Raw genomic sequence first — 230,686 nt, 5'->3', positions numbered from 1 at the left:
GAGGCGCGCAGCGACCACGTCCGGCCCTGACCCCCCACCTCGTGGAATCCGCAGAACCTCGTAACTCCGCACAGACCAGGAGCAGTTCAGCATGGCGGCAGACGGCAATCGCTACCTCGGCAAGTTCCGCGGGCGGGTCGTGGACAACAACGATCCGCTGCGCATCGGCCGTATCACCGTCGAGGTCCCGGACGTCCTCGGTGACGAGGCGTCCACCTGGGCGCTTCCGTGCCTGCCGTTCACCGGGCCCGAGGCCGGGCAGTTCGTGGTGCCGCCGCCGGGCGCGGGCGTGTGGGTGGAGTTCGAGCAGGGGGACCCCAGCTTCCCTGTGTGGACCGGGTGCTGGTACGGCGCCGCCGAGGAGCTGCCGCCCGACGCGCGGCGTGAGCTGGCGGCGAACTCGCCCAGCAAGCCGGTCGTCGTACAGACACCGGCCGCGCACAAGCTCGTCATGAGCGACACCGCCGGCGCCCAGCAGGGAATTCTGCTCCAGGCCCAAGGCGGCGCGTACATCCGCATCACCAAGGAGGCCGTGGTCATCGCGACCGGCGCAGGTGCCGAAGTCGTGCTCCGTGGCAACGAAGTAACCATCAACGAGGGCCAGTTGACCGTGCTCTCGAAGCGATAGAAGACGGGGGAAGTACCAAGTGTCCGGGAGTCTGCTCGACGCCGGCGCCGTGATCGGCTGCCCGCACGGCGGCCGGGTCACCGCCGCCACCACACCCTCCGGCGGCGTACGCATCGGGGGCGTGGCCGTCGCGACGGCCGCTCACGTATACGTCGTCACCGGCTGCCCGCACACCCAGGACGGTGTGCACAAACCCTGCGTCTCGGTCCGCTGGACCGCCGACGGCGCCGGCATCACGGTCGACGGCGCACCCGTGCTGCTCGACACCTCCGCGGCCCAGTGCTTCACCGCGGCGTTCGTGCCGCAGGGGCCGCCCGTCGTCCAGGCCGCACAGCGAAAGGTGACCGTCCGATGAGCCCGACGAGCCGGGGAACCCGCCCGCGCAGCGACATCGCGTTCCCCTTCCGTGCCGACCGCCGGGGACGCACCGCGCACGCCGCCCACGGCGAGCACGTCCACGACCTGATCGAGCAACTGCTGTTCACCAGCCCCGGCGAACGGGTGATGCGCCCCGACTTCGGCTGCGGGCTCCTCGATCTGGTCTTCGCCCCGAACAGCCCCGAACTCGTCAGCACGCTCGAACTGTCCGTGCAGGCCTCGCTCCAGCGCTGGCTCGGCGACCTCATCGACGTGGTGGCCCTCGACGTGGAGAGCGCCGACGACGCCGTACGGGTCCACCTGTCGTACGTCCTGCGTGCCACTGGAGCCCGCGCGGACGACGTCTTCGAAGGGAGGGCGGCGTGACCACCGGTACCACCACCTCCCGCCGCGTCAAGGTAAGAGCGGCTCAGCTCAACGGAGTCGACTCCGTCGAGGTCAGTGACGACGGGCTGCTGCTCACCGTCATGTTCCTCGGCAAGGCGCCGCACGGCCTCGGGCCGGAGAACGTCCGGATCGACGGCGGCCGTCGGATCACCGGCATCGCCGCCGTCGACGTCAGCATCGAGCGCGAGGAGGACCCGGAGCTCGACGACCGGCTCTACGTCACCCTCGACCAGGCCGGGGACACCTCGGAGTACGTGTTCTCGCTCGTCGAGACCGACCCGTACGGGCGGCCCGGCACCGAGCCCTTCCGCGGTTTCGACCAGCGCTACCACCGTGCGTCCTTCTCCTTCCGGCCGGACTGCCCAACCCCCTTCGACTGCAAGGAGGCCGAGCCGCAGGAGGCGGACTTCCCGGACGCGCCCGTCGTCGACTACACGGTCCGCGACTACGACACCATCCGTAAGCTGCTTCTGGACCGGCTCGCGCTCACCACCCCCGACCGGGTCGAGCGCAACCCCGCCGACCTGGGTGTCACGCTCGTCGAGCTGCTCGCGTACACCGGCGACCAGATCAGCTACCAGCAGGACGCGGTGGCCACCGAGGCCTACCTGGACACCGCGCGCCGCCGGGTCTCCGTACGGCGACACGTCCGGCTCATCGACTACGCCATGAACGACGGCTGCACCGCACGGGCGTATGTCACCGTGCAGACCGCCGGTGACACCACCCTCGCTCCCGGCACTTTCCGTTTCGCCTCCGTCGACGTGCGCACCCTCGACCCGCACGACCGGCCCGAACCGGGCACGGTGATCGACGAGAGCGACGTCGGCGACCTGGACGAGCGCGGCTCGGTGGAGGTCTTCGAACCGGTCGTCGCCGCCGACCCGTTGGAACTGAAGGTCGCGCACAACAGGATCCGCCTGTGGACCTGGGGCGGCGAGGTGTGCACCCTGTCCGCGGGCGCCACCTCCGCCACCCTGCGCGACGAGTGGGACGACCCGGAGACCTGCCGGGAGCGCCGACTCGCCCTCAGCCCTGGAGACGTGCTGGTCCTGGAGGAGGTGAAGGGCCCGCGTACCGGCACCCCCGGCGACGCCGATCCCCGCCACCGCCAGGCCGTACGCCTCACCTCCGTCACCCCGGGCGTCGACCGCATCGAGGACCAGCCGGTCCTGGAGGTCACCTGGGCCGCCGAGGACGCTCTGCGCTTCCCGCTCTGCCTCACCACGCGCGGCGGCCGCGACTGCCTGCCCGTCGAGGACGTGAGCCTGGCCCGCGGCAACGTCGTCCTCGTCGACCACGGCCGAACCCTCACCGGACTGCCGCAGACGGCCACCGTGCCGCCCGGTCCGGCCGTCGTCGCGCCCTGCGACCCTCCCCCGGCCTCCGGCCGGGGGTACCCCCACCTCGCTTCGCCCGCCTTCGGCTGCGGCGACCGGAACGAGGGCAACGCACCGGCCCGGCTCATCAACTCCCTCACGGACCGGGCGGAGAACGGGCAGGCACTCGTACCCGACGACGTCCGCGAGCTGTTCGAGGTGGTCGGTGAGGCGGCGACCGTCCGCGCCGGACTCGGTCTGGAGCGCGCCGGTCAGCGGCACGAGCGTGTGGTGCCCGGCACGGCGTATGCCCAGACGGCTGCCCTGCGCACCCTGCTCGCGCAGTCCGTCTACCCGGGCATCGCGCCCCGCTTCCGCCCCGTACTCGGCCGTTCCCCGGTCGTACAGGCGGTGCCGTTCCCGGACGCGCAGGTCGTGGCAGCCGGGCAGGCCGAGAGGATCGCCGCGATCGCGGGGCGGGTGCGGCAGCGGCTCGTCGAGCTGTGGCGCAGCGCCCGCGACCGCGACGGGCTCGGGGACGAGGAGGTCGAAGAACTCGCCGTGATCTACGGCCTGAAGGTCCTGGAGCGGCTCGAACTCCGTACGCATCCCGTCCGCGCCCTGCGTGAACTCCTGCACAGAAACGACGAGTTGCTCGACGCGAAGTTGCGTCGCGCGGAGATCCTCGCGTCCCGGGCCCGTGCGGGCGCGGTCCTCGACGGGCACATCGCCTGGGAGATCGCGCACAGCTGGGGCCCGGCGTACGCGGCAGGACTGCACCCCGACGAGCCCGTGCTGCGGGGGTCCGCGGCCGCCGCGCTCGGCCAGGACCCGCGCAGGGCGCTGCCCGCCGTACATGTCGAGGACGGCGATCTGACCTGGATTCCCCGCCGCGACCTGCTCCACAGCGGGCCCCGCGACCGGCACTTCGTCGGGGAGCTGGAGGACGACGGCCGTGTCGCCCTGCGCTTCGGCGACGGCAGGCACGGCGCCAGGCCGACGCCGGGCAGCCGGCTCGCCCTGCACCACCGGCTCGGCGGCGGGATCGCCGGCAACGTCGGCGCGGAGGCCATCAACCACCTGGTCATCCAGAGCGACTGTGAACAGCCGCGGGCCACCGTGGTCCGCAACCCGCTGCCCGCCACCGGTGGGGTCGAACCCGAACCCGTCGAACAGGCACGCCAGCTGGCACCGCTCGACCTGCGCCGCACCCGTCTGCGCGCGGTCACCGCCGAGGACTATGCGGACCTCGCCCGCGCCCTGCCGGGTGTGCAGCGGGCCGCGGCGGAGATCCGCTGGACCGGCAGTGTCCAGGAGGCCCACGTCGCGATCGACGCGTACGGCAGCGCAGAGCCGCCGGCCGAGCTGCTCGCCCGGGCCGAGCAGTCCCTGGAGGCGTACCGGCGCATCGGCCACGATCTCGTGGTCGGCCCCGCCCGCCTGGTGCCGCTCGAGATCGCGCTGAGTGTGTGTGCCGTGCCCGGCCATCAGCAGGGGCAGGTGCTGGCCGAGCTGTACCGAGTCCTCGGCAGCGGCCGCCTCCCGGGCGGACGGCTCGGGTTCTTCCACCCGGACGCGCTGACCTTCGGCGAACCCGTCCGCCTGAGCCGTCTGGTCGCCGTCGCCGCGGCCGTGCCGGGCGTGCGGAACGTCCGAGTCGACCGTCTGCGGCGGCTGTTCGAGCAGGACCGAGGAGAGAGGGAGGACGGCGTGCTGCGGCTCGGCCCGCTGGAGATCGCCACGTGCGACAACGACCCGGACCGGCCGGAGAACGGCCACCTGGCGATATCCCTGGGAGGTGCCCCCGATGACCGCCTCTGAAGAGTGCGCCTGCGGCTGCCGTGGCGGCCACGACGAGCGTCTCGCGCCCGCCCCGCTGCACAACCCGCCCGGCCGCACCGCCCTCGACTACCGCGTCGGCGAGTACGGCTCGTTCCTGGCGGCCCTGCTCGACCGGCTCGCCTCACCGGCGTACCCGGCGCTCGGTGGCCTGACCGTCCGTACCCCCGACGACCCGGCGATCGGCCTCCTCGACGCCACCGCCGTCCTCGGCGACCTGCTCACGTTCCACTCGGAGCGGATCGCCGACGAGGCCTACCTCCGCACGGCGGGCGAGCACCGGTCGCTGGTCCTGCTGGGCCGGCTCGTCGGCCACCGCCCGAGGCCGGGCGTCGCCGCCACCACCCACCTCGCGTACACCCTCGAACGCGACCCGCGTGCCGAGGCGCTGCCCGTGCTGATCCCGCGCGGCGCGCGCACCCACGGCGTGCCCGCCTCCGCCGACGAGGAGTCCGTGACCTTCGAGACCAGCCGGGACCTCACGGCCCGCTGGGACTGGAACGAGCTGAAGGTGCGCAGGCGCCGGCCGTCCCTGGTCACCCCGGAGGATCTGGAGCGCCGCTCCGAACTCTTCGTCGAGGGCACCGCGAACTCCCTGCAGACCGGTGACCAGTTGCTCTTCGTCTTCGGCGAACAGGTGGGCGGACAGCGGAAGTTGCTGCCCATCGCAGGCGTACGCGTCGACCGGGACGACGACATCACAGCGATCTCCCTGCAGAAGTCGGCACCGCCCACGCTGAAGGAGCTGGTCGACGAGGTGCGGCGGTGGACCGCCGAGCCCGCGGCGCCCGGTGAGCCGGGGGAGGAGCCGCCTACGCCGGAGGTCCCGAACCCGCGGCCGGTGAGCCGGTTGATCGAGGACTTCGAGGACCAGGTGCTCGCCCCGCTCCGTGCGGCTCTGGACGACGTGAAGACACCCGAGAACCTCGCGGCCTGCCTCGCGGAGCCCGTCGCCCGCCTCGGTGAGGCGCAGGTGCTGGCCACTCCGTGGGAGGACGTCGCGGGCTGGTTCGAGCAGCTGCAGGCGGTGCTGCACGAACTCGCCGGGCGGGCGATGGAGTTGGCTCCTGCTCAGGCCGATGAGCGTGCCGCGAAGAGTGGTCTTCTGTCTGCGGCGCCATCTGGGCCGGTCGCGCCCACGCGGCGGAGCCGCACGTCGACACGGCCCGCGCCCCTCGAGGGCGATCCGCGCACCGCTGCCTTCAAGGCGCTGACGGCCGTACTTCCCGCCCTGCGCACCTCGGCACCGGCCGTACCCGTCGGCGCCGGTACCGGCAGCCAGTGGCCCGGCACCGACACCGCCCGCCTGATCGCGGCTCTCAACCCCGGCCTCGGCAGCCTTTACCCGGCCTGGCGCAGGGCGGCGGCCGTCGCCCCCGGCAGCGCGCAGTTCCTGCGCGACCTGCTCGCGATGCGGGTCACCGCGGCCCCCTTCGGCGCCACGGCCCCGCTCAAGCCCGTCCAGGACGACAAGGGCCGGGTCATCCGCAGCGCGGACTGGCCGCTCACCGGGGCCGTGCTGACCAGCCTGCGGGTCGTCCACGACACCGCGGGCAAGGCGCCGATCCGGGCGGAGTTCCAGTACGTCGAGGGCAACGGCTCCGACCAGCGGGCAGTGCCGCTGCCCGTCACCGGGCAGATCACCTTCGCGCTGGGCCCCGGCCAGGTCGACCTGTCGACGCGCTCCGCCCAGGACCGCGAGCTGAGCTGGCTCACCCTCCCCCACTCCCGAACTCGATCGAGCGGGGGGACCCCCGTCCCCGCCGACTCCCAGGAGCCCGGCGTCACCGCGCGCCTTCGCGACGGTCTGCCCGAATGCACCCTGTTCGTGTCCCGTCCGGACGAGGACGGCCTGATCCACGTCGGCATCAACAACGGCACCACGCAGGAGATCTCCCTGCGCCCGGGCGCCACCAAGCAGTTCACCCACGGTGAGTACGAGGTGAGCCTGCGCTACGGGGTGGGCAGCAGCGAGCCCAAGGTCGAGATCGTCATCGCCGGCAAGCCCGCGCCCGTCAACCGGCGCGTGCTGCAGCTCGACACCGTGCACACCGGCATCACGGTCGGCAGCTGGGTCGCGATCCAGCGCCCCGCCAAGGGTGCCGAGGACGGCATACCCGGCGACGCCGAACTCGCGTTCGTCACCACCCAGGTCGTGGCCGTGCGTACGGCGGCGTACGCCAACTACGGGATCACCGGCCGCGGCACCGAACTCACCCTTGCCGACCCCTGGCTGGACGAGTTCGACGTCCTGCTGTCGCACATCCGCGACACCACCGTGCACGCGGCGGGCGCGCCGCTGCGCCTGGCCGACGAGCCGCTCGGCGAGGAGGTCCACGGCAACGGGATCGATCTCGCCGAGCTGTACGACGGGTTGAGCGCCGGACGCACGCTCGTCGTGACCGGCGAGCGCAGCGACATCCCCGGGACGGTCGGCGTCACCGCCACCGAGGTCGTCACGATCGCCGCCGCCGACGCGACCGTGGACCCGCAACTGCCGGGGGACCGCGTCCACACCCACCTCACCCTGACCACCGACCTCGCCCACCGCTACCGCCGCGAGACGGTCCGCATCCTCGGAAACGTCGTCGAGGCCACCCACGGCGAGAGCCGGGAGGAGGCCATCGGGAGCGGCGACTCGGACCGCGTCAACCAGACGTTCGCCCTCTGGCAGTCCCCGCTCACCTGGCTTGCCGACGACAACCCCCTCGGCGCCACACCGGTGCTGGAGATCCGGGTCGACGGCGTCCTGTGGCACGAGGTCGACAGCCTTGCCGGACGCGGCCCGCGCGAGCGGATCTACATCACCGGCACCGCCTCCGACGGCCGGACGACGGTCACTTTCGGCGACGGGGTGAACGGGGCCCGGCTGCCCAGCGGTCACGAGAACGTCCACGCCCGCTACCGCTTCGGCACCGGCAAGGCCGCCAACGTTCCTGCCGACCGCCTCACCCAGCCCCTCACCCGTCCGCTCGGCGTCACCGCCGTCACGAACCCCCGTCCGGCGACGGGCGGCGCCGACGCGGACGGTCCGGGCCTGACCCGCAGGACGATCCCGCTGGCCGTCTCCGCCCTCGACCGGCTCGTCTCGGCGGCCGACTACGAGGACTTCGCCCGCTCCCGGGCAGGCATCGGCCGGGCCGCAGCACGCGAACTCTTCGACGGGCGGCGGCGCGTGCTGCACGTGACGGTCGCGGGCACCGACGACGTGCCCCTGGACGGCGACGGTGCAGGATCAGCCACCCTGCGCGCCCTGCGCGGGGCGCTCACCGAGTACGGCGACGCCAACCTGCCCGTCCGTGTGGACGTACGCGAGCTGGTCCTGCTGCTCGTCGCCGCCAGGGTGAAGGTCGCTCCGGACCACGCCTGGGAATTCGTCGAACCGCGGCTGCGGCAGGTGTTGCTGCGCCGACTCGGCTACGAGGGGCGCGAGTTGGGGCAGCCAGCCCGGCTCTCCGACCTCCTCGCGGCGGCCCACACCGTGCCGGGTGTCGACTACGTGGACGTCGACGTCTTCAACGGCGTCCCCGCGTCCGCCACCCCGGAAGAGCTCGCCGAGCTGCTCACCGACCCCGGCGCACCGCGGTCGAGCGTTCCCGCGCACGAGGCGACGTACGACGAGAAGATCCACACCGTCCGTGACGCCGACGGCGAGACCCTGTCGGCGGTCTGCGCGCGCTACGGCATTCCGCTCGCCGAACTCCTGCGCCTCAACCCCGACATCACCGACACCCGGCGCCTGGCGAAGGGCCGGTCGGTGTTCGTCCTCCGCGGCATCCGCCCCGCCCAGCTCGCCCTGCTGTCCCCGCGAGCCGCGGACACCCTGATTCTCACGGAGGTCAAGTGATGGCCGCGCATTCAGCGGATGTCCAGTTCGACTCGACAGCCCTCACCACGAACCGGGAACCCGACGGCCTCGCCGCCCTGTTGCCCCGCTGGCATCTTCTGCGTGACGCCGAGGAGGGCGAGCCGCTGCGCGCGCTGCTCGCGGTCATCGCCGAGCAGCTCGACCGGGTCCGCGACGGCGTCGAGCAGGGCTACGAGGACCTGTTCGTGGAGACGGCGGCCCCCTGGGTGCTGCCGTACCTCGGCGACCTGGTCGGTTACCGCACCCTGCCGGGCTACGAACGTGTCCTCACCGCGGGCCTGCACGAGGGCGGGCGTGCCGCGCTGGCCGAGGCCGTCGCGCCGCGCGCGGACGTGGCGGCCACGGTCGCGGCCCGCCGCCGCAAGGGGACGCTGCACCTGCTGGAGGAGATCTCCGAGCAGGTCGCGGGCTGGCCCGCGCGGGCTGTAGAGCTGTCGAGGCTGGTCGCTCACCACCAGTCGGTGAAGCTGTACCGGGACACGGCCGCGGAGAGGGGGCGTCTCCTCGACCTCCGGGACGGCTCGGCGCTCGCGCTCGCCGGCGGCCCCTTCGACAGCACTGCACGCACCGTCGACATCCGCCGCGCCAACTCCTCCAGGAAACAGGGTGGTCGGACCCCGGCGGGAGTCGGTCTCTTCGTCTGGCGGCTCAAGGCGTACTCGCTGACGTCCTCTCCGGCGTACTGCATCGACCGCGCCCGCAACCTCTACACGTTCTCGATCCTCGGCCATGACAGCCCCCTGGTCACCGAGCCGGTCCCGGAGCCGTCGCCGACCCACATCGCCACGGTCGACAACGTCCCCGCGTTCATCACCCGCCGCCTGCTCCACGACCGCCTACTCGACTACTACGGCCCCGGCAAGAGCTTCGTCATCCGGCGCGACGGCGAGGACAAACCCGTACCGCCGTCCGACATCGTGGTCGCCGACCTGTCCGACTGGCGCTACCGGCCGAAGCGCGGTCAGGTCGCCGTCGACCCGGAGCTCGGGCGGATCGCGTTCGGTGCGCGCTCGGCGCCCCGGCAGGGCGTGTGGGTGGACCACCACTACGCGTCCGGCGCCGACATGGGCGGCGGCGAGTACGAGCGGCCCGACCGCGTGGACCGGCCCGACGCCGCCTTCTACCGGGTCGGCCCCGGACAGCCGTACCGGCAGATCATGGACGCGTACCGGGCCTGGCAGCACGACCGCCGTGCGGACCGCACCGGCCCCGACGGCATCATCGAGATCACGCACAGCGGCGCCTACCAGGAGCAGCTGGACTTCGACCTCGACCCCGGCGACCGACTGGAGCTCCGGGCGGCCGAGGGCACGCGACCGGTGATGCGCCTGCTCGACTGGTACAGCAACCGGCCCGACGCCCTCAACATCCGCGCCGTGGCGGGTGATTGTGCCCCGCACGAGCGGCCGCGCATCGTCCTCGACGGCCTGCTGGTAGCCGGGCGCGGCATCAACGTCACCGGACCGATGGGAGCCGTCGTCGTACGGCACACCACCCTCGTACCCGGCTGGTCACTGGAGCCCGAGTGCGAGCCGCACTCGCCCGACGAGCCCAGCATCGTCCTGGACCGCACCACCGCCTGCCTCCAGATCGAGCACAGCATCCTCGGCACCATCGAGGTCATCGGCGACGAGGTCGGCGAGGACCCCCTCGACATCCACCTCCGCGACAGCATCCTGGACGCCACCGGCCACGACCGCGAGGCCCTGTCCGCCCCGGACTGCCGCCTCGCCCACGCCGTGCTGCATGCGCACCGCACGACCGTCATCGGTGAGGTCCACACGCACGCGGTGGAGATCGCCGAGAACTCGGTCTTCACGGGCAAGCTGCAGGTGGCCCGGCGCGGCATCGGCTGCCTGCGGTACTCGTACGTCCCCACCGGCTCGCGCACGCCACGGCGGCACCGCTGCCGGCCCGATCTCGCCCCTGGCGTCCAGCCGTTGTTCGCGGCGGTGCGCTACGGGACGCCCTGGTACGGGCAGTTGGCCGACAGGTGCCCCGAGGAGCTCCGGCGCGGCGCGGACGACGGCGCCGAGATGGGCGCCTTCCACGACCTGTACCGGCCGCAGCGCGAGGACGGTCTGCGCGCTCGGCTCGCGGAGTACACGCCCGCGGGCACGGACGCCGGAATCTTCTTCGTGACATGAGCAGTGCCGCCGTACGACCCACCCGCACCTTCCTGAACCAGGGGGACCCCCTTCATGCACGCTGATCTCTCCCGTCTCACCTTCCACCCGGAGCGGCACTACTCCGCGGTCGTCGCCCAGCAGGGCCGCGTCCAGCTCGACGCCGACGCCAACGAGCAGACCGCGATCCAGCTCCACCAGGCCCGCACCCTCGCCGCGGACCTGATCGGCCGCTACGGCGGTCCGCGCGACGCGGCGGGCTTCCGCGTCGAGTACGTGGGCGGCAAGCACGACATCGACACCCTCTACATCCACGGCGGCCGTTACTACGTCGACGGCATCCTGCTCGACGCGGACCGCCCGGCGCCCGGCACGCCCGTGCCGGACGAGGACGCCGAGGACGCGCAGGACACGGCCACCCCACCGTCGTACTGGACCTACTGGGACCAGCCCGACGCCTTCCGCGACCCGGAGAAGCCCGGCGACCGGCTGCCCTCGCCCGCGCAGTCGCCGTTCGTGGTCTATCTGAACGTGTGGGAGCGGTCGGTGAACGCCGCCGAGGACCCGGCGCTGCGCGAGGTCGCCCTCGGCGCGGCGATGCCGGACACCGCGGCCCGCGTCAAGGTGGTCTGGCAGGTGCTGCCGCTGTCCCTCGCGGCGCTGGCGATCGAGGACGCGGATCCGTCGAAGGAGGTCGTCCGCGCGGCCTTCGACAAGTGGGCGCAGCGCCAGGCGTCGGCCACCGCCCGGCTGGCCGCCCGCAGCGAGCGGCCCGACCACGCCGACGAGGACCCGTGCCTGGTCAGGCCCGACGCCCGCTACCGCGGTCCGGAGAACCAGCTGTACCGGGTCGAGGTCCATGCCGGCGGCGAGGCGAAGGACGCCACCTTCAAGTGGTCCCGCGAGAACGGCTCGGTCGTCTTCGCGGTCGACGCACTCGACGGCACCTGGGTGCAGTTGGCGTCCCTCGGTCACGACGACAAGCTCGACCTGGACGTCGGCGACTTCGTCGAGTTCACGGACACCGCGTACGCCTCCCGTCTGGAAGCCCTGCCCCTGCTGCGGGTCGAGGAGCTCGACCTGCCGGGCCGCCGAGTCCGCCTGTCCGCCGAGCCCGAGGCGGGCGTCGGCCGGCTTTCCCACCTGCACCCGTTCCTGCGCCGCTGGGATCACCGCGAGGGCCCGAAGCGCAAGGGCCGTACCGCAGCCCTGAAGGGCGGCGCCGTCCCTGTCGCGGAGGGGGAGTGGCTGCCCCTGGAAGACGGTGTCGAGGTGTACTTCGCCAAGGACGGCACCTACCGGACCGGCGACCACTGGCTCGTCCCCGCGCGCACCGCCACCGGCAGCGTCGAATGGCCGACGGCCCCGACGCGCCGCCCGCTGCTCCAGGGGCCCGCCGGTATCGCCCGCCACTTCGCCCCGCTGGCCCTGGTCAAGGGCGAGGAGAGCGCCGTCGACCTGCGCCTCGCCTTCGGCCCGCTCGCGATCAGCATCCCGGCCGCGGACGAGGCGACCCTTGCGGCGGAGGAACGGGCACACCGTGAGGAACTCGCGTCCGAGGGCCCCTCGCACGGGAGGTCGCAGACCACCGCAGTAGCGGAGTCCGCCGTGGAAGGAGACGAGTGATGGCCACACCTCTGAGCGCGTCCAAGCTGGTGGAGATCCTGCGTAAGGAGGGTCTGACGGTCCACGAGGTGCGCAACTGGCGTACGCACAACCGCAATACGAAGGGTCCCTGGGGCCCGGTGAACGGCGTGATGATCCACCACACCGTCACCTCGGGCACGGACGCCTCCGTGAACATCTGCTACAACGGCTACTCGGGCCTGCCGGGGCCGCTGTGCCACGGCGTCATCGACAAGAAGGGCGAGATCCACCTCGTCGGCAACGGCCGTGCCAATCATGCGGGGCTGGGCGACAGCGACGTCCTGCGCGCCGTGGTCAACGAGTCGAGACTGCCGCACGACAACGAGGCCGACACCGACGGCAACCGGCACTTCTACGGCTTCGAGTGCATCAACCTCGGTGACGGCAAGGACCCCTGGCCCGAGGCGCAGAAGGAGGCCATCGAGAAGGTGTCCGCCGCGATCTGCCGTCACTACGGCTGGAGCGAGCGGTCGGTCATCGGCCACAAGGAGTGGCAGCCGGGCAAGCAGGACCCGCGCGGCTTCACGATGGACGGCATGCGCAAGCGGATCGCCGACCGGCTCGCCGGGAAGTCCCAGGGTTCCGACCCCAAGCCCGACCCGAAGCCCACGCCGTCCAGGCCGTCGCACGCCCCGTTTCCGGGCAGCGGCTTCTTCCACGACGGCCAGAAGTCCGCGCTCATCACGGCCATGGGCCGCCGCCTGGTCGCCGAGGGCTGCGACCACTACGAGGAGGGGCCCAGCCCCGAGTGGACCGACGCCGACCGCAAGTCCTACAAGGCCTGGCAGCAGAAGCTCGGCTTCAAGGGCAAGGACGCGGACGGCATTCCGGGCAAGACCAGCTGGGACAAGCTGAAAGTCCCGGCGTCCTGAGAGCCTGACCGGCCCGCCCGCCTACGCCGGTCCGGCGTTGGTGGGCAGGTGCGGCGGGGCCACGGCGAGTGGGCGATGTGCCGACTGAGCCGGGTCGGCGGGCGGGCTGCCCCGGACACCGACGCGGAGCAGCCCGCCTACGGCCGTCGTGCGCGCGGGAGAGGACAGAAGTGACTGCCCCCTTCGGCCACAACAGTGTTGCCGGGGGCGATCTCCGTGAATCCGGCGTCCCGGACCACCGGCAGGCCGCTCGTGGTCAGCTCGGCCCAGCGGTCCGCGTCCGCGGTGCGTACGGAAAGCGGGAAACCGGCGTCGCGCCACTCCGCGCGCTGCTCGTCCGTCAGTTCCCACCAGGCCAGCTGCGCGGCGTGGCCCGCCTGGGCCATCGACTTGCCCGCCGTCATGTCGAGGTCGGGGCTCAGCCACAGGACGGGTGCCGTGAGGTCCGGGTCCGCCGGGGGCTCCGGGTCGTCCAGCTCCGTTCCCGACACCTGGAGCCGGGCCAGATCCTTGGGCCAGCCGTCGAGCGGGACCGGCGGGAACACCCGTACCTCGGCCGACTTCCCCGTCACCGTGATGCCGTCGAGCGCCTCCGCCCTGCGCCACTCGGCGCCGCGCGCCCGCCGCACCACCTTGCGGATCCGGGCGTCCTGCCAGTCGCGCATGACCTGCGCCCACTCCCCGTCGCCGGTCGCGCGCGGATCGGAAAGGATCACGAGGACGGTGCGGGCCGCCGTCTCCAGGGCGTCGGTGCGGGCCGGGGGAGCGGCCCGCTCGATACGCACCACGAGAGGCAGCACGAACTGCTGAGCCTCGTCGCGTACGGTCCGCTCGGACCGGAAGGGGCTGTCCTGCGGCACACCGGCGGAGGCGTCGGCGGCGTCGTTCGGGAGGGTCTGGTCGTCACTGCTCACCGGACCAGTCTGCCAGGCGGAAGATCGGTTCTTCGCGGCGTGGTGCGGCAGCCGTGGTCACCCCGAGCAGGACGTGCGCTGTGCCTCCTGCCATGCGCACACGGGGCACAGCGTCACGCCCCTGTGGGACTCCGGGTACTCGGTGGGCTTGCGGCACAGTACGCACTCGGCGAACGGTTCCGTGGGCGCACCGGCCGGTGCGGATGCGTCGGGGTCCGTACGCGGACCCGGCCCGTCGCAGTAGTCAGCCATGACTCCCACCGTAGTCCGGGCCCCCGACAAGGCCCTGGTGCTCGGCCGCCGACCTGATCAGCTCCGACACCCGCACGAACCGGTACCCGCGCTCCCGCAGCTTCGGCACGACGGCGCGCACCGCGGCTTCCGTGGCGGGCGCCGCGCTGCGGGTGCAGTGCATGACGACGACCGAACCGGGCCGCACCCCGTCGAGCACCTGCTGCGCCACCGCGTCCGAGTCCGTCGCGAACGCGTCACCGCTCACCACGTCCCACTGCACGGCCGTGACGCCCGCCGGGGTCAGCTTCCGGAGCACCTCTTTGTCGTAACACCCGCCCGGGAAGCGGAAGTACGGCACCGTGCGCTTCACCCCGGCCTTGCGGAACGCGGTGAAGGCGCGCTCCACGTCCGACCGCATCTGCGCGGGCGGCATGGTGGGCAGGCCGTAGCACTCACCGGTGAAGGCGTGGTGGCTGTACGAGTGGTTGGCGACCTCGAAGAGCGGATCGCTTCCGATCGACTTCGCCTCGGCCGGGTACTCCGCGGCCCACCGCCCCGTCATGAACACCGTCGCGGGGACCTTCAGCCGGCGCAGGGTCGCGATCAGGGCCGGGTTGTCGAAGTGCTCACCGGCCGCGGCGCGGGGGCCCTCGTCGGCGGTCATGTCGGCGTCGAAGGTGAGGGCGACGGTGCGGTCCCGCGGGTGGGGTGCGCTCTTGAACACGGGGGTGAGACCGGCGGGGCCCGGTGCGAGTGTGGGCGGGCGCGAGGGCGCGGCGGACGCGCTCACCACCCCCCGCCCCGGGTGCCCGGCGGATCCGCCGCCCCCACTGCACGCGGCAGCTCCGACCCCCAGCGCGCCCAGGGCGCAGACCAGTGCAAGTCTCCGTACATAGGTCATCACGCGGCGACAATAAACGTACTAATGGGATTAATTGCGCATTAGGTCGCGTGTGCGGAGCGATGTCGGGCCAGGTGGGCGAAGGGCGGGGCCGCGGGGCTCAGGTGTCCCGCAGCGCCCCGGTCACCTGGTCGAAGAACCGTGCGTGGGCGGACTCGCTCGCCGGGAGCTCAGGGTTCCAGGGGAGCAGGCGCGCCCCGGCCGCGACCTGCCGCCAGTGCGGGTCCGCCGCGTACTGCTCGCGCGCGGCCGCGTTCGCGCGGGAGTCGACGAGCACGATGTCGGGCGTGAGCGCGGCGGCCTGTGCCCACCCGGCCGTGTTCCAGTTGGCGCCCGGCCCCAGCGGCGTTTCGACGGTACGTACGCCGAGGGCCGTCAGCGCGCTCAGGTCGGGCCACTTGGCGGGGCGGGCCAGATGAACACTGTCCGGACCACCCGGTGACAGGGCCAGCACCCGCCCCGGATTGTCCTGCGCGGCCTGTTCCAACTCCCGCATGGCGCGCTCCAGTTCGGTCCCGGCCCGGTCCCGCGCCCCGAGCGAGCGCGCCAGCCCGGCGAAGCGCTCCCTGACCGCGGTGAGCGAGCGGCCCTGCCCGACGTCGATCACGACGACCGGGACGTGCTCCTCCAGGTGCTTCGCCACGTCGGGATCGACGCCGTACACCTGGCCGCCGCCGTAGGTGACGGCGATGACGAGGTCGGGCTCGGCCGCGAGCACGGCCTCCAGGCCGAGCCCCGCGCCCGCGCCGAGATAGCGGACCTCGCCGAGCGGCAGCGTCCCCGCCTTGGCCGGGTCGGCGGTGTCCCCGTCGTGGAACGAACCGAAGATCCCCACCGGCCGTATCCCGTGGTCCCACAGGGTGGCGCCGGCCTGTATGTAGGCCACCACCCGTAACGGCACGTCCCCCGCGGCCGCCACATGCCCGCGGTCGTCGGTGAACTCCCAGACTGCGTGTCGTTCCATGTGTCCGTGTCCTTGTCCCTAGGGGGCGACGTCCTGAAGGGGCTTACGGGCCCGGCAGGACCCCTAAGACCCTGCCCAAGGGGCGGGACCGGCACGCTCGGTGAATCAGCCGCAGTTGTGGGCGGCGCTGGTGGGGCCGGACCCCCGCCTCACCCCTGCGCGAGCAACAGGTCCCTCGCCCCGGCCACGTCGAAGTCCGCCTTCGGGTACTTCGGGTCCAGCGCCTCCAGATGTTCCAGGAGCAGCTTGCTGACGGCCCAGTTGCGGTACCACTTGCGGTCGGCCGGCACCACGTACCAGGGCGCGGCATCAGTCGAACAGCGCTCCAGCGCGATCTCGTACGCCTCCCGGTACGCGGGCCACAGGGCGCGGTCCTCGATGTCGCCCATGCTGAACTTCCAGTGCTTGTCCGGGTTGTCGAGCCGTTCGAGGAGCCGCTCGCGCTGTTCCTCGTACGAGATGTGGAGGAAGCACTTGACGACCGTCACGCCGTCCTCGGCCAACGACTGCTCGAAGCGGCTGATCTGGCCATAGCGGCCGCCCAGTTGGCGGCGCGGGACGAGGCCGCGGACGCGGGCGGCGAGGACGTCCTCGTACTGCGAGCGGTCGAAGATGCCGATCTCGCCGGGCTCGGGGAGCGCCCGCATGATGCGCCACAGGAACGGATGGCCGCGCTCCTCGGCGGTGGGCGCCTTGAAGGCCTTGATGCGGCAGCCGGAGGGGTTGAAGAGGCCGATGACGTGCTTGACCGTGCCGCCCTTGCCGCTGGTGTCCATGCCCTGGAGGATCAGCAGGATCCGGCGCCGGTCGCCCGCCGTGCCGGAGGCCCACAGGCGCTCCTGGAGGTCCGCGAGGCGTTCACCCATACGGGCGGTCGCCTCCACGCCGGCGGCCTTGCCGGAGGGGCCCGCGGGCGTCGCCCGTGCGTCGTAGGAGGCGAGATCCACGGGCTTGCCCGCGGGGATGCGCAGCAGCTCACGAAGCGCGACGGGCGACTTCGCGCCGGAGGACTTCCCGGACGGCTTCCCGGGGGCCTGCCCGGCCTTGGCCCGGGACTTCCCGGCGCTCTTTGCCGGCTTTCCCTTGCCCTTGCCCTTCCGCTTCGTGTCCTTGTCTGCCTTGGCCACCGCGCACCCCTTCCCGTCAGGTCCCTCGATCGTGCGACGGACCGGGCGCCTGCGCTACCGCTGCCAGGGCCCCGTCACGGCGAAGGTCGTCCCGGGCGTGTAGCAGTTGACGTACATCGTGTCGCCGTCCGGGGAGAACGTGACGCCCGCGAACTCGCCCCACGCCGGTTCCTGCGCCGTGCCGATGTTCTGGCGCCCGCGCGCCATCGCGTACACGTCGCCGCGGCGGGTCACACCGAAGACGTGCTGCGCGCCCTCGCCGTCCTCGCACACCATCAGGCCGCCGCTGGGCGCGAGGCAGATGTTGTCGGGCTCCTCGCCCGGCAGCTGGACGTCGGTGCTCGGGCCGAACACGATCACCAGCGTGAGCCGGCGCTTGTTCGGGTCGTAGCGCCAGATCTGCCCGAAGTGGTCGGCCGCCGAGCCCTGCGCGCTGTGGGCGAAGGAGGAGACGAAGTAGACGGACGAGCCGCCCCAATAGCAGCCCTCCAGTTTCTGCGCGTGCGTGATGCCCTTCGGGCCGAAGTCCTGGAGGCGGATGGGGGTCTGCGCGGCCAGCGGGTCGGGTACGTCGACCCACTCGATGCCGTCGAACGTCGCGCCCGTCTCCTGGATCACGGACAGGTCGGGCACCCCGGGCACCCGCATCGCCTGGAGCGTTCCGCCCGCCCGCAGGGAACCGAGGCCGCCCTCGGGCTTGTCGGGCAGGAAACGGTAGAACAGGCCGAACGGCTTCTCGAAGGCGTCCTCGGTCTCGTAGACGACGCCCCGCTTCGGGTCGATCGCGATCGCCTCGTGCTGGAAGCGGCCCATCGCGGTCAGCGGCACGGCGCCCGAGCGGTGCGGGTCGGCCGGGTCGACCTCGAAGATGAAGCCGTGGTCCTTGGTGTAGCCGTTCGTGCCGGCCTTGTCCTCGGTCTCCTCGCAGGTCAGCCAGGTGCCCCAAGGCGTGTGCCCGCCCGCGCAGTTGACGGCCGTGCCGGCGATGGCGACGCGCTCCGACAGGACATTGCCCCGATGGTCGAGCGTGAGCGCCGTACAGCCGCCCTTGCCCATCGGGTCGTAGGTGAGCCCCTCGACGGTCGGCACGGCGATCTTCGCGGTGACGCGGTTCTCGTGGTTGCGGACCAGGTGGACCTGGCCGTGTCTGCCCTTCAGGGCCGTCATGCCGTCGTGGTTGCTGGGCACCTTGCCCTCGCCGGAGCGCAGCGGGTCGCCCTCGCGCGAGAGGACCTTGTAGCGGAACCCCGCGGGCAGGTCGAGCAGTCCGGCGGGGTCGGGCACCAGCGGGCCGTAGCCCTTGTCGCCGAGACTCTGCGCGGCGGCCGTGCCCGCGAAGAGCTCGGAGAGGCTTCCGGCGAAGGCGATGGCGGCCACGGAAGCGCCGCTGCGGGCGAGGACCTGACGTCGTGTTGCGGGGGACTGAGCGGTACGTGCGGTACGTGCTTCAGACATGGGGCAACCTCCTGTTGGCGGACAGGAACTGTGACCCGGTCGTGTGTATCACGCGGCATGGTTCACGGGAACCACGCGTGTGACGGCCTGTCGCTCATGTCCCGGCCGCCACACGCCACCCTGCACGCGCGGTGAATCCCTGCTCCCTACGCCCCCACGAGCCCCTTCGCGTCCCGCGCGAGCGCGGTCAGGCGGGAGATCGCGCGGAAGTACTTCTTGCGGTAGCCGCCGTTCAGCATCTCGTCGCTGAACAGTTGGTCGAAGGGAAGTCCGGAGGCGAGCACGGGGATCTCGCGGTCGTAGAGCCGGTCGGCGAGCACGACGAGCCGCAGCGCCGTCGACTGGTCGGGGACCGGCTGCACGTCCGTGAGACAGGCCGCCTTCAGGTCGTCCGTCAGGGCGCCGTAGCGGCTGGGGTGCACGCGCGCGAGGTGGTCGAGCAGATGCGGGAAGTCGTCGAGCGAGGCGCCCTGCGTCGCGTACGCCGCCTTCGTCACCTGCTCGTCGGAGAACGGGGCGGGCGCTTCGGGCAGGCCGCGGTGGCGGTAGTCCTCGCCGTCGATGCGCAGGGGGTGGAAGTGGGCGGACAGGCCCTGGATCTCGCGCAGGAAGTCGGCGGAGGCGAACCGGCCCTCGCCGAGCTTGCCCGGCAGCGTGTTCGAGGTCGCGGCGAGGGCGACGCCCGCGTCGACGAGCTTGCCCAGCAGGGTCGACACCAGGACCGTGTCGCCCGGGTCGTCCAGCTCGAACTCGTCGATGCACAGCAGCCGGTGCTCGCCGAGCGTGCGTACCGTCTGCTGGAAGCCGAGCGCGCCCACCAGGTTCGTGAGCTCGACGAACGTGCCGAACGCCTTCTGCTCGGGGGCCGCCGGGGTGGCGTGCCAGAGCGAGGCGAGCAGGTGGGTCTTGCCGACGCCGTAGCCGCCGTCCAGATAGACGCCGCGGGGCCCGGTGGGTGCCGCGGGCTTCCTGGCGAACCACCGCCGCCTGCCCGAGCCGCTCGCGTGGGCGCCGCCGAGCCCGGCCGCGAAGTCGCTCAGGACCCGCACCGCCTCGGTCTGGCTGGGCTGTTTGGGGTCCGGGATGTACGTCGCGAAGCGGACCGAGTCGAAGCGCGGCGGGGGCACCATCTCGGCGACCAGACGGTCCGCGGGGACGAGCGGCTCACGGGCGCACAGGGACAGGGGGGCCGCGTCGGCTATCGGACTCTGAGCCGGGGCAGTGGTGGAGGACGACACAGCACCCAACTCTAGACGCCGTGGGAGACTGCGTGACATGCGACGCCTGTTCCCTGTGACGTACGAAACAGCAGATCACGAGGCCCACGAACCCCGTGAATGGAGTCTCGACGAGCTCGCGGACGCCTATGCCTACCCCTCCGGGCAGGACGTATGGCTGCGGGCCAACATGGTCTCCACGCTCGACGGTGCCGCCCACCACGACGGCCGCTCGCAGGGCATCTCGTGCGCCGCCGACATGCGGATCTTCGGCACCCTGCGCGGTCTCGCGGACGCCGTCCTGGTCGGTGCGGAAACGGTCCGTCTGGAGGGCTATCGCCCGGCACGCGCGCGTGAGGCCTTCGCCGCGCGCAGGGAGGCGGCCGGACAGGGCCCCGCCCCGGCCATCGCGGTGATCACAGCGAGCCTGAACCTCGACTTCTCCCTTCCGCTCTTCACCTCGCCCCTCGTCCCCACCTTCGTGGTCACCGGCGCCGGAGCCCCGCCCGACCGTATGGAGGCCGCCCGTAAGGCCGGCGCCGAGGTGCTGATCGCCGGCGAGGGCTCCACGGTCGAGCCGGAGCGCGCGGTCCGGGCGCTCGCGGAGCGCGGGCTCACCCGGCTGCTCACGGAGGGCGGACCCCGCCTGCTCGGCCAGTTCGTGGCCGTACAGGTGCTCGACGAACTCTGCCTGACACTGTCGCCGATGCTCACCGCCGGAGACGCCCAGCGCATTGCCGGGGGACCGTCCCTGACCGTCCCCGAGCGTTTCGAGATGGCTTCTGTACTGGAAGAGGCCGGTTTCCTGTTCACCCGATACCGTCGGAGCTGACAATTAGCGGAATGTGCCGTTCCGTTTACCTTCCGCTGGGCACACTAAATCTCGCAGACCCCGTACGGCCACGGGGCAGGATGGTTTCCGCAGGGACCGGTCGAGAGTCGACGGCCCACGGAGGAGAGAAGAAGGGCGCCTGTCGTGTTCACGAGCGTATTGATGATCGAGAAGGCCCTGACGTCCGCCGACGTGGAGTTCGTCACCACCTTGCACGGTGACGAGGGAGTCGCGTTCCATGTGCTGCTCCAACCCCGAGGCGACCAGGCCGACCGCCTGCTGCGGGCCATCGACGACGTCGCCATGGGGGAGCTCGACGACGCGGCGAAGGAGAAGGACGTACCCGAGGGCCCGGACGCCACGGAACCCGGCGAACAAGCACTCCAGGTCTCCCTCACCGCACTCCACCAGGCCGGCTGCGAGGCGGAGGGCCGCCTCGTCGAGGACCACCCCCTGGACGCGCTGAAGTCCCTCGTCGACGAGATCAGCGCCGACGAGGTCATCGTCCTGACCGACCCGCACTATGTGGAGGAGTTCTTCCACCGCGACTGGGCCTCGCGCGCCCGGCACAAGGTGGGCGTTCCGGTTCTGAAGCTCTTCTCGTACAGCAAGGCGTAGCCGCCGGGGCGGTACGGGGTTGCGCGGGTGGGGTGCACGGAGAAAGTAGGCTGAGCCTGCCCGCACAGTGGGCACGCAGCAGCACACCGTCCCAGGGAGAAACCAATGGCACCCGGCCTGCCCACCGCCATGGACCGACCGCACTTCATCGGCATCGGCGGCGCCGGAATGTCGGGCATCGCGAAGATCCTCGCGCAGCGCGGAGCCCAGGTCGCCGGCAGCGACTCCCGGGAGTCCGCCACGGCCGGGGCGCTGCGCTCGCTCGGTGTCACGGTCCACATCGGCCACGACGCCGCGCACCTCGCGCCGGACGCCACCTGCGTCGTCGTCTCCTCCGCGATCCGTGCCGACAATCCCGAGCTGGCCCGCGCCACCGAACTCGGCATCCCGGTCGTCCACCGCTCCGACGCCCTCGCCTCGCTCATGGACGGCCTGCGCCCCATCGCGGTCGCCGGTACGCACGGCAAGACGACGACCACGTCGATGCTGGCGGTGTCCCTGTCCTCCCTGGGCCTCGACCCCTCGTACGCCATCGGCGGAGACCTCGACGCCCCCGGCTCGAACGCGCTGCACGGCGCGGGCGGGATCTTCGTCGCCGAGGCCGACGAGTCGGACCGCAGCTTCCACAAGTACGCGCCCGAGGTCGCCATCGTCCTCAACGTCGAGCTCGACCACCACGCCAACTACGCGTCGATGGACGAGATCTACGAGTCCTTCGAGACCTTCGCCTCCAAGATCGTCCCCGGTGGCACGCTCGTCATCGCCGCGGACCAGTCCGGCGCGGTCGAGCTGACCCGCCGGCTGCGGGACACGACGTCCCTGAAGGTCGTCACCTACGGCGAGTCGGAGGCGGCCGACGTCCGCATCCACAAGGTCACCCCGCGCGGCCTGACCAGCGAGGTCACCGTCCTCCTCGATGGCAAGCTGCTCACGTTCACGGTCTCGGTCCCCGGCCGTCACTACGCGCACAACGCGGTCGCGGCGCTCGCCGCCGGCGTCGCGCTCGGCATCCCCTCCCGCAACCTGGCCGCGGCGCTGAAGTCGTACACCGGCGTCAAGCGCCGCCTCCAGCTCAAGGGCGAGGAGAACGGCGTACAGGTCATCGACTCGTACGCGCACCACCCCACCGAGATGTCCGCCGACCTCGAGGCGATGCGCTCGGCCGCGGGGGAGGGGTCCCGGATCCTCGTCGTCTTCCAGCCCCACCTCTTCTCCCGCACCCAGGAGCTCGGCAAGGAGATGGGCGACGCCCTCGCCCTCGCCGACGCGTCCGTGGTCCTGGACATCTATCCGGCCCGCGAGGACCCGATCCCCGGCATCACCAGCGGCCTCATCATCGACGCGGCCCGCGCCGCGGGCGCCGACGTGGACGCCGTCCACGACAAGGCGACCGTGCCCGACGTGATCGCGGGAATGGCCAAGCCGGGCGACCTTGTTCTCACCATGGGCGCGGGTGACGTCACGGAGCTCGGCCCGCAGATCCTGGATCGCCTTGCCAAGTGAAGGACTGAGCTGAATGTCGTACGACGTCGAAAAGCCGGACGAGGAGTGGCGCGCGGAGCTGACCCCGGCGGAGTACGCGGTACTGCGCCAGGCCGGCACCGAGCCCGCCTTCGTCGGTGAGTACACGGACACCAAGACCGAGGGTGTCTACTCCTGTCGCGCGTGCGGCGCGGAGCTCTTCACCTCGGGAGAGAAGTTCGAGTCGCACTGCGGCTGGCCGTCCTTCTTCGACCCGAAGGACACGGACGCCGTCGAGCTGATCTCGGACCGCTCGCACGGCATGGTCCGCACCGAGGTGCGCTGTGCCCGCTGCGGCTCGCACCTCGGCCACGTCTTCGAGGGCGAGGGCTACGCGACCCCGACGGACCAGCGGTACTGCATCAACTCGATCTCACTGCGGCTGGCGCCGGAAGCGGGCTGAGCCGGGCTCGGGGCTCCGGCGGAGGCTCAGTCCTCCGCCGGCGTCTCCGGCCGCATCATCGGGTGGACGACGCCCGGGAAGACGCGAGCCCGGACCACCGGCTCCGCGGAGCCGCCCTGCACGACAGTCTCGGCGATACCCCAGGGGCGGCCGGGCAGGACGACGGTCAGCGTGTACGTCGACGCGCAGCCCATGCAGTCGTACTTGTCCATCCACGTCTCGACGTCCGTGAGGCTGCCCGGGGTGCGGCCCACGTGGCGGTGGCGGGCGTGGCAGCGGTCGCACTTCTCGCCGGGCTCGCAGGTGCCGCCGCAGGGGCAGGGGACGTCCAGGGAGTCCGCGGGCCGCCAGCGCTGGGTGCGCACGGCCTCCGCGGTGGCGCCCATGTCCTTCATCGCCTTGAGGTTCTTGGCGGCGACGACGTACGACTCTCCGGTCGACGTCATCCGGTGCCGGATCACGTGCTTGCGTCCGCGGTTCGTCGTCATCTGGTTCCTCCTGGGTTCACGCAGCCCGCCAGGAGGCCCACGAGATCGTTCCTCCCCCACGGTACCGGGCCCGGCGGGTGCGCCGGGCCACGAGAGACCGGGGGAGACGTCAGCCGAGGGCCGTGGCAACCGGGAGCTCCGTCACATGGGCCGGCCCGCGGGCCCCGGGTTTCTGGGCGCCTGGCAGCTCGTGTGGCAGGACGAAGGAGGCCACGGTGACTGCTGACGGTCGGTGAGGGGGGACGGGAGGTCACTGCCTGCGCCGCACCACCGGGGCCCGTCACACCCAGGGCGCACAAGGGCGGGCGGCGGCATCGGGGACAATGAAGGCTCCAATCGGTGCGCAGGCGGCGACGCCGTGCCCGTCGAGCAGACACCACGTAGGAGACCGGGCCCGTTGTCCCAGAAGCGCGAAAACCGTCCTGAGGCCGTGGCGTCCGACGGGACCGTCCCGGGCGCCACGGCCCTCCAGGGCACCTCCGTCCCGGGCACCGGCACAGTTCCGGAGGCCGGGCACCGCCGCCGGCTCGACCTGCGCGCCGACTGCGGGAACTGCTTCGGGCTGTGCTGTGTCGCCCTGCCCTTCGCCAAGTCCTCCGACTTCGCCGCGAACAAGCCCGCGGGCCAACCGTGCCGCAACCTCCAGGACGACTTCCGCTGCGGCGTCCACGCCACGCTCCGTGACAAGGGCTACTCGGGCTGCACGGTCTTCGACTGCTTCGGTGCCGGCCAGCAGGTGTCACAGGTCACGTTCGGCGGTGAGGACTGGCGTACGTCGCGCGGGACCGCGCGCAAGATGTTCGACGTCTTCCCCGTCATGCGCCAACTGCACGAACTGCTCTGGTACTTGACCGAGGCGCTGGAGCTGGAGCGGGCCCGCCCGGCGCACCAGGAGGTGCGGCGCGCCCTCGACGGGATCGAGGAACTCACCCGCGCCGACGCCGCCACCCTCGCCGCGGCCGACGTCCCCACCCTCCGCGGCGAGGTCAGCGAGACGCTCCTGAAGGTCAGCGAACTCGTACGGGCGGCCGTGCCCGGCCGCAGGAAGAACCACCGGGGCGCCGACCTGATGGGCGCCCGCCTCAAGGGCGCCGACCTGCGGGGCGCCAACCTGCGCGGCGCCTACCTGATCGCGGCCGACCTCACCGGCGCCGACCTGCGCGAGGCCGACCTCATCGGGGCCGACCTCCGCGACGCGCGCCTTCAGGGCGCCGATCTGACCGGCAGCATCTTCCTCACGCAGGCGCAGGTCAACGCGGCCCGCGGGGACGGCTCGACGAAGATCCCGGCCTCCTTGAGCCGTCCCGCGCACTGGTAGGCACCTGCGAGTCGTCAGATCCCCAGGGACTTCCTCAGGAAGTCGAGCTGGAACAGCAGCAGGTTCTCCGCGACGTCCTCCTGCGTGACCATGTGCGTCGCGCCCGGCAGCGGAAGCACCTGGTGGCTGCGGCCCGCCGCGAGCAGCGCCGCCGACAGGCGCAGGGTGTGGGCGACCGCCACATTGTCGTCGGCGAGCCCGTGCACCAGCAGGAGCGGGCGGCGCAGCAGCGGCGCGTCGGCGATCAGGGAGCAGCGCTCGTAGTTCTCGGGCTCCTCGTCGGGATGGCCGAGATAGCGCTCCTTCCAGTGCGTGTCGTACAGCCGCTGGTCGGTGGGCGGCGCGCCCGCCACCGCCGCGTGGAAGACGTCGGGCCTGCGCAGCACGGCGCCCGCGGCCAGGAACCCGCCGAACGACCAGCCTCGGATCGCGACCCGCGTCAGGTCGAGGTCGGGGAACTCCGCCCCGGCCGCCTGCACGGCGGCGACCTGGTCGTCCAGGGCGTGGGTCAGGATGTCGCCGCGGATCTCCTTCTCCCACGCGGGGCCACGCCCCGGGGAGCCGCGCCCGTCCGTGACCAGGACCGCGAAGCCCTGCTCGGCGAACCACTGCGACAGATGCGCGGGCCAGCCGAGGCCGCGCGTGGCAACCAGCAGGTGCTGGCCCCCGTACGGGTTCACCAGGACGGGGAGCGTGGCGCTGCCCGGTGTGTGCCACGACGGCAGGAACAGCTGGCTGCGCAACTCCCGCTCGCCGAGCCGCAGATGGACGGGGCGCGTGGGGACGACGGGACGCTCGGCGAGCGAGGCGATCTCCCCGTCGGGGCTGCCTTTCTTCGTCACCTCTACGGTCACGGCGTCCTCCCGGCGGCTCACCAGGACCGTGGTGCCGCCCGCGGAGACCGCCGTGTGCACGCCCGGCGTGTCCGTGAGCCTGACGCAGCCCGCGTCGGGCGCCCAGGTCCACACATGGGTCTCGGTGGGTTCGTCACCGCCCTCGAACAGCACCGACTCGCCCTGGACACCGAGGACTTGACGGACCTGGAGGCCCACCGGGGTCACCGGCTTCCCGGCCACGACGAGGCGGCGGGTGTCCTGCTCGTCGCGGGTCGTCACCAGCGCGCCGGACGCCGTACGGCACGGGGCGCCGGGGACCAGCTCGACCCAGGCCGCGTCGCGCTGCTCGTCCAGGAGCCGGGTGGCGCCCGTCGCCGGGTCCACGGCCAGCGTGCGCAGCGTCCGCTGGTCGCGGCTCTGCACCGCGGCGAACGGGCCGTGCGCGTCCCACCCGGCCACGGGCACGTACTCGAACCCCCCACGATCCCAGTCCACTTCGGCCCGCGAGCCGTCCAGGTGCAGCACATGGAGCGACACGTCGGCGTTGGCCGTGCCCGCCGCCGGGTAGCGCACGGCGCGCGGCGGCGCCGAAGGGTCGGCCGGGTCGGAGAGGTACCAGCGCTGCACGCGCGCCGTGTCCACGCGCGCGGCGAGCAGCGCGCCGCCGTCGGGCGCCCACCAGTGACCGCGCGGCCGGCCCATCGACTCCGAGGACGCGTGGTCGGTCAACCCGTAGGTGATGTCGGGGCCTTCGGGCGCCGCGAGGAGCCGGTCCTCGCCGTCGAGTGTGACCACGTGCAACGCGTCGCCGGTGACGTACGCGACGAGCCGGCCGTCGGGGGACAGGCGCGGGTCCACGACCGGGCCCGCCGCCGACACGGGGAACGGGACGCCGTCCGCGACACGGACCGCCCAGAGCGCTCCCGACAGGGCGTACACGACAGTGCGGCACTCGGCGTCGGCCGAGTACGAGACGAGCCCGACCGCGCTCTCGCGCGCCCGCTCCCTGCGGACCCGCTCGGCGGCCGGCACGTCTCCCGCGCGCGCGGTGCGCGAGACTTTCACGAGGACGCGCTCCGCACCGTCCTCGTGGAGCCACAGGGCGCTCACGGGGTCGGCGCCGCCGCCCGTGCGCAGGAACAGGACGCGCCCGCCGTCCGCCGAGACCGTGAACCGGCTCGGGGCGCCCAGGGCGAAGCGGCGGGTGCGGGCGTACTGGCGCGGGAAGTCTCGGGCATCGTCCATGAGGGCACTCTGGCATGTCCCGCTGACACCCCGTCGGGTGGGCGACGGGGCGGGCCGCCGATCCCGTCAGCTGTCGGACTTTTCCCGCACCACCACGACCGAGCAGTGCGCGTGCTGCGTCACCTGCTGGCTCACCGAGCCGAGCAGCGCCCCCTTGAAGCCGCCGTAGCCGCGGGTGCCGACGACCAGGAGGTCGGCGGCCCCGGACGCCTCGACGAGGACCTTCGCCGCGGGCCCCTGCACGATGCGGCTGTGCACCGGGACGGGCGGGCTCTCGCCGACCGTCTCCGTGACGATGTCGATGAGCTTCCCGCGCGAGGTCTCCCCTGGGGAGAGCAGCTCGCGACCGCCCGCCACCGTGGCGCCGTCGGCGGGCCCGCCGAGGTTGAAGGGGTTCGTGGACCACTCCCAGCTCATGACGGCGTGCACCCGGCCGCCGACGAGCGTGGCCTGCCGCACGGCCCAGCGGAGGGCTTCCTTCGAGTGCTTCGAACCGTCGACACCTACGACGATCAACGGCTCCGTGGCCTGGCTCACCGAAGACTCCTCAGATGGGGATCGGGTGGACTTGGGTACCGCCCTTTTCCCCGTCCGCGCGCCCCTCAGTCACGGGTTCACGCGATGGTGCGATCATGTGCCGCCGTCCGGATGCCCGCCGGGGGCCACGGGTAGGGCCGGGCCATGACGCAGCCGTTCGAACTGCCGCACTTCTACATGCCGTACCAGGCGCGGCTCAATCCACACCTCGACGAGGCGCGGGCGCACTCCACGCAGTGGGCGCGCGAGATGGGCATGCTGGAGGGGTCCGGCATCTGGGAGCAGAGCGACCTCGACGCGCACGACTACGGACTGCTGTGCGCGTACACCCACCCTGACTGCGACGGGCCCGCCCTGTCGCTCGTCACCGACTGGTACGTGTGGGTCTTCTTCTTCGACGACCACTTCCTGGAGACGTTCAAGCGGACCATGGACCGTGGGGGCGGCAAGGCCTATCTGGACCGCCTGCCCCTGTTCATGCCGATGGACCTGTCGACCCCCGTGCCCGAGCCGCAGAACCCCGTCGAGGCGGGCCTCGCCGACCTCTGGGCGCGCACCGTGCCCGCCATGTCGGTGGGCTGGCGCAGAAGGTTCGCCGAGTCGACCGAACACCTCCTCAACGAGTCGATGTGGGAGCTGTCCAACATCAACGAGGGGCGGATCTCCAACCCCGTCGAGTACATCGAGATGCGCCGCAAGGTCGGCGGCGCGCCCTGGTCGGCGGGGCTCGTCGAGTACGCGACCTCCGAGGTGCCCGCGTCCGTCGCCGGGTCGAGGCCGCTGCGCGTGCTGATGGAGACGTTCTCCGACGCCGTGCACCTGCGCAACGACCTCTTCTCGTACCAGCGGGAGGTCGAGGACGAGGGCGAGCTGAGCAACGGCGTGCTCGTCCTGGAGACCTTCTTCGGCTGTACGACGCAGGAGGCGGCGCAGACCGTCAACGACATCCTCACCTCACGCCTCCACCAGTTCGAGCACACCGCGCTCACCGAAGTGCCCGCCCTCGCCGTCGAGAAGGGGCTCACGCCGCCCGAGGTCGCCGAGGTCGCCGCGTACACGCGGGGTCTCCAGGACTGGCAGTCCGGCGGCCACGAATGGCATCTGCGCTCCAGCCGGTACATGAACGAGGGGGCGACCGGGAGCAACCCCCTGGCGGGGCCCACCGGGATCGGCACGTCCGGTGCGGACGTCGGGGCGCTGCTCGCGGCGGCCGGCGCCGAACGGCTGCGCGCCTACGCGCATGCGCCGTACCAGAAGGTGGGCCCGTCCCTCCTCCCCGACTTCTGCATGCCTTTCCGGCTCCGGCTGAATCCCGGCCTGGAGGAGGCCCGCCGGCGCATCATGCCGTGGGCGCACACCATGGGCATCCTGGAGGAAGGTGTCTGGGACGAGGACAAGCTCGCCGCCTACGACCTGCCCCTGTGCTCGGCCGGCATCGACCCGGACGGGGACCAGGACGCCCTGGACCTGAGCGCGCACTGGCTGGCCTGGGGGACGTACGGGGACGACTACTACCCGCTTGTCTTCGGGCACCGGCGTGACCTCGCCGCGGCGAAGCTGTGCACCGAGCGGCTCTCCGCGTGCATGCCCGTCGACGGCGGTGAGATCCCGCCGCCCGTGAACGCGATGGAGCGCGGCCTCACCGACCTCTGGGCCCGCACCGCCGCCGGGATGACGACCGCGCAGCGGCGCACCCTGAAGGCGTCCGTCGACGTCATGACGCAGAGCTGGGTGTGGGAGCTGTCCAACCAGCTCCAGAACCGCATCCCGGACCCCGTCGACTACCTGGAGATGCGCCGCGCCACCTTCGGCGCCGACCTCACCATGAGCCTGAGCCGGATGGGTCACGGCCCGGCCGTGCCGCCCGAGATCTACCGCAGCGGCCCCGTCCGCTCACTGGAGAACGCGGCCGTCGACTACGGGATGCTCCTGAACGACGTGTTCTCGTACCAGAAGGAGATCGAGTACGAGGGCGAGATCCACAACGGCATCCTCGTCGTGCAGAACTTCTTCGGCTGCGACTACCCGGCCGCGCTCGGCGTCGTGCACGACCTGATGACGCAGCGCATGCAGCAGTTCGAGCATGTCGCCACCCATGAATTCCCCGTCCTCTACGACGACTTCAAGCTGTCGCGGGAGGCTCGGGCGATCATGGAAGGCTATGTGGTGGAGCTCCAGAACTGGATGGCCGGAATCCTCAACTGGCACCGCGACTGCCGCCGTTACGGAGCCGCCGACCTGGCCCGGCGCGCGCATGGCTTCGTACCGGGGCAGTTGCCGAACCTTTTCGGCCGGAATGAGGGATTCACGGAACCCTCGTGGGGTGTGGTGAGTCCTGTGGGGTGAAGGCGGCCACTGACCGGCCGCACCACGGGGGATGCAACACAGAACACGGGGGTGTTCTCACCATGACCGACATCATCGAGAGGATCACGGGCGGCCTGGCGGGCGCGGCGCGGGATGCCGCGCCCGCCGCGGCGGACGGTGAACTCACGCCGTACGCCGCGCCGTTGACCGTTCCTCCCGTCCTGCGGCCCGACTCCACGGACGTCCTGCGGGAGACCGAGATCGCACTGCGGCCGACGTGGGTGCGGCTGCACCCGCAGCTCCCGCCGACGCTCATGTGGGGTTACGGCGGATCGGTGCCGGGGCCGACCATCGAGGTCCGGCGCGGGCAGCGCGTTCGCATCGCCTGGACCAACCGCATCCCGAAGGGCAGCGAGTACCCGGTCACCGCCGTCGAGGTGCCGGCGGCGAACCCCAACCCGAGCACCGAACCGGGCCGCGGCGGCGTCCCGCCGATCGCGGACGTCGCCGCCCTGCCCGCCTGGACCGTCACCCACCTGCACGGCGCGCAGACGGGCGGCGGCAACGACGGCTGGGCGGACAACGCGGTGGGCTACGGCGACGCCCAGCTCTCCGAGTACCCGAACGACCACCAGGCGGTCCAGTGGTGGTACCACGACCACGCCATGAACGTGACGCGGTGGAACGTCCACACGGGCCTCTACGGCACCTACCTCGTCCGCGACGACGAGGAGGACGCGCTCCAACTCCCTTCCGGAGAACGGGAGATACCGCTCCTCATCGCCGACCGGAACATCGACACGGACGAGGACGGCGCGCTCAACGGCCGACTGCTGCACAAGACCGTGATCGTCCAGGAGAAGAACCCGGAGACGGGCAAGCCGGTCTCCGTGCCCTTCGCGGGCCCGTACACCACCGTCAACGGCCGCATCTGGCCCTACGCCGAGGTGGACGCGGCCTGGCACCGCTTCCGCCTGGTCAACGCGTCGAACGCCAGGATCTACGACCTCGTCCTGATCGACGAGGACGACAACCCGGTGCCGGGCGTCCTGCATCAGATCGGCAGCGACGGCGGGCTTCTCCCGCGCCCGGTGCCGGTCGACTTCGACGAGGCGCTGCCCACGCTGACCGTCGCCCCGGCCGAGCGCATGGACCTGCTCATCGACTTCCGCGCGCTCGCCGGACGCCGCGTACGCCTCGTCAACAAGGGCGCGGGGCAGGCGCCCGGCGTACCCGACCCGGCGAACAACGTGCGCTATCCGCACGTCATGGAGTTCCGCGTCGGTGAGTGCGGCGTGGACGACCCGTTCGAACTGCCCGAGGTCCTCTCGGGCTCCTTCCGCCGGCTGACGCACGACATCGAGCACGGGCATCGCCTCATCGTGCTGACCCCGCCCGCCACGAAGGGCGGCGGCGGCCACCCCGAGATCTGGGAGATGACCGAGGTCGAGGCCACAGAAGGCTCCGAGGAACTTGAGCTCCCCGCGGACGGTGTCATCCAACTCCGCGGCGCCGACGGTACGTTGAAGACGTACCGCCGCACCTCTCGCACCTTCGACGACGGCCTCGGCTTCACCGTCGCGGAGGGCAGTTACGAGCAGTGGAGCTTCCTGAATCTCGCGGTGAACCCGCCCGTCGTGCACCCCATGCACATCCATCTCGCCGACTTCCAGATCCTCGGCCGTGACACCTACGACGTGTCGGGGTTCGACGTGACGGCCGGCGGCACGCGCGCGCCGCTCGCGCCCGACCCGGCCACGCCGGTCCCGCTCCCGCCGAACGAGCGCGGCCACAAGGACGTCTTCCGGGCGCTACCCGGCCAGATGCTCCGCGTCATGGGCCGGTTCGACGGCGCGTACGGGCGCTTCATGTACCACTGCCATCTGCTGGAGCACGAGGACATGGGCATGATGCGGCCGTTCGTGGTGATGCCCGCCGAGGCGATGAAGTTCGGCCACGGGGCGGCGCACGGCGGACATGGGGGGCACGGACAGCACGGCGGCTGACCGGATGCCAGAAATGCCCGGTTCAGTCTCACTCGTTCGGGAATCGTCGCGCCGGATGCGGACGGGTAGAGCTTTGGCCGGAGGTGGGCCATGGAACAGACCGCGTTGCGCCCCAAGTCGATGCCCGGAGCTCCGCGTCGTGAGGCGGCGGCCGCCCGGGGGAACGGTTCGGGCGGCCGCCGCCCGCACGCGGCGCGGCGCCGTGGCAAGCGCCTCGTCACCCTGCTGCTCGGCCTGCTGTTCGGGGCCGTGCTCGTGCTGTCCGGCGTCGGCCTCGGCACGGTCGGCGCGGCCGTCATAGGCATGAGCAAACTGGCCGAGATGCAGCAGCAGGCGGGGGCGGCGCCGCGGCCTCCCGCGCTCGCGCCGTCCCGTCCGCCGGCCGCCTCCACCTCCCCGTCGCCTTCCGTCCGCCCCGTGCGGGCGGCGCTGGGCGTCGAGGCGGTGGACGAGCCCAACGGGGCGGGGGCGCTGCTCGTGGGCGTGCACGTCCCCGGTCCCGGCTACACGGCCGGTCTCGTCCGGGGCGATGTGCTGACCGCCTTCGGCGGGACCCGGATCGGCTCGGCGGGCGCGCTCGCCCAGGCGGTGGAGGCCGCGCGCCCGGGACGGCAGGTCACGCTGACGGTCCGGCACGAGTCGGGCGCGCGCCAGGTGCTGGCGGTGACTCCTGGGGTGGTGACCTAGGGGATCGCCGGGGGACCGCTCTCGCTCCGAGAGGGGATCACACGACCCGGAAGTGCGTCGTCAGTCGCCGCTCGTCGTCGAGGATGTGGAAGGCCAGACCCACCGGAGCGTTCCGGTCCGCCACACCCTCGCCCTCCCAGGGCAGCCGCAGCGTCCACGTGACGCCCGGGCCGATCACCAGGGGGCGGTTCGCGAACACGGTGGCGGCCGGGGTGTGCGCGTGCCCCGCGATGATCCCGGCGATCTCCGGCCGCCGCTCCAACAGGGCGGCCAGGGCCTGCGGTTGGGCCAGCTGGTACGCGTCGGGCAGCGGGTGGTGCAGCGCCACCGGCGGGTGATGGAACGCGAGCAGGACGGGCGTCTCGCCGTCGAGCCCGTCGAGGGTGTCCTCCAGCCAGCCGTATGTCTCCTCGTCGAGCCGTCCCTCGTCTGCGCCCGGAATGCTGGAGTCGCACATGAGGACCATGGCGCCGCCCACGCGGTGGGCGCGGTTCACCGGCCCCTCGGCGGCGGCTTCGCGGAGCAGCGCCTTGCGGTAGGGCGCCCGGCTGTCGTGGTTGCCGGGACAGGTCAGGACGGGGAAAGGCAGGACGGGGAAGGGCGGGCCGGGGGGCGGCGGGCCGCCGTCGTTCGGCCTGCCCTTGTGCAGCCCGAGCAGCTCCGCCGCCTCCTCGTACTCGGACTCCGCGCCGTGGTCCGCGATGTCGCCGGTGACGAGGAGGGCGTCCACGGGGCCCGGCAGTGCCCGGAGGTGGTCGATCACGCGCCGGGCGCGCTCCGTGGCGCGCGGGGTCCCGTCGAGGTGCAGGTCGCTGATCTGGGCCAGCACAAGCATGGTCGTATGTCCTTCGGAGAAGGGGCTAACGGATAAGGTCGATCTAACCATTACTTGTAATGGTTGTTCAATGGGTTGGCGTTAGATGGTGGTCCGGCCGGTTGGCGCGCGCATGCGGGAACGGACTCGCGTCAGGCCCGGCGGGCGGGCAGGATGCTGCCCGTACGTCCTTTTTGTAGAAGCGATGTTCAGCTCGGAGTACCCGGAGGACCGGATGACCGCCACGCCCGCGCCGTTCACGGCCGACGACTACAAGGCCCGCATGGAGCGCGCCGCCCGGTCCGCGGCCGACGCGGGACTCGCCGGCGTCCTCGTCGCCCCCGGCCCCGACATGGTCTGGCTCACCGGCTACTCGCTCACGGCCGACACCGAGCGCCTCACGATGCTCGTCCTCATCCCGGGCCAGGACCCCGTCCTCGTCGTGCCGACCCTGGAGGCGCCGGACGCCGCGAAGGCGGTGGGGGCGGAGGCCCTCACCCTGCGGGACTGGACCGACGGCAAGGACCCGTACGCGGTGACCGCTCCCCTCCTCGACGTCTCCGGGCGCTTCGGCGTCAGCGACAACGCTTGGGCGATGCACCTCATCGGGCTGCAGAAGACGTTGCCCGACACCTCGTACGCCTCGCTCACGGAGGCACTGCCGATGCTGCGCGCCGTCAAGGACGCGGCCGAACTCGAACGGCTCACGGCCGCCGGCGAGGCGGCCGACGCCACGTACGAGGAGATCAAGAAGGTGCCCTTCGCGGGCCGCAGGGAGACCGACGTCGCGGGCGATCTCGCCGATCTGCTGCGGCAGTTCGGCCACTCCCAGGTCGACTTCACCGTCGTCGGGTCGGGCCCGAACGGCGCCAACCCGCACCACGAGGCGGGCGAGCGCGTCATCGAGAACGGCGACATGGTCGTCCTCGACTTCGGCGGCCTCAAGCACGGCTACGGCTCCGACACCTCCCGCACCGTGCACGTCGGTGAGCCGACCGCCGAGGAGCGGCGCGTCCACGACGTCGTGCGCGAGGCGCAGGCGGCGGGCTGCGCGGCGGTCGAGCCGGGCGCCGCCTGCCAGGACGTCGACCGCGCCGCCCGCGCCGTGATCACCGAGTTCGGCTACGGCCAGTACTTCATCCACCGCACAGGCCACGGCATCGGCGTCACCACCCACGAGCCGCCCTACATGATCGAGGGTGAGGAACAGCCCCTCGTCCCCGGGATGTGTTTCTCCGTGGAGCCGGGCATCTACCTTCCGGGCCGCTTCGGCGTGCGGATCGAGGACATCGTGACGGTCACCGAGGACGGCGTACGACGGCTGAACAGCACGTCGCGGGACATGGCGATCGTGAGCTAGACGCCATGCCCGACGCCCCGCGGCCCACCCAGGAGACCGTACGAAGACTGCTGGGCGCCCTCCTCCCGGACAGCGGGCAGCTCGACGTCAGTGCCGTGGGCGAGGGCGGTGAGCACTCCACCTGGTGGGTCGGCACCCGCTATGTGCTGCGCCTCGCCCTCGATGCGCCGGCGTCCGTGCGCCAGCGCCGCGAGATCAGGCTCCGCGACCTCGTGCGCCAGCACGTCGGCATCGCCGTGCCCGCCTCGCTCGCGTCCGGCGAGTGGGCGGCCGGGTGCACGTACTCCCTCGACACACGGCTGCGGGGCGCGTCGGGCGAGGTCGTCGACGTGACCGCGGTCGGCGAGGAGGATCTCGCGGGGCTGCTCGGCGGGCTGCGGGAGGTGCCCACGGCGCGGGCCGAGGCTCTCGGGCTCGCGAGGACGGCGCCGCGCTCTCTCGACGTGCTGCTCCGGGAGGCGGCGCGGTCCGCCGAACTCCTCGGCGGTGACGGCGAGTTCGAACCCGCGCGGCTCGCGCAGCTGACCGCGCAGGCCGCCGCTCAGCTCGCCCCGCAGCCCGGCGTCGTCGTCGTCCACCACGACCTCAAGGGCGAGCACCTCACCGTGACCCCCGACGGCCGGGTGCGCGGCGTCCTCGACTGGTCCGACGCCGTCATCGGCGACCCGGCCGAGGACATCGCGGGTTTGAGCATCGCGGTCGGTGCCCGCGCGGCCGTCCGCGCGGCGACCCTCGCCGGTTACGGCGCCCGCGCCAGCCTGCGCGGCCTGTGGCTGGCCCGCTGCGACACGCTCGTACGCCTCGGCGAGCGCCTCCACGGCACGGACGGCAGCCCCGTGCCGATGCTGCGCACCCAGCTGGAGCGCGCGTGGGAGGCGATCCTCCTCGAACTCGTGACGGAGCTCGCCGACAAGGAACCGGAGACCGGCTGAAACCCCCTACGGGCTGACGAGCACCGCGCACGACTGCGGCGGGACGGTGAGCAGGCCGTCCTCGCCCGGCAGCCCCACCGGCTCCCACGCGGCGAGCACCCGGTAACCGTTCCGCCCGACCGGCACCGCGGCCGGCTCGTCCGACAGGTTCACCGCCACCCGCAGATCACCCCGCCGGTACGCGATCCAGCGGGCCTCCTCGTCGTACGCCACCCGCACGGCCGCGAGGTCGGAGTCCGTCAGGTCGGCCCGGGCATGGCGCAGCGCGATCAGCTCGCGGTACCAGGCCAGCACGCGCGCGTGAGGGCCGCTGTCCGGCTCCGACCAGTCCAGGCAGGAACGCTCCCGGGTCGCCGGGTCCTGCGGATCGGGGATGTCCTCCTCGGCCCACCCGTGCGACGCGAACTCCCGCCGCCTGCCCTTGCGTACGGCGTCCGCGAGCGCCGGGTCGGTGTGGTCGGTGAAGAACTGCCACGGGGTGCCGGCGGCCCACTCCTCGCCCATGAACAGCATCGGCGTGAAAGGCCCGGTCAGCACGAGCGTCGCCGCGCACGCGAGGAGCCCGGGGGACAGGCTCGCGGAGAGCCGGTCGCCCTGCGCGCGGTTGCCGATCTGGTCGTGGGTCTGGGCGTAGCCGAGCAGCCGGTGCGCGGGGGTGCGGGTGCGGTCGACGGGGCGCCCGTGATGCCGGCCCCGGAACGTCGAGTACGTGCCGTCGTGGAAGTAGCCCCGGGTCAGGGTCTTGGCGAGCGCGGCCATCGGCGCCTTCGCGAAGTCCTCGTAGTAGCCCTGGGACTCGCCCGTCACCGCCGTGTGCAGGGCGTGGTGGAAGTCGTCGCTCCACTGCGCCTGGAGCCCGAGGCCGCCGTGGTGGCGCGGGGTGATCACACGCGGGTCGCCGAGGTCGGACTCGCCGACCAGGAACAGGGGTCTGTCCTGCTCTTCGGCCAGGGCGTCGACGGCCGTGGACAGCTCCTCCAGGAAGTGGACCGCGCGCGTGTCGCACAGCGCGTGCACCGCGTCGAGGCGCAGTCCGTCGATCCGGTAGTCGCGCAGCCAGGCGAGGGCACTGCCGACGAGGTACGCGCGCACCTCGTCGGAACCGGGGGCGTCGAGGTTGACCGCGGCGCCCCAGGGCGTGTGGTGGGTGTCGGTGAAGTACGGCCCGAACGCGGGCAGATGGTTGCCCGAAGGGCCCAGGTGATTCTGGACCACGTCAAGGACGACGCCGAGCCCGAGCCCGTGCGCCATGTCGACAAAACGCTTCAGCGCCTCGGGGCCCCCGTACGGCTCGTGCACCGCCCAGGGGCTGACGCCCTCGTAGCCCCAGCCGTGCTTCCCGGGGAACGGGCACAGCGGCATCAGCTCGACATGGGTGATGCCCAACTCGACCAGATGACGCAGGTGTTCGCCTGCGGCGTCCAGCGTGCCCTCGCGCGTGAAGGTCCCCACGTGCAGCTCGTACAGGACCGCGCCCGGCAGGCCGCGCTCCGGCCCCGAGGGTGAGCGCCACGTGTACCGCGCGTGGTCGACGACCGCGCTCAGGCCGTCGGGCCCGTCCGGCTGGCGGCGTGAGCGGGGGTCGGGCAGCACCGGCCCGCCGTCGAGCGCGAACCCGTAGCGCGTGCCGTCCTGCGCGTCCGCCTCGCCCGTCCACCACCCCTCGCGGTCCGGGTCGCGCTCCAACGCGCGCGTGGTGCCCTCGCAGTGGAGCGCGACCCGCTCTGCCTGTGGTGCCCACACCTCGAACTGCACGGACGGTTCCCCCTTGTCTGCCGACAGTGACGACCCGTCCATCCTGCGTCAGCGGAGATCGATCCGCTGGGATTCGCGGCGGGTTCCGCGCATTCCTCGCCGGATCGGACCCGCCGGCCGAACCGGCCGGTGAACCTCAGACGAAATTGATGCGCTTCTCCGTGACCGGGTACCCGGCCTTCCTGAAGTTCGCCGCCATCGGGAAGTTCCCGTCGTCCGTCGCCCCGGCGATGAACTCGGCGCCGTGTTCCACCAGCAAGTGCGTCGACTCGACGAGCAGGTCGTACGCGTATCCGTGACCGCGCTGCTCCGGCACCACGCCGATGAACCCGATGCACGGCCCGCCGGGGTTGTGGGCGGGGATGTGCAGGCCGACCAGCTCGCCCTGCGGCGTGTACGCCAGCTGCCACCACTCGCGCGGGGACGGGCACCAGTGGAAGAAGTCCAGCTCCTCCTGCGCGGCCGTGTCGATGCCTGACTCCTCGATGGCGTGCCGCGCGTGCGCGTCGAGCGTCGCCGAGTGGACCCGGCGCAGCACGTCGAGGATCACCTCGTCGTCGGGTTCGGCCCGGAACTCCAGGCGTCCGGGGCGCTCCGGCAGGCCGTTGTCCGGCGTCCACCGGTAGCGCAGCCGCTCCACGAGGAGCTTCTTGCCGGCCCGCGTGACCGCCTCCATCCGCGCCTCGGCGGCTGCCCGCGTCCGCGGGTCCTCACTCCAGCCCGCGGGCAGGATCAACTCGTACTCGACGTCGAACGGGGCCTGCCGCAGCAGTTCGGCGCCCGCTTCGATGTCGTCCTCCAGGACGTCGAACCAGTTCAGGTTCACCGGTTCCGTGTCGTCCTTGCCGCCCCACCAGGCGGCCCGCGCGACCACGCGCCCCTCGCGCAGCGCGACCCAGGTCCAGTCGGGGCGGTAGTCGCCGCCCTCGGCGACGGTGCGATATCCGACGCCGGTGATGACGCGGCCCACGAGGCCCGGATCCTCGAACGTACGGAAGAGTGGAACGTCCTCTTCGGTCAGTGCGCGGACGACCGGACGGGCGTCGTCGTGCGTCGGGTGCGGGTTTCCATGCGGTGCAGCAGTCAAGAAATCTCCTGGTCCACGCGAACGCGCCCGGTGGCGGTCCGGGCTGCCGAACGTAGCACCGGGCCCGCGCCGGGCGCGCCCGGTTTTCCGCACACCGCGTCGAGCCACTGTCCTTGCTGGTCAAGGCCGTACGGGGGCGAGTTGAAGTTCGTCGTTTTCTGGACACCTCGGCCGCGCTGCCGGACAATCACGTACGTGACCTCCTCGTTCGAGCACCATACGTACCCCGCGCGGCTGTCCGACGCCGAGCGCGACAGGGCGTTGCGGGAGCTCCGCGAGGGCGCCGCACTCGGCAGGCTGTCGCACGACACGTTCGTACGGCGCATGGAGCTGGCGCTCGCCGCCCGCCGGTCCGACGAACTCGCCGCGCTCACCGCCGATCTGCACACCGAGGGCCGCTGGTCCCGGGTGGTCTTCGGCACGGTGGCGGCGGTCTCGGGCTTCACGGTGCGCCTGCGCGGGGCGTGGCAGCGCGAGCGTCTCCCGAAGCTGCAGCTGCCGTCGCCGGACAACCCCTACCCGCTGCGCATCGGGCGCGACCCGGCGAACGGACTGCGGCTCAGCCACGAGACCGTCTCCCGGGTGCACGCCGAACTGAGCAGGCAGGGCGGCATGTGGGTGCTGCGTGACCTCGGCTCCACCAACGGCACGTCCGTCAACGGGCGGCGGGTGGTCGGCGCGGCGGTCGTCCAGGACGGGGACCAGGTCGGCTTCGGACGGATGTCGTTCCGGCTCTCCGCCGACTCCGCCTGACTCGGGGACGTTGCAACTCCGTTGGCTTCAGGGGGCGTTCGCGGTCAGTCGCCTGCCGTGAGCGTGTGCCGCACGGCCGCGACGGTCGTCCGCGACTGGTGCTCGACCTGGTGCTCCAGCGGCACCCAGCGCGCCCTGAACCGCTCGGCGAACGCGTCGCACCAGTGCGTCACCAGTTGCTCGAGACGCTCCGCGTCCGGGTCGTCCGCCTCCTTCAGGACCCGCAGGAGCATCGCGGCGGCCCGCAACGGCAGCCGTCTGGAGAACGCGTCGATGCTCCCCACGTACGCCATCGTGGCGTCCGGCGGCGGAGGTTGCAGCCAGTCGCCCGCGAGGCCCGGCACGAGCGCCACGGCCCAGCGTGTCGCCCGCATCAGCGGCCCGTCCACCTCGGGAAGTCGCGGCAGCGCCGACTGGAGGATCTCCTCCACCAGGAGCGTGTCCCGGCTCAGCCGCTGCGCCAGGCGCCGCAGCGCCCGGTCGGGGGCGGGGTGCGGCGCCGGGTCGTCCACGAGGTCGCTCGCCCACATCGGGACCTCGACGATCGCCGTGCGGCCCCCGTAGCGGTGGGCGTGGTGCCAGGTGCTGTGCCGGGCGTCGTCCGGCAGGCTCGGGAACGCGGCCTCCGCGCCCGGCTCCGGCATCACATGGACGCCGGGGCCCGTCGCGGGCCAGCCCGCCGCGTCCGAGGCCCCCGTCTCCACCGGGATGTGCAGCTCTGCCGCCGACTTGGCGAACGGCTCCGCGAGCCCCGGTATGTCCCGCGTCAACTGCACCCAGCTGCCGCCCAGATCGGTGCCGTGCAGCGACACCTGGAGAAAGGGGCGCAGCTCGTCGATGACCCCGGTCAGGGTCCGCGTCTCGGGCGGCAGCCGGTTCGGCGGCAGCACGGAGGGCGACCACTCGGGCTGTTCGGGGCCCGCGGGGCGGAAGAAGTGCCGGTGGTAGTCGAGCAGGGTGCGCGGCGCGGGCGTGCGGTGCAGATCCGCGCCGTCCGGGTCGGCGCACAGCAAGAAGTGCCAGGAGCAGTCGGTGCGCAACTCCCGCTCCATCAGGGCACGTTCGGCGAGGCGCAATAGAGTGGAGCCACCGGCCGGCTCGTTCGCGTGGGCTCCCGCGACCACGAGCACCGCGCGGTGGTCGTGCCCCACCGACAACAGGTGCAGCGGCCGGCCCGCGCGTGAGGTCCCGACCTGGCGTAGAACGCACAGGTCGGGTCGGTGAGTCGCCAGCTCCCGTGCTGACTGGACCAGTTCGGCCACATTCGGGTAGCGCTGCTCCGTCAGGTGACTCACCCCCGTTGGTGCTCCACGCGTCGCATCCCGCAGTACCCCACGCTCCGCGGCACCTGTCAAGAAGGCCGCATCCGGTGCCGCACTGCTGGTGCGGCCCGCGGTCCGCCAGGCTGAGGAACGTCTCGCCGACGGTCTCGGAGAGCGTGGGGCGGGCGTGGAGGTGCCGGGCCACGGCATGCCCTTCGCGACGGCCGAGCGGCAGCCGGAGCCGAGGGCAGCCGGAGCGGTCGGCGAGGACTGCGTCGTCGTTTCGGCGAAACCCCCCGTGGAAGCGCACCCTGACGGTGTTCCCACGGGTGCCTCCGACCCGCGCCGCGGCGGACTTCGTGGAGCTGCTGTGCAGGTCATGGCCGTACGCCCAGGCGCCCGCCTCACCCGTACGGGCGTACGAGGACTGCGGCGAGGAGCCCGCGATGGTCCGCTGATGAAGACTCGCGCGTCTACCGGCGCGCACCGGCACAAGGCTGGGGGCTCGGCGATGCGCGCAGTTCCGGGAGCCCAGGACCCGGCCGGGATCACCGGCCCGGCCGCCGAGGGCCCCGGCACCTGCCCCTTCGTGCCGTCCGACGTCGCGGAGGCGCCCGGCGCCGGTGGGCTCCGCCCCGCACCCGGCCACCGCGGTCCCGACGAACCGCCCCCGGCCAGCCTCCGCGCACCGGGGACCGACCGCGACCCCTACCCCCTGTACCGGACGCTCAGGACGTCGTACCCCCTCGTCCACGACGAGGCCTTCGGGGCGTGGCTCATCAGCCGCTACGGGGACGTGCGCGCCGCGCTCGCCGATCCACGGCTCGTCGCCCCGCCGCCGGGACGGACCCTGGCGCACCTGGAGGACCGCACCCACGCCGTGCACCGCGCACTGCTCCAGCCGGCGCTGCGCGGCCGCGCCCTGGCCGCTCTGCGAGCCGGCGTGGAACGCGCCGCGTACGTGCTCGCCCGTCGCCTGTCGGAGCGTCAGGAAGCCGATCTTGTCGCGGAGTTCTGCCAGTGGCTGCCGGCCCTGGCGGCGGTGACCGCGCTCGGGCTGCCCCATGAGGACACCGCGCGCGTGCGCGAGTGGTGCCGCGAGGGCCTCACGCACCTCGGCGACGGCCACGGGGACCTGGACGCCTTTCTGCGCCCCCATGTCGCACGCCGCCGGGCGCGTCCCGGCGGCGACCTGCTGTCCGTCCTCAGCACCGCACGGGCGGAAGGCAGCCACCTCCCTGACGAGACCGTCGTCGGCCTGGCCGGGACGCTGCTCGGCGCCGGAGGCGAGGCCACGCATCTCGCGCTCGCCTCGTTCCTCGCCAACCTGCTCGACCACCCTGCCCAGTTGAGGCTCGTACGGGAGCGTCCCGCGCTGATACCGGCGGCCTGGGTGGAGTCCCTGCGCCGCGACCCCGCTGTGCACATCGTGCTGCGCCGCGCCCTCGTGCCCGTCGTCACCGGCGCCGGGACGATACCCGCGGGCGCCGACGTCGCCTGTCTCGTGGGCGCCGCGGGCCGCGACCCGACGCGCTTCGCCGTCCCCGACCGCTACGACCTCCTGCGCCCGGCGCCCGGACAGCTGGCCTTCGGCGCGGGCCGTCACCGCTGCCTCGGCGTGCAGCTGGCCCGCCTCACCGCCGAGTGCGCGCTGCACGCCCTCCTGGAGGCCCTCCCGCACCTGCGCTGGGCCCCCGGCGGGCGGCCCGCCTCCGCCGGCCTGATCACGCGCGGCCCGAAGACCCTCCCGGTACTCCTCAGCTGACGGTCGCGCGTACGAGGAGCGCCACCGGATGCCGGTCGAACAGCTTCTCCACGCGCGCGTGGCCCGTGAACTCGTTTCCCGGGGCGAGCAGGTCGACCCACTGGCCCTCCGGGAGTGACAGCTCCGTGTCGCGCCAGCCGCCCGCCTCCGTGAGGCGCAGCGACAGTCGGGTCGCGGCGGCGACGACCTCTCCGGAGCGCGCGAATGCCACACAGTGCGCGGCGCCCGCCCCCCGCGCGGGCAGGGGCTCGTACGTCGACCCGCCGCCGAACCACTCCGGGTGTGCCCGGCGCAGCCGCAGCGCGGCGACGGTGAGCGCCAGTTTCTCGCCGGACAGGTCGCCGGGGACGGACCCCTCATCGGAGTCGAGCCGCTCCAGCAGATCCAGGTCGAAGCGGGCCGGTGCACGGTTGTCCGGGTCCACCAGCGCCCGGTACTCGCGCTCCGTGCCCTGATAGACGTCCGGCACCCCCGGCATCGTCAGATGGGCGAGAGCGGCCCCCAGGACGTTCGCCCGCACATGGGGCCGCAACGAGTCCGCGAACGCGGCGACGGCCTCCCTGGGCGGCCCGCACGGGCCCGCGGCCACGAAGTCGCACACCGCCTTCTCGTAGTCCGCGTCCGGCTCGGTCCAGCTCGTGTGCAGCCCCGCCTCGCGCACGTGCTTGAGCATCGCGCCCTGGAGCCGCTCGCCGTCCTGGTCGCCGAACCCGACCGCCGTCTGCCAGGCCGCCCATGCCAGTTGGGGATCGGGCGCACTCGCACCGCCCTCGCGCGCCGTCTGCTCGGTGACGTCCGCGAGCAGATCGGCCCAGCGCCCGGGACACTGCGTGAGCACGGAGATTCCGGCCCGCACATCGGCGCTCCGCTTGGTGTCGTGGGTCGAAAGCACGGTGCCCGTGTACGGCCAGTCGCGCTGCACGCGCGCGCAGTACGCGTGGAACGACTCCGGGTCCACCGCCGGGCTCTGCGGCGTCCCGCCGACCTCCGTCGCCGACAGGAGGGGCGCGTGCCGGTAGAACGCCGTGTCCTCGACCGCCTTGGCCCGCAGCGCGGACGCCGTCTGCGCGAACCGCGCCCGGAACGCCTCGTGTTCGGGCCCCGAACCGCGCTTCCCGAGCGCCAGCTCCCGCACGGTGTCCACCGCCTCGGCCTCCCCGGCGACGGCGAACACCCCCTTGGCGTCCTCGGCGTCACCGGGCGTGAGCACGGTCTCGGGGTCCACGCCCCCGGTCACGTACGGCCGGTACACGTCGAGGCGCACCAGGAGTTCGCGTACGGCGGCGCGCAGGGCCCACGGGGCGTGGTCGCGCAGGGCGGCGTCGGCGGCGCACAGCCGCCCCGCGTCGCGCGTGAGGCGGTCCACCTCGGCCGCCAGCTCGTGCGTGACGACCTTGTACGCGGCGCGCCGCGCCGTGGCGTCCCAGTCGCCGCCCCGGTCGGCGGGGGCCGCCGTGAAGCGGCGGAACAGGCCGAGCAGTTCGTCCGCGCCCGACGGATCGGTGAACAGGCCGTCGATCCGGCGCAGCGCGTCGTAGCCCGTCGTACCGGCCACCGGCCAAGCGGCGGGCAGCTGTTCGTCCTCGCCGAGGATCTTCTCGACGACGGTCCAGCGCCCGGCGGCCGCGTCGGCGAGGTCCTTCAGATACGCGCCGGGGTCCGCGAGGCCGTCGGGGTGGTCGACGCGCAGCCCGTCGAGTACGCCCTCGCGCAGCAGCTGGACGATCTTCTCGTGGGTGGCGTCGAACACCTCCCGGTTCTCCACGCGGACCCCGATGAGGTCCGAAATGGTGAAGAAACGCCGGTAGTTGAGCTCGGTGCGGGCCAAGCGCCACCAGCCGAGCCGGTACCACTGCGCGTCGAGCAGCTCCGGAAGGGGCAGCGTCTCCGTGCCCTCGCGCAGCGGGAACGCGTGCTCGTAGTAGCGCAGCACACGCCCGTCCACCTCCAGGTGTTCCAGCTCGTGGCTCAGCCGGTGGCCGAGCACGGGCAGCAGGACCCGCCCGCCCTGCGCCTCCCAGTCGATGTCGAACCAGTGCGCGTAAGGGGAGTGCGGCCCGTCCCGCAGTACCTCCTGGAGGGGCCGGTTGAGCCCGGCCGCCGACGCCATGTGGTTGGGCACGATGTCGGCGATCAGACCGAGCCCGTGCTCCCGCGCCGTCCGCGCGAGCGCCCGCAGCCCCGCCTCACCGCCCAGCTCGTCCCGCACGCGCGCGTGGTCCACGACGTCGTACCCGTGCGTGGAACCGGGTACGGCCTCCAGGACCGGCGACAGATGCAGGTGCGAGACACCCAGCGAGGCCAGATACGGGACGGCTCCGGCCGCCGCGGCGAACGGGAACGCCGGCTGGAGCTGCATCCGGTACGTGGCCGTGGGCGGGGCGGGGACCTCGCCCTCTTGATGGTCCGGTGTCATGCGCGTCATGCGAACCTACGTACCCGCCCCGGCGTCTTTCGTGTCATCGCCGCATGCATATGTCACCGGCGCCGTCGATAGCTTCGAACGATGGCACAGGCAGCGGGGGGAACGTCGGCGACATACCGCGAGGTGCTCGGGGCGACCGGGGCACTGCTCCCGGTGATCTCGTTCTTCGGGCGACTGCCGGTGGCGGTGATCCAGTTCGGCAGCGTCCTGCTGATCACCAGGACGAGCGGTTCCCTCGCGACCGGAGGGACCGTGGCCTGCGCGCTCGCGCTCGGACAGGTGGCCATGGGGCCCGTCGTCGGCCGGCTCGCCGACCGGCGCGGGCAGCGGAGCGTCGTCCTGTGCTGCTCGCTGCTGAACGCCCTCGCGATCGGCTGCTACACGCTCGGCGCCCTCGCGGGACTCCCCACGCCGCTCCTGGTGGCGCTCGGCGTGCTCGCCGGGGCGACGGTGCCGGGGATCGGCCCGCTGGCCAGGGCCCGGGGCGTCGCGCTCGTCCGCCGCGGGGGTGCGGACGAGCGCGTCGTGAACACGGTGCTGTCACTAGAGAGCACGATGGACGAGCTGTCGTTCGTCCTCGGGCCCGCGCTGATCGGCGTCGCGGCCTTCGTCGGCCACCCCGCGTACGCGTTCGGGGCCGCCGCCCTCCTGGTCGCCGGCTGCGGCACGGCGTTCGCGCTGCACCCGACGGCGACGGCGACGGCGGTCCGGCCCGCGACGGCGCCCGCCCCCAAGGAGCCGCGGGCCCGGCGCCCCCGCATGCCGCGCGAGGTCCGGCTCGTGCGCCTCGGCCTCGTCCTCCTCGGCGTCCTCCTGGGCGGCTGCGGGGCCGGGATCACGGCGCTCACCCAGGAGCTCGGCCAGGAGGACCAGGCGGGCCTCGTCTACGCCGCCATGGGCGTCATGAGCGCCGCCGTCGGCCTGTCCATGGCCGCCGTGCCGGAGCGCTTCGGGCTCGCGGCGCGCTGGCGGGTCGCCACGGCCGCCGCCGCGCTCCTGTCCCTCCTGCTGATCGGCACGCAGAGCATGCCGGGCCTCTACGTGGCGGTGACCGTGTTCGGCGCCGTCTTCGCGCCGAACCTGATCACCGGCTTCGGACTCACCGAACGCGCCGTGCCGCGCGAACGTCTCGCCGAGGGCATGACGTTCGCCGCGAGCGCCTTCGTCGGCGGGCAGGCGGTCACGCTCGCCGTGGCGGGCCGCCTCGCCGAGTCCCACGGCCCCGCCGCGGCGTTCACCGTCGGCAGCGTGGCGGCGGCCCTCGCGTTCGGCGTCGCACTTCTCGTCAAGGCCCCGGCGGGACCAGGAGTCAGGCCGGTCGCTGCAACACCGTCAGGCTCCGGTCGAGGAGCGTGAGGCGGTCACCGGCCTGTACCTTCGCGCCGGTCCCGAGGGGCATGCCTTCGGGCAGCGCCGTGTCCACGACGACCTCCCACTGCCGGCCGTGGTTGACCGGCACGAGGAACTCCAACACGTCGGGCGACGCGTTGAACAGCAGCAGGAACGAGTCGTCCGAGATGCGCTCGCCCCGGGGACCCGGCTCCGAGATCGCGTGCCCGTTGAGGAACACCGACAGGGCCCGCGTCTGCGCCGCGCCCCAGTCGTCCCGCGTCATCTCCTCGCCCTCCGGAGTGAACCAGGCGATGTCGCTCAGCTCGTCGTGGGTGCCCTCGACCGGCCGCCCGTGGAAGAAGCGGCGCCTGCGGAACACCGGGTGGTCACGCCGGAGCCGCGCCATCGCGCGCGTGAACGCCAGCAGGGCGTCCTGCTCGCCGTCCTCGGGCCAGCGCACCCAGGCCAGCTTGCTGTCCAGGCAGTAGGCGTTGTTGTTGCCGTACTGCGTGCGCCCCAGCTCGTCCCCGTGGCTGAGCATCGGCACGCCCTGGGAGAGCATCAGCGTCGCGATGAAGTTGCGGATCTGACGGTTCCGCAGGCCGAGCACCCCGGGGTCGTCGCTGTCGCCCTCCGCACCGCAGTTCCACGACCGGTTGTGACTCTCCCCGTCGCGGTTGCCCTCGCCGTTCGCTTCGTTGTGCTTCTCGTTGTACGAGACCAGGTCGCGCAGGGTGAAACCGTCGTGGCACGTGACGAAGTTGATGGAGGCGAGCGGCCGGCGGCCGTCGTCCTGGTAGAGGTCGGACGAGCCGGTCAGCCGTCCGGCGAACTCGGCGAGGGTGCGCGGTTCGCCCCGCCACAGATCCCGGACGGTGTCCCGGTACTTGCCGTTCCACTCCGTCCACAGCGGCGGGAAGTTGCCCACCTGGTAGCCGCCCTCGCCGACGTCCCACGGCTCGGCGATCAGTTTCACCTGGGAGACCACCGGATCCTGCTGCACGAGGTCGAAGAACGACGACAGCCGGTCCACCTCGTGGAACTGTCGCGCCAGCGTGGCCGCCAGGTCGAAGCGGAACCCGTCGACGTGCATCTCGGTGACCCAGTAGCGCAGCGAGTCCATGATCATCTGGAGGACGTGCGGAGAGCGCATGAGCAGCGAGTTCCCGGTGCCCGTGGTGTCCATGTAGTAGCGGCGGTCGTCGGCGAGGCGGTAGTACGAGGCGTTGTCGAGGCCCCTGAAGGACAGCGTCGGGCCCAGGTGGTTGCCCTCGGCCGTGTGGTTGTAGACGACGTCGAGGATGACCTCGATCCCGGCCTCGTGCAGCGCCCGCACGGCCGACTTGAACTCCAGGACCTGCTGTCCGCGGTCGCCCCAGGACGCGTAGGCGTTGTGGGGGGCGAAGAAGCCGACGGTGTTGTAGCCCCAGTAGTTGTTCAGGCCCATCTCCACCAGCCGGTGGTCGTTGACGAACTGATGGACCGGCATCAGTTCGAGCGCCGTCACGCCCAGCTCCGTGAGGTGCTCCAGGATCGCCGGGTGCGCGAGCGCCGCGTAGGTGCCGCGCAGCTCCTCCGGGAGCGCCGGGTGCGTCATCGTGAGGCCCTTCACATGGGCCTCGTAGATCACCGTGTGGTGGTACTCGGTGCGCGGCGGACGGTCGTCGCCCCAGTCGAAGTACGGGTTGACCACGACCGACGTCATCGTGTGCGGCGCCGAGTCCAGGTCGTTGCGCTTGTCGGGCGCCCCGAAGGGATACCCGTACACCGCCTCGCCCCAGTCGATCCGGCCGCTGATCGCACGTGCGTACGGGTCGAGGAGCAGCTTCGACGAGTTGCACCGCTGCCCGCGCTCCGGGGTGTACGGGCCGTGTGCGCGGAAGCCGTACCGCTGGCCCGGCATGATGCCGGGCAGATACGCGTGCCGCACAAAGGCGTCGGTCTCCCGCAGCTCCACCGCGGTCTCCGACCCGTCGTCGTGCAGCAGACACAGCTCTATGCGCCGGGCGGCCTCCGAGAAGACCGCGAAGTTGGTGCCGGCGCCGTCGTAAGTGGCACCGAGTGGATACGCCTGTCCAGGCCAGACCTGCATGGGTACGACTCTTCCACTCCCGGCCCGGATACCCCGGGCGACTCCCGCCAGAGTCTTCCCGAAAGTGACGGAACCACCTAGGAATTGGGCCCCTCTTAAAGGAAGACCACGCATACCCGTCCGCCCACAGGTGGGGCCGCGGGGACAACAGGGGGAAGATGTGCGAGAGCTCGCAAGACGCCATCTGGGGAAAATGATGGCGGGAGCGGCCGTCGCGGCCGCGGCGACCGCCGTGCTGCTGGGCGTGACCCTGCCGGGGGAGGCGGGCGCGGGTGACCAGGCCGAGGCCGGCTCCGCCCAGCAGGACGCGATCCCGAAGGACGGCGTGGTGGAGGCCGCGCCGAAGGAGGGCGACAAGGGCGTCGGCAGGGACCCGTTGACCGACGACGAGATCAAGCGCGCCGAACAGATCGCCGTCGCGAGCAACGGACTGCGCAGGAGCGCGCGGGACGTCGAGGGCGACCGGGGGCCGCAGCACCTGTCCACGAACCTCAGCGAGGTGGACCCCACGCAGAGCGGCGCGCAGGCGGCAGAGCGGCGCGCCGAGGTCGTCTACTACGACTACAAGGCCGACACGGTCGTGACCAGGACCGTGAACCTCGACAGCGGCAAGGTCGAGAACACCGACACGGCGCACGGCGTGCAGCCGCCGCCGAGCCCCGGCGAGCTGCGGGAAGCCACCCAGCTCCTCATCGCGGACCCGATCGGCGCCGGCCTGAAGAAGGACTACAAGGACGCCACCGGCAAGCAGCTCACGAGCACGGACCAGCTCGAACTGAGCGGCATGGTCTTCCGCAAGGAGACCGTCGCCCACGTCCCGTCGGGCCTCACCGCCTGCGGCGAGCACCGGTGCCTGCGCGTCGTCACCAAGGTCAGGAACGGGCCGTGGATCGACACCCGCGCCCTGGTCGTCGACCTCAGCGCGCGCACCGTCGGCCGCCTCGGCTGAGCCTCCACGCACTCTTCTCTCTCTTCTCCTCCTGTTCGAAGGAGTCATTCCGTATGCACGTCAACAGACTTCGGCGCGCCCGCGCCCGGGCCGCCGTCGCCCTCACGTCCCTCGCGCTGCTCGGCACCGCCGTCAGCGCCGCGGGCCCCGCCACCGCCGCCCCGCAGGCGCCCGCCGCCGCGGCCCCGGCCTGCAGCACCGCGTACAAGATCGAGCAGGTCCTCGACGGGGGCACGACCTGGCGCATGTGCTGGCACTACAACACGCTGTCCGGGCTCGTCCTCGACAACGTCAGCTACCAGCCCAAGGACGAGCCCAAGCCGATCGCCGTCCTCACCAGCGCCCGCCTCGCGCAGGTGCACGTCCCCTACGACGACGGCGAGAACGAGTACGACGACGTCACCGGCACCGACTTCGGGTACGCCCTGCAGAACCTGAAGCCCGGCGAGTGCCCCGGCGGCACCATCAAGACCGTCAAGGTGCCCGACCGGGGCAACGTGCAGGGCCTGTGCACCACCACGCGCGCGCGTGGGCACGCGTACCGGCTCAACGACGACGCGAGCACCGGCGGCAGCGGCAAGGTCTACACCGCCCAGGGCAAGGACCTCCTCGTCTACACGGTCAACAAGGCGTCCTGGTACGAGTACATCACCGAATGGCGGTTCTCCTCCGACGGGACGATCACGTCGAACGTCGGCGCGACCGGCAGCCTCTCCCCGTACGACTACAACGGCACGGACGGCAAGGGCTGGCCGATCGGCAAGGGCGCCCGCGCCTACGCCGAGAGCCACGCCCACAACGTCTTCTGGCGGCTCAACTTCGGCCTCGACGGCTCTCCCAAGAGCAAGGTCGAGCAGTACGACTCCAAGGTCACCGCGCCGCGCGGCAGCGGCAGCCCCACCACGAAGACCACCCGCACCCCCGTCACCAAGGAACTCGCCGGTGACGCGAAGGACATGCGCTGGTGGCGGGTCGTCAGCACCGCTGGCAAGAACAAGGACGGCCACCCCAGGTCCTACGAGTTCGTGCCCGGCCGCTCCAGCAAGTTCCCCGGCCGTTCGTTCACCAAGCACGACGTGTACTTCACCGAGTACAAGAAGTGCGAGCAGTACGCGAGCGACAACCCGGCCGGGCACTGCGGCGGCGCCAGCGTCGACAAATGGGTCGGCGGGCAGACGCTCACGCACCCGATCACCTGGGTCAACATCGGGTTCCACCACATCGCCCGGGATGAGGACCAGCAGCCGATGCCGGTCCACTGGCAGGGCTTCTCACTGGCCCCCAGGGACGTGACCGCTATGAATCCGCTCACTCCCGCCGACCTCGCGGACCAGAACGGCGTGCCCAGAAACGGCAGTTGAGAAACTACCCTGCCCATCCGGCTGCACCGCCGACCGCTCCCGGAGTACCCTTCCTTGATCGTTGCTGGGGTTGCTCGGGGGAGCGGAAGGCGGTGCGTGGGTGAGCTCGGGTGGGCTGGAGCTGCCCCCTGGTGACGCAGGTCACGAGGGGAGCTCCGCTGACGTCCCGCCCGGAGCGGTGTCCTTGGCACGGCCCATGGACATGGGATCCCAGATCGGACCGGAGTCGGAGTTCGCCTGGGGCGCCGACGCCTGGAGCGAGGTCCGTACGCGCGCGCAGCGGGCCGGCCGCGCCTACATCTGGCTGAACCTGGTCGAACAGCGGCTGCGGGCCGTGGTGGCCGCCGTGCTGCGTCCCATCTACGAACCCGTCCACGGGGACGACTGGGTCGTGGCGGCCGCCGGGCCCGCCGGGCAGGAGTGGGTCCAGCGGGCCGTCGCCGTGCGCGAGGTGAGCCGCCGCAAGGGCTATCTGCTCGACCCGGCCGACGACAACGTCCTCAGCTTCCTCACCCTGCCGCAGTTGCGCGAGCTGATGGTGCAGCACTGGCCCTGCTTCGAGCCGTACTTCGACGACCGCCGTGACGTCGAACTCGCCCTCGACGAGCTCGAGGTGACGCGGAACGTCGTCTCGCGCAACCGCGCCCTGTCCGAGGCCGTCCTCGCCCAGGCCGAGCGCGCCTCCGGGCGGCTCCTGGAGATGCTCGGCGCGGGCTCGGACGTCCCGTCCGCCCGCAGGCTCCCGGTGGACGCCGTCGAGGAACTCGTCGGCGACCGGTACGCCGACGTCGTGGGCGTGCACCCGGACCGGGTGCGGCTCCTGCGCCAGTTCCCGGCCGAGGACATCTTCGGCGGCGCGCGCCGCCTCGACGCCATCGGCATAGGCCTGAACATGCTGGTGCAGAACTTCTCGGGCCGCCGCCTCGTCCGGCTCGCCGAGTCCGGTTGCCGGGTGCGGCTGCTCTTCCTCAACCCCGCCTCCAGCGCCGTCAAGCGCAGGGAGCGCGAGCTGGGCCTCAAGCGGGGCGAGCTGAGCCGCGCCGTCGAGATGAACATCCTGCACATGCGCCGGGTGCGGGCCCGGCTGCGCGACCCGGGCGCCTTCGAGATCCAGGTCTACGACGAGACGCCACGGTTCACCGCGTATCTCGTCGACGGCGACGGGTCGGACGGCGTCGGGGTCGTCCAGTCGTATCTGCGCCGGGCCAGGGGCATGGAGGCGCCGGTCCTCGTGCTGCGCGGGCCCGGGCGCGTGGTGAAGGCCCACGCCCAGGACGGGGAGGAAGCCGGACTTTTCCCGACGTATCGCGAAGAATTCGAGCTGGCGTGGGCGGACGCCCGGCCTGTGTCCTGACCCCGCCGCACCCCGGGAAGCGGAACGCTCCCGGCCCGTTGTCAGTGCCCCATGTCATCGTGGTGGCCACTGGGGGAGACACGGGGACGCACCATGAAGAAGGGGGCCGCGATGGGATGGCACCAGGAGCTGCTGGTCGGCTTCGACCTGGAGACCACGGGGACGGATCCGCGCGAGGCGCGCATCGTCACGGGCGCGGTGATAGAGGTCAAGGACGCGAGGCCGCTGGGTCACCGGCAGTGGCTCGCGGACCCGGGGGTCGAGATCCCGGCCGACGCGGTCGCCGTGCACGGGATCAGCAACGAGAGAGCGGCGTCCGACGGTGAGCCGGCCGACCGGGTCGCGGACTCCATGGCGGAGACACTCGTCGGATACTGGCGCACGGGCGTGCCCGTCGTCGCGTACAACGCCGCGTTCGACCTGACCCTGCTCTCCGCCGAGCTGCGCCGCCATGGCCTGCCGTCGCTGCGGGAGCGGCTCGGCGGCGTGGACCCGGCGCCCGTCATCGACCCGTACACGATCGACCGCTCGGTGGACCGCTACCGCAAAGGCAAGCGGAACCTCGAGGCGGTGTGCGCGGAGTACGGCGTGACGCTCGAGTCCGCGCACGACGCCTCCGCCGACGCCCTCGCCGCCGCGCGCCTGGCCTCCGCGATAGCCGGCCGCCACCCGAAGGTCGCCTCCCTCGGACCGGCTCGCCTCCACGAATCCCAGATCGAGTGGTACGCGCAGTGGGCGGCGGACTTCCAGTCCTTCCTGCGCCGCAAGGGCGACGCACAGGCGGTGGTCGAGACGACGTGGCCGATGCGGGAGCTGACGGGGCCCGGGGTCTGAGCCGTGAGGCGGGGGCTTCACGGAGCCACCGGCCCGGAGGCCGGTGAAGCCGTGAAGATCCCGCCGCCACCTGGCCGCTCTACACGGCAACCCGCCTCCACTGCTGCGACGCCGCGCCCGTGTACGTCTGCTGGACGACCGCCGTGCCCGTCGCCGTAGAACCGCCGGCCGTGCCGAGGGACTTGCCCGTGCGGACGCACACCAGGCGGACGTGGCCGGCGTCCGTGGACTCCGCGCGCCAGTGCTGGTTGTCCGCGCCGGTGGCCCGGTACTGGACGATCGGGGCGTTCTCCGTGGCCTGGCCGCCGCTGACGTCCGCCGTCAGGCCGGAGTGCACGTTGGTCAGGCGGTGGCCGCCGTCCAGGGCCTTTGCGAACTTCCACTGCTGCGACGCGCCGCCCGTGCGCGCGCCCAGGACCAGCGGCGCGGACTCGGCGGTCCCCGACACCTCGATCGCCATGCCGCTGTCGGCCCGGTTGACGAGTACGTAGCGCTGCGACGCGTACGAGGGGGCCAGGGTGATGCTCGCGCCCGGCTTCAGACTGACGTCCTTCGTCCAGGAGCCGGCCCTTACGCGGGTGGTGCGGCCGCCGGTCGAGGTGAGCCGGAGCTTCGTCGCCACGCCGTCCCTCCACTCCAGGTCGGCCGTGAACCCGCCGCGCACGCCGATGCCGGTGACCTTGCCCGACGCGCCCCACGCGACCGGCAGAGCGGGCAGGAGTTCGACCAGGCCGGGGCGGGAATAGAGGAGCATCTCGATCACGGCGGCCGTCGTGCCGAAGTTGGCGTCGATCTGGAACACCGAGCTGTTGCCGCCCAGTTGGTACATGTCGAAGAAGTTGGGCGCGGTGCCGTTGCTGTGGTTCACGGAGGGCCGCAGCACCGTGCCGACGAGCTGGTACGCCTTCTCCGCGTCCTTCATCCGCGCCCAGCACAGTGCACGCCAGGCGCAGCCCCAGCCGTAGGTGTCCATGCCGCGGGCCGTGAGGCCCTTGTCGACGCCGACGAGGATGTCGTGCGGGCTGCGGTCGCGGCTGACGCGGTCACCGGGGAACAGGCCGACGAGGTGCGAGAGGTGCCGGTGCTGCGTCTCGCCGAGGTTCGCGCCGCCCATCCACTCCTCCAGCCAGCCCGTGGATGGGCTGACACGCGGCAGGTACAGCCTGTCCTGGAGGGCGGCGACACGGCGGGCATACGCCTTGGAGGCGCCGAGGGCCGCCGTGGCGGTGCGGAAGTTCTCGAAGAGCTGCCAGACCAGCTCCTGGGCGTACGTGATGCCGCGCGCGTCGGTCGGGCCGTGTTCCGGCGACCAGTCGTGGTCGTCGACGAGCACCTCGACGTCCGCCCCGGTCCTCGGGTCCTTCACCGTCGCCGTGACGAGCCGCTTCTCCCAGAACGCGCAGGCCCCCTCCAGGAGCGGCAGGATCTTCGCCAGATAGCGCCGGTCGAGGGTGAACTCGTAGTGCTCGAAGAGGGAGTTGCACAGCCAGGCGTTGCCCGCCGGATGCCACCACCAGCCGGGGCCGCCCATGGCGTTGGTGGAGATCGCCGTGGTCCAGCCGGCGATCTCGCCGCTGGTGTTGCGGAAGCCGTTGCGCGGGTCGTTGAACAGCTCGTGGGTGCGCTTCTCCCAGTGCGGGACCTGGGCGAGGCAGTAGTCGGCGAGCGCGTCGAAGCAGTCGGGCAGGCCGGTCCTGTCGGTGGGCCAGTAGTTCATCTGGAGGTTGATGTCGGTGTGGTAGTCCGCCATCCACGCCGGGTCGTTCCGGTCGATCCACAGTCCTTGGAGGTTGAGCGGCAGCGAGGAGCGGGAGCCGCACACTGTGAGGTAGCGGCCGAACTGGACGTAAGACGCCTCGAGTTCGGGGTCGGGGCGGCCACCGGAGGCCTGCCGGGCCAGGAGCCGCTTGTCGGTGTCCAGGGCACGCTGCGCGTCGGTGGACGCGCCCAGGTCGACGCTCATGGTGTCGAACAGGGCGCGGTGGTCGGCGACATGGGCGGCGAGAAGACGGGTCGCGCCGGCCTTCGCCGCTGCGGCGGTCCGCGCGGCGGCGGTGGCATGCGGGTCGGCGTCGCGGTCGATGAACCCGTCGGCGTCGGGGGAGTAGGAGGTGCCGCCGCTCAGGACGAGGAGCACCTCGTCGCAGCCCTCGAAGGTGACCGAGGAGCCGCTCGCGCCGACCGTGCCGCCGTGGTGCGTCGCGGCTCGACCGACAGCGGCGTAGGCGAGGCCGTTGTCGAGTTCCGCGGCGAACCCGGCGGACGCGGTGGCCGGGTCCACGGTGATCGGCTCGCCGCGTGTCCCGGTCATTGTGAGGCGTCCGCTCCAGGTGCCGCCCCCTACGCGGGTGAGCCGGACGACGATCACGTCGTCGGGGTGGCTGCAGTAGATCTCCCGCCGGTAGCGGGTGCCACCGAGCTCGTATTCCACCGTCGTCAGGCCGTTGCTGAGGTCGAGGCGGCGCCGGTAGCCGCTCACGGCGGACAGATCGTGCCCCGGCACCTCCAGATACGCCTTGACGAGGACGCCGTACGAGCCGAAGTGGGCAGTGTCGTAAGGGAATTGGCCGTCCGACTCCAGTGCGTCGTTCGCCCCGCCCGTCCACAGGCTGACGTCCGAGACGGACAGGACCTCGCGGGACGGGTGCCCGGAGACGACGGCGCCGAGGCGGCCGTTGCCGATCGGCAGCCCCTCCCGCATGAGCTGGTCCTCGGCGGCCGGGGACCCGTACCGCAGCGCGAGAGCGTCGGCCTCGGGTACGAGGCGTGGCGCGGCCGGGCGCCCGCCGGGTCTCGGCGCCGCCTGCGCCGCGAAGGCGGGCACTTGACTCAGGGCCAGGAGAGATCCGATGGCTGAGCCGTATTTGAGAACGGAGCGGCGGGAGACGGCGGAGCCGGGTTCAGGGCGTGCGGGCATCAGGTCCTCCAGGCAAGGGTCGGCCAACTCCGCCGTACCTTGCTCCAGGACGTCACCATGGGAAAGAGATCGGATGAATTCGGCGCGAAAGTCCAACAACTCCTGAGCGGGAGTCCAACCGCCGTCTCGCGAGCGGAGGTTCAGCCGCCCACGCCCGAGCGGAGGTTCAGCCAAGCGCCGGGAACGGCACCCGTCAGAACGGGTACCAGCGCACCGCCGGATCCCCGTCCCGCAGAGACGCCACCCTGCGCTCGAACTCCGCGAGCGCCTTGGGGTTGACCGGCGCGTGCTGGGCGACCCAGGCGCAGCTCGCCGTCTCGCGCGCGCCGCGCAGCACGGCGCACCCGTCCCACTCCCGCACGTCCCAGCCGTACGCCCGCGTGAACGCGTCGTACGCCTCGGGGCCGAGGCCGTACCGGTCGCGGGAGAGCGCCATGACGACCAGGTCGTGCTCGCGCAGGTCGGCGGAGAACGTCTCCAGGTCGACGAGGACGGGCCCGTCGGGGCCGATGTGCACGTTGCGCGGCAGCGCGTCCCCATGGATCGGGCCCGGCGTCAGACGCGGGACGAGCGCCGCCGCCGCGTCCGCGAAGCCGTCGCGCCGCGCACGCAGATACGCGGCGTCGGCGGGGTCGATCGCGTCGCCCGCGAGCCGCAGCCACCGCTCGACGCCGCCGAGCAGCTCGCGGCGCGGCAGCGCGAAGGGCGGCGCGGGCAGGGCGTGCACGAGGCGGAGCAGCTCGGCCAGGTCGCGCGGTTCGGCGGGGCGCAGCGCGGCCGGAACGCGGTGCCACAGCGTCACCGGGTGGCCGTCCACGAGGAGCGGTTCCGGCTCGGCGGCGCGCACGGCCGGCACGCCCTGGCCGGCGAGCCAGCCCGCGACGGCGAGCTCGTGCCGCGCCCGCTCCAGGAGTTCGGGGTCGCGGCCCACCTTGACCACGAGGTCGCCGAGCGCGAACACGGCGTTCTCGCCGAGCGCCAGCAGCGCGGCCTCCTGCTCGCCGCCCCGCTGCCCGCCGGGGAGCCCCGCCGCCGCGAGCACCTTCCGCGCCTGCGCCTCGTCCATCACTTGCCTCCCGCCGATCACATGTTCCGCGCCCAGTCTCGCACCCGTTTCACGTGCGCATACGCCCCGGTCGGCGCTGTAACGGACAACGTCGTGCACAGCGGCTTGACGAGGCACGGGTCCCTCAGCACGATGACGGAGGCCGCCGGGGCGGCCGGACCCCCACCCGCCGCCCGAAGGAGCCGAATCCGTGACCTTGACGACCGCGACGACGCGGCCGGTGAAGCGAGCGTCCGGGCCACCCGAGCGGGGGCGCCCGGCGGACCGCGGCGCCTGGTTCCTGGTCCTGCCCGCCCTCATCCCGATCCTCGTGCTCAGCATCGGGCCCCTCCTCTACGGCATCGCGCTGGCGTTCACCGACTCGCAGGCCGGCCGTACGGCGCCGACCCAGTGGGTGGGGGCGCTCAACTTCCAGGACCTGCTGCACGACACGCTGTTCTGGGACTCGTTCCGGATCGGCCTGCTGTGGGCGGTCGGGGTGACCGTCCCGCAGTTCCTGCTCGCGCTCGGCCTCGCGCTCCTGCTCAACCAGAACCTCCGCTTCCGCTGGCTGGCGCGGGCGCTCGCGATCATTCCCTGGGCGATGCCCGAGGTGGTCGTCGGCATCATGTGGCGCCTCGTCTACAACCCGGACGCGGGCATCCTCAACGAGACCATCCGCGACCTCGGCCTCGGTGACGGGCGCGACTGGCTCACCGGTCTGGCGACCGCGCTGCCCGCCGTGATCGTCGTCGGCATCTGGGCGGGCATGCCACAGACCACCGTCGCGCTGCTCGCCGGACTCCAGAACACCTCGCCCGAACTCCACGAGGCCGCCGCGCTCGACGGCGCCGGCGCCTGGGGACGCTTCCGCGCCGTGACGTGGCCCGCGCTCAGGCCGGTCGCCCTCGCCATCACCGCGCTCAACTTCATCTGGAACTTCAACTCGTTCGCCCTGGTCTACGTCCTGACCAACGGCGGCCCGGGCGGGCGCACCCGCCTTCCCATGCTCTTCGCCTACGAAGAGGCTTTCCGCTACGGCCAGTTCGGTTACGCGGCGGCGATGGGCTGCGTGATGGTAGCGGTCATCTCGGTCATCCTCGCCTTCTACCTCGTGGGCCGGCTCAAGGGAGGCGACGAGCAGTGAGCCGTACCCGTACCCGTACCGGCATCCGGCCGAGCAGGCCGGCGCGCGCGGGCCAGTACCTCGCGCTGCTCGCCTATCTGGTCTTCCTCGCGTTCCCGTTCCTGTGGCTGATCTCCACGGCGTTCAAGCCGCCCCGCGAACTCGCGAGCCTGCACCCCACGTGGATCCCCAAGGACCCCACGCTCGCCAACTTCCGCCAGGCCTTCGACGAGCAGCCCCTTCTGAGGGCCGCCGCCAACTCCGTGATCGTGGCGGTCTGCGCGGCCCTGATCGCCGTCGTCATCGCGACCCCGATGGCGTACGTGATGGCCCGCCACCGCTCCGCGCTGTCCCGCGCGGCGACGGGCTGGGTGGTGGTCAGCCAGGCGTTCCCGTTCGTCCTGCTGATCATCCCGCTCTTCCTGATCCTGAAGAACCTGCACCTGATCAACTCCCTGCCCGGCCTGATCATGGTCTACGTCGTGTGGTCGCTGCCCTTCGCACTGTGGATGCTGGTCGGCTACGTCCGGGCCGTGCCGCCCGAGCTGGAGGAGGCGGCCGCCGTCGACGGAGCCGGAAAGCTGCGCACACTCGTCTCCGTCACGGCGCCGCTGCTCGCGCCGGGTCTGGTGGCGACGTCCCTGTTCGCATTCATCACCGCGTGGAACGAGTTCTTCTTCGCGCTCGTCCTGATGAAGAGCCCGGAACGGCAGACGCTGCCGGTGATCCTGACGCACTTCCTCGGCGCGGAGGGCGTCGCCGACCTCGGGCCGCTGGCCGCCGCCGCGTTCCTCGCGACCCTGCCCTCACTGGTGATCTTCGCGCTCATCCAGCGCAGACTCACCGGCGGGATGCTGGCCGGGGCGGTGAAGTCATGAGGCGCGTACGCCGGCTGGCCGCCGTCACCGCGGCCGTCGCCCTGCTGCTCACCGGCTGTTCCTCCGGCGGAACGGACGACGACGGCAAGGTCACCCTCGAATACCAGTCCCTCGCCTGGCAGAAGGAGTCCGTCGACGCCAACAAGCAGCTCGTCAAGGAGTGGAACGCGGCGCACCCGGACATCCAGGTCAAGTACGTCCAGGGCAGCTGGGACAGCGTCCACGACCAGCTGCTCACCTCCTTCGAGGGAGGGGAGGCGCCCGACGTCATCCACGACGCCTCCGACGACCTCGCGGACTTCGCGTACGGCGGCTACCTCGCCGATCTGCGGGACCTGCTGCCCGCCCGCCTCAAGTCCGGCATCCCGCAGCACAGTTGGGAGACCACGACCTTCGGCGACGGCGTCTACGGCGTGCCGTTCCTCCAGGAGCCGCGCGTCCTCATCGCCAACGCGAAGATCCTCAAGGCGGCGGGTGTACGCATCCCGACGCCCGCGAAGCCCTGGTCCTGGGAGGAGTTCAGGGCCGTCACGAAGAAGCTGAGCGGCGACAGGAAGTTCGGTGTCGCGTGGCCGCTGAAGGAGCCCGTCTCGGCGACCCTCAACCTCTCCCTCTCGGCCGGCGGACGCATGTTCCACCGCGGCGCCGACGGCAAGGTGACGGTCCGCTTCGACGCCGCGGACCAGGTCGTGCCCCGCACGGTCCACGACCAGGTCAACACGGACGCGAGCGCCTCGGGCGCGACGCTCGGCATGGGCGGCTCCGACACGCTTCCCGGCTTCTTCGCCGGCAAGTACGCGATGGTTCCGCTCGGCTTCTCCTACCGCCAGCAGATCGTCCAGCAGGCGCCCAAGGGTTTCGACTGGCAGGTGCTCCCGGCGCCCGCGGGCCGTGACGGGCTGGCGCAGGGCGTCTCCCCGCAGACCCTGTCCGTCGCCGAGGACAGCCCGCACAAGAAGGAGGCTGCGCAGTTCATCGATTTCCTGCTGCAGCCGTCGAACATGGTGCGCCTCGCGCTCGGCGACTGGATGCTGCCCACCGGCACCGAGGCGCTGAAGGACCCGGCCCTGCACACGCAGAAGAACGACTGGGCGACCGGCACGGCCCTCGCCGGTGACCTCCGCTCGGCCCCCGCGCAGTCGGTGCGCGGCTACGCGGAATGGAAGGACAAGGTCGCGACGCCCGCCCTCCAGGAGTACTACAGCGGCTCGATCGGCCTCGGTGAACTGCGCAAACGCCTGGTGAAGGACGGAAATCTGGTGCTCGCGAGGTATCAGAGGTAGGGCGAGACACTACAACGGGGTCATATGTCGAGGACGAGGCGCGGGCCCAGGCAGCGTGAGACGCAGATCATCAGCGTCTCGCCCGCCGCCCGCTCCTGCGCGCTGAGCACCGAGTCCCGGTGGTCCGCCGTGCCCTCCACGATGTCGGTCTCGCAGGTCCCGCAGGTGCCTTCCGCGCAGGAGTACAGCACCTCGACCCCCGCCTCCTGCGCCGTGTGCAGGATGCTGCGGCCGGGCGGCACGGTCAGGGTGTGGCCGGAGCGCCGCAGCTCCACCACGAAGGCGTGGTCCCTGCCGTCGGCGCCGTCCGGTCCGTCCTGCGCCGGCCGGAAACGCTCGGTTTGAGCGGCGCCCCGGGCCTCGACGGCGTCGAGGAGCGGTCCCGGGCCGCAGCAGTAGACCAGGGTGTTCGTGTCCGGCGGGCCGAGATACCCGTCGAGGTCGAGGAGGCCCGTCTCGTCCTCCGGCGCGACGCGCACCTTCGCGCCGTAGGCGGAGAGTTGGCCGAGGAACGCCATCGAGCCGCGTGTCCGGCCGCCGTACAGCAGGCTCCACTCGGCGCCCGCCGCCTCGGCGGCGGCCACCATCGGAAGGATCGGGGTGATCCCGATGCCGCCCGCCACGAATCGGTAGCCCGGTGCCTCGTGGAGCGGGAAGTGGTTGCGTGGTCCCCGGACGCGTACGACCGCGCCCGGGGTCAGCCTCTCGTGCACGTACGCCGATCCGCCGCGTCCGCGCGGTTCGTGGAGGACGGCGACGGTCCAGGCGGTGCGGTCGGCGGGGTCGCCGCACAACGAGTACGGGCGGACCAGGTCGTGCGTGAGGACCAGGTCGACGTGGGCACCCGGCTCCCAGGAGGGCAGCGGTTCCGCCTGCGGGTGGCGGAGCGTCAAGGACACGACGCCGGTGGCCACTTCGGTCCGTGCGGCGACGACGAGGTCGGCTTCGTAGGGCGGGGTCACCGGTCGTCCTCCTGGTGATCGGGGTGGGACAGCATCCACTGCCACATCGCCACGGGGTCCTGTGTGTCGTGCTCGGCCCCGCAGTGGCAGATGCCGTGCAGTTCGTCGGTGCCGGGGACCCAGTCGACGCGGTACACCTCGGCGGTGGGCGGGCGGCTCATCGCGCGACGTTGTCGGGGGTCGCGGACCGGTCGCCCTCGGCGGCGAGGCGGGACAGGATCCGGCGAGCGGCGAGGCCGCCCGTGTCGATGTTGATACTGAGTTCCTGGTAGCCGGCGGGCTCGCTCTCCAGGGTCTTCTGGAGCAGGTTCAGCGCGTTCACGTCCTGCATGACCACCTCGTGGTTGAAGTCGCGCAGGAACGTGGACATCTCCTCGTCGCCGTGGCCGAAGTCGCGGGAGACGGCCCAGAAGTCGTAGACCTGGTCCGGCGTGGACGGTGTGATCGCGTAGGTGATCTCCACGTGGAAGGCGTCCGGGTCGGTGCCGTCCGGGTTCGGCAGGACCCCCTGCGGGGCGATGCGGCTGTGCAGCAGGTACAGGCAGGGGGCGTGGTACTCGATGTCCTGCCAGCGGGTGATACGGCCCTTGATGCCGGTGGAGTTGGCGTAGAACGGCGGGCACTCGGCGTCGTCCATGTGCCGGCTGACGCGGACGATGCCCGCGCCCTCGTCGACCTCGGTCGTCATGGGGGTGTCGGCGACCTCGGGCGTGCCGATGTAGCCGCCGTGCAGATACGTCTCGTGGGAGAGGTCCATCAGGTTGTCGACCAGGAGGCCGTAGTCGGCGTCGATGGGCTCCATCCCGCCGACCGTCGTCCAGTGCGCGGAGTCGGCCAGGTGCGGGGCCCGCGGGATCGTCGTCCGGTCCGCGAGCGCCGGGTCGCCGATCCACACCCACACGAAGGAGTCCAGCTCGGCCACGGGGTATGAACTCACCCTGGCGGTACGGGGGATGCGTTTCTGCCCGGGGACGTACACGCAGGTGCCGGTCGTGTCGTAGGTGAAGCCGTGGTAGCCGCAGACCACCTTGTCGCCGTCGAGCCGGCTGTGCGAGAGCGGGAAGCGACGGTGCACGCAGCGGTCCGCCAGGGCGACGACCTCGCCCGTGTCCTCGGTCCGGTAGAAGGCGATCGGTTCGCCGAGGACGGTGCGGGCGAGCAGTTCCCGCCCGACCTCCGTCCCGTACGCCGCTACATACCACTGGTTCCGCGCGAACTCGGACATGGCACTCCCGTCCCTGAAGGGCGAAGCGGCTCTGCTTCGCCGTGCCGTGGTGTGCCACCAGGGTCGTGACGGGGACGAGCCCCCGGCAACGGCTCTTCCGCCGGGCGGAAGCCGGAGAAGGCCGGAGGCCTTTAATCATTGACCTCGACAATTATTGCGCTCTACATTCCACGCATTCGCCGGCACTCCCCGGCGGCACCCTCCGCACTCCCTCGCAGCTCTCACAGCACTCCCGAAAGAACCCCCGCAGAACGGAGCGCCTCATCGTGCCCGCACCCATGCCCCGCACCCTCGCCGCGCTCGGCGCCGCGCTGCTCCTCACCCTCGCGGCCCCGGCCGCCGCCGAGGCCGACACCGCGGCGCCCGCCCGGCACCTGACCGGAACCCTGGCCGACGATGCGACCTGGATCGCGGACGTCCCCGCCCACTGGAACGGCACCCTCGTCCTCTTCTCGCACGGCTTCGGCCCGACCGTCGCCGAGGACGCGCCCAGCCCCGCGGTGCGCGACCAACTCCTCGCCGAGGGCTACGCGTTGGCGGGGTCCTCGTACGATCCGCACGGCTCGATATGGGCCCTGGAGAGCGCCGAGCGCGACCAGTTCGCCACGCTCGACGCGTTCGCCGCTGCGGTGGCCCGCCCGGCGCGCACCCTCTCCGTGGGCCAGTCGATGGGCGGCCTGGTCAACGCCCGCATCGCCCGTGACGGTGGTGGCCGCGTCGACGCCGCGCTCGGCCTGTGCGGCCTGGTCGCCGGCGGCACCGACCTCGACACGTACCAGCTCAACGCGGAGTACGCCCTCGCCCGGCTGCTGCTGCCCGGGCAGGACGTGCGGCTGACCGGGTTCGCCGACGCGGCCGAGGCGTCCGCAACCGCGGACCGGCTCACCGCGGCCGTCACGTCCGCGCAGGACACCGCGGAGGGCCGGGCCCGCATCGCGCTCGCCGCCGCCTATCTCAACCTGCCCGTCTGGTCGTCCGGCGCGAGGCCCCCGGCGCCGCACGACGCGCAGGCGCAGGAGAAGCAGCAGTACGGGTGGCTGGCCCAGGGCCTCCTGGCGTTCGTCGAGGGCGGCCGGTACGCGATGGAGCAGTCGGTGGGCGGCAACAACTCGGGCAACGCCGGCGCGGACTACGCCACCCTGCTGGCCCACTCCGAACACGCCCCACAGGTGCGGGAGTTGTACCGCGCGGCGGGACTCGACCTGCGCGCCGACCTCGACGTGCTCGCCGCGGGACCCCGCACCGTGGCCGACCCGGCCGCGGTGGCCGCCGCGCGGCGCACCTCGTCGGCGGGGCAGGGACTCGGCGTACCGCTGCTCGACGTGCACACCGTCGCGGACAACCTCGTCCCCGTGGAGCAGGAGGACGCGTTCGCGGACCGGGTGCGGGCGGCCGGGGACGGGCCCCTGCTGCGGCAGGCGTACGTCGCGCGCCCCGGACACTGCACCTTCACCGCCGGGGAGACCGTCGCCGCGGTGCATGCGATCGACCGCAGGGCCGCCCTCGAGCGCTGGGACGGCGCCGAGCGGCCCGAGGCCCTGCAGCGCGCCGCGCTCGGCCTGCGTCTGGGGGACGCCGCGTATGTCCCGTACCGGCCGGGCGAGTTGAACGGCGCCGCCCGCTCCCACTGAACCGTTCCCCCGTACCTTCGACCCCCAGGGATGTCCCATGCCTGTACGAAGAATCACCGGCCGCTTCACCGCCGGAACCCTGATCGCCGGATGTCTCGCGGTCTGCCTCGCCCAGATCGGCATCGCCCTTCCCGCCACCCTCAACGGCCTGTTCCAGGAACATCTGCACCCGGTCGGCTCCCAGCTGACCTGGATATCCGACGCGTTCCTGCTCCCCGTCACCGTCCTGGAACTGACCTTCGGCGTCCTTGGCGACCTCTTCGGGCGCAAGAGGCTGCTCGTCGGCGGCGCCGTGCTCCTCGGCGTCGGCGAGACGGTGGCCGCCGCCAGTGCGGGGGTGCACCAGCTGTGGGCCGGGCAGGCGCTCGCCGGGCTCGGCGCGGCGGCACTGTTCCCCACCTCCCTTGCGATGATCGCCGCGGGCAGCACCACCGCGGCGAGCCGGACCCGCGCCATCGCGCTGTGGGCGTCCAGCCTGTCCGCGGGCGGCTTCCTCGCCCCGCTGCTCGGGGGCATCACCGGGAACTACGGCTCCTGGCGGTGGGCCTTCGTCGTGGTGACGGCCGTCGCCGCCGTGAGCGCCCTCACCAGCCTGCTGCTCGCCCACGACTCCCGTGCGCCCGAGGGCCGTTCGCTGGACGTCGGCGGGCAGATCACCATCGGCGTCGGCGCGTTCGCCCTGCTCTACGGCGTCATCCAGGGGCCGATGGACGGCTGGGGCTCCGTGCCCGTGGTCACCGCCTTCCTGGTCGCCGCCGTCTTCCTCGGCCTGTTCGTCGTCGCCGAACTGCGGGCGCGCTCACCACTGTTGCGCCTCGACCTGTTCGCTGACCGGTCGTTCGCGGTGGCCTCCGCCGTCACCGTCGTGGGCATGTTCGCGTTCCTCGGCACCGCGTACGCGGCCAGCATCCGGCTCGGTCCCATCCAGCACCAGAGTCCGCTGCGCACCGCGTTCGCCTTCCTGCTGCTCAACGGCATCACCCCGTTCCTCACCCCGCTGACCACCCGGCTGCTCACCCGGGTGGCGCCGCGTCTGCTGCTGGCCGGCGGCCTGGCCCTGATGGCAGCGGGCGACTTCGCGGCCGCCTCGCTGCGGGTGACCGACCGGGCCCTGCCCTCGCTGATCCTGCCGCTCGGCCTGGTCGGGGTGGGCTTCGCCTTCACCGTCTCCTCCGTGACGGCGACCGCCGTCAACGCGGCACCCGCCCATCTCGCGGGCATGGCCAGCGCCTCGACGAACCTGCTGCGCGACTTCGGCTTCACCCTCGGTCCCGCGGTCATCGGCGCGGTGGCGCTCAGCCAGGCGTCGTCCCGGCTCGACGGTGCGATCGGTGCGTCGGACCTGGCGCCGGGCGCCAGAGCGGCGGCCGGGGAGGTACTCGCCGAGGGCGGCCCGCTCGCCCTGAACTCCGTGCCGGCCGGCTCACCTCCCGGGGCAGCCGGACCCTATGCCCTGGAGGCGCTGGGGCACGGCTACGCGATCGGGTTCGTCGTCTGCGGGGCGGCCGCGGCACTGTCGGCGCTCCTCGTACTCGTCGCCCTGAGCCCGGTCCGGGAGAAGAGCCTTCCGGCGAAGAGCCTTCCGGGGGAGGGGCGGGAGGAGGGTACGGGCACGGCTGCCGCGGCCCTGCCGGACACCGGCACGGTATCGCCCTGACGCGTCAGGGCCGCCAGCCCAGGGCGCGCGAGATGCCGCGCCCCGCGAGCCGTACGGCCGGGACCAGCGAGTGCGGCTGCGTCCCGGCCGAGGGCACCACGAGCGAGACGGCGGCCACGACGTCGCCGCGCGGCCCGCGCACGGGCGCCGCCACCGAGACCGCGTCGTCCGTGATCTGGCGGTCGGCCACCGCGCAGCCGGTGCGCCGCACCTCGGCCAGGGCGCGGCGCAGCCGGGCGGGGTCGGACAGGGTGTGCGGGGTGAAGGCGGCGAGCGGCCGCCCGCAGACCTGGTCCTGGAAGGTCCTGGCGCTGTGAGCGAGGAGGACGAGTCCGACGCCCGTCGCGTGCAGCGGCCAGCGTGCTCCGAGCCGGCTGCGGACGCCGACCGCGTGGCGGCCGGACAGCCGCTCGATGTAGACGACGTCGAGGCCGTCGCGCACGGCGAGGTGCACGTTCTCGTGGGTCGCCTCGTAGAGGTCCTCGAGGAAGGGCAGCGCGGCCTCCCGCAGGGCGGGGCCGCGCGGGGCCAACGCCGCGAGTTCCCAGATCCGCAGCCCGACGTGGTAGCTGCCCGCCGCGTCGCGTTCGAGGGCGCCCCACGCGGTGAGCTCGCCCACCAGGCGGTGGGCGGTGGCCAGCGGCAGTCCGGCCCGGCGGCCTATCTCGGTGAGGGACAGCGCGGGTCTGCGGTGGTCGAACGCGCCGAGCACCGCAAGCAGCCGCTCCGCCGCGGAACGGCTGCGCGCCGCGCGCGGGGGGTCCTCCGACGGCTCGGTCATGTCCGGCGCGTCAGTCCCGGTCCGCTTCCGCGACCCGCGCCAACAGGGCCTGCAACGTGGCCCGTTCCCCGGGGGCGAGGGGGGCGAGCAGTTCGTCGGTGACGCGCCGACTGCCCTTGTCGGTGTCGCGCAGGACGTCCTTGCCCCGGTCCGTGAGGGCGACGATGCGGCTGCGCCGGTCGCCCGGCGCGGGTCCCCGCTCCACCAGGCCGAGTTCCTGCAGGTCGTCCACGAGGCTCACGATGGCGCTCGGGTCGTAGCCGAGCCGGTCGCTCAGTTCGCGTTGCAGGGCGCCCTCCACGGTGGCGAGGTAGCGCAGCAGCGCGTAGTGCCGCAGCCGCAGGCCGAACTCTTCGAGCGTGGCGTTGAACAGCCGGCCCGAGTGCAGCCCGAGCCGGTAGAGGAGATAGCCGGTGTCGGCGTGCAGCGCGCGCATCCAGGGCGCCTCTTCGTCAGTGATGTCGGGCTCCGGGGTCGGTCCGTGCGGGCACGGGGGTGCGTGAGGTCGTGCGTGAGGCTCCAGCATGAAGGAATTCAAGGCTTACGGCAACTATTGACGACAACAATGATTGGTCATAACGTCTTTCTCGTCGGCCGGTACCCGTACCTGGAAGGACCCGCCCATTGCCTGACACACCCTCAATTTCCCTCTCCGGCAAGGTCGCCGTCGTCACCGGAAGCGGCCGCGGACTCGGCCTCGCCTACGCCACGGCCCTCGCCCGCTCCGGTGCGAGCGTCGTCGTCAACGACATCGACGCGGACGTCGCCGCGCAGGCCGTCAAGACGATCACCGAGGCCGGCGGCCGGGCCGTCGCCGAGGTCGTCCCCGTGGGCACCACCGAGGCCGCCGAGCGCCTCGTCGGCCGGGCCGTCTCGGAGTTCGGCCGGCTGGACGTCATGGTCACCAACGCCGGAATCCTGCGCGACAGGGTGCTGTGGAAGATGACCGACGACGACTTCGACGCCGTCGTCACCACCCACCTCAGGGGCACCTTCACCTGCGCCCGTGCCGCCGCCGTACGCATGCGCCAACAGGGCGAGGGTGGCAGCCTGGTGCTCGTCGCCTCGCCGGCCGGTCAGCGCGGCAACTTCGGGCAGACCAACTACGCGGCCGCCAAGGCCGGGATAGCGGCGATGGTGCGCACCTGGTCCATGGAGTTGGCCCGCGCAGGCGTCACCGTGAACGCCGTCGTGCCGGTCGCCGCGACCGCGATGACCGAGACCATCCCCGCCTTCGCCCCGTACGTCGACGCCCTGCGCGGCGGCGAACCGCTGCCCGGCTTCCTGCGCAGGGGCGAGGGCTTCGGCACACCGGACGACTGCGCCGCACTCGTGCCCTTCCTCGCCTCCGAAGCGGCCCGGGACGTCACGGGCCAGTGCGTCGGCATCGGCGGCGACAAGCTCGCCCTGTGGTCGCACCCGCAGGAGGTGTCCGTCGCCTACGCGGACGGCGGCTGGAGCCCACGGACCATCGCCGAGACCTGGCACACGTCGGTCGGACGCGAGCCGCAGACCGTCGGCATCCCCGCGCCGAAGATCCCGGGAGAGTGACGCCGCCATGACCACGATCGACGTGGACGAACTCGTCGCGATCGACGTCCACACGCACGCCGAGGTGTCGTCCAAGGGGCGGGCGTCGCTCGACGACGAACTGCACGCCGCGTCCAGCGCCTACTTCAAGGTCGAGGGGAACCGGAAGCCCACCCTCGAGGAGACCGCCGCGTACTACCGCGAGCGGCGGATGGCCGCCGTCGTCTTCACCGTCGACGCCGAGTCCGCCACCGGCACCGAGCCCGTCCCCAACGAAGAGGTCGCCGAGGCCGCGCACGCCAACCCCGACGTGCTGATCCCGTTCGCGAGCATCGACCCCTTCCGGGGCCGCGCCGGGATCCGGCAGGCCCGGCGCCTGGTCGAGGAGTACGGGGTACGCGGCTTCAAGTTCCACCCCAGCATCCAGGGCTTCTTCCCCAACGACCGTATGGCGTACGGCCTCTACGAGGTGATCGAGGAGACCGGCGCCGTCGCGCTCTTCCACACCGGCCAGACCGGCATCGGCGCGGGCGTGCCCGGCGGTGGCGGCATCCGCCTCAAGTACTCAAATCCGATGCACGTGGACGACGTCGCCGCCGACTTCCCTCATCTGAAGATCATCCTCGCGCACCCGTCGTTCCCCTGGCAGGACGAGGCCCTCGCCGTGGCCACGCACAAGCCCGGCGTGCACATCGACCTCTCGGGCTGGTCGCCGAAGTACTTCCCGCAGCAGCTCGTCCAGTACGCCAACACCCTGCTGAAGGACAAGGTGCTGTTCGGCTCGGACTACCCCGTCCTCACCCCCGACCGCTGGCTCGCCGACTTCGCGAATCTCCCGATCAAGGACGAGGTCAGGCCGAAGATCCTCAAGGAGAACGCCGCCCGGCTGCTCGGACTCGCCGACTCCGGCTCCTGAAAGGGCACTTGATGCGCAATGAGGGACTGGGGTCGTGGCCCGCACGCCGGGCCCGCAAGACCCCGCACCGCACCGCACTGATCCACGGCACCACCACCGTCAGCTACGCCGCACTGCACGAGCGCACCACGCGGCTCGCCCACGCCCTGCGGGCGCTCGGCGTCCGGCGCGGCGACCGGGTCGCCTGCCTCGGCCCCAACCACCCCTCGTTCCTGGAGACGCTGTTCGCCACCGGGCTCCTCGGCGCGGTCTTCGTACCGCTCAACACCCGGCTCGCCGAGCCCGAACTGGCCTTCCAGATAAGGGACTCCGGGGCCACGGTGCTGCTGCACGCCGCCGCGCGGGGCGGTGACCTGCCGGGCGTCCGCACCGCTGTCGAGGCGGACGGACCGGCCTACGAGGAACTGCTGGCCGCCGCCCCGGTCCTCCCGATCGACGAGCAGGTCGGCCCCGACGACGTGTGCATCATCATGTACACCTCCGGGACGACGGGCCGGCCCAAGGGCGCCATGCTCACGCACGGGAACCTCACCTGGAACGCCGTCAACGTCCTGGTCGACCAGGACCTGATCGCCGACGAGATCGCGCTCGTGGCGGCGCCGCTCTTCCATACCGCCGGCCTGAACATGCTCACCCTGCCCGTTCTTCTCAAGGGCGGCAGCTGTGTCCTGGTGGGCTCGTTCGACGCGGCGGCGACCCTGGAACTCGTCGAGCGCCACCGGGTCACCTTCATGTTCGGCGTCCCGACGATGTTCGACCAGCTCACACGGCAACCGAACTGGCCGGGCGCCGACCTGTCGTCGCTGCGGATGCTCAGCTGCGGCGGCTCGCCCGTCCCGACCCCGCTCATCGCGGCCTACCAGGAGCGCGGCCTCACCTTCCTGCAGGGCTACGGGATGACCGAGGCGGCGCCCGGCACCCTCTTCCTCGACGCCGAGCACGCCGTCAGCAAGGCGGGCACGGCGGGCGTGCCGCACTTCTTCAGCGACGTACGCGTGGCACGCCCCGATCTCGCGCCGGTGGAGCCGGGCGAGACGGGCGAGGTCCTGGTGCGCGGGCCGCATGTCATGCCCGGTTACTGGGGCCTGCCCGGCGAGAGCGCCGCCGCGTTCGCCGACGGCTGGTTCCGGACGGGGGACGCCGCCCGGATCGACGCGGACGGCTACGTCACCATTGTCGACCGCTTCAAAGACATGATCATTTCAGGCGGCGAGAACATCTACCCCGCGGAGGTCGAGGACGCCCTGCTCGCCCACGCGGACATCGCGGAGTGCGCGGTCATCGGCGTACCCGACGAGAAGTGGGGCCAGGTCGGCAGGGCGGTCCTCGTCGCCCGCGAAGGCCGCGCGCCCGACCCGGACGAGGTCCTCGCGTCGCTCTCCGGACGCCTGGCCCCGTACAAGATCCCGAAGTCGGCCGTCGTCGTGGGCGCCCTGCCCCGCACCGCCTCGGGAAAGCTCGTGAAGGCCGACGTCCGCCGCCTGCACGGCAGTTCATGACCCCTTCCCACTCGTATCGCACCCACATCGGCACCCCCATCAGAACGCACCGAAGGAGCCCCTCATGGGCATCACCGTCAACGGCCTCGCCGAACTGAAGAAGCTCACCGGAAGCGACCTGGGTTCCAGTGACTGGATCGACGTCACGCAAGAGCGGATCGACACCTTCGCCGACGCGACCGGCGACCACCAGTGGATCCATACCGACCCCGAGCGGGCCAAGGAAGGCCCCTTCGGCGCGCCCATCGCGCACGGATATCTGACGCTCTCCCTCTTCATCCCGATGTTCACCGAGCTCCTGGACGTGGAAGGCGTCACCACGAAGGTCAACTACGGCCTGAACAAGGTCCGTTTCCCCGCCCCCGTGCCAGCGGGCTCCCGCATCCGCCTGGCCGCTCGTCTCGCCAGAGTCGAGGACGTGCCGGGCGGCGTGCAGATCACGGTCGACGGCACCGTCGAGATCGAGGGAGCGGCCAAGCCGGCGTGCGTCCTGCAGAGCGTCTCGCGGTTCTACGCGTAGGTGTCGGCGAAAGGGCGACATTATTAAGTTGCACGAGACGGTTCGTCTCGCTTACGGTGTCGGCATGACCGTCCCCAGCAACGCCCATATCGCCATGTTCTCCATCGCCGCCCACGGGCACGTGAACCCGAGCATCGAGGTGATCAGGGAGCTCGTCGCGCGCGGGCACCGCGTGACGTACGCGATCCCGCCGCAGTTCGCCGAGAAGGTCGCCGAGGCCGGGGCCGAGCCCAGGATCTGGCACTCGACGCTGCCCACCGACGACGACCCGGACGCGTGGGGCACGGAGCTGATCGACAACCTCGAACCCTTCCTCACCGACGCGATCCAGGCGCTGCCCCAGCTCATCGACCTCTATGAGGGTGACGAGCCGGACCTCGTCCTCTACGACATCACCGCGTACCCCGCCCGCGTCCTGGCCCACCGCTGGAACGTCCCGATCGTGCAGTTCTCACCGAACCTCGTGGCCTGGGAGGGCTACGAGGAAGAGGTCGGCAAGCCGATGTTCGAGCCGCTGAAGCAGACGCCGCGCGGCAAGGCGTTCTACGAGAACTTCGAGCACTGGATCCGGTCGAACGGAATCGACCTCTCGGTCGAGGACTTCATGGGCCGCCCCGACCGCTGTCTCGTCCTCATCCCCAAGGCGCTCCAGCCGAACGCCGACCGGGTCGACGAGAGCCGCTACACCTTCGTCGGCGCCTGCCAGGGCGAGCGGGCGGCGCAGGGCGAGTGGCAGCGCCCGGCCGGCGCGGAGAAGGTCCTCCTCGTCTCGCTCGGTTCGTCCTTCACCAAGCAGCCCGCCTTCTACCGCGCCTGCGTCGAGGCCTTCGGCGACCTGCCCGGCTGGCATGTGGTGCTCCAGATCGGCAAGTTCGTCGACGAGGAGGAGCTCGGCGAGATTCCCGCGAACGTCGAGGTGCACCACTGGGTGCCGCAGCTGGCGATCCTCAGGCAGGCCGACGCCTTCATCACGCACGCGGGCGCGGGCGGCAGCCAGGAGGGCCTCGCCACCGGGACGCCGATGGTCGCGGTCCCGCAGGCCGTCGACCAGTTCGGCAACGCCGACATGCTCCAGGCGCTCGGCGTCGCACGCCACGTACCGATGGAGGAGGCCACGCCCGACAAGCTCAGGGAGACGGTGCTCGCCATGGCGGCCGATCCCGAGGTGGCGCGCCGCCTCGAGGAGATCCGGGCGGACATGGCGGGCGAGGGCGGCACGTCCCGGGCGGCCGACCTGGTGGAGGCGGCGGGGAGGGGCGGCGGTTCCGCCCCCTGATCACTCAGGAGTACCCCATATGCCATATTTCGCGTAACTTCGGATGCTATCGGTCGTTTTCGGGCAATACGCCGCAGACGACCCATGGATTCGTATTGCCACGATTCAGTGTGATTGTCCCCGTTTACATGGTGCAGGCATATCTACATGAATGCCTGGAATCCGTCCTGGAGCAGCCCTTCACGGATCTTGAGTTGATCGTGATCGACGACTGCTCACCGGACGGCAGTGGAACGATCATCGACGAGTTCGCGGCCCGGGATCCGCGTGTGCGTGCCATCCATCTGACGGAGAACACGGGTCTCGGCCGAGCCCGCAACGCCGGGCTCGAACGCGCCACCGGCGAGTATGTGATCTTCCTGGACAGCGACGACTCCCTCACCCCTGACGCGCTGCACGCGATCTCGGACCGGCTCAAGGACACGGACACCCCCGACGTCCTGGTCTACGACTACGTGCGGTCGTACTGCACCGGGAGGACGGCCCCCGACGTCGTCACGGCCCAGCTCGCCGAGGAGGGCCCGGCGTCTTTCACCCTGGACGACAGGCCAGGCCTGCTGAGAGTCCTGCACGTCGTCTGGAACAAGGCTTACCGCCGTGAGTTCCTGGAGCGAGCGGGCTTCACCTTCGCTCCCGGCTACTACGAGGACGTCTCCTGGACCTATCCGGTGCTGGTGACCGCGAACTCGATCGCGGTGCTCGACCGGGTCTGCGTGCGGTACCGGCAGCGCAGACAGGGAGCGATCACCTGCTCCCCCGGGCGCAGGCATTTCGAGATCTTCGACCAGTACGACCGGGTCTTCGCCTACCTGGACGCGCACCCCGAACTGGCGCGCTGGCGCCCCTTCGTCTTCCGCCGGATGCTCGACCACTTCAGCACGGTGTTCACGGCGCGCGACCGGCTGCTGCGTGGCAGCCGCGCCGCGTTTCTGCGCCAGGCCCGCACCTACAGCCGCCGCTACCGCTGCCCGGGCGCGACTCCCCGCGCGCGCACCAGAATCCGGCACGCCCTGGTACGCCTGGGCGCGCACCGCAGCTACCTCGCCCTGTACTGCGCACGAGCCTTCCAGCGACACGTCCACCGCGCTGCCGTCGCCGCATACGGTGCCGTCAGGGCGGCCGCACTTCAGATCCACTACCGCATCCAACGGCTCCTTCCGCTGCGCGAGAACGACGCCGTCTTCTCCGCCTACTGGGGCCGCGGCTACGGCTGCAACCCGGCGGCGATCGAGGCGAAGGTCCGCGAAGTGGCGCCCCGCATCCGCACCGCCTGGATCGCGGGCCCCGCGCACGACCACACGATCCCGGCGGCCACCCGTCGCCTCACCCCCGGCTCGGCCGCGTACTGGACGGCGCTGGCCCGCTCCAAATACCTGGTCAACAACGTCAACTTCGACCGAAGACTTGTCAAAGCCCGGGGCCAGGTGTTCCTGCAGACCCAGCACGGCACCCCGCTCAAGCACATGGGCCTCGACCTGCTCGACCGGCCCGCCGCGGTCGGCGACACCGACGTCGGACGCATGGTCGCCAACTGCGACAAGTGGGATTACGTCCTGTCCGCGAACCGCCATTCCACGCTCGTCTGGGAACGGGTCTACCCCGCCGCCTACACCACGCTCGAGTACGGATATCCGCGTAACGACATCTACCAGCACGCCACCGGCAAGGACGTGGCCCGGCTGCGCGAGACTCTGGGCATCCCCCGGGATTCGGTCGCGATCCTGTACGCCCCCACACACCGGGACTACCGCCGCACCCAGCGCCACGCGATCGATCTGGAGCGCATGCTGCGCTCACTCGGCCCCAGCTTCACGCTGCTCACCCGCGCCCACCACCTCTCCGGCATTCCGCTCGTGGGCAAGGACTCGTCCCGGCTGGTCGACGTCTCGGGCCACCCCTGCGTCGAATCCCTCTGCCTGGCGAGCGACGCGCTGGTCACGGACTACTCGTCGATCATGTTCGACTACGCCAATCTGGACCGCCCGATCGTCGTGTACGCCGACGACCGGGAGGCCTACGAGGCGGCCCGCGGCACCTACTTCGACCTCTGGGCCTTCCCGCCCGGCGCGGTCGCCAACGGCGAGGACGAGCTGATCGACATCTTCGCGACCGGCGAGTGGCGCAGCCCGCGCTCCGCCCAGCGGCGGGCCGCATTCCGCAGTCGCTTCTGCCCGTACGACGACGGGGGCGCCGCCGAGCGGGTCGTGCGGCATGTCCTCCTCGGGGAGACGGCGGGCCTGCCGTCCGTCGTGCCGTTGGACGAGCGGCAACCGGCGGAGGCCCCGGCGGCATCCGGTCAGCGGAAGGAGCCGGAGGCAACCGTGACCCTGCCCACCAGCGCTGCTTGAACGCCCACCGAAGGAGAGTGTGTTGCCCCGCTTCAGCGTTGTTGTTCCCGCCCACGACGGGCCGGGGCGACTGCCCGACTGTCTTGATTCGGTGCTCGGCCAGGCCTTCGCCGACTTCGAACTGATCGCCGTCGTCAGCGCCCCGGAAGGGCTGTGTGCCTCGATCGTGGCCGCACACGCGGACCGCGATCCGCGGATCAAGGTGGTGCACTCGCCACCGCGTCACGGCCTGCCGGGCGCACGCAATGCCGGAATCGCCGTCGCTGAAGGCGAGTTCCTGCTCTTCCTCGACGGCGACGACACGCTGGTGCCCGGCGCACTGGGAATCCTCGACGCCCGGCTCGCCGAGTCCGAAGAGCCCGATCTGCTGCTCTTCGACCATGAGCGGGTGCACTGGTTCGACGGCAGTAGGGGGGCGACGCTCGAGCGGCTGTGGCAGGGGGCCCCGGCCGGGACCTTTACCGTGGAGCAGCACCCCGCGCTGCCCGATGTGCTGGTGCCCGCATGGAGCGCGGCCTATCGGCGCGACTTCGTGTCCCGGCACGAACTGGCCTTCGTGCCCGGCATGTTCACCGACACGGTGTGGAGCGTGCTGGCCGCGCTGCGGGCCGAGCGGATCGCGCTGCTCGACCGGATCTGCGTACGCCATCTGCTGCGCCGCCAAGGCAGCCGGAACCAGATCCCCGGACTCCACCACATGGATCTGCTCGACCAGTTCGACCTGGTGATGCGCCGGGCGGCGGAGCTGAAGCCGGACGCGGCGCTGCTCGGCAGGGTCTTCCACCAATTGGTGTGCGGGGTGCTCAAGACAGCGGCATCGCCCGCACGGCTGCCGAGGCCCGCGCTGCGGCGACAGTACTTCCGCAGGGCCGCCCGGCTCTACCGTCAGCACCGACCCACGGGCCACCGCCCGCCAGGAGGCAGCGTGGGGCTGCAGCACGCGTTGCTGGCTTCCCGCTCCTACACGGCATTCCGCGCACTGCGCGGCACGAAGCGCTGCCTCGACAGGGTGGCGCGGCCAGTCGGACGGCTCCTCAGGAGACTGCGGAAGCGGACCGGCAACCCGTACGGGGCCTTCCTCAGACGGCCGGTCGACGAGAACCTCGCTGTCTTCTCCTCGTACTGGGGTCGCGGCTACACCTGCAACCCCGCCGCCATCCACGCGGCGGCGCGGCGTCTGGCCCCGCACATCAAAACGGTCTTTCTGGCGACCGAGGACCACGCGCGGCAGATGCCGGAGGACGTGGAGAGCGTGGTGATCGGAAGCGCCCGCTACTGGGAGGTGATGGCCACCGCCAAGTACACCTTCAACAACGTCAACTTCGAGATGTCGGTCAAGAAGCGTCCCGGCACCGTCCATGTGCAGACCCAGCACGGCACCCCGCTCAAGCGCATGGGCGTGGACCAGGTGGAGTTCCCGGCGGCGGCGGCCGCGGCCGGCCCGCTCGGCAAGCTCCTGCAGCGCGTGGACCGCTGGGACTTCAACCTCGCCTCGAACCGCCACTCCACCGAGGTCTGGGAGCGGGCCTACCCGGGCGAGTACGAGAGTCTGGACGTCGGCTATCCGCGCAACGACGCGTTCTACATGTCGACGGCCGAGGACGTGGCCGCGATCCGGCGCCGCCTCGGCGTCCCCGAGGAACGGATCGCGGTGCTGTATGCGCCGACCCACCGCGACTACCGCACGGACTTCCTCCCCCAGCTGGACCTCGTCGCGTTCTGCGAGGCGCTCGGCGAAGAGTTCGTCGTGCTGCTGCGGGCCCACCACTCCTACGAGGGGGCCGCAGGCCTCGAAGGGATGCTGCGCTCCGGCGCGTTGATCGACGTGACGGAGCACCGTTCGCCCGAGGAGGTGTGCCTCGCCGCGGACGCGCTGATCACGGACTACTCGTCGATCATGTTCGACTACGCCAACCTCGACCGCCCGATCGTCGTGTACGCCGACGACTGGGACATCTACCGGGAGACACGGGGCGTCTACTTCGATCTGCTCGCCGCGCCTCCGGGTCCGGTGGCCCGTACCCAGGACGAGCTCACACGGATCTTCCGCGGCGGTGAGTGGGACGGCGAGGCCGCGGCCCGGCTGCGCGGCGCGTTTCGTGAGCGGTTCTGCGAATTCGACGACGGGCTTGCCGCGGAGCGGGTGGTGCGCCGGGTGCTGCTCGGTGAGCCGGCCGAGGCCCTGCCGCCGGTCGTTCCGCTGGGCGAGCGCGTTCCGGCCCCGGCCGCAGTCCGCGTCCCGCACCACTGACCCGTCCGAACCGCACGCCCCCATCCCTCACGACCGTGGAAGAGCCCGTGCCTCGTTTCAGCGTCATCGTCCCCGTCTACAAGGTCCAGGGCTATCTGCGCGAGTGCCTCGACTCGATCCTGACGCAGTCCTGCACCGACATCGAGGTCATCGCGGTCGACGACTGCTCACCCGACAACTGCGGCACCATCATCGACGAGTACGCGGCGTGCGACGCACGGGTCACCGCGGTCCACCTGCCGCAGAACGTCGGCCTCGGCCGGGCGCGCAACGCGGGGGTCGGCCGCGCCACCGGCGACTATCTGCTCTTCCTCGACAGCGACGACAGCTACACCCCCGGAGCACTGCGAGCCATCGACGAGCGGCTCGCCGTCACCGACGACCCGGACGTTCTCGTCTTCGACCATGTGCGCACGCACTGGTGGGGCCGTGGCGGCAGGAGCATGACGGCGGATCTGCTCGCCTCCGCGGGCACAGACACGTTCGACATCATGAGCAGTCCCCAGTATCTGCATCTGTTCCTGGTCGCCTGGAACAAGGCATACCGTCGGGACTTCTTCACCGGCCACGGATTCACCTACCAGCAGGGTCTCTACGAGGACGCCCCGGTCACCTATCAGGCGTTGATGTGCGCCCGCCGCATCGCCTGTCTCGACCGGGTGTGCGTCCAGTATCTGCAGCGCAGACGTGGCGCGATCACCCGCACCCCGGGACGCAGGCACTTCGACATCTTCGCGCAGTACGCGGGGCTGTTCGCGTTTCTCGACGAACACCCGGAACTGGACGGGTCGAGGCCGCTCCTCTTCGAGCGGATGATCAACCACTTCCTGGCGACGATGCCGCTCGGCGAGCGAGTACTGCCCGAGGACCGGGCCGCCTTCTACCGGGAGACAGTGGGGTTCTACCGGCGCTACAAGCCGGACGGTTTCACCCCGCCGGACGATGCCTACCGCACCCAGTGGCGCCTGCTCCCCGGCAGCCCCTACCCCGTGTTCCAGGCCTGCGTGCTGGCTGAGCGGCTGCGCCGCGCGTCCCTCCGCAAGAAGAGCGAGGTGCGCAAGGCGACCACACGGCGGATCAACAGCGCCATCGCCGGGACCCAGCGCCGGCGCCCGCTCGATCCGAATCTCGCGGTGTACTCGGCCTTCTGGCACCGCGGTGTGCTCGGCGATCCGGCGGCCATCCATGACGTGGCCCGGATGCTGGCCCCGCACATCCAACCGGTGTGGGTGGTGCGGCCGGACGACGTGGAGCGGCTGCCGGGAGGCATCGACCACGTCGCCCCGGGCACACCGGGATACCACCGGGTAATGAGCCGCGCCACGTATTTCGTCAACAACGTCGACTGGACACTCGGCCTGGTGAAGCGCCCGGGGCAGATCCATGTGCACACCCACCAGGGGACACCCCTGGGACACATGGGCGTCGACCTGCTCGGCCGCCCGGCCGCGAAGTATCACGTCGATGTCCGTGCGATGCTCCGGCGCGCGGACCGCTGGGACTTCAGCCTGGTCTCCAGTCCGTACGCGCAGCAGATCTGGGACCGCGCCTATCCCTGTCACTTCACCTCACTGCCGACCGGCGCCCCGCGCAACGACGTGCTGGTGCGCGGGGACACGTTGCGGACGGGCGCCCTGCGCAAGCGGCTCGGTGTCCCGGACGGCAACACCGTGGTGCTCTACGCCCCGACCTGGCGCGACCACCGCAAGTCGTACGTGCCGCGGCTCGACTTCGAGCACCTGGTCAGGGAGCTGGGGCCGACGGTCACCCTGCTCGTCCGTTTGCACCCGAGGGACGCCAAGGCCGAGATCCGTGATCTGCAGCTGCGCGACCTCCAGCGGCGCGGGCAGCTCCTCGACGTCACCGACGAGCCCTCGGTACAGGACATGATGCTCGTCTCCGACGCCCTGGTGACCGACTACTCGTCCCTGATGTTCGACTACGCCAACACGGACCGCCCGATCATCGTCCACGGCGACGACTGGGCGGCGTACCGGGCGGCCCGCGGCGCCTACGTCGATCTGCCGGCCGAGCCGCCGGGCCATGTCTCCACCAGCACCGCAGAGTTGACGGATCTGTTCGCCTCCGGGGCATGGCAGGACGCGCGCTCCGCCGCTCTTCGCGCCGCCTTCCGCCGACGGTTCTGTCCGTACGACGACGGGCATGCGGCCGCCCGGGTGGTCTCCCTGATCATGCTCGGCCAGGAGTACCCCCCGTCGGCCATCCCTCAGCAGGACGCACGACAGCTCCGCGACGCCGCGCACCCCGCAGTCCCGGACGGCACACGATGACCAGGGCCGCAGCGTGAGCCACCGCCCTGTCCTTCCTCTCACCTTCCGCTCGCCGCTCCGGTCCGAACGCCCAGGAGATCTCCGCCATGTCAGCCACAGCGCCCCGTTCCCGGCTCCATTCCTCAACGGCGGCAGCCCGGGCCCACGAGCTGTGGTCGCGCGTACCGCCGGCGCTGCGCTTGCCGCTCGTCGTCTACCTTTCCTGCCAGGCCTGCTACTTGCTGTGGTGGATGGCGTTCTACCCGGGCCTGATCGACTACGACGCGCTCGCCTACACCTGGCAGGTCACCACCGACCACTGGATCTCCAATCACTCGGTCCTCTACAACTCCCTGCTCTGGCTGTCCCTCAACAGCACCGGGGGCTTCGCGGCGCTGACGCTCCTGCAGACGGTCGCGATGTCCGCGGTACTCGGTTACACGTGCGCGAGCCTGTGCACACTCGGCGTACGCGGACGGTGGAGCGCACCGGCCGCAGTGGCCTGCGCGGCGGCTCCACCGCTCGGTGTGTTCACCGTCTACGTGGGCAAGGACGTGCCGTTCACGATCTGTGCGGTGCTGGCCTTCGCCGTGACGGTACGACTGGTGGGCAGGCGGCTGCAGGGGAGGTGGAACGGCCACCTGCGACGCTCCGAACTCCTGCTGCTGTGCGTCGCGTTCCTCGGGATCGGCCTCTTCCGCAACAACGGCTTCCCCGTTGCCGTGATCGCCGCCCTGAGCCTTCTTCTGGTGCTGCCCGGGGCCCGCCGCACGATCGCCGTGCTGGTCACCGTCACCACCGCCGTGACACTGACGCTGATGCTCGTGGTCTATTCGGCGGTCGGTATCCAGAAGCCGCCCAAGACGCTGGTCTACAACCTCCACTACGCCGACCTGGCGGTGACCTATGCGCAGGCGCCGGGCCTGTTCACCCAGGATGATCTGCGATTGATGGCCCGGGCGGCGCCGCTCTCGGACTGGCGTGCGACCGGAGCCACCTGCTTTGCCTCCGACCCGCTGTACCGGAAGCTGAACAGGCATGTCACCGATCAACTCACCGAACCTCTCGTGCAGTTGTGGTGGCGCACCCTGCGCAAGGCCCCCCAGAAAGTGATGGGCGCACGGATCTGCCGCGGGCACATCGCCTGGGCCGTCTTCCCCGGGCCGCAGGATCAAGGAGGCAGGACGTACAACTCCCTCAACTGGGTGAACCCAGTGTTCTACAAGTGGTACCCGGAGATGCGGACGAGCCCCTACCGACAGGCGGCCCAGCCCCGGCCCCCGTCCCAAGCCCTCCACGACGTGGGCGTCTTCGCGTATGCCGCCTCGCGCGTTCCCCAGCTGGAGTGGCTCCTGTGGCGCGGCGCGATCTGGTGCTACGCCACCTACGTGCTCGTCACCCGGCTCGCCCGGGCCCGTGGCTGCCGCCCCCTGTTCGCCCTGGCAGGCGTCACCCTCGGAAATCAGCTCACCGTATTCGTCGCGACCCCCTCGCCGTGCTTCCGCTACATGGCGGCCCCCATGTTCATCGGCGTGCTCGGCCTGTCACTCATTCCCGCGCTGCGCGGTGCCGGACGCCCCGTCGTCCCGCCCCCGGCGTCCCGAGCGACACCATCCACCACCGCAGCGACTTCAGCCGCCCCACCCATCTCACCGAAGAACGTGGAGTACATCCCGTGAGAAGCGCACGGAGCAGCTGAAACCGCTCGGTGTCGGAACGCCCAGGAGATCTCCGTTTATCCCCCACAACAAGTCCGCTCCGGCCGGTCCGATGTGAAGACGGCCACGAAGGCCCGGGCCCTCTGGTCGCGCGTACCCCCGGCACTACGGTTGCCGCTGGCCGTCTTCCTCTCGTGCCAGGCCTGCTACCTGCTGTGGTGGGCGGCCTTCTATCCGGGTCTGATGAGCATCGACTCGGTCGTCTACACGTGGCAGGTCACCACCGGCCACTGGCGCTCGGACCACTCGGTGCTCTACAACGCGCTGGTCTGGCTGACCCTCGTTATCACGGGGGACCTCGCTGCGCTGACGCTGCTGCAGACGGTCGCGATGTCCGCGGTACTCGGCTACACGTGCGCGAGCCTGCGGACTCTGGGCGTACGGGGGCGATGGAGCGCACCGGCCGCGGTGGCCTGCGCGGCGGCTCCACCGCTCGGGTCCTTCACCGTCTTCGTCTGGAAGGACGTGCCGTTCACGATCTGTGCGGTGCTGGTGTTCGCGGTGTCGGTACGGCTCCTGGGCAGACGCTCGAACGGCACGTGGAACGGCCGTCTGCACAGCTCGGAGCTCTTGCTGCTGTGCGCCGGGCTCCTGGGCGTCGACCTCTTCCGCAACAACGGCTTCCCGATGTCCGTGATCGCGTCACTGGCCCTGCTCCTGGCGCTGCCCGGAGCCCGGCGCGTCATCGCCGGCCTCGCTGGCGCCGCCACGGCCCTGACGCTGCTGCTCATGCTCGTCGTCTATCCGGCGGCCGGCGTCGAGCAGCCGAGCAAGGCATTCATCTACAACTTGCACTACGCCGACCTGGCGGTGACCTATGCGCAGGCGCCGGGCCTGTTCACCCCGGATGATCTGCGGCTCATGGCCGAGGTGGCGCCGCTTTCGACCTGGCAGGGCGCCGGCAGCAACTGCTATGTGTCCGACGTGCTCTACTACAGCCCCTCGCTGAACCGGGCCGCGGCCGACCGGCTCACCGAACCGCTGGTGCGGTTGTGGTGGCGCGTCCTGCGCACGTCCCCCCAGCAGATCTTCGACGCGCGGCTGTGCCGGGCGCACATTGCCTGGGCCGTCTTCCCCGGACCGCGGAGCAAGAGCGCCAGGACATGGACGTACGGCACATCGATCCCCGCCGACCTCTGGGGTTTCCGCTCGATCCAGGACAGCCCGTACCGGCCGGTGCTCACAGCCCGGCCGCTGTCCCGGACCCTCAACCACGCGGCCACCTTCGGCCGCTCCACCTTCCGCGTCCCCCAGCTCGAGTGGCTCTTCTGGCGTGGCGCCACCTGGTGCTACGCCACCTACGCGCTGGTCGCCCTGCTCGCCCGGGCCCGCCGCTGCCGTCCCTTGCTCGCCCTGGCGGGTGTCACCCTCGGCGTGCAGCTCACCGTGCTCGCAGCCAATCCCGCGCCGTGCTTCCGCTACATGGCAGCGCCGCTGTTCATCGGCGTGCTCTGCCTGTCGCTGATCCCCGCTCTACGGGCCTCGGCCCGATGAGATCGTGTCGATTCTTGAACGTGGACCAATAACGCACGATCATGCCCACGGCGGTTTATCTGAAAGGGCATCAAAAGGCATGGTCTATGACCCTCAACAGCGATTCTTGAGCTTGGTTCCCGGCGGAAACGGAATTGTCTACGCGATTCAGGCCGACGGAAATCTGTATTGGTATCGGCATATCAATTGGACGACGGGCGCCCCCGCCTCCTGGGCAAATTCTGGCGCCCCTCGACTCATCGGCACCGGATGGCAGAAATTCCGTTTCGTCCTGGCCGCCGCCGACGGACAGATCTTCGCTTTCCTGCCCAACGGGGACCTTATTTGGTACCGATACATCGTGTCCAACCTCGGCACCGGCGCAGGGAGCTGGCACTCGGCAAGCGGCAGTCGCATCGGTACCCAATGGAACTTCCCGCGTGTCATCGGCGGGTGGGGCAACGTCCTCTACGCGCAGGATGGCAACGGGGACCTGCGTTGGTACAAATATACCGGTACCAACGGCTCCTTCAGTTGGGCGGCGAATTCGGGTGCCAAGATCGGCTCGCAATGGCAGCCCTACACCCAACTGTTCGCCGACCCGAACGGCGTAATTTTTGGAACGCGGCACGGCAGCGCGCTCAGCTGGTTCCGCTATCTCGGATCAACTGGATCGTTCAACTGGGCGAACGGTGGTGCGCCTGTTGACACCACCATTTTGGGGCCGTTCGAGAGGGGTCTCTTCTCCAATGGTTCCGGTGCCGTGTACAAGATCAACACGAGCACTGCCAATCCGCCGGGCCCCGACAACCAACTCCAGTGGTATCGCCTGCTCAACTCCGAGACCGTCGACGCCAGCGGCGTCCACTGGGCCAGCGGCTCCGGCGCTGTGGTCGGCTCGGGTTTCACCCGCGAGAATTCGGCGGCGTTGCAGGGCTATCCGACATCCCTGTCCACTCAACAAGGCACGAGTCTCGGCATCCACGTCTCCACGACGTTCCCTTCGTACACGTCGTCCACCGTTCGCCTCGCTCCTGCACCCGGTGCCCCCGTCACGGTCACCCCGCCCGCTACTCGAACCGGGCAGTTCCAGCTGCTGCAGAGCGGATATCACAGCGCAGGGTGCGGGTGGAATTCGTCCTTCTCGGTATCCGTGGGGACCGGGGCGAGCTGGCCTTCGGGCGTATACGCATCACAATTGAAATCACCCCAGGGCAAAGAACACAACGTGATGTTCGTCGTGCGGCCCTCATCGCCACAGCGACAGATCGCCGTCCTGGTGCCGACCAATACTTATAACGCCTACAATTTCTGGGGCGGGCACAATCAATATACGACCGGTCAATCCGGTGCGCAGCGGACCGTCACCCTGCAGCGTCCCAATATGGGAACCTCGTGGGACAACTCCTATGTGACCGCGACCGGAATCATCGACCATCTGCTCTACAGTGACCTGCTGCTGTTTCGATGGATGAGCTCACAGGGCATCCAGTACGACTGCTACGCGGACAACGACCTGCATGCGACGGGTGCCGCCTGGCTGCGGACACCTGCGCAGGGCGGGAATTACAAGGCGCTGGTGCTGACCACCCATCCCGAGTATTTCACGCAAACCGCGCGTGACAACATTGCAGCCTTCCAGAACAACGGCGGCCGCATCATCTACCTGGGCGGGAACGGAATCTACGAACGGATGGAGTACACGCCGGACGGTAACGCAGTTATTTTTCGACGACCCAACGGCTCACGAGATGTTTTCGCAGATTCCGGACAGTCCGAATCGCAAATCCTGGGCGTATCGCACTTCCCACCGACGTATATGTCCTTCGCCCCGTACAAGGTGCGCGACACCGATAACAATCCTTTTACGGCGGGCACCGGTCTGAACGTGGGAGACACCATCGGTAGCGTCTCCTACGACGTCGCCGCCAGCGGCTGGGAGGTCGACCGTCGACAGGCCGCCGTGCCCGGATCCGTACTGATCGCGGAAGGGCTCAATAATTCAGGCGGGGCCGAAATGCTCTACGTTCCGCCCGTTTCCCCCAAAGGTTGGGTGTTCACGGTCGGCTCCCTGTCCTTCACCGGCAGCATTCCGTTCGACACCGCGATCCAGAAGATCCTGCTGAACGTTTTCGCGAAAGCGGTGGCCTAGTGTCTTGACACACAAGATCAGGTACCGCCGACGGGGAGAGGAGAGAATTATGAAGGAGACCTCGCGTCGCACCGTACTGGTCGGCGCCGCGACCGCGGTGATTGCGCTGGGCCTTCCCGCCTCGACTGCTGGTGCGGAGTCCGGGCAAGGGGAACAGCCGGCTCCCGCGAAAGAGAAACGGCAGGCAACCAGCACCTGTGGAAATCTGGGCAGCACGAGGGTCTGCGTCACGGCACGAGAAGTCCAGGATGTAACCGGCCTCCAGTACGTCATCACAAATGGCGGCGCCCGGCCGATGACCTACACGGTGTGGTACGTGGATACGACCGGGGGGCCTGAATCAGGCAGGGTCACGGAAACGGTGAAGGCAGGGGAGACCGCTACCGGCTACTTCTATGGCGCCATCCAGCACTGTTTCACACTGCATGTGTGCGAAGAGGCTGGGACCGCCTGCATCACCCTCGGCCCTGTTTGCGGCGAAGAGGCGGCAGGCTGGTAGGAGAGAAGACGAACGGGCCAAGTCCCCGAACCCAGACACCCCTTGGGTCGTTCCACCACACATGAAGCAGAACAGTGAAGCGCCGCTCGCTCCGGTCCGGATCGCAGCCGGGGCCCAGGTCGACGAGTCGGCCGTGGTGGGCCCCGGCACCGCCGTGTGGGAGCTTGCCCAGATCCGTGAGACGGCCGTGCTGGGCGACAACTGCGTGGTGGGGCGGGGCGCCTATGTCGGCCCCGGAGTCCGGATCGGCGACGGGGTCAAGATTCAGAACCACGCCCTGGTCTACGAGCCGGCGGAGCTCGGCCACGGTGTCTTCGTCGGTCCCGCGGTCGTGCTGACCAACGACCACAACCCGCGCTCGGTCGACCCCGAAGGGCGGCCCAAGCGAGGTGCCGACTGGGAGCCCGTGGGGGTCACGGTCGCCGAGGGCGCGTCCCTCGGCGCGCGATCGGTCTGCGTGGCTCCGGTCCACGTCGGCCGCTGGGCGATGGTGGCCGCCGGTGCCGTGGTCACACGGGACGTGCCGGACTTCGCCCTGGTCGCCGGCGTCCCGGCCCGTCACATCGGCTGGGTGGGGCGTGCGGGCCTGCGGCTCGGCGAGGTCCCCGGCTCGACCGGGATGTGGGAATGCCCGGGCACCGGCGTCCTGCACGCCGAGAACGACGGCGTTCTCACGGAGGTCTGATGCGAGAACGCCGCCATGGGTCCGGCTGCGGCGGACTTCATCCGGAGCCTGCGATCCCGGCGGTGGCGGCTGGGCGGTCCGGGCTCTCCTGGATATCGAGCATGAGGGCGCCGATGAGAAAGTGAATTCCGGTGAGGATCGGCATGGTTGCCAGCAGGACACTTCCTGCGCTGGCGCTCGCAGGCCCGAGCGTGTGGACCAATACCCACGTGCTTGCCGCGCTGCCGAAGGCGATCAGGAACAGTCCCGCCAGGAGCAGGAGAGCGATCGGCGAGAAGGAGAAGATGACGTACTTCAGGACGACGCGTCGCCCGGACCCGCGAGCCAGCTGGCCAATCAACGCCGGAATGACCTTGTGCATCCGCATGGTTGACACCTCGTCCCCGTAGACCGCGGGAATCGGGACGTCGCAGGCCGGGATCCGAAGGATGTTCAGATTGATCAGCAGGTCGTTCTCGAATGAGTAGTCCTTGGCCACGCGGTCGAGGTTCAACCGTTCCAGCGCCGCCCGGTGGATCGCGGTGTACCCGTTCTGGGGGTCGAACAGGTGCCAATATCCGGATGCCAGCTTGGTCATGAAGGAGAGGATGACGTTTCCGAGAATCCGGTGTTTCGGCATACCGCGGTAGGAGTCGCGCGAGTAGAAGCGGTTCGCCTTCGTGAAGAGGGCGGTCCCGTCACAGATCGGAGCCAGCAGGGCGGGAAGGTAGGCCGGGTCCATCTGCCCGTCGCCCGCCATGACCACCGAAACGTCACACCCCAGCCGCAATGCCTCCTTGTGCCCGTCGCAGACCGCTCCACCGACCCCGGTGTTCCTCTCGTGCTGGATGAGCACCACCCGCGGGTCGCCGGCGTCGATCGCCTCGACGGCCGTCGAGTCACTGCTGGCGTCGTCGATCACCACGATATGGTCGACGAAATCGGGCGTGGTGTTGATCGTCCGGGCGATCAACTTTTCCTCGTTGTACGCCGGCACCACAACCGCGACTTTCATATTTTGATACACGGAGAAAAAACCTCTCACGGTTCTTCAACTGGAGCCCGTCTGCGACGATGGGCTGGAGCAGGGGGGAAGGTACCAGAAATCGTACGGAAACTGTGGGACACCGTTTGCCGCTTTTCCTCGGCCGATACGGCAAGGTTCCTTCTTGTGGGAGGACTGTGCTACCTGATCGATGTCGGGACGCTGGTCCTGCTGCACGGCGGGCTTCGTATGCCGTTGGCCGCGGCCACCTCGCTGGCGTTTGTGACCGTGCTGGCGGTCAATTTCGGCCTCAACAGGGCTTTCGTATTTCGCAGCGGCGCACTGGCCGGACCGGCCTTTGCCAAATATCTTGTGCTCGTCGGGCTGAATTACAGCGCAACTGTGGCGACGGTCACCGGGTTGACAGCTTTGGGTTTGCCCTATGTGGCGGCGAAGACCACGTCGACCATCGTCAATGCGGTGGTGAATTACGGCGCATTTCGGTGGTGGGTCTTCAGGTCGCCCGGTGTGCGAAGCCACGGCAGTCCGGGCAGGCCCGAGCCGACCCGATTGCCGTGACCGGGCACCTCGCTCTACGACCGCTGGGTGACCGCCGCCAGATTCCGGGGGTGCGGGCTCTGCAGCGGCAGGTCCGTCTTCCGCCGTGCCGAGTCGAGGACCGCCTCGGCGACCTCGACCGTCCTCAGCCCCTGCTCCAGGGTGACGATGTCCGTGCCCTTGCCTTCCACGGCGTCGCGGAACCGCTCGTGCTCGACGAACAGCGGCTCGCGCTTGGGGATGGCGTACCGGACCATGTCGCCCTCGGCGGCTCCGCGGAAGGTGCTCAGCGCTTCCCACTCCGTGGCGACGGCGCCGTTGGCATGGAAGGTGAGGTCCGCGGTGAGGGTGTCCGCGATGAAGCAGCCGTGCTCGCCGGTCACCGCCGTGAAGCGCTCTTTGAGCGGGCTCAGCCAGTTCACGAGGTGGCTGACCATGGTGCCGTTGGTGAGCTCACCGACGACCGCGACCATGTCCTCGTGCGGGCGGCCGCTCTTGGAGAGCGTGCGGGCCGCCAAGGAAGCGTAGTGACACCCCGTCACCCAGCTGGTGAGATCGATGTCGTGGGTCGCCAGGTCCTTGACGACGCCCACGTCCGCGATGCGCTGCGGGAAGGGCCCCTGCCGCCGCGTGACCACCTGGAACATCTCACCCAGCTCGCCCGCCTCCAGGCGCGAACGCAGGCTCTGCAACGCCGGGTTGAAGCGCTCGATGTGCCCGACCCCGGCGATCAGACCGGCCCTGTCGAAGGCGTCGACCAGTCGTCGGGCCGCAGTCGCGGAGTGGGCGAGCGGCTTCTCGATCAGCGCGCACACGCCGTCCGCGGCCAGGGCGAGGCCGATCTCCTCGTGCAGCGCGGTGGGGCAGGCGACCACGGCGTAGTCGAGGCCGAGCGCGAGCAGTTCAGGCAGGGTGGCGAAGACCGGGGCGCCACGTGCAGCGCCCGTGGCGTCTCCCGCCGGGTCCATGACGCCGACGAGTTCGACGCCGTCGAGCGACGACAGCACCCGGGCGTGGTTGCGTCCCATCGCACCCAGACCGACAAGTCCCGCACGCAGGGTCTGCTTGCTCACCGGGCACCTCCGGCGACGCTCACGGCCCGGGCGACGCGCTCCAGCTCGCCCTGCCCGAGGGTCGGGTGGACCGGCAGCGAGAGCACCGCGGCGGCAGCGCGGTCGGTCTCGGGCAAGGGAGGGCCGGCCGGGTCGTGGTACGGCTTCAGACGGTGGATCGGCGTCGGGTAGTACACCGCGCTGCCGATGCCCTGCCGCGCCAGTTCCTGCTGTACGGCGTCCCTGCGGCCGTCGGGGATGGCGACGGTGTACTGGTGGTAGACGTGCCGGGCGCCGTCGGCCACCTGCGGCACGGGCAGCCCCTCGATACGGGAGTCGAGCACCTTGGCGTTGGCCCGCCGCTGCTCGGTCCACGCAGGCAACTGCTTCAGCTGCTCACGGCCGACGGCCGCCGCGACGTCGGTCATCCGCATGTTGGCGCCGACGATCTCGTTCTCGTACCGCTGTTCCATGCCCTGGTTCCTGAGCAGTCTGAGGGTGCGGGCCAGTTCGGGGTCGGCGGTGGTGATCATGCCGCCTTCGAGCGCGTGCATGTTCTTCGTCGGATAGAAGCTGAAGCATCCGGCCTGCCCGAAGGTTCCGACGGGCTGACCGTGCAGGGCGGCGCCGTGCGCCTGGCAGGCGTCCTCGACGACGGCGAGGCCATGGCGCGCGGCGAGCGGCATCAGGTGGTCCATGGCGGCGGGGTGTCCGTACAGATGCACCGGCATCAGCGCCGCGGTCCGCGGGCCGATCGCAGCCGCCGCGGCGAGCGGATCGAGGCAGTAGGTGCCGGGCGTGATGTCGGCGAAGACGGGTTCGGCGCCCACCAGGCGTACCGCGTTGGCGGTGGCGGCGAACGAGAAGGAGGGCACCACCACCTCGTCGCCCGCTCCGATGCCGAGCGCCATGAGGCTCAGCTGCAGCGCGGAGGTGCCGGAGTTGACCGCTACACAGCTGCGGTCGGCGACCAGCTCCGAGAACTTCTCCTCGAAGGCGGCCACCTCTGGCCCCTGGATGACATGGCCGCTACGCATGACGCGTACGGCGGCTTCGATCTCGGCTTCGCCGATCACGGGCCGGGCGGCTGGGATAGGCAGGCTGGACCCGCACACGGGCAGTCTCCGTTCGAGAGCGAGGGAGTCGGCCTGCCTTTAACCGCAGTTCCGTGTCGGGGGTTTCTGATGGCACCACCAATCAACCCGGAAGGCAGTATGCGTAGGATGAGGTGATTTGCCCGTATGGGGTGCTCACCCTCTCGGCCGCGTAGCCGGCGGTCTGGTTCCACGGGAGGCGTGAAGCGATCGCGCACGTCAGGTAACGGTCGGGTCATTCCGTAACGCTCGGGTAACGCGGGTGGCTCCTGGCGAAGTCATCGACTTGGTCATGGGGTTCGACTGTTACCCCCGGCCAAAGGTTGCACGCTGCGCTACTTGAACCTCGTATGAAGGGCTTCCTAGCGTGAGGTGAACTCACCTCGAACGCCAGGAAGTTGACCAGCCATGCGCCGAGACATACCGCCCCTCGACGAGGTGCGCCGCATCACCCAGAAGAAACGGGACGCGTGGTGGACCGTGCTCCTCGTCGACCCGGTCGCCACGCCGCTGGTGCGGCTGACGGCGATGCGCACGAGGATCACCCCGAACCAGATCACCTGGGGCGCCTTCATCCTGGGCCTCGGCTCAGCCGTCCTCTTCTGGCTGGGCGACTGGCGCTGGCTCATCGCCGGCGCCGTCGTCTACCACCTGTCGTTCGTCCTCGACTGCATGGACGGCAAGGTCGCCCGGCTCACCGGCCAGGGGTCGGTCTTCGGTGCCTGGCTGGACTTCGTCTTCGACCGCATCCGCGTCATGCTGTGCGGGGTCGCGCTCATGGCGGGCCAGTACGAACGCACCGGTGACGAGCTCTACATCTGGCTCGCCCTGGCCGTCGTCGGCCTCGACACCCTGCGCTACATCAACTCCCTGGAGATCTTCAAGATCCGCCACTCCATGCGCAAGCAGATCAAGGAGCGGGTCAGGGAGGCACGGCGCGCCGAGAACGAGGCCGAGCTCGCCTTCATGGAGGACCTCCTGCGCGACAACCCCGAGGCGGACATCGAGCAGGACCTCCAGAAGGCACGCTCGGCCCAGGGGATCGCGGAGGCCGCACCGCGGCCCGCGCCCCAAGTCGTCGACCTGCACCAGGAGTTCAGGAGCCGCTTCCCCGTATACCTGCGGATGCGCTCGTTCCTGCTCCGCCACCGCATCCGCACCCATCTGATCAGCGGGATCGAGTTCCAGATGGGCGTCTTCATGATCGGCCCGCTGATCGACCAGGTCCTGTGGGCGACGATCGTCTCCGGAGCGCTCCTGCTCGCCTTCGAACTCGCCATCATCTACAAGCTGTTGCTGTCGACCCGTGACTTCACGCGCACGATCGACTCGTTCGCGGAACGCAGCCGTCAGGCCGCTGCGGCCTGAACGTGAGGGGGTGCCCCGCCGGACCCGACGGTCCCACGGGGCACCCCCGACGCGTACCTCAGCCGTACGCCGTCGTCACACCCCCACCCTCTCGTCCGTCACGGACGGCGGCGGGGGAGCGGCCACCTCGTCGTGCGTCAGGTCGGGCAGCCGGTGCAGCCACTTCGGCAGGTACCAGTTCCGCTCCCCGAGGAGCGCCATCACGGCGGGGAGCAGGATGCCGCGGATGACCGTCGCGTCGATGAGCACCGCGGCCGCCAGGCCCACGCCCATCTGCTTGAACGACTGCATGGACAGCGTCCCGAAGATCGCGAAGACGGCCACCATGATGACCGCCGCGCTGGTGACCACGCCCGCGGTCGTCACCACGCCGTGTGTGATGGCGTCCTTGTTCGTACGTCCCTGAAGCCGCGCCTCCCGGATCCGCGACACCACGAACACGTGGTAGTCCATCGAGAGCCCGAAGAGGATCACGAAGAGGAACAGCGGCAGCCAGGAGATGATCGCGCCCACGCCCTCCGCGCCGACCAGGGACGCGCCCCAGCCGTTCTGGAAGACGGCGACCAGGATGCCGTAAGCGGCGCCCACGGACAGCAGGTTGAGGGCGATCGAGGTGATCGCCACCGTCAGCGAGCGGAACGACAGCAACATCAGCAGGAACGCGAAGACCACGACGAACGCGAACACCGGGACCACCGAGCCGACGATCTGGTCGTTGAAGTCCTTCGATCCCGCGACCTGACCGGTGACGGGCGCCTCGACCCCGTCGACCTTGCCGAGCGTGTCCGGGCGCACCTGGTCCCTGATCAGCGCGAGGCTCTTTTCCGCCCTGTCCTGGTCGGAGCCGCCGACCAGCGGGACGCTGATGAACGCCACGTTCTCGCGGCCGTGCACGGTGAGATCCACCGGGCCGCGCGAAGCGCCCGAACTGACCGCCGCCGCACGGAAGTCGGCGATCGCGCTCCGCACCTCGGGCGCGTTGATGTCGGCGGCCTTGACGACCACCTCGGCCGGCTCGGAGCCGCCGGGGAACGCGTCGTTGAGCCGGTCGTACGTCGCCACGATCGGCAGCGAGTCGCCGAACTCCTGGTCCAGGGTGAGGTTCTGGGTCTTCATGCCGAGCGCCGGGGCGGTCACCGCGAGCAGCGCGCCGACCGCGACGACCACGGACACGGCGGGCCGGGCAAGGACGACGCGCAGCACCGCCTGCCAGAACCGGCTGCCCTCCGGAGCCCCGTTCCCGTTACTTCGCCTGTCGCGGTTCAGGAACGGCAGCCGCCCCTTCTCGACGCGCTCGCCGAGCAGCGAGAGCAGCGCCGGCAGCACCGTCACGGAGCCCACCATGGCGACCGCCACGACCATGAGCGAGGCGAGGCCCATCGCCTGGAACTCGGCGAGCCCCGTGAACAGCATGCCCGCCATCGCCACGCAGACCGTGACACCCGAGACGATGATGGCCCGGCCGCTCGTCGCCGCCGCCACCCGCAGCGCGGTCTGCGGGTCGTGACCCTTCATCCGCTCCTCGCGCTCGCGCCGCAGATAGAACAGGCAGTAGTCGACGCCGACCGCGAGACCCACCAGCAGCATCACGGAGTTGGCGGTGTCGCTCATCGGCTGGAGGTGGCTGACGATGCCCATCAGACCCATCGTCGCCATGATCGCGGTGACGGCCAGGGCGACCGGGAGGAGGGCGGCGACCAGTGCGCCGAACGCGATGAGGAGGATGCCGAGGGCGACCGGGACCGCCGAGTACTCGGCCCGCTGGAAGTCGTTGCCGAAGGCGTCCTCGAACGTCTTGCCCATGCTCGCGCCGCCGATCTCCTCGATCCGCAGCGAGCCATGGGTCCGCTGGACCTTCTCGACGGCCTTGAGTACCGGTTCCACGCGGTCGCTCGCCGTGCCGGGGTCGCCGCGCATGTCGAACTGGACGAGCGCGCTGCGGCCGTCCTTGGAGATCGTCTTCGCCCGTGGGTCGTAGGGCGACTTCACGTTCGTGACGGCGCCCGTGCCCTGGACCGCCTTCACGACCTCGTCGACGGCCCGCCGGAAGTCGGCGTCCGTGGCCCGCACTTTGCCGTCCCTGCCCTGGACGAGCACGGTCTCGCCCGCGGGCTCCTCGATACCGGCGTCGTCGATGATGCGCGCCGCCCGCGTGGTCTCTCCCTGGAGCTGATCGCTGTCCGACACGTCGACGCGGCCGGCGGCCGAGCCGATCCCCATGGCCAGGACCACGAAAAGCACCCAGATCCCCACGGCAGCCCATCGGTGCCGCACGCTCCAGCCGCCGGCCCGGGCCGCCAGGCCCCGTACCCGCGTGTCTCGGTTCCCCATGACGGGCTGCCCCCTTGTGTGCGGTGACAGCACCGTGCCGCCACCTCCGTATCGAAGGTATGGGCCCGATAAGTGCGTCTCGTCGTGCTGCCCGGTGAGCCGGCGGGGGCCCGGCTCCTCCTTGCGGGCGGGGCGTGCTCCCCACTCAGGAGGACTCAAGGCCCCTACATCTATAGGGAATTCCCGGAGTCCGAAGTGTCGGTCGAAGCCCGAATTGTTATTACGAAGGCTTGTTGAACAAGTCACAGCTGTATGTAGGTCTTGATCTGGTCGCGTCAATCGGACAGGGTTTCGTGCCAACCCCCGGAGATCTTCCGGAGATTGCCGGGGGATGCGTGAGATCCATCAGCAAACCCCCCACAAACCCCCCCACAGAAACCACGAGGAGACCCCTCTTCATGGCAACTCACAAGCGTGCCCGCAGCACGATGAAGCTCACCGCGGCGATAGCCACCGCTGCCACCGCGGTCGGAGTGACCGTCTTCGCGGGCTCCCTGGCCGGCGCCTCGACCCCGGCCGAGGGCAAGGTCTACGGGCTCGACGCCAAGGGCACCGTCTCCGGCAGCTACATCGTGCTGCTGGACCAGAAGGCGAACACGGACGCCAAGCAGGACCTCGCCAAGGAGTACGGCGGCAAGCTGAAGCGCGCCTACTCCTCCGCCGTCAACGGATTCTCCGTCAACGGTCTTTCGGAGACCGAGGCCAAGCGCCTCGCCGCCGATTCGTCGGTCGCCAAGGTCGTCCAGAACAAGAAATTCCACATCGACGCGACCCAGGACAACCCGCCGTCGTGGGGCCTCGACCGCATCGACCAGGCGGACACCGCGGGCGACAAGAAGTACACATACCCGGACAGCGCCGGAGAGGGCGTGACCGCGTACGTCATCGACACCGGCGTCCGCGTCAGCCACAAGGACTTCGGCGGCCGCGCCACCTCCGGCTTCGACGCCATCGACAACGACGACAACGCCGACGACGGCAACGGCCACGGCACGCACGTCGCCGGGACCATCGCCGGTGAGGCGCACGGCGTCGCCAAGAAGGCGAAGATCGTCGCCGTCCGCGTCCTCGACAACGAGGGCTCGGGCACCACCGAGCAGGTCGTCGCGGGCATCGACTGGGTCACCAAGAACCACCAGGGCCCGTCCGTCGCCAACATGTCGCTCGGCGGAGGCGCCGACGAGGCGCTCGACGCGGCCGTCCAGAAGGCCATCGCCTCCGGCGTCACCTTCGCGGTCGCCGCGGGCAACGAGTCGACCGACGCGTCCGGCGGCTCCCCGGCCCGCGTCAAGGAGGCCATCACCGTCGCGTCCTCCACCAAGGACGACGAGCAGTCCGACTTCTCCAACTACGGCTCCGTCGTGGACATCTACGCCCCCGGCTCGGACATCACCTCCGACTGGAACACCGGCGACGACGCCACCAACACCATCTCCGGTACGTCGATGGCGACCCCCCATGTCGTGGGCGCCGCAGCCGTCTACCTGAGCGGTCACCCGGACGCGACCCCCGCGGACGTCTCCAAGGCACTGACCGACGGCGCGACCCCCGACAAGATCTCCAACGCGAGCGAGGGCACGCCGAACAAGCTCCTCAAGATCGTCGAGTAGCGCCGCTGCACCCCTGACCGGCGGTCGCCGTGCCCTCCCCCACGGGGCGCGGCGGCCGCCTATCGTGTCCCCCATGGCGACAAAGGCGTATGCGGCACTGCTCCGCGGCATCAATGTGGGCGGCAGCAAAAAGGTCCCGATGGCGCGACTTCGCCCCCTGATCGAAGGGCTCGGGCACGGCGACGTACGGACGTATCTCCAGAGCGGCAACGCGACGTTCAGCAGCGAACACGGCGACGAGGAGGCCCTCGCGGCGGAGCTGAGCGAGGCCATCGAGAAGGAGTTCGGCTTCGCCGTGGACGTGATCGTGCGCGACCACGCCTACCTCGCGTCGGTCGCGGACGCGTGCCCCTTCGACGCCGACTCGCTCGAAGGCAAGCAGCTGCACGTCACCTACTTCTCCGGGCCCGTGGACCCCGAGCGATTCGCCCCCGTCGACCCGGCTGCGTTCGCCCCCGAGGACTTCCGGCTCGGCCCGCGCGAGCTGTACCTCTACGCTCCCGAGGGCCTCGGCCGCTCGAAGCTCGCCGTCGTGCTCGCCCGGCCGGCCCTGAACAAGGGCCTCATCGCCACCACCCGCAACTGGAACACCGTCGTCAAGCTCGTGGAGATGACCGGTGCCTGAGCTCGACGCCGCAGTCGAGGCCGCCATCGAGGGTGAACTACGGTTGCTCGACCCGGCCGTGCGCCGCTCCCCGGAGCTGCTCGGCGCGCTGCTGCACCCCGACTACTTCGAGTTCGGCGCGTCGGGCCGCCGCTGGGACCGCGCCTCGATCATCGCCGAGCTCTGCGCCACGCGCGAGCCGGGCGTGCGGCCCCTCACCGTCTCGCGGATGAAGGGCGTGCGACTCGGCCCCGGCCTCGTCCATCTGACCTTCGACACCGACCGCAACGGCGTCTGCGCTCACCGCAGTTCACTCTGGCGACAGGACGTCGAGGGCCGCTGGCTGCTGTACTTCCACCAGGGGACGCCGTTCAGCCGGGAGTGAGCGCGGCGCGGAGGCGTCAGCGCGCCGGCTTCGAGTCGATGCGGCGGCGGACCCCGACGGCGACGCCCGCGACTACGCAGGCCCCGATGGCTCCGGTGACCGTGACCAGGACGTACGTGGGATACATGTCGTCGCCCGACGGATACCGCTCACCGCAGAGCCGCACCACGTCGGGGTGATCGAGGTCGGCCTCCAGACACACCCGGTGACCGGCCCCGGGACTGCCGGGGCCCGTGCCCAGCGATCTCCTGGCGGTGTACCGGTGACCCTGGACCTCGTACGCGATCACCTGCTCGTCACCACTCTTCGGCACGTGCTCGACGGCGGTGACGACGCCGGTGACGCGGACCGGAGCCGCGTCGATCCGCTCCGCCTGCCGCCACTGCCGGGAGGCCGAGCAGCCGCCGAGAACCGCCACGAGCAGGCAGAGGAGTCCGGCCCCCCCAGAGGGCCAAGCGTGTACGCACGGGGAGCAGGCTCGCACGCCTCAGTGCGCGGAGCAGAGAGTTTGTCCGATCGTGAGTGGCCCCTACAGCCTTCTGTGACAGGCTCGTTGGCATGCGCTATCTCATCATCGGAGCAGGAGCGGTCGGCGGCGCCATCGGCGGCCGGCTCGCACAGGCCGGGCACGACGTCGTCCTCGTCGCCCGCGGCAAGCAGTACGAGGCACTGCGGGACCACGGACTCCGTCTCGTCACCCCCGACGGCCCGCACATCCACCGCCTCCCGGTCGTCGCCGGGCCCGAGGAGCTCGGCGAACTGAGCCCGGACGACGTCCTCGTGCTCGCCGTGAAGACCCAGGACAGCGTCGCGGCGCTCGAAGCGTGGGCCGGGCGGCCGGTCGCCGGAGGCGGCACCGCCGCCGAGCTGCTGCCACTGGTCTGCGCGCAGAACGGAGTGGAGAGCGAGCGCCTCGCGCTGCGGCTCTTCCGGCGCGTGTACGGCATGTGCGTGTGGCTGCCCGCCACGTTCGTCGAGCCCGGCGTCGTGTCCGCCGCGGGCACCCCGCTCACCGGCATCCTGCACATCGGCGGGTTCCCGGGAGGCGTCGACGAGACCGCCCATCGCATCTCCGCCGATCTGGAGAAGTCCTTCTTCGAGGCCCCCGTCGTGCCCGACGTGATGCGCTGGAAGTACGCCAAGCTCCTCGGCAACCTGGCCAACGCGATCGAGGCCGTGTCCGGGGTGATCTCCAGCGAGGAGGGGCTCGCCCTCCACGGGCGCGCCCGCGCGGAGGGCGAGGCCGTGCTAGGCGCGGCGGGGATCGCGTTCGCCTCCAAGGAGGAGGAGAAGGAGTCCCGCGGCGACAAGATACGGTTCGAGCCCTTCGACGGCTCGGAACGCAGCGGCGGCTCGTCGTGGCAGTCCCTCAGCCGGGGCACGGGCACCATCGAGTCCGACTACCTCAACGGCGAGATGGGCCTGCTCGGACGGCTGCACGGTGTGCCGACCCCGGTCAACGACGCCCTGCAGTCGGTGGCCGACCGCTTTGCCCGCGAGCGCAGGCCGGCCGGGTCCATGACGATTGCGGACCTCGTGGCGGAGGCCGACGCGGCGACGCGGTAGCTGTCGCATTTCTTCAAGCCGCCGGCGGCCCCCGCGCGAGACGCTTTCCGCATGGAAACCGAGTACACCTCCATGATCGAGTACACGTCGATGAAGGAATGCGCCGCGGAGGCCGTCAGGGTCGCGCGCGGGGTCGACGCGGCGCGCCTGCCCGAGCCGAGCGGGTGCGGCGACTGGGACGTCCGCACCCTCGTCAACCACTGGGTCCTCTACTCAGCGCACGGCCTGGAGCACCGGGCCCTGCGCAAGCAGCTCCCCGACGACCTCACGGCCCGCGACTTCACCGCCGACACCGACTGGGCCGAGGCCTACGCGGCACAGCTCGAACGGGCCGTCGCCGCCTGGTCCGACCCGCAGGTCTGGGAGGGCGAGATCGACCTGGGCTTCGCGAAGACGCCCGCGCCCGAGATCGCCCGCCTGCTCGTCGCCGAACTGGCCCTCCACGGCTGGGACGTGGCCCACGCCACCGGCCAGAACTTCCAGCTCCCGGATGCCACGGCCCGCCTGCTGCTCGACGTGGTCGAGGCGAACGCGGAGGAATACCGCCGGTACGACGGCTTCGCCGACGCGGTCCCGGTGCGGGCCGACGCGCCTTTGTTCCACCGGGCGGTTGCGCTGAGCGGGCGGGATCCGCGCTGAACGGCTCGGAGAGGCGGAATGCCGGAGAGGGCGGGATGAGGGGACGGCGGCCGCCTGACGCGTCGCGTCAGGCGCTCACCGCCACCAACTCCCGTACCGTCGCCGCCTCATAGCGCTGCACGAGCAGTCGTGCCACCTCCGGGGCCGGGCCCAGTACGTCCGCGAGGACGTCCGCTTCACAGGCGCCGCGGGCGATGCGGTCCGGGAGGAAGCCGGGGGCCAGGACGTAGGGGGCGACCGCCACCCGGCGGACGCCCTCGGCGCGCAGTTGCGCCACGGCGTCCTCCGTGCGGGGCAGAGATGCGGAGGCGAACGCAGGTCGCACGGCGCACCAACCGGTGTGCCGCCACTCCCGCGCGATTTCAGCGATCACTGCGATCGCCTCCGGGTCGGTGGAGCCCGCCGAGGCCAGGACGACCCCGGTCGTGGGCTTGTCGGCCGGGGTGAGCCCGGCCTCGTACAGACGGCGTTCGAGTGCCGCCGTCAGGAGCGGCGAGGGGCCGAGCACCTCCGCCTGGCGGATCCGCAGCCGGGCCGGGGCCTGCCGCAGGACCGCCGGAATGTCCGCCTTCGCGTGGAACGCGCGCGTCAGGAGCAGCGGGAGCGCGACCACGTCGCGCACGCCCTCCGCCGCCAGGGACTCCAGGACGCCGTTCACCGAGGGGACGTTGAAGTCCAGGAACCCCGTCTCCACCCGCAGCCCCGGCCGCAGCGCCCGTACTTCGCGTACGAGCGCGTGGACCGTCGCGGCATGGCGCGGATCGCGGCTGCCGTGAGCGATCACGAGCAGGACCGGGCGGGCGGGGCGCTGGTGCATGGCGGGGTCAGCTCCTCACCAGGAGGCCGCGGCTGCGCAGGACGCGCCGCTCCAGGGGGCTGAAGAGCAGCAGGTCGATGGCGATGCCGACGATCAGGATCAGGAAGATGGCGAGGAAGACCATCGACATGGAGCTGGCGTTGCGGCCGTTCTCCAGGAGCTGTCCGAGGCCGATGCCCAGGTCCGGCGACGAGGCGATGATCTCCGCGGCCATCAGTGAGCGCCACGAGAACGCCCAGCCCTGCTTCAGGCCCGCGAGATAGCCGGGCAGCGCGGCCGGGAGCACGATGTGCCAGGTGTGCCGCAGGCCCGTCGCGCCGAGGGTGCGGCCGGCCCGCAGGAACAGCGGCGGCACCTGGTCGACGCCCGACACCAGGCCGTTGGCGATCGAGGGGACCGCGCCGAGCAGGATCACGGCGTACATCATCTTGTTGTCGAGGCCCAGCCAGATCACGGCCGGCGGGACCCAGGCGACCGAGGGCAGCGACTGGAGGCCGGACAGGATCGGGCCGATCGCGGACCGGATGAACCGGACCCGGGCGACGACCAGGCCGAGTGGGGTGCCGATCACCAGCGCCAGCAGGAAGCCGAGCAGGCCGCGCGACACACTCGTCCAGATGTAGTCGAGAAGCGTCCCCTGCAACCACGCGTCGGACACCTCGTCCCACACCGCGGACGGCGAGGGCAGCTTGCTCGGGTCGTCGACGATCTTGAACGACACCAGTCCCTGCCACACCACCAGGACCAGGAGCACCGCCGTCAGCGGCGGCAGCACCTTCTGGACCAGCGTCTGGCGCAGCGGGGTTCGGGCGGTCTGCACAGTGTCCAGGGCGTCGAGCCCCGCTTCGAGACCGGCCAGGTCCTGTGCGGCGCCCGAGTCCTTGACGGCGCCCGTGTCCTTGCTCGCGGTCGTCGTCTCAGTGCTGGCCATGGCGGCGGATCTCCCCACGCAGTTGTTCGGTGATCTCGACGGACAGTTCCGCCACGGCGGTGTCCTCGATGCGGCGCGGCTGCGGAATGCCGACCCGCCACTCGTGCGCCACCCGGCCCGGCCGCGAAGAGAGCAGCACGACCCGCTCGGCGAGCCGCACCGCCTCGCGGACGTTGTGCGTGACGAACAGGACGGAGACGTTCGTCTCGCGCCAGATACGGGTCAGCTCGTCGTGCAGCACGTCGCGCGTGATGGCGTCGAGCGCGGCGAACGGCTCGTCCATCAGCAGCAGTTGGCTGTCCTGCGCGAGCGCCCGGGCCAGCGCCACGCGCTGGCGCATACCGCCGGACAGCTCGTGCACCCGCTTGTCGTACGCGCCGTTCAGCCGGACGAGCTCCAGGAGCTCCTCCGCCCGCGTGCGGCGGTCGGCCTTCGCGACGCCGCGCAGTTTCAGGGCCAGTTCGATGTTCTTGCCCGCGGTCAGCCACGGGAAGAGGGCGTGCTCCTGGAACATCAGGGCCGGCCGGCCCTGCGTGCTGATCTCGCCGGACGAGGGCCGGTCGAGGCCCGCGACCAGGTTGAGCAGCGTCGACTTCCCGCAGCCCGAGGCTCCCAGGAGGGTGACGAACTCGCCCGGAGCGACATCGAGCGTGATGTCGTCCAGGACGAGCTGTTGCCCGGCGGGCGTGGCGAAGGACTTCGAGACGTGCTCGATCCGCGCGGCGTGGCCGGTGGTCTCCGTGCCGTCCACGGCCTTGGCGAGGGTCGTTGCCATGGTCGTCACCTCCTGGGAACTCAAGCGATTACGGGATTGCCTGACGCGGTTACTTGACGCCGAGGCCGGCGTCGGGGACCGCGCCCTTGCCCTCGGCCTTGAGGACCTTGTTCAGCGGTGCGAGGTCGTAGATGCCCTTGAGGTCGGGCTTCTCCAGCAGGCCCGCCTTCACCGCGTGCGCCGCCTCGGAGTCGAGGGTCGAGGCCAGCGGGTCGTCGGTGAACTGGATCGACTTCCAGGCCGGGTCGAGGACGTCCGCGGGCAGCGCCTTGCCGGAGTCGGCCGCCAGCTGCTTGTTGGCCGCGGCCTTCGCCTCGTCCGGGTTGGCGTTGATCCACGCGTTCGTCTTCACCGAGCCGCGCAGCACGGCCTCGACGACGTCCGGGTGCTCCTTGAGGAACTTCTGCGACACGATGATGTTCGTGATCACGAACTTCTTGTCGGGCCACAGATCGGACTCGTCGAGGAGGACCTTGCCGCCCTCGGCCACGAGCTTGGAAGCGGTCGGCTCCGGCACCCAGGCGCCGTCGATGGAGCCGGACTTGTAGGCGTCCGGGGTGATCTTGTTGTCCGTACGGACCACGGAGACGTCGCCCTTGCCGCTGTTGGCGTCGACCTTCCAGCCCTTCTCGGCGATCCAGTTGAGGAACGCGACGTCCTGCGTGTTGCCGAGCTGCGGGGTGGCGATCTTCTTGCCCTTGACGTCGTCCAGGGACTTGATCGTCTTCGGGTTCACCACCAGCTTCACCCCGCCGGACGCCGAACCGCCGATGATGCGCAGGCTCTTGCCCTGGGACTTGCTGAAGCCGTTGATCGACGGCGAGGGGCCGATCCAGCCGATGTCGATGGAGCCGCCGTTGAGCGCCTCGATCTCGGACGGCCCCGCGTTGAAGATCTGGTACTTGGCCTGCGTGCCCTTGAGCTCCTTCTGGAAGAAGCCCTTCTGGTTGCCCACCAGGGCGGTGCCGTGCGTCAGGTTGCCGAAGTAACCGATCTTCACGGTGTCGGCGGAGAGCTTCTTGCCCTTGGCGGCGACGTTCGTCTTGTCGGACGTGTCGTCCTTGGCAGTGGAGCCGTAGCCGCAGGCCGTCGCGGCGAGCGCGAGGAGCGGCAGGGCGGCGACGGCGGCGAGGCCGCGGCGCCAGGAGGCGGAGTTGGCAGGCACGGGAGGTGGTCCTCTCGTTGGCCCGGCGGTCACGCTCTCAGGGCGTGGCCGGGAGGTCGGCAGGGTTTCGTCTTCGTACGAACAGGTCGCGGGGGGTGTGGGCGCGCAGGCAGTGCGCGTACGTCATCGCGCACATCGCCCGACCCCGCCCTGGCCCGCGCCGAGGGTGCCGCTGCCGATGCGGCCGCCCTCTTTCGCGAACGTCGCATAGATGTCGATGGGCGTCATGACTAGAAGTCCCAGCCGTCGTCGTCGGTGGCCTGCGCGGTCTCCTCCGCGTGGGCCGCCTGCGGCTTGCCGGAGAACGCCTCGCCCGCCATGCCGGCGGCGAGCGTCGTCCCGTCGGCCGGGTCGATGAGGAGGAACGAACCGGTGCGGCGCGAGTCGGCGTAGTCGTCGAGCGCGATCGGCTCGGCGGTGCGGACCTTGACGCGGCCGATGTCGTTGGCGACCAGCTGTCCCGGCTCGGGGTGCTGGGACAGGTCGTCCAGGGTGAGCCGCGAGGGGATCTCCTTGACGATCGCCTTGACCGTGCGCGTCGTGTGCTTGAGCAGCACGCGCTGGCCGACGGCGAGAGGCTGGTCGGCCACGTGGCAGACGGTCGCCTCGACGTCCTGCGAGGTGGCGGGCGCGTCGCCGCTCGGCACGATCAGGTCGCCGCGCGAGATGTCGATGTCGTCCTCCAGGAGGAGAGTCACCGACTGCGGCGTCCACGCCACGTCGACAGACTTGCCCAGCAGGTCGATCCCGGAGACCTTCGACGTGCGGCCCGACGGCAGCACCGTGACGGACTCGCCGACGCGGAACGTGCCGGCCGCGATCTGGCCCGCGTAACCGCGGTAGTCGGGGTGCTCGGCGGTCTGCGGGCGGATGACGACCTGGACGGGCAGCCGCGCGTGGCAGCTCGTCAGGTCGTGGCTGACCGGGACCGTCTCCAGGTGCTCGAGGACGGTCGGGCCGCCGTACCAGTCCATGTTCGCGGACGGCTCCACGACGTTGTCACCGGCGAGCGCGGAGATCGGGATCGCGGTGATCTCGGGAACGCCCAGGTCGGACGCGTACGCCGTGAACTCCTCGGCGATCTTCGCGAAGACGGGCTCCGCGTAGTCGACGAGGTCCATCTTGTTCACCGCGAGCACGACGTGCGGGACGCGCAGGAGCGCGGCGACGGCGGCGTGCCGGCGGGTCTGCTCGATGACGCCGTTGCGGGCGTCGACGAGGACGACGGCGAGGTCGGCGGTGGACGCGCCGGTCACCATGTTCCGGGTGTACTGCACATGGCCCGGGGTGTCGGCCAGGATGAACCGGCGCCGGGGCGTGGCGAAGTAGCGGTAGGCGACGTCGATGGTGATGCCCTGCTCGCGCTCGGCGCGCAGGCCGTCGGTGAGCAGCGCCAGGTCGGGCGCCTCCTGGCCGCGGTTGCGGGACGCGTGCTCGACGGCCTCCAGTTGGTCCGTGAGGACCGACTTGGAGTCGTGCAGCAGGCGGCCCACGAGGGTGGACTTGCCGTCGTCGACGGAACCGGCGGTGGCGAACCGCAGCAGGGTCGTGGCCGACAGGTCGGCCAACTGCTCTGTGGTGGTGCTCATTTAGAAATACCCCTCGCGCTTGCGGTCTTCCATCGCGGCCTCGGACATCTTGTCGTCGGCGCGGGTCGCGCCCCGCTCGGTGAGCCGGGAGGCGGCGATCTCGGCGATCACGGCGTCCAGCGTCGTCGCGTCGGAGTCGACGGCGCCGGTGCACGACATGTCGCCGACCGTGCGGTAGCGGATGAGGCGCTTCTCGACGCTCTCGCCCTCCTTGGGGCCGCCCCACTCACCGGCGGTCAGCCACATGCCGGAGCGCTTGAAGACGTCCCGCTCGTGTGCGAAGTAGATCTCCGGCAGCTCGATGCCCTCGCGGGCGATGTACTGCCACACGTCGAGCTCGGTCCAGTTGGACAGCGGGAAGACGCGCACGTGCTCGCCGGGGGCGTGGCGCCCGTTGTAGAGCTGCCACAGCTCGGGGCGCTGGCGGCGCGGGTCCCACTGGGAGAACTCGTCGCGCAGGGAGAACACGCGCTCCTTGGCGCGGGCCTTCTCCTCGTCGCGGCGCCCGCCGCCGAAGACGGCGTCGAAGCGCTCCGCCTGGATCTTCTCCGTCAGCGGCACCGTCTGCAGCGGGTTGCGCACCCCGTCGGGACGCTCCTTGAGGGCGCCGCGGTCGATGTACTCCTGCACGGACGCGACGTGCAGCCGCAGCCCGTGCTCGGCGACGGCGCGGTCGCGGTACTCGAGGACCTCGGGGAAGTTGTGCCCGGTGTCGACGTGCAGCAGCGTGAACGGCACCGGCGCCGGCGCGAACGCCTTGAGCGCCAGGTGCAGCATCACGATGGAGTCCTTGCCGCCGGAGAAGAGGATCACCGGCCGCTCGAACTCGCCCGCGACCTCACGGAAGATGTGCACGGCCTCGGACTCGAGGGCGTCCAGGTGCGAGAGCGCGTACGGGCTGTCGGTCTCTTCGCCGGTGGTGGGTGCGACGGTCGTCATGCCGACTCCCTTTCGTTCGCTTCTCCGCCTGCGCGGCGCAGAGGCGTGGGCATCGTGGTCGTCTGCAGTCGGGCGGTCGCACATGCGTCGCTCACAGGACACCCCTTTCGGTGAGCAGCGCGAACAGCGCAGCCGCTGACTCCTGCACGGTCTGGGTGTGTGACTCGATGCGCAGGTCGGGCGATTCGGGCGCCTCGTACGGGTCGTCGACCCCGGTCAGCCCGGAGATCTCGCCCGCCGCCTGCTTCGCGTACAGGCCCTTCACGTCGCGCACGGAGCACACCTCGACGGGCGTGGCCACGTGCACCTCCAGGTAGCCGGTGCCGCCGGCCTGGTGGCGCTTGCGTACCGCCTCGCGGCTGTCCGTGAACGGCGCGATCACCGGGACGAGCGTCAACACGCCGTTACGGGCGAGGAGTTCGGCGAGGAAGCCGATGCGCTGCACGTTCGTGTCGCGGTCCGCGCGGCTGAAGCCGAGGCCCGCCGAGAGGAACTCGCGGATCTCGTCGCCGTCGAGCACCTCGACGCGGCGGCCGTCGGTGCGCAACTGCTCGGCGAGCTCGTTGGCGATGGTGGTCTTGCCCGCGCTCGGCAGACCCGTGAGCCAGACGGTGGCTCCGGTCACTTGCTTCTCCAAAGTCTCTGTGGTCCCGGGCATCAGCCGTGGATCCCGCACTCGGTCTTGTTGCGTCCCGCCCAGCGGCCGGCCCGCGCGTCCTCGCCCTCGACCAGGCGCCGGGTGCAGGGGGCGCAGCCCACAGACCCGTAGCCGTCCATGAGCAGGGGGTTGGTCAGCACACCGTGCTCGGCGACGTACGCCTCCACGTCGTCCTGCGTCCAGCGGGCGATCGGCGAGACCTTCACCTTGCGGCGCTTCTCGTCCCAGCCGACGACCGGGGTGTTCGCCCGCGTCGGGGACTCGTCGCGGCGCAGTCCCGTGGCCCACGCCGTGTACGAACTCAGGCCGTCCTCAAGGGGCTTGACCTTCCGCATGGCGCAGCACAGGTCGGGGTCGACGTCGTGCAGCTTCGACCCGAACTCGGCGTCCTGCTCGGCGACGGTCTGCCGGGGCGTGAGCGTGATGACGTTCACGTCCATCACGGCCTCGACGGCGTCCCGGGTGCCGATGGTCTCCTCGAAGTGGTAGCCGGTGTCGAGGAAGACGACGTCCACGCCGGGCCTGGCGCGCGAGGCGAGATGGGCGACGACCGCGTCCTCCATGGAGGAGGTCACGCAGAAGCGCTTGCCGAACGTGTCGACCGCCCACGTGAGGATCTCCAGGGCGGACGCGTCCTCCAGTTCGCGCCCGGCCCGCTCCGCGAGCTCCCGCAGGTCGGGCTCGGTCCGGTCGGCGACCTCAGTGGCCTGAGTGGTCGTCATATGTCTTCCCCTCCACCGTCGTTGCGCTGAACTCCCCGGGTCAGCAGACCGAGGAACTTCAACTGGAAGGCCCGATTGCACGCCGCGCATTCCCACGCGCCGTGCCCGGTCTCGTTCGGACGCAGGTCCTCGTCACCGCAGTAGGGGCAGTAGAAGGGGGCGGCCCGCTCGCTCATGACAGAGCCTCCTCGGACGCGCGCGCCGTCCACGTGGCGAAGCGCTCGCCGTCCTCGCGCTCCGCCTGGAAGCGCTTGAGGACCCGCTCGACGTAGTCGGGGAGCTCGGCCGCGGTGACCTTCAGGCCGCGGACCTTGCGGCCGAACCCGGCCTCCAGGCCCAGCGCGCCGCCCAGGTGCACCTGGTAGCCCTCGACCTGGTTGCCGTCCTGGTCGAGCATCAGCTGGCCCTTGAGGCCGATGTCCGCGACCTGGATGCGGGCGCAGGCGTTCGGGCAGCCGTTGATGTTGATCGTGAGGGGCTCGTCGAACTCCGGGACGCGGCGCTCCAGTTCGTCGATCAGCGAGGCGCCGCGCGCCTTCGTCTCGACGATCGCGAGCTTGCAGAACTCGATGCCGGTGCAGGCCATGGTGCCGCGCCGGAAGGGGGACGCGTTGACCTTCAGGTCCAGCGCCTCCAGCGCCTCCACCAGCGACTCGACCTGGTCCTCGGCCACGTCGAGCACGATCATCTTCTGCTCGGCGGTAGTGCGCAGCCGGCCGGAGCCATGGGCGCCCGCGATCTCGGCGATCTTGGTGAGGGTCGTGCCGTCCACACGGCCGACGCGGGGCGCGAAGCCGACGTAGAAGAGGCCGTCCTTCTGGGGGTGCACGCCGAGGTGGTCGCGCCAGGTGCCGGCGGGCTGCTCGGGCGCGGGGCCGTCGACCAGCTTCCGCTGGAGGTACTCGTCCTCCAGGACCTGCCGGAACTTCTCGGTGCCCCAGTCGGCGAGCAGGAACTTCAGGCGGGCGCGGGTGCGCAGGCGGCGGTAGCCGTAGTCGCGGAAGATGCCGATGACGCCGCCGTACACGTCCGGCACCTCGTCGAGCGGCACCCAGGCGCCGAGGCGCTGGCCCAGCTTGGGGTTGGTGGACAGGCCGCCGCCGACCCAGAGGTCGAAGCCGGGGCCGTGCTCGGGGTGGTTCACGCCGACGAACGCGATGTCGTTGATCTCGTGCGCCACGTCGAGCTGCGGGGAGCCTGAGATCGCCGTCTTGAACTTGCGCGGCAGGTTCGAGAACTCGGGGTTGCCGATGAAGCGCCGCTGGATCTCGTCGATGGCGGGCGTGCCGTCGATGATCTCGTCGGCGGCGACCCCGGCGACGGGCGAGCCGAGGATGACGCGGGGCGTGTCACCGCAGGCCTCGGTGGTGGAGAGCCCGACCGCTTCGAGGCGCCGCCAGATCTCCGGCACGTCCTCGATGCGGATCCAGTGGTACTGGATGTTCTGCCGGTCGGTGATGTCGGCGGTCCCGCGGGCGAACTCCTGCGAGATCTCGCCGATGACGCGCAGCTGCTCGGTGGTCAGCCGGCCGCCGTCGATGCGGACGCGGAGCATGAAGTACTCGTCGTCCAGCTCCTCCGGCTCCAGGATCGCGGTCTTGCCGCCGTCGATCCCGGGCTTGCGCTGGGTGTAGAGCCCCCACCAGCGCATGCGGCCCCTGAGGTCGTTGGGGTCGATGGAGTCGAAGCCGCGCTTCGAGTAGATCGTCTCAATGCGTGTCCGCACATTGAGACCGTCGTCGTCCTTCTTGAACTGCTCGTTGCCGTTGAGCGGCGTGAAGTGACCCACGGCCCACTGGCCCTCGCCGCGGTGACGGCTCACCTTGCGGCGCGGCGCGGCGGTCGTGGGCTTTTCAGGGGTGGCAGCCATGGGTGTACGTCCTTCGGGCGGGCGGAGGCTCTGACAGCTTTGACCGGCACACTTCGCGCGAGGGCGCGGCGGTGCGCAGGGTGCTGTACGGGGAGAAAGTGCGGCGGTGCTGGTGGAGTCAGCTCACCGGACACATGGCGCTGGACATGCGGCCGAGGTCGACGTGCCGCCGACTCACCAAGGCAATTCCAGCTCGATCCATGACGGAAGCGTGTCATGGGACTTTCGGCCCAGTCCACCACTGTCCAGAGAGTGGACAAGACTGTCTCGCATCGCGGACAGGTGTGTCGCGCGTCACTGGAGGGGGCGGAATGGACCGGAGAGAAGGGGAGAGTACGGGAAGGGGCGCCGCGGTGTCCCGCGGCGCCCCTCATGTTCTTGTCCCTCTCCTACGTCCCCGGCTACGCCCCGGGCCACGGCCCCGGCGTCGCCGACTCGGGCTCCTCCTCGACCTTCGTGTCGAAGAGGCGGAACCCGCGCCGCTCGTAGTTGGCCATCGCGTGCTCACCGTCCTTGCTGCACGTGTGCAGCCAGACCCGCTTCGTCGGCGTGCGGTCCGGCCACCGCTCGGCCAGGTCCCAGGCGCGGGCCACTCCGTAAGAGAGGAGGTGACCGCCGATGCGGCGGCCCCGGAAGGCGGGGATCAGGCCGAAGTACACGACCTCGACGACGCCGTCGTCCTGCGCCTCCAGCTCGACATAACCGGCCGGGGTCCCCTTCTCGTACGCCACCCATGTCTCGGTGCCCGGACGCGCCAGGACTTCCTGCCAGCGCGCGTACGTCCAGCTCAGGCGGTCGGTCCAGAGGATGTCGCCCCCGACGGACGCGTACAGGAAGCGGCTGAACTCCGGCGAGGGCACCTCGGCACGGACGATACGGAGGTCGCCGCCCCCGGGTGCGGCGGCCGGCCGGAGGTCGGAGGGAGCGGTCTGCTCCAGGGACCAGGTGGTCACAGCGATGTTGCTCATGCACGTCAGGCAATCACGGGCCCCGCACCCTGGCCAAAGCGGTCCGCGATACGGGAAGATCCGCCCGCGCCACGCCGCCCCCCGCGCACGACGCACCTGGAGGATGTTCATGCCCCGCAGGACAACTCGCCGCACACCCCGCGGCCTCCTCGCCACGGCCATCACCACCGTGGCCCTCGCGACCCTCGCCGCCCCGGCCTCCGCAACGACCGCTCCGCAGGCAGCCGTCGGCCCACGGGGCCGGATCTTCATGGTCAACCCCGTCCAGTCGTCCGGCGACCAGACCCTCACCGACACCAAGGACTCCCCGACCGCGGTGCCCGCCTCCGCCTACACCCTGGCCGCGCTGAGGAACCTCGACGCGAGCGGCGGCCTCTCGGGCAAGTGGGTCACCGTGAGATCGAACACCGGCGGCGCCGCCTCGGTCGCCGACGCCGGCACGTACGACCGTCAGGACGACCAGTTCGAGCAGGTCATGGCCTACTTCTGGGTCAACGAGGCGCAGGAGTACCTGCAGAGCCTCGGCTTCGGCAGCGAACTGCCCGGCGCCAACGACCGCGCGCAGCCGGTCCGCATCGACCAGTGGGGCGCCGACAACTCCTTCTTCACCGACAAGAAGGCCGAGATCCGCTTCGGCAAGGGCGGCGTCGACGACGCGGAGGACGCCGAGGTCATCGTCCACGAGTACGGGCACGCCGTGCACAACGCGCAGGTCCCCGGGTTCGGCACCTCCGAGGAGGCCGGGGCCATCGGGGAGGCGTGGGGCGACTACCTCGCGGCGTCCGTCGGCGCCTACGCGGACGCCAAGTACGGCTGGCCGCACAAGACCGACCTCGCCTGTCTTGCGGACTGGGACTCTGTCTCGTACACGGCCACCGCGCCGCACTGCCTGCGCCGCCTCGACACCGGCAAGACGTACGCCGACAAGGTGGGAGAGGTGCACGCGGACGGTGAGATCTGGTCCCAGGCGCTCTTCGACATCAGGGGTGCGCTCGGCGCGCGGACGGCGGACCGCGTCATCGTCGACGCGCAGTTCGGCTTCGCGCCCGACACCAGCTTCAAGGACGCGGCCCTGACGACGGTCGCGACTGCGCAGAAGATGTACGGCAAGAGCGCGGCGGACGCCGTGCGCAAGGCGTTCCAGGCCCGCGGCATCCCCGGGGTGTGAGCCGGCGCGGGGCGGCGGCCGGGCGTCGCCCCGCGCGCACGCGAAAGAAATGACGCAGGGGCGCCGGTCGGCAGCGGATGTCCAGGAACCACCTCCGTAAGTCCATGGAGTCGCGCCCGGACGGGCGGCACGCTCTGAGCCGTCCCGCCGGGAGACTCCATCCCCTCCGGCATCCGCAACCACTCACGGAGGTACGTCATGAGACGCAGCCGCGTCAGCACCGCGCTCGTCGCTGTCTGCGCCGCCGCGACCGCCGGCGTCGCGGCCCTCGCGGCCGCCCCCGCCGCCTCCCCTTTCACGTCGCGCGCCCAACAACAGCCAGAACGACCACTTCAGGGGCATCGAGACCTGCCGCGGCTCGTTCTCCGGGGTCTGCTTCCTGCACAACACGATCTACGTCGGTGACGGCGTCAGCCAGAGCGTCGTCAACGAGAACACCACCAGCCGGCACGAGATCGCCTTCGACGACAACATCGTGGTGAAGGAAGGCGCCGGCACGGCGGCCTTCACGCTGCGCTCCGGCGGCGTCACCGCGTCCCACAACATCCTGTACGGGATCGGGGCGACGCCCGCCGACCCCGGCGGCGCCACCGCCGACCCGCTGCTCACCCGTCCGGCCACGGCCACGGGATACGGGGATGCCGCGGCCGCCTACGCCCTGCGTGCCGGATCGCCCGCACTCGGCGCGGGGGCGCCGCTCGCCGACGCGGGCACCCGCGACTTCGCGGGCAACCCGGTGGTGCCGGGAGCGGCGCCCAACATCGGTGCGTGGAACGGGAGTTCGTTGGACCGGTGACGGTCGGCGGGCGCCCTGATCCTGGTCGGGGCGCCCTACGGGGCGCTTACCGGCACCGGCGCGTTCCAGCCCTGCGTGTCCGGCCCGGCCGGCGCGAGCTTCACGCCGGAGCCCGCGCGGGCGAGGGAACGCCCGGTCGCCTGGTTCACCAGGGTCTTCTTGCCCGGGTTGTACTTCCACAGCTTGGCCGGGTCGGTGACCTTGCCGCCGGTGGCGATGTCGCCCGCGCAGTCGGCGATGCGCACGCTCTTCTTGTCGCTCGCGGTGAGGCAGTAGTTCGACGGCAGCCGGACGGTGCCGTCGGCCGCGAGGACCCAGGACTGCTCGAAGGCGCCGGGACCGTTGTTCTTGCACGCGGCGAGCGTGAGCTCCGCGCCGTCCTTGGCGGCGCCGCTCGGGGCGAGGCACTTGTCGCCGGGCGCTGAGATCTCGGCGCGCTTCGAATTGCCCAGCGCCAGACGCTGGTTGGTGCTTCCGTCGGGACGCGCGTCCACGGCGGCCGCGCACGGCGGGTTGCTCCTCGTCTTGGTCACCGAGCTGACGGCCGCGCCGGCGCCGACGGCGGTGCCGGTGGGCAGGCCGAAGTGGGCGTCCGAGTACGGCTGGTCGTAACAGGTGGCCCGCGGGTCGTTCCACTCGAAGTACTCGACCCAGTCGATCAGGCCCGTGGACTTGATGGCGGTGGCCGGCGTCTGCACGCTGCCGAGCTTGAACGACTCGCCCGTGGTCCTGTCGTGGATGGTGGCGCCGAACCAGCCGTCGCCCTCGTAGGCGACCGTGGAGGTGTAGGTGTGCCCCTCCTCCCAGTCGTGGTTCATGCGGCAGCTGGAGCCCTCGCCCTCGCCGCCGAACTGGAGGCAGTAGCTGCCCTCCGAGCCGGGCTTGCGCTCGAAGCTGTCCCACACCGAGAACAGGAACGTCGGCTTGTCGCCGCCGTTGCGCTGCATCCCGATGTAGGCGCCGTTGCCGACGTTGAAGCCGAACTGGTGGCTCCAGAAGGTGTTCGCGTTGTAGCCGGGGTCCTTCTCGACCGTCGTGGACCAGGTGACCTCGCTGAGCCCGTCGGCCGCCGACGGGAACGAGTAGTAGGTGTACGTCCCCGGGGTCGTGCCGATGGTGTCGTCCGCGTTCGCCGCGGGGGCGGAGGCCAGGCCGGCTCCGGCGGCGAGGCCGAGCGCCGCGAGGAGCGGCACGGACCGCCGCTTGAGGGAACGGGTGAAGCGTCCAGTCATCGAAAACCCTGCCTGTGATGGAGGTGGATGCGTGAAGGGAGTGCGTCGGGCTGCACTGCGCGACATGATGCGCGAAGGTGATTGAAAGCGCGTGACTTAGAGCATGATCGCGCGCGCCGGGCACATCTTGCGCCATCGGGCGGCGTGGGGCAAGAGGGAGCGCGCTGGGCCGTCACAGTGCCGAGAACGCCTCGTCCACGGCCTCGCAGGTGCGTCGGATGTCGTCCTCCTCGAGTGCGGCGGAGACGAACCAGCAGGCGAGGCCGTACACGTTGACGTGGATGCCCCGCATCAGCAGCTCGTGGCGGAAGCGCTCGTAGCGGTCCAGATCGGCGGCGAAGAGATCGCGGTAGTGGCGGGTCGGGGCGCCGTCCGCCGAGAACACGATCTGGAACATCGCGCCGACCCCCTGGACCGCGCACGGCACGCCGTGGTCGCGGGACGCCCGGAGGGCCGCCTCCATGACCCGCCGCCCCGCCTCGTCGATCCGGCCGGCGACCACGGGATCGGCGAGCTGGGTGACCGTCACCAGGGCGGCCGTGGCGCACAGGGGTGAACCGTTGTACGTGCCGCCCTGCTTGATCCGGTTGTCGCCGACCTGCTCCATGATCCCCCGGCAGCCCGCGAACGCCGAGATGGGCAGCCCGCCGCCGAGCGCCTTGGAGTAGACCGCGAGGTCGGGCACGACCCCGAAGAGGGCCTGCGCGCCGCCGGGTCCGGTGCGGAACCCCGTACAGACCTCGTCGAAGACCAGCACGATGCCGCGCCGCGTGCACTCCGCGCGCAGGGTCTCCAGGTAGCCCGGGACCGGCATCGTGCAGGCGTTGTTGGCGACGATCGGCTCGCAGATGACCGCGGCGATCCGCCCGCGGTGCGCGTCGAGGACGTCACGCAGGACCTCGGCGTCGTTCCACGGGCAGATCACCACGTCGTCGAGCACGCCCTGCGGGATCCCGCGCGAGTGCGGCTTCGCGAACGGCGCCTCGTACGGGCCGACTTCGTCCCGTGTCGACTTGCTGGACACCGCGAGCGTGTCGGTCCAGCCGTGGTAGTGGCCCTCGAACTTCACGACGACGGAGCGCCCGGTGAAGCCGCGCGCGGCTCGTATCGCGCCCTGGACCGCCTCGGAGCCGGAGTTCGCGTAGCGCACGAGGTCGGCGCACGGCACCGACTCCCGGATCTTCTCGGCGAGTTCGATCTCCGGGACGTTGCACGTGCCGAACATGGTGCCGCTCGCCAGGACCGTCGAGAGGGCGTCGGTGAGGAGCGGGTTCGCGTGGCCCAGGACGGCGCTGCCGTAGGCGAGCAGATAGTCCACGTAGGTGTTGCCGTCCACGTCCCTGATGCGCGCGCCGGAGCCGCTCTCCATGTACAGCGGATGGGGCTCCGACCCGGTGGTGGTGATGCGGGAGGAGGAGCTGGTGCCGCCCGCGAGCGACCCTCGTGCGCGCTCGAAGAGCTCGCGGCTCTTGTGATATGCCATCAATTCCTCCTGTTTTCAAGGCGTTGACAGGGATTCCGGTGGGAGTGAGACTCCATGCCCGAGAGATCCTGAAATGTTGCAGAGGGGAAAACGGACATGGTCGAGAAGGTGGCCGTCATCACCGGCGCCGGCGTCGGAATCGGTCGGGCCTGCGCCCTCGGGCTCCTGGCGCGGGGCTGGTCGGTCGTCCTCGTGGGCCGCCGCAAGGCGCTCCTCGAAGCGACGGCCGCCGATGCGGGCGGGCACGCGGACCGCGCCGTCCCGTTCGTCGCGGACATCGCCGACCCGGAGGCCGTGACGCGCTTGTTCGCCGCCGTGGGCGAGCGGTTCGGCCGCGTCGACCTGCTGTTCAACAACGCCGCCGAGACGATGCCGTACATCCCCACGGAGGATGTCGAGGCCGACGACTGGCACCGCGTCATGGGCTCGATCGCGACCGGTACGTTCCTGTGTTCCCGGGCGGCGTTCCGGATGATGAAGGAGCAGAGCCCGCGCGGCGGCCGCATCATCAACAACGGCGCCCCGTCTGCGCATGTGCCCCGCCCGGACTCGATCGCGTTCACCGCGGCCAAGCACGCCGTGGCCGGTATGACCCGCTCGCTCTCCCTCGACGGGCGTGAGCACGGCATCGCCTGCGGGCAGATCGACATAGGCAACGTGACCCCCGCCGACCGCCCCCAGCCCGCCGTCCTCCAGGCGGACGGCAGCCGGCGCGTGGAGCCGACCATGGACATCCGCCATGTCGTCGACATGGTCGCCGCCATGGCCGAGCTCCCCGTCGACGTGAACATCCAGTCCGTCACGGTGATGCCGAGCGCGATGCCCTACGTGGGCCGCGGGTAGGGCCTCTTGTCCGCCCCGTCCGGTCCGTCATCCCTGACGCCCGGCCTGCTCGGCCTCGTACTCCGTGAAGTGGTGCTCGGCGAAGAGCTCCGGCCATCCGTCGCCCGCGAGCCGGAGCTCCCGGGCGCGGGCGAGCATGTGCCGCCAGTACGGCTTCACGGGCCGCCAGCGGACGCCCGTCCGCGCGTAGGAGCTGTCGACCATGTACCGCTCACGGCTCTCCCCGTGGGGAGCCGTGCGGCGGGTGTGGAACAGGGCCGAATGGATCAACACGGTGGAGCCGGGCGGCAGTTCGCCGATGAAGACCTCGCCCGGCAGCTCGGATGTGCCGAGGTGGGCGCGGGCCGTCTTGGTGGCGATCTCGCGGTGCGAGCCGGGCAGTACGGCGAGTCCGCCGACGGAGGCGTCGAGCCCGCCGAGGTAGTGCAGCGCGTGGACCATCGTGTGGGTGCGCTCCGCCCGCGGGCCGAGCTCGTAGTCGTGGTGCCAGTCCTTGCCGGGCGCGTTCGGCGGGCGGCGGTCGCTGTGCAGGTGGTGGAAGACGAAGGGCCCGCCGATCAGCCCGGCGAGGACTTCGAGCAGCGGCGGATGGGCCAGGATCCGGCCGTGTGCCTCCATCTCCAGCTCCATCAGGGGAGGCGGCCCGTACACGCCGGGGGAGACGGCCGAGGCTATGGACCGCTGCCGCGCACCCGAGTCCACCCAGTGGTCGACCTCGGCCTTTGCACGCTCCGAGAGTGCGGCGGGCAGGAAGCCCGGGAGGACCAGATAGCCCTCCTCCTCGAACTGTCTGCGGTCCTGCGCGGTCAGAGCGGCGTCGGTTCCCATGATTCCCGTGATCCCCATTGGCCTTCCTTCAACTTGGTGCTTTTTGTGCCCTGTTGTGGGAGGTGGTCGCGCGGCGAACAGAAAGGAACCGTAGCGATAGTTGCTTGTTTTTGCACGCAGTGGCTCTCAATCGAGCAGCTTCGTGCATACTGCTGTGCGTTCCTGCAACATCCCGGGTCAGGAAGGCCAGATGCAGCAGCACTCAACCCGCACCCCACTCGTCTCCGTGGTCGTCACCTGCTTCAACTACGACCGGTTGCTGCCGCGCGCGCTCGAGAGCGTCCGGGCCCAGACGGCGGCCGACTGGGAGCTGGTGATCGTCGACGACGGCAGCACGGACACCTCGCGCGACGTCGCCCGGACCTTCGCCGCCACCCATCCCGAGCTGGCCGTGACCCTCGTGTTCACCCGCAACGGCGGCCTCGGGCGCGCCCGTAACCTCGGCATATCCGTGGCCCGCGGCCGCTACGTCGCCTGCCTCGACGCGGACGACCACTACGAGCCGCACGCCCTGGAGAAGCTCTCCGCCGCCCTGGACCGTGACCCGACCGCCGAGGTCGCCCGGCCCTACCTGCGCTCCTTCGGTGTGGAGGAGCGGATCTGGGAGTACCCGGACTACGACTTCGACGCGTCGACATCGGTGAACCAGGCGCCGTACTGCGCCATGTTCCGCCGCTCCGCGTGGCAGCGGGCGGGCGGCTACCACGAGGGCATGCCGGCATACGAGGACTGGAACTTCTGGATCGCCGTCGGGAAGCACGGCGGCCATATGACGACCGTCCCCGAGCCGCTGCTCCACTACCGCACCAGCGTCGACGGCATGTTCGCCCGCCACCGCGTCCACGACCTCGCGCTGCGTGCCGCGATCGTCTCCAACCACCCTGATGTGTACGACAGTTCGTGCCAGCGTCTGGCCCGCCGGATCCTCGCCGGGGAGAACGTCGACGAGGACCTCAAGGGGGGACCGCCGCACGCGATCTTCGCCCTCTCCTACCCGGCGAGGACCCTGCGCGGCGAGGACATCAGCGCGGACTTCGGCGCCGTGAGCTGAGCCATGGGCGAGCACATCATCGAGGCGCGGGCCCTCACCAAGCGGTTCCGCGTCGCGAGGAAACGCCCCGGGATGCGCGGGGCGCTGCGCCACCTGGTCCGCGGCGAGTGGGAGGACAGGACCGCCGTCGACGCCGTCGACCTGCGCGTGGCGCACGGCGAGAGCGTCGCCTACGTCGGCCCGAACGGCGCCGGCAAGTCGACCACCGTCAAGATGCTCACCGGCGTCCTCACCCCGACCTCGGGCCACCTGCGCGTCGCGGGCGTCGTCCCGCACGAGGACCGGGTCGCCAACGCGCGGAACATCGGCGTCGTCTTCGGGCAGCGCACCCAGCTGTGGTGGGACCTGCCCGTGCGCGAGTCGTTCCGCCTGCTCGGCGACATCTACCTGGTCCCGAGGCGGGAGTTCGACTCCCGCCTCGACGAACTGATCGCACTCCTCGGCATCGAGGACCTCCTGGAGCGGCCCGTCCGCCAGCTCTCGCTCGGCCAGCGCGTGCGATGCGACGTGGCGGCCTCGCTGCTGCACGCGCCGCCCGTCCTCTTCCTCGACGAACCCACGATCGGCCTCGACGTCTCGGTGAAGGCCCGGCTCCGCGAGTTCCTCGCCACCCTGCACCGCGAGCGCGGCGTCACCGTCGTGCTCACCTCGCACGACCTCGGCGACGTCGAGTCGCTGTGCACCCGCATCGTGCTGATCGACCGTGCGCGGATCCTCCTCGACATGCCGGTCGCGGACATGCTCGCCCGCTACGGCACACGCCGCACCGTCACCGTGAGCGGCGCGGAACGGCTCACCGCCGTGCCCCTCGAAGGGTGCTTCGACGATCGGGTGATGGTTCGTCAAATAGACGCCAACACCCTCGAGATCGGCTACGACCGCAGCACACTCGCCACCCGCGACGTGATCGCCCAGGCACTCGCCACCCTCCCCGTGGACGACATCCAGGTCGGCGCGCCCAGCATCGAGGAGATCATCCGGAACCTGTACGAGGGCGGAGTGGATGCCGCTCTCTAGGGCACCCGAGCCCGCGCGCCCCGTACACCCCGCCCCCGCGTGCCCCGTACACCCGGTACGCCCCGCCGTCCGCGCCCCCTACCGCTCGCTCTACCTCGCCTCGCTCCAGCAGGCCCTCGCCCACCGCCGCGCCGTCCTCGTCGACCTCGCGGGCAACGCCGTCTGGGCGGCCGTCCTCTACTACCTCTGGCGCTCGATCTTCGCCGGCGCCACCAGCGTCGGCGGATACTCCTGGGACCAGATGCGCACCTACGTCCTGCTCTCCTTCGCGCTCGGTCAACTCCTCGCGTTCCAGGCCGAGATGCACATGCACAGGGACATCCGCAGCGGCCAGGTCGCCCTCGACCTCGTACGCCCCGTGAACTATCCGGCGATGCAGCTCGTCAGGGCCCTCGGCGCCGGTACCCCGCACATGGCCGGCGCACTCGCAGGGACCGCGGTCATCGGCGGAGCGTTGCTGCACGCGCTGCCCCCGCACTCGCCGGCCGCCGCGCTGCTCTTCCTGCTCACCCTGGCCGTCGGGGTCGCCGTCAACGCGATGCTCTGCTTCCTCACCAGCCTGCTCTGTTTCTGGACGGAGAGCGCGTACGGCCTGATCCTGGCGCGGCAGGCCGTGACCACTTTCATGGCGGGCGGCATGGTTCCCCTCGCCCTCTTCCCGGCGCCGCTGCGCGTTATCGCCGAGTGGCTGCCGTTCAGCGCCATCGTGTCCACGCCCGTGCAGATGTACCTGGGCCGGCTCACCGGTGACGACGCCCTGCTCGCCCTCGGACGCCAACTCGCCTGGGCCGTGGTGATGTCGGCTCTGACGGTCCGGCTGTGGCGGGCGGCGCGCCGCCACCTGACCGTCAACGGAGGATGACCCGTGCCGAGCCCCAGCCTGGGACATCCCAGCCCGAGACACCCCAGCCTCAGATACCTGTCGAGCGCGGCCAAGCTGTACCGGATCAGGCTCCAGTCGCAGCTGGAGTACAAGGCGGACTTCGTGATCGGCGTGCTCGGCGCGTTCTGTCTGCACGCCGCCGGGTTCGGGACCGTGTGGATCATCCTGCGGCAGGTCCCGGACATCGCCGGGTGGACGATCTGGCAGCTGTCGGTGACCTACGCGCTCGCGATCGTCCCGCGCGGCCTGTGCGTGATGCTCTTCGACGGAGTGTGGGAGCTGCGACACCTGGTCGTGAAGGGGGAGTTCGACCAGTTCCTGACCCGGCCGCTGTCGCCGCTCCTCCAGCTGTGCACCCTGCGGGCGAACCCGGCCGGCGCGGGCGATGTCGTTCTCGGCCTGACGCTCCTCGTCCTCGCGGCGCGCCACGGAGCCTTCGCCGTGAGCGCCGGGTCCCTCGCCGTGCTCGTCGTCGCGGTCTGCAACGGCGTGGTCGTCGTCGGCGCGCTCAACCTGGCCACGAACAGCCTCGTGTTCTGGGACGGCGCGGAGCAGAACAGCGTCTCGATCCTGGTGGGCAGCACCGCCGACCTCGCCAAGTTCCCCCTCACGCTCTACGACTCCGCCGTCGCGTTCGTCTTCACGTTCGTGCTGCCCTTCGGCCTCCTGAGTTACTACCCGACGCTGGCGCTGGCTTCCGGCGGCCTCGAACTCCTCGGCCGTATCGCCCTGTTGCTCCTCGGCGGCGCGGCGACGCTGACGGTGGCCGGGCTGATCTGGCGGGCCGGTCTGCGGCGGTACCAGGGCGCGGGCTGAGCGGCCCGTACGGGCACGGCGAAGGGCCCCGCACGCCACAAGCGTGCGGGGCCCTGTTCTTGGTTCTTCACCGCGTCATGTCAGCCGCAGAGCCACTTCGCCCCGCCCCAGCTGGCATGGTCGTTGCCGTTCCCGTCGCCGCCGTCACCGACGACGAGCTCGACGTACTTGGCGCCGGAGACGTCGGCGTCCAGCTTGTACGCGCTGTCCGACGCCTTCAGGACCGGGCTCTCGGCGACCTTCTTGCCGTCCGCCAGGACACTGAACTGCACCGAGCCCGCGGTCTTCTGCGCGTCGTCGACACCCACCTGGGCGGTGAACGCCTCGCAGCCTCCGCCGAGGTAGTACTTCACGTCGGCCGGCGCGTGCGTGCCGAGGCCCTTCGGGAAGGCCGTGCCGCCGATGCTGATCGGCTGCCCGTCGCCCGAGCCGACCTCGCCGTTGGAGAGGTCCTTCTCGGGCGGCCCCCACCCGTTGTCGGCCGACACCCAGTCCATGTCGCTCACCCAGGTGTCCACGGTGGGCGGCGGGGCGAGGGTGTGGATCGAGATGCCGTCCGTGAGGGACTTGGTGTCGCCGCCCGCCTCGTACGACGCCTTGGCGGTGAGCGGGTAGCTCTTGTACTCGGCGTCCGCCGGCGGGGTGACGTTCCAGGTCGCCGTCGCCTCGGCGCCCGCGGCGACGGAGTCGAACGTCGTCGCGCCGGCCGCCTCGGCCTTCCAGCCCTCCGGCACGTCGAGCGTCACCTTGACGTTCTTGGCCGCGGTCGCCTCGTGGTTGGCGAACGCCGCCGTCACCTTGTTCGCGCTGCCGGGCTCGAGCGTCGCGTTGTCCGAGGCGAGACCGAGCGTGGCGCACGCGGTCCGCTCGTCGGTGGCGCCGAGGTCGGTGACGGTGAAGTTGTCGAGGACGAAGTCAGCGCCCTCGGGCGCGTTCTCCGCCTTGGTGAGGCCGGTCCACACGTCACCGCAGCCGCCGACGACCCGCTCGCTGAAGTGGCCGGTGGTGCGCTGCTGCGGCAGCGCGGTCCTGCGGGTGGTCACGCCGGTCGGCTCACCGCCGGTGACCGTGTCGTATCCGGTGGTCCACTGGTAGGCGCCCGCGTGGCTGTTCTGGTAGTCGAACTCCACCTTGTAGGCGTGGCCCGCCTCGAAGGGCACGGACGCGGGAGTGGTGCGGTAGACGAGGCCGTCGTTCTCCTCGTGCGACTTCAGGGACTCGCCGTCACCGATCACGTCGTCGATGAGCTTTCCGTTCCAGCCGGCCTGCGTGTACGGGGCGTGCTTCTGCGCGATGTGCGTGCGCGGGTCGTTCTCGCCGCCCGACTCGCCCTTCACGAAGGGGCCCCAGCCCTGGTCGACGGCGTCGAAGTCGTCGTGGGCGACCGTCCCCTTCTTCGTCGCGGGGTCGTTCTCCACGATCCGTACGTCGTCGAGGCCGACCTTCGCGTCGCCGTCGCCCGCCGCCGAGATCCGCAGTGTCGCGGAGCCGTTCCGGGGCGCGGTGAAGTGGACCTTGACCCGCTGGTAGTAGGTGCCGTGCCGCTCGTCGCCCGCGATGTAGTTCTTGGCCGTCGAACGGTTCACCGTCAGCTTCTCGCCACCGACGGCGATGGTTGTGGGCCGCGTCCTACCGGGCTCGACCTCGACGTTCACGGACGCGCTGTAGCCCTTGCCGGGGGTGAGGCCGGTGACGCGCTGCTCGATCGCGGCCGCCTTGCCGCCGCCGAGGGTCACCCCGCGGTGGCCGAGGGCGTCACGGTCGCCGGTGACCGGTCCGGTCTTCTTCCAGTCCGCCAGGGCGATGTCGTTGAAGCCGGGGTCCTTGACCTTGCCGCCCTGGCCCCAGTCGGGGTCGGCCTGCTGCGGCGCGTGGTCCGGGTAGAGGACGTAGGGCTGTCCGGCGGCCGCGGTCAGTGTGACCTTGCCGTCCTTCGCGGTCACGGTGGACTGCTTGACGCGGCCGTTGTCCGTCAGCTTGTAGAAGGTGAACTGCCGTGTCCCCGCGAAGGGCCGGGGCACGGTCCAGGTGCTGGTGCCGCCCTTCTTCGACCAGTGGTAGAGCTTGTCCTGCCGCTTGCTGTCCTCCGACTTCCAGGGCAGCAGATAGGAGTCGCCGTCGATCACCTTGGAGCCGCCGAGGGACACCTCGCGCCTGCCGTCGGTGACGGTGCCGCGGACGCCGCCGGTGAAGGTGACGTCGTTCTTGTCCCAGTCGGTGATGCGGTGGTGCTGGAGGAACTTCGCCGGGAGGTTGCGCTCCCAGACGTTGGCGGAGAAGTCGTTCCAGTCGTTCTCGCCGGTCCAGCCCTCGAAGCCGACCAGCGCGGTCTGGCCGAGCACCGGGTCGTCGTTCCAGACGTCCTTCTCACCGTTGCGGATGAAACGGATGATCTTCGAGTTGAGGCCCTTGTTCGTCTTGGGCCCGTAGTCGAGGTCGTTGGCCCAGTGCGACCACAGGGCCTGACGCTCGAACTTGTTGCCGAACTCAGTGGCCATGTCCCAGCCCTGGTTCTTCAGCTCCGTCAGCGTCCGGTCCGCGATCCAGCCGTGTGTGTAGTAGACGTCGACGTAGATGAGCGACAGATTGGGGTCGGTCTCGTCGCGCAGCTGCTGGAAGCGCCTCGCCAGATTTCCGCTGTTGATGTCGTGGCGCTGGTCGATGTAGTACGACTGCCCGAGCCAGTTCCAGCCCGGCTTCGACTTGTCCACCAGCTTGTCGTCGAACGCGTTCGCCTCCGCGTACGCCTCGGTGGCGTTCACGTGCACCCCGAAGGTGGAGCCCCACTTCTTGCCGGCCTTGAGCAGCTTGTTGAGGTCCTTGAGGCCGCCGGCGCGCTTGTTGATGTTGCCGCCGTAGTCGGGGTGCGCGGAGTCGTGTCCCTCGGACGCGTACCCCTTGAGGATGCTCAACTGGCCGAGCCCGTCCGTCGACAGCGAGATCCGCTTCACGTCGTCGAGCGTGCGCAGGAAGGGGTGCGTGGCCTGGCTGGCGAAGTTGTACGGGATGTGGGTGATCACCCGCTCCGGGGTCTTCTCGCCGCCCTTGACCTTGATGCCGATGTCGTGGAACGCGACGGCGCCGTCCTGCCAGTCCACCGTCTTGTCGCCGTTGACGTCGGGCGTCACGACGACCTTCGCCCAGGGCAGCTCCTTCTCGGGGGCGGGCGCGCCGTCACCGCGGTAGGTCCACTGCCCCGACCAGACACCGACGCGGACACTGCCGTCGGCACTCTTGCGGGCCTGGTGCCAGAAACGGGCGTTGTCGCCGTTGGTGGCCCCGGCGGGCTTGTCGTACGTCGAGTTGGACTCGACGGCCGCCGCGAGCGAGGCGGTGTTCACGATCGCGTACGAGGCGCCGACCGGGGACGCTTCGGGCGCGGTGGACGCCGTGACCTTGCCGAACACGTCGGCGGTGCGGGTCGAGTCGGTGTCGAGCCGGGTGAACGCGGTCTCGGCGCCGGCGTCCGCGGAGCCCACCGAGATCAGGTCGTGGCCCGGTATGTCGAGCGTGCCGAGCCGGAACGCCTCGGTGTCACGCACGGCGGTGACCTTGAAGGTGGTGGCCCGGCCCGCGACGTCGAGCGCCGCGTCGATCTCGACGCCGGGCAGATCGGGGAAGACCAGCGTGTACGCGGCCCGGTGGGCGGTGACCTCGGGCGCCGCCTTGAGGCCCACCTCGTACGCCTTGCCGTTGAGCGTGACCTCCGTGACCGGGCTCGTACTGCCGAGCAGCCGCGCGCCGCTCGCCCGGTCGGTGTAGGAGAGGACGCGCGGGAAGTCCTTGGCCACGCTCACGGACAGGGCGCCGGACGTGATCGCCACGCCGTCCCCGACCGCGTCGCCTCCGACGGAGGAGGCGTCTGCGGAGGACGCGTCCGTGGAGGAGTCGTGCGCGGAGTCGGCGAGGGCCGGGACGGCACCACCCGCCAGGGTCAGCGCGAGGGCAACACCGACGGCGCCCGAGAGGCGGCGTCTGCCTGGGGATCTGGACATGTCTCTCCCTGCTGCGACGGTGCGAACACGCACTGTCTAGTGGGCGGTCCAGGGCCCTAGGAAGCAATTTCCACCAAAGTCCAAACACCAGCGGTCGTTAGTCCAAACACAGAAGGGCAGCTTCGCCCAGGTCGGGGGCGGTGCGTGCGACTGCGGTGACCATGTTCGTTGCCTGCGCGTTTCATGCGTGAAGCTGCAAGATCTAAATAGTTACCAATCAAGTCTTGTCATCCGTCGGCAGGCTGACGCAAGATTCCGGTACCTCGCGCGCCGGGCCGCAGCCCCCGCGAGGGCCCTGTGAAACCAACCCTCGCTCGCCACTCGACGCAGGAGGTGAATGTGTCGGCCGCTGCGTCCGCATCGCCCACGCCCACATCGCAAAACCCGCCCGACCTAACGCACGAGGCACCCGGAACGTCGGGCAGGAAGAAGGCGTCCGGCACGAAGGAGACGCCGGGCAGGAAGGGGCGCAAACCCGCCGGCCGGCAGAGCCTGCGCGAGCGTCTGAGGCAGGACCGCACCCTGCTCCTGCTGTGCGTGCCGGGCATCCTCTACTTCGCGGTGTTCTTCTACCTCCCGCTCGCGGGCAACAGCATCGCCTTCCAGGACTACCAGCCCTACCTCGGCTTCAAGGGAAGCCCGCTGGTCGGCTGGGACAACTTCAAGGCCCTGCTCGAACAGCCGGAGTTCTGGACGGCCGTCTGGAACACGCTGAAGATCAGCGCCGTCCAGCTGATCCTCTACTTCCCCGCGCCGATCGCCCTCGCGCTCTTCCTCAACTCGCTGATCAGCAACAAGACCCGCCGCCTCATGCAGACGGTCGTCTACCTGCCGCACTTCCTGTCGTGGGTCGTCGTCGTCGGCATGTTCCAGCAGGTCTTCGGCGGCGCGGGCACGGTCACCAGCTACCTGAACGACCACGGCGTGCACGTCGGCAACATCATGAACAACCCCGACACGTTCATCTACCTGATCACCTCCCAGAGCGTCTGGAAGGACGCCGGCTGGGGAGCGATCATCTTCCTCGCCGCGATGGCCTCCATCGACACCTCGCTCTACGAGTCGGCGGCGATGGACGGAGCGGGCTGGCTGCGCCGCATGTGGCACATCACGCTGCCCGGTATCAGACCTGTGATGATCATGCTGCTCATCCTGCGCCTCGGCGACATCCTGTCGGTCGGCTTCGAGCAGATCCTCCTCCAGCGCGACAACGTCGGCCGGGACGCCTCCGAAGTCCTCGACACCTACGTCTACTTCCACGGCGTCGTCGACGGCGACTGGGGCATGTCCACCGCCGCCGGCCTGATGAAGGGCGTCATCGGCTTCGTCATGATCGTCCTCGCCAACAAGTTCGCGCACCGCCTCGGCGAGCAGGGGGTCTACCAGTGAGCACCGCGCCCATATCCACCACCCTGCGGCCCGAGAGCCAGGAGAGCGGGGCGAGCCGAAAAGGCCGCACCGGCAGCAGCAAGCGCCGCGGCTCCGCCGAGCGCCCCGCCTGGATGGAACAGCCCAACCCGGCCGCCCAGACGCTGAAGTTCATCGTCATCGTCGCGATGATCGTGGCGGTCGGCTATCCGTTCCTGCTCGCCATCGGCACCAGCCTCTCCTCCAAGGCCGAACTCGCCGCGAACGGCGGCTATGTGCTGTTCCCGTCGCACCCCACGCTCGAGGCGTACCGGGTGGTCCTGTCCGGCGGTGTCATCACCCGCGCCGCCGTCGTGAGCATCGGCGTCACGGTCATCGGTACGGCACTCAGTCTGCTCTGCACGATCGCGCTCGCCTACGGCCTCTCCCGGCCGCGGACCTTCGCGGGCAAGCCGCTGCTCCTGATCGTCGTCGGCACGTTCCTGTTCACGCCGGGCATCATCCCCAACTACCTGGTGGTGCAGGAGCTGGGACTGCTCGACACCTACGGGGCGATGATCGCGCCGATCCTGCTCAACGCGTTCAACATCATCGTGGTCCGGGCGTTCTTCCAGGGCATCCCGGACGAGCTGCACGAGGCGGCCCGTCTCGACGGCGCCGGTGAACTCACCATCCTGTGCCGGATCGTGCTCCCCCTGTCGAAGGCCGTCATCGCCGTGGTCGGCATGTTCTACGCGGTGACGTACTGGAACAGCTTCTTCAACGCGATGCTCTACATCAACGACCCGGACAAGCTGCCGCTCCAGGTGGTACTGCGCAGCTACGTCCTCCAGGGCGACACCTTCAACGCGAAGGCGCTCGGCGTGAGCGTGCTGCCCGCCAGCACCGCCCTGTCGATGGCCGTGCTCATCCTCGCGGTCCTGCCGATCATCGCGGTCTACCCGTTCCTCCAGAAGTACTTCGTCAAGGGCGTTCTCACCGGCGCCATCAAGGCCTGAGCCACCACCCTCAACCGCTCCTCGCCCCTTTAGGAGAGTCATGTCCTCCAGAGACTTCAACCGCCGCGGGTTCCTCGGTGCCGCGACCGTCGCCGGCCTCACCGTCGCCGGTGCCGGTTCCCTCACGGCCTGTGGTTCCGGCGCGACCTCGGGTGGTGGCGGCGCCAAGGCGTCCGCCAAGCTGAAGCTGCCGACGTACGTTCCCGCCAATGTCGCGACCCCCGACCTGCCGGGCAACGCGGCGGGCCTCGACCCGGCGTACCTGCGCTACCCCAAGAACCTGACCCGCAGCGTCACCAAGAAGCCGGGTGACGGCAAGCCGGTCACGGCCCTGACCGAGACCTTCACGACCGCGGCCCCCGCGATGAACCGCAACCAGTACTGGCAGGAGCTCAACAAGCGCCTGGGTTCCGACCTGAAGATGACGATCGTCAACGGCCTCGGCGCCGACGACGTCTACCGCGCGAAGTTCAACGCCACCATCGCCGGCGGCGACATGCCCGATCTCATGTGGTTCCCGCCGAACCAGGGCCTCAAGAACGTCCCCGCGCTCCTCGAGGCGAAGTTCCACGACCTCACCGAGTACCTGTCGGGCGACGCGGTCAAGAAGTATCCGAACCTCGCCAACATCCCCGGGTTCGCCTGGAAGACGGCCGTCTTCAACGGCAAGATCTGGGGCATGGCGGTCCCGTACGGCCGCATGGGCCAGGTCTACGTCGCGAACGAGGACTTCTGGAAGCCGGTCGGCGGCGTCCAGTTCGACAGCGCCCAGGACTTCTTCGACAAGGCGAAGGAACTCCTCGACGTCAAGCGCAAGAAGTACGTCCTCGAGCCGGCGTACGTGAACCACATCCTGCAGTTCGCCTACTGGCACGGCGCGCCCAACGGCTGGCGCACGGAGGGCGGGAAGCTCACCCACTACTTCGAGACCGACGAGTTCCACGCCGGTCTGGAGTTCGCCCTCAAGTGCCAGAAGGCGCAGCTGTTCTGGCCGGACCCGAACCTGCCGACGACCCTGGAGAAGATGGAGGGCGGGTTCCTCGGACTGCACGTCCAGTCCTTCCCCGGCTTCCTCAGCGACAGCAACCAGTACGACTGGCCGGAGAAGGTCGTCGTCCCGTTCGCCGCGGAGAAGGGGATGACCCCCAGCTGGGGCTTCGGCTACGGCTCGGTCGGCTTCACGGCCATCAACAAGGCCGTGAGCAAGGACCGTATCGACACGCTGCTCCAGGTCATGAACTACCTCAGCGCCCCCTTCGGCACCGAGGAGCGGCTCTTCCTGGACAACGGCATCGAGGGCACGCACCACACCCGGTCCAAGGACGGCGACGTGCTCCTCAACAAGAAGGGCAACGCCGAGGTCATCACCACCCGCCAGGCCATCAACTTCTTCGGCAACGCCCCCGAGACGCTGTACCTCCCGGGCAAGCCCGACATCACCCGCGGCATCCACGCGGCCCAGGTCGAGCTGATGAAGCTTGCCAAGATCAACCCGGCCACGGGCTTCTTCTCGGACACCAACGCCAACAAGGGCGCCTCCTCGACCGACACCGTGTACCAGGCCGTCAAGGACATCGTCGCCGGCCGCACCCCGCTCTCCTCCTTCAAGAAGGACATCCTGCCGACCTGGCAGCGTGAGGCGGGCAACGCGATGCGCGACGAGTTCGAGAAGGCCATCGCCGACAGCAAGTAGCGCGCCCGGCACGGCAAGCACCGCTCAGCACACCTATGCGTTCCGCACGCAGAACAGGACACCCGCACGTGGAAGACCTGCGCATCGCCGTCATCGGGCTCGGACTGCGACGGAATCTGGCGACCGCCGCGCACCGCCCCGGCAAGGGATCGGTCGTGGCGGCGGTGGCCGACCTCGACCCGCAGATCCGGGCCAAGGTCCCGGAGCTGTACGAGGGCGCGGTCGCCGTCGACGACTACCGGCGGCTCCTCGACGACCCGTCGATCGACGCCGTCATCGTCGCCACCCCCGACGACACCCATGAAGCCATCGCCTGCGAGGCGCTCGAAGCGGGCAAACCGGTCTACGTCGAGAAGCCGCTCGGCATCTCGGTCGAGCAGTGCGACACCATCCTGCGCACCGCGTACAAGACCGGCACCCGCCTCTACGTCGGCCACAACATGCGCCACATGGGCGTCGTGCGCCTCATGCGCGACATCATCGCGCGGGGCGAGATCGGCGAGCCGAAGACCGTGTGGGTACGGCACTTCGTCTCGTACGGCGGCGACTACTACTTCAAGGACTGGCACGCCGACCGCACCCGCACCACGGGCCTCCTCCTCCAGAAGGCCGCGCACGACCTCGACGTGGTGCACTGGCTGGCCGGCGGTTACACCAAGCGCGTCAACGCCCTCGGCGACCTCATGGTCTACGGGGACCTGCCGCGCCGCGAGCCGGACACCCCGCGCCCCGACGGCTGGCTGAAGGAGTTCGACTGGCCGCCGACGGAGCGCCACGACCTGCACCACGTCGTGGACGTCGAGGACGTGTCGGTGATGAACATGCAGCTGGACAACGGCGTCATAGCCGCCTACCAGCAGTGTCACTTCAGCCCCGACTACTTCCGCAACTACACGGTCATCGGCACCGAGGGCCGCCTCGAGAACTTCGGGGACAGCCCCGGCGACGAGGTCCGGGTCTGGAACACGGGCCCGACCGGCTACCGCAAGGACGCCGACATCGTGTACCGCGTGCCCGAGGCGACGGGCTCGCACGGCGGCGCCGACGAGCGCATCATCGGCGAGTTCTGCCGCTTCGTGCGCGACGGCGGCGTCACCGACACGTCGCCCGTCGCGGCCCGGATGAGCGTCGCCGCCGGTGCGCTCGCCACCCGCTCGCTGCGCGAGGGGGGCGTGCCGTACGACGTCCCGGAGCTCGAGCCGGAGCTTCTCGCGTACTTCGACGGCGGGCAACTGCCGCGCGAAGCAGGTTAGTAGCAGCCACAGCGCAGGCGTGGGCGGGCCCGTCGGAGGGGGCGGGCCTGCCCACACCTGCGTGCGCACACAGACGGTCACGTGTAGGTGCGCGGATGATCACGTCTGGATGCGGAGAACGGCGCGGGTTACGCTACGCGCGTCGCGAGGAGGAACAAGTGGGCGCACACGCCCGATGGACCCAACTGCTGGAAATTCTCGGCAATGAGGGTCATCTCGATGTCACGGAGGCGGCCGAGCGACTGGGCTGCTCCTCCGCCACGATCCGGCGCGACATGGACGAACTGGCCCGGCAGTCCCTGCTGACCCGCACGCGCGGCGGGGCCGTGGTGAGCTCCGTCGCCTACGACCTGCCGCTGCGCTACAAGACGGCCCGCAAGGCGGACGAGAAGCAGCGGATCGCGAAGGCGGTCGCCGAACTCGTGCCGTCGGGCTCCGTCGTCGGCATCAACGGCGGCACCACTACCTCGGAGGTGGCCAGGGAACTGGCCGTCCGCACCGACCCGGGCGGCACGTCCGGCGGCGTCGCGCTCACCGTCGTCACCAACGCGATCAACATCGCCAACGAGCTGGCGATCCGTCCCCATGTGAAGATCGTCGTCACGGGCGGCGTGGCCCGGCCGAGCTCGTACGAACTCGTCGGCCCGCTCGTCACGTCCGTCCTGCAGAGCCTCGCCCTCGACTACACGATCCTCGGCGTGGACGCGGTCCACCCGCACTTCGGCGCGGCCACCCACGACGAGTCGGAGGCCAGCGCGAACCGCTCGCTCGCCGAACGCGCGGGCACGGTCATCGTGGTGGCCGACTCCTCGAAGCTGGGCCGCCGGGCGTTCGCCCAGGTGTGCGCGCTGAACGCGGTGTCGATCCTGGTGACGGACAAGGACGCCCCCGAGGCGCTGGTCGAGGAGATCACGGCGCAGGGCATCGAAGTCATCTGCGTGTGACCGGGCGCCCGTAGGGCCTGTTGTGGCGGGCGCCCGGTCACGTCTGCATCAACTGGCAGTTGTCCAGCGCTGGTTGGCGCCGCCCGAGCAGGTGTACGTGATCAGCTGGGTGCCGTTCGCGCTCCCGCCGCCCTGGGCGTCCAGGCACTTGCCCTGGTTGACGAGGGTGTCCCCGGAGCGCTGCCACTGCTGCGCGGCCGAGCCGTTGCACGTGGACAGCTGCACCGAACTCCCGCTCACCGTCATGCACTTGTAGAGAGCGCGCACGGTGCCGTCGTGGGCGAGGACCCAGTTCTGGTTGTTGCCGCCGCCGCACGTCCACAGTTCGAGCGGGGTGCCGTCGGCGCTCCCGCCGCCGGTGATGTCGACGCACTTGGCGCTGCTGCCCGTGATGTCGCCCGAGGCGGAGTTGCCGGTCGCGTCGTCGTGCACGCTGCCCCCGGAGACCTGGGTGACCTTGGCGTACTGGGTGCAGGTGCTGCTCGTGGACGTCGAGCTGACGGAGGCGGTGACGGCGGAGCCGCCCGTCGATGTGCCCTTGGGCAGATCGAAGCGGGCCCGCGAGTAGGGCTCGTCCTCACAGGTCGCCGAGTTGCTGTTCCAGTCGAAGTACTCGACCCAGTCGACCATGCCGCCCGCGCTGATCCGGGCGCCCGAGCCGACCTGGAGGCTGCCCAGGACGAAGGAGGTGCCGGCCGTGACATCGGAGATGGTCGCCTTGTACCAGCCGTCGGTCGTGTCGGGGGAGATGCGGTACGTGTAGTGATGCCCCGCCTTGAACGCCTCGTTGTAGCGGCAGGTGTACCCGGTGCCCGACTCGTCGAAGGTCTGGCAGTACGTACCGGCCGAGCCCGCCTTCGCCGCGGTGGAGCCCCACAGGGAGAACAGGAACATGCCGGTGCCGGTGCGCCAGCGCTGCTGGCCGACGTAGCCGCCGACGCTGTTGGTGAAGTCGAACTGGTGGGCCCAGTAGACGTTTCCGCGGCCCGGGTCCGCCTCGACCGTCGTACCCCACGTGGCCTCGGTGAGGGCCGTCGTACCGGACGGGAAGCCGTAGTTGGTGTAGGTGCCGGGGGTCTGCCCCGCGGCCTGGGCCGGCGCGGACAGGCCCAGAGTGGCGGCGACCGCGACGACTGCGGTCACGCAGACGGATCTGATTGATCTGATTGATCTGAAGCGACGCACAGGTTCCTCCTGAACGGTGGGGGAGGGAGGTGCTTGCAGATATGTGCTTGTGCTCGTGCTCGACAAGAGAGTGGCCGCGGTGCGTGGGTAAGGGCATGGACTTCTGGAGCGCGCACATGGACTCTCGGCGGAGTTCGACGAGGTTGGCTGATCTCAAATGCTTGAAAACGCGCTATAACTTGCACAACCAAGCATGTGCTGGGATGTGAGGGTGCGCCATGAGCCATATCGAGAACGAGCTGTACAGCCAGCCCGAGTGCTGGGACCGGGCGGCCGAACTGGCCCTGAGCCGGGGCGCGTTGCTCCCCGAACCGGGCGAGCGGGTCGCCGTCGTCGGCTGCGGCACCTCGCTCTTCATGGCGCAGGCCGCCGCCGCGCTGCGCGAGGACGCCGGCCACGGCGAGACTCACGCCCACCCGGCCTCGGAGTTCCCGGCCGGACGCCACTACGACCGGGTCGTCGCCCTGACCCGCTCGGGCGCCACCACCGAGGTGCTCCGCCTCCTCGCCGGGCTGCGCGGACGCGTCAGGACCACCGTGATCACCACGGACGCCGCGACCCCGGTGGCCTCGGCCGCCGACGACGTGCTCGCACTCGACTTCGCCGACGAGAAGTCCGTCGTGCAGACCCGCTTCCCGACCTCGGCCCTCACCCTGCTGCGCACCCACTTCGGGCTGCACTCGCAGGATGTCGTGGACGACGCGCACGACGCGCTCGCCGAGCCGCTGCCCCCGTGGCTCGTCGGCTGCACACAGTTCACGTTCCTCGGCCGGGGCTGGACCGTGGGGCTCGCGGGCGAGGCGGCCCACAAGATGCGCGAGAGCCAACTCCCGTGGACCGGCGCCCATCCGGCCCTGGAGTACCGGCACGGCCCGATCAGTGTCTCGACCCGCGGCACGGTCACGTGGATGCTCGGCGAGGCGCCCGCCGGCCTAGCCGACGAGGTGCACGCCACCGGCGGCATGTGGGTGGCCGGCGGCCTCGACCCGCTGGCCGAACTGGTACGGACGCAGCGCCTCGCGGTGGCGGTCGCCGTGGCCGGCGGCCGTAACCCGGACCGGCCCCGCCACCTCACGCGCTCGGTGATCCTCGCCCGGGTCTGAGAGGTCAACTCCGCCTGGGGGAACCGCTGTTGCGGGGGTGGGGTCAGTGCGGCGGCGCCGGCCGTGATCTCAGCACGCCGGGCGCCACCGAGTGCGGCAGCAGGTCCGCCGGGCTCTGCGGGAGCACCACCTCCAGCTCCGCCTCCTCGTGGAAGCGGTACGGGCGGTGCCCGAGCAGGCTGCCGAGATAGCGGCGTACGCGCGACATCTCGGCGCGCACCGTCACCGTGCGTGTCGGGTCGCCGAACATGTCCTCCGCGAGGCCTGACGCGCTGCGCCCGCCGGGGCGGTGCAGGGCCAGCAGATAGAGGAGTTCGGCGTGGCGCGGGCTCAGCTCGTGCGTCCAGGACCGCGTGCCGTCCGTCACCGTGACCGACCAGTGCCGGGGCCTGCTCACATCCAGGACGACACGGGTGCCGCCGAGCGGTTCGGCCGCCCCGTCCGGGCCGTCGGGCCGCAGGAGCCAGCCGCCCGGCAGCGGCGCCACCGCGCACATTCCCAGTGTCGGCACCCAGGCCCGTCCGTCCGAGAGTTCCGAGAGCTCGGACAGCGACTTGGGCAGCGCGATCCGGTCCACCGGCTGCATCCCCGTCACCGCCGCCGTCCACCCCTGGACGTCCACCGCGATCGCCCGGCCGCCGATCCGCGCGAGGACCGGCGCCGCGACGGCCCGCAACCGGTCAAGCGCCGCCGCATGCCGCTCCCGCAGCCGCGCCTCCGCCAGCTGCGCCACCGTCCCGACGAGCGAGAGCGTCGCCGGGTGCATGGTCTCCAGCGGGCCGCTCACATCGACGACGCCGATCAGCTGCCCGTCGCGCGGGTCCGTGATCGGTGCCCCCGTGCACGTCCAGGTGTGCAGCGACACCACGAAGTGCTCGGCGGAGAAGACCTGCACCGGGCGCCGCGCCACGAGCGGCGTGCCCACCCCGTTCGTCCCGACGGTCTCCTCGGCCCAGTCCGCGCCCAGTTCGAAGCCGAGCCGGTCGGCCTTGTGCAGCACCGCCGCGTTGCCCTCGCGCCACAGGACGCGCCCGTCCGCGTCGGACACGACCATGATGTGCTGCGCCGCGTCCGCGACGGTGACCAGCGCCTCGCGCAGCACCGGCAGGACCTCCAGGAGCACGGACGACTGGCGGCGCTCCTCTATCTCCTCCATGCTCAGCAGGCCCGAGCGCACGTCACGGTCCGGGTCGACCCCGCTGCGGAGCATGCGGTTCCAGGACTCGCCGATCACCGGGCGCGGCAGGATCTGCGGCCGCTGCCCCGACAGGGTCGCGGCGCGGACACCTTTCAGGAGCCGCGTGGCCAGGGAGCAGTCCATGGTGGACAGCCGGCCGAGATCGACGGTCGAGTTCTTCTGCGTCACGGGTCCTCCTGGAACAGACCAGTGCGTGGGGACGTGTGCTTATCGTGCCGCTTCACCGGCCCTTGTGGGGCGGAAAGGGCGCGACAGTTGCAACCCTCTGCAACTCTGGCGAACAGCCGTACGTCGGTCGAAGCTGAAACCGTGCCGCTCCGGCGGCGCGGGAGCTCCTCAAGGGGCCTGAAGGGCGGGGGTGATGCCGTGTCGGCGCAGCATCACCCCCGTGATCTCAGGGGCCAAGACCTGTGACCTCGGTCGTCTCCCCGTGACCTCCGCCCGGTCGGTCGCTCAGCTCACAGGGCGCGCCCGCTCGACGACCGACCGCAGGTCCAGGCTGTGCGGCAGCGTGCCGAACGCCGCACCCCAGTTCCCGCCGAGCCGCGAGGCGCAGAACGCGTCCGCGACCTCCGGTGGCGCGTGACGCACCAGCAGCGAACCCTGGAGCACGAGCGCGATCCGCTCCACGACCCGGCGCGCCCGTGCCTCGATGCCTTCCAGGTCGGCGAGTTCGGTCAGCAGGTCCTTGATCGCGCCGTCGAGACGGCGATCGGCGCCGCGCGCCCTGCCGACCTCCTGGAGGAACGCGTTGAACGCCTGCGGCTCGCGCTGCAACGCCCGCAGCACGTCGAGCGCCTGCACATTGCCGGACCCCTCCCAGATCGAGTTGAGCGGCGACTCGCGCAGCAGCCGCGGCATGCCGGACTCCTCCACGTAACCGTTCCCGCCCAGGCACTCCAGGGCCTCCGCCACCATGGGCGTACACCGCTTCGTCACCCAGTACTTGGCAGCCGGCACCGCGATCCGCAGGAACGCCCGCTCCTGCTCCGACCCGGTGTCCTGGGCCTCCGCGAGCCGCAGCGCCAGCGTCGTCGCGGCCTCAGACTCCAGCGCCAGGTCGGCCAGCACGTTGCGCATCAGCGGCTTGTCGACGAGCCGGCCGCCGAACGCCTCGCGGTACGTGCAGTGGTGGATCGCCTGCGCGACGGCCTGGCGCATGATCGCGGCCGAGCCGAGCACACAGTCCAGGCGCGTGGCGGCGACCATCTCGATGATGGTGCGCACCCCGCGTCCCTCGTCCCCGACCCGGCGCGCCCACGTCCCGTCGAACTCGACCTCGGCCGACGCGTTCGACCGGTTGCCCAGCTTGTCCTTGAGCCGCTGGATCGCGAACGGGTTGCGCGTGCCGTCCTCCAGGACGCGTGGCAGCAGGAAGCACGTGAGTCCCTCGGGCGCCTGCGCCAGGACGAGGAACCCGTCCGACATGGGCGCCGAGCAGAACCACTTGTGCCCGGTCAGCTCGTACGTGCCGTCCTCGCCGAGCGGCGTCGCCCGCGTCGTGTTCGCGCGGACGTCGCTGCCGCCCTGCTTCTCCGTCATGCCCATCCCGAACACGACGCCCGCCTTCGCGGTGGCGGGCCGCAGCCCCGCGTCGTACACCGTCGACGTCAGCCGGGGCTCCCACTCGGCGGCCAGTGCGGGGTCGGCCCGCAGCGCGGGCACCGCCGCGTGCGTCATCGACAGCGGGCAGGTGTGGCCCGCCTCGACCTGGCTCCACACCAGGAACGCGCCCGCGCGCCGCAGATGGCCGCCGGGCCGCGACCAGGCCGACGTGAGTCCGGCCGAGACGCCCTTGGCCATGAGCCGGTGCCAGGCCGGATGGAACTCGACCTCGTCGACGCGGTGCCCGTAGCGGTCGTGGGTGTGCAGCGTCGGCGGATTCCCGTTCGCGAGCACACCCCACTCCTGCGCCTGGGCGGAACCGGCGGCGCGGCCGAGGCCGCCGAGTTCCTCGCGGACCTCGGCCGTGAGCGAGGGCTCCAGATGCCGTTCGACCCCCTCGGTGAGGGCCCTGTCCGCGGCAAAAACGTCATATCCCACCAGGGGCGGAGCCTGGTTGGTCACTGCGTGGGTGGTGGCTGCCATGACAGATACGGTAAGGACGTGCACCAGGCAAAAGAAACACCCGATCGGCCACGCAGAGGCCGACTCCACCGGGCCCGCGCCCTCTATCGCAACGTCTCGAAGCGCAGGACCGCCTGGCTGCTGCTCAAGGACACCGTCAACTCGTGCATGGAGTACCGCATCCTGGGGCTCGCGGCCGAGGCGGCGTTCTTCACTCTTTTGTCCGTGCCGCCGCTGCTCCTCTCCATGATCGGGCTGCTCGCCTACGTCGACACCTGGACCGGCGCCCACACGATCGCGGGCGTCCGCGACAACATCCTGGAGGCGTCGCGCACCGTCCTGACCGACGAGGGCGTGAAGGAGATCGCCCGGCCGATCCTCGACGACGCGATGAAGGGCCGCCCGGACGTCATCTCCATCGGCTTCCTGTTCTCGCTGTGGTCGGGCTCGCGCGCCGTGTCCACGTTCGTCGACACGGTGACGGTCATGTACGGGCTCGACGGTGTGCGCGGCATCGTCAAGACCCGGCTGCTCGCCTTCCTGCTGTTCCTCGTCGCGCTGATCGTCGGCTCGGTCGCGCTGCCGCTGATGATCGCGGGCCCGGACGCGGTGATCGCCCTGGTCCCGTGGTCGGAGACCGTGGTCCAGGTCCTGTACTGGCCCGTCGTCCTCCTCCTGTCCGTGGTCTTCCTGACGACGCTCTACCACGTGTCCGTGCCCGTGCGTTCGCCGTGGATCGAGGACGTCCCCGGCGCGCTCGTGGCCCTCGCGATGTGGGTGCCGGGCAGCTTCCTGCTCCGGCTCTACATCACCAGCACCATCGAGGGCCCCACCATCTACGGGTCCCTGGCCGCGCCCGTCGCCGTGCTCCTGTGGATCGGCGTATCGGCGTTCGCGGTGCTCGTCGGCGCCGCGGTGAACGCGGCGATCGACCGGGTCTGGCCGTCCGTCGCGACCTCGGTCGCCCGCGCCGCCAACGAGCGGTGGCGGACCGCGCAGGCGGCGGAGTACGTCGCCCGCTCCGCCGCCCGCGAGGGGCACAGGGGTACCGACGACGCGGACGACCCGGACATGCCGTCCGAGTTCCCCGAGCGCTGGTCGAAGTTCCTGCCCCCGGACGACGTGTCGTCCCGCCTGCGCGCGCACGTGCGCAAGAACGGAGACCATCCGCAGGACCCCAACCAGCACGACCACGACCACAAGTGACCGGCCGCCGCCACCTCGCGCACGCGGCGTAGCCTCGAAGACGTGGCTGACGTGTACCGGGAGCGGGCGGCGCCGAGCGTGGCGGGCGCGGTCCTGTGGACCCGTACCGTCACCCCGGGCGGCGACGGCCGAAGCCCCGCACCGGACGTTCTGCCCGACGGCTGCATGGACCTGCTGTGGACCGAGGGACGCCTCTTCGTCGCCGGACCCGACACACACGCGTACCGGCCCGGCATCAGCGGCGCCACCCGGTTCGCCGGCATCCGCTTCTTCCCCGGCACCGCGCCCGCCGTCCTCGGCGTCCCGGCCCAGGAACTGCGCGACCGGCGCGTCGACCTCGCCGACCTGTGGCCGTCGGACCAGGTGCGGCGCCTGACCGAACGCGTCGACGCGGCACACGACCCGGCCGCCGCCCTCGAAGCCGTGGCCCTCGAACGGGGAGCCGCGCCGCCCGACGCCGTCCTCGCGCACATCGTGGCGTCGCTCGGCGCGGGCCGCACCGTCGCCGAGACCGCCGACAGCGCGGGGCTCGGCGCCCGCAGCCTGCACCGGCGCTCCCTGGCCGCGTTCGGCTACGGCCCCAAGACCCTGGCCCGCGTCCTGCGTCTGCAACGTGCCCTCGCGCTGGCCCGCGCGGGACTGCCGCTCGCCGAGACGGCGGCGCGGGCGGGGTACGCCGACCAGGCCCATCTGGCGCGCGACGTAAGGGAGTTGGCGGGTGTTCCGCCGACTCGCCTCGTCTGACGGGGCCGCCGCGCCTACCAGGGCGAGATCGGCTCGATCCCGACCCGGCGCCCCTCCTCGTCGAGCAGATGCCCCATGCGCTTGACGGTGTGCAGGCCGACGATGCGGTCCGTCACCGTGAGCGTGGGCAGCCGGGCGCACAGCGCGGTCTCGCGGCGCTGGATGTCTCCCAGGTCGTGCACCCACAGCGTGGCGAAGATGTTCGCGGGACCCGTGACGGCCGCGACGAGCCGGCACTCCGGGAGCGCGGCGAGCGTGCGGTGGACGGTGCCGATGTCCCGCGCGGGGACCCGGCCGAGCAGTGACACCGGGACCGGGTGCCCGGCGAGCGCGGACGCGATGTCGCAGCGGAACGTCAGGACCGCCGAGTCCGTGAGGCGGCGAAGCCTGCGGCGGACGGTGGGCGGACTGGTGTCGGTGCGCTCGGCGAGTTCGGCGAGGCCGAGCCGCCCGTCGCGGACGAGTTCGCCGAGCAGGGCCCGGTCCACGGGGTCGAGTTCGAGCCCGCGCGCCGGCTCCTGCGCCGCCATGGCATTGCCGAGCGCCGACATCTGCGAGGGGTCGAGGGAGCGCAGCCGCCAGCGGCTGCCCTCGACGTAGAGCGACGTGGCGAACAGGGCGCTGACCGACACGATCCCCGGCAGCTGGTCCAACTCCCGCGTGAGGAAGCGGCTGAGCGAGGGCAGGTCGGGGGTCAGCACGTCGAGCAGCAGGTCGGAGCTGCCCGGGGCGGTCACCTCGATCGTCGCCGCCTCCGGGAGCGTGCTCAGCCGGGCGAGCAGCCGCGACCGCTCCTGAGGCAGGCAGCGCAGCAGCACGAACGCCGTGCAGCGGTTGCGGGTGAACTCGCGGCCCGGCGCCGCGTACACCCAGGCGAGCCCCGCCCGCGTCAGCCGGTCCCAGCGCCGCGCCAGCGTGCCCGCCGTCACCCCGAGCAGCGGCGAGAGCTCCGACCAGGACGCCCGGGGCCGCAGCTGGAGGGCGTTCACCAGGGCGAGGTCGAGCTCGCTGGCGGTGACCGTTTCTCGCATCACAAGCACTCCGTACGTACGAATCCATGAATATTCGGGGCCGTCCGTGCCTCGGCCCGCACAGTAGCGACCACATTCGGTTCCGGCCACCAGAAGATCCAGAGGTGAAGCTGTGTCCACACACACAACGGGAACGGGGCGCGGACCCAGAGCGGTGAGCTCCGGCCCGGCCATGGTCGCGACGATGGCCGTCGTCGTCCTGTTCAGCGGCATCGTCCAGGGCTATCTGACCCCGCTCCTCCCCGAGGTCGGCCGGAGCCTGCACATCGGCACCGTCGGGCAGAACAACATCTACCTGCTCTTCCAGCTGGCCTGCGCCGTGCTGACACCGCTGTTGTCCCGGCTCGGTGACCTGCACGGACACCGCAGGCTGCTGCGGGTGGCGCTCGCGATGGTGGCGGGCGGCTCGCTCCTGATCGCCGCGTGGCCGTCCGCCGTGACCCTCGCCGTCGGTGTCACCCTCCAGGGCGCCCTCGTCGGCTTCTTCCCGCTCCTCGTGGGCATCCTCCGCTCCCGCGCCCCCGAGCAGAACCGCACCGGGATCTCCCTCCTCGTGGGCGTCCTGCTCATCGCGATCGGCGTCGGCGGACTCGTGGCCGGCGCGCTCAGCGAGCGACACGCGGAGGCGGGCCTGTGGACCGCGGTCCCCGTCGCCGTGCTCGCCGTCGTCGCCGGTCTCGTACTGCCGGACAGCGACATCCCGCGCGGCGGCCGCTTCCACTACGGCGCGGCGGCGCTGCTCACCGCGGGCCTCATCGCGCTCGTCCTCGTCCTCGCGCAGGGCAGCACGTGGGGCTGGGGCTCGGCGCGCACGATCGGGCTCGCCGTCGTGGCCGTCGCCGTCCTCGCGGCCTGGGTGGCCGTCGAGCGCCGGTCCGAGAACCCGCTGGTCAGCGTCCGTATGCTGGCCAACCCGCGGCTCGCGGTGGTCAGCGGCTACACGTTCTGCGCCTCGTTCGGCACGATCGGTTTCCTCGGCGCCAACGCCCTCTTCCTCGGCTCCTCACGCTCCGAGAACGGCTACGGCATGGACATGGGGCCGCAGGCCATCGCCACGATCTCGCTCGCCATGGTCGTGGCCGGATTCGCCGGATCCACGCTGACGCCGCGCCTCGCCCGGCGCATCGGCGACCGCGCCGTGCTCGCCACGGGCGGCGTCCTCGTCGCGCTCGGCTTCCTGGGCATGGCCCTCTTCCACGACAGCCTCGGCCAGTACGTGACCTCCGCCCTCGTCGTGGGCCTGGCGACCGGGCTCTTCAACTCGATCACGCGGACCCTGTCGTCGGAGGTCGTCGAGGAGCACGAGACCGCGCTCGCCGTCGGCCTCAACGAACTCGCCCTCTCGCTGGGCGCGGCCATCGGCGCCGCCGTGATCGGCGGCTTCTTCACCGCCCACGCCGTGCGTGGCACCACGCGTATCGCGGAGTCCGGCTACCTGTGGGGCTGGGGCGCGTGTGCCTGCGCCGCCGTCGTCGGCACGGCCCTCGCGCTGCGCTACCGCGCGCCCCGCGCCGAACCCGCCCCCGTACCGCACCTCGCCCCGACCGGAGACCTCGCATGACCGACACCCCGACCGCGCGCAAGACCGTGACCGGCGCCGTACGGAACTGGCGAGAGCCGGTCGTCGCCCTCAGCCACGCCCTGCACGACGACCCCGAGACCGCCCTGCAGGAACACCGCGCGGCGGCCCGGATCGCCGACCTCATGGAGAGCGCCGGCTTCACCGTCACCCGCGGCGCCGGCGACCTCCCCACCGCGGTGCTCGCCACCTACGGCACCGGCGATCTCGTCATCGCGTTCTGCGCCGAGTACGACGCCCTGCCCGGCATCGGCCACGCCTGCGGGCACAACGTGAACGGCGCCGCGTCCGTCGGCGCCGCGCTCGGCCTCGCCGCCGTCGCCGGCGAACTCGGCGTCACGGTCAAGCTGATCGGCACGCCCGCCGAGGAGGACATCGGCGGCAAGGTGCTCCTCATGGATGCCGGGATCTTCGACGACGTCGCCGCCGCGATGATGGTGCACGCCGCCCCCGACGACACCGTCGGCGCCTCCTCGCTGGCCATCGGCGCCTGGGACCTCGTCTACCGGGGCAGGCCCTCGCACGCCGCGCTCGCCCCCTGGGAGGGCGTCAACGCGCTCGATGCCATGACCGTCGCCCAGACCGCCGTCGGCCTCCTGCGCCAGCAGCTTCCGCCCGGCGTCGTCGTGCACGGCATCGTCACCGACGGCGGCCAGGCCGTGAACGTCATCCCGGCCCGCACCGCCGCCCGCTACGAGGTCAGGGCGCGCACCGTGGAGCAGCTCGCCGAGGCCTGGCAGCGGGTCAGGGCGTGCTTCGAGGCGGGCGCGCTCGCCACCGGTGCCGAGCTCGAAGTGAGCGCGCACGGAAGGGACTTCGCCGACCTGCGCCAGGACGAGGAGATGACCCGGTCCTACGCGAGGGCCGCCGGTGAGCTGGGCCGTACGGTCACCTCGCTGCACGGCGAGACAATGGCGTCGACGGACATGGGCAACGTCTCCCAGCGCATCCCCTCGATCCACCCCACGGTCGGCTACGACACGGGCGGTGCCAAGCAGCACACCCCGGAGTTCACCGCCCATGGCAAGACCCCGGGCGCCGACCTCGCGGTGCTCGACGGGGCGACGGCCCTCGCCCTCGTCGGCGTCGACCTCGCGACGTCCGAGGCACAGCGCACCCGGCTGCTCGACGGGGTGCGCAAGCGCCGGGCGAACGCGTCTTAGCCGGCGGCGGCCAGCGGTGCGAACAGGTCGACCCCGTTCCCGTCCGGGTCGAGCACCACGGCGTACCGCTGGCCCCAGAACGCGTCCCACGGCTTGAGCTCGCCGTCGTACCCGGCGGCCACCAGCTCCTCGTAGACGGCGTCCACCCCGGCCGCGTCGCCGCAGTCGAAGGCGAGCCCGTGCCGGGACGCGCCACGGGCGGGCGCCCGCCAGGACGGGTGGAACGACTTCACGGTCTCCTCGGTGTCGAGCAGGACGCGCAGCCCTCCGGTCAGGACGGCCTCCGCGTGCGGCTGCTCCTCGGCCCCTTCGGGGAACGCGAGGCCGAGGCGGCGGTAGAACGTGACGGCGGCGGCCATGTCGGAGACGACGACGCCCACGGCGTCGAGTCGTGCGGTGATCTCGGTCATGACCCCACCGTAGGCACGCGCTCCGGCGCCGGTCTTGAACGAATCGGACACCGCCCCGCCGCACCCCGCTCAGTCGTTGAACGCGGTGGCCCGCGCCACCTTCTCCCAGGCGCCGATCTCGGCACGCACCCCGTCGAGGTGGCCCACGACCGCGTCCACGGCGTCGTCGCCGAGCGGCAGCCGCAGTGGCGTCACGTCCGCCTCGAGCACGGTGATGATCGCGGCGGCGGCCTTCGCCGGGTCGCCGGGCTGGTCGCCGTCGCCGTCGCCGACCATCCGCCGGGTCGGGCCGACCGTGGCCGCGTAGTCGTCGAGCTCCGCGGAGGCGCTCGTGTTGCCGAACAGGCTCGTGCGGAACGCGCCCGGCTCCACGACGAGGACCTTGATGCCGAGCGGCCCCACCTCGGCCGCGAGCGCCTCCGAGAAGCCCTCGAGCGCGAACTTCGTTCCGCTGTACGCGGAGAACCCGGCGAACGACATCTGCCCGCCCATGCTGCTCATCTGCACGATCGCCCCCGAGCGGCGCGCCCGCATGTGCGGCAGGACCGCGCGGACCAGCGCCGCGGGCCCGAAGAAGTGCACGTCGAACAGGCCGCGCAGCTCCGCGTCCGTGGTCTCCTCGGCGGCCCCGACATGGCCGCGGCCCGCGTTGTTGACCAGGACGTCGATCCGGCCGTGCCGCACGACGACGTCCGCCACCGCCGTCCCGATACCGGCCGTGTCCGTCACGTCCAGGGTGAGCGCCTCGACCTGGTCGGGGTGGGCCGCGACCAGGTCGGCCAGGGCCGACGCGTTGCGCGCGGTGGCCACGACGACGTCGCCGGCGGCGACGGCCGCCTCCGTGATCGCCCGCCCGAAGCCGCTGTTCGCACCGGTGACCAGCCAGACCTTCGCCATCTCGAACTCCCTCTGAAAGTGCGATGAAAAGTGTGATGTCGCAGCCCGTGCTTCCCGCTGCCGTGCCCTGCTGGATCAACCATGTCGCCGGAACCGGTGGCCCGTCCAAGACCTGACGTGATAGCTGATGGTTATGGACGTACACGGCAGAGATCTGCGTTACTTCGTGGCGGTGGCGGAGGAGCTGCACTTCACCCGAGCCGCCGAGCGGCTCCACGTCTCGCAGCCCGCGCTGAGCAAGCAGATCCGGATGCTGGAGCGGCAGCTGCGCACCGAGCTGTTCGACCGGGACCGGCAGGGCGTGCGGCTCACCCCCGCCGGCGCCGCGCTCCTGCCGCACGCCCGGGCCGTCCTCGCCGTGTGGGAGACCGGCGCCGAGGCGGTCGAGCGCGCCAGGGCCGAGCAACTGGCCACGCTGGTCGTCGGGATGAGCACGAGCCCCGGCCGCGGCGGACTGCTCCCCGCGGTCCGGTCACGTTTCACCGAGGCCCACCCCGACGCCAGGATCCGGCTGCGCCAGGTCGGCTGGGACGACGCGACCGCGGGGCTCGCGGACGGCACCGCCGACGTCGCCTTCGTGTGGCTGCCGCTCCCGGACCCCGACCGCTACCGGTGGGTCGTCGTCGCCGAGGAGCCCCGCCATGTCGCCCTCCCGGAGACCCACCGCCTCGCGGCCCTGGACGAGATCGACTTCGCGGACCTCGCGGACGAACCGTTCCTCGCGCTGCCGCAGAGCGCCGGAGCGTTGCGGGACCACTGGCTCGCCACCGACGCCCGCGACGGCACGCCGCCGCGCGTCGGGGCCGAGATCGCCGGTACCGACGAGACGTACGAGGCGCTCGTCGACGGGCGCGGGGTGTGCCTGGTCGCGGCGGGCAACGCGCCGCTCATCACGCTCGGCGGCGTCGTGACCCGCCCGGTGCGCGGCGTCTCGCCCTCCCGGCTGGCGCTCGCCTGGCGCGACGGCGACCGGCGGCCGCTCGTACGGGACTACGCGCGGGCCGCCCGGGAGGCCACCGGCGCCGTTCAGTGACGTACGGCCGCGGCGAGCGCCGCGATCTGGTCGGGGCCCACGCGGCAGCAGCCCCCGATCAGGCGCGCTCCGGCCTGCTCCCAGCCGGCCACGCGGTCCGCGGTGAACGTGGCCGCGCCCCGCCAGCCGCGCGCTTTTGCGTCCCAGGACTCGCCGCTGTTCGGATAGGCCACCACCGGCTTCCCCGTGACGCGCGCGGCCAGCGCCACCGCGGGTTCGACGTCCTCGGGGGCGCAGCAGTTGACCCCCACCGCGACGATCTCGTCCGCGTCGGCGGCGAGCGCGAACGCCTCCTCCAGGGGCTGCCCGGCGCGGGTGCGGTCGCCGGCGACGCTGTAGGACAGCCACGCCGGGACGCCGAGCCCCCGCACGGCCCGCAGCAGCGCCCGCGCCTCGTCGGTGTCCGGCACGGTCTCCAGGGCGAGCATGTCCGGCCCGGCCGCGGCGAGGACTTCGAGTCGGGGCCGGTGGAAGGCCTCCAGCTCGGCCACCGTCAGGCCGTAGCGGCCCCGGTACTCCGAACCGTCGGCCAGCATCGCCCCGTACGGGCCCGCCGACGCGGCCGTCCACAGCGGGCCCGGCACCCCCTTCGCCTCCGCGCGCCGGGCTGCCTCGCGCGCCAACTCGACGCTCAGGGCGAGCAGTTCGGCGGCCTGGTCGCGTGAGACCTCGCGCCGCGCGAACCCCTCGAACGTCGCCTGGTAGCTCGACGTGATCGCCACCGAGGCCCCCGCCTCGTAGTACGCGAGGTGTGCGGCCTCGATCGCCTCGGGCCGCTCGGCGAGGAGCCGCGCCGACCACAGCTCGTCGCTGAGGTCGTACCCGGCGGACTCCAGCTGGTTGGAGAGCCCGCCGTCCAGGACGACCGGCCCCGCGGCGAGGGCTTCGGCAAGAGGGGGTGACGTCATACGGCGACGGTAACCCTGTCGGATCCCGGACGGGATCAGCGCTTGAAGGCCACCGCCGCGTACACGTTGATGTCGTCGCCGGTGACGTCGTTGATGTCGCGGTACACGGTCTGCTCGATCGGGTCGACACTCGCCACACACGCCTCGTCCGTGGGAGCGTCGTCACCCATGAAGGTCATCCCTCGCAGCTGGTCGTCGCAGGGACAACAACCCAGCCCGTGCGGGCATGGGTCCGTGATCGACTCCGGCCCGCCCGTACCCTCAACTCCCGGGTACGGGACAGGCCTTGGCCCGTGGCTCAACCCGCCGCCGAGAACGTGAAGGTGAACGTGGCCGGGGCCACCTCGTGCACGTACTGCGGGAGCGGGCCGGGGCCGCAGGACTGGGAGCCGATGCCGTGCTGGGCGTGGTCCAGGTTCACCCACACCGTGTCCCCGGCCACCAGGTCCGTGCGGTGCCCGGCCGCGTCGAGGTGTTCGCCCGTCCAGCGGCGGCCCGTGAACCAGAACTCCGGCTCGCCGTCGATCCGCAGGCCGCCGATCTCCACCCGGCGGACATCCGCGCGCGCACCGTTCTCCTGCGGGCGCACGTACGGGGTCTGGAGCTCGTCGACGGACGCCTCCCACAGGCCGAGCCGCGACGCGGCACGCGTGTCCGGGTAGGCCTCGCCGGGGCCGCCGCCGAACCAGCGCGCGTGCGTCGCGGACGACGGCAGGCCGAGGCGGACGCCCAGGCGGGGGAGCGGCACCGTCCAGTCTCCCTCGGGGGTCACCGAGACCGTGAGGGTCAGACGGCCCGTCTCGTCGGCCGTCCAGCGGTACTCCGTGCCGAGCGCGTACTGCCCGGCCGCGGGGGCCACCCGGGTCCGTACCGTCAACATGCCCGATTCCAGGGCGACTTGGTCGAGGCGGTGCCGCATGCGGTGCAGCCCGGCCGCTCGCCACAAGAGGCCGAACCGCCGGTCCTCCTGCCAGTCGGCGCCGTTGTCGTTGTCCGTCGGCGCCCGCCACACGTCCAGGCGCACCCCGGTGACCGGCACCTGTCCCACGCTCCGCAGCTCGCCCGTACGCGCGTCGAAGACGGCCGGGCCGAGCGTGATGAGCTCCGCGTCCCGCACCGGCGACACCCCGCTCGCGGGAACCACCGACTGCCGTCCCGATACGGGGAGTTGGCCCCATGCGACCACGTGGCCCCGGTCCGCCCACGCGGTGTCGTCCACGAGCGCCGCCCGTACCGTCCACTGCGTCTCCGCGCCCCGCGCCGCGTCCGGTGGGGCGGGCAGCTTGACGTCCGCGCTCTCGCCGGGCGCGAGCGCGGGCACGGGAAGCGGGCCCGACTCCACCGGCGCACCGTCCACCTCGTACGACCAGGTGAAGGCGAGCGCGGCGAGGTCCGCGAAGTCGTGGCGGTTCGTGACACGGACCGTGCCGGTCGTCCCGTCGCCCTCGATCAGGACCGGCTCGATCACCTTCTTGTACTCGACGAGTCCGGGCGAGGGCGTGCGGTCGGGGAAGAGGAGCCCGTCGCACACGAAGTTGCCGTCGTGCAGCTCCTCGCCGAAGTCACCGCCGTACGCGTACCCGTACCGCCCGTCCGCGAGGCCGTGGTCGATCCACTCCCAGACGAACCCGCCCTGGAGCCGCTCGTACGTCTCGAACAGGCGCTGGTACTCGGAGAGTCCGCCGGGTCCGTTGCCCATCGCGTGCGCGTACTCGCACAGGATGAAGGGGAGTTCGCGGCGCGCCTCGGGGCCCTCGTCCTCGTACCGGCCGATGCGCTCGACCTCGGCGTGGTCCGCGTACATCCGCGAGTAGACGTCGGTGTCGGCGCACGACGGGTCGCCCTCGTAGTGCAGCGGGCGGGACGGGTCGCGGTCGCGGATCCAGCCGGCCATCGCGCTCAGGCCCGCGCCCGTGCCGCACTCGTTGCCGAGCGACCAGATGATCACCGACGCGTGGTTCTTGTCACGCTCCACCATGCGGGCCGCCCGGTCGAGGAGCGCCGGGGTCCAGCGCTCGTCGTCGACCGGATTGCGCTGCCACCGCTCGTGGGTGAAGCCGTGCGTCTCCAGGTCGCACTCGTCGATCACCCACAGGCCGAACTCGTCGCACAGGTCCAGGAACGAGGGGTGGGGCGGGTAGTGGGACGTCCGCACGGCGTTGATGTTGTGCCGCTTCATGAGGAGGACGTCCTGGCGCATCGTCTCCTCGTCCACGGTGCGGCCGTGCTCCGGGTGGAACTCGTGCCGGTTGACGCCGCGGAACAGGATCCGCCTCCCGTTGACCTTGAGGACGCCGTCCTCCACGACGACGGTACGGAATCCGGCACGGAAGGGGATGATCTCCCCGCCCGGCGTGGCCAGTTCACCCGCGTACAGGCGCGGCGTCTCGGCCGTCCACGGTTCCACCGGCAGCGTCACCGGCTCACCCGCCCCGACATCCACGCCGAGTTCGGGCACGGTCACGCGCCCTCCCGCGCCCGCCTCGACCCGCAGCGTGCCTTCCCCGGTACGGTGGTCGTACGCGGTGTGCACGAAGAAGTCGGCGTCCGCGCCGTCGGGCCGGTGCAGCAGCGTGACCCCACGGAAGATGCCGGGCAGCCACCACTGGTCCTGGTCCTCCAGGTACGAGCCGGACGACCACTGATGGACGCGTACGGCCAGGACGTTGCCCTCCGCGCGCAGCAGCCCCTCGACCGCGAACTCGTGCGGCAGCCGCGATCCCTTGAACTCGCCGAGCTCCTCGCCGTTCAGCCAGACCCGCGCACACGACTCGACCCCGTCGAAGCGCAGCACGGCCGCCCCCGACGCCGGCCAGTCGTCCGGCAGGTCGAAGACGCGCAGATGGTCACCCGTCGGGTTCTCGGTCGGGACACGCGGCGGGTCGACGGGGAACGGGTAGACGGTGTTCGTGTACGCCGGTGACCCGTGGGCCCCCTCGCCCTGGAGCACCCAGTGCCCCGGCACCGTCAGATCCGTCCAGGCGGACGCGTCGTGGCCGGGACGCGCGAAGGACTCGTCGTGCGCGTCAGCCGTCGCCGAGAGGCGGAAGCGCCACGGGCCGTCCAGGGACAGGGACGCGGCGTCGGAGGTGGCGTACCAGGAGCGCGGCACGACACCGCCGGTCCCGGGGGACACCTGCTCGTAGTAGGGGAGTGCGGATTCCTCAGGGAGGGACACCTCGGGGAGGGACATCGTTCTCCTTGACGGTCAGGTCGTGTGCGGGGTGAGGGTGGTGCCGGTCAGGCCCGGCGACGACAGCACGCCTTCCAGGGCGAAGGTCGCCGCGCCCAGGCTCACGGGGTCGGTCGGTATCGGGGACAGGACGATCTCGGCGGCCGCGAACGGGCTGCCCAGCGCGTGCCGCGCGACGGCCTCGCGCACCTCGGTCAGCAGGGGCGTACCGAGCGCGGCCGCCACCCAGCTGCTGAGCACGATCACTTCGGGGTTGAGCAGGTTCACCAGGTCCGCGACGGCGGCGCCGAGATGGCGGGCGGTCTCCCGGACGACCCGCAGCGCCACCGGGTCGCCGCCGGCGGCCGCGCGGCCGAGCGCGCCGATCGTGGCGGTCTGGTCCTCGCCGGTCAACAGCGGGCTGTCCGGGGCGAGTTCGCGCAGCGTCCGCATGATGGCGGGCGCGCCCACGTACGCCTCCACGCACCCGGCGTCGCCGCAGCGGCACGGCCGCCCGTCCAGGACGAGCGTGGTGTGACCCCACTCGCCGGCGCTGTTCGTGACGCCGCGGTGCAGGGCGCCGCCGAGCGCGAGGCCCGCGCCGACGCCGGTGCCGAGGTTGATGACCACGGCGTCGTCGCGGCCGCGCGCGGCACCGAACCACAGCTCCGCGACCGTCGCCGCCCGCAGTGGGTTGTCGAGGTGCACCGGGTAGGGGAGGCGCTCGCCCAGCAGCGCCGTCAGTGGCACGTCGCGCCAGCCCCAGTTCGCGGCGCGGACCGCGACGCCGCGCTCGCGGTCGACCTGCCCCGGCATCGTGACGCCCACCCCGAGCACCCGCGGCGGGCGGCGCGCGTCCGCGGCGGCGACCACGGCCCCCACCGCCGCCGCGATCCGGCCGACGACCTCCTCCGGGGCGGACTCGCCGGGCCGCAGCTCCTCCTCGGCGCGCGCCGCGACGCCCAGCGCGAGATCGAAGAGCTCCGCGTGCACATACGTCTCCGCCACGTCGACGCCGACGAGCGCGCCGCCCGCCGCGTCCACCGCGATCAGCGAGCGCGGACGCCCGCCCGCGGACTCCTCGAAGCCGACCTCGACGAGCAGGCCGAGCGCCGTGAGCTCCCCCACGAGCGTGGCGACCGTCGCCTGGCTGAGCCCGGTCGCCTCCGCCAACTCGCCGCGGGAAGCGGGGGACTTGGCGATGAGGTGGCGCAGCACCGCGTACCGGTTCGCCGTCCTGATGTCGCGGGATGTGCGCTTCACCTTGTCCCCTTCCTCGGCCCGCTTCGACGCTACGGCCGCCCGCACCCTTTCGACAAGGGATTTGAAAAGGGGTTGTCAAAAGTCCCCGCCCGCGAGGGGGTGATCACCGCGGAGTACCGTCCGACCGCATGACCCAGACCGAGAACGCGACAACGCCGTCGCGCACGCTCCCGCAGACCGACCGCACCCGCCACAGCAGGCTCCGCGAGCAGGGCAGCCTCGAACGCTCCGACCTCGAGGCGATCCTCGACGCGGGGTTCGTCTGCCACCTCGGCGTCCTCGTCGACGGCCGCCCCGTCGTCGTCCCCACCGTCTACGGCCGCGACGACACCCGGCTCTACCTGCACGGATCGGTGGCGAGCCGCAGCCTGGCCGCCGAACCCGACGCGCCGATATGCGTGACCGTCACCCACGTCGACGGCCTGGTCCTCGCCCGCTCCGTCTTCGAGCACGGCGTGAACTACCGCAGCGCGATGATCCACGGCGTACCGCGCACGGTCACCGACCCCGACGAGAAACTCGCGGGCCTGCGCCGCCTCACCGAGCACGCGACCCCGGGCCAGTGGACGTACGCCCGGCAGCCCAGCCGCAAGGAGCTGGCCGCCACCACCCTCCTGGTGCTGTCCCTCGACGAGGCCTCCGTCAAGATCCGCACGGGCGCACCCGACGACGGCGACGGGCCCGACGCCGCCCTCGGCCTGTGGGCCGGCACCCTGCCCCTGACCTCCCGCTGGGGCGCGCCCACCGCCGACCCGCTGCTGCCGCCCGGCATCACCGCCCCGGCACACATCGTGGCGCGCGCGGGGACCCGGCAGGGCTGACCGGCAAGCGGGGGCATACCGTGAGTTCTCGAGCACTGGTTCTGGGAGCGAGGAGAACGGGATGCAGAGCCGCACGGCGCTGGTCGAGGACCTGATGGAGCGCTTCCCGCACGTGCCGCGGGAAGCGGTGTTCAAGGAGGACCTGCTGCGCGGCGGCGTGGCGTTCGACAGGTCCGCGCTCAGCGACAACGAGTCCGGTGACGTCAAGCCGAAGTCGTACTTCATCTTCTCCTTCGACCACGGCACGCTCCCCGAGCTCGGCGAGGCCGCGCTGCGCCGCCCGCCGGAGGAGATCATCCTCACCGGCGGCCCCTACGACCTGCGGCGCACGGTCGTCTCGGTCCGCGTGAACCCTTCGTCGCCCTACCGGGTCGCGGCCGACGAGGACGGGATGCTCGGCCTCTACCTCGACGGGAAGCGGATCTCGGACGTCGGCGTCCCGCCGATGCCGGAGTACTACCGGCACAAGCTCTCCAACGGGAAGTCCGTCATGGAGGTGGCCCCCACCATCCAGTGGGGCTACCTGATCTACCTGACCGTCTTCCGCGTCTGCCAGTACTTCGGCGCCAAGGAGGAGTGCCAGTACTGCGACATCAACCACAACTGGCGCCAGCACAAGGCGGCCGGCCGCCCGTACACCGGGGTCAAGGACGTCGACGAGGTCCTCGAAGCCCTCGAGATCATCGACAAGTACGACACCACGAAGGCATCCACCGCCTACACGCTCACCGGTGGCGCGATCACCTCCAAGCTCCAGGGCCGCGACGAGGCCGACTTCTACGGCCTGTACGCCAAGGCCATCGAGGAGCACTTCCCCGGCCGCTGGATCGGCAAGGTCGTCGCCCAGGCGCTGCCCAAGGACGACGTGCAGCGCTTCAAGGACTACGGCGTGCAGATCTACCACCCCAACTACGAGGTGTGGGACCGCCGCCTGTTCGAGCTGTACTGCCCCGGCAAGGAGCGCTACGTCGGCCGCGACGAGTGGCACAAGCGCATCCTCGACTCGGCGGACGTCTTCGGCGCGCGCAACGTGATCCCGAACTTCGTGGCCGGCGTCGAGATGGCCGAGCCCTCCGGCTTCACCACCGTCGACGAGGCCATCGCCTCCACCACCGAGGGCCTGCGCTTCTTCATGTCGCACGGCATCACGCCCCGCTTCACCACGTGGTGCCCCGAGCCGACGACCCCGCTCGGCAAGGCCAACCCGCAGGGCGCGCCGCTGGAGTACCACATCCGGCTTCTGGAGGCCTACCGCTCCACGATGGAGGAGTACGGCCTCTCCTCGCCCCCCGGCTACGGCCCCGCGGGCGCCGGCCGCGCCGTGTTCTCCGTCAGCTCGTTCATGGACAGCCTCGCGCCGGAGACCGCCCCGGCCGGCTAGCCGCGGCTCCGCCCCCACGGGCTGTGCCACTGGTCGGCGATGGCCGTCGCCCGCGCGAAGTGGGCGGCGGCATCGCCCTTCCGGCCCAGGAGCAGGGCGAGTTCACCGAGTGTGGACGCGACCGGCCGGGTCGCCACCGTGAAGCCGGAGGAGGGCGGCGGGGCGTCCCGGTAGGGCAGCAGGGACGCGTACAACTCATCGGCGCCCCGTGTCTCCCCGAGCGTCACCAAGGTCATCGCGCGGAACGTCCCGAAGACCTTGAAGAAGTAGTTCGCCGGCAGTGGTCCGGTCTGTGCCAGGACCGCGCGGGCCTCCTTCGTCTCTCCCGCCTCGGCGAGCGCGGCCGCCAGGATGTCCGCTGTCATCGGGCCGTACTCGTCGTACAGCTGCCGGGCCCACGGCAGGGACCGGCCCAACCGCCCCTGGTTCGCCCGGAGCGTCGCGACGGCGAGCGCGTGGTATCCCTGCGCGTGCGGTGATCCCTGCCGGGCCATCCGGGCGGCGGCCCGGCCGTACATGAGCTCGGCCTCATCGGTGCGGCCCTCGATGTGCGCGAGCGTCGCCTCGACGCACGCGCCCACGGCCGACGCCCCGGGCATCCGGTAGGTCCTGGCGAACTCCACGTACTCCTCGACAAGCCGCCGCACCCCGGCCGCGTCACCCTGGGCCGCCACGGCGGTGGAGCGGATGAACAGCCCGTACCAGCGGTGGGCGGGCAGGTCGTGCGTGGTGCCGAGCACCTCCAGTTCGCGGCCGAGGCGGGCCCGTTCACGCCATTCCAGATCCGCGTCGAGCTCGCGGACCAGTGCCGCTCCGGCCATCGCCCGCAGCACCGGGTCGCCCAGTCCGTCCGCCAGTGCCACGGCCTCGCGCGCTGCCTCCCGCACACGCGGCAGCCGGGCGTCGGAGAGCTCGGCCGTGTGGGCGACCAACAGGCGGCACCGCAACGCCGGTTCCAGGCCGGGCCGCTTCAGCAGGCGTTCCAGATGCGCCACGACCGGCTCGTCGACCATGCCGTAGGGCCGGGTCTGCCACGGCGTCGGCTCGGACCAGGCCGTGAACGCACGGATCAGCAGATCGTCGCGCCCCGCGCCGACGGCGTGGTCGATCGCTGTACGGCGCGTCGTGCGGGCATCCACCACCGCACCGGCGCGCACCTGGGCCCGCACCAGGCGGCCGAGCAGCTCGGTCAGCTCCGCGCTCCTGTCTGTCCCGTCGTCCCCGGACGCCACCGGGATGCGCCCGAAGCTCTCCACGGCGTCGGTGAGCAGCGAGGCGGCGGCGTCATGGGCGTAGCGTCCCTCGGCGAGGTCGGCTGCCCGCAGGCAGTAGGCCACGGCCTTCTCCGCGGTCGCCGAGGAGGCGGCCCGTACGAAGTGGTGGGCGAGGCCGGACACGTCGTCCGGGGCGACCCCCTCCAGGGATGCCCCGATCCGCGCGTGCATCCGGGTGGAGCGGAGCAGGCTCAGATCGGCCAGCAGCGTGTCGCGTACCAGCGCGTGCGCGAAGCGGACGCGGCCCGGCGCGGGTTCGACGAGCAGCCCGGCGACCAGCCCGGCCTCCAGCGCCGCCAGCACCCCGTCCTCGGCGCTCTCCGCTGCCGCGACCAGGACCTCGACGCCCGCTTCCCGCCCGGCGACCGCGGCGAGGCGCAGTACGGCGACCGCCTCCTCGGGGAGCCGGCCCAGCCGGCGACGCAGCACGTCGCGTACGCCTTCGGGCACGTCGGACAGCGCCACGAGGGCGCCCTCGCTGACGAGGAGTCTGGCGCTTTCACGGACGTAGAAGGGGTTACCACCGGTGCGTTCGGTGAGCGCGGCCACCGTCCCGGGGTCTGCCTGCGGGCCGCCCAGCGCATGGACGACCTCGGCGACGGCCGGTTCGGCGAGGCCGCGCAGAGCCACCCGCGCGGGTGAGCGGCGGGCCAGGGCCGCGAGGGTGTCGGCGAGGCGGCCCTCCACCTCGTCGGGCCGGTACGCGCAGACCACCAGGAGGGGCGTCCCCGACGGCAGGTCCGCCGCCCCCGCCAGCAGCGCGAGAGTTTCGGCGTCCGCCCAGTGCAGGTCGTCCAGCACGATGCAGACGGGCCGTTCAAGAGCCGTCGCCCCGAGCCACTGCCACACCGCGCGGTGCAGCCGGAACCGCCCGGCCTCGGCCTCCCCGCCCGACGCGGGCAGACCGGCGCCGTGCTGCGGCTCGTCGGAGAGCAGCGGTGCGAGGGCGGTGGCCGTCTCGGGCCGGGGCGGTGCGCCCGCGGCGACGCCGCGCAGCGCCTCGACCCAGGCCCACGCGGGCGGCGCACCCTCCGCGTCGGTGGTGCGGCCGACGGCGACGAGCCACCCGGCGCGGCGCAGCCGGTCACCGAGCTGGTCCAGCAACGCCGACTTGCCGAGTCCCGCCTCGCCGGTGACCAGGGCGACCTGCGGCCCGACGGGGAGCGCCCGCTCCGCTGCCGCCGTCAGCAGCGCCAGCTCTTCGTCCCGTCCCACGAACAGGTCCGGTTCGCCCGCGTCGCCGTGCCCGGACACCGGCTCGTCGTCCGCCCTGTGAAGCGCGGCCGGGTGGCCCGGGCGGGGGACCGATGCCGTGCGGTCCGGTTTCGGGGGCGGTGCAGGTGCTGCTGCCGGCGCCAGGGACGTGGCCTCGCGCAGGACCCTTTCGTCCTGGGCGAGGATCGCGCTCTCCAGCGCGACCAGGGCGGCGCCGGGGTCCAACCCCACTTCCTCGGCCAGCACCTGACGCGCACGGCGCAGCGTGGCCAGCGCGTCAGCCTGCCGCCCGGCAGCCCACAGCGCCAGCGCGTGCAGACGCCAGGCCTCCTCTCGCAGGGGCTCGTCGCGGGTGAGGAGCCCCGCTTCGGAGACGACACCGGCGACGTCCGGCCCCCGCAGTCCGATGGCCAGGGTCATCTCCCTTGCCGCCAGGCGGAGTTCGCCCAGCCGTGTGATCTCCGCGTGGCTCCACGGTTCGTCGGCGGTCTCCGCGTAGGCCGGACCCTGCCACAGCGCGAGTGCTTCCCTGAGCAGTCCCCTGGAGGTCCCTGGCTCGGCGGCGGCACGGCTTCGCGCCTCTTCCAGGAGCCGTTCGAAGCGCCATGCGTCGACCGCGTCCCCGGGCAGCCGCAGCGCGTACCCCGGCGGGGAACTCACCAGCAGGCGTGCCGCCGCGCGCGGGGCCCGGCCGGGTTCGAGGAGGCGGCGGAGGTTGGACACGTACGCCTGGAGCGACGCCACCGCCCGGGCCGGGGCGGACCCTTGCCAGAGGTCCTCGATCATCCGGTCGACGGAGACGACCCCGCCACGCGCGGACACCAGCAGGGCCAGGACGGAACGCTGCCGGTGGCCGCCGAGGGGGATCGCCTCGCCGTCCCGTTCGGCCGCGAAGGACCCGAGCACGCGTATGTAGACCATGACGCCGTACAACGTAGACGGGTTCGATCGGCTTCCGCCCGGACAAGACCGGATGACGGCCGGGCGAGAACCCGGCCGGGGCCGCGGCCTGTGGCACTCCCGAATCGCATGGGGAGCCACCCCGCCCGAGGCGCTTGCGACGTCCCTTCCAAGTGCCTTCCAAGCGCCCTCCACGTCCAGTTGGCGACGCTCTTGCCATGGAGACGACGAACGCACACCCGGTCATCGAGGTCCCGAACACCCACGAGATGGTCGTCATTCACCGCGGTCTGCGCCGCGAGGCCCGCCTGCTGGTCGAACTGGTCGCAGCGGTGGCACCCGGGGACACCGCACGGGCCCGGTTCCTCGCGGAGCACATTCGCACCTACCGTCTCGGCCTGCACAACCACCACACCGGCGAGGACGAGCACCTCTGGCCGCTCCTGCTGGCCCGCGTCGACCTCGAAGCCGATGCGGTGCTGCGCATGGAGGCGCAGCACGACCGGGTGGCCGAGACCCTCAAGGCGGCCGATGAGGCACTGCCCGCCTGGGAGCGTACGGCAGGCGAGGCGGAGCGGGACGCGCTCACGGCGGTGCTCTGTGAACACCGCACGGTCCTGGTGGAGCACCTCGACGAGGAGGAGAGGTCGCTTCTCCCGCTCGCCGCACGGCACTTGACCGCCGCCGAGTGGAACGCCATGGGCGAGCACTTCGCGGCGAGTGCGCCCAAGCCCAAGCTCCTGTTCTTCCTCGGCATGGCGCTGGAGGAGGCCGACCGGGCGGAGCGCCGGTCCATGCTCGCCGGCCTGCCCTTCCCGGCCCGTCTGCTCTGGCACGTCATCGGCCGGCCCGTTTATGCCCGCACGGTGCGCACCATCCGCCGCCCGCTGCGCTGACGACTCCCCGCCCGGCACCACCTCACCCCAGGAGATCCGCCATGACCGTCAAGCACTTCGCCGGCGCCCTGGCCGCCCTCGGCGCGGCGTTCATCATCTACATAGGCCTGAGCTACCTCATCGCACCGCAGGACACCGCGCCGGACTTCGGAGTACCGACCTGGCCCCGGCACGACGGCACGGCCTTCCTCGCCGTCAAGGGGGTGCGCGACATCGCTACCGGCCTGGTCATCCTCGTTCTCCTGCTGACCGGACAGCGCCGGGCGCTGGGCTGGGCGATGGCCGCGATCACCTTCGTACCGGCCGGCGACATGGCGATCGTCCTGAGCAACGGCGGATCGGCCGCCACCGCCTACGGGGTCCACGGCGCCACCGCCGCGTGCGTCGCGCTGACCGCCGTTCTGCTCCTTCGCGAGCGTACGGTGGCCCCCGCGCGGCCCGAGGCCGAACGTGCCACCGACTGACCACCGGCCACATCCACGCCTCTGCCCCTGCCTCTTCAAGGAGAAGCCGTGTCTCTGATCGTTACTTCCTCCGGCGACGCCGACGCGTTCGACGAGTCCGTGATCGTGCGCGCGGCCGATGCCGAGACCATCGGCGCCGGCCCCACCACCCTCCGTCTGCTCGCCGACAGCAGTTCCACCGGCGGCGCGCTGTCCACCCAGCGGGTGACGCTGCTGGACGGCGCGGACGGAGCGGCGCCCCACCACCACTCCCGGTCCGCCGAGCTGTTCTACCTGCTCGACGGCACGGCGCAGCTGCTCTCGGGCGAGCAGGTGGTGACCGCGGAGCGCGGTGACCTGGTCGTCGTCCCGCCCGGCCTGGCGCACGCCTTCGCCGCCGCGCCGGGCGAGAACGCCGACATCCTCATCGTCATCACTCCGGGTGTCGAACGCTTCGAGTACTTCCGCCATCTGGAGCGCATCGCCTACGGGAAGGTGCCGCCGGAGTCGCTCCTGGACGTCCAGGAGCTCTACGACACGTACTTCACCCGCAGCGAGCAATGGAGCCGGGCCCGGAGCTGACCGGCGGGCCGCCCCGGTCGTCGCCGAGGTGCGGTGCCGGCCGGACGCCCGCCCCGGTCCGGCTGTGGTCAGGCCGCCCGCTCCCGCAGCACCGCGAGCGCGCGGTCGGCGTGGGCGCTCATCCGGAACTCGCTGCGGACCACTTCGAGGACGACGCGGTCCTGTCCGAGGACGAACGTGGCCCGCTTCGTCGGCGCGATCGAGAAGCCGCGCGCGACCCCGAACCGCTCGCGCACCTCGCCCTGCGCGTCCGAGAGCAGCGGAAAGCCGAGCGTGTGCTTCCCGGCGAACTCCGCCTGGCGCTCGACCGGATCGGCGCTGACGCCCACGGGCCGCGCGCCGACGGCCGCGAACTCGGCCGCGAGATCCCGGAAGTGACAGGCCTCGGCCGTGCACCCGGGCGTCATGGCCGCCGGGTAGAAGAACAGGACGACGGGCCCCTCGCTCAGCAGCTCCGACAGCCGCGTCGGGGTTCCGCTCTCGTCCGGCAGGGTGAAGTCCTCGACGGTGTCGCCCGCTTCGACGCGCTTGCTCATGATCCGGCCTCCTGGGCCTTGGCCACGCCGCGCGCCCACAGGACGAGCGGCACCTGAAGGGGAAGCCGCACGAGGGCCGCGGTCCGCAGCGGCGCGGGCTTGTCGCGCCAGTCGACCGCCATCTGCACATTGGCGGGGAAGACGCCCACGAAGAACGCGGCCGTGTACTGAGCGGCCCTGCGGCGCGTCCACGGCAGCGCGATACCGGCCGCGAGCGCGAGCTCGACGGCGCCGCTCGCGTACGTCCACGCGCGCGCGGAGCCCGGCAGTGCGCGGGGCACCGTGGCGTCGAAGGACTTCGGGGCGACGAAGTGTGTCACCCCGGCACCGGCGAGCAGCCCGGCGAGGGCGAGTGACTTGCGTGTGGACGACGAGCGGGCCCTGGAACGGGGCCTGGAACCGGAAGCGGGGCGGGGCACGGAACCTCCTCGGATGACTGGCGCGCGATATTACTCGGGAGTAAGCGCGCTGGGGAAGCCTGCGTGACCGAGCCCCTGTCGCCCCTGGCCTATCCGACGTCGAGATAGTCGCGGTCGATGTTCACCGTGGCGCCGCCCCAGGTCTCCTGGACCTCGCCGGCGTACTGGTGGATGCGCTGACTGCCCGGCCAGGCGGAAGCCGGGACGTAGCTGCCCGCGTCGGTGACGGCGGCACCGTTCCACGCGGCGAACCAGATGTGGTCGACGCGCGTGTACGCCGGGTTGTCGTGCTCGGCCGCCGCGTCGCGGATACCGGAAGAGGCGCCGGAGTAGAAGCCGGAGAGATAGCCGCCGGCGTGCAGCGCCTCGGTCCAGCCGGACAGGTAGGAGAGGACGGCCGCCTTGCAGGAGGCGGTGGAGGCGTAGCCCTCGATGTCGTTGTAGAGGGCGCTCCCGGCCGGGATTCCGAGCGCCCGGGCGGCGGACACCGAGCCGACGGCGGCAGTGGCGCCCTGAGAGCGTGCGGTGGCCGGATCGGCGGACATCCTGTTGGAGAAGGTGGTGCAGGGGGCTTGCCTGCCGACCTCGATCGGGATGAGCCGCCACCCCTTCGCGGTCTGCTTGCTCACCCAGGAGGCGGTGAGGTTCGGCTGCGCGCAGGCTCGTGTCTGGCCGCTGATGTAGACGCCGACGGCGCCGTACGGGGACTTGCCCCGCCAGGCGTCCATCGTCCCCTGGGAGGGCGCGGTGCAGGCGTCGAAGCCATGGCCGGTGAATTCGCCGGGCTGCGCCCCCGCGGCGGCCGCGGTCCGCGCCGCACGGGCTGTCGGCAGCGGCGCGGGATTGCCGCCCGCCGTCAGGGTCGCCGACCCCAGGACCTTGCGTACCGCGGTCTCGTTGGCATCGGTGTGCGACGCGGTGACGAGTACGCCCGCGCTCTCGACAGCGACCTGGATCTCGTCGTTGGTGGAGACCGCGCCCGGAGCGACGGCCGATTGACCGGCGGCGCGTGCCGTGGAGGGCGTCACACGGTTGGGGTCAAGACCGGCAAGCGGTTCGACGACCAGGCCCTCCGTGCGTCCGACCAGCCTCGCCGGACACGTCGACCCGTTCCCGGGACGGCCCAGATAGACAGTGGGCCGGTCGAAACGTACGCAGGTGTCGGGGCGCCGGTCGAGGTCGACGACCTGCCACGTGGCCGGGACCTGCACCTGGTAGCCGTGGTACGTCACCACTTGTGCGCCGTCCTGCGCTTCCGCCGGAGCTGCCCCGGCGGGCGCTGCGGACAAGGCCCCCAGTGCGACGAGCAGTGCCGCCGCGGTGGCGGCCGGGCCGCGCCTGCGCCGGATGATCGGACGAAGTCGCACGACAGTCTCCTCTTCGGAGGGGGATCAGGGTGACTGCAGCGCTAGGTGTACCGCGTCGGGCCAGCGAGGCGGCCGTACGACGCGAGGGAAGCGACGAGGTGTCATCCACTTTCCGCAGTCGCGGACACCGTCGACCCTCGCCGCATCTCCCTCGACCGGCATCCGGCTGAGGAACGGGGGGTTTGGGCGCTGAGCCGATACATGCCTGGTGCCGCGGCTGAGTAGCCGCGGGAAGCGCTGCCGACGGCGATTGCGATTCCGCCGACTTCTGGGGCGCGAGGAGCGGGGTCGCGACGGGGGCGTAGGGGGCCGGGCGGGTCGCCGGAACAAATGCTTGGCGCGCGGGCCGTCCCGTCCCGTACGCTCGGCGACGCCCGCCACGCAGTGGTGTGCGCACACGCGAGAAGCCAGGAGGTGGACTTCGATGAATGCCGTCACGCAGGGCGCTGCCCGCGTCCAGAAGCCCGTTCATCCCACCTCCGTGGCCACCGGCTGACCAACCAACTTCTCCCGCGCCTGTGAGCGCGCGCCGGGGCCACCCTTGTGAAGGGTCACCCCTTGAACTCCCCTTTCTCCACGGACATTTCCCGGCATCCTCTCGCCGACTTCGGCTGGGACGACGACTGGGCCACCGCGTTCGCCCCGTACGCCGCGCAGGGCCTCTTGCCCGGTCGCGTCGTCCGTGTCGACCGCGGTCAGTGCGACATCGTCACGCCCGGAGGACCCGTGCGCGCCGACACGGAGTTCGTCACCCCGCACGACCCGCTGCGGGTCATCTGCACCGGTGACTGGGCGGTGGTCGACGCCGACGGCGGCGATCCCCGCTACGTCCGCACGTATCTGCCGCGCCGCACGTCCTTCGTGCGGTCGACCTCGTCGAAGCGGTCGGAGGGCCAGGTCCTCGCGGCCAACGTCGACCACGCCGTGATCGCCGTGTCGCTCGCCGCCGAGCTCGACCTCGGCCGTATCGAGCGGTTCCTCGCCCTGGCGTGGGAGTCCGGCGCCCAGCCCGTCGTCGTCCTCACCAAGGCCGACCTCGTGCCGGACGCCGCGACCATCGCGCACCTCGTCTCCGACGTGGAAACGGCGGCGCCCGGCGTGCAGGTGCTCGCGGTCAGCGCCGAGCGGGACCACGGCATCGACACGCTCGGCGCGCTCCTCGACGGGACGTCCGTGCTCCTCGGCCAGTCCGGAGCGGGCAAGTCGACGCTCGCCAACGCCCTGCTCGGCGCCGATGTCATGGACGTGCACGCCGTGCGCGACGTCGACGGCAAGGGCCGGCACACCACGACCACCCGCAACCTGCTGGTCCTGCCGACCGGCGGCGTCCTGATCGACACCCCCGGGCTGCGTGGCGTCGGGCTCTTCGACGCCGAGGCCGGCGTCGGGCAGGTCTTCTCGGAGATCGAGGCCCTGGCAGAGGGGTGCCGGTTCCACGACTGCGCCCACGACGCCGAGCCGGGATGCGCCGTGCTGGCCGCGCTCGACGACGGGACACTGCCCCCGCGCCGCCTCGACAGCTATCGCAAGCTGCTCCGCGAGAACCGGCGGCTCGCCGCCCGCACCGACGCCCGCCTGCGGGACGAGATGCGGCGCGTCTGGAAGATGCGCGGCGCCCAGGGCCGCGCCGCGATGGAGGCCAAGCGGGGGCGCCTCGGCTGAGCCGGTCTCGCGCGCGGCCCCCGCCGTCCCGTACGGGGCGCGGGGGCCGCGGCACACCCTGCGCCCCAGCGCCATGTCCGAATTCCGCCAGCCCCCGACGGCGCGCAGGCGCACACTGGAGGGCGTGATGATCGATGAGGACACGCGGTACGAAGCGGTGCGCAGCCGCGACGCGCGCTTCGACGGGGAGTTCTTCTTCGCCGTCGAGACGACCGGCATCTACTGCCGCCCCAGCTGCCCCGCGGTCACCCCCAAGCGAAAGAACGTCCGCTACTACGCCACCGCCGCGGCGGCGCAGGGCTCCGGTTTCCGCGCCTGCCGGCGCTGCCGCCCCGACGCCGTGCCGGGCTCGGCGGACTGGAACGTACGCGCCGACGTGGTGGGCCGCGCGATGCGCATGATCGGCGACGGCGTCGTCGACCGCGAGGGCGTCGCCGGGCTCGCGGTGCGCCTCGGGTACAGCGCCCGCCAGGTGCAGCGTCAGCTCACCACCGAGCTGGGCGCCGGACCCGTCGCCCTGGCCCGCGCCCAGCGCGCCCACACCGCGCGCATCCTGCTCCAGACGACCGGCCTGCCGATCACGGAGATCGCGTTCGCCGCGGGCTTCGCGAGCGTGCGCCAGTTCAACGACACGATCCGCGCGGTCTACGCCCGTACGCCCACGGAGCTGCGCGCCGAGGCCCCCGCCACCCGCGCCACCGCCACAGCGGCCGGTATCCCCCTGCGCCTCGCCCACCGCGGCCCCTACCAGGCCCGCCCCCTCTTCGACACCCTCGCCCGCGAGGCCCTCGACGGCGTCGAGGAGATGACCGGAACGCCGGGTGCCCGCATCTACCGGCGCACCCTGCGCCTGCCGTACGGCACCGGCGTCGTCTCCGTCGACGAGCGCACCAGGTCGACGCCCGCGAGCCGCGCCGCGCACCACGGCGGCTGGCTCGACGCCCGCATCCACCTCACCGACCTGCGCGACCTGACGACGGCCGTGGGACGCCTGCGGCGCCTGTTCGACCTGGACAGCGACCCGTACGCGATCGACGAGCGCCTCGGCGCCGACCCGCGCCTCGCGCCGCTCGTCGCCGCACGGCCCGGCCTGCGCGCACCGGGCGCCGCCGACCCCGACGAGCTGGCCGTGCGGCTCCTCGCCGGGCGGGCGGAGTCGGCGCGGCTCGTCGAGCGGTACGCGAAGGCCGTCGACGCGCCCTGTGGCACCCTCACCCATGTCTTCCCCTCACCCGACGACCTCGCCGGGGAGCCGGGACCCGTCGGCGCGCTCGCCACGGCCCTCGCCGGCGGCGCCCTGCGCCTCGATCCGGGCGCCGACCGCGACGACGCCGAGGCCGCCCTGCGCGCCCTGCCGGGCGTCGAGGCCCGCACCGCCGCCCTCATCCGCATGCGGTCCCTGGCCGACCCGGACGTGGCCCTGCCCCACGGGCCGGGGCAGGAACCCGTACCGGAAACCTGGCGCCCCTGGCGCACGTACGCACAGCAACACCTCTGGACACAGCGACAGTTGGAGCAGCAGTCATGACCGTGTACTACACCGTGCTCGACAGCCCCGTCGGTGAACTTCTGCTCACCGGCGACGAGTCGGGCGCCCTCACCTCACTGTCCGTGCCCGGGCAGAAGGGCGGCCGCACGGTGCAGCCCGGGTGGCGGCGCGCACCCGAGCGCTTCGCCGACGCCGAGAAGCAGCTCGCCGCCTACTTCGCCGGTGAACTCAAGGAATTCCACCTGGAGTTCAGCACGGAGGGCACCGAGTTCCGCGAGAAGGTGTGGGCGGCGCTCGACGCCGTGCCGTACGGCGCGACGACCACGTACGGCGCCGTGGCCGCGAGCATCGGCGCCTCGCGCGCCGCGGTCCGCGCCATCGGCGGCGCGATCGGGGCCAACCCCCTCCTCATCGTCCGCCCCTGCCACCGGGTGATCGGCGCGGACGGCTCCCTCACCGGCTACGCGGGCGGACTCGAGCGCAAGCAGCAGCTGCTGTCCCTGGAGGGAGTCCTCCAGGACCACTAGTCGTCGAGCCCCCAGCTGTGGATCTTGCGCGGGTGGATGCGGATGAGTTCCTCGCTGAAGTGCGCGCCCAGGTGGTGCGGGCCGGTGAGGAGTTCGGCCTCGCCCCGGATGTCGACGCCCCGGACCTTCCACGGCTTGACGCTGAGGATGTCGTCGACGACAAGCGCGACCTTCGGGTTCGCCTGGAGGTTGCGCCACTTCTTCGTTTTCCCGAGCGCGTATCCGCCGACCAGGATCGTCCCGTCGTCCTGCGGGAAGAACCCCACCGGGTTCGCCTGCGGCTGGCCCTTCGGGTCGACGGTGGCCAGCCGTCCCAGGCGCTGGGACTTCAGATACGTGATCTCGGCCTCGCTGAATTCGGTCATGGCCTCAGCCAAACACGATCGCCCCCGCTACGCATCGGGCCCCGGCCCTAGGGCCGGGGCCCGATGCATCTCGTCGGCTGGGACCCCGCTCCCTGATCCAGCCCGACCCGAACGAAAGACCCTACGAGAAGAGGCGTGCGTACCTGTCGTGCCAGGGGTGCGCCTCCTCCAACTGCGCGCTCAGGGCGATCAGGGTGGCCTCGTCGGCGGGGCGGCCCACCAGGGAGACGCCCACCGGGATGCCGCCCTCCGGGGTCCAGTACAGGGGGACGTTGACCGCCGGCTGGCCCGTCATGTTGTACGGGCTGGTGAACGCGCTGAACGCGCTCTGGCGGCGCAGATTGTCGAGCGGGTCACCGGACTCGTCGAAGAACTCGAGCGGTTGCGGCAGCGTCGCCAGGGTCGGGGTGAGCACGACGTCGTAGCCGGACGTCGCCCGTACCGCGTGGCGTGCGGCGCGCTGCATCCCGGTGAGCGCGGCCGCGAGCTGCTCGCCGCTCACCCCACGCCCGAACTCGCGCCAGGCCCGGGTCACCGGCCGCAACAGCTCCTCCGCCCCGGCGTCGAGGGCGTGGCCGAGCGACTGAACCCCCCACGCCGTCACGAAGTGGCCGCTGATCTCGGGGCCGAACGGCGTCGGGATGTCTTCCACGATGTGCCCGAGATCCTCGAGCAGTCGCGAGGCGTGCTCCCAGGCCGCCACGCATACCGGGTCCACCGTCACGCCGTCTGCGGCGGGCCGCGCGTACCGGCCGATGCGCAGCCGCCCGGGGGAGCGCTCGGCGTGGGAGAGGAACGTCTCGCCCGGCGGGAGCGGCGGCGCCCAGTGCGGGTCGCCCTGCTCGGGCCCCGCCAGCGCGTCGAGCAGCGCCGCCGCGTCGCGCACGCTGCGCGCCAACGGACCTTGTACGGAGAGGCCGTTGACCTCGATCCCGGCGGGTCCCGAGCTGACCCGGCCACGCGACGGCTTGATGCCGAACAGGCCGCAGACGCTCGCCGGGATCCGGATGGAGCCGCCCCCGTCGCTGGCGTGGGCGACCGGCACCAGGCCGAGCGCCACGGCCACCGCGGCCCCGCCGCTGGATCCCCCGGCGGACAGGGCCGGGTCCCACGGGTTGCGGGCCGGACCCGCCACATCGTTGTCGGTGTAGCAACAGCAGCCGAATTCGGGGGTGTTGGTCTTGCCTAGGCTGATCGTGCCTGCCTCGCGAAGCCGGGTCACGCTGTAGGCGTCGGCGTCCGGCACATGGCCCGCGAAGGCTTTGGACCCGTACGTCGTGCGCACGCCGGCCGTGTCGACCAGATCCTTGACCGCCGTCGGCACGCCGAACAGCGGTGGCAGGTCCCCGTCCGCGCGCCGCTCCTGCGCGGCCGCCGCTCCGGCCAGAGCGGCGTCGGACGTCACCGTCAGGAAGGCGCCGAACCGCTCGTCGTAGCGCTCCACCCGGTCCAGGTGATGTCGTACGAGTTCCACCGGGCCGACCTCGCCCTTGCGGACGGCGGCGGCCTGTTCGAGCGCGCCGAGTGCGTGCAGTTGAGTCGGGGCGGTCATGCGGGGCTCTCCTTCAGCTCGGCGACCTGCCGGGCCACCAGTTCCTCGTGCTCCTCGACGTCGCGGCGGGCGTCGCGCGGCCGCCACCTGCCCGTCATCACGAAGATGAACGGCAGGAACAGCACCTGCCCGCCGAGACACACCCACCACCAGGTCTGCCACGCGTGCGCGTTGTCCGCGCTCGCCCGCTGCACCTCGGGTCCGTGCTCGCGCAGGATCTTCAGCTGCGGCGCCGCCTTCTGCACGGTCCTCAGCCCTTCGGCGCCGACCTCCTTCTGCGCCTGGGCGAGCAGCGGGGCGGGCACCTTGTCCGGCGCGTAGGTGCCGAGTTCGGCGAAGAGCTTCGGGTGGGCCTTGGTGATGGCGAGGGCCGGAGCCGCCTGCACCGACGCCGCCTTGACCTCCGCGCCGTGTTCGATCAGCGGGGTCACGGTGCTCACCACGAGCGGTACGAAGGCGGCGGACAGGGCGACGGTGATCCGCACGATCCAGCCCCACACGGCGAGACCCGTGGCGGTGGCCGCCGGGTTGTGCCGCTCGACCGTCTCCGTGAAGCTCGCCATCCACGGCGAGTACGCGATACCGCTGGTGACACCGATGCCCGCCACGATGAACGCGAACGTGTAGTAGCCGGTGTGCGGTTGGGTGGCGTGCAGGGTGAACGCCAGCGTGAAGCCTATGGACCCGAGCCCGCCGAGCAGCATGAAGGGCTTGCGCACGCGCAGGCGGTCCGAGAAGAGGCCGGCGAGGACCAGGGAGATCGCGTTCGCTCCCCAGTACCAGTTCAGCAGGGCGTTGGCGCGCTGGGGGGAGTACCCGAAGGTGGTGGCGAAGTAGAGCACGAAGTTGCCGACGGCGGCGAAGTACAGCAGGAGGTAGACGCTGATGGCGACGGCGGAGCCGATGACGTCGAGGCGGAGCATCTGGCGCCACTGACCGCGCAGCGCAGCCTCGGTGTCCATCCCCTTGGCCCGCGCCTCGACCAGGGCACGGTCGCGCAGGCTCACCATGATCTGGTCGCGCAGCGCCGGGGCGAGCTCGCGCAGTCCGAACAGCGCGACGACGAACACGACGAGGCCGCTGATGCCCGCGTAGCGGATCTCGTCCTGCCAGGTGGTGGCGCCGCTGAAGGTGCGGGAGGTGACGGCGGTGACCACGAGGCTGCCGATGATCGGCCCCATCGTCCAGTGGCCCATCGCCGAGGCCCGGCCGAGCTGCGGCGAGAAGTCCCTGATGAGCGCCGGGGTGGCGACCAGGATCATGCCCTCGACGAGTGACACGGCCGAATAGACGACCAGATAGCTCGCCTTGCCCGGCGCGTTGGGCAGGACGAACGTGGTGAGCAGGCCGACCAGGAGCAGGCCGTAGACCACGATGTTCGCCCGGCCCCAGCGGTCGGCGAGACCGGCCACCAGGGACGAGAAGGCGCCCACCGCGTTGGCGGCCACCGATATGTACACGAAGTACAGGAACGTCATGTGGTAGTGGCTGATGATGGCTGTCGACACCGCGTACTGGATGTACAGCTGGTAGTAGAGAACGATCGTGGCGAGCACCACGATCGCCAGGTACCAGAACCGGGGACCGCTCTCGGGGTAGCGGTCGAGCCGTCTGCCGCCGAGGCCGTTCAGTGCCGACGGGAACGGCCGGCTGGTGCGCCGCGCCGTGTCCGCCGGTGACGAAACCGACATCATGCCTCCCTGCTGTCGAGACACACGCCAGCGCGTGCATGGTCGGGGAGGCTAATACCGTCCAGTCGGTATCTCCTAGGGGTGGGACAAGGATTTGTGTTCCCTTTATGGCGGGAGCGTGGGTCCCGGTCCCGCCCGGAGCAGGGCAGGACCGGGATGCCGGCCAGGGGTTCACGTCAGGCGGGCAGTCCCCAGCGCGGGGCCGGCGCGTTCGCCATGACCGGCCCGACGCTCAGGTCGGGGCGGTCGCCCTGCGCCGTGACGAGCGCCGAGCCGCCCTTGCGCAGGGTGATCCGGATCGCCCCGTCGCCCGCATCCTCGTAGCGAAGTGGCCTGCCCCGCCCGTCTCGTACGTCGACCGCGCCCGCGATCCCGTGCCGCACCACGCACGGCGCCCCCGCCTCGCTCGCCAGTCGCACCCAGCGCGTCGTGCCGCCCTCACGCACCGCACTCAGCAGAAAGGCGCCCTGCGTACGGAAGTTGTGGACGGTGAGGTCCTTCCATGCGGCGGGCAGGGCCGGGAAGACGCGGATCACGTCGCCCCAGGACTGGCACACCATGTCGTGCAGGGACTGGGCGGCCGACAGCGGCGTCTCGATGACGGGGCCCGACTCCTTGTACATGGTGTTGGCCTGGATGAAGCGGGACATCAGCTGGCCCAGGTACTTGAGCGCGTCCTCGCCCTTGCCGAGCAGCGCCGACATCGAGGCCGCGCCCGTGAACGTATAGCCCTGGAGAGCCCCTTCGAAGCCGACCCAGTGGGCCAACGACTTCTCGATCAGGGCGAGTTCGTCGGGGGTGCGGCCGGTCAGCTCGTACAGCGGGTACACCGCGAGCATGTGCGAGTAGTGGCGATGGGACTTCGCGAAGGGGATGTCCGCGCCGATCATGAAGCCGTTCGTGTCCGTCGGGTAGGCCACGCGCCTGGTGAGCACCTCGCGCCAGCGCGGCGCCAACTCGTCGTCGATGCCGAGGAGTTCGGCCGAATCCAGCAGGGTCCGACAGCCCCACGTCAGGAGCATCAGGTCGTAGTTGCAGTCTCGGGTGTTGCCGCCGTACTCGGGCGAGAACGTCGCGGGCAGGTGCAGCTTGCCGTCGGCTCCCGGCTCCAGGAAGTGCAGGTAGTAGCTGATCGCCTTGCGCAGCAAGGGGAAGAGGACGTCGCGAAGGATCTTCTCGTCCATCGTGTGGCGGTAGCTCAGCCACACGTTGTGGAGTGCCCAGGTGAGGTTGCCGACCTCGGGGGTCGGAGTGTCCTGGCCGGGGATGCCGACGCCGTAACCCTGCGCGTTGCTCGTCGCGCCGCCGTTCACGAGGTGCATGTCCGTGGTACGCGGGATGCCGAGCGAGTCGGCTCGGTACGGGGCGGCCATCTCGGCGGTGAGGTTGTCCCGGAATTCGCCGAGCGCCCGTGTGACGGCGTCGAGTTCGAGGTGGTTCGAGCCGTGGATCAGCCAGTACTCCAGCTGCACGTTGAGGTTCCACCAGGTCGCGGGCCACGGCGTCGGCTCCAGCCAGGGGCCGCTGGTCGCCATCACGGGGGCGTCCCGGCGGGCGGCGGACGCCGTCTTGTAGAGCTGGATCCAGTAGAAGCGCTGGATGCGCGCGTCGGGGACGGACAGGAAGCTCTTGCGGTAGTACGCGTGCCACCAGGCGCGATGGGTCACGGCGAGGGCGTCGTACGGGAGCCGGGCCGCGGCCCGCACCGTCGAGACGGCCCGGTCGCGGGCGGTGGACTTCGGGAAGGAGTGCGCCACGTTCACGTACAGCGTCCGCCGCTCGCCGCGGGTGCGCTCGCGCCAGGCGGTGACGTACTGGCCGCCGGACAGGAGCGGCTGGACGGAGACGGAGACGCCGTCGTACTCACCGGACTCGGCGGGCGGATTGCCCAGGTAGCCGGCCGGGATCGGCTGGAACGCGGCGCGCGGGCTGATGGACTGCGCGGGGTGGAAGACCCATGCGAAGCCGCGCTCGCCCTCGGACGGGGTGACCTCGACGGCGAGGACGGAGAGACCGTTGGTGACCTGGGCGCGGATCGTGAGCGTGCCCTTGTCGGTGGTGAGGGTGCCGGTCAGCTCCGCGTCACGAAGGCGCAGGCGCCAGTCGAGGCCGGTGACGGCGCCGACGGGTTCGAGGGTGAAGTAGCCGATGGGCAGCCGCGCCAGACCGAACAGCGAGCCGAACTCCGGCCGGTGGTCCTGGACCTCGGAGTGTTGGACGTTGAAGCGGATCGCGTTCTTCCCGGGCTCCTGGTAGATCCCGGAGCCGAGCAGGCCGTTGCCCAGGTACGGGCCCTCGTACCAGGTCTTCGGCATCTTCTGCCAGACGAGATCGGCGTCGTCGAGGACAGTGCGCCAGGCGTCTTCGGAGGGGGTGCTCGCCGCTGGGGCGGGGATCGCGGTGGGGGTGGCGGCGGTGGCCTGTGACGGCAGCCCACCCGCCAGCGCGGCCCCGGCGAGGGTGGATCCGGTGGCGAGCACGGTCCTTCTGGACGGTCTTGGCATGGCGCGGCCTCCACGTGTCGAAGCAGACGTCGATTCATCGGAGCTATCCCCTGCGGCAAGCTAGAGATGTGACGAGGGCCCGTCAATATGCCGGGAGAGATCCGATGTAACTCGTGCTACGTGGATGCTGTACGTGTACATGAACCGGAGCGCCTAGCGCCAGATCACGGCCCCGATCCAGGCGCCCACGATGAGCAGGCAGGCGAAGAGTTCGGCCAGGACGCTGGAGCCGCCGGCGCGCATCGCGGTCCGGGTCGAGGCGACGGCGTCGCCGTGCCGGCCGAGGCGCAGGCGCTCGCAGAGGTAGATACCTCCGATGAACCCCGGGATCGATCCGATCACCGGGATCACGCAGAAACCGACGAGGGCTCCGGTCCCGGCCCATATCGCGGTGCGGCGCGTGGCCCCGCTCTCGCGCAGCCGGCGCGGCGGGAGCTGCCAGCGAAGCACCTGGGCGGCGAGCAGGACCGCGGTGGCGCCGACCAGGACACCCCAGGCCGGCCCGTTCGGGTCCTGGAGCGACCACACGAGGACCGCGGCCCACACGAGCCACGACCCGGGCACCCCGGGCACGAGCACCCCGCACAGGCCGAGCAGCATCACCACTCCCACCAGCAGGAGTTCCCACACGCCCATCTGCCAAGAGTGCCGGACAACGACGGAACCCGCAGATCGCAGAGCTTCACGCTCCGCCACCACCGACGGCTTTCGGCCGCGGAACTCGGCCCTCCGCGACACGCTCCCCGCGCGGCTCCGCCCGCCGCGGAACTCAGCCCTCCGCGAGGTGCTCCCCGCGCGGCTCCGCCGGAACGTCCCGAGACACCCAGCCCCGCTCGTACGCGTGCCAGCCCAGCTGGAGCCGCGTCGTCACACCGGCCAGTTCCATCAGGCGCTTCACCCTGCGCTGGACCGTGCGAAGCCCCAGGTCGAGCTGCTTGGCGACGCTCGCGTCCGTGAGTCCGGCCAGAAGAAGGGAGAGGATCTCCAGGTCCGTGCCGTCGGGGCCGTCCGGCTCCTGCTCGGTGATGGTGCGGCTGCTCTCGCCGAGCCGCAGCGGCAGCGCGTCCCGCCAGACCGCCTCGAACAGGCCGGACAGCGACTCAAGGAGCCCGCTCGCGTGGACGACGAGCGCCGCGGGCTCCGCCGTGCGCGAGGTCAGCGGCACCATCGCGAGCGTCCCGTCGGCGATCACCAGCTTCGTCGGTACCCGGTCCACGACCCGTACCTGCTCGTCCCGCCCGATCGCGGCCGACAGCTCCGTCAGCCCCGTCGGCATCGAGAGCACCTCGCGCTCCACCACGACCCGGTACGCGACGCCCCGGCCGGTGGCCTGCTCCTCCGCCTCGTTGTCCATGCCCGAGACGGCGATCGGATTGCCGGTGACCAGCGCGCACACCTCGTCCGTCGCGCCCAGCTGAAGCTGGAGGAACCGCTGCGCGACGGCCGCCGCGCCCGTGACCACCTCGACCAGGTCGTGCACGGCCGGCTCCGCGGCCTGTGCCCGGTACTCCTCCGCGAGCAGCGCCGCCGCCAGCTCCGCCTTCTCCAGCTCGTGCCGCTGCTGCGTCAGAAGCGCGCCGAGCGCGACGCCCGGCGGGGCCGCCACCCAGCGCCCCGGCCGCGCGGACGACTGCGCCGCGAGCCCGTGCCGCTCGAGCCGGCGCAGCGCGTGCTCTGTCTCGTACTCGGCGAGGGCGAGCCGCCCCGCGAGATCGGGCACGTCGGCCGCGCCCAGCGACACGAGCGCGCGGTAGGCGCTCTCGTGCATCTCGTCCAGACCTATCGCACCCAGCATGCGGCGATGCCCCTCCCCGAGCCTCGGTTCCGGCGGCACCGTGGCGGGAAACGGCCACGGCACAAACCCGCCGCGCCCCATCTTCCCCGTATCACCGCTCTCTCTGCCAATGTGGCGCCACCGCAGCACCAACATCCGCCGGGAATGGGGCCTTTGCGCCGTATTCACCTGCGCTTTCACTTGGGGAGAGGGAGAGCGATGCGCGCGATATCGCGTACGGCTTTGGGGGCGGCGACCGCCGCCGTCCTGGCCGTCACCGCGGCTGTGCCCACCGTGGCCGAGCCACGGGGGGACGCCAAGAGACCGCTCGTCGGCAGCGAGGCCGCCGCGAAGGAGGGTGCGGGCTCCGTCGTCACCCTCGTCACGGGCGACCGGATCCTGGTGACCAAGGACGGCTCGGGCCACAGCGCGGCGACCGCGCTCCCCGGCGAGGACGGCACCGCCCCCCTCGTGCAGACGCGGACGTCGGGCCAGGACCTCTACGTCTACCCCGCGGGCGCCGTCACGGCGATCGCCGACGGCCGCGTCGACGAGGAGCTCTTCAACGTCACGGGCCTCGTCCGCCAAGGCTACGACGACGCACACAGCAAGACGCTGCCGCTCATCGCGGTCTACGACAAGTCCGTGGACGTCGCCCGCAGCGCGCCCGCCGCCCCGCGCGGAGCCGAGCGCGGCCTCGTGCTCGACCCGGTCGACGGCGTGGCGCTGAAGGCCGACAAGAAGAAGGCCGCCGACTTCTGGGCGGACGTCACCGACACCCGCTCCCGCGCCGCCGGCTCCCTCAAGAAGCTGTGGCTCGACGAGAAGGTGGAAGCCAGCCTCGACCGGTCGACGAAGCAGGTGCACGCCCCCGAGGCGTGGGCCGCCGGCTACGACGGCAAGGGCACCAAGGTCGCCGTCCTCGACACCGGTGTCGACACCGACCACCCCGACCTCAAGGGGCGCGTCGCCGAGTCGAAGAACTTCACCGACTCCCAGGACGCGGGCGACCACCAGGGCCATGGCACCCACACCACGTCCACCGTCGGCGGGACCGGCGCGGCGAGCGACGGCAAGCAGCGCGGCGTCGCCCCCGCCACCACGCTCCTCAACGGCAAGGTCCTCAACGACTCGGGCTCCGGCGCCACTTCGTGGATCATCGCCGGTATGCAGTGGGCCGTCGACCAGGGCGCCGACGTCGTCTCCATGAGCCTCGGCAACCCCGCGCAGACCGACTGCACCGACCCGATGGCCACCGCCACCGAAGAACTCGCGCAGTCCTCGAAGAACACCCTCTTCGTCATCGCGGCGGGCAACACCGGCCCCGGCAACAACACCGTGTCCTCGCCCGGCTGCGCCCCGAGCGTCCTGACCGTCGGCGCCGTCGACCGCGACGACTCCACCGCGAGCTTCTCCAGCCGCGGCCCGGCCTACGGCTCGCACACCCTCAAGCCCGAGATCACCGCGCCCGGCGTCGACATCTCGGCCGCCGCCGCGGGCGGCCGGGGCGTCTACGCGTACCGGTCCATGAGCGGTACGTCGATGGCGACCCCGCACGTCGCGGGCGCCGCCGCCATCGTCAAGGAGCGCCACCCCGACTGGAGCGCCCAGCAGATCAAGTCGGCCCTCGTGTCCTCCGCGGACGCGGACATCCCCGGCGACGTGCGCGAGACCGGCGGCGGCCGCCTCGACGTGAAGGCCGCGATCGACGAGAAGGTGCTCGGTGCGAGCGCCGTCCAGGGCGGCAGTTTCAACTGGCCGCAGGACAGCAGCGACCGCACCACCGTCGACGTGCCGTACACCAACACCACGGACAAGCCGGTGCGGTTGAGCCTGGACGTCAAGGGCGTCACCGGTAACGACGGCTCAGCGGTCCGCTCCTCGGTCGCGAAGCTCGGCGAGCGCACGGTCACCGTCCCCGCGGGCGTCACCGTCAAGGTCCCCTTGAAGATCGACCCCACGGCCTCGCTCAAGGCCGCCCAGTACGGCGACGTCACGGGCCGCGTCCTCGCGACCGCCGACGGCGTCAGCGTCTCCACGCCCTTCTCGCTGTACGTGCAGCCCGAGACGGTCACCCTGCGCGTCAAGCTCGTCGACCGCTCCGGCAAGCCCGCCGGCGCCCAGTCGTCCGTCGACCTGATCGGCACCGACGACGCCAGCGGCGAGCGCCGCTTCAACGAGGGTGCGGCCGACCAGACGTACCGGGTGCGTCCGGGCCGCTACTTCCTCTCCAGTTTCGTCGCCACGCCCGAGTCCGAGGGCACCCTCCTCGACTCCCTTTCCTATCTGGCCCGTCCGCAGCTCGAGGTGAAGAAGGACACCACCGTCGTCCTCGACGCGCGCAAGGCGAACCGGCTCACGGTGAAGACCGACCGGGCCTCCGAGTCGCGCGGCGCCACCCTCGGGTTCGCGCGCAGCTGGGACGACACCTGGCTGCACGCGGGCACCGCGTCCGGCGGCCGCACGATCGCCGGCTACTACGCCGACGTGGAGGGCCGGGCGACCGACGGCAGCTTCGAGTTCGACAGCTTCTGGCGGGCGGCGGCCCCGCAGCTCGCCGAGTTCGGCGTAGTGGGCGGCCCCGCGTTGCACGCGGTGGCCGGAGCCACCAACTCGGCGAACCTCGACGGCATCGGCAAGGCGCAGGTCGTCGACGCCAAGTCCGGTACGGCGGCCGAGCTCGCAGCGGCCGGGGTCAAGGACAAGATCGCTCTGGTCAAGCTCGCCGACAGCGGTGCGGCCGCGGCCGTGTCCAAGGCGGCCAAGGACGCCGGAGCCACCGCCGTCCTCGCATACCGCTCGATCCCGGGCCGTTTCTACCCGTCCATCGGCTTCATCGGCGGCCCCCTGGCCGTCATCGGCATCCCGTCCGACGAGGCCGCCGACCTGCTGGCCCGCATCGCGGGCGGCGAGGTGACCCTCCACTGGAAGGCCACGGCGAAGAGCCCGTACATGTACAACCTGGCCTTCCCCGAGACCGGCCCGGTGCAGAGCGCGCGCACCTACACCGTCCACGACCGCGACCTCGCCGAGAACAAGGCGACGTACCGCGCGATGGGCACCCCCACCGACTACCTGGACATCCCCAGCGTCACGCGCCCCAGCGGATTCTCCGCCTACTTCGGTGACTTCGAGACGGTCGCGGCGCCCTCACGGCGCACCGAGCTCTACTCGCCCGGCACCACCGGCTTCGGCCACCAGGTCTCCAGCAGCTTCCCCTGGGGCGAGTTCATGATCGACCCGGTGCGCACCTACAAGAAGGGCGAGCACCGCACCGAGGAGTGGTACGGCGGAGTGCTCGCGCCCACCACACCGCTCGACGGCGCGGGCAAGCCGGCGCTCGCCGCCGAACGCCAGGGCAACCTGATCGGCGTCGCGCCCGGCTTCTGGGGCGACAGCGAACACCAGGGTGTCCAGGGCAGCTTCGGTGACTTCGGCTCCATGGACCTGAAGCGCGACGGCGAGGTCATCAGCCACAGCCCCTTCCCGTCCGGTGTGTTCGACGTTCCGGCGGACGACGCCGCGTACGACCTGTCGCTGCACACCTTCAAGCAGAGCTTCGGCGCCTGGAACCGCTCCCCGGAGACGCAGACGACCTGGTCGTTCCGCTCGCACCTGGAGGAGGACGTCTACTCGCAGGGCATCCCGCTGCTCTTCCCGCACTACGCCCTTTCGCAGGACGACCTCAAGACGCTGCCCGCCACGGACGGCCAGCGGATCACCCTCACCGCGACCGGACACGCCGGCTACACGCCCGGCAAGCTCACCTCGGTCAAGCTGTCGTACTCCTACGACGGCGGCACCACCTGGACCGAGGCGCCGACCGCGCAGAGTGACGGCAAGTGGAGCGCGACCGTGAACCACGCGGGCGCCTCCGGCAAGCAGGTCACCCTGAAGGCCCAACTGACCGACGCCAACGGCAGCTCGGTCGAACAGACGGTGACGCGCGCCTACGACGTGCGCTGATCACCGAACGAGCCGGTCCGCCGGGCGTCCTTCCCGTGGGGGGTGGGGCCGCCCGGCGGACCTTTTTTGCTTCAAGCCGGGTCATTTGGGGTCATTTCTGGTCGTTTTCGAGTGTCCCGTTTTCGTACGGCCCGAGCGGTGGACAATAAGGGCATGAGCCAGCAGGGGGAGAGGAACTCCGGCCGACACGGTCAAGGCGACGACTGGTGGGGGCCGTTGTACGACGACTCCACCGACGACACGGGTCCGACACCGGCCCCGGACACCCTCGACGACCGCTTCGCCTCGGCGTCGGGGACGGTCTCGCCACCGGGCCCTGAAAGGGGCGAGGAGCAGGCCCCGGCGCAGGCCCCGGAGCCGATGTCTGAGCAAGTCTCAGAGCCGGCGCCCGAGCAGGTCACGGAGCGGGCGCCGGTTCCGGAGCAGCGGAGGGTGCCGCCGCCACCGCCGTCACTGCCACCGACCTCGCCCGCCCGGCCCATGGACCGGCCGCCGGATCCGGGCGCCCCGCGCGCCCCGTGGGAACCCCCGGCACGCGCTCCGGGGCGCCCCCAGAGTTTTCCGCCCGGGCCACCGCCGCCCGGTCACCGGCCGCCGCCACCGCCTCCAGCCGCGGCGCCGGACCTCCGCTCCTTTGACCCCGGTGCGCCGGGCCCCGACGCCGGTGTCCCCGGCCCGGAAGCCTTCGTCGACGAGCCCGAGGTCCGCCCCGCAGCCCCCGTGATCCCCTACGTGGGCGACGGCCCGCCCACGTACGACGCCGAACCCACCGCGCTCCCGCCCGCCGACCCCGACACCCTCGACGATCTCGTCGCCGACACCGTCCTGGACGGCGCCACGTACGGGACCTCCACCCTGCGCGCGGTGTCGGTGCGCGGGGACTCCGCGCGCTACCGGGGCGAGCCCCGCCGCGACTGTCTGCTCACCGCCCGGTTCGGCACGGGACCCGGCGCCCTCATCCTGGTCGCCATGGCCACCGGCGCCCGCGCCGCACCCGGAGCGCACCGCGCGGCGGCCGAGGCCTGCGACTGGATCGGCCGCGCCGTCGGCCGCAGTCACGCGAGGCTCGCCGAGGACATCCGTGCCGCCCACCGGGGCGACCTCAAGTCGGGCCTTCACCGCCTGACCGACCGCAGCCTCGGCAAACTCAGGGCGAGCGCCGCCGAGCAGGGCCTCGAACCTGAGGAGTACACGGCGAGCCTGCGCTGCCTCCTGCTGCCCGCCGACCCCGGCTGCCGCACCCGCGTGTTCTTCGGCGTCGGCGGGGGCGGCCTGTTCCGGCTGCGCGACGGCGAGTGGCAGGACATCGAGCCGCAGGTCTCCGAGGCGTCGGGCGCCCCCGTCGTCGGCTACGGTTCGCCGCCGCCGGAGACCCCCGACGGCGACCGCCTGACCATGGATCTCGGGATCACCACGCCCCCGAGCCCGTACGAGCCGGCGCCCGAGCAGCCCCGCGACCCGTTCCGCTTCCGCGCCTCCGTCGCCCGGCCGGGTGACACGCTCCTGCTGTGCACGTCGGGCCTCGCCGAGCCCCTGCGCGGCGAGCCGGAGCTGTCCGGGCACCTCACGCGCCGCTGGCAAAGGAGCGGCCCGCCCGGCCTCACCGCGTTCCTCGCGGACACCCAGGTACGGGTCAAGGGGTACGCGGACGACCGCACGGCCGCCGCCGTTTGGGAGGCGTAACCGCGCCCGCTGTGAATTCATGGGAATCAAGTGTCCGGAGTGACCAGAGTGACTGGAGTATCCGGAGTTCCCGGTTCGTGAAGGGGCGCGTGAGTCATGGCCAAGCAGAACGTCGCCGAGCAGTTCGTCGACATCCTCGTCCGCGCGGGCGTCAAGCGCATGTACGGAGTGGTCGGCGACAGCCTGAACCCGGTCGTCGACGCGATCCGCCGCAACTCCGCGATCGACTGGATCCACGTACGGCACGAGGAGACCGCCGCGTTCGCCGCCGGGGCGGAGGCGCAGATCACCGGGAAGATGACGTCCTGCGCCGGCTCCTGCGGGCCTGGCAATCTGCACCTCATCAACGGGCTCTACGACGCCCACCGCTCCATGGCCCCGGTCCTCGCCCTCGCCTCGCACATCCCGTCGAGCGAGATCGGTCTCGGCTACTTCCAGGAGACCCACCCCGACCGGCTCTTCCAGGAGTGCTCGCACTACAGCGAGATGATCTCCAACCCGCAGCAGATGCCGCGCGTCCTGCAGACGGCGATCCAGCACGCGGTCGGACAGTCGGGCGTCAGCGTCGTCACGCTGCCCGGCGACGTCGCCGACCGGCCCGCCCCCGAGAAGTCGGTCGAGACGGCGATCGTCACGTCCCGGCCGACCATCCGCCCCGGCGACACCGAGATCGACCGGCTCGTCGAGATGATCGATGACGCCGCCAAGGTCACCCTCTTCTGCGGCAGCGGCACCGCGGGCGCGCACGCCGAGGTCATGGACTTCGCCGAGAAGATCAAGTCGCCGGTCGGGCACGCCCTGCGCGGCAAGGAATGGATTCAGTACGACAACCCGTTCGACGTCGGCATGAGCGGGCTGCTCGGGTACGGCGCCGCGTACGAGGCGACGCACGAGTGCGATCTGCTCATCCTGCTCGGCACGGACTTCCCGTACAACGCGTTCCTGCCGCAGAAGGACGTGAAGATCGTCCAGGTCGACGTCAGGCCCGAGCACCTCGGCCGGCGCTCGAAGCTGGACCTCGCCGTGTGGGGCGACGTGCGTGAGACGCTGCGCTGCCTGACCCCGCGCGTGCAGCCGAAGACGAACCGGCGCTTCCTCGACAAGATGCTGAAGAAGCACGCGGACACCCTCGAAGGCGTCATCAAGGCGTACACGAGGAAGGTCGAGAAGCACGTCCCGATCCACCCCGAGTACGTCGCCTCCGTGCTGGACGAACTCGCCGCCGACGACGCCGTGTTCACGGTCGACACGGGCATGTGCAACGTGTGGGCCGCGCGCTACATCTCGCCCAACGGCCGTCGCCGCGTGATCGGTTCGTTCTCGCACGGCTCCATGGCCAACGCGCTGCCGATGGCGATCGGCGCCCAGTTCGTCGACCGGAAGCGCCAGGTCGTCTCGATGTCGGGGGACGGCGGGTTCTCCATGCTGATGGGCGACTTCCTGACCCTCGTCCAGCACGATCTGCCGGTCAAGGTCGTCCTCTTCAACAACTCCTCCCTCGGAATGGTCGAGTTGGAGATGCTCGTGGCCGGGCTCCCGTCGTACGGGACGACGAACAAGAACCCCGACTTCGCGGCCGTCGCTCGCGCGTGCGGCGCGTACGGGGTGCGCGTGGAGAAGCCGAAACAGCTGGCCGGGGCCATCAAGGACGCTTTCAAGCACAAGGGCCCCGCCCTCGTCGACATCGTCACCGACCCCAACGCCCTGTCGATCCCGCCCAGGATCAGCGCGGAGATGGTGACGGGCTTCGCGCTCTCCGCCTCCAAGATCGTTCTGGACGGCGGCGTCGGCCGCATGGTGCAGATGGCCCGCTCCAACATCCGCAACGTGCCGCGCCCGTAGCGCCGCCGGACCACGAGTTCGTTGGTGGATGAATCCACAGGAGTGCGGACATGCGTGCGGGGCATGCATTCCCGTGTACGCGTTCGAGCGTGGTCGCAGGAGAAGGGGCAAGGTCATCGGCGTGCGGGCGGGGGTCATGAAACGGCTGGTACGAGGGCGCGTTCCCACCACGGTGGCCGGACGCTCCCCAACGGAGGAAGCACCAGGGAACGACGGCACGACGGACGACGGCACGACGGACGACGGCGGAGGCGCGCTGCTGAGGCGCACGCTGGGGCGGTCCGATCTGCGGGCGGTGCCCGAGGCGAGGCGCGCACTGCGCGAACTCCTGGACGACTGGGGCCCGCCGGAGAGGTCGGAGACCGCGGAGCTGCTCACCAGCGAACTGGTGACGAACGCCCTGGTGCACACCGACCACGACGCCGTCCTCACGGCCACCGTCGGGCCGAAGCGGCTCCGGGTGGAGGTCAGGGACTTCGTGGGGCGCAGGCCGAGGCTGCGCGTACCGGTCGCCGACGACGGTACGAACGGCCGGGGCCTCGTCCTGGTGCAGTCCCTCGCGGACGCCTGGGGCGTACGGGCACTGGGCGTGGGCAAGGTGGTCTGGTTCGAACTGGACGGCGGCCCCGCGTGACACCGCGGGACCGCCGCCCGGAACGGCACGCCCGCCCGGCCGAACTCCCTTCGGACGCCCCCTAGCCGAATTGCTGCTCGAGGTCCTTGAGCTTCTGCTCCAGTGAGTCGAGCCGCGGCAGGGCCTGGGTGTCGTCCTCCGCCGTGAGGTCGACCGTGACGGGCTTGCCGGCTTCAGGGCCGCCTCGGACGGCCTGGAGGGAGGGACGCGCGCGCAGCGGGAGCTGTTCCAGGGGTGAGGGCGGCGGGTCCTCCGATATGGCAGGCTCCGCGCCACCCTGCCCCGCGCCGGCCCCCGCGGAAACGGCGGTCTGCACGTCCACCTGACGCCCTGCGCGCCCGCCGAGCGTGGGGTGGCCCCGGCTGATCGCCTTGAGCTGGGCCCGCTCCAGCTTCTCGTGCTCGCGCCTGCGCAGCCGGGTCTGCTCCTTCTCGCGCTTGTCCTCCCGCACCTCGTCCACCGCCTCGTCCAGGGTGCGCACACCCTCGAGCAGCATCAGCGACCAGGCGCCGTACGTCTCGCGGGGCGCGCGCAGCCACCGGACGATCCGGATCTGCGGCAACGGCCGTGGCACCAGGCCCTGTTCACGCAGGGCCGCGCGGCGCGTCTGCTTCAGCGCGCGGTCGAAGAGGACCGCGGCCGACAGTGACATGCCGGCGAAGAAGTGCGGGGCGCCCGCGTGGCTGATGCCGCGCGGCGCGTGCACCCAGTTGAACCAGGCGGCGGCGCCCGCGAAGGTCCATACGAGTATCCGGGAGCCGAGCGCCGCGTCGCCGTGGCTCGCCTCGCGCACCGCGAGCACCGAGCAGAACATGGCCGCGCCGTCGAGGCCGAACGGGACGAGGTACTCCCAGCCCCCGGTCAGGTTCAGGTTCTGCTGGCCGAAGCCGACAAGCCCGTGGAAGGAGAGCGCGGCGGCCACGGCGGCGCAGCAGAACAGCAGCAGGTAGGACGCGGTGCCGTAGACGGCCTCCTTGCGCCTGCGGCGTTCCTCGCTGCGCTCCCACGAGTCGTCGGACGAGGCGGCCGCCCTCTCCCCGGCGCGCTTGCTGCGCGCGAGGACCGCCACCGCCGCCAGCAGGCCCAGGAGCAGCACGGCGCCGGGAAGCAGCCAGTCCAGCGATATGTCGGTCAGTCTCATCTGGGGTCCCTTGCGTCGCGGTAGGGCTTTTCGGCCGCCATATTGGCTCAAGGCCACCGGTGCGCAAGGAGTTTCGGGACAAGAGAACGCCATTGGAGTGCGAGGGGGCGTACGAAGCGGGCATGCGCTCGAACTACCTTGAGAATGAGGGGAGTTGAGTTCGAATCGCGTCACCCGAAAGGGTGGTTCATGACGAGGGGGTTGCCGTCGTCGCGTTCAGGCGGTTGCGCTCAGCCTCGCCACGCGGTCCGCGTCGCAGGTGCGGGGGCACGTCACACAGGTGTCCTCGGGGCGCAGCGTGTAGAAGAGGCAGCAGCTCGCCCGGTCGCGGGTCGGCAGCGACTGCCCCTCGGGGCCGGTGAGTTCACGGAACGCGGGCTTGCCGACGTACGGCTTCGTCGTGCCGGGCAGCAGCCGTTCGAGCTCCCGCATCGCCCGGCTCTCCTCGCCGAGCAGATGGGCGATGTACCAGAGGCCCTCGACGATCTCGTCCGTCGCCATGCCCCACAGGGCGCGCGGGCCGCGCCGCATCCGCGGTCCGAATCCGGTGAGCACCGGGCCCAGGTGGTCGGCGACGGCCGCGCGCACCTCGGCCCGCAGCGCCTCCTCGTCCGGTACGACATGGGCGCCCGGCAGTGCGGCGGCCGGGTCGCCCGGCAGGCAGGCGAAGTCGGTGACGCGTACGGCCATCCGTCCCAGCGTGCGCTGGAAGGCGACGTTCGTCACGGGGAAGCGCGGGACGCGGCGGCCCAGGAACCATGGCACGGTGACCAGCAGGCAGGCGGGCCAGGCGTAGCGGTGCAGGCCGAAGCTGGCGACGACGTCCGGGCGGGCCTGCTGCCCGTAGTCCTTGAGCACCTGCGCGTCGTCCCACGCGAGGAACGCCTCGAGGGCGGGTCCGCCCTCCGCGAGCCGGGCGGCGGCGACCCAGCCGCTGCCCTGAGGGAGCTGCTCGGTCTCGGCGAGCTCTGTGATCCGCAGACCCGCGAACACCTCGGTCAGCCGGGCGTACGCGGGCGTGAGGGCGCTGGTGGCCACGGGGGCCGATGCGGGAAAAGGCATGCAGGGGACCACCGAATCGCGATCGTTTGCAGGTAAGCCTTACCTTACCCGAGCGATCGGGGGTTTGAACTGCGGGCCCAGCGGCCTATGGTTCTGCGTTGGACGAATTCCGCGGATTACCGACGACCGGGGAGGACCTGGGTGGAGCAGGCCAGAACGCGCGCCGACAGCGCCGCCTCAGGGCTGCCCGCGGGCGTTCCCGAGCAGCGGGGCACCGTCGGCTGGCACCAGGTGCCCGAGCAGACCCGGGGCGAGCACACCCACAGCGAGACGCCGCTGCCGCCACGCCCCCGCGTCGAGCGGACCTCCGTGCGCGGGCAGGTGCTCGACGCGCTGCGCACCGCGCTCGTCGACGGCGAGCTCGTGCCCGGCGAGGTCTACTCCGCCCCCGCCCTCGGGGACGGCCTCGGCGTCTCGGCGACGCCCGTGCGTGAGGCGATGCAGCAGCTGGCCCGCGAAGGTGCCGTCGAGGTCGTGCCGAACCGCGGCTTCCGCGTCACCGAGCGCAGCGCCCGCGAGCTCGCCGAGCTGGCCGAGGTGCGGGCGCTGATCGAGGTGCCTGTGGTGCTGCGGCTCGCCCGTACGGTGCCGGTGGCGCGCTGGGCCGAGCTGCGGCCCCTGGCCGACGCGACGGCCGTCGCGGCCGCCGGCGGTGACCGCGCGCACTACGCGGAGACGGACCGCGCCTTCCACCGCGCGATGCTCGCCCTGAGCGGCAACGAACAGCTCGTCCAGGTAGCCGACGACCTGCACCGCCGCTCGCAGTGGCCCCTGCCCGGCGGCGGACCGCTGTCCCGCCGCGCCGACCTGGTGGCCGACGCCGCGGAACACATGGCACTCCTCGCGGCGCTGGAGGCCCAGGACCTCACGGTGGTGCAGGCGCTGGTGCGGGAGCACTTCGCCGGGGCGGCGGACTAGGGCCTCCGACAGGGCCCCGGACAGACAGGCCCCCGGATCGTCGGGCCCTCGGACAGACAGGCCCTCGGATCGTCGGGCTCTCGGACCGTCAGGCCGCCGTCGGCAAGTGTTCAGCCAGCCACGTCGGGACGCCGCCCAGGAGGCGGAACAGGCGGGACGCCTCCGCGCGCAGCCGCGCCGCCGCCTCCGGATCGGGCTCCGCCTCCGCCAGGGAGGCGAGCGCTGGGGCCGTGCCGACCAGGTAGCCGAGCTCCTCACGGATGCGCAGCGACTCGGCGAAACCGTGCCGCGCCTCCGCCAACTCGCCGTCGCGCAGGGCGAGTCCGGCCAGATGGCGCCAGGTGAAGGAGAGCAGCAGCGGATCGGGGTGCGCCGTCGCGCCCGCGTGGGCCCTGCGGTACGCGGCCCTGGCCGCTTGCGGCGAGTCGGACAGGTTCTCCGCCATCAGGCCGCGCCGGAAGTCGAGCAGGGCGCGCCCCGGGGCGCCGGGCGGGAGCAGCGCGGCAGCCCTGCCGAGCGCGGAGCGTGCCTCGTCGGCCCGGTCACGTACCCCCAACAGCGTTGCCGAGTAAGCGAGTTGGCCGCGCTCGCAGGCCGCGGCGCCGCGTTCGCCGTCGTCGTGGGCCAGGGCCTCGGCGGCGCGCAGCGCGTCCTCCGCGGCGGCCCAGCCCTGCTCGGTGTAGAGGCAGCGCTCCCCGAGCAGCGCGGCCCGCTGGAGCGCGGCCCGCGCGTCCGTCGCGGCGAGCCGCTCGAGCAGCGAGGCCGCGTCGGTCCAGCAGGCGCGCGAGCGCAGCCGCCATACCGCGGTCTGGAGTGGATCGTCCCCTGCAGTCGTTCCGGAACCAGACATGGCGGTATGCGCCACGTTGCCCTCCCCGAGCACACCATTGAGCCGAGCTGTCGTGCGCGCATCTCAGCATGGATGTGCGCACTCGGCCAAGGGGGTAGGTGAAAGATTTCACAAACGCATGGGGTGGCGGGCGGGGTTCGAAACGCCCCTCGGGGGGCCCGAGTTCAGCTCATACGCAGGGCCAGGAAGAAGTCCAGCTTGTCCTCGAGCCGCGAGAGATCGCGGTTGGTGAGCTGTTCGATCCGCCCGACGCGGTAGCGCAGCGTGTTGACGTGGAGGTGCAGACGGCTCGCGCAGCGCGTCCACGAACCGTCGCAGTCGAGGAACGCCTCCAGGGTCGGAATGAGCTCGGCGCGGTGCTTGCGGTCGTAGTCGCGCAGCGGGTCGAGGAGGCGGGCCGTGAAGGCGCGGCGCACGTCGTCCGGGACGAACGGCAGCAGCAGGACGTGCGAGGCCAGCTCCTGGTGGCCCGCGGCGCACACGCGCCCTGTGCGGGCCGCGGCGACGCGCCGGGCGTGCCGGGCCTCCTCCAGGGCCCCGCGCAGCCCCTCCGCCGAGTGCACGGCGGCGCTGACGCCCAGCGTGAGCCGGCCGTCGTCCGCGAGGCCCGCCGTCAGCGGGTCGCGTACGGAGTCCAGGAGCGCGTCGGCGTGCAGCCCCGTCTCCGCCCCGTCGTGCTCGTCCGGCACGGCGGGCAGCGGCACCAGGGCGATGGCCTCGTCGCCGTTGTGGGCGACGGCGATGCGGTCGGAGGGCTCGGGCCCGGCCGACAGCGGGTCGACGAGGATCTCCTCCAGGAGTGACTGGGCGACCGGGCCGCCCTCGATGTCGCCGCCGTCCCACTCGACCTTCGCCACGATGACCTGCCAGTGCGGGGCGGCGCCGAGGCCGGGGAGCAGCACGGGCGCGGCGACGCGCAGGCGTGCGGCGATCTCGGCGGGGGCGGCGCCCGTCTGGACCAGTTCGAGGACCTCCTGCGCGAGCCGGCGGCGCACGGCGCGGGCCGCGTCGCGGCGGTCGCGCTCGACGGCGATCAGCTGGGTCACGCCCTGGAGCAGGTCGAGCCGCTCCTCGGGCCAGTCGCTCGCGTCCGCCTCGACGGCGAGCAGCCAGTCGGACAGGACCGTCTCGCGCACGTCACGGGAGGCGGGCGTCGCGCCGCGGCCCGCGCTGCGTATCGGGAAGAGCGAGTACGTCGTGCTGTTCAGCGTCACCCGGTGCGGCCCGCGCCGCCCGGTGCGGGTGGCCGCCAGGTGCTCGGCCGCGAGGCGGGCGCAGACGGCGGCAGGCAGCTCGGGGCCGGTCGCGCTCGACCCGGCGATGGCCCGGCCCGCGGGGGAGAGCACCCAGGCGCGCAGGTCGAGGTCGGTGCCCAGGAGGTCCAGGACCACGTCGGGGCCGCCACCCGCCGGGCCGGACGTCATGAGGCGCCGGTGCCGGTCGACGACGGCGGCCAGGTCGCCGGCCCGCTCGCCCGAGACCTGGCGCACGACGTGCTCGGTGACCGTCGCGAAGGCGACCGACTCGTTCACGGCGAACAGCGGGAGCCGGTGGCGCGCGCACGCCTCGACGATGTCGTCGGGGATGGCCCCGAGCTCCGCCTCACCGGCCGCCAGCGCGGCGACACCGGCCGTCGCGAGGATGCGGACGAACGGTTCGGAGTCCGCCGCGTCGCGGCGCCACGCGAGCCCGGTGAGGACCAGCTCGCCGCCGGAGAGGTAGCGGCTGGGGTCCCGCAGGTCCGTGGTCATCACACCGCGCACGGTGCGGTCCAGTTCGTCCTCGCCGCCGAGCAGCCTGAGGCCCAGCGCGTCTGTATCAAGTAGGGCGCGCAGCCGCATCTCGTTGCCGCCGATCTGTCTCGAAGATTGTGCTTGTCTGAACGTGAGGCGGCCGGGGCCGCTCCCCAGGTACCGCGTCCGTGTTGCGTGTGGTTCTGCGTTTCCAGGGGAAAGCGGTGGGGTTTCCGGTGACCGCTGTTTATATGAATCTACAAGACGTCCCGGTTGGCCAGCCAACTCCTTCATGGTTTCCGTGACTGACCACGGCGGAGTGCCGCGCTGTGTACTGAGCCCACTCCACGTAAACAGCACATGAACGAGCCTTCGAGGTCCGCACATCCCGTGGCTCGATCCGTTCGAACGACCGACCACGAGATCACGAAGAAGAGAGCCGCTCATGGACTTCCTTCGCCCCGCCAGCTGGGAGGAGGCGCTCGCCGCCAAGGCCGAGCACCCCACCGCTGTGCCGCTCGCGGGTGGCACCGATGTGATGGTCGAGATCAACTTCGACCACCGGCGCCCCGAGTACCTCCTTGACCTGAACCGCATCGGGGAGCTCGGCGAATGGGAGGTCGGGCCGGACATCGTCCGCCTCGGCGCCTCCGTCCCCTACACCAAGATCATGCAGAATCTGCGCGCCGAGCTGCCCGGCCTGGCCCTGGCCTCGCACACGGTGGCCTCGCCGCAGATCCGCAACCGCGGCGGTGTCGGGGGCAACCTCGGCACCGCGTCGCCCGCCGGTGACGCCCACCCCGCGCTCCTCGCCGCCGACTGCGAGGTCGAGGTGGAGTCCGTACGCGGCTCGCGCCGTATCCCGATCGACGCGTTCTACACCGGCGTGAAGCGCAACGCGCTCGCCCCCGACGAGCTGATCAGGGCCGTCCACATCAAGAAGGCCGACGGCCCGCAGCAGTACTCCAAGGTCGGCACCCGCAACGCGATGGTCATCGCCGTGTGCGCCTTCGGCCTGGCGCTGCACCCCGAGACCCGTACGGTCCGCACCGGCATCGGCTCGGCAGCGCCGACCCCGGTCCGTGCCAAGGCCGCCGAGGAGTTCCTGAACGCGGCGCTCGAAGAGGGCGGCTTCTGGGACAACGGCAAGATCATCACCCCTTCGGTCGCCAAGCAGTTCGCGGACCTCTGCTCGGCCGCCTGCAACCCGATCGACGACGTCCGGGGCACCGCGAGCTACCGCCGGCACGCCGTCGGCATCATGGCCCGCCGCACCCTGACGTGGACCTGGGAGTCGTACCGCGGCACCGCCGCAAGCACGGAGGGAGTCGCGTAATGCGCGTCAATTTCACGGTCAACGGCCGTCAGCAGGAAGCCGACGACGTGTGGGAGGGCGAGAGCCTCCTGTACGTCCTGCGTGAGCGCATGGGGCTGCCCGGCTCCAAGAACGCCTGCGAGCAGGGCGAGTGCGGTTCCTGCACCGTCCGCCTCGACGGCGTGCCGGTCTGTTCGTGCCTGGTCGCGGCCGGCCAGGTCGAGGGCCGCGACGTCGTCACCGTCGAGGGCCTCGCCGACTTCGCCAAGCAGCGCGCACAGCACGGGGGCTGCGCGAGCGGCGCCTGCGGCGACGACGCGGGCAAGGCGGGCACCTCCCTCCAGGACGCCCGGCAGTGGGAGTCCAAGCCGAGCGACTCGCAGACCGGCGAGGGCGACGAACTCTCGCCGATCCAGCAGGCGTTCATCGACGCCGGAGCCGTCCAGTGCGGCTTCTGCACCCCCGGCCTGCTCGTCGCGGCCGACGAGATGCTGGAGCACAACCCGAGCCCGACCGACGCGGACATCCGCGAGGCGCTCTCCGGCAACCTCTGCCGCTGCACCGGCTACGAGAAGATCATGGACGCGGTCCGCCTCGCGGCCGCCCGTCAGTCTGAGGCGGTCTGACCATGGGAACCACCGGTACACCCACGAACATCACGCAGGGCTCCAAGACCAAGGGCGGCATCGGCGAGTCCACGCTCCGCCCGGACGGCACCCTCAAGGTCACCGGCGAGTTCGCGTACTCGTCCGACATGTGGCACGAGGACATGCTGTGGGGCCAGATCCTGCGCTCCACGGTCGCCCACGCGGAGATCGTCTCCATCGACACCTCCGAGGCCCTCGCCCAGTCCGGCGTCTACGCCGTCCTGACCTACGACGACCTGCCCACGGCCGTGAAGAACTACGGCCTGGAGATCCAGGACACCCCGGTCCTCGCGCACGGCAAGGTCCGCCACCACGGCGAGCCCGTCGCCATCGTGGCCGCCGACCACCCGGAGACCGCGCGCCGCGCCGCCGCCAAGATCAAGGTGGAGTACCGCGAGCTGCCGGTCATCACGGACGAGGCGTCCGCGACCGCGCCCGACGCGATCCTCATCCACGAGGGCCGCGACGACCACCACATCGGTCACGTCCCGCACCCGAACATCGTGCACCGCCAGCCGATCATCCGCGGCAACGCCGACGAGGCCGCCGAGAAGGCCGACTTCGTCGTCAAGGGCGAGTACACCTTCGGCATGCAGGACCAGGCCTTCCTCGGCCCGGAGTCCGGCCTCGCCGTGCCCTCCGAGGGCGGCGGCGTCGAGCTGTACGTCGCCACCCAGTGGCTGCACTCGGACCTCAAGCAGATCGCCCCCGTCCTCGGTCTGCCCGAGGACAAGGTCCGCATGACGCTCGCCGGCGTCGGCGGCGCCTTCGGCGGCCGCGAGGACCTGTCGATGCAGATCCACGCCTGCCTCCTCGCGCTGCGCACGGGCAAGCCCGTCAAGATCGTCTACAACCGGTTCGAGTCGTTCTTCGGCCACGTCCACCGCCACCCCGCGAAGCTCTACTACGAGCACGGGGCGACGAAGGACGGAAAGCTCACGCACATGAAGTGCAAGATCGTCCTGGACGGCGGCGCCTACGCGTCCGCCTCCCCGGCAGTCGTCGGCAACGCCTCGTCCCTCGCGGTCGGTCCGTACGTCATCGAGGACGTCGACATCGAGGCGATCGCGCTCTACAGCAACAACCCGCCCTGCGGCGCCATGCGCGGCTTCGGCGCGGTCCAGGCGTGCTTCGCGTACGAGGCCCAGATGGACAAGCTCGCCGACAAGGTGGGCATGGACCGGGTCGCGTTCCGCCAGCTCAACGCGATGGAGCAGGGCACCCTGCTGCCGACCGGCCAGCCGGTCGACTCGCCGGCCCCGGTCGCCGAACTCCTGCGCCGCATCAAGGCGATGCCGATGCCGCCCGAGCGCCAGTGGGAGTCCTCCGAGGGCTCCGACGTGCGCCAGCTGCCCGGCGGTCTGTCCAACACCACGCACGGCGAAGGCGTCGTACGCGGTGTCGGCTACGCGGTCGGCATCAAGAACGTCGGCTTCTCCGAGGGCTTCGACGACTACTCGACCGCCCGCGTGCGCATGGAGGTCATCGGCGGCGAACCCGTCGCGACCGTGCACACCGCGATGGCGGAGGTGGGCCAGGGCGGCGTCACCGTCCACGCGCAGATCGCCCGCACCGAGCTGGGCGTCGCACAGGTGACCATCCACCCGGCCGACACCCAGGTCGGCTCCGCAGGTTCGACGTCCGCGTCCCGTCAGACGTACGTCACCGGCGGCGCCGTCAAGAACTCCTGCGAGGCCGTGCGCGAGCAGGTCCTGGAGATCGGGCGCCGCAAGTTCGGCACCTACCACCCGGCGTGGGCCACGGCCGAACTCCTCCTGGAGGGCGGCAAGGTCGTCACCGACGGCGGTGAGGTCCTCGCGGACCTGGCCGACGTCCTCGAGGGCGAGGCCGTCGACGTGGAGCTGGAGTGGCGCCACCGCCCGACCGTGGCGTTCGACCTCGTCACCGGGCAGGGCAACGGCCATGTCCAGTACAGCTTCGCCGCGCACCGCGCCGTCGTCGAGGTCGACACCGAGCTCGGCCTCGTCAAGGTCATCGAACTGGCCTGCGCGCAGGACGTCGGCAAGGCGCTCAACCCGCTGTCCGTGATCGGCCAGATCCAGGGTGGCACCACCCAGGGCCTCGGCGTCGCGGTCATGGAGGAGATCATCGTCGACCCGAAGACCGCGAAGGTGCGCAACCCCTCCTTCACGGACTACCTGATCCCGACCATCCTCGACACGCCGACCATCCCGGTCGACATGCTCGAACTCGCCGACGACCACGCCCCGTACGGGCTGCGCGGCATCGGCGAGGCCCCGACCCTGTCGTCCACGCCGGCCGTCCTCGCGGCGATCCGCAACGCGACGGGCCTGGAGCTCAACCGGACCCCGGTACGCCCCGAGCACCTCACGGGGACGGGCCCGGCCTGACAGCTCTCCGGACGGTGCGTGCCTCCCAGGAACGTCACACTTCCCAGCCCGCACCGTCCGGAGCCTTCAAGTACCGCACCGCTCGCGGTCCTTTTCAGCACCACAAGCACCACAAGCACCACAGGCACCACCGGCAGTACAGGCACCACCGGCAGTACAGGCACCACCGGCAGTACAGGCACCACCGGCACCACAAGCACCACCGGCAGTACAGGCGCCACAGGCGTCAACTCATCACCAGCAGCACGGTTTCTTGCGTATCACAGCTACGCATTACCCCGTTCGTCTCGGGCCGTCCCCCGGGTCGTGCAGCCCACGCACCATCCCAAATCCCGCGATCTCCAACCACGTTCGTGCGGGTGTCCCTGTGAACCTTGGGAGTAGGCACCATGACCCAGCAGTCCCTGGAGCCGAAGACCACCGCCGAAGACGCGGGCGCAGGCTCGCGTCCGTCGGCCGGCAGGTCTTGGCTCGACCGGTACTTCCACATATCCGAACGAGGATCCACTGTCGCGCGTGAGGTGCGCGGCGGCGTCACGACCTTCATGGCCATGGCGTACATCCTGCTGCTCAACCCCCTGATCCTGTCCGGCAAGGACGTGGCGGGCGACACGATGGGCCAGAAGGCCCTCATCACCGCCACCGCCTTCGCCGCGGCGTTCACCACGCTCCTCATGGGCTTCGTCGGCAAGGTGCCGCTCGCACTCGCCGCCGGCCTCTCCGTCTCAGGTGTGATCTCCTCGCAGGTCGCCCCCGAGATGACGTGGCCGCAGGCCATGGGCATGTGCGTGATGTACGGCGTGGTGATCATGCTTCTGGTGGTCACCGGCCTCCGTGAGATGATCATGAACGCGATTCCGCTCGCGCTCAAGCACGGCATCACGATGGGCATCGGCCTCTTCATCGCCCTGATCGGCCTCTACAAGTCCGGCTTCGTGCAGGTCGGCAAGGCCACCCCGCTCGCGCTCGGCTCCACCGGAGAACTCGCGGGCTGGCCCGTCCTGCTCTTCGCGGGCACCCTGCTCCTGATCTTCATGCTCCAGGCCCGCAACACCCCCGGCGCCATTCTCATCGGCATCATCACCGGCACCGTCGTCGCGATGATCCTCAACGCGCTCGGCGTGATCAACCCCAAGCAGTGGGCCAACGGAGCCCCCGAGCTGCACGGCAGCGCGGTCTCCACGCCCGACTTCTCGCTCTTCGGCCATGTCGAGTTCGGCGGCTGGGGCAAGGTCGGCGCGATGACCGTCGGCATGATCGTCTTCACCCTGGTGCTCGCCGGCTTCTTCGACGCGATGGCCACCATCATCGGCGTCGGCACCGAGGCCAAGCTCGCCGACGACAAGGGCCGCATGCCGGGCCTCTCCAAGGCGCTGTTCATCGACGGAGCGGGCGGTGCCATCGGCGGCGTCGCCGGCGGCTCGGGCCAGACCGTGTTCGTCGAGTCCGCGACCGGCGTCGGCGAGGGAGCCCGCACAGGACTCGCGGCCGCCGTGACCGGCCTGTTCTTCGCGGCCTGTCTGTTCTTCACCCCGCTCACCGCGATCGTGCCCCAGGAGGTCGCGTCCGCCGCGCTCGTCGTCATCGGCGCGATGATGATGATGAACGCCCGGCACGTCGACTGGGCGGACCGGGCCACCGCGATCCCGGTCTTCCTGACCGTGGTCCTGATGCCCTTCACGTACACCATCACCACCGGTGTGGCCGCGGGCGTCATCTCCTGGGTCGCCATCAAGATCGCCCAGGGCAAGGCCCGGGAGATCGGGGCCTTCATGTGGGGCCTCACGGCGATCTTCCTCGTGTACTTCGCCCTCAACCCGATCGAAGGATGGCTGGGCGTCCACTGACGCCCAGCCCGAGAGGGCCCCGCGCCCTCCACGCAACCGACAAGGAGACCCAGAGATGCTGGACATCGCCGAAGAGCTGCACCGGTGGGTCGAGCAGGGACGCGACTTCGCCGTGGCCACCGTGGTGGCCGTCGGCGGGAGCGCGCCCCGGCAGCCGGGAGCCGCACTCGCCGTCGACAGCGACGGCACAGCGATCGGCTCGGTCTCCGGCGGCTGCGTGGAGGGCGCCGTCTACGAACTGTGCCGACAGGCGCTCGAGGACGGCGAGACCGTCCTCGAACGCTTCGGCTACAGCGACGACGACGCCTTCGCCGTGGGGCTCACCTGCGGCGGAATCATCGACATCCTGGTCACCCCGGTTCGCGCGGACACCCCGGGACGGGAGGTGCTCGCGGCGGCGCTGTCCGCCGCCGCCCGAGGAAGGGCGGCGGCGGTCGCGCGCATCACCCGGGGACCGGCCGAACTCGTGGGCCGCGCCATCCTCGTACGCGACGACGGCGACCCCGGGAGCGGCTTCGCGGGTGACTACGAGGGCAGCCTCGGCGGCCACCCCGAACTGGACCGCACCGCGGCCGGCGAGGCCCGCGCGCTCCTCGACGCCGGACGCACCGGCACGGTGGAGATCGGCGAGAGCGGCTCGCGCTGCGGTGAGCCCCTCACCCTCCTGGTCGAGTCGTCCGTCCCCCCGCCCCGCATGATCGTCTTCGGGGCCATCGACTTCGCGGCGGCGCTCGTCAGGATCGGCAAGTTCCTCGGCTACCACGTGACGGTGTGCGACGCGCGCCCCGTCTTCGCGACGCCGGCCCGCTTCCCCGACGCCGACGACATCGTCGTGGAATGGCCTCACAAGTATCTGGAACGCACGCGGACGGACGGACGCACCGTCCTGTGCGTCCTCACCCACGACGCCAAGTTCGACGTCCCGCTCCTCCAGCTCGCGCTGCGCCTGCCCGTCGCCTACGTCGGCGCGATGGGCTCCCGCCGCACCCACCTCGACCGCAACGAACGCCTGCGCGACGTCGGCGTCACCGAGCTCGAACTGGCGCGCCTGCGCTCGCCGATCGGCCTCGACCTCGGCGCCCGCACCCCCGAGGAGACGGCCCTGTCCATCGCCTCGGAGATCGTCGCCAACCGGCGCGGCGGCAGCGGCGTCGCGCTGACGGGCGCCCACACACCGATTCACCCCGACGGAGTGCGGGCGCCCTCCGGGCGGATCGGGTCCGTGGCCTGACCGGCCCCACCGGCTTCACCTTCCTGAAGGCCGAGCGCCGCCTCCTGGATGGATCCGAGCAGCTGGGCGAGTGCTATGACGAGCATCCGATGCGCCAAGTCCCTGACGAAGAATGGTTGTTCGTACGAGAACCCCGGATTGTTCGCCGCCTCGGTGACATGGGCGAGCCGGCCGAGGACCGCGTCGAGTCGGTCGCGGGCCTCCTCGCCGAGGGTGTCGTGGCGCGCGGTCAGGAGTGCCTTGAGGTCAGCCCGTCTCCGGTCGGCCTGCTCCCTGATGAGCCCGAGAGTCCTGGCGGCGACCGACCCGGCGTCGTACGCCCTGACGTCTCCCAGCCGGTCCGCGAAGGTGTTGCGGAGGTCGATGAGGAGCGCCGGGAGCGTGTCCGGCAGCTCTTGCGCGGGAGTCTCGGGGGCGGCGTCCGGCGGTGACTCGCCGGCGGCTGCGAGGGCGGACACGACGGACTCCCGTACGGGGGTGGGGGTGGGGATGCGCACGGGCGCGGGCTTCGCCTCGGGCTTTGTCTCGCGCTCCGCTTCGGGCGGTGCCACCTGTGACGGCAGCTTCACCGCGGCCACCACCGTCTCCACCACCTTCGGTTCGGCCTCCTGTGGCCCCGGCAGGAACTTCACCTCACCCGGCTCGTACGTGTCGGCCGGCCCGAGATACGCGCCGGCCGCCTCCGCCGCGAGCCGGAAGAACCACCACCGGTCCCGGGCGTCGTACCGGACGCGGGCCGTGAACATCAGCGCGCACGCCTGCATCGACAGGAGCCACTGACCGGCCCACTGGCCCGAGATGGTGCGCTGGTTCAGCCAGCTGCCCGGCGCCCTGCGCACCTTGTCGACGGTCCGGGCGAGCCCCTGCGGGATCAGCAGACCGGGGGTGTCCCGGCCGACGAGCACGTCGAGGAGTTCGGCGCGGGCGTCGTCGGACATGTGCGGCAGGAAGTCGGCCACCAGGCAGAGCAGCAGATGCATGGGGTCACGGGCGAGTAGCGCCCGCTCGTCGAAGCGCGACAGGTCGATCAGGACGTAGCGGCCGATGTCCGCGTCAGGCTCCTTGGGCACCATGATGTTGCCCGGGTGCAGGTCGCCGTGGGCCCGGCCGCGCATCGGGTAGTCGATGGTGCGCTCCGCGAGGGGGCAACTGCCGGTCAGGTGTACAGGGTTGGGCAAGGGGGCGGCGTTGGCGCGGCCCGGTCTGATCCAGGCGGTTTCGAGGTCGAGGCCCAGTTTGTCGCGGACCCAGACGGCCAGTGGTTCCGCCGGTTCGAGGCGCTGGTCGAGGAGCTCGGAGACGAACGCGGCCGCGGTCATCTCCCCGTCCGACTTCTCGTCCGGGTTCCAGTCGGCCAGCAGGGACCCCGTGATCTGCGCCGCGACGCCGGGCATGCGCCGCTGCCGCAGGATCGTGCTGAGCGTCACCATGCTCTCGTCGTTGCCCGCGAAGCCCTGGAACATCAGCCAGGCGTCGTCCACCGGCATCGGATCGTAGAGCTGCTCCACGAGATGGTCGCGGGGGAACGAGGGATCGCCGTTCGGCAGGGACCGCCTCGCGGCGATGAGTCGTCCCGGTTCCATCGAGGAGTCGCCGTCCGGGGAGCAGAGTTTGATGATCATCCGGCGTGTGGTGCGCCCAGGATCGCTGTCCCGGACGAACACGGAGGCCAGGGACGCGCCGCTGCCCCCGGTGTCGAGCCAGGCCGGGGCGGTCAGTGGGCGGTGGTTCTGCTGCTGCCACTGGTCGAGCAGCGCGGCGGTGCGCGCACCGAACCGGGCGAACTGGCGGGAGCGGTCCATCAATTCAGTATCACCGCAAGGACCGCGCGCGTGTTCGCCCTCGCGTGATATCTCCTGCGAGGAGGACGAGAAGGGGGAGGCGACGATGGCACGTCTCAGGGGGAGCAGGCGCCCGAGGTGGCGCCCGGCGCCGGGTGACACGGTCGACGCGGCACGGCTGCGCGAGGAGATCACCGGGCACGAGGCCGGCACCGGCGGCCCGCTCAGATTCGAGGGGCTGCGCGTACGCGGCCGGCTGGACCTGTCCCGCTGCCGCGTCGACTCCGTGCTCGAACTGGTCGACTGCGTCTTCGACGAGCCACTGCGCTTCGCCGAACTCACCGTCAGCGCACTGGACTTGTCGGGGTCGAAAGCGCCTGCCCTGCACGCGAACCGGGTCACCGTCGATGGCGACCTGAGGCTGTCCGGGGCCACGCTCGGCAGCGGAACGCCCGTACCCCGGCCGCTGACCGGCCCGCCCGCGGCCGGAGACGGCCCCCGAGTGCCGCGCCGGCTGCCGGAGGACTCCACCTCGGCCGTTGTCGAACTGGCCGACGCACGCATAGACGGCAACCTCGTCGTCGAACAGCTCACCGTCGCCGACTCGGGCCCCTGGTCCCTGCTCGCCCCCCGCCTGAACGTGTCGGGCTCGGTCCACGCGCGCGGCCTCACGGCCTCCGGCGCCCTCTATCTGAGGGACGCCCAGATCGCCTACGCCCTCAACCTCAACGGCGCGGACGTCGGCGGCCTGGACGGCACCGGACTCGCCTGCGGTCGCGGCCTGTATGCCGACTGGGGCTTCCGCAGCGCCGGGCAGGTGCTGTTGCGCGCCGCCACGATCGAGGGCGTGGTCACGTTCCACGACAGTGTCATCGACGCGCCCGCGGGCGCGCTGCTCCTGAGCCGGCTCCGGGTGCCACGGCTCCGCCTCGATCTGCGCGAACCACCGGCGGGCGCGGTGGTCCTCCAGGACGCTGCCGTCGACGTACTCGTGGACTCGGCCGCCACCTGGCCCGCCCCGAGCCGGCTCAACCTCGAGGGCTTCACGTACAAGCGCCTCGAAACCGCCGGACCCGTCGACGTCCGCACCCGCATCGGCTGGCTGACCCGCGACCCGAACGCGGGTGCGGGCTCCTTCGAGCAGCTGGCGACGTCGTACGAGAGCGCGGGCGACGAGCGGTCCGCGCGCATCGTGCGGCACGCGAGGGAGCGCCATGTGCGCCGCCTCGACCGGCTGTCGGGGCGTGTCTGGGGCCTGGTCCAGGACCTGCTGTTCGGCTACGGCTACGCCCCGCGCCGGGCGCTCGTCTGGCTGCTCTCCCTGGCCGCCGCGGGTTCCCTGTGGTTCGCGTACCACGAGCCGCGCGCGGTCGGCGGCTCCGGGCAGCGGGCTTGGGACCCGGTCCTGTACAGCGTCGACCTGCTCATCCCCGTGGCGAGCCTCGGCTACCGCGGCTCCTGGGACCCGCAGGGCGCGGGCAAGGCCGTCGCCGTCTTCCTCGTGGTCTCCGGCTGGACGCTGGCGACGGCGGTCCTCGCGGGCGCCAGACGCGTCATCGGAAAAGGGTGAGTGATCAGAAGGGGGTGAGAGATCGGTCGGGTGGTCTCAATTCCCGTACTGCAGGAGCTTCTTGACGGCACGTCCGAACATCATGCGGCCCGCCCTCGCGAGCAGCGGGTCGCACCATCGCGGCAGCGGGCCCACGCGGATCTCCTCGCGCCACGCGACGAGGGACCCGGCGCCGTACGGCGCCACCTCGATCTCGGCCCATCCCGTGACGAAGGTGCCGCGCTTCTCCAGGCGGCACCGCCCGGCCGAATCGCCGTACGGGGGTGCCCAGTCGACGACCTCCATCGGGTCGTCGAAGGTGAGGTGCCCGACGCCGGTCCGCGGCACGAAGACGGTGCCCTCGCCGGTCGGGGGCGGGGTCGCGAGCCTGACGCGGGTGAGGGGGACGACGTCCCCGTGCCGCTCCCAGTCCGTCATGCGGCGCCACGCCTCGGCGGCGGAAAGCGGCGATTCACGGGTGATTCGGAAGAAGGCCACGCCCGGATCCTAGAACCGCGGGCGCCCTTCCCGGTGCTGCCCGGCGCGCGCCGGATCTCCGTGCTTCCTAACTCCTAAGACCCTACGATCTGTTGTACCAATTTGATCACGCCCCCCCGCACCGGCTGGAGCGCCACATGGCACACGCCCCCCACGTCATCGACCCCGCGGGCCGCGGCCTCCACGCGGAGGCCGACCTGCTGCGCACGCACGGCACCGCCGCACTGGTCGAACTTCCGGGCGGCATACGGGCCTGGGCCCCGACCCGGTACACGGTCCTCAAGCAGCTCCTCGCCGACGACCGCGTGTCCAAGGACCCCAACCAGCACTGGCCCGCCTGGATGAACGGCGAGTTCCGCGAGACCTGGGTCAACTCCTGGGTGGGCGTGACCAACATGTTCACCGCCTACGGCAGCAATCACCGCCGCCTGCGCAAGCTGATCTCGCCCGCGTTCACCAAGCGTCGCACCGACGGCCTGCGCCCGCGCATCGAGGAGCTGACCGCCGGCCTTCTCGACCGGATGGCCGAGTCGCCCGACGGCCGTGTCGACCTGCGTGCGGCATACGCGCACCCGCTGCCCATGCAGGTCATATGCGAGCTGTTCGGGCTGCCCGAGGACCGGCAGGCCGATGCCGCTCGCCTCATCGCCGGCATCATGGACACCACCGTCACGCCCGAGCAGGCCATGGCCGTCTGGCAGGAGGTGCAGGAGCTCCTCGGGGGCCTGGTCGCCCTCAAGCGTGAGACGCCCGCCGACGACCTCACCAGCGTCCTGATCGCCACCCGCGACGAAGAGGACGGATCGGGCCTGACCGAGCAGGAGCTCATCGACACGCTGCTGCTCGTCATCGGCGCCGGTCACGAGACGACCGTCAACCTCATCGGCAACGCCGTGCAGGCCCTGCTCAGCCACCCCGACCAGCTCGCCCGCGTCCTCGCGGGCGAGATCCCCTGGAGCGACGTGATCGAGGAGACCCTGCGCTGGGCCCCCTCGATCGCCAACCTGCCGCTGCGGTACGCCGTCGAGGACATCGAGCTGCCCGACGGCGTCAAGATCCCCCAGGGCGACCCGATCCTCGCGACGTACGCCTCGGCCGGGCGCGACCCGCTCCGCCACGGCGACGACGCGGGATCCTTCGACGTCACGCGCGTGGACAAGGAGCACCTCGCCTTCGGGTACGGCGTCCACTTCTGCGTCGGTGCCCCGCTCGCCCGGCTCGAAGCGGCGATCGCGCTGCCCGCTCTGTTCGAGCGCTTCCCCGGCCTCGCCCTCGACGCGAGTGAGGGCGCGGCCCCGCACGTGGAGTCCTTCATCGGCTACGGCTACAGCGAGTTGAGGGTCACCCTGTAGAGCCCATGTGATGCGGGGGAGGCGGTTCAGGGCCGGTAGATCTTGCCCGGCTCGGCCTTCCCCGGCGCGAAGAGCTGCGGCACGGTCACGAACACGTAGCCCTTCGCCTTGAGTTCGTCGATCACGCCGGGCACCGCGGGCACGGTGCCCTTGTAGATGTCGTGCAGCAGGATGATGCCGTCACGCTTCGTCTGGTCGACGACGCGCCTCCTGATCAGGGCCGAGTCGTTCGTCGTGTAGTCCTTGGCTGTCACGCTCCACAGGATCTGGGCGAGCCCCTCCTTCTTGGCGAGCTCGCTGACGTGGTTGTTCGTGCGGCCCTGCGGCGGCCGCATCAGCGTCGGCCGCTTCCCGGTCAGCCTCTCTATCGCGTCGTCCGGCCGTTCGAACTCCTCCCGTATCTGCGCGTCGTCGATGTCGGTGAGGATCTTGTGGTCCCAGGTGTGGCTCGCGACCTCGTGCCCCTCGCGCTCCATACGTCTGACCAGCTCCGGGTACTTCGCGATGTGGTTCCTGCCGAGCAGGAAGAACGTCGCCGGGACGTGCTTCTCCTTCAGGATGTCGAGCAGCCGAGCGCTGTTCTCGCTCGGGCCCGCGTCGAACGTGAGCGCCACGCACTTCGCCTTGCGGCAGTCGACGGTTCCCGGCGAGGCCGCCGCGTTCTTGGCGTCCGCGTGGCCCCTGTCGGCCCTGGCCCCGCTCGGGGCGGTCGTGTCGTACGACGTGCAGCCGCTCAGGCCGAAGGTCAGGGCGCCGGCGGTGAAGAGCGCGGCGGCGGCGTGGAACGCGGCCCTGGTTTTCCTCATCTTCTGAATCGCGGTAGGCATGCGAGGACTATACATAGCGTGTATACACTGAGTGTATATCTGGGGTGTATAGCCGTCCGGCCTGCCGCGATGCCATGGGACGGGCACTGATCCGCCCGGCGGCCGCGGCGGGGAGGGCCCAACCGGGGCATGCGCGCACGATTGACAGCGCGTGCGCCGTTGCGGATGGTGTCCCTCTGGCGCGACGCCTGACGGTTGGGGGACCGAGATGGGTGTGGGGGACGGGCACGCGGGGTCGGGATCCGGGTCGGATCCGGAATCGAGGTCAGGGGCGCCTTCGGGATCGTGGGAGCGGGAGCCGCGGGACGCGGTGCCGGCGGATGCGATTCCCCGGAATGCGGTGGAGCCGGAGTTGGAGCCGGAGGCCGGCCCGAGTGGCTCGGCTGCCCCTGGCCCTGACGCAGATCCGGGCCCAGGTGCCGCGCCGAGTTTCGGGCCTCCCGGGTCAGGGGCGCCCGTCACGACGAGGTCGGCGCTCGGACCGGCCGCACCCCGACCGCCGAGCCCACCAACGCCGCAGGCGTACGCCGCCCCACCGCCCCCGCCCACCCATCCGCCGACATTCGGACCGCCACCGCCACCGCCACCGCCACAACCACCGGTGGCCCCCGCACCCAAGACTCCCGTCGATCCCGTGCGCGCCGTGGCCGTCGGCCTGCTCAACCTCACCGGACTCGGGGCCGGTTACTTTCTCCTGCGGCGCTGGGTCCTGGCCGCCGTCTGTCTCGCCGCCACGGCCGCGCTGCTCGTACTCGCGCTGCCCGCCGAACCCGACGGCGTACCGGCCGGACTGCTCGTCGGGTACGGGCTCCTCCTGCTCGTCGCCGCCCTGGACGGCGCGCGGCGGGCCTCAACTGGGCTACTGCGCAGTCCGGTTGTGGCGATGGCTCTCGGAATCGTGCTGCTCGCCGTGCCCGCCGGAGGCGTCGTCGCGTACGGCGCGGCGCGCGACGACGCCGTGGAGGAGATGCTGCTCGGCCGCCTCGACGACGCCGACGCGCTCGTCGCGAAAGCCGCCGCACGCACCTCGTTCACCGAGGGCCGCGCCGACTACACCACCGCGCTCGCCCGCTACCGCGAACTCGCCCACGACCACGCGGGATCCAAGGCCGCCGGACTCGTCCCCGACCGGCTCGACGCCTACTACAAGGCCGTCGCCAAGCCGTACACGGACAAGAAGGACTGCGAGGCGATCGAGCCGCTCACCTATCTGCGGACCGTGCCCGGCAAGCACATGGACCGTGACGTACTCGGCTCCCTCGCCACCTGGCCCGACAGACCCCTCGCCGCCTCCCTGTACGCGTGCGGCACCGGCAGACTCGGCACCGAGACCGCCGGGTCCGACGGCGGCGAACTCGGTCAACTCCTGGATACGTTCCCGAAGTCGGAGCAGGCGGGACAGGTGGGGGGCGCCCTGCGCGACGCCGTCGCCGCACGCGAGCGCAGCCTCGGTGGCGCCGAACCCTGCACCGCCACGGACGAACTGCGCAGCATCGGTCAGACGGCCGACGCGCTCCCGGACGATGCGGGGGCGGGCGTGGCGGCCGACGTCGACAAGGCCGTAGAGAAGGGCGTCTACGCCTGCGGGGTCGACGAGTTCAAGGACAAGAAGTTCGGCGACGCCCGCAAGACTCTGGCCGACTTCGCGGACACGTACAAGAACAGCAAGCACCGGGCCAGGGCCGAGGACATCGCGATCGCCGCCGAGATCGCCGGGCTGCGGCCCGCCGCCGGTGATCACCTTCCGCCCGCCGGGAGTCCGGGCGGCGCCCGGATGACGCTCGTCGTCAGCAATGACGGCCCCGGCCCTGTCGAGGTCCTCTACACGGGCCCGGTCACCGGCAGCGTCAAGCTGGCCGCCTGCGGCTCCTGCACGATGTACTCGAGCGAGTCGGCGGGCAGGAGCAGGGCCTGCAAGGCGAACAGGAAGTACCCGAAGGCGACGATCAGGCTGCCCGCAGGGAGTTACCACTTCCTCCACAAGCACAGCGCGGACACGACGGCGGCCGTCTCCGACCGCGCCGCCGGGAGCGAGATCAGGCCGGGATACTCGTACACGCAGTGCAGTTATGTCGTGCGCGGCGGCCTGTGATCGGCTGACCCCTCGCCGGGCGGCGCCGCGTGCGGGACGGGGCAGCCGCGCAGGCCCGGCGTCGGGAACGTGCCGAGTTCACTGACGCGGTAGCCCTTCGGGTAGCCCTTGATCTCCCAGTTCTGGCGGGCCTGGTGCGGCGCGCGGCGGGGCGGCAGCAGACGTACCGCACGGCCGCGCAGGCGGACGGCGCCCCGGACGAGCGTGCGTGTGAGAGGGCTCGGTGGCTCGTAGTCGAAGGCGCGCAGGAGCGGCTCGTCGAGCAGGGCGACCGTCGCCTTCTTCAAGACCGGTTCCAGGACGCCCGGATACCAGGACGCCATGAGGGTGAGCGTCGCGTCCGACACCCGCCGCCCGGCCTCGTCCCGGCCGAAGTGCTCGGCCTCGTACGTATCGAGGCAGGTCTCGAACTCCTCGTAGGACTCCGGGATGCCCTGGATTCCCATGTGCCGGCCCAGTGCGCGGTAGTAGTGCGCCGAGGCGATCACCTCGTGGCGCGAGAGGCGGCGCCAGCCGTAGGTGTCGATCCAGCGTTTGGGCACGACGACGAACGTGCACAGGACGTAGCGCATGTCGTCGTTGCTGATGTCGTAGCTGCGGTGCATCTGGTTGATGCGGCGGATCGCCGTGCGCCCCTGGATGCTGTCGAAGCCGTGCTCGACGACCGTGTCGAGGAGTAGTGAGGTGTCGTCGTACCGCTTCTGCGAACGCTCCGTCAGTTCGGCTGTCCGATCGAGCAGTTGGCCGATGCTCGGTACGGCGTAGGTGCGGTAGAGCGCCAGCTCCAGTGCCCGAGTGAGGTCCCACGGGAATTCGTAGGTGGCGGTCAGCCGGTAGATCGTCAGCCAGTCCCGGTCCGGGTCGAGCCGCCGGATCTGCCGGAGCCGTTCGTAGCGCTGCATGCCATCCCCCATCTGTGGCCGGGAGATCAACCCTACGGCGCCGCCGCGGCACCGGGACCGCTGCGGCGCGGTATGAATTCCGGCGGTGAAGTGCGGGGCGGCGCAGGGCAGTTCGGGTTCCGGCGGGAGGGGGCGGGTCAGACCCTGGTCGGTACGCGGCCGGCGGCCTCGGCCTCCCGGCTCAGGCCCAGCCGCTCCGCGGGCACCCGGTGCGTCTCGCGCGCGGTGAGGGCCGCGATGACCGGCGGGACGCAGAGCGCCGCGGTGAACAGGGCGACCGCGGACCAGTCGTCGCCGCCGGGACCCGCGATCTGCGCGGCGAAGGTCACCGCGAACCCGGCCACTGCGAAGCCGATCTGCGTACCGATCGCCACACCGGAGAGCCGCACCCGGGTCGAGAACATCTCGCCGTAGAAGGACGGCCAGATGCCGTTGGCCGCGCTGTACACGACGCCGAAGGTGAGGATGCCGAGGACGAGGACCAGCGGGTACGACCCCGTGGAGATCGCCCACAGGTAGCAGGCCATCAGCACGGCGCTGCCGACGGCGCCCACGAGGTAGACCGGCCTGCGGCCGATACGGTCCGAGAGCTTCGCCCAGAGCGGGATCGCGCCGAGGGCCGCGACGTTGGCGAGGGCGCCCACCCACAGCATCCCGGACCGGTCCATGCCCACCGAGTCGCTCGTCGCGTACGACAGGGCCCACACGGTGAAGATCGTGCTCACGGAGGCGACCAGGGATCCGGCGACGACGCGCAGGACGTCGGCCCAGTGGTCACGCAGCAGGACGGCCAGCGGCAGCTTCACGACGCCCTCGGTCGCGGCCTGCTTGGCGAAGGCCGGGGTCTCCTCCAGAGAACGCCGGATCGCGTACCCGACGACGGCGACGGCGACGCTCAGCCAGAACGGGACGCGCCAGCCCCACGAGAGCAGCTGGTCCTCCGGCAGGGCCGCGATCGGGATGAAGACGAGGGTGGCGATGAGCTGGCCGGCCTGGGTGCCGCTGAGGGTGAAGCTGGTGAAGAAGCCGCGGCGGCCCGGTGGTGCGTGTTCCAGCGTCATCGAGCTCGCGCTCGCCTGCTCACCCGCGGCGGAGATGCCCTGGAGCACACGGCACAGCACGAGCAGGAGGGGGGCCAGGGAGCCGACCTGCGCGCGGCTCGGCAGGCAGCCGATGAGGAACGTCGACAGACCCATGAGGATCAGCGTGAAGACCATGATCTTCTTGCGGCCGAGCCGGTCGCCGATGTGGCCGAGGAAGAGCGCGCCGACGGGGCGGGCGGCGTAGGCGACGCCGAAGGTGGCGAGGGAGAGCAGCGTCGCGTTCGCCGGGTCGGACTCGTCGAAGAAGACCTTGGGGAAGATCAGCGCGGCGGCGCTGCCGTAGATGAAGAAGTCGTAGTACTCCAGGGCGCTGCCGGTCCAGGCCGCGAGCGCTGCCTTGCGCGGCTGGCCCTCGGGGGCCTGTGGCGGCGCGGCGGCGCCGGGGGAGGGGACGGTCACGGCGTACTCCTAGGGGGACACTTCGGCGATGAAGTGAGCGGAGGGGTGCGGGGTGGTGTCGTGGTGTCTTTCGCCGGCCCTGGGATGGGGGCGGTGGCGCTAATTAACCCACTGGGTAGTTAGTAGCGGATGGCTACGGATGTTGCGCTGGCGTTACCCGCGTGTCAAGAGGTGGGCCGCGGAAACTTCCGCGCGGGCTACCCGCCCGGCACCCTGCCTCAGTCCTCGGTGCGGTCCGCCGTCAGATAGGCGATGACCATGTCGCCGAGCATGGTCCGGTAGTGCTCGCGCTGCTCCGCCGCCACCAGGTCACGGCCGAAGAGCGCACCGAAGGTATGCCGGTTCGAGACCCGGAAGAAGCAGAACGAGCTGATCATCGCGTGCAGGTCGACGGCGTCGATCTCGGCCGTGAACAGGCCCGACGCGCGCCCGGTGTCGAGGATGCGCCGGATCACCTCGATCGCGGGCGAATTGAGCGCGCCGAGCTGTTCGGAAGCGGCGATGTGCTCCGCCTCGTGGATGTTCTCGATCGCGACCAGGCGGATGAAGTCGGGGTGCGCCTCATGGTGGTCGAAGGTGAGCTCGGCGAGCCGGCGGATGGCCGCGACCGGGTCCAGGTGGTCGACGTCGACCTCCTGCTCGGCCTGCCGGATCGCCGAGTACGCGTGCTCCAGAACCGCCGTGAACAGCTGTTCCTTGCCGCCGAAGTAGTAGTAGATCATCCGCTTCGTGGTGCGGGTGCGGGCCGCGATCTCGTCGACGCGGGCGCCCGTGTAGCCGGCGCGCGCGAACTCCTGGGTGGCGACGTCGAGAATCTCGGCCTTGGTGCGGGCGGCGTCCCGGATCCGTCCGGCGGGTCGCGTCGGCTCTTCGACTGTGGCCATGCGTTCCTCCGGGTCGGTTCGGTGCTGGTGATTGTAGAAGCAGCGCCGGGGTCGGTGAGTGGCTGCCCTTTCCAGGATGCCGCCTTCCTGGTATTACTAACGAACCAGTTCGTACATTAGGAGAAACGGTGCCTCAGGACTCCTGCCTCGTCGGTCTGATCGGTTCGGGCATCGGCCCCTCGCTGAGCCCCGCGCTCCATGAGCGGGAGGCCGACCGCCAGGGCCTGCGCTATCTCTACCGGCTGATCGACATCGACCCCCTGGGTGCCACCCCCGACAAGGTCGGCGACCTGGTGAGGGCGGCCCGGGCCGTGGGCTACGACGGCCTGAACATCACCCACCCCTGCAAGCAGCTCGTCATCCCGCACCTCGACGAGCTCGCCCCGCAGGCCGAGGCGCTCGGCGCTGTCAACACCGTCGTGTTCGAGGGTGGGCGCGCCGTCGGCCACAACACCGACGTCACCGGATTCGCGGCGTCCTTCGCCCGTGGCCTGCCCGACGCCCCGCTCGACCGGGTCGTGCAGCTCGGCGCGGGCGGCGCGGGCGCGGCCGTCGCGCACGCCGTGCTCACCCTGGGCGGCGGCCACCTCACCGTCGTGGACGCGATGCCCGAACGCGCCGCGGACCTGGCCGCGTCGCTGAACCGGCACTTCGGCGAGGGCCGCGCGTCCGCCGGGACCCCGGACCGCATCGAGGAGCACCTCGCCCGCGCCGACGGCCTCGTCCATGCCACACCCACCGGCATGGCCGCCCACCCCGGACTCCCGCTCCCCGCCCGGCTGCTGCGCCCGTCCCTGTGGGTCGCGGAAGTCGTCTACCGGCCGCTCGAGACGGAACTGCTGTGCACCGCAAGGGAGTTGGGCTGCGCCACGCTCGACGGCGGAGGGATGGCGGTGTTCCAGGCCGCCGACGCGTTCCGGCTCTTCACGCGCCGCGAGCCGGACAGTACGCGGATGCTCGCGGACATCGCCGAACTGGCGGGCGCGGCGGCCGCACGGGGCTGACCCCGCCCGCCACCGCCGACTCGTCCACCTCCACCCCGTCCCCCTCCCAAGGAGCACCGCCGTGCGCACCTCGATCGCCACCGTCTCGCTCAGTGGATCCCTGACCGAGAAACTCACCGCCGCTGCCTCGGCCGGATTCGACGGGGTGGAGATCTTCGAGAACGATCTCCTCGCGAGTCCCCTGACCCCCGAGGAGATCAGGGCCCGCGCCGCCGACCTCGGCCTGACCATCGACCTCTACCAGCCGATGCGGGACATCGAGGCCGTGCCGCCGAAGGAGTTCGAGCGGAACCTGCGCCGCGCCGAGCACAAGTTCCGGCTGATGAACCGGCTCGGTACGGACACCGTCCTGGTGTGCTCCAGCGTCTCGCCCCTCGCCGTCGACGACGACGCTCTCGCCGCCGAACACCTCCACCGGCTCGCGGAGTCGGCGCAGGAACACGGCGTCCGCGTCGCCTACGAAGCACTCGCCTGGGGCCGCCACGTCAGCACGTACGACCACGCCTGGCGCATCGTCGAGGCGGCGGGGCACCCCGCGCTCGGCACCTGTCTGGACAGCTTCCACATCCTCGCCCGCGGCTGTGACCCCAAGGGCATCGAGGGCATCCCCGGCGAGAAGATCTTCTTCCTCCAGCTCGCCGACGCCCCGCTGATGGCGATGGACGTGCTCCAGTGGAGCCGCCACTACCGCTGCTTCCCCGGGCAGGGCGGCCTGGACGTGACCGGACTCGTCCGGCACGTGATCAACGCCGGTTACACGGGCCCGCTCTCGCTGGAGGTGTTCAACGACGTCTTCCGGCAGGCCGACGCGGGCCCCACCGCCGTCGACGCCCGGCGCTCCCTGATGCTCCTCCAGGAGGCCGCCGGGATCGCGGCGCCGCCCGCACCGGTCCAGCCCACCGGCTTCGCCTTCGCGGAACTCACCACCCCGGACGCCGGTGCCGTGTCCTCGCTCCTCGGCGCGCTCGGCCTGGCCCGGACGGCCAGACACCGCAGCAAGCCCGTCGAACTGTGGCAGCGCGGCGACGCCCGCATCCTCGTCACCACGGATCCGGTCCGCCACCGCGACGGGCTCGCCCTCGCCGCGCTCGGCCTGGAATCCCCCGACCCGGTGGGCGCGGCGGCCCGCGCCGAGTCGCTCCTCGCCCCCGTACTGCCGCGTCACCGGGCACCGGAGGACGCCCCGCTGGACGCGGTGGCGGCGCCCGACGGCGTGGAGATCTTCTTCTGTGCGACGGACCGGGCGGGCCTGCCGAACTGGCGGGAGGACTTCCCACCCCTGACCGGCGCCGGCATCGGCGACGGAGACCGGGACCCGCGGGGCGCCGTCCTGCGCATCGACCACCTCGCCCTGACCCAGCCCTGGCACCAGTTCGACGAGGCCGCGCTCTTCCACCGCACGGTCCTCGGGCTCAGGCCCCAGGAAAGCGTCGACGTCGCCGACCCCTACGGTCTGCTGCGCAGCCGCGCCGTCACGAACGACGACGGCAGGGTGCGGATCGCCCTCGGCATCGGCCCCGGCCCCGCCGACGACGCCGGCCGCGCCCAGCACATCGCCCTGGCGACGGACGACGTGGTCGCCGCCGCGCGCGCCTTCCAGGACGCGGGCGGGCACCCGCTGTCCGTACCGCCCAACTACTACGACGACTTGGCGGCGCGCTTCGAGTTCGCCCCGGGCGAGGCGGAGACGTACCGGGAGCTCGGCATCCTCTACGACCGCGACGAGAACGGCACCTTCCGGCACTTCTATACGGAGACGGTCGGCCGGGTCTTCTTCGAAGTGGTCCAGCGCGACGGCGGATACCGCGGTTACGGAGCCCAGAACGCCCCCGTCCGCCTCGCCGCCCAGCACGCACTGCGCCCCGGACGCAGGTAGGCCCCGCGCCGTACCGCCACGACGCCTCAGTCCAGGCAGAACTCGTTCCCCTCCGGGTCGGTCATCACGATGTAGCCCGTGCTCAGCGGGGGAGCGGGCTCGTCGCGGCGTACCCGCGCGGCACCCAGCGCGACGAGCCGGGCGCACTCGGCCTCGAGCGCCGTCATCCGCTCCTCACCCTCAAGACCGGGGGCCGCACGGACGTCGAGGTGGACGCGGTTCTTGGCGGCCTTGTCCTCCGGCACCTGCTGGAAGAACAGCCTCGGGCCCCGCCCGTCCGGGTCCTCGACGGCCGACCTCGTGTTGCGCTGCTCCTCCGGTACGCCGATCCGCGCGAGGAAGTCGTCCCACGCGGCCAGCGGGTCGGCGCCCTTGGGCACGTCGACGCCGGGCGGGCCGGGGTGGACGTAGCCCAGTACGTCGCGCCAGAACGACGACAGCGCCCTCGGGTCGTGGGCGTCGAAGGTGACCTGGATGTGGCGGCTCACAGGGTGCTCCGTTCGTAGCGGGATGCGTGTGTGTGCGGGCAGAGGTCCGCAGGACAGTGCGTCCGCGCCCCTGAAGCCACCCTGACACCTCTTGCGGACAGATTCGGTCCGTAATCCCGGTGTGCCGGAGCCGAAAGCTGCTTGGTCGTTCAACCAATGCCCACGGCGTCGGGGTGGCGTATTCCGTGTGGTGCACCAGTCGTTTCCGGCCCTCCTCCCGGCTTCACTGGCTGTGAGGCAGCAGCTGAGGGGCGTTGGAGACATGGATCTGAACACGGTGAAGGAAGTGCGTGACGCGCGGCTGCGTGAGCCTTGGCAACCGGGCGACGCATGGCTCGGCGGGGGCACGTACCTGTTCTCCGAGCCGCAGCCCCATCTGCGGCGCCTGGTGGATCTGAGCCGCATGGGCTGGGAGTCGCTGACCCACGGTGAGGACGGCTCGCTGGAGATCGCGGCGACGTGCACCATCGCCCAACTCTCCCGTTTCGGGCGGAAGTTCGGGGCCGAGGCGGCGCCGTTGATCGAGCAGTGCTGCCGTGCCTTTCTGGCCTCGTTCAAGATCTGGAACATGGCGACCGTGGGCGGGAACCTGTGCAACGGGCTGCCGGCCGGACCCATGATCTCGCTGACCGCCGCACTCGACGGCACATGTCTGCTCCAGTCGCAGGCAGGGGTGAGGCGGACCGTGAAGGTCGCCGACTTCATCACCGGCGCGGGCCGCAAGGACCTCGGCGAGGGCGAGCTGCTCCGCTCGGTCACCGTGCCCGCGCGGGCACTCGGCTGCCGTACGGCCTTCCGCCAGGCGTCGCTGTACGGGCTCGGCCGCTCGGGAGCGCTGGTCATCGGGACGCTCGATCCGGTGGACGGGTCGATGGCGGTGACGATCAGCGCGGCGACCGTACGGCCGTTCCGCCTCTGGTTCCCGCTGTCGCCCGACAAGGGCGAACTCCGGCGGGCGATCGAGGCGGCCGTGGGCGAGGACGACTGGTTCGACGACATCCACGGACTGCCCGAGTGGCGGCGGCACATGGGCTTCCGCCTCGCCGAGGAAGTCCGCCATGAACTGACCCGGCTCTCCGAGGACGGTGCACGATGAGCTTCGACATCGAGGTCAACGCCCAGCATTTCGACACCGAGCCACGGGCGGGCCAGTGTCTGCGTACGTATCTGCGTGAGCGCGGCTGGTTCGGGGTGAAGAAGGGCTGTGACGCGGGCGACTGCGGCGCCTGCACGGTCCATGTGGACGGGGAGCCGGTCCACAGCTGCCTGTATCCGGCCGTACGGGCACAGGGCCGCTCCGTGACGACCGTCGAGGGCCTCGCTTCCCCGGAGGGTGAACTCCACCCCGTCCAGCAGAAGTTCCTCGGCGCCCAAGGGTTCCAGTGCGGCTTCTGCACGGCCGGATTCCTGATGACGACGGCCGCCCTCGAAGCCGAGCAGGGCACCGAACACGACGACGGCAAGCTGTCGGACCTGCCCCGCGCCTTCAAGGGCAACATCTGCCGGTGTACGGGATATCGCGCCATCGAGGACTCCGTGCGGGGCGTGCAGCACACCGAACGCCCCTGCGCGGGCAAGGCAGTCGGCAAGAGCCTTGGCGCGCCCGCCGGCCCCCAGGTCGTGACCGGCACCGCCCGCTACACCTTCGACGTCGAGGTGCCCGGCCTCCTCCACATGAAGCTGCTGCGCTCCCCGCACCCGCACGCCCGCATCCTCTCCATCGACACAGCGGACGCCCTGCGCGTGCCCGGAGTGCACGCCGTCCTCACCCACGAGGACGCCCCGGAGACCCTGTACTCCTCGGCCCGTCACGAGCACCCCACCGAGGACCCCGACGACACCCGCGTCCTCGACGACACCGTCCGCTACGTCGGCCAGCGCGTCGCCGCCGTGGTCGCCGACAGCGAGCAGGCCGCCGAGGAAGGCTGCCGACGGGTGGAAGTCGTCTACGAGCAGCTCCCGTACGTCACCGACCCCGAGAAGGCGATGGCCCCCGGCGCCCCCGTCATCCACGAGGGCAAGGGCCCCGAGGTGCGGATCTCCCGCGTGGAGAACAACGTCGCCGGCGAAGTGCACGGCGAGATCGGCTCCGTCGCGGACGGCTTCGCCGACGCCGACATCGTCCACGAGGAGACCTTCCGCACGCAGCGCGTCCAGCACGCCAGCCTGGAGACCCACGGCTGCGTCGCCTACTTCGAGCCCAAGGAGGACGGCACCGGCGAACGCCTCACCGTCCGCTCCTCCACCCAGACCCCGTTCCTGACGCGCCGCGCCCTGTGCGCCCTGTACGGGCTGCCCGAGGACGAGGTGCGCGTCGTCGCCGGGCGCGTGGGCGGCGGCTTCGGCGGCAAGCAGGAGATGCTGACGGAGGACATCGTCACGCTGGCGGCGCTGAAACTGCGGCGGCCGGTGAAGCTGGAGTACACGCGGGCGGAGCAGTTCTACGGAGCGACCACACGCCACCCCTTCACCATCGGCATCAAGGTCGGCGCCCGCACCGACGGCACTTTGACCGCGATCCAGATGCGCGTCGTCTCCAACACCGGCGCCTACGGCAACCACGGACCCGCCGTCATGTTCCACAGCGTCGGCGAGTCGTTCGCCGTCTACCGCGCCCCGCACAAGAAGGTCGACGCGTTCTCCGTCTACACCAACGTCGTCCCGGCGGGCGCCTTCCGCGGTTACGGCCTCGGCCAGGTCACCTTCGCCGTCGAATCGGTCATGGACGAGCTGGCCCGCCGTCTCGGCATGGACCCGCTGGTCTTCCGGGAGAAGAACATCATCGGCCCCGGCGAGCACATGCTCAGCCCGATCGGCGAGGAGGAGGACCTCCACATCGCCTCGTACGGCCTCGACCAGTGCCTGGGGGTCGTGCGCAAGGCGATCGCCGAGGACACCAGCGCCGAGCAGGCCCCCGAGGGCTGGCTGGTCGGGCAGGGCACGGCCATGGCGATGATCGCGACCGGCCCGCCCGGCGGGCACTACGCCGACGCCCGCGTGTCCCTCCTGGCCGACGGGACGTACGACATCGCCGTCGGCACGGCCGAGTTCGGCAACGGCACCACCACCGTCCACAAGCAGATCACCGCCGGCGCGCTGAACACCACCGAGGACCGCCTCGCGGTCCGGCAGTCCGACACCGACGTCGTCCGCCACGACACCGGCGCCTTCGGCTCCGCGGGCACGGTGGTGGCCGGCAAGGCCGTCCTCCTCGCCGCCGGCTCGCTCGCCGAACGGCTGCGGACCTTCGCCGCCCGGCACACGGGGGTCGCCCGCCACCTGTGCGTCCTCGGGGCCGAGGCCATCGACTGCGCGGGCCGGGTGGTGACGCTGAAGGAGCTGTACGAGGCGGCCGAGGCGAAGGGCGCGACGGACGAGGTGGCCGCCGACGGCCACTGGGGCGGCTCGCCCCGCTCCGTCGCCTTCAACGCCCAGTGGTTCCGCCTCGCCGTCGACCCCGGCACCGGCGAGATCCGCATCCTGCGCAGCGTCCACGCCGCCGACGCGGGCAAGGTCATGAACCCGATGCAGTGCCGCGGCCAGGTCGAGGGAGGCGTCGCGCAGGCGCTGGGCGCGACGCTGTTCGAGACGGTACGCGTCGACGACCGAGGCGAGGTCACGACCGCCGCCTTCCGCCGCTACCGCCTCCCGCAGTACGCCGATGTCCCGCGCACCGAGGTCCACTTCATGGAGACCACCGACGCCATCGGCCCGCTCGGCGCCAAGTCGATGAGCGAGAGCCCCTTCAACCCGGTCGCCCCCGCCTTCGCCAACGCGCTGCGCGACGCCACCGGCATCCGGTTCACCGAGATGCCGGTCACCCGGGACCGCGTCTGGCTCGCCCTCGACCGGCACAACTGCGTTCCGGGCGCCTGACTCGGGCTGAGCGGATTTCGGGCTGAACGGATTTCGGGTGGAACGGAAGAGGAACGGCACCATGGCAGCACCCGACCGGATGGACGAACGGCTGCGCGCCCTGGGCCTCGTGGAGGGCCGGCGGATGGCCCAGGCCCTGGCCGGCAGCCATCTGCACGCCGAGATCCAGACCCTGGCCACCAAGGCGGGCCGGACGCTGGGGGGACGGAACGTCGGCCACATAGTGGGAACGGACGCCCGTGGCGCCCGGTCCGACGCGTACCTCACCCCGGCCGACGACCACCCCCTGCGCCGTACGGCCGAGGACGGTCGGCAGGCCCACCGGCTGCTGGAGATCAACTTGCTCGACGAGCACAGGGGCTTCGGCGGCTCGTACCAGGGGCTCGGGTTCCGCCTGCCCGCCGACCTGCTCGCGCTGTGGCGGCGGTGCGGCGGGTCGGTCGGGCCTTTGAACCCTGAGGGTGAGGTACTTCTCGGAGTGCGTCAGGCTCCGGACACCTACGACCCGCAGGCCGGTGCCATGCCTCGGACCGGGCTCGCGGTCGGCAACGGCACGGAGAGGACACCATGGGCAGGATGCGTGCAAAGGGCCCCGAAGGGAGTGGGGCGGCGCGGCTGCCGGCGCGTCTGGCGGTGCTTGCGGCGGTGGGTTCGGTGGCCGTGCTCGTGCTCGCACTGGGAGAGGGCGGGCTCGTCATTGTCGGGGCCGGGCTCTTCGGGCTGGTCGTCTGCGCCGCGGGCGTCTGGTGGTTCGTGGCGCACCGCGGCGCGGTACGGCTGTTCGGGGCGCTCCTCGCGGTCGTGGCACCCGTCGCCGTCCTGGTGCTCTTCGCGCACGACGGTCTGTGGCTGACGGCTCTGGGTCTGTGCCTGTGCTGGGGTGCGGCGGCGGCCTTCGCCCGGGCGGCGCTGCGCAGGTCGCGTCCGGAACGCCCGTGGCGGGCGATCGCTGTGCCCCCGCCGAACCGGCCGGTCCTGATCATGAATCCGAAGTCCGGGGGCGGGAAGGTCGGCCGCTTCGGGCTGGTCGAGCGGGCGGAGGAACTCGGCGCTCGGGTGATCCTGCTCGACCCGTCCGCCCCGGCCGACGTCGCCGCGCTGGCCCGGCGGGCCGTGGCAGAGGGCGCGGACCTGCTCGGCGTCGCGGGCGGCGATGGCACCCAGGCCCTGGTCGCGGCGGTCGCCGCCGAGCACGACCTGCCGTTCCTCGTCGTCTCGGCCGGCACCCGTAACCACTTCGCCATGGACCTGGGCCTCGACCGCTCCGACCCGTCTCGCTGCCTCGACGCGCTGACCGACGGCGAGGAGCTCCGGGTCGACCTCGGCGACGTCGGAGGCCGGGCCTTCGTCAACACCGTGTCCTTCGGGGTGTACGCCGACGTCGTGCAACGGCCCGAGTACCGAGACGACAAGGCGGGCACGGCGCTGTCCCTCATGCCGGACCTGCTGCTCGGCGAAGGGGTGCGACGGCTCGACGCACAGGTCGACGGCACCGTGCTCTCGGCCCAGCAGGCACTGCTGGTCAGCAACAACCCGTACGCCTCACCCGACGAGTTCGGCGCCGGCGGCCGTCGGCCGAGTCTCGACGACGGCGAGCTGGGGGTGCTCGGGATCCGGGTGGAGGACGCGGCGCAGGCCGCCGACCTGGCTGTGCGGGGCACGGGGTCCACAGGGCTGACCGTCATGACCGCACAGCGGGTCGAGGTGACCGCCGGCACGGACGAGATCCCCGTCGCGGTCGACGGCGAGGCGCTGCAGATGCCCACCCCGGTCATGTGCACGTTGCGCCCGGGCGCGCTGCGGGTCCTCGTACCGCGCGACCGTCCGGGCGTGGTCGCACCTGCGCCGGCCATGAACTGGCGACTGATCATCGATCTTGCGCTCGGTCGCAGCGGGCGGACCGAGGACGAGCAGACCCCGGCCTGACGAACGACGAAAGCCGGCCGTGAACGGGGCGCAGCCGACGCGGGACGACACCCTCCACGCGCATCGCCGGCGGACGCACGCGGTGCCGTGGTTTCGTGCTTCGACCTGGCCGGCAGCCGAAGCGCCCGAGGAACTCGTGCATGAATCAGCCACCCTCTCAATACCGAGAACCTGCACGTTCATGCAGTGCCGCTCGTGTTTCCCGGAGCAGTACGGAGTGTCGGCGGTGATCCGGTCGATCGGCAGCAGGGTGCCGTCCAGGATCACGAACGCCTTCGTCGAGGCCGTCTTCATCGCCTCGGCCGAGGTCGGTGCGACGGCGGCCGGCACGTCGACGGCCTCGGGGACGTATCGGTGGACGGTTGCGATCCCGATCCCGAATCCAGCGGCGAGCTGGGCATGGGTGTCGCCGCACCGCAGGTGAGCCGGCGCAAGGAGCGCCTGACGGCCGGCGGTCAGGCGCCGCCGGCGTGTGCCGATCTCCAGCCGCCGGGCGATGAGTTGACCAGTCAGGTACTCAGGGTGCCGGTGGACAGATCTATTGATGACGGGTAGGCAAGCACACGAAGCTCCTGGCGGCACGGGTGATCTTGGTCGAGATACCGTGTACCAGGGGCTTCGTTGCGTCCATGCACTGCTGCCGGCCCTCAACTCCCGTCGCCTGCGGGCAGGCCGGAAGTCGATCTCAGTGGGTTGGGCGCCGCGGGGCGCTGGCCACCCCTGCCTCCCGACCGCTGAGCGAGGCGTCCAGGGTCTCCTGGGCCGTGCGCATCGCCTCGATGTACTTCGGCTCGGACATCCGCTGCCAGGCCAGGTCCGGTGCGATGTGCTCGACCCGGCTCATCACCCACCAAATGTTGCCGAACGGGTCCCGCACTCTGCCGCCGCGATCCCCCCACGCACTGTCAGCAGCCTCGGTGACCACCAGTGCCCCGTGCGCAACAGCAGCAGCCATGGCGGCGTCCGCGTCCGGGACATAGACCCGCAACAGGGAGGGCATCACCGGCCAGTCGGGCCGTCGGTCGAAGGCCAGCACGACCGTGTCGCCCACTCGGATCTCGCCGTGACCGATGGTGCCGTCCTCGACCGGCACCCGTGCAATCTCTTCGCCGTCGAACGCGACGGTGATGAAGTCGAGCAGTGCGCCGGTGTCGTCGGTGACCACCCACGGTGCAACGCTGGTGTAGCCCTCGGGTGCAGTGTGACTCATCGGTGTCGTCCCCTCCTACTGGTTCTTCGTGACGTGACGACACTAGGGATCAACTAGGACAGTTCTGGTCCTAGATGATCCCGGAATCCCGGCGTGGGTACGGGACTCGCCGGCCGGCTGGAGGCGGGCTCCATTGTCGGAAGATGCGAGAGCGAACGGCGTGGGGACCTGAAGCGCGATTGCTTGCCCTCAGAGCCAGTCTCGTCGTTTGAAAATCACGTACAGACTGACACAAACCACGCCCATCAAGCCGACGGCGAAGGGGTATCCGAAGCTCCAGCCCAGCTCCGGCATGTTCTCAAAGTTCATGCCGTAGATAGTTCCTACCAGTGTCGGAGCAAAGAGAATCGCCGCCCATGAAGAGATGCGCTTGATCTCCTCGTTCTGCTCGAAGCCCGCTTCGGCCAGTGCCCGCATCTCCGCGTTCTGCTGCTGGGTCACCTGCGTCGCGTTCACCGTCAGGATGTCCGCGAGGGCCTGGCGGAAGCCGTCGACCCGTTCGCTGGTGTGCGTGACGTGGTCGGCGACGTCCCGCAGGTAGCGCTGGAGTTCCTCGTCCGTGCCGTACTTCGCGAAGCCCGCCATCAGGGCGTGCAGCATGCCGACCAGGGGGCGGGTGGCGCGCTGGAACTCGACCATTTCGCGGGAGAGTTCGTAGATGCGCCGGGACACCTCGGGCGCACCGGTGAACACCTCCGTCTCGATCTCGTCGATGTCCGTCTGGACGCCGGCGACGACCGGGGCGTAGCCGTCCACGACCGCGTCGAGGATCGCGTAGAGCACCGCCTCGGGTCCGAGTTTCAGCAGCTCGGGGGAGTCCTCCATGCGGCGGCGCACACCGGACAGGTCGGGCGCCGCGCCGTGGCGGACGGTGATGACGAAGTCCGCTCCGACGAACACGTGCAGCTCCCCGAACTCGACCTCCTCCGGCGCGTCCAGGTAGCGGGCGGCACGCAGGACGACGAACAGCGTGTCCCCGTACCGCTCCAGCTTCGGCCGCTGATGCGCCTCCAGCGCGTCCTCGACCGCGAGCGGGTGCAGGTCGAACTCGCCTGCCAGGGAAAGGAGTTCGGACTCGGTCGGGCGGGCCAGGCCGATCCATGCCATGCCCTCCGGCTGCTCGCGCAGTTCGCGGAACGTCTCGGCGAGCGTCGCGGGCGACGACACCCGCACTCCGTCCCGGTACAGCCCCGCCTGCACCACGCTGGCCGTCTCCGACGCCGGGTCGGTGGGTGTGGCGGGCGGGGGCGGAGTGGTGTCGGACTCGGGCGGGTTCACCGGCGGCTGTCCGGCGGTGCGGCGCCACATGTACTTCTTCGGTTCCGCTCCGGGGCGGGCCCGCCGCTCTGCCATGTCTCCGCCTTGCGTGTCGAAACGGCTGTCACTTCGGCCACTGTGCAGGATATATGGCCCATATACGGCCGCTGCGGGGTGATCGTCGGTCACCGTGGGGCGGCGCGACGCCCTCACGGACGGGGCCGAGACCGCCGCGCGCACGCTGGGGGTCACAGGCCCGTGCGACATCCGCTTCGGGACCGTACGGCCCGAACAGCGGCAGCCGAAGCGCTGGGCCGACCGTCGGGGATCAGTCCGCGCGGCCCGTCGCCGCGACCGTCACGCCCAGGCCGATCATCGCGAAACCTCCCGTGCCGCCGATCAGTGACAGGCGCCGGTCGGACCGGGCGAACCACGTACGCGCGGCGGACGCCGTCAGGCCCCACAGCGTGTCCGTGACCAGGCCGATCGAGATCGGTATCAGCCCCAACAGGAGCATCTGCGCGGGCACTTGACCAGCCGAGTGGTCCACGAACTGCGGCAGGACCGCCGCGAAGAAGACGATGCCCTTGGGATTGGTGACCCCGACGAGCGCGCCGTCCGCCACCGTTCGCAGATCGCCGCGCGGCGGGCCCTGCGGCCCCCGGATGTCCTCGGCCCGCATCTCTCTGCGGTGCCGGAAAGCCTGCACGCCGAGGAAGACCAGATACGCGGCTCCCGCCAGCTTCACCGCCATGAACACCGCTGCCGAGCGCTCCACCAGGGAACCGATCCCGAGCGCCACGGCCACCACGAGCACGTACGAGCCGATGACATTGCCGAGCGCCGTCGCGACCGCCGTCCGCCGTCCGTGCGCGAGCGCGCGCCCGATCACGAAGAGCACGCTCGGCCCAGGGATCACGATCACGAGGAGCGACATCGCCGCGAAGGCGAGATACCGGTCGGTGGACACCATGTTCCCCAGCATGTCCCGCACGGCCCTTTCCCGTCCATGGAGCACTTGAGGGCGGTGCTCCTGACTCCCGAGGGCATTGCCCTCAAAGAGCGGCTAAGGCAGCAGCCCCGCCCTCCGTGCCGCCACCACCGCTTCCAGGCGCGTGTGCGCGCCCAGTTTCCGCATCGCCGACCGCAGATAGCCCTTGACGGTCTCGGGCCGCAGGCCGAGCCGCTCGGCCGTGACCGCGTTCGTCGCGCCGGTGGCCACGCACGCGAGGACGTCCATTTCGCGTGGCGTGAGGCCCACGTCCCGTACTCGTGGCGGAGCCGTCGCCGAGGCGAGCCGCCCGCACACCGCGAGGAGTTCCTCGCGCAGTGCCGGATCCACGACGCGAGGCGCGAGCGCCCGCAGCGCGCCGTGCGCCTCCCGCACCTCCTCCCACGCCGCCGAACCGACCGCCGCGCCGGCCCCCGAGCCACCCGCGCCAGCAACCGCCCCGGCCACCCCAGGAGCCACCCCGCCGGCCCTCGAGCCGGCGGCCCCCGCTCCCGCCACCGCCGCCAGCAACGCCCGCGCCTCGTCTCGTACCACCAGAGCCTGTTCCACGTCGCGCGCTGCCGCGACCGCCTCGCCCAGCGTGCGGTCGCCCAGCGGCTGGGCGGTGCGCAGCGCCCCGTAGAGGACACCCCGCACCCGGCGCCGTACGACGACGGGGACCGCGAGGACCGAGAGCAGGCCCTCGGCCGAGACCGCCGCGTCGTACTCGTGGCTGATGTGCCGCGAGACCGGGTAGTCCGTGACGGCGCACGGCCGGGACAGGGCGAGTGCCTTGCCGCCCAGGCCGTTGCCCGTCGCGATGGCGAGGCCGCGGAGGGCGCCCGTCACCGCGCCGCTCAGCTCCCCGATGCGCACCGAGCCGGTGCCGCCCGTCATGGGGCCGCCCGTCATGAGTCCGCCGAACGCGACGGGCAGTCCCGTGCCCCGCCGCAGCCGCACCAGAGCGGCATGCATCTCCACCGCGTCGGCCCCGTCTGCGCTCACTCGCCGTGTCCCTCCAGAGAGCGGGTCGTACACCACCCCCGTCCGGGGGTGGTGAGATCTGCGTCACGGATTACACGATGGCAGGCACGGTCCGCAATGAGGAGGACACATGACGACGGCGACCAGCGGTACGGATCCGAGCCCGACCGAGCAGTTCCGCACGGCGAGGGACTTCCTGCTGCGGAACGCGGACGACTACACCACCGCGTACGAGGGCTTCGCCTGGCCGCGCCCCGAGCGGTTCAACTGGGCCCTCGACTGGTTCGACGCCATCGCCGACGGCAACGGGAAGACGGCCCTGCACATCGTCGAGGAGGACGGCCGCGAGGGCCGCTTCACCTTCGACGAGCTGCGCCGCCGCTCGAACCGCGTCGCGAACTGGCTGCGTGGCCAGGGCGTTCGCGCGGGCGACCGGGTCCTCCTGATGCTCGGCAATCAGGCGGAGTTGTGGGAGATCATGCTCGCCGCGATGAAGCTGCGGGCGGTCGTCATCCCCGCGACGCCGCTGCTCGGCCCCGCCGACCTGCGCGACCGCGTCGACCGCGGCCGGGCCCGGCACGTCATCGTGCGGCCCGAGGACGTCGAGAAGTTCACCGAGGTCCCCGGCGACTTCACCCGCACCGTGGTCGGCGCGGGCGCCACGAACGGCTGGCTCTCGTACGAGGACGCCGACGACGCCTCCGAGACGTTCGAGCCCGACGGCGTCACCCTCGCGAAGGACCCGCTCCTCCTGTACTTCACCTCCGGCACGACCGCCCGGCCCAAGCTCGTCGAGCACACCCATGTGTCGTATCCCGTAGGGCACTTGGCGACCATGTTCTGGATCGGTCTGCGTCCCGGCGACGTCCATCTGAACATCTCGTCGCCCGGCTGGGCCAAGCACGCCTGGTCGAACTTCTTCGCGCCGTGGAACGCGGAGGCGACCGTCTTCCTCTACAACTACACGCGCTTCGACGCGGGCCGGCTCATGGAGGTCATGGAGCGCGCGGGCGTCACGTCCTTCTGCGCGCCGCCCACCGTGTGGCGCATGCTCATCCAGGCCGACCTGACGCAGCTCGCGACGCCGCCGCGCGTGGTCGTCGCCGCGGGGGAGCCGCTGAACCCCGAGGTCATCGAGCAGGTGCGGCGGGCCTGGGGCATCACCGTCCGGGACGGGTTCGGGCAGACGGAGACGGCCGTGCAGGTGTCCAACAGCCCAGGTCAGGAGCTGAAGACCGGCTCGATGGGGCGCCCCAGCCCCGGCTACAGGGTGGAGCTGCTGGACCCGGTCACCGGCGAACCCGGCGCGCAGGAGGGTGAGATCAGCCTCGACCTGTCCGAGCGTCCCGTCGGCCTCATGGTCGGCTATCACGGAGACCCCGAGCGCACGGCCGAGGCGATGGCGGGCGGTTACTACCGCACCGGTGACATCGGCTCGCGTGACGCCGACGGCTATCTCACCTACGTCGGCCGGTCGGACGACGTGTTCAAGGCCTCCGACTACAAGATCAGCCCGTTCGAGCTGGAGAGCGCGCTCCTGGAGCACGAGGCGGTCGCCGAGGCGGCGGTCGTGCCCGCCCCCGACGAGCTGCGGCTCGCCGTCCCCAAGGCGTACGTCGTCCTCGCCGAGGGGTACGAACCCGGGCCCGACACGGCGAAGCTGCTGTTCGAGCACTCGCGGGACGTCCTCGCGCCGTACAAGCGCGTCCGGCGCCTGGAGTTCGCCGAGCTGCCCAAGACGGTCTCCGGCAAGATCCGGCGGATCGAGCTGCGCGAGCGCACGGCGCAGGGTTCCACGGCCGAGTACCGCGAGGAGGACTTCCGATGACACGCGAACCCCTCACGACAATCCAGCCCCCGCCCCTCTCGTACGCGCACGGGACGGACCCGGCGCCGCTCCTCGGCGACACGATCGGCCGCAACCTCGACCGTGCCGTGGCCGCCCACCCCGACCGTGACGCACTGGTCGACGTGCCGTCCGGACGGCGCTGGACCTACGCCCAATTCGGCGCGGACGTCGACGAGTTGGCGCGCGGGCTGCTCGCCAGAGGTGTGCTCAAGGGTGACCGGGTCGGGATCTGGGCGGTCAACTGCCCCGAGTGGGTCCTCGTGCAGTACGCGACCGCGCGCATCGGTGCGGTCATGGTGAACATCAACCCTGCCTACCGCGCACACGAGTTGGAGTTCGTGCTCAAGCAGGCGGGCGTCTCCATCCTCGTCGCCTCGACCGAGCACAAGGGCAGCGACTACCGGGCCCTCGTCCGGCAGGTGCGGGAGCGGTGCCCCGAGCTGCGCGAGACGGTCTTCATCGGCGACCACGGATGGGACGCCCTCACGGCGGGCGCGGCAGCGGTGACGAGGGAGCAACTCGACGCCAGGCAGGCTGAATTGAGCTGTGACGACCCGGTCAACATCCAGTACACCTCGGGCACGACCGGCTTCCCGAAGGGCGCTACGCTCTCCCACCACAACATCCTGAACAACGGCTTCTGGGTGGGCGAGACGGTCGGTTACACCGAGCAGGACCGAGTCTGCCTGCCCGTGCCCTTCTACCACTGCTTCGGCATGGTGATGGGAAACCTCGGCGCCACGTCGCACGGCGCCTGCATCGTCATCCCCGCCCCGTCCTTCGACCCCGTCGCCACGCTCCACGCGGTCGAGCGTGAGCGGTGCACGTCGCTGTACGGCGTCCCGACCATGTTCATCGCCGAGCTGAACCTCGCCGACTTCGCGACGTACGACCTGTCGTCGCTGCGGACCGGCATCATGGCGGGCTCGCCGTGCCCCGTCGAGGTCATGAAGCGGGTCGTCGCCGAGATGCACATGGCGGAGGTCTCCATCTGCTACGGCATGACCGAGACGTCGCCCGTCTCCACGCAGACGCGCCGCGACGACGACCTGGAGCGCCGCACCGGCACGGTCGGCCGCGTCCTTCCGCACATCGAGGTCAAGGTCGTCGACCCGGTCAGCGGCGTGACGCTGCCGCGCGGCGAGCCTGGGGAGCTGTGCACGCGCGGCTACAGCGTGATGCTCGGCTACTGGGACGAGCCGGAGAAGACGGCCGAGGTCATCGACCCGGGACGGTGGATGCACACCGGCGACCTGGCGGTCCTGCGCGAGGACGGCTACGTCCAGATCGTCGGCCGTATCAAGGACATGATCATCAGGGGCGGCGAGAACGTCTACCCGCGCGAGATCGAGGAGTTCCTCTACGCCCACCCGAAGGTCGCGGACGTCCAGGTCGTGGGCGTGCCCGACGAGCGGTACGGGGAGGAGGTCCTGGCCTGCGTCATCCTCCGCGACGCCGGGGACACGCTCACCCTGGAGGAACTGCGCGCGTACTGCCACGACCAGCTGGCCCACTACAAGACGCCGACGCGGCTGCGCATCCTCGACGCGTTCCCGATGACGGTGAGCGGCAAGGTCCGCAAGATCGAACTGCGGGAGGGGTACGGGGGCGACGCCGGCTGAGACGTACGGATGTCTGCGGGGCCTCGCCCGGGCGCGGTCGGTCCGGGTGGGGCCCCGTCGTCCTCGTCCTCGTCCCCGTCCCGTGCCCGTCCTCGAGACGGAACCCGGCAGGGCCTACGCCCCGGCAGCTATCAGTTCGTCCGCCGGGTTGTTGACCGGCTGCGGCATGCCCGCCAGGTCGAGGACGAAGAGCGGGACATCGAGTTCGTCGGCGCGGGTGCGCGCGTCCTCGTCGTAGCCCGCGAGTGAGAAGTAGACGCAGACCGCCGACTCCGTCATGCCGGTCAGCCACAGGCACTCCACGTCCCGCAGGGTGGCGGGCCGCACCGACGGCTCGACCTGGGCGACGACGCCGCGGGCCGCGAGGCCGATGCCGGACGAGGGGCGCTGGTCGGCGCGGCGGACGTCCCGGTAGCCGAGCCAGCGCAGATAGAGGGCGACGGCGGTCACGGCGTCGCGCGCCGTGCGGATGGCCACCGGCTGGAACGCGGGGCGCGGGACGGGAGCCGTGGGCGGCAGCGGAATGTGGGCGGGCCCCGGTCGCGTCGTACCGGCCGGATCCGGACCGTCCGCCGTGGGCGGAAGCGCGGGCCCCGGCCAGGTCACGCCGGCCGCCGCGGCGGAGTCCGGCGACGCGTCATGGCTCGGCGCCGGATCGCCCTCGACCGGGATCCGCAGCACCGTGCCGCACGCGCAGCCGAGCTCCGGGCGTGGCCAGCGGTCCCGGCGCCCGCAGGCCCCGCACCGCACGGTCACCCAGTCGTCGAGCCAGGTGCGGTGCGTGACCGGCTCCGCGGGCGCCCCGCGCCGCAGCGGCGCCACGACGGGCGCGCCGCACGAGCACGGATAGACCGGTGGCGCATACACCTGTTCACGCCGGCAGGCGGGGCACCGCACCGGCACGTTCTGAGCCATGACCCACTCCCGGCATCTGCCCTGGGCTCCGCGCCCGGGCTCACGCGATGGCTTCCCGCCCTCGGCGCCCATCGTCCTCCAAACTCCCCGGCCGCGGCAGGCAGTCGGGCGAGATCCCTCCGGATCCCGTCGACGAGAGGCCGTCCCTTGACGGTCGGGGGGTCGCCGCCTACATTGCTTCCATATAGCAGAACCTAATTTCCGCAATGTGGAAATTAGAAGCTGAAGACAGTATGAAGACGACACGGACTCACAGCTCGCCGCGGGGCGCGACGGGAGCGCGAATCCGACAGCCGAAGCAGGAGAACTCAATGGCTCGTATGACCGCTGCCAGCGCGGCAGTTGAGATCCTCAAGCGCGAAGGCGTCACGAACGCGTTCGGCGTGCCGGGTGCCGCCATCAACCCCTTCTACAAGTCCCTCAAGGAGGTCGGCGGCATCAGCCACACGCTGGCCCGCCACGTCGAGGGCGCCTCGCACATGGCCGAGGGCTACACCCGTACGAACCCGGGCAACATCGGGGTCTGCATCGGTACGTCGGGCCCGGCCGGCACCGACATGATCACCGGCCTCTACTCGGCCACCGGTGACTCCATCCCGATCCTGTGCATCACGGGCCAGGCGCCCAGCCACCTCCTGCACAAGGAGGACTTCCAGGCCGTCGACATCGCCTCGATCGCCAAGCCCGTCACCAAGATGGCCGTCACGGTCCTCGAAGCGGCCCAGGTGCCCGGCGTCTTCCAGCAGGCGTTCCACCTGATGCGCTCCGGCCGTCCCGGCCCGGTCCTCATCGACCTGCCGATCGACGTCCAGCAGACCGAGATCGACTTCGATCCGGAGACGTACGAGCCGCTGCCCGTCTACAAGCCGGCCGCGACCCGCGCCCAGATCGAGAAGGCGATCTCCTTCCTCCTGGAGTCCGAGCGCCCGCTGATCGTCGCCGGCGGCGGCATCATCAACGCGGACGCCTCCGACCTCCTGGTCGAGTTCGCCGAGATCACCAACACCCCGGTCGTCCCGACCCTCATGGGCTGGGGCACCATCCCGGACGACCACGACCTGAACGCGGGCATGGTCGGCCAGCAGACCGGCCACCGCTACGGCAACGCCACGTTCCTGGAGTCGGACTTCGTCCTCGGCATCGGCAACCGCTGGGCCAACCGTCACACCGGCTACAAGCTGGACGTGTACCGCGAGGGCCGCAAGTTCGTCCACGTCGACATCGAGCCGACCCAGATCGGCAGGATCTTCGCCCCGGACTACGGGATCGCCTCCGACGCCAAGGCCGCGCTCGAGCTGTTCGTCGAGGTCGCGCGCGAGCTCAAGGCCGCGGGCAAGCTCCCCGACCGCTCCGCGTGGGTCGCCTCCCACCTGGAGCGCAAGGGCACGCTGCACCGCCGCACGCACTTCGACAACGTGCCGATGAAGCCCCAGCGCGTCTACGAGGAGATGAACAAGGCGTTCGGGCCCGACACCCGCTACGTCACCACCATCGGCCTCTCCCAGATCGCCGGCGCGCAGATGCTGCACGTCTACAAGCCGCGCCACTGGATCAACTGCGGCCAGGCGGGCCCGCTCGGCTGGACCATCCCGGCCGCGCTCGGTGTCGCTACCGCCGACCCGGACACCCAGGTCGTCGCGCTCTCCGGTGACTACGACTTCCAGTTCATGGTCGAGGAGCTGGCGGTCGGTGCGCAGCACCGCATCCCGTACGTCCACGTCCTGGTCAACAACGCCTACCTGGGCCTGATCCGCCAGGCGCAGATCGGTCTCGACATCAACTTCCAGGTCAACCTGGAGTTCGAGAACCAGAACAGCCCCGAGCTCGGCGTCTACGGCGTCGACCACGTCAAGGTCGCCGAGGGCCTCGGCTGCAAGGCGATCCGCGTCACAGAGCCCGACCAGCTCCTGCCGGCCTTCGAGGAGGCCAAGAAGCTCGCCGCGCAGTACCGGGTGCCGGTCGTCGTCGAGGCGATCCTGGAGCGCATCACGAACATCTCGATGAGCCCGACGGCCGACATCAGCGCCGTCAAGGAGTTCGAGGAGCTCGCCACCGAGCCCGGCCACGCGCCGACCGCGATCCGGCCGCTGACGGCCTGATCAGGCGCCTGCCGATCCGACAGGGGGCGGTTCACCCGATGGGGGTGGGCCGCCCCTCCGGCATGTCACCGGAACCTGGGTACGACACCGCGCCGACACCCGCCCGCTGCCCCGTGTTGACCGGCGGGCCGCCCCGGAAGGCGACGATCCGGTCATGGAACGACGTAGATTCGCCGCGGGCATCGCGGCAGCGGCCGCCGCCCCCGCCCTGCTCGGCGCGGCCCCCGCCCCCTCGCACGGCGACGACCGGCTGAGGAAGGCCATGCGGGCCGCGCTCGGCGACGAACTCGACGACCTGGCCGCCGCCCGCGCGGTCGAGCCCCACATCCACGACATCGGCTTCGACTGGCACCCGCCGACGGCGCCCCTGGACCGGATCGACTTCCTCGTCGCGTACGGCTTCGGCAACCGGCCGCCGGCCGGGGGCGGCGACCCCACGAAGGTCATGTACGAGCCGGGCCCGGTCAACGAGGAGCTGGCGGACACCGTCGCCCGCGTGCGCGCCCGCCGGGACGTGCCGGTGTACGCGCAGTGGGAGATCGCGCGCTTCCTGAAGTCCAAGTACGGCATGACCCGGGTGACGTCGATCGAGCCGGTCGTCGCGCCGGACGGCACCATCACGTACCTGAGCACGGACGGGGTCGCCGCCCAGGTCGTGGAGGCCCGCAAGAAGCTGCCGGAGGGCATCGGCACGGCGGGCGTCATCGGCTTCCGCGACCACGTCAAGCGCTGCGTGCAGACCACGAACGACCGCGGCATGAAGGCGTACGCCCCCGCCGGCTTCGAGATGCCGGGCACGTACGACCCCGAGTCGGGCCAGGCCTGGACGCGGCGGCGCGACCTCTATCTGGTGCACGACATGACGGCGCAGTGGACGGTGCTGCGCGAGAAGCTGATCGCGCGGGCGGACAGCGGCAAGTCCTGAGCAACGCAAGAACGCCGAGTACGGGACCGTCCGTACTCGGCGTTCTGTGCTTCCCCCGAAGCGAGCCTCCCTTGAGGGGAGAATCCCCTGAAGGGAGCTGTCCCCGAAGGGAGTTGGTGCCGCCCGAAGGCACGCGACTGGCGAAACATGCATGCGTGCCGCCGGGCGGATTCTGTGGTGTGGCCGGTACCGCGGCGGCCTGGGATGAACCCCGGCGGCTGCCCTCCCCTCAGGTCGAGAAGGGGCCGTCAGGATCTTGACCACCGCACTGGCTCGCAGAGCCGCCGCGGACCGTGCCTGTCCGCCTGGGGCGGACCGCCCGCACCGCCGTGTGACCACCCCTCATCCGGGTCTGCACAGTGGCGCGGGCTTCGCGTCCAGGGCCTGACCTCCCGTCAGACCCCGGACGCGGCTCGGGTGCTAGTCCTCGCGCAGGGCGCGGACCGCTTCCTCCACGCGCTTGCCGTACTCGGCGTCGGCGGCGTGGAAGTGAGCCAGGTTCTTCTCGATCACGTCGTCGCGCGAGACCTGCGAGAGGCCGCCGGCGATGTTGGCGATCAGACGGGACTTCTCGTCCTCCGACATCAGGCGGAACAGCTCGCCCGCCTGGAAGAAGTCGTCGTCCTTGGTGTGGGCGGTCGCCTCGTGCGTGCCGGTGTAGCCGGCGACGGCGAGCGGGGCCGACAGCGGGCGGCCGGTCTCGGCGGGCCCGTCGTACGAGTTGGGCTCGTAGTTCTTGCGGTCGCGGCCGTACGCGTTCGACGCCATCAGGCCGTCGCGGCCGTAGTTGTCGGCGTCGGCCGCCTTCGGCGCGTTCACCGCGAGCTGCGTGTGGTTGACGCCCAGGCGGTAACGGTGCGCGTCCGCGTAGGCGAACAGGCGGCCCTGGAGCATCTTGTCCGGGGAGGGGCCGATGCCGGGCACGAAGTTGTTCGGGGAGAACGCGGCCTGCTCGACCTCGGCGAAGACGTTGTCCGGGTTGCGGTCGAGGACCAGGCGGCCCACGCGCTGCAGCGGGTAGTCCTTGTGCGGCCACACCTTCGTGAGGTCGAAGGGGTTGAAGCGGTAGTCGTCCGCCTCGGCGACCGGCATGAGCTGCACGTACAGGGTCCAGGACGGGTTGACGCCGCGCTCGATGGCCTGGAGCAGGTCCGTCTGGTGCGAGTTGGGATCCTTGCCCGCGATCTCGGCGGCCTGCTCGCCGGACAGCGAACGGATGCCCTGGTTCGTCTTGAAGTGGTACTTGACGAAGAAGGCCTCGCCCTCGGCGTTCGTCCACTGGTAGGTGTGCGAGCCGTAGCCGTTCATGTGGCGGTACGAGGCCGGGATGCCGCGGTCGCCCATCAGCCAGGTGATCTGGTGCGTGGCCTCGGGGGCGTGCGCCCAGAAGTCCCAGACGTTGTCCGCCTCCTGCTTGCCCGTGAAGGGGTCGCGCTTCTGGGAGTGGATGAAGTCGGGGAACTTGATCGGGTCCTTGATGAAGAACACCGGGGTGTTGTTGCCGACGAGGTCGTAGTTGCCCTCTTCGGTGTAGAACTTCAGCGCGAAGCCGCGCGGGTCGCGGACCGCGTCCGCGCCGCCGAGGTTGTCCGCGACGGTGGAGAAGCGGATGAACGTCTCGGTGCGCTTGCCGACCGTGCTGAGGAAGTCGGCGTGGGTGAAGCCGGTGACGTCGTCCGTCACCTCGAAGTAGCCGTACGCGCCGGAACCGCGCGCGTGGACGACACGCTCCGGGATGCGCTCACGGTTGAAGCGAGCGAGCTTCTCGAGGAGGTGCTGGTCCTGGAGGAGAAGCGGGCCACCGACGCCGGCGGTGGCGGAATTCTGGTTGTCGGCGACAGGAGCGCCGGACTCGGTCGTGAGCACACGCTTCGACATGGTGGCGAGGGTGACCTTCCGTACGGAACTGCTGGGACTGCTGACGGTGAACCGGAGCGTAAGAGGCTCTGAACAGCTACGTCAACAGTTTGTTGAAGTTATGGTCAACAGTTTGTTGAAGTGAAAGGCATGGTTCCGGGCCGTGGCGACGCCTGGGCGCGACAGGACAGGTGTCAGCGCCGCCACGGCCCGGAAGTCCGGGGGGTCAGACCTGCTGACCGGAGAGGCGCTCGACGCCGCGCAGCAGCGCGGAGTGGTCGAGGCCGCCGTCGCCCTGGGCGCGCAGGGAGGCGACGAGCTGGGCGACCACACCGCCGACGGGCAGGGCGGCGCCCACGTTGCGGGCGGCGTCGGTGACGATGCCCATGTCCTTGTGGTGCAGGTCGATCCGGAAGCCGGGCTTGAAGTCCCGGTTCAGGAAGTTGTCCTTCTTGCGGGTCAGGACGGTCGAGCCGGCCAGGCCGCCGTTGAGGACGTCGAGCGCGGCCGCCAGGTCCACGCCGGACTTCTCCAGGAAGACCACGGCCTCGGCGCACGCCTGGATGTTCACGGCGACGATCAGCTGGTTGGCGGCCTTCACGGTCTGGCCCGAGCCGTGCGGACCGCACAGCACGATGGTCTTGCCGAGGGCGTCGAGGAGCGGCTTGGCCTCGTCGAAGTCGGCCTGCTCACCGCCGACCATGATCGACAGAACGGCCTCGATCGCGCCGGCCTCGCCACCGGAGACCGGGGCGTCGATGACGCGGATGCCCTTGCCCTTGGCGGCCTTCGCGAGGTCCACCGAGGTCTGCGGCGTGATCGACGACATGTCGACGATCAGCGCGCCGGACCTCGCGTTCTCGAGGATGCCGTTCTCGCCGTACGCGATGGCCTCGACCTGCGGAGAGGCGGGCACCATCGTGACGATGACGTCGGCGTCCTTGACGGCCTCGGCGATCGAGCCGGCCGCGGTGCCGCCGGCGGCCGCGAGCCGCTCCAGCTTGTCCTTCTCGAGGGTGAAGCCGGTCACCGAGTAACCAGCCTTGATCAGGTTCTCGGACATGGGGGAGCCCATGATGCCGAGTCCGATCCACGCGATCTTGGGGAGGTTGCTCATGAGGGTGCCTCTCTGACTGCGGTCGTACGTAGGTGAGTTGGCGTGCTTCGGGACGCTCAGCGCGCGGCGCGGGCCGCGGCGGGCAGCCAGTCGAAGGCCTCGGCGCTCGGCTTGTCGCCGGGCTTGTACTCCAGGCCGACGTAGCCCTCGTAGCCCGCCTTCGCCAGCTGGTCGAGCAGTTCCTCGAGCGGCAGCGAACCGGTGCCGGGGGCGCCGCGGCCCGGGTTGTCGGCGATCTGCACGTGGCCGGTCTTCGCGGTGTACTGCTCGATCACCGTGGGCAGGTCCTCGCCGTTCATGGACAGGTGGTACAGGTCCATGAGGAACTTGGCGTTGCCGAGGCCCGTGGCGGCGTTCACCTTGTCCACGATCTCGATCGCCTTGGGGGCGCTCACGATCGGGCACAGCGGCGACTCGGGCTTGTTCAGCGCCTCGATCAGGAGGATCGCACCGACGCGGTCGGCGGCGCGGGCCGCGAGCGCGAGGTTCTCCAGGGCGAGCTCGTCCTGCACGGCCGGGTCCACGCCGTCGACGCGGTTGCCGTACAGCGCGTTGAGCGCCTTGCAGCCGAGGGACCGGGCGAAGTCCGCCGCGATGTCGATGTTCGCGCGGAACTTGTCGCTCTCCTCGGGGACCGACAGGGCGCCGCGGTCGGGGCCCGGCAGCTGTCCGGCGTAGAAGTTGAGCCCGGTGAGCTGTACGCCCGCGTCCTCGATCGCCTTCTTGAGGGCGTCGAGCTCGGACTGCTCGGGGGTGGAGGCGTCGACCCAGGGCCACCACAGCTCGACCGCGGTGAAGCCCGCCGCGGCGGCGGCCGCGGGGCGCTCCAGGAGCGGGAGTTCCGTGAAGAGGATCGACAGGTTGACGTTGAAGCGCTGGTCTGCGGCTGTGCCCATCGAAAAGCTCGGCATGGGGGTCGGCGCTCCCTTCCGTATCGAGATCCGTACGGCACTCGGTGTCGAGTTCCGTATAGCGGAAGTTTGTTTCTGCTTGATGGAAGACTGCCGGGGATGCTTCGCTCTTGTCAAGAGGGGCTGCCGGAAAAACAGTTCGCGGCAGTAGGTTGACCCCGTGCGATTGAGAGTGGAGTTCACGACCGAGCCCTTCGACCTCGACGAGGCGCCGCCCCACGCGGTCGTCGCCCGCGACGTCATCCAGAAGGCCGAACTGGACGCGGTGGATGTCGGACCCTTCGGCAACACCGCCGAAGGGGAGGCGGACGCCGTGCTCGGCGCGGTGGACGCGCTGCTGCGCCAGGCCCTGGCGGCCGGCGCCACTCGCGTCTCGCTCCAGGTCAATGTGATGGGGGAGGGCGATAAGTGACCGCTACAGGAGACGTCCCCTTCGTCAGCGCGGTGAAGCCGCTGGTGGACGCCATGGGGGGCGAGATGCTGCCGCCGCAGGAGGCGGGCAAGGACGATGTCGTCCTGCACTGGGAGGGCCGCGAGGTCATCGCCGTACGGCTGCCCCAGCTGGCCGACTCCCTGGATCACATCCTGGTGGCCATGGAGCGCGGACAGGGCATGCCCCTGTCGGCCCTCGACCGCAAGGCCAAGCAGGAGGTCGTACGGATACTGGAGGCACGAGGTGCCTTCTCTGTGCGGCACGGAGTGGAGACCGTGGCCGGGGCGCTCGGGGTGTCCAGGTTCACCGTCTACAACTACCTGAACAGGGAAAACGCGGCCAAGGGGGAGTAGGTCGCCCCCTAGCACGCCAAGGTGTCGAACCAGCCGCCGTCCGGATACCGGGCGGCGGTTTTTGTAACTCCAAGTTTTCAACAAAGTGTTGACGTGGTGTTTCGGAGGGCGTTAGCTATCCGCAGCCCGTCCAGCACAAGGCCACGGAGGCTTCCCGTGACTTCACGTCCGATGCCGGGGCTTTCCCGGTTCAACACGCTTCAGGAGAACGCGGCCGCCGCCGCCCTCCACGAGGTGTGTGCCAGCTCGGCGTGGGGGAGCAAGCTCCTCGCCCAGCGCCCCTTCGAAACCGCGGAGGAACTCTTCGCCGCGAGCGACGCCGCAATGGCCGAGCTCGGCGCGGAGGATCTCGCCGAGGCGATGGCGGGGCACCCCCCGATCGGCCGCCCGAAGCCGGGTGACCCGACCTCGTCCCGCGAGCAGCGGGGCATGGCCGGCGCCTCCGAGGAGCTCAAGGCCGAGATGCTCGAACTGAACCTGGCATACCAGGAGCGGTTCGGTCATGTCTTCCTGATCTGCGCCACCGGGGCGACCGGCGAGCAGATGCGCGACGCGATGAAGGCCAGGATCGGGAACGACACCGGGGCGGAGCGCGAGATCGTGCGCACCGAACTGGGGAAGATCAACCGTATCCGCCTGACCCGCCTCGCCGAAGAAGACGTAGAAGTGGAAGAGGACAAGGACTGATGAGCACCGCGACCACCGCGTCGGTGTCGACGCACATTCTCGACACCAGCATCGGACGCCCCGCCGAGGGCGTCGCCATCTCGCTCGCCGCCCGCTCGGGCAGCGACGCCGAGTGGGTGGCGCTCGGCGGCTCCGCGACCGACGCGGACGGGCGCTGCAAGGACCTGCCGGCGCTGCCGGAGGGCACCACCCACGTACGGCTCGACTTCGCCGTCGAGACGTACTTCACGCATCAAATCAGCACAGTGAAGCAAGCCGAGGCGCAGCAGGACGCCCCCCGCGTAAGGGACAGCGGTGCGTTCTTCCCGGAGGTGGCGATCACGTTCGCCGTCAAGCCGGGCGAGCACTATCACGTACCGCTGCTGCTCAACCCGTTCGGCTACTCCGTTTACCGAGGGAGCTAGCAGACATGCCCACGATTCTCGGCCAGAACCAGTACGGCAAAGCAGAGAACCGCGTCGTCAAGATCACGCGGGACGGCGCCACCCACCACATCAAGGACCTGAACGTCTCCGTCGCCCTCTCCGGCGACCTCGACGACGTCCACTACAACGGCTCGAACGCCAACTGCCTTCCGACGGACACGACGAAGAACACCTGCTTCGCGTTCGCCAAGGAATACGGCATCGAGTCGGCCGAGCAGTACGGCATCCACCTCGCCCGGCACTTCGTGGACAGCCAGCCGTCCATCCACCGCGCGCGCATCCGCATCGAGGAATACTCCTGGGAGCGCATCGCCGGCTCCGACGGCAACTCCAAGTTCATCGGCGCCGACGAGGTCAAGCACTCCTTCGTCCGTAAGGGCCAGGAGACCCGCCTCGCCCAGATCACGTACTCCGCCGAAGGTGACGGGGGGGCGAAGTTCGAAGTCCTGTCCGGGCTCAAGGACCTGACCGTGATGAACTCCACGAACTCCGAGTTCTGGGGCTACATCAAGGACAAGTACACGACGCTCCAGGAGGACTACGACCGCATCCTCGCCACGTCCCTGTCGACGTGGTGGCGGCACAACTGGACCTCCGACGAGCAGCGCATGCCGCAGTGGGAGAAGTCCTACGAGCAGTCCAAGAAGCACATCCTCCAGGCGTTCGTGGAGACGTACTCGCTCTCGCTCCAGCAGACGCTGTACCAAATGGGTTCGCGGGTCATCAACAACCGCAGCGAGATCGACGAGATCCGCTTCTCCGCGCCCAACAAGCACCACTTCCGGCAGGATCTCTCCGCCTTCGGCCTGGAGAACGATGCCAAGGACGGCGCCGTGTACTACGCGGCCGACCGCCCCTACGGCCTGATCGAGGCCACCATCCTGCGCGACGGCTGCGAGCCGCACATCCCGGTCGACATGACCAACCTCTGACGCGGGGCGCGCACCCCCCGCCCGCCCGCAGTCGGGCGGGGGGTGCGCCACACCGGAGGGACCAGCAATGGCAACGCCTGCAAATGGGCCGGCAGAAGGCCCGTGTTCCACCCCACCGGCAGGACTTGAGGTCCACCCGGTGGACGAAAAGCTTCCCCCCTCGCGGCTCGTCCCCGCGGCACTCCAGCACATCGCCGCGATGTACGCGGGCGTGGTCACGCCCCCGCTCATCATCGGTCAGGCCGTCCACCTCGGCACGGCGGGCCAGACCCGGCTCATCGCCGCCAGCCTGCTCATCGCGGGCGTGGCCACCCTCCTGCAGACCCTCGGCGTCAAGGGCCTCGTCGGCAACCGGCTGCCCTTCGTCAACGCCGCATCCTCGGCCGGCATCGCGCCGATGCTCGCCATCGCCGAGACGAACGCCCGGGGCGACCAACTCCCCGCCATCTACGGTGCGGTGATGGTCGCCGGCGTCTTCTGTCTCGCGATCGGCCCGTTCTTCGGCAGGCTCCTGCGCTTCTTCCCGCCGCTCGTCACGGGCGTCGTCATCACCCTCATCGGGGTGACCCTGATGCCGGTCCCGGTCGCCTGGGCGCAGGGCGGCGACAAGACCGCCGCCGACTTCGGCGACATGAAGTACCTGGGACTCGCCGCCTTCACGCTCGTCGTCATCCTGATGATCCAGCGCTTCGGGCGCGGCTTCGTCAAGCAAGTCGCCCTGCTTCTGGGCCTGTTGATCGGCACGATGGCCGCGATCCCGTTCGGCATGGCGGACTTCGGCGCCCTCAGGTCGGCCCCGGTCGCCGCACTGCCCACGCCGTTCGCGTTCGGCACGCCCGAGTTCCAGCCCGCCGCGATCATCTCGCTCTGCCTGGTGATGCTCGTCCTGATGACGGAGTCCAGCGCCGGAATGCTCGCCATCGGCGAGATCTGCGACCGCGAGACCAGCGGCAGGACCATCACCCGCGGCCTGCGCACCGACGGCCTCGCCACGCTCCTCGGCCCCGTCTTCGGCGGCTTCCCCACCTCGGCCTTCGCCCAGAACGTCGGTGTCGTCTCGCTGACGAAGGTGCGCAGCCGCTACGTGGTGGCCGCAGCGGGAGGCGCGCTCCTGGTCCTCGGCGCCTTCCCGGTGCTCGGCGCGGTGGTCTCCACGGTGCCGATGCCGGTCCTGGGTGGCGCGGGCATCGTCCTCTTCGGCTCCATCGCCGTCAGCGGCATCCGCACGCTGTCGGAGGCCGGCCTCGACGACAGCTCGAACATCATCCTGGTCGCCGTCTCGCTCGGCGCGGGCATCATCCCGCTCGCCGCGCCCACCTTCTACGCCGAATTCCCGGCCTGGGCACAGACCGTGCTCGGCTCCGGCATCAGCGCGGGCGCCCTGGTCGCCGTATCGCTGAACCTTTTCTTTCACCATCTCGGCACCCGCGGCCGCGCCACCGCCGCCGCGGCACTCAAATCCTCCTAGGGTCCTGCCGTGCCCAATCGCCACTCATCCATGAAGGAAGCACCATGGCACCTTCGGCAGTCCCTTCCCGCATCGTCATCGAGAACGCGGCCATCGCGACCGTCGACGCCAACGACACCGAGTACGCCTCGG

190 protein-coding genes and 1 pseudogene (2 of these 191 cut by a window edge) are annotated in these 230,686 nt (G+C 71.2%); 107 read left to right on the top strand and 84 right to left on the bottom strand.

What is annotated here, in order from left to right:
- From ACWFR4_RS07515 to ACWFR4_RS07475, 9 genes are all read left to right on the top strand, one after another.
- Nucleotides 1–30 carry the 3' portion of a hypothetical protein gene (locus ACWFR4_RS07515; RefSeq protein ID WP_453651368.1) on the top strand. The gene continues 1,110 nt to the left of window position 1, outside the view, so only the last 30 of its 1,140 coding nucleotides appear in the window; its start codon lies beyond the left edge, outside the window; it ends in the stop codon at nt 28–30.
- A 61-nt stretch (nt 31–91) separates the two neighbouring features.
- The gene (locus ACWFR4_RS07510; protein WP_453651366.1) at nt 92–628 is read left to right on the top strand and encodes a phage baseplate assembly protein V; all 537 of its coding nucleotides are present in this window, start codon (nt 92–94) and stop codon (nt 626–628) included.
- 19 nt (nt 629–647) lie between these two features.
- Nucleotides 648–983 (top strand): hypothetical protein, encoded by a 336-nt coding sequence (locus tag ACWFR4_RS07505; protein WP_453459496.1) that lies wholly within the window; start codon nt 648–650, stop codon nt 981–983.
- Nucleotides 980–1,372, top strand: a complete 393-nt coding sequence (locus ACWFR4_RS07500; protein ID WP_366118590.1) for a GPW/gp25 family protein — start codon at nt 980–982, stop codon at nt 1,370–1,372. The genes ACWFR4_RS07505 and ACWFR4_RS07500 overlap by 4 nt, the downstream gene beginning before the upstream one ends.
- A complete protein-coding gene (locus tag ACWFR4_RS07495) occupies nt 1,369–4,533 on the top strand; it encodes a putative baseplate assembly protein (RefSeq protein ID WP_453651364.1) in 3,165 nt (1,054 codons plus the stop codon). Before ACWFR4_RS07500 ends, ACWFR4_RS07495 begins: the two co-directional genes overlap by 4 nt.
- Nucleotides 4,520–8,398 (top strand): putative baseplate assembly protein, encoded by a 3,879-nt coding sequence (locus ACWFR4_RS07490; protein WP_453651362.1) that lies wholly within the window; start codon nt 4,520–4,522, stop codon nt 8,396–8,398. The genes ACWFR4_RS07495 and ACWFR4_RS07490 overlap by 14 nt, the downstream gene beginning before the upstream one ends.
- Nucleotides 8,398–10,566, top strand: coding sequence for a hypothetical protein (locus ACWFR4_RS07485; RefSeq protein WP_453651360.1), 2,169 nt, complete (start codon nt 8,398–8,400; stop codon nt 10,564–10,566). The genes ACWFR4_RS07490 and ACWFR4_RS07485 overlap by 1 nt, the downstream gene beginning before the upstream one ends.
- Before the next feature lie 54 nt (nt 10,567–10,620).
- Entirely contained in the window at nt 10,621–12,171 is a 1,551-nt protein-coding gene (locus ACWFR4_RS07480; RefSeq protein ID WP_453651358.1) for a DUF6519 domain-containing protein, read from the top strand.
- A complete protein-coding gene (locus tag ACWFR4_RS07475) occupies nt 12,171–13,064 on the top strand; it encodes a peptidoglycan-binding protein (RefSeq protein WP_453651356.1) in 894 nt (297 codons plus the stop codon). Before ACWFR4_RS07480 ends, ACWFR4_RS07475 begins: the two co-directional genes overlap by 1 nt.
- A 137-nt stretch (nt 13,065–13,201) precedes the next feature.
- Here ACWFR4_RS07475 and ACWFR4_RS07470 read toward each other — a convergent pair whose 3' ends face one another.
- The 7 genes from ACWFR4_RS07470 to zapE all read right to left on the bottom strand — a co-directional run bounded on the left by ACWFR4_RS07470 (nt 13,202) and on the right by zapE (nt 19,897).
- On the bottom strand, nt 13,202–13,978 hold the full coding sequence (locus ACWFR4_RS07470; protein ID WP_453651354.1) for an aminoacyl-tRNA hydrolase: 777 nt from the start codon (nt 13,976–13,978) through the stop codon (nt 13,202–13,204).
- A 57-nt stretch (nt 13,979–14,035) separates the two neighbouring features.
- Nucleotides 14,036–14,230 carry a hypothetical protein gene (locus ACWFR4_RS07465; protein ID WP_453459478.1) on the bottom strand — a complete coding sequence of 65 codons (195 nt, stop codon included), beginning with the start codon at nt 14,228–14,230 and terminating at the stop codon, nt 14,036–14,038.
- Nucleotides 14,223–15,113 carry a polysaccharide deacetylase family protein gene (locus ACWFR4_RS07460; protein ID WP_453651435.1) on the bottom strand — a complete coding sequence of 297 codons (891 nt, stop codon included), beginning with the start codon at nt 15,111–15,113 and terminating at the stop codon, nt 14,223–14,225. Before ACWFR4_RS07460 ends, ACWFR4_RS07465 begins: the two co-directional genes overlap by 8 nt.
- 100 nt (nt 15,114–15,213) lie before the next feature.
- The gene (locus ACWFR4_RS07455) at nt 15,214–16,077 is read right to left on the bottom strand and encodes an ABC transporter substrate-binding protein (protein WP_453651352.1); all 864 of its coding nucleotides are present in this window, start codon (nt 16,075–16,077) and stop codon (nt 15,214–15,216) included.
- Between the two features lie 149 nt (nt 16,078–16,226).
- Nucleotides 16,227–17,051, bottom strand: coding sequence for a polyphosphate kinase 2 family protein (locus ACWFR4_RS07450; RefSeq protein WP_453459526.1), 825 nt, complete (start codon nt 17,049–17,051; stop codon nt 16,227–16,229).
- Nucleotides 17,052–17,258: 207 nt separating this feature from the next.
- Nucleotides 17,259–18,659 carry an alkaline phosphatase PhoX gene (locus tag ACWFR4_RS07445; RefSeq protein ID WP_453459475.1) on the bottom strand — a complete coding sequence of 467 codons (1,401 nt, stop codon included), beginning with the start codon at nt 18,657–18,659 and terminating at the stop codon, nt 17,259–17,261.
- A 146-nt stretch (nt 18,660–18,805) separates the two neighbouring features.
- On the bottom strand, nt 18,806–19,897 hold the full coding sequence (gene zapE, locus ACWFR4_RS07440) for a cell division protein ZapE (RefSeq protein ID WP_453651350.1): 1,092 nt from the start codon (nt 19,895–19,897) through the stop codon (nt 18,806–18,808).
- A gap of 37 nt (nt 19,898–19,934) precedes the next feature.
- Here zapE and ACWFR4_RS07435 point away from each other — a divergent pair, with 37 nt between their 5' ends.
- The 4 genes from ACWFR4_RS07435 to msrB all read left to right on the top strand — a co-directional run bounded on the left by ACWFR4_RS07435 (nt 19,935) and on the right by msrB (nt 23,250).
- The gene (locus ACWFR4_RS07435) at nt 19,935–20,708 is read left to right on the top strand and encodes a pyrimidine reductase family protein (protein ID WP_453651349.1); all 774 of its coding nucleotides are present in this window, start codon (nt 19,935–19,937) and stop codon (nt 20,706–20,708) included.
- 144 nt (nt 20,709–20,852) lie between these two features.
- Nucleotides 20,853–21,326 carry an indole-3-glycerol phosphate synthase gene (locus ACWFR4_RS07430; RefSeq protein ID WP_453459466.1) on the top strand — a complete coding sequence of 158 codons (474 nt, stop codon included), beginning with the start codon at nt 20,853–20,855 and terminating at the stop codon, nt 21,324–21,326.
- A 105-nt stretch (nt 21,327–21,431) separates the two neighbouring features.
- Complete coding sequence (gene murC, locus ACWFR4_RS07425; protein ID WP_453651347.1) at nt 21,432–22,829, top strand: UDP-N-acetylmuramate--L-alanine ligase; 1,398 nt, start codon at nt 21,432–21,434, stop codon at nt 22,827–22,829.
- A 13-nt stretch (nt 22,830–22,842) separates the two neighbouring features.
- Entirely contained in the window at nt 22,843–23,250 is a 408-nt protein-coding gene (gene msrB, locus ACWFR4_RS07420) for a peptide-methionine (R)-S-oxide reductase MsrB (RefSeq protein WP_453459461.1), read from the top strand.
- A 26-nt stretch (nt 23,251–23,276) separates the two neighbouring features.
- Here the strand turns inward: msrB and ACWFR4_RS07415 are convergent, their stop codons facing one another.
- Nucleotides 23,277–23,738 carry a hypothetical protein gene (locus tag ACWFR4_RS07415; RefSeq protein WP_453651345.1) on the bottom strand — a complete coding sequence of 154 codons (462 nt, stop codon included), beginning with the start codon at nt 23,736–23,738 and terminating at the stop codon, nt 23,277–23,279.
- A 532-nt stretch (nt 23,739–24,270) separates the two neighbouring features.
- Here ACWFR4_RS07415 and ACWFR4_RS07410 point away from each other — a divergent pair.
- Nucleotides 24,271–25,056, top strand: a complete 786-nt coding sequence (locus tag ACWFR4_RS07410; RefSeq protein WP_453651433.1) for a pentapeptide repeat-containing protein — start codon at nt 24,271–24,273, stop codon at nt 25,054–25,056.
- 14 nt (nt 25,057–25,070) lie between these two features.
- Here the strand turns inward: ACWFR4_RS07410 and ACWFR4_RS07405 are convergent, their stop codons facing one another.
- Nucleotides 25,071–27,137, bottom strand: a complete 2,067-nt coding sequence (locus ACWFR4_RS07405; RefSeq protein WP_453651343.1) for a prolyl oligopeptidase family serine peptidase — start codon at nt 27,135–27,137, stop codon at nt 25,071–25,073.
- A 66-nt stretch (nt 27,138–27,203) separates the two neighbouring features.
- Nucleotides 27,204–27,674 carry a universal stress protein gene (locus ACWFR4_RS07400; protein WP_453651341.1) on the bottom strand — a complete coding sequence of 157 codons (471 nt, stop codon included), beginning with the start codon at nt 27,672–27,674 and terminating at the stop codon, nt 27,204–27,206.
- Between the two features lie 144 nt (nt 27,675–27,818).
- Between ACWFR4_RS07400 and cyc2 the strand changes: the two genes are divergently transcribed.
- The 3 genes from cyc2 (at nt 27,819) to ACWFR4_RS07385 (ending at nt 32,674) form a co-directional block, all read left to right on the top strand.
- Nucleotides 27,819–30,020, top strand: coding sequence for a germacradienol/geosmin synthase Cyc2 (cyc2, locus tag ACWFR4_RS07395; protein WP_453651339.1), 2,202 nt, complete (start codon nt 27,819–27,821; stop codon nt 30,018–30,020).
- A gap of 62 nt (nt 30,021–30,082) precedes the next feature.
- Nucleotides 30,083–31,987: an O-aminophenol oxidase PhsA gene (phsA, locus tag ACWFR4_RS07390; RefSeq protein WP_453651337.1), complete on the top strand. Its 1,905-nt coding sequence runs from the start codon at nt 30,083–30,085 to the stop codon at nt 31,985–31,987.
- Nucleotides 31,988–32,077: 90 nt separating this feature from the next.
- A complete protein-coding gene (locus tag ACWFR4_RS07385; protein ID WP_453651335.1) occupies nt 32,078–32,674 on the top strand; it encodes a PDZ domain-containing protein in 597 nt (198 codons plus the stop codon).
- Between the two features lie 37 nt (nt 32,675–32,711).
- Here the strand turns inward: ACWFR4_RS07385 and ACWFR4_RS07380 are convergent, their stop codons facing one another.
- Nucleotides 32,712–33,509 (bottom strand): metallophosphoesterase, encoded by a 798-nt coding sequence (locus tag ACWFR4_RS07380; RefSeq protein WP_453651333.1) that lies wholly within the window; start codon nt 33,507–33,509, stop codon nt 32,712–32,714.
- Between the two features lie 214 nt (nt 33,510–33,723).
- Between ACWFR4_RS07380 and ACWFR4_RS07375 the strand changes: the two genes are divergently transcribed.
- Entirely contained in the window at nt 33,724–34,848 is a 1,125-nt protein-coding gene (locus tag ACWFR4_RS07375; RefSeq protein WP_453467628.1) for a M24 family metallopeptidase, read from the top strand.
- A 5-nt stretch (nt 34,849–34,853) separates the two neighbouring features.
- Entirely contained in the window at nt 34,854–35,780 is a 927-nt protein-coding gene (locus tag ACWFR4_RS07370) for an aminoglycoside phosphotransferase family protein (protein ID WP_453467621.1), read from the top strand.
- Between the two features lie 6 nt (nt 35,781–35,786).
- Here ACWFR4_RS07370 and treZ read toward each other — a convergent pair whose 3' ends face one another.
- Both treZ and ACWFR4_RS07360 read right to left on the bottom strand, forming a co-directional pair.
- Nucleotides 35,787–37,535 (bottom strand): malto-oligosyltrehalose trehalohydrolase, encoded by a 1,749-nt coding sequence (gene treZ / locus ACWFR4_RS07365; RefSeq protein ID WP_453651331.1) that lies wholly within the window; start codon nt 37,533–37,535, stop codon nt 35,787–35,789.
- Nucleotides 37,536–37,671: 136 nt separating this feature from the next.
- Nucleotides 37,672–38,622, bottom strand: a complete 951-nt coding sequence (locus ACWFR4_RS07360) for a GNAT family N-acetyltransferase (RefSeq protein WP_453651329.1) — start codon at nt 38,620–38,622, stop codon at nt 37,672–37,674.
- Nucleotides 38,623–38,817: 195 nt separating this feature from the next.
- Here ACWFR4_RS07360 and ACWFR4_RS07355 point away from each other — a divergent pair, with 195 nt between their 5' ends.
- Nucleotides 38,818–39,375: a DUF1707 and FHA domain-containing protein gene (locus ACWFR4_RS07355; protein WP_266675091.1), complete on the top strand. Its 558-nt coding sequence runs from the start codon at nt 38,818–38,820 to the stop codon at nt 39,373–39,375.
- Nucleotides 39,376–39,419: 44 nt separating this feature from the next.
- On the opposite strand, the gene ACWFR4_RS07350 is transcribed toward ACWFR4_RS07355, so the two are convergent.
- A complete protein-coding gene (locus ACWFR4_RS07350) occupies nt 39,420–40,670 on the bottom strand; it encodes a M14 family zinc carboxypeptidase (protein ID WP_453467616.1) in 1,251 nt (416 codons plus the stop codon).
- A 296-nt stretch (nt 40,671–40,966) separates the two neighbouring features.
- On the opposite strand from ACWFR4_RS07350, the gene ACWFR4_RS07345 reads away from it, so the two are divergent.
- Nucleotides 40,967–41,095, top strand: coding sequence for a hypothetical protein (locus ACWFR4_RS07345; RefSeq protein WP_453651327.1), 129 nt, complete (start codon nt 40,967–40,969; stop codon nt 41,093–41,095).
- Nucleotides 41,095–42,402 (top strand): cytochrome P450, encoded by a 1,308-nt coding sequence (locus ACWFR4_RS07340; RefSeq protein ID WP_453651325.1) that lies wholly within the window; start codon nt 41,095–41,097, stop codon nt 42,400–42,402. The genes ACWFR4_RS07345 and ACWFR4_RS07340 overlap by 1 nt, the downstream gene beginning before the upstream one ends.
- On the opposite strand, the gene treY is transcribed toward ACWFR4_RS07340, so the two are convergent.
- On the bottom strand, nt 42,395–44,818 hold the full coding sequence (gene treY, locus ACWFR4_RS07335) for a malto-oligosyltrehalose synthase (RefSeq protein ID WP_453651431.1): 2,424 nt from the start codon (nt 44,816–44,818) through the stop codon (nt 42,395–42,397). The two genes, ACWFR4_RS07340 and treY, sit on opposite strands and share 8 nt — an antisense overlap.
- Nucleotides 44,819–44,908: 90 nt before the next feature.
- Here treY and ACWFR4_RS07330 point away from each other — a divergent pair, with 90 nt between their 5' ends.
- Nucleotides 44,909–46,183 (top strand): MFS transporter, encoded by a 1,275-nt coding sequence (locus ACWFR4_RS07330; protein ID WP_453651323.1) that lies wholly within the window; start codon nt 44,909–44,911, stop codon nt 46,181–46,183.
- Here ACWFR4_RS07330 and glgX read toward each other — a convergent pair.
- A complete protein-coding gene (glgX, locus tag ACWFR4_RS07325; RefSeq protein ID WP_453455593.1) occupies nt 46,137–48,251 on the bottom strand; it encodes a glycogen debranching protein GlgX in 2,115 nt (704 codons plus the stop codon). The genes ACWFR4_RS07330 and glgX overlap by 47 nt on opposite strands.
- A gap of 160 nt (nt 48,252–48,411) precedes the next feature.
- Between glgX and ACWFR4_RS07320 the strand changes: the two genes are divergently transcribed.
- From ACWFR4_RS07320 to ACWFR4_RS07305, 4 genes are all read left to right on the top strand, one after another.
- Entirely contained in the window at nt 48,412–49,200 is a 789-nt protein-coding gene (locus ACWFR4_RS07320) for a Tat pathway signal sequence domain protein (RefSeq protein WP_453651321.1), read from the top strand.
- 53 nt (nt 49,201–49,253) lie between these two features.
- The gene (locus ACWFR4_RS07315; protein WP_453455588.1) at nt 49,254–50,561 is read left to right on the top strand and encodes a copper amine oxidase; all 1,308 of its coding nucleotides are present in this window, start codon (nt 49,254–49,256) and stop codon (nt 50,559–50,561) included.
- A gap of 100 nt (nt 50,562–50,661) precedes the next feature.
- Complete coding sequence (locus tag ACWFR4_RS07310; protein WP_376002116.1) at nt 50,662–51,915, top strand: SAV2148 family HEPN domain-containing protein; 1,254 nt, start codon at nt 50,662–50,664, stop codon at nt 51,913–51,915.
- Nucleotides 51,916–52,026: 111 nt separating this feature from the next.
- Entirely contained in the window at nt 52,027–52,749 is a 723-nt protein-coding gene (locus ACWFR4_RS07305; protein WP_453455585.1) for an exonuclease domain-containing protein, read from the top strand.
- Between the two features lie 79 nt (nt 52,750–52,828).
- On the opposite strand, the gene ACWFR4_RS07300 is transcribed toward ACWFR4_RS07305, so the two are convergent.
- A complete protein-coding gene (locus ACWFR4_RS07300) occupies nt 52,829–55,666 on the bottom strand; it encodes a glycosyl hydrolase family 95 catalytic domain-containing protein (protein ID WP_453651319.1) in 2,838 nt (945 codons plus the stop codon).
- Nucleotides 55,667–55,859: 193 nt separating this feature from the next.
- Nucleotides 55,860–56,732: a phosphotransferase enzyme family protein gene (locus ACWFR4_RS07295; RefSeq protein ID WP_453651317.1), complete on the bottom strand. Its 873-nt coding sequence runs from the start codon at nt 56,730–56,732 to the stop codon at nt 55,860–55,862.
- A 190-nt stretch (nt 56,733–56,922) separates the two neighbouring features.
- Here ACWFR4_RS07295 and ACWFR4_RS07290 point away from each other — a divergent pair, with 190 nt between their 5' ends.
- From ACWFR4_RS07290 to ACWFR4_RS07280, 3 genes are read left to right on the top strand one after another with little or no spacing between them, the layout of a single operon-like run.
- Nucleotides 56,923–57,858 carry a carbohydrate ABC transporter permease gene (locus tag ACWFR4_RS07290; protein WP_453455576.1) on the top strand — a complete coding sequence of 312 codons (936 nt, stop codon included), beginning with the start codon at nt 56,923–56,925 and terminating at the stop codon, nt 57,856–57,858.
- A 23-nt stretch (nt 57,859–57,881) separates the two neighbouring features.
- On the top strand, nt 57,882–58,715 hold the full coding sequence (locus ACWFR4_RS07285; protein ID WP_453455607.1) for a carbohydrate ABC transporter permease: 834 nt from the start codon (nt 57,882–57,884) through the stop codon (nt 58,713–58,715).
- Complete coding sequence (locus ACWFR4_RS07280) at nt 58,712–59,998, top strand: ABC transporter substrate-binding protein (protein WP_453651315.1); 1,287 nt, start codon at nt 58,712–58,714, stop codon at nt 59,996–59,998. The genes ACWFR4_RS07285 and ACWFR4_RS07280 overlap by 4 nt, the downstream gene beginning before the upstream one ends.
- A 20-nt stretch (nt 59,999–60,018) precedes the next feature.
- On the opposite strand, the gene ACWFR4_RS07275 is transcribed toward ACWFR4_RS07280, so the two are convergent.
- Genes ACWFR4_RS07275 through ACWFR4_RS07265 form a run of 3 tightly spaced genes read right to left on the bottom strand, consistent with a single transcriptional unit; the run spans nt 60,019 to nt 62,185 of the window.
- Nucleotides 60,019–60,960: a PDR/VanB family oxidoreductase gene (locus ACWFR4_RS07275; RefSeq protein ID WP_453455570.1), complete on the bottom strand. Its 942-nt coding sequence runs from the start codon at nt 60,958–60,960 to the stop codon at nt 60,019–60,021.
- Nucleotides 60,957–61,121, bottom strand: coding sequence for a hypothetical protein (locus ACWFR4_RS07270; protein ID WP_165914601.1), 165 nt, complete (start codon nt 61,119–61,121; stop codon nt 60,957–60,959). The genes ACWFR4_RS07275 and ACWFR4_RS07270 overlap by 4 nt, the downstream gene beginning before the upstream one ends.
- Entirely contained in the window at nt 61,118–62,185 is a 1,068-nt protein-coding gene (locus tag ACWFR4_RS07265; protein WP_453455567.1) for a Rieske 2Fe-2S domain-containing protein, read from the bottom strand. Before ACWFR4_RS07265 ends, ACWFR4_RS07270 begins: the two co-directional genes overlap by 4 nt.
- 278 nt (nt 62,186–62,463) lie before the next feature.
- Between ACWFR4_RS07265 and ACWFR4_RS07260 the strand changes: the two genes are divergently transcribed.
- Together ACWFR4_RS07260 and ACWFR4_RS07255 are read left to right on the top strand one after the other, a co-directional pair.
- The gene (locus ACWFR4_RS07260) at nt 62,464–63,816 is read left to right on the top strand and encodes an alpha/beta hydrolase (RefSeq protein WP_453651429.1); all 1,353 of its coding nucleotides are present in this window, start codon (nt 62,464–62,466) and stop codon (nt 63,814–63,816) included.
- Between the two features lie 37 nt (nt 63,817–63,853).
- Complete coding sequence (locus tag ACWFR4_RS07255; RefSeq protein ID WP_453455564.1) at nt 63,854–65,473, top strand: MFS transporter; 1,620 nt, start codon at nt 63,854–63,856, stop codon at nt 65,471–65,473.
- 4 nt (nt 65,474–65,477) lie between these two features.
- Here the strand turns inward: ACWFR4_RS07255 and ACWFR4_RS07250 are convergent, their stop codons facing one another.
- Both ACWFR4_RS07250 and ACWFR4_RS07245 read right to left on the bottom strand, forming a co-directional pair.
- Nucleotides 65,478–66,254, bottom strand: a complete 777-nt coding sequence (locus ACWFR4_RS07250; protein WP_453455561.1) for an IclR family transcriptional regulator — start codon at nt 66,252–66,254, stop codon at nt 65,478–65,480.
- Nucleotides 66,255–66,264: 10 nt separating this feature from the next.
- Nucleotides 66,265–66,780, bottom strand: coding sequence for a MarR family winged helix-turn-helix transcriptional regulator (locus ACWFR4_RS07245; protein ID WP_453651313.1), 516 nt, complete (start codon nt 66,778–66,780; stop codon nt 66,265–66,267).
- 98 nt (nt 66,781–66,878) lie between these two features.
- Here ACWFR4_RS07245 and ACWFR4_RS07240 point away from each other — a divergent pair, with 98 nt between their 5' ends.
- The 13 genes from ACWFR4_RS07240 (at nt 66,879) to ACWFR4_RS07180 (ending at nt 85,391) form a co-directional block, all read left to right on the top strand.
- Nucleotides 66,879–67,805, top strand: a complete 927-nt coding sequence (locus ACWFR4_RS07240) for an SDR family NAD(P)-dependent oxidoreductase (RefSeq protein WP_453455558.1) — start codon at nt 66,879–66,881, stop codon at nt 67,803–67,805.
- 16 nt (nt 67,806–67,821) lie between these two features.
- Nucleotides 67,822–68,700 carry an amidohydrolase family protein gene (locus ACWFR4_RS07235; RefSeq protein WP_453455602.1) on the top strand — a complete coding sequence of 293 codons (879 nt, stop codon included), beginning with the start codon at nt 67,822–67,824 and terminating at the stop codon, nt 68,698–68,700.
- An 11-nt stretch (nt 68,701–68,711) separates the two neighbouring features.
- Nucleotides 68,712–70,199, top strand: coding sequence for an acyl-CoA synthetase (locus tag ACWFR4_RS07230; protein WP_453651311.1), 1,488 nt, complete (start codon nt 68,712–68,714; stop codon nt 70,197–70,199).
- A 64-nt stretch (nt 70,200–70,263) separates the two neighbouring features.
- A complete protein-coding gene (locus tag ACWFR4_RS07225) occupies nt 70,264–70,719 on the top strand; it encodes a MaoC family dehydratase (protein ID WP_453651309.1) in 456 nt (151 codons plus the stop codon).
- A 64-nt stretch (nt 70,720–70,783) separates the two neighbouring features.
- Nucleotides 70,784–71,995: a macrolide-inactivating glycosyltransferase gene (gene mgt / locus ACWFR4_RS07220; protein ID WP_453651307.1), complete on the top strand. Its 1,212-nt coding sequence runs from the start codon at nt 70,784–70,786 to the stop codon at nt 71,993–71,995.
- Nucleotides 71,996–72,090: 95 nt separating this feature from the next.
- On the top strand, nt 72,091–74,343 hold the full coding sequence (locus ACWFR4_RS07215; protein WP_453651305.1) for a bifunctional glycosyltransferase/CDP-glycerol:glycerophosphate glycerophosphotransferase: 2,253 nt from the start codon (nt 72,091–72,093) through the stop codon (nt 74,341–74,343).
- Nucleotides 74,344–74,365: 22 nt separating this feature from the next.
- Nucleotides 74,366–76,594, top strand: coding sequence for a bifunctional glycosyltransferase/CDP-glycerol:glycerophosphate glycerophosphotransferase (locus ACWFR4_RS07210; protein WP_453455544.1), 2,229 nt, complete (start codon nt 74,366–74,368; stop codon nt 76,592–76,594).
- Nucleotides 76,595–76,641: 47 nt separating this feature from the next.
- A complete protein-coding gene (locus ACWFR4_RS07205; protein ID WP_453651303.1) occupies nt 76,642–78,885 on the top strand; it encodes a bifunctional glycosyltransferase/CDP-glycerol:glycerophosphate glycerophosphotransferase in 2,244 nt (747 codons plus the stop codon).
- 86 nt (nt 78,886–78,971) lie between these two features.
- Nucleotides 78,972–80,543 carry a hypothetical protein gene (locus ACWFR4_RS07200; RefSeq protein ID WP_453651301.1) on the top strand — a complete coding sequence of 524 codons (1,572 nt, stop codon included), beginning with the start codon at nt 78,972–78,974 and terminating at the stop codon, nt 80,541–80,543.
- A gap of 222 nt (nt 80,544–80,765) precedes the next feature.
- Nucleotides 80,766–82,076: a hypothetical protein gene (locus ACWFR4_RS07195; RefSeq protein WP_453651299.1), complete on the top strand. Its 1,311-nt coding sequence runs from the start codon at nt 80,766–80,768 to the stop codon at nt 82,074–82,076.
- A gap of 4 nt (nt 82,077–82,080) precedes the next feature.
- Entirely contained in the window at nt 82,081–84,207 is a 2,127-nt protein-coding gene (locus tag ACWFR4_RS07190) for a N,N-dimethylformamidase beta subunit family domain-containing protein (protein ID WP_453651297.1), read from the top strand.
- 49 nt (nt 84,208–84,256) lie between these two features.
- Nucleotides 84,257–84,706 carry a hypothetical protein gene (locus ACWFR4_RS07185; RefSeq protein ID WP_453455529.1) on the top strand — a complete coding sequence of 150 codons (450 nt, stop codon included), beginning with the start codon at nt 84,257–84,259 and terminating at the stop codon, nt 84,704–84,706.
- 61 nt (nt 84,707–84,767) lie between these two features.
- Nucleotides 84,768–85,391: an acyltransferase gene (locus tag ACWFR4_RS07180; protein WP_453455526.1), complete on the top strand. Its 624-nt coding sequence runs from the start codon at nt 84,768–84,770 to the stop codon at nt 85,389–85,391.
- 37 nt (nt 85,392–85,428) lie between these two features.
- Here ACWFR4_RS07180 and ACWFR4_RS07175 read toward each other — a convergent pair whose 3' ends face one another.
- Nucleotides 85,429–86,397: a glycosyltransferase family 2 protein gene (locus ACWFR4_RS07175; protein ID WP_453651295.1), complete on the bottom strand. Its 969-nt coding sequence runs from the start codon at nt 86,395–86,397 to the stop codon at nt 85,429–85,431.
- 144 nt (nt 86,398–86,541) lie between these two features.
- Between ACWFR4_RS07175 and ACWFR4_RS07170 the strand changes: the two genes are divergently transcribed.
- On the top strand, nt 86,542–86,934 hold the full coding sequence (locus ACWFR4_RS07170) for a GtrA family protein (protein WP_453455521.1): 393 nt from the start codon (nt 86,542–86,544) through the stop codon (nt 86,932–86,934).
- A 14-nt stretch (nt 86,935–86,948) separates the two neighbouring features.
- Here the strand turns inward: ACWFR4_RS07170 and ACWFR4_RS07165 are convergent, their stop codons facing one another.
- Together ACWFR4_RS07165 and ACWFR4_RS07160 are read right to left on the bottom strand one after the other, a co-directional pair.
- Nucleotides 86,949–87,941 (bottom strand): Gfo/Idh/MocA family oxidoreductase, encoded by a 993-nt coding sequence (locus ACWFR4_RS07165; RefSeq protein WP_453455599.1) that lies wholly within the window; start codon nt 87,939–87,941, stop codon nt 86,949–86,951.
- A 41-nt stretch (nt 87,942–87,982) separates the two neighbouring features.
- A complete protein-coding gene (locus tag ACWFR4_RS07160; protein WP_453651293.1) occupies nt 87,983–89,080 on the bottom strand; it encodes a DegT/DnrJ/EryC1/StrS family aminotransferase in 1,098 nt (365 codons plus the stop codon).
- Nucleotides 89,081–89,467: 387 nt separating this feature from the next.
- On the opposite strand from ACWFR4_RS07160, the gene ACWFR4_RS07155 reads away from it, so the two are divergent.
- Nucleotides 89,468–90,427 (top strand): CDP-alcohol phosphatidyltransferase family protein, encoded by a 960-nt coding sequence (locus ACWFR4_RS07155; RefSeq protein ID WP_453455515.1) that lies wholly within the window; start codon nt 89,468–89,470, stop codon nt 90,425–90,427.
- A 75-nt stretch (nt 90,428–90,502) separates the two neighbouring features.
- Here ACWFR4_RS07155 and ACWFR4_RS07150 read toward each other — a convergent pair whose 3' ends face one another.
- The gene (locus tag ACWFR4_RS07150; protein ID WP_453651291.1) at nt 90,503–92,758 is read right to left on the bottom strand and encodes an MMPL family transporter; all 2,256 of its coding nucleotides are present in this window, start codon (nt 92,756–92,758) and stop codon (nt 90,503–90,505) included.
- Between the two features lie 398 nt (nt 92,759–93,156).
- Here ACWFR4_RS07150 and ACWFR4_RS07145 point away from each other — a divergent pair, with 398 nt between their 5' ends.
- The 3 genes from ACWFR4_RS07145 to ACWFR4_RS07135 all read left to right on the top strand — a co-directional run bounded on the left by ACWFR4_RS07145 (nt 93,157) and on the right by ACWFR4_RS07135 (nt 95,357).
- Nucleotides 93,157–94,368 (top strand): S8 family serine peptidase, encoded by a 1,212-nt coding sequence (locus ACWFR4_RS07145; protein WP_453651289.1) that lies wholly within the window; start codon nt 93,157–93,159, stop codon nt 94,366–94,368.
- 73 nt (nt 94,369–94,441) lie between these two features.
- Entirely contained in the window at nt 94,442–94,993 is a 552-nt protein-coding gene (locus ACWFR4_RS07140) for a DUF1697 domain-containing protein (protein ID WP_453455507.1), read from the top strand.
- Complete coding sequence (locus ACWFR4_RS07135) at nt 94,986–95,357, top strand: nuclear transport factor 2 family protein (RefSeq protein WP_453455504.1); 372 nt, start codon at nt 94,986–94,988, stop codon at nt 95,355–95,357. The genes ACWFR4_RS07140 and ACWFR4_RS07135 overlap by 8 nt, the downstream gene beginning before the upstream one ends.
- 16 nt (nt 95,358–95,373) lie before the next feature.
- On the opposite strand, the gene ACWFR4_RS07130 is transcribed toward ACWFR4_RS07135, so the two are convergent.
- Nucleotides 95,374–95,775 carry a hypothetical protein gene (locus tag ACWFR4_RS07130; RefSeq protein WP_453651287.1) on the bottom strand — a complete coding sequence of 134 codons (402 nt, stop codon included), beginning with the start codon at nt 95,773–95,775 and terminating at the stop codon, nt 95,374–95,376.
- 140 nt (nt 95,776–95,915) lie between these two features.
- Here ACWFR4_RS07130 and ACWFR4_RS07125 point away from each other — a divergent pair, with 140 nt between their 5' ends.
- Both ACWFR4_RS07125 and ACWFR4_RS07120 read left to right on the top strand, forming a co-directional pair.
- On the top strand, nt 95,916–96,923 hold the full coding sequence (locus tag ACWFR4_RS07125) for a ketopantoate reductase family protein (protein WP_453651285.1): 1,008 nt from the start codon (nt 95,916–95,918) through the stop codon (nt 96,921–96,923).
- A 51-nt stretch (nt 96,924–96,974) separates the two neighbouring features.
- Nucleotides 96,975–97,562: a TIGR03086 family metal-binding protein gene (locus ACWFR4_RS07120; RefSeq protein WP_453455496.1), complete on the top strand. Its 588-nt coding sequence runs from the start codon at nt 96,975–96,977 to the stop codon at nt 97,560–97,562.
- A 67-nt stretch (nt 97,563–97,629) separates the two neighbouring features.
- Here ACWFR4_RS07120 and ACWFR4_RS07115 read toward each other — a convergent pair whose 3' ends face one another.
- From ACWFR4_RS07115 to ACWFR4_RS07060, 12 genes are all read right to left on the bottom strand, one after another.
- Nucleotides 97,630–98,379 (bottom strand): sirohydrochlorin chelatase, encoded by a 750-nt coding sequence (locus ACWFR4_RS07115; protein ID WP_453455493.1) that lies wholly within the window; start codon nt 98,377–98,379, stop codon nt 97,630–97,632.
- Nucleotides 98,380–98,386: 7 nt separating this feature from the next.
- Nucleotides 98,387–99,310 (bottom strand): ABC transporter permease, encoded by a 924-nt coding sequence (locus tag ACWFR4_RS07110; RefSeq protein WP_453455490.1) that lies wholly within the window; start codon nt 99,308–99,310, stop codon nt 98,387–98,389.
- Nucleotides 99,297–100,085, bottom strand: a complete 789-nt coding sequence (locus ACWFR4_RS07105) for an ABC transporter ATP-binding protein (RefSeq protein WP_453651283.1) — start codon at nt 100,083–100,085, stop codon at nt 99,297–99,299. Before ACWFR4_RS07105 ends, ACWFR4_RS07110 begins: the two co-directional genes overlap by 14 nt.
- A gap of 49 nt (nt 100,086–100,134) precedes the next feature.
- A complete protein-coding gene (locus ACWFR4_RS07100; protein WP_453651281.1) occupies nt 100,135–101,250 on the bottom strand; it encodes an aliphatic sulfonate ABC transporter substrate-binding protein in 1,116 nt (371 codons plus the stop codon).
- A gap of 230 nt (nt 101,251–101,480) precedes the next feature.
- Nucleotides 101,481–102,839: a sulfate adenylyltransferase subunit 1 gene (locus tag ACWFR4_RS07095; protein ID WP_453455485.1), complete on the bottom strand. Its 1,359-nt coding sequence runs from the start codon at nt 102,837–102,839 to the stop codon at nt 101,481–101,483.
- Nucleotides 102,840–103,778 (bottom strand): sulfate adenylyltransferase subunit CysD, encoded by a 939-nt coding sequence (gene cysD / locus ACWFR4_RS07090; protein ID WP_453455482.1) that lies wholly within the window; start codon nt 103,776–103,778, stop codon nt 102,840–102,842.
- Nucleotides 103,779–103,869: 91 nt separating this feature from the next.
- Nucleotides 103,870–104,436: an adenylyl-sulfate kinase gene (cysC, locus tag ACWFR4_RS07085; protein WP_453455479.1), complete on the bottom strand. Its 567-nt coding sequence runs from the start codon at nt 104,434–104,436 to the stop codon at nt 103,870–103,872.
- The gene (locus ACWFR4_RS07080) at nt 104,436–105,158 is read right to left on the bottom strand and encodes a phosphoadenylyl-sulfate reductase (RefSeq protein WP_453651279.1); all 723 of its coding nucleotides are present in this window, start codon (nt 105,156–105,158) and stop codon (nt 104,436–104,438) included. Before ACWFR4_RS07080 ends, cysC begins: the two co-directional genes overlap by 1 nt.
- Nucleotides 105,155–105,334 (bottom strand): hypothetical protein, encoded by a 180-nt coding sequence (locus ACWFR4_RS07075; RefSeq protein ID WP_100591340.1) that lies wholly within the window; start codon nt 105,332–105,334, stop codon nt 105,155–105,157. Before ACWFR4_RS07075 ends, ACWFR4_RS07080 begins: the two co-directional genes overlap by 4 nt.
- Entirely contained in the window at nt 105,331–107,028 is a 1,698-nt protein-coding gene (locus ACWFR4_RS07070) for a nitrite/sulfite reductase (protein WP_453651277.1), read from the bottom strand. The genes ACWFR4_RS07075 and ACWFR4_RS07070 overlap by 4 nt, the downstream gene beginning before the upstream one ends.
- A gap of 118 nt (nt 107,029–107,146) precedes the next feature.
- Nucleotides 107,147–107,230: a putative leader peptide gene (locus ACWFR4_RS07065; protein ID WP_324902501.1), complete on the bottom strand. Its 84-nt coding sequence runs from the start codon at nt 107,228–107,230 to the stop codon at nt 107,147–107,149.
- Between the two features lie 199 nt (nt 107,231–107,429).
- Nucleotides 107,430–107,996, bottom strand: a complete 567-nt coding sequence (locus tag ACWFR4_RS07060; protein ID WP_453651276.1) for a GNAT family N-acetyltransferase — start codon at nt 107,994–107,996, stop codon at nt 107,430–107,432.
- 109 nt (nt 107,997–108,105) lie between these two features.
- On the opposite strand from ACWFR4_RS07060, the gene ACWFR4_RS07055 reads away from it, so the two are divergent.
- Nucleotides 108,106–109,164 carry a M4 family metallopeptidase gene (locus tag ACWFR4_RS07055; RefSeq protein WP_453651274.1) on the top strand — a complete coding sequence of 353 codons (1,059 nt, stop codon included), beginning with the start codon at nt 108,106–108,108 and terminating at the stop codon, nt 109,162–109,164.
- Between the two features lie 475 nt (nt 109,165–109,639).
- A complete protein-coding gene (locus ACWFR4_RS07050; RefSeq protein ID WP_453455468.1) occupies nt 109,640–109,960 on the top strand; it encodes a hypothetical protein in 321 nt (106 codons plus the stop codon).
- 35 nt (nt 109,961–109,995) lie between these two features.
- Here the strand turns inward: ACWFR4_RS07050 and ACWFR4_RS07045 are convergent, their stop codons facing one another.
- Nucleotides 109,996–111,192 carry a DUF3472 domain-containing protein gene (locus ACWFR4_RS07045; RefSeq protein WP_453455465.1) on the bottom strand — a complete coding sequence of 399 codons (1,197 nt, stop codon included), beginning with the start codon at nt 111,190–111,192 and terminating at the stop codon, nt 109,996–109,998.
- 172 nt (nt 111,193–111,364) lie between these two features.
- A complete protein-coding gene (locus ACWFR4_RS07040; protein ID WP_453651272.1) occupies nt 111,365–112,675 on the bottom strand; it encodes an aspartate aminotransferase family protein in 1,311 nt (436 codons plus the stop codon).
- Between the two features lie 96 nt (nt 112,676–112,771).
- Here ACWFR4_RS07040 and ACWFR4_RS07035 point away from each other — a divergent pair, with 96 nt between their 5' ends.
- Nucleotides 112,772–113,518, top strand: a complete 747-nt coding sequence (locus ACWFR4_RS07035) for an SDR family oxidoreductase (protein ID WP_453651271.1) — start codon at nt 112,772–112,774, stop codon at nt 113,516–113,518.
- 27 nt (nt 113,519–113,545) lie between these two features.
- Here the strand turns inward: ACWFR4_RS07035 and ACWFR4_RS07030 are convergent, their stop codons facing one another.
- Nucleotides 113,546–114,364, bottom strand: a complete 819-nt coding sequence (locus ACWFR4_RS07030; RefSeq protein ID WP_453651269.1) for a phytanoyl-CoA dioxygenase family protein — start codon at nt 114,362–114,364, stop codon at nt 113,546–113,548.
- 172 nt (nt 114,365–114,536) lie between these two features.
- Here ACWFR4_RS07030 and ACWFR4_RS07025 point away from each other — a divergent pair, with 172 nt between their 5' ends.
- Genes ACWFR4_RS07025 through ACWFR4_RS07010 form a run of 4 tightly spaced genes read left to right on the top strand, consistent with a single transcriptional unit; the run spans nt 114,537 to nt 118,113 of the window.
- Entirely contained in the window at nt 114,537–115,397 is an 861-nt protein-coding gene (locus tag ACWFR4_RS07025) for a glycosyltransferase family 2 protein (RefSeq protein ID WP_453455457.1), read from the top strand.
- A 3-nt stretch (nt 115,398–115,400) separates the two neighbouring features.
- Entirely contained in the window at nt 115,401–116,414 is a 1,014-nt protein-coding gene (locus tag ACWFR4_RS07020; protein ID WP_453455454.1) for an ABC transporter ATP-binding protein, read from the top strand.
- A complete protein-coding gene (locus ACWFR4_RS07015; RefSeq protein ID WP_453455451.1) occupies nt 116,401–117,276 on the top strand; it encodes an ABC transporter permease in 876 nt (291 codons plus the stop codon). Before ACWFR4_RS07020 ends, ACWFR4_RS07015 begins: the two co-directional genes overlap by 14 nt.
- 3 nt (nt 117,277–117,279) lie before the next feature.
- Complete coding sequence (locus ACWFR4_RS07010; protein ID WP_453651268.1) at nt 117,280–118,113, top strand: ABC transporter permease; 834 nt, start codon at nt 117,280–117,282, stop codon at nt 118,111–118,113.
- A gap of 80 nt (nt 118,114–118,193) precedes the next feature.
- On the opposite strand, the gene ACWFR4_RS07005 is transcribed toward ACWFR4_RS07010, so the two are convergent.
- Nucleotides 118,194–122,108, bottom strand: a complete 3,915-nt coding sequence (locus tag ACWFR4_RS07005) for an endo-alpha-N-acetylgalactosaminidase family protein (RefSeq protein ID WP_453651266.1) — start codon at nt 122,106–122,108, stop codon at nt 118,194–118,196.
- A 339-nt stretch (nt 122,109–122,447) separates the two neighbouring features.
- On the opposite strand from ACWFR4_RS07005, the gene ACWFR4_RS07000 reads away from it, so the two are divergent.
- The 5 genes from ACWFR4_RS07000 to ACWFR4_RS06980 all read left to right on the top strand — a co-directional run bounded on the left by ACWFR4_RS07000 (nt 122,448) and on the right by ACWFR4_RS06980 (nt 128,364).
- Nucleotides 122,448–123,497, top strand: coding sequence for an ABC transporter permease (locus tag ACWFR4_RS07000; protein WP_453455442.1), 1,050 nt, complete (start codon nt 122,448–122,450; stop codon nt 123,495–123,497).
- A gap of 113 nt (nt 123,498–123,610) precedes the next feature.
- Complete coding sequence (locus tag ACWFR4_RS06995) at nt 123,611–124,474, top strand: carbohydrate ABC transporter permease (protein ID WP_266569114.1); 864 nt, start codon at nt 123,611–123,613, stop codon at nt 124,472–124,474.
- Between the two features lie 40 nt (nt 124,475–124,514).
- The gene (locus ACWFR4_RS06990) at nt 124,515–126,167 is read left to right on the top strand and encodes a hypothetical protein (RefSeq protein ID WP_453651264.1); all 1,653 of its coding nucleotides are present in this window, start codon (nt 124,515–124,517) and stop codon (nt 126,165–126,167) included.
- Nucleotides 126,168–126,235: 68 nt separating this feature from the next.
- Nucleotides 126,236–127,420, top strand: coding sequence for a Gfo/Idh/MocA family protein (locus ACWFR4_RS06985; protein WP_453651262.1), 1,185 nt, complete (start codon nt 126,236–126,238; stop codon nt 127,418–127,420).
- A 158-nt stretch (nt 127,421–127,578) separates the two neighbouring features.
- Complete coding sequence (locus ACWFR4_RS06980; RefSeq protein ID WP_453455434.1) at nt 127,579–128,364, top strand: DeoR/GlpR family DNA-binding transcription regulator; 786 nt, start codon at nt 127,579–127,581, stop codon at nt 128,362–128,364.
- A gap of 48 nt (nt 128,365–128,412) precedes the next feature.
- Here the strand turns inward: ACWFR4_RS06980 and ACWFR4_RS06975 are convergent, their stop codons facing one another.
- Nucleotides 128,413–129,507, bottom strand: coding sequence for a ricin-type beta-trefoil lectin domain protein (locus ACWFR4_RS06975; RefSeq protein WP_453651261.1), 1,095 nt, complete (start codon nt 129,505–129,507; stop codon nt 128,413–128,415).
- A gap of 260 nt (nt 129,508–129,767) precedes the next feature.
- Here ACWFR4_RS06975 and ACWFR4_RS06970 point away from each other — a divergent pair, with 260 nt between their 5' ends.
- Nucleotides 129,768–130,652 (top strand): SIS domain-containing protein, encoded by an 885-nt coding sequence (locus ACWFR4_RS06970; protein ID WP_453651259.1) that lies wholly within the window; start codon nt 129,768–129,770, stop codon nt 130,650–130,652.
- Between the two features lie 43 nt (nt 130,653–130,695).
- On the opposite strand, the gene ACWFR4_RS06965 is transcribed toward ACWFR4_RS06970, so the two are convergent.
- Together ACWFR4_RS06965 and ACWFR4_RS06960 are read right to left on the bottom strand one after the other, a co-directional pair.
- On the bottom strand, nt 130,696–131,973 hold the full coding sequence (locus tag ACWFR4_RS06965; RefSeq protein ID WP_453465908.1) for a GAF domain-containing protein: 1,278 nt from the start codon (nt 131,971–131,973) through the stop codon (nt 130,696–130,698).
- Nucleotides 131,974–132,303: 330 nt separating this feature from the next.
- Entirely contained in the window at nt 132,304–133,938 is a 1,635-nt protein-coding gene (locus tag ACWFR4_RS06960) for an acyl-CoA dehydrogenase family protein (RefSeq protein WP_453651257.1), read from the bottom strand.
- Between the two features lie 18 nt (nt 133,939–133,956).
- On the opposite strand from ACWFR4_RS06960, the gene ACWFR4_RS06955 reads away from it, so the two are divergent.
- Nucleotides 133,957–135,123, top strand: coding sequence for a YihY/virulence factor BrkB family protein (locus ACWFR4_RS06955; protein ID WP_453465888.1), 1,167 nt, complete (start codon nt 133,957–133,959; stop codon nt 135,121–135,123).
- A gap of 51 nt (nt 135,124–135,174) precedes the next feature.
- Nucleotides 135,175–135,867: a helix-turn-helix domain-containing protein gene (locus ACWFR4_RS06950; RefSeq protein ID WP_453651427.1), complete on the top strand. Its 693-nt coding sequence runs from the start codon at nt 135,175–135,177 to the stop codon at nt 135,865–135,867.
- Nucleotides 135,868–135,881: 14 nt separating this feature from the next.
- Here ACWFR4_RS06950 and ACWFR4_RS06945 read toward each other — a convergent pair whose 3' ends face one another.
- Nucleotides 135,882–136,898, bottom strand: a complete 1,017-nt coding sequence (locus ACWFR4_RS06945; protein ID WP_453465890.1) for an Lrp/AsnC family transcriptional regulator — start codon at nt 136,896–136,898, stop codon at nt 135,882–135,884.
- A gap of 154 nt (nt 136,899–137,052) precedes the next feature.
- On the opposite strand from ACWFR4_RS06945, the gene ACWFR4_RS06940 reads away from it, so the two are divergent.
- Both ACWFR4_RS06940 and ACWFR4_RS06935 read left to right on the top strand, forming a co-directional pair.
- The gene (locus ACWFR4_RS06940) at nt 137,053–138,459 is read left to right on the top strand and encodes an MFS transporter (protein ID WP_453651255.1); all 1,407 of its coding nucleotides are present in this window, start codon (nt 137,053–137,055) and stop codon (nt 138,457–138,459) included.
- Complete coding sequence (locus ACWFR4_RS06935) at nt 138,456–139,640, top strand: amidohydrolase (protein ID WP_453465893.1); 1,185 nt, start codon at nt 138,456–138,458, stop codon at nt 139,638–139,640. The genes ACWFR4_RS06940 and ACWFR4_RS06935 overlap by 4 nt, the downstream gene beginning before the upstream one ends.
- On the opposite strand, the gene ACWFR4_RS06930 is transcribed toward ACWFR4_RS06935, so the two are convergent.
- Nucleotides 139,637–140,050, bottom strand: coding sequence for a VOC family protein (locus ACWFR4_RS06930; protein ID WP_453465895.1), 414 nt, complete (start codon nt 140,048–140,050; stop codon nt 139,637–139,639). The genes ACWFR4_RS06935 and ACWFR4_RS06930 overlap by 4 nt on opposite strands.
- Nucleotides 140,051–140,119: 69 nt before the next feature.
- Nucleotides 140,120–140,947 (bottom strand): oxidoreductase, encoded by an 828-nt coding sequence (locus ACWFR4_RS06925; protein ID WP_453651253.1) that lies wholly within the window; start codon nt 140,945–140,947, stop codon nt 140,120–140,122.
- Nucleotides 140,948–141,074: 127 nt separating this feature from the next.
- Between ACWFR4_RS06925 and ACWFR4_RS06920 the strand changes: the two genes are divergently transcribed.
- A complete protein-coding gene (locus ACWFR4_RS06920; RefSeq protein WP_453651251.1) occupies nt 141,075–141,980 on the top strand; it encodes a LysR substrate-binding domain-containing protein in 906 nt (301 codons plus the stop codon).
- On the opposite strand, the gene mmuM is transcribed toward ACWFR4_RS06920, so the two are convergent.
- The 4 genes from mmuM to ACWFR4_RS06900 form a co-directional block, all read right to left on the bottom strand.
- Nucleotides 141,974–142,888: a homocysteine S-methyltransferase gene (mmuM, locus tag ACWFR4_RS06915; protein ID WP_453651249.1), complete on the bottom strand. Its 915-nt coding sequence runs from the start codon at nt 142,886–142,888 to the stop codon at nt 141,974–141,976. The two genes, ACWFR4_RS06920 and mmuM, sit on opposite strands and share 7 nt — an antisense overlap.
- Nucleotides 142,889–142,923: 35 nt before the next feature.
- Complete coding sequence (locus ACWFR4_RS06910; protein ID WP_453465902.1) at nt 142,924–143,058, bottom strand: hypothetical protein; 135 nt, start codon at nt 143,056–143,058, stop codon at nt 142,924–142,926.
- A 128-nt stretch (nt 143,059–143,186) separates the two neighbouring features.
- Complete coding sequence (locus ACWFR4_RS06905) at nt 143,187–146,081, bottom strand: glycoside hydrolase family 2 TIM barrel-domain containing protein (protein WP_453651247.1); 2,895 nt, start codon at nt 146,079–146,081, stop codon at nt 143,187–143,189.
- A 15-nt stretch (nt 146,082–146,096) separates the two neighbouring features.
- Nucleotides 146,097–147,323, bottom strand: coding sequence for an ROK family transcriptional regulator (locus tag ACWFR4_RS06900; protein WP_453651245.1), 1,227 nt, complete (start codon nt 147,321–147,323; stop codon nt 146,097–146,099).
- Nucleotides 147,324–147,451: 128 nt separating this feature from the next.
- On the opposite strand from ACWFR4_RS06900, the gene ACWFR4_RS06895 reads away from it, so the two are divergent.
- Together ACWFR4_RS06895 and ACWFR4_RS06890 are read left to right on the top strand one after the other, a co-directional pair.
- A complete protein-coding gene (locus ACWFR4_RS06895) occupies nt 147,452–148,144 on the top strand; it encodes a pyridoxamine 5'-phosphate oxidase family protein (RefSeq protein ID WP_453468084.1) in 693 nt (230 codons plus the stop codon).
- 61 nt (nt 148,145–148,205) lie between these two features.
- Entirely contained in the window at nt 148,206–149,525 is a 1,320-nt protein-coding gene (locus tag ACWFR4_RS06890; protein WP_326710485.1) for a radical SAM protein, read from the top strand.
- Here ACWFR4_RS06890 and ACWFR4_RS06885 read toward each other — a convergent pair.
- On the bottom strand, nt 149,522–152,935 hold the full coding sequence (locus tag ACWFR4_RS06885; RefSeq protein WP_453651243.1) for a BTAD domain-containing putative transcriptional regulator: 3,414 nt from the start codon (nt 152,933–152,935) through the stop codon (nt 149,522–149,524). The two genes, ACWFR4_RS06890 and ACWFR4_RS06885, sit on opposite strands and share 4 nt — an antisense overlap.
- 197 nt (nt 152,936–153,132) lie before the next feature.
- On the opposite strand from ACWFR4_RS06885, the gene ACWFR4_RS06880 reads away from it, so the two are divergent.
- Genes ACWFR4_RS06880 through ACWFR4_RS06870 form a run of 3 tightly spaced genes read left to right on the top strand, consistent with a single transcriptional unit; the run spans nt 153,133 to nt 154,835 of the window.
- Nucleotides 153,133–153,810, top strand: coding sequence for a hemerythrin domain-containing protein (locus tag ACWFR4_RS06880; RefSeq protein ID WP_453651241.1), 678 nt, complete (start codon nt 153,133–153,135; stop codon nt 153,808–153,810).
- Between the two features lie 41 nt (nt 153,811–153,851).
- Nucleotides 153,852–154,274: a DUF4267 domain-containing protein gene (locus ACWFR4_RS06875; RefSeq protein WP_453651239.1), complete on the top strand. Its 423-nt coding sequence runs from the start codon at nt 153,852–153,854 to the stop codon at nt 154,272–154,274.
- Between the two features lie 48 nt (nt 154,275–154,322).
- Nucleotides 154,323–154,835, top strand: coding sequence for a cupin domain-containing protein (locus ACWFR4_RS06870; protein ID WP_453651237.1), 513 nt, complete (start codon nt 154,323–154,325; stop codon nt 154,833–154,835).
- Nucleotides 154,836–154,903: 68 nt separating this feature from the next.
- On the opposite strand, the gene ACWFR4_RS06865 is transcribed toward ACWFR4_RS06870, so the two are convergent.
- From ACWFR4_RS06865 to ACWFR4_RS06855, 3 genes are all read right to left on the bottom strand, one after another.
- Nucleotides 154,904–155,371, bottom strand: coding sequence for a peroxiredoxin (locus ACWFR4_RS06865; protein WP_227298035.1), 468 nt, complete (start codon nt 155,369–155,371; stop codon nt 154,904–154,906).
- Nucleotides 155,368–155,790 (bottom strand): DoxX family protein, encoded by a 423-nt coding sequence (locus ACWFR4_RS06860; RefSeq protein WP_453651235.1) that lies wholly within the window; start codon nt 155,788–155,790, stop codon nt 155,368–155,370. Before ACWFR4_RS06860 ends, ACWFR4_RS06865 begins: the two co-directional genes overlap by 4 nt.
- 89 nt (nt 155,791–155,879) lie before the next feature.
- The gene (locus ACWFR4_RS06855; RefSeq protein ID WP_453468078.1) at nt 155,880–157,157 is read right to left on the bottom strand and encodes a DUF1906 domain-containing protein; all 1,278 of its coding nucleotides are present in this window, start codon (nt 157,155–157,157) and stop codon (nt 155,880–155,882) included.
- Between the two features lie 558 nt (nt 157,158–157,715).
- Here ACWFR4_RS06855 and rsgA point away from each other — a divergent pair.
- The 3 genes from rsgA (at nt 157,716) to ACWFR4_RS06840 (ending at nt 160,835) form a co-directional block, all read left to right on the top strand.
- Nucleotides 157,716–158,819: a ribosome small subunit-dependent GTPase A gene (gene rsgA / locus ACWFR4_RS06850; protein ID WP_453651233.1), complete on the top strand. Its 1,104-nt coding sequence runs from the start codon at nt 157,716–157,718 to the stop codon at nt 158,817–158,819.
- Between the two features lie 127 nt (nt 158,820–158,946).
- On the top strand, nt 158,947–160,347 hold the full coding sequence (locus ACWFR4_RS06845; protein WP_453651425.1) for a DNA-3-methyladenine glycosylase 2 family protein: 1,401 nt from the start codon (nt 158,947–158,949) through the stop codon (nt 160,345–160,347).
- Nucleotides 160,344–160,835 carry a methylated-DNA--[protein]-cysteine S-methyltransferase gene (locus ACWFR4_RS06840; protein ID WP_453651231.1) on the top strand — a complete coding sequence of 164 codons (492 nt, stop codon included), beginning with the start codon at nt 160,344–160,346 and terminating at the stop codon, nt 160,833–160,835. Before ACWFR4_RS06845 ends, ACWFR4_RS06840 begins: the two co-directional genes overlap by 4 nt.
- Here the strand turns inward: ACWFR4_RS06840 and ACWFR4_RS06835 are convergent.
- The 6 genes from ACWFR4_RS06835 to ACWFR4_RS06810 form a co-directional block, all read right to left on the bottom strand.
- The gene (locus tag ACWFR4_RS06835; protein ID WP_453469499.1) at nt 160,832–161,200 is read right to left on the bottom strand and encodes a PPOX class F420-dependent oxidoreductase; all 369 of its coding nucleotides are present in this window, start codon (nt 161,198–161,200) and stop codon (nt 160,832–160,834) included. The genes ACWFR4_RS06840 and ACWFR4_RS06835 overlap by 4 nt on opposite strands.
- Before the next feature lie 121 nt (nt 161,201–161,321).
- Nucleotides 161,322–162,752, bottom strand: coding sequence for an amidase (locus ACWFR4_RS06830; protein WP_453651229.1), 1,431 nt, complete (start codon nt 162,750–162,752; stop codon nt 161,322–161,324).
- The gene (locus ACWFR4_RS06825; RefSeq protein WP_453651227.1) at nt 162,749–164,443 is read right to left on the bottom strand and encodes an MFS transporter; all 1,695 of its coding nucleotides are present in this window, start codon (nt 164,441–164,443) and stop codon (nt 162,749–162,751) included. Before ACWFR4_RS06825 ends, ACWFR4_RS06830 begins: the two co-directional genes overlap by 4 nt.
- Before the next feature lie 176 nt (nt 164,444–164,619).
- Nucleotides 164,620–166,947, bottom strand: coding sequence for a glycosyl hydrolase family 95 catalytic domain-containing protein (locus tag ACWFR4_RS06820; protein WP_453651225.1), 2,328 nt, complete (start codon nt 166,945–166,947; stop codon nt 164,620–164,622).
- 153 nt (nt 166,948–167,100) lie between these two features.
- Nucleotides 167,101–167,583: a DUF456 domain-containing protein gene (locus tag ACWFR4_RS06815; protein WP_453651223.1), complete on the bottom strand. Its 483-nt coding sequence runs from the start codon at nt 167,581–167,583 to the stop codon at nt 167,101–167,103.
- A gap of 133 nt (nt 167,584–167,716) precedes the next feature.
- A complete protein-coding gene (locus ACWFR4_RS06810; RefSeq protein WP_453651221.1) occupies nt 167,717–168,742 on the bottom strand; it encodes a winged helix-turn-helix transcriptional regulator in 1,026 nt (341 codons plus the stop codon).
- 198 nt (nt 168,743–168,940) lie between these two features.
- Here ACWFR4_RS06810 and ACWFR4_RS06805 point away from each other — a divergent pair, with 198 nt between their 5' ends.
- The 4 genes from ACWFR4_RS06805 (at nt 168,941) to ACWFR4_RS06790 (ending at nt 176,846) form a co-directional block, all read left to right on the top strand.
- A complete protein-coding gene (locus tag ACWFR4_RS06805) occupies nt 168,941–172,687 on the top strand; it encodes a S8 family peptidase (protein WP_453651219.1) in 3,747 nt (1,248 codons plus the stop codon).
- 153 nt (nt 172,688–172,840) lie between these two features.
- Nucleotides 172,841–174,370 (top strand): protein phosphatase 2C domain-containing protein, encoded by a 1,530-nt coding sequence (locus ACWFR4_RS06800; RefSeq protein WP_453651217.1) that lies wholly within the window; start codon nt 172,841–172,843, stop codon nt 174,368–174,370.
- Between the two features lie 96 nt (nt 174,371–174,466).
- A complete protein-coding gene (locus ACWFR4_RS06795) occupies nt 174,467–176,212 on the top strand; it encodes a pyruvate dehydrogenase (protein WP_453651215.1) in 1,746 nt (581 codons plus the stop codon).
- Between the two features lie 136 nt (nt 176,213–176,348).
- Nucleotides 176,349–176,846, top strand: coding sequence for an ATP-binding protein (locus tag ACWFR4_RS06790; RefSeq protein WP_453463551.1), 498 nt, complete (start codon nt 176,349–176,351; stop codon nt 176,844–176,846).
- A 61-nt stretch (nt 176,847–176,907) separates the two neighbouring features.
- Here ACWFR4_RS06790 and ACWFR4_RS06785 read toward each other — a convergent pair whose 3' ends face one another.
- Together ACWFR4_RS06785 and ACWFR4_RS06780 are read right to left on the bottom strand one after the other, a co-directional pair.
- Complete coding sequence (locus ACWFR4_RS06785) at nt 176,908–177,987, bottom strand: DUF2637 domain-containing protein (protein ID WP_453651213.1); 1,080 nt, start codon at nt 177,985–177,987, stop codon at nt 176,908–176,910.
- A gap of 216 nt (nt 177,988–178,203) precedes the next feature.
- Nucleotides 178,204–179,049 (bottom strand): (2Fe-2S)-binding protein, encoded by an 846-nt coding sequence (locus ACWFR4_RS06780; protein WP_453651211.1) that lies wholly within the window; start codon nt 179,047–179,049, stop codon nt 178,204–178,206.
- A gap of 141 nt (nt 179,050–179,190) precedes the next feature.
- On the opposite strand from ACWFR4_RS06780, the gene ACWFR4_RS06775 reads away from it, so the two are divergent.
- Nucleotides 179,191–179,967 carry a GntR family transcriptional regulator gene (locus ACWFR4_RS06775; RefSeq protein WP_405477367.1) on the top strand — a complete coding sequence of 259 codons (777 nt, stop codon included), beginning with the start codon at nt 179,191–179,193 and terminating at the stop codon, nt 179,965–179,967.
- Between the two features lie 88 nt (nt 179,968–180,055).
- Here the strand turns inward: ACWFR4_RS06775 and ACWFR4_RS06770 are convergent, their stop codons facing one another.
- Together ACWFR4_RS06770 and ACWFR4_RS06765 are read right to left on the bottom strand one after the other, a co-directional pair.
- Complete coding sequence (locus tag ACWFR4_RS06770) at nt 180,056–180,817, bottom strand: hypothetical protein (protein ID WP_453463561.1); 762 nt, start codon at nt 180,815–180,817, stop codon at nt 180,056–180,058.
- Between the two features lie 164 nt (nt 180,818–180,981).
- A complete protein-coding gene (locus tag ACWFR4_RS06765; protein WP_453651208.1) occupies nt 180,982–182,658 on the bottom strand; it encodes a PucR family transcriptional regulator in 1,677 nt (558 codons plus the stop codon).
- A 337-nt stretch (nt 182,659–182,995) separates the two neighbouring features.
- Between ACWFR4_RS06765 and ACWFR4_RS06760 the strand changes: the two genes are divergently transcribed.
- From ACWFR4_RS06760 to ACWFR4_RS06740, 5 genes are all read left to right on the top strand, one after another.
- Entirely contained in the window at nt 182,996–183,886 is an 891-nt protein-coding gene (locus ACWFR4_RS06760; protein ID WP_453651206.1) for an FAD binding domain-containing protein, read from the top strand.
- The gene (locus tag ACWFR4_RS06755) at nt 183,886–184,491 is read left to right on the top strand and encodes a (2Fe-2S)-binding protein (protein WP_453463569.1); all 606 of its coding nucleotides are present in this window, start codon (nt 183,886–183,888) and stop codon (nt 184,489–184,491) included. Before ACWFR4_RS06760 ends, ACWFR4_RS06755 begins: the two co-directional genes overlap by 1 nt.
- Before the next feature lie 2 nt (nt 184,492–184,493).
- Nucleotides 184,494–186,884 (top strand): xanthine dehydrogenase family protein molybdopterin-binding subunit, encoded by a 2,391-nt coding sequence (locus ACWFR4_RS06750; protein ID WP_453651204.1) that lies wholly within the window; start codon nt 184,494–184,496, stop codon nt 186,882–186,884.
- A gap of 389 nt (nt 186,885–187,273) precedes the next feature.
- The gene (locus tag ACWFR4_RS06745; RefSeq protein ID WP_453651202.1) at nt 187,274–188,731 is read left to right on the top strand and encodes an NCS2 family permease; all 1,458 of its coding nucleotides are present in this window, start codon (nt 187,274–187,276) and stop codon (nt 188,729–188,731) included.
- A 55-nt stretch (nt 188,732–188,786) separates the two neighbouring features.
- On the top strand, nt 188,787–189,962 hold the full coding sequence (locus ACWFR4_RS06740; protein ID WP_453651200.1) for an XdhC family protein: 1,176 nt from the start codon (nt 188,787–188,789) through the stop codon (nt 189,960–189,962).
- Here ACWFR4_RS06740 and ACWFR4_RS06735 read toward each other — a convergent pair.
- Nucleotides 189,911–191,764, bottom strand: a complete 1,854-nt coding sequence (locus ACWFR4_RS06735; RefSeq protein ID WP_453651198.1) for a hypothetical protein — start codon at nt 191,762–191,764, stop codon at nt 189,911–189,913. The genes ACWFR4_RS06740 and ACWFR4_RS06735 overlap by 52 nt on opposite strands.
- 85 nt (nt 191,765–191,849) lie before the next feature.
- On the opposite strand from ACWFR4_RS06735, the gene ACWFR4_RS06730 reads away from it, so the two are divergent.
- The gene (locus ACWFR4_RS06730) at nt 191,850–193,313 is read left to right on the top strand and encodes a hypothetical protein (RefSeq protein WP_453651196.1); all 1,464 of its coding nucleotides are present in this window, start codon (nt 191,850–191,852) and stop codon (nt 193,311–193,313) included.
- Nucleotides 193,314–193,349: 36 nt separating this feature from the next.
- Here ACWFR4_RS06730 and ACWFR4_RS06725 read toward each other — a convergent pair whose 3' ends face one another.
- Nucleotides 193,350–193,790, bottom strand: coding sequence for an SRPBCC family protein (locus tag ACWFR4_RS06725; RefSeq protein ID WP_453464262.1), 441 nt, complete (start codon nt 193,788–193,790; stop codon nt 193,350–193,352).
- Nucleotides 193,791–193,927: 137 nt separating this feature from the next.
- Here ACWFR4_RS06725 and ACWFR4_RS06720 point away from each other — a divergent pair, with 137 nt between their 5' ends.
- Entirely contained in the window at nt 193,928–195,142 is a 1,215-nt protein-coding gene (locus tag ACWFR4_RS06720) for a cytochrome P450 family protein (protein ID WP_453651194.1), read from the top strand.
- Between the two features lie 26 nt (nt 195,143–195,168).
- Here ACWFR4_RS06720 and ACWFR4_RS06715 read toward each other — a convergent pair whose 3' ends face one another.
- A complete protein-coding gene (locus ACWFR4_RS06715) occupies nt 195,169–195,969 on the bottom strand; it encodes a polysaccharide deacetylase family protein (RefSeq protein ID WP_453651192.1) in 801 nt (266 codons plus the stop codon).
- Between the two features lie 634 nt (nt 195,970–196,603).
- On the opposite strand from ACWFR4_RS06715, the gene ACWFR4_RS06710 reads away from it, so the two are divergent.
- The gene (locus ACWFR4_RS06710; protein WP_453464254.1) at nt 196,604–198,061 is read left to right on the top strand and encodes a hypothetical protein; all 1,458 of its coding nucleotides are present in this window, start codon (nt 196,604–196,606) and stop codon (nt 198,059–198,061) included.
- Here ACWFR4_RS06710 and ACWFR4_RS06705 read toward each other — a convergent pair.
- From ACWFR4_RS06705 to ACWFR4_RS06695, 3 genes are all read right to left on the bottom strand, one after another.
- On the bottom strand, nt 198,037–198,963 hold the full coding sequence (locus ACWFR4_RS06705; protein WP_453464251.1) for an oxygenase MpaB family protein: 927 nt from the start codon (nt 198,961–198,963) through the stop codon (nt 198,037–198,039). The genes ACWFR4_RS06710 and ACWFR4_RS06705 overlap by 25 nt on opposite strands.
- A 137-nt stretch (nt 198,964–199,100) precedes the next feature.
- Nucleotides 199,101–200,465, bottom strand: a complete 1,365-nt coding sequence (locus ACWFR4_RS06700; RefSeq protein ID WP_453464248.1) for an MFS transporter — start codon at nt 200,463–200,465, stop codon at nt 199,101–199,103.
- Between the two features lie 218 nt (nt 200,466–200,683).
- Nucleotides 200,684–201,349 carry a TetR/AcrR family transcriptional regulator gene (locus ACWFR4_RS06695; RefSeq protein ID WP_453464245.1) on the bottom strand — a complete coding sequence of 222 codons (666 nt, stop codon included), beginning with the start codon at nt 201,347–201,349 and terminating at the stop codon, nt 200,684–200,686.
- A 128-nt stretch (nt 201,350–201,477) separates the two neighbouring features.
- Between ACWFR4_RS06695 and ACWFR4_RS06690 the strand changes: the two genes are divergently transcribed.
- Nucleotides 201,478–202,353, top strand: coding sequence for a shikimate dehydrogenase (locus ACWFR4_RS06690; protein WP_453651190.1), 876 nt, complete (start codon nt 201,478–201,480; stop codon nt 202,351–202,353).
- A 61-nt stretch (nt 202,354–202,414) separates the two neighbouring features.
- On the top strand, nt 202,415–204,229 hold the full coding sequence (locus ACWFR4_RS06685) for a bifunctional sugar phosphate isomerase/epimerase/4-hydroxyphenylpyruvate dioxygenase family protein (protein WP_453651188.1): 1,815 nt from the start codon (nt 202,415–202,417) through the stop codon (nt 204,227–204,229).
- A 26-nt stretch (nt 204,230–204,255) separates the two neighbouring features.
- On the opposite strand, the gene ACWFR4_RS06680 is transcribed toward ACWFR4_RS06685, so the two are convergent.
- Nucleotides 204,256–204,717, bottom strand: a complete 462-nt coding sequence (locus tag ACWFR4_RS06680; RefSeq protein ID WP_453651186.1) for a VOC family protein — start codon at nt 204,715–204,717, stop codon at nt 204,256–204,258.
- A gap of 262 nt (nt 204,718–204,979) precedes the next feature.
- Between ACWFR4_RS06680 and ACWFR4_RS06675 the strand changes: the two genes are divergently transcribed.
- The 3 genes from ACWFR4_RS06675 (at nt 204,980) to ACWFR4_RS06665 (ending at nt 210,519) form a co-directional block, all read left to right on the top strand.
- Nucleotides 204,980–205,813 (top strand): FAD binding domain-containing protein, encoded by an 834-nt coding sequence (locus ACWFR4_RS06675; RefSeq protein WP_453464233.1) that lies wholly within the window; start codon nt 204,980–204,982, stop codon nt 205,811–205,813.
- Nucleotides 205,810–208,593: a molybdopterin-dependent oxidoreductase gene (locus ACWFR4_RS06670; RefSeq protein ID WP_453651184.1), complete on the top strand. Its 2,784-nt coding sequence runs from the start codon at nt 205,810–205,812 to the stop codon at nt 208,591–208,593. The genes ACWFR4_RS06675 and ACWFR4_RS06670 overlap by 4 nt, the downstream gene beginning before the upstream one ends.
- Before the next feature lie 576 nt (nt 208,594–209,169).
- Nucleotides 209,170–210,519, top strand: coding sequence for a diacylglycerol/lipid kinase family protein (locus ACWFR4_RS06665; protein ID WP_453651182.1), 1,350 nt, complete (start codon nt 209,170–209,172; stop codon nt 210,517–210,519).
- 165 nt (nt 210,520–210,684) lie between these two features.
- Here ACWFR4_RS06665 and ACWFR4_RS06660 read toward each other — a convergent pair.
- From ACWFR4_RS06660 to ACWFR4_RS06640, 5 genes and pseudogenes are all read right to left on the bottom strand, one after another.
- Nucleotides 210,685–211,082 (bottom strand): annotated as a pseudogene (locus ACWFR4_RS06660) (helix-turn-helix domain-containing protein); the annotation flags it as partial.
- A 122-nt stretch (nt 211,083–211,204) separates the two neighbouring features.
- Complete coding sequence (locus ACWFR4_RS06655; RefSeq protein WP_453464224.1) at nt 211,205–211,729, bottom strand: VOC family protein; 525 nt, start codon at nt 211,727–211,729, stop codon at nt 211,205–211,207.
- Nucleotides 211,730–211,918: 189 nt separating this feature from the next.
- On the bottom strand, nt 211,919–213,082 hold the full coding sequence (locus tag ACWFR4_RS06650) for a magnesium and cobalt transport protein CorA (RefSeq protein WP_453464221.1): 1,164 nt from the start codon (nt 213,080–213,082) through the stop codon (nt 211,919–211,921).
- A gap of 232 nt (nt 213,083–213,314) precedes the next feature.
- Entirely contained in the window at nt 213,315–213,959 is a 645-nt protein-coding gene (locus tag ACWFR4_RS06645; RefSeq protein ID WP_453651180.1) for a LysE family translocator, read from the bottom strand.
- A 93-nt stretch (nt 213,960–214,052) separates the two neighbouring features.
- Nucleotides 214,053–214,982 (bottom strand): response regulator transcription factor, encoded by a 930-nt coding sequence (locus ACWFR4_RS06640; RefSeq protein WP_453651178.1) that lies wholly within the window; start codon nt 214,980–214,982, stop codon nt 214,053–214,055.
- 109 nt (nt 214,983–215,091) lie between these two features.
- Between ACWFR4_RS06640 and ACWFR4_RS06635 the strand changes: the two genes are divergently transcribed.
- Nucleotides 215,092–216,789 (top strand): AMP-binding protein, encoded by a 1,698-nt coding sequence (locus tag ACWFR4_RS06635; RefSeq protein WP_453651176.1) that lies wholly within the window; start codon nt 215,092–215,094, stop codon nt 216,787–216,789.
- Entirely contained in the window at nt 216,786–218,432 is a 1,647-nt protein-coding gene (locus ACWFR4_RS06630; RefSeq protein WP_453651174.1) for an AMP-binding protein, read from the top strand. Before ACWFR4_RS06635 ends, ACWFR4_RS06630 begins: the two co-directional genes overlap by 4 nt.
- A 114-nt stretch (nt 218,433–218,546) precedes the next feature.
- Here the strand turns inward: ACWFR4_RS06630 and ACWFR4_RS06625 are convergent, their stop codons facing one another.
- Nucleotides 218,547–219,347, bottom strand: a complete 801-nt coding sequence (locus ACWFR4_RS06625) for a hypothetical protein (RefSeq protein ID WP_453651172.1) — start codon at nt 219,345–219,347, stop codon at nt 218,547–218,549.
- A 311-nt stretch (nt 219,348–219,658) separates the two neighbouring features.
- Between ACWFR4_RS06625 and gcl the strand changes: the two genes are divergently transcribed.
- Together gcl and ACWFR4_RS06615 are read left to right on the top strand one after the other, a co-directional pair.
- On the top strand, nt 219,659–221,446 hold the full coding sequence (gene gcl, locus ACWFR4_RS06620) for a glyoxylate carboligase (protein WP_453651170.1): 1,788 nt from the start codon (nt 219,659–219,661) through the stop codon (nt 221,444–221,446).
- A 154-nt stretch (nt 221,447–221,600) separates the two neighbouring features.
- A complete protein-coding gene (locus tag ACWFR4_RS06615; protein ID WP_453467330.1) occupies nt 221,601–222,371 on the top strand; it encodes a hypothetical protein in 771 nt (256 codons plus the stop codon).
- 420 nt (nt 222,372–222,791) lie between these two features.
- On the opposite strand, the gene ACWFR4_RS06610 is transcribed toward ACWFR4_RS06615, so the two are convergent.
- From ACWFR4_RS06610 to ACWFR4_RS06600, 3 genes are all read right to left on the bottom strand, one after another.
- Nucleotides 222,792–224,249 (bottom strand): catalase, encoded by a 1,458-nt coding sequence (locus tag ACWFR4_RS06610; protein ID WP_453467328.1) that lies wholly within the window; start codon nt 224,247–224,249, stop codon nt 222,792–222,794.
- Between the two features lie 205 nt (nt 224,250–224,454).
- Nucleotides 224,455–225,345: a 2-hydroxy-3-oxopropionate reductase gene (locus ACWFR4_RS06605; RefSeq protein ID WP_453651168.1), complete on the bottom strand. Its 891-nt coding sequence runs from the start codon at nt 225,343–225,345 to the stop codon at nt 224,455–224,457.
- A 56-nt stretch (nt 225,346–225,401) separates the two neighbouring features.
- Nucleotides 225,402–226,256: a TIM barrel protein gene (locus ACWFR4_RS06600; protein ID WP_453651166.1), complete on the bottom strand. Its 855-nt coding sequence runs from the start codon at nt 226,254–226,256 to the stop codon at nt 225,402–225,404.
- Between the two features lie 160 nt (nt 226,257–226,416).
- On the opposite strand from ACWFR4_RS06600, the gene ACWFR4_RS06595 reads away from it, so the two are divergent.
- The 7 genes from ACWFR4_RS06595 to ACWFR4_RS06565 form a co-directional block, all read left to right on the top strand.
- Complete coding sequence (locus tag ACWFR4_RS06595) at nt 226,417–226,668, top strand: hypothetical protein (RefSeq protein ID WP_100591422.1); 252 nt, start codon at nt 226,417–226,419, stop codon at nt 226,666–226,668.
- Nucleotides 226,665–227,042 (top strand): helix-turn-helix domain-containing protein, encoded by a 378-nt coding sequence (locus tag ACWFR4_RS06590; RefSeq protein ID WP_266675213.1) that lies wholly within the window; start codon nt 226,665–226,667, stop codon nt 227,040–227,042. Before ACWFR4_RS06595 ends, ACWFR4_RS06590 begins: the two co-directional genes overlap by 4 nt.
- Nucleotides 227,043–227,198: 156 nt before the next feature.
- Nucleotides 227,199–227,729 carry a 2-oxo-4-hydroxy-4-carboxy-5-ureidoimidazoline decarboxylase gene (gene uraD, locus ACWFR4_RS06585; RefSeq protein WP_453467322.1) on the top strand — a complete coding sequence of 177 codons (531 nt, stop codon included), beginning with the start codon at nt 227,199–227,201 and terminating at the stop codon, nt 227,727–227,729.
- Nucleotides 227,729–228,133: a hydroxyisourate hydrolase gene (gene uraH / locus ACWFR4_RS06580; protein ID WP_326710423.1), complete on the top strand. Its 405-nt coding sequence runs from the start codon at nt 227,729–227,731 to the stop codon at nt 228,131–228,133. Before uraD ends, uraH begins: the two co-directional genes overlap by 1 nt.
- Nucleotides 228,134–228,138: 5 nt before the next feature.
- Complete coding sequence (gene pucL / locus ACWFR4_RS06575; protein WP_453651164.1) at nt 228,139–229,086, top strand: factor-independent urate hydroxylase; 948 nt, start codon at nt 228,139–228,141, stop codon at nt 229,084–229,086.
- Between the two features lie 67 nt (nt 229,087–229,153).
- A complete protein-coding gene (locus ACWFR4_RS06570; RefSeq protein ID WP_453463318.1) occupies nt 229,154–230,554 on the top strand; it encodes a nucleobase:cation symporter-2 family protein in 1,401 nt (466 codons plus the stop codon).
- Between the two features lie 44 nt (nt 230,555–230,598).
- Nucleotides 230,599–230,686: the 5' end (the start) of an 8-oxoguanine deaminase gene (locus ACWFR4_RS06565; RefSeq protein ID WP_453651162.1), read on the top strand. 1,301 nt of this gene lie beyond the right edge of the window; only the first 88 of its 1,389 coding nucleotides appear in the window; it begins with the start codon at nt 230,599–230,601; its stop codon lies off the right edge, out of view.

The sequence above is a fragment of the Streptomyces sp. NPDC055140 genome, from assembly GCF_053607285.1.
Note: the sequence above shows the minus strand (reverse complement) of the source record. Positions and strands in the feature narration are given on the sequence as shown.

Bases quoted from the DNA above. Each gene is read 5' to 3' on its own strand.
- cyc2 (WP_453651339.1), top strand. From the start codon at position 27,819: ATGACGCAGCCGTTCGAACTGCCGCACTTCTACATGCCGTACCAGGCG.
- ACWFR4_RS06960 (WP_453651257.1), bottom strand. From the start codon at position 133,938: ATGGCAGCCACCACCCACGCAGTGACCAACCAGGCTCCGCCCCTGGTG.
- ACWFR4_RS07095 (WP_453455485.1), bottom strand. From the start codon at position 102,839: ATGAGCACCACCACAGAGCAGTTGGCCGACCTGTCGGCCACGACCCTG.
- ACWFR4_RS07455 (WP_453651352.1), bottom strand. From the start codon at position 16,077: ATGGAACGACACGCAGTCTGGGAGTTCACCGACGACCGCGGGCATGTG.
- ACWFR4_RS06745 (WP_453651202.1), top strand. From the start codon at position 187,274: ATGACCCAGCAGTCCCTGGAGCCGAAGACCACCGCCGAAGACGCGGGC.
- phsA (WP_453651337.1), top strand. From the start codon at position 30,083: ATGACCGACATCATCGAGAGGATCACGGGCGGCCTGGCGGGCGCGGCG.
- ACWFR4_RS06765 (WP_453651208.1), bottom strand. From the start codon at position 182,658: ATGCGGCTGCGCGCCCTACTTGATACAGACGCGCTGGGCCTCAGGCTG.
- ACWFR4_RS06905 (WP_453651247.1), bottom strand. From the start codon at position 146,081: ATGTCCCTCCCCGAGGTGTCCCTCCCTGAGGAATCCGCACTCCCCTAC.
- ACWFR4_RS06735 (WP_453651198.1), bottom strand. From the start codon at position 191,764: ATGGACCGCTCCCGCCAGTTCGCCCGGTTCGGTGCGCGCACCGCCGCG.
- ACWFR4_RS06655 (WP_453464224.1), bottom strand. From the start codon at position 211,729: ATGAGTCACACTGCACCCGAGGGCTACACCAGCGTTGCACCGTGGGTG.
- ACWFR4_RS07195 (WP_453651299.1), top strand. From the start codon at position 80,766: ATGAGCATCGACTCGGTCGTCTACACGTGGCAGGTCACCACCGGCCAC.
- ACWFR4_RS07465 (WP_453459478.1), bottom strand. From the start codon at position 14,230: ATGGCTGACTACTGCGACGGGCCGGGTCCGCGTACGGACCCCGACGCA.
- ACWFR4_RS06965 (WP_453465908.1), bottom strand. From the start codon at position 131,973: ATGGACTGCTCCCTGGCCACGCGGCTCCTGAAAGGTGTCCGCGCCGCG.
- ACWFR4_RS06925 (WP_453651253.1), bottom strand. From the start codon at position 140,947: ATGGCGAAGGTCTGGCTGGTCACCGGTGCGAACAGCGGCTTCGGGCGG.
- ACWFR4_RS07105 (WP_453651283.1), bottom strand. From the start codon at position 100,085: ATGGCAACGACCCTCGCCAAGGCCGTGGACGGCACGGAGACCACCGGC.
- ACWFR4_RS06755 (WP_453463569.1), top strand. From the start codon at position 183,886: ATGCGCGTCAATTTCACGGTCAACGGCCGTCAGCAGGAAGCCGACGAC.
- ACWFR4_RS07445 (WP_453459475.1), bottom strand. From the start codon at position 18,659: ATGTCTGAAGCACGTACCGCACGTACCGCTCAGTCCCCCGCAACACGA.
- ACWFR4_RS06815 (WP_453651223.1), bottom strand. From the start codon at position 167,583: ATGGGCGTGTGGGAACTCCTGCTGGTGGGAGTGGTGATGCTGCTCGGC.
- ACWFR4_RS06675 (WP_453464233.1), top strand. From the start codon at position 204,980: ATGGATCTGAACACGGTGAAGGAAGTGCGTGACGCGCGGCTGCGTGAG.
- ACWFR4_RS07490 (WP_453651362.1), top strand. From the start codon at position 4,520: ATGACCGCCTCTGAAGAGTGCGCCTGCGGCTGCCGTGGCGGCCACGAC.
- ACWFR4_RS07380 (WP_453651333.1), bottom strand. From the start codon at position 33,509: ATGCTTGTGCTGGCCCAGATCAGCGACCTGCACCTCGACGGGACCCCG.
- ACWFR4_RS07480 (WP_453651358.1), top strand. From the start codon at position 10,621: ATGCACGCTGATCTCTCCCGTCTCACCTTCCACCCGGAGCGGCACTAC.
- ACWFR4_RS07075 (WP_100591340.1), bottom strand. From the start codon at position 105,334: ATGAGCGAGCGGGCCGCCCCCTTCTACTGCCCCTACTGCGGTGACGAG.
- ACWFR4_RS06705 (WP_453464251.1), bottom strand. From the start codon at position 198,963: ATGCAGCGCTACGAACGGCTCCGGCAGATCCGGCGGCTCGACCCGGAC.
- ACWFR4_RS07080 (WP_453651279.1), bottom strand. From the start codon at position 105,158: ATGACGACCACTCAGGCCACTGAGGTCGCCGACCGGACCGAGCCCGAC.
- cysD (WP_453455482.1), bottom strand. From the start codon at position 103,778: ATGACGACCGTCGCACCCACCACCGGCGAAGAGACCGACAGCCCGTAC.
- ACWFR4_RS07005 (WP_453651266.1), bottom strand. From the start codon at position 122,108: ATGTCCAGATCCCCAGGCAGACGCCGCCTCTCGGGCGCCGTCGGTGTT.
- ACWFR4_RS07015 (WP_453455451.1), top strand. From the start codon at position 116,401: ATGCCGCTCTCTAGGGCACCCGAGCCCGCGCGCCCCGTACACCCCGCC.
- ACWFR4_RS06715 (WP_453651192.1), bottom strand. From the start codon at position 195,969: ATGCCTACCGCGATTCAGAAGATGAGGAAAACCAGGGCCGCGTTCCAC.
- ACWFR4_RS07115 (WP_453455493.1), bottom strand. From the start codon at position 98,379: ATGCACCAGCGCCCCGCCCGCCCGGTCCTGCTCGTGATCGCTCACGGC.
- ACWFR4_RS07265 (WP_453455567.1), bottom strand. From the start codon at position 62,185: ATGTCCGAGTTCGCGCGGAACCAGTGGTATGTAGCGGCGTACGGGACG.
- ACWFR4_RS06720 (WP_453651194.1), top strand. From the start codon at position 193,928: ATGGCACACGCCCCCCACGTCATCGACCCCGCGGGCCGCGGCCTCCAC.
- msrB (WP_453459461.1), top strand. From the start codon at position 22,843: ATGTCGTACGACGTCGAAAAGCCGGACGAGGAGTGGCGCGCGGAGCTG.
- ACWFR4_RS06920 (WP_453651251.1), top strand. From the start codon at position 141,075: ATGGTTATGGACGTACACGGCAGAGATCTGCGTTACTTCGTGGCGGTG.
- ACWFR4_RS06600 (WP_453651166.1), bottom strand. From the start codon at position 226,256: ATGCCGAGCTTTTCGATGGGCACAGCCGCAGACCAGCGCTTCAACGTC.
- treY (WP_453651431.1), bottom strand. From the start codon at position 44,818: ATGACACCGGACCATCAAGAGGGCGAGGTCCCCGCCCCGCCCACGGCC.
- ACWFR4_RS06785 (WP_453651213.1), bottom strand. From the start codon at position 177,987: ATGAGACTGACCGACATATCGCTGGACTGGCTGCTTCCCGGCGCCGTG.
- ACWFR4_RS06795 (WP_453651215.1), top strand. From the start codon at position 174,467: ATGGCCAAGCAGAACGTCGCCGAGCAGTTCGTCGACATCCTCGTCCGC.
- ACWFR4_RS06780 (WP_453651211.1), bottom strand. From the start codon at position 179,049: ATGCCTTTTCCCGCATCGGCCCCCGTGGCCACCAGCGCCCTCACGCCC.
- ACWFR4_RS06845 (WP_453651425.1), top strand. From the start codon at position 158,947: ATGATCGATGAGGACACGCGGTACGAAGCGGTGCGCAGCCGCGACGCG.
- ACWFR4_RS06810 (WP_453651221.1), bottom strand. From the start codon at position 168,742: ATGCTGGGTGCGATAGGTCTGGACGAGATGCACGAGAGCGCCTACCGC.
- ACWFR4_RS06835 (WP_453469499.1), bottom strand. From the start codon at position 161,200: ATGACCGAATTCAGCGAGGCCGAGATCACGTATCTGAAGTCCCAGCGC.
- ACWFR4_RS07145 (WP_453651289.1), top strand. From the start codon at position 93,157: ATGGCAACTCACAAGCGTGCCCGCAGCACGATGAAGCTCACCGCGGCG.
- ACWFR4_RS07055 (WP_453651274.1), top strand. From the start codon at position 108,106: ATGCCCCGCAGGACAACTCGCCGCACACCCCGCGGCCTCCTCGCCACG.
- ACWFR4_RS06635 (WP_453651176.1), top strand. From the start codon at position 215,092: ATGACGACGGCGACCAGCGGTACGGATCCGAGCCCGACCGAGCAGTTC.
- ACWFR4_RS07260 (WP_453651429.1), top strand. From the start codon at position 62,464: ATGCCCCGCACCCTCGCCGCGCTCGGCGCCGCGCTGCTCCTCACCCTC.
- ACWFR4_RS06885 (WP_453651243.1), bottom strand. From the start codon at position 152,935: ATGGTCTACATACGCGTGCTCGGGTCCTTCGCGGCCGAACGGGACGGC.
- mmuM (WP_453651249.1), bottom strand. From the start codon at position 142,888: ATGACGTCACCCCCTCTTGCCGAAGCCCTCGCCGCGGGGCCGGTCGTC.
- ACWFR4_RS06730 (WP_453651196.1), top strand. From the start codon at position 191,850: ATGGCACGTCTCAGGGGGAGCAGGCGCCCGAGGTGGCGCCCGGCGCCG.
- ACWFR4_RS07140 (WP_453455507.1), top strand. From the start codon at position 94,442: ATGGCGACAAAGGCGTATGCGGCACTGCTCCGCGGCATCAATGTGGGC.
- ACWFR4_RS06910 (WP_453465902.1), bottom strand. From the start codon at position 143,058: ATGGGTGACGACGCTCCCACGGACGAGGCGTGTGTGGCGAGTGTCGAC.
- ACWFR4_RS06740 (WP_453651200.1), top strand. From the start codon at position 188,787: ATGCTGGACATCGCCGAAGAGCTGCACCGGTGGGTCGAGCAGGGACGC.
- ACWFR4_RS07200 (WP_453651301.1), top strand. From the start codon at position 78,972: ATGTCAGCCACAGCGCCCCGTTCCCGGCTCCATTCCTCAACGGCGGCA.
- ACWFR4_RS07045 (WP_453455465.1), bottom strand. From the start codon at position 111,192: ATGACTGGACGCTTCACCCGTTCCCTCAAGCGGCGGTCCGTGCCGCTC.
- ACWFR4_RS06825 (WP_453651227.1), bottom strand. From the start codon at position 164,443: ATGTCGGTTTCGTCACCGGCGGACACGGCGCGGCGCACCAGCCGGCCG.
- ACWFR4_RS07070 (WP_453651277.1), bottom strand. From the start codon at position 107,028: ATGGCTGCCACCCCTGAAAAGCCCACGACCGCCGCGCCGCGCCGCAAG.
- ACWFR4_RS07510 (WP_453651366.1), top strand. From the start codon at position 92: ATGGCGGCAGACGGCAATCGCTACCTCGGCAAGTTCCGCGGGCGGGTC.
- ACWFR4_RS06625 (WP_453651172.1), bottom strand. From the start codon at position 219,347: ATGGCTCAGAACGTGCCGGTGCGGTGCCCCGCCTGCCGGCGTGAACAG.
- ACWFR4_RS07415 (WP_453651345.1), bottom strand. From the start codon at position 23,738: ATGACGACGAACCGCGGACGCAAGCACGTGATCCGGCACCGGATGACG.
- ACWFR4_RS06880 (WP_453651241.1), top strand. From the start codon at position 153,133: ATGGAGACGACGAACGCACACCCGGTCATCGAGGTCCCGAACACCCAC.
- ACWFR4_RS07250 (WP_453455561.1), bottom strand. From the start codon at position 66,254: ATGACCGAGCCGTCGGAGGACCCCCCGCGCGCGGCGCGCAGCCGTTCC.
- ACWFR4_RS06665 (WP_453651182.1), top strand. From the start codon at position 209,170: ATGCGTGCAAAGGGCCCCGAAGGGAGTGGGGCGGCGCGGCTGCCGGCG.
- ACWFR4_RS06770 (WP_453463561.1), bottom strand. From the start codon at position 180,817: ATGTCTGGTTCCGGAACGACTGCAGGGGACGATCCACTCCAGACCGCG.
- ACWFR4_RS07315 (WP_453455588.1), top strand. From the start codon at position 49,254: ATGCACGTCAACAGACTTCGGCGCGCCCGCGCCCGGGCCGCCGTCGCC.
- ACWFR4_RS06930 (WP_453465895.1), bottom strand. From the start codon at position 140,050: ATGACCGAGATCACCGCACGACTCGACGCCGTGGGCGTCGTCGTCTCC.
- ACWFR4_RS06645 (WP_453651180.1), bottom strand. From the start codon at position 213,959: ATGGTGTCCACCGACCGGTATCTCGCCTTCGCGGCGATGTCGCTCCTC.
- ACWFR4_RS07185 (WP_453455529.1), top strand. From the start codon at position 84,257: ATGAAGGAGACCTCGCGTCGCACCGTACTGGTCGGCGCCGCGACCGCG.
- ACWFR4_RS07370 (WP_453467621.1), top strand. From the start codon at position 34,854: ATGCCCGACGCCCCGCGGCCCACCCAGGAGACCGTACGAAGACTGCTG.
- ACWFR4_RS06865 (WP_227298035.1), bottom strand. From the start codon at position 155,371: ATGAGCAAGCGCGTCGAAGCGGGCGACACCGTCGAGGACTTCACCCTG.
- ACWFR4_RS06790 (WP_453463551.1), top strand. From the start codon at position 176,349: ATGAAACGGCTGGTACGAGGGCGCGTTCCCACCACGGTGGCCGGACGC.
- gcl (WP_453651170.1), top strand. From the start codon at position 219,659: ATGGCTCGTATGACCGCTGCCAGCGCGGCAGTTGAGATCCTCAAGCGC.
- ACWFR4_RS07110 (WP_453455490.1), bottom strand. From the start codon at position 99,310: ATGGCCAGCACTGAGACGACGACCGCGAGCAAGGACACGGGCGCCGTC.
- ACWFR4_RS06895 (WP_453468084.1), top strand. From the start codon at position 147,452: ATGACCCAGACCGAGAACGCGACAACGCCGTCGCGCACGCTCCCGCAG.
- ACWFR4_RS06800 (WP_453651217.1), top strand. From the start codon at position 172,841: ATGAGCCAGCAGGGGGAGAGGAACTCCGGCCGACACGGTCAAGGCGAC.
- mgt (WP_453651307.1), top strand. From the start codon at position 70,784: ATGACCGTCCCCAGCAACGCCCATATCGCCATGTTCTCCATCGCCGCC.
- ACWFR4_RS07305 (WP_453455585.1), top strand. From the start codon at position 52,027: ATGGGATGGCACCAGGAGCTGCTGGTCGGCTTCGACCTGGAGACCACG.
- ACWFR4_RS07025 (WP_453455457.1), top strand. From the start codon at position 114,537: ATGCAGCAGCACTCAACCCGCACCCCACTCGTCTCCGTGGTCGTCACC.
- ACWFR4_RS07460 (WP_453651435.1), bottom strand. From the start codon at position 15,113: ATGACCTATGTACGGAGACTTGCACTGGTCTGCGCCCTGGGCGCGCTG.
- ACWFR4_RS07385 (WP_453651335.1), top strand. From the start codon at position 32,078: ATGGAACAGACCGCGTTGCGCCCCAAGTCGATGCCCGGAGCTCCGCGT.
- murC (WP_453651347.1), top strand. From the start codon at position 21,432: ATGGCACCCGGCCTGCCCACCGCCATGGACCGACCGCACTTCATCGGC.
- ACWFR4_RS06695 (WP_453464245.1), bottom strand. From the start codon at position 201,349: ATGGCCACAGTCGAAGAGCCGACGCGACCCGCCGGACGGATCCGGGAC.
- ACWFR4_RS07030 (WP_453651269.1), bottom strand. From the start codon at position 114,364: ATGGGGATCACGGGAATCATGGGAACCGACGCCGCTCTGACCGCGCAG.
- ACWFR4_RS06935 (WP_453465893.1), top strand. From the start codon at position 138,456: ATGACCGACACCCCGACCGCGCGCAAGACCGTGACCGGCGCCGTACGG.
- ACWFR4_RS07405 (WP_453651343.1), bottom strand. From the start codon at position 27,137: ATGGACGATGCCCGAGACTTCCCGCGCCAGTACGCCCGCACCCGCCGC.
- pucL (WP_453651164.1), top strand. From the start codon at position 228,139: ATGCCCACGATTCTCGGCCAGAACCAGTACGGCAAAGCAGAGAACCGC.
- ACWFR4_RS07435 (WP_453651349.1), top strand. From the start codon at position 19,935: ATGCGACGCCTGTTCCCTGTGACGTACGAAACAGCAGATCACGAGGCC.
- ACWFR4_RS06805 (WP_453651219.1), top strand. From the start codon at position 168,941: ATGCGCGCGATATCGCGTACGGCTTTGGGGGCGGCGACCGCCGCCGTC.
- ACWFR4_RS07060 (WP_453651276.1), bottom strand. From the start codon at position 107,996: ATGAGCAACATCGCTGTGACCACCTGGTCCCTGGAGCAGACCGCTCCC.
- ACWFR4_RS07300 (WP_453651319.1), bottom strand. From the start codon at position 55,666: ATGCCCGCACGCCCTGAACCCGGCTCCGCCGTCTCCCGCCGCTCCGTT.
- ACWFR4_RS07375 (WP_453467628.1), top strand. From the start codon at position 33,724: ATGACCGCCACGCCCGCGCCGTTCACGGCCGACGACTACAAGGCCCGC.
- ACWFR4_RS07340 (WP_453651325.1), top strand. From the start codon at position 41,095: ATGAAGACTCGCGCGTCTACCGGCGCGCACCGGCACAAGGCTGGGGGC.
- ACWFR4_RS07245 (WP_453651313.1), bottom strand. From the start codon at position 66,780: ATGCTGGAGCCTCACGCACGACCTCACGCACCCCCGTGCCCGCACGGA.
- ACWFR4_RS07485 (WP_453651360.1), top strand. From the start codon at position 8,398: ATGGCCGCGCATTCAGCGGATGTCCAGTTCGACTCGACAGCCCTCACC.
- ACWFR4_RS07040 (WP_453651272.1), bottom strand. From the start codon at position 112,675: ATGGCATATCACAAGAGCCGCGAGCTCTTCGAGCGCGCACGAGGGTCG.
- ACWFR4_RS06945 (WP_453465890.1), bottom strand. From the start codon at position 136,898: ATGCGAGAAACGGTCACCGCCAGCGAGCTCGACCTCGCCCTGGTGAAC.
- ACWFR4_RS06990 (WP_453651264.1), top strand. From the start codon at position 124,515: ATGTCCTCCAGAGACTTCAACCGCCGCGGGTTCCTCGGTGCCGCGACC.
- uraH (WP_326710423.1), top strand. From the start codon at position 227,729: ATGAGCACCGCGACCACCGCGTCGGTGTCGACGCACATTCTCGACACC.
- cysC (WP_453455479.1), bottom strand. From the start codon at position 104,436: ATGCCCGGGACCACAGAGACTTTGGAGAAGCAAGTGACCGGAGCCACC.
- ACWFR4_RS06890 (WP_326710485.1), top strand. From the start codon at position 148,206: ATGCAGAGCCGCACGGCGCTGGTCGAGGACCTGATGGAGCGCTTCCCG.
- ACWFR4_RS06830 (WP_453651229.1), bottom strand. From the start codon at position 162,752: ATGACCGCCCCGACTCAACTGCACGCACTCGGCGCGCTCGAACAGGCC.
- ACWFR4_RS06840 (WP_453651231.1), top strand. From the start codon at position 160,344: ATGACCGTGTACTACACCGTGCTCGACAGCCCCGTCGGTGAACTTCTG.
- ACWFR4_RS07255 (WP_453455564.1), top strand. From the start codon at position 63,854: ATGCCTGTACGAAGAATCACCGGCCGCTTCACCGCCGGAACCCTGATC.
- ACWFR4_RS06650 (WP_453464221.1), bottom strand. From the start codon at position 213,082: ATGGCAGAGCGGCGGGCCCGCCCCGGAGCGGAACCGAAGAAGTACATG.
- ACWFR4_RS07475 (WP_453651356.1), top strand. From the start codon at position 12,171: ATGGCCACACCTCTGAGCGCGTCCAAGCTGGTGGAGATCCTGCGTAAG.
- ACWFR4_RS07165 (WP_453455599.1), bottom strand. From the start codon at position 87,941: ATGGGACGCAACCACGCCCGGGTGCTGTCGTCGCTCGACGGCGTCGAA.
- ACWFR4_RS06610 (WP_453467328.1), bottom strand. From the start codon at position 224,249: ATGTCGAAGCGTGTGCTCACGACCGAGTCCGGCGCTCCTGTCGCCGAC.
- ACWFR4_RS07180 (WP_453455526.1), top strand. From the start codon at position 84,768: ATGAAGCAGAACAGTGAAGCGCCGCTCGCTCCGGTCCGGATCGCAGCC.
- ACWFR4_RS06995 (WP_266569114.1), top strand. From the start codon at position 123,611: ATGGAACAGCCCAACCCGGCCGCCCAGACGCTGAAGTTCATCGTCATC.
- ACWFR4_RS06760 (WP_453651206.1), top strand. From the start codon at position 182,996: ATGGACTTCCTTCGCCCCGCCAGCTGGGAGGAGGCGCTCGCCGCCAAG.
- ACWFR4_RS06570 (WP_453463318.1), top strand. From the start codon at position 229,154: ATGGCAACGCCTGCAAATGGGCCGGCAGAAGGCCCGTGTTCCACCCCA.
- ACWFR4_RS06615 (WP_453467330.1), top strand. From the start codon at position 221,601: ATGGAACGACGTAGATTCGCCGCGGGCATCGCGGCAGCGGCCGCCGCC.
- ACWFR4_RS07035 (WP_453651271.1), top strand. From the start codon at position 112,772: ATGGTCGAGAAGGTGGCCGTCATCACCGGCGCCGGCGTCGGAATCGGT.
- ACWFR4_RS06605 (WP_453651168.1), bottom strand. From the start codon at position 225,345: ATGAGCAACCTCCCCAAGATCGCGTGGATCGGACTCGGCATCATGGGC.
- ACWFR4_RS07065 (WP_324902501.1), bottom strand. From the start codon at position 107,230: ATGGATCGAGCTGGAATTGCCTTGGTGAGTCGGCGGCACGTCGACCTC.
- ACWFR4_RS06750 (WP_453651204.1), top strand. From the start codon at position 184,494: ATGGGAACCACCGGTACACCCACGAACATCACGCAGGGCTCCAAGACC.
- ACWFR4_RS06875 (WP_453651239.1), top strand. From the start codon at position 153,852: ATGACCGTCAAGCACTTCGCCGGCGCCCTGGCCGCCCTCGGCGCGGCG.
- ACWFR4_RS07280 (WP_453651315.1), top strand. From the start codon at position 58,712: ATGAGGCGCGTACGCCGGCTGGCCGCCGTCACCGCGGCCGTCGCCCTG.
- ACWFR4_RS07230 (WP_453651311.1), top strand. From the start codon at position 68,712: ATGCGCAATGAGGGACTGGGGTCGTGGCCCGCACGCCGGGCCCGCAAG.
- ACWFR4_RS07500 (WP_366118590.1), top strand. From the start codon at position 980: ATGAGCCCGACGAGCCGGGGAACCCGCCCGCGCAGCGACATCGCGTTC.
- ACWFR4_RS07330 (WP_453651323.1), top strand. From the start codon at position 44,909: ATGGCACAGGCAGCGGGGGGAACGTCGGCGACATACCGCGAGGTGCTC.
- ACWFR4_RS07120 (WP_453455496.1), top strand. From the start codon at position 96,975: ATGGAAACCGAGTACACCTCCATGATCGAGTACACGTCGATGAAGGAA.
- ACWFR4_RS06970 (WP_453651259.1), top strand. From the start codon at position 129,768: ATGAGCCATATCGAGAACGAGCTGTACAGCCAGCCCGAGTGCTGGGAC.
- glgX (WP_453455593.1), bottom strand. From the start codon at position 48,251: ATGCAGGTCTGGCCTGGACAGGCGTATCCACTCGGTGCCACTTACGAC.
- ACWFR4_RS07295 (WP_453651317.1), bottom strand. From the start codon at position 56,732: ATGGACGAGGCGCAGGCGCGGAAGGTGCTCGCGGCGGCGGGGCTCCCC.
- ACWFR4_RS07225 (WP_453651309.1), top strand. From the start codon at position 70,264: ATGGGCATCACCGTCAACGGCCTCGCCGAACTGAAGAAGCTCACCGGA.
- ACWFR4_RS07125 (WP_453651285.1), top strand. From the start codon at position 95,916: ATGCGCTATCTCATCATCGGAGCAGGAGCGGTCGGCGGCGCCATCGGC.
- ACWFR4_RS06670 (WP_453651184.1), top strand. From the start codon at position 205,810: ATGAGCTTCGACATCGAGGTCAACGCCCAGCATTTCGACACCGAGCCA.
- ACWFR4_RS07020 (WP_453455454.1), top strand. From the start codon at position 115,401: ATGGGCGAGCACATCATCGAGGCGCGGGCCCTCACCAAGCGGTTCCGC.
- ACWFR4_RS06630 (WP_453651174.1), top strand. From the start codon at position 216,786: ATGACACGCGAACCCCTCACGACAATCCAGCCCCCGCCCCTCTCGTAC.
- ACWFR4_RS07155 (WP_453455515.1), top strand. From the start codon at position 89,468: ATGCGCCGAGACATACCGCCCCTCGACGAGGTGCGCCGCATCACCCAG.
- ACWFR4_RS06820 (WP_453651225.1), bottom strand. From the start codon at position 166,947: ATGCCAAGACCGTCCAGAAGGACCGTGCTCGCCACCGGATCCACCCTC.
- ACWFR4_RS07150 (WP_453651291.1), bottom strand. From the start codon at position 92,758: ATGGGGAACCGAGACACGCGGGTACGGGGCCTGGCGGCCCGGGCCGGC.
- ACWFR4_RS07270 (WP_165914601.1), bottom strand. From the start codon at position 61,121: ATGAGCCGCCCGCCCACCGCCGAGGTGTACCGCGTCGACTGGGTCCCC.